This window comes from Trinickia camelliae (assembly GCF_053525655.1).
This window is the reverse complement of record NZ_JBCHAA010000005.1, coordinates 114,925-340,885: the sequence shown is the minus strand read 5'-3', so window position 1 is coordinate 340,885 and position 225,961 is coordinate 114,925. Positions and strand designations below refer to the sequence as shown.

208 protein-coding genes, 2 tRNA genes and 2 pseudogenes (2 of these 212 running past the window's edge) are annotated in these 225,961 nt (G+C 63.5%); 87 read left to right on the top strand and 125 right to left on the bottom strand.

What is annotated here, in order from left to right; genetic code table 11:
• The 3 genes from AAHK20_RS11825 to AAHK20_RS11815 all read left to right on the top strand — a co-directional run.
• On the top strand, positions 1–298 hold the 3' portion of the coding sequence (locus AAHK20_RS11825; RefSeq protein ID WP_449181630.1) for an ExbD/TolR family protein. Its footprint begins 134 nt before the window's first position; 298 of the gene's 432 nt are visible here — the last part of the coding sequence; its start codon lies off the left edge, out of view; it ends in the stop codon at positions 296–298.
• 193 nt (positions 299–491) lie between these two features.
• The gene (locus AAHK20_RS11820) at positions 492–2,222 is read left to right on the top strand and encodes an ABC transporter ATP-binding protein/permease (protein WP_449181629.1); all 1,731 of its coding nucleotides are present in this window, start codon (positions 492–494) and stop codon (positions 2,220–2,222) included.
• 88 nt (positions 2,223–2,310) lie between these two features.
• Positions 2,311–2,967, top strand: coding sequence for a hypothetical protein (locus AAHK20_RS11815; RefSeq protein ID WP_449181628.1), 657 nt, complete (start codon positions 2,311–2,313; stop codon positions 2,965–2,967).
• 272 nt (positions 2,968–3,239) lie between these two features.
• Here the strand turns inward: AAHK20_RS11815 and clcA are convergent, their stop codons facing one another.
• Positions 3,240–4,529, bottom strand: coding sequence for a H(+)/Cl(-) exchange transporter ClcA (gene clcA / locus AAHK20_RS11810; RefSeq protein ID WP_449181627.1), 1,290 nt, complete (start codon positions 4,527–4,529; stop codon positions 3,240–3,242).
• Positions 4,530–4,812: 283 nt separating this feature from the next.
• A complete protein-coding gene (locus AAHK20_RS11805; protein ID WP_449181626.1) occupies positions 4,813–5,850 on the bottom strand; it encodes a zinc-dependent alcohol dehydrogenase family protein in 1,038 nt (345 codons plus the stop codon).
• Positions 5,851–6,056: 206 nt separating this feature from the next.
• Here AAHK20_RS11805 and AAHK20_RS11800 point away from each other — a divergent pair, with 206 nt between their 5' ends.
• A complete protein-coding gene (locus tag AAHK20_RS11800) occupies positions 6,057–7,484 on the top strand; it encodes an MBL fold metallo-hydrolase RNA specificity domain-containing protein (protein ID WP_449181625.1) in 1,428 nt (475 codons plus the stop codon).
• Here the strand turns inward: AAHK20_RS11800 and AAHK20_RS11795 are convergent.
• Positions 7,475–7,711, bottom strand: a complete 237-nt coding sequence (locus AAHK20_RS11795; RefSeq protein WP_449181624.1) for a UDP-glucose 4-epimerase — start codon at positions 7,709–7,711, stop codon at positions 7,475–7,477. The genes AAHK20_RS11800 and AAHK20_RS11795 overlap by 10 nt on opposite strands.
• A gap of 42 nt (positions 7,712–7,753) precedes the next feature.
• On the bottom strand, positions 7,754–8,500 hold the full coding sequence (locus AAHK20_RS11790; RefSeq protein WP_449181623.1) for a beta-ketoacyl-ACP reductase: 747 nt from the start codon (positions 8,498–8,500) through the stop codon (positions 7,754–7,756).
• Positions 8,501–8,710: 210 nt separating this feature from the next.
• Between AAHK20_RS11790 and AAHK20_RS11785 the strand changes: the two genes are divergently transcribed.
• From AAHK20_RS11785 to fnr, 7 genes and pseudogenes are all read left to right on the top strand, one after another.
• Entirely contained in the window at positions 8,711–9,550 is an 840-nt protein-coding gene (locus AAHK20_RS11785; RefSeq protein WP_449181622.1) for a universal stress protein, read from the top strand.
• Positions 9,551–9,603: 53 nt separating this feature from the next.
• Complete coding sequence (locus tag AAHK20_RS11780) at positions 9,604–10,125, top strand: universal stress protein (RefSeq protein WP_449181621.1); 522 nt, start codon at positions 9,604–9,606, stop codon at positions 10,123–10,125.
• A complete protein-coding gene (locus AAHK20_RS11775; protein ID WP_449181620.1) occupies positions 10,122–10,961 on the top strand; it encodes a universal stress protein in 840 nt (279 codons plus the stop codon). Before AAHK20_RS11780 ends, AAHK20_RS11775 begins: the two co-directional genes overlap by 4 nt.
• A gap of 257 nt (positions 10,962–11,218) precedes the next feature.
• Complete coding sequence (locus tag AAHK20_RS11770) at positions 11,219–13,402, top strand: CHASE domain-containing protein (RefSeq protein ID WP_449181619.1); 2,184 nt, start codon at positions 11,219–11,221, stop codon at positions 13,400–13,402.
• The gene (locus tag AAHK20_RS11765) at positions 13,399–14,046 is read left to right on the top strand and encodes a response regulator (RefSeq protein ID WP_449181618.1); all 648 of its coding nucleotides are present in this window, start codon (positions 13,399–13,401) and stop codon (positions 14,044–14,046) included. Before AAHK20_RS11770 ends, AAHK20_RS11765 begins: the two co-directional genes overlap by 4 nt.
• Before the next feature lie 146 nt (positions 14,047–14,192).
• Positions 14,193–14,528, top strand: a pseudogene (locus AAHK20_RS11760) (response regulator); the annotation flags it as partial.
• Between the two features lie 87 nt (positions 14,529–14,615).
• Positions 14,616–15,392: a fumarate/nitrate reduction transcriptional regulator Fnr gene (fnr, locus tag AAHK20_RS11755; RefSeq protein ID WP_449181654.1), complete on the top strand. Its 777-nt coding sequence runs from the start codon at positions 14,616–14,618 to the stop codon at positions 15,390–15,392.
• Positions 15,393–15,457: 65 nt separating this feature from the next.
• Here fnr and AAHK20_RS11750 read toward each other — a convergent pair whose 3' ends face one another.
• The 5 genes from AAHK20_RS11750 to AAHK20_RS11730 form a co-directional block, all read right to left on the bottom strand.
• Entirely contained in the window at positions 15,458–15,736 is a 279-nt protein-coding gene (locus AAHK20_RS11750) for a DUF1488 family protein (RefSeq protein WP_449181617.1), read from the bottom strand.
• 100 nt (positions 15,737–15,836) lie between these two features.
• Entirely contained in the window at positions 15,837–16,124 is a 288-nt protein-coding gene (locus tag AAHK20_RS11745; protein ID WP_449181616.1) for a hypothetical protein, read from the bottom strand.
• Positions 16,125–16,308: 184 nt separating this feature from the next.
• Positions 16,309–18,195, bottom strand: coding sequence for a sensor histidine kinase (locus AAHK20_RS11740; RefSeq protein ID WP_449181615.1), 1,887 nt, complete (start codon positions 18,193–18,195; stop codon positions 16,309–16,311).
• A gap of 178 nt (positions 18,196–18,373) precedes the next feature.
• Positions 18,374–18,688 (bottom strand): flagellar transcriptional regulator FlhD, encoded by a 315-nt coding sequence (locus tag AAHK20_RS11735; protein ID WP_449181614.1) that lies wholly within the window; start codon positions 18,686–18,688, stop codon positions 18,374–18,376.
• 236 nt (positions 18,689–18,924) lie between these two features.
• Entirely contained in the window at positions 18,925–20,337 is a 1,413-nt protein-coding gene (locus tag AAHK20_RS11730; RefSeq protein WP_449181613.1) for a putative bifunctional diguanylate cyclase/phosphodiesterase, read from the bottom strand.
• Positions 20,338–20,665: 328 nt separating this feature from the next.
• On the opposite strand from AAHK20_RS11730, the gene AAHK20_RS11725 reads away from it, so the two are divergent.
• The gene (locus AAHK20_RS11725) at positions 20,666–21,286 is read left to right on the top strand and encodes a TetR/AcrR family transcriptional regulator (protein WP_449181612.1); all 621 of its coding nucleotides are present in this window, start codon (positions 20,666–20,668) and stop codon (positions 21,284–21,286) included.
• A 38-nt stretch (positions 21,287–21,324) separates the two neighbouring features.
• Here AAHK20_RS11725 and AAHK20_RS11720 read toward each other — a convergent pair whose 3' ends face one another.
• The gene (locus AAHK20_RS11720; protein ID WP_449181611.1) at positions 21,325–23,967 is read right to left on the bottom strand and encodes an EAL domain-containing protein; all 2,643 of its coding nucleotides are present in this window, start codon (positions 23,965–23,967) and stop codon (positions 21,325–21,327) included.
• Positions 23,968–24,394: 427 nt separating this feature from the next.
• On the opposite strand from AAHK20_RS11720, the gene AAHK20_RS11715 reads away from it, so the two are divergent.
• Together AAHK20_RS11715 and AAHK20_RS11710 are read left to right on the top strand one after the other, a co-directional pair.
• Positions 24,395–24,643 carry an AbrB/MazE/SpoVT family DNA-binding domain-containing protein gene (locus AAHK20_RS11715; protein WP_449181610.1) on the top strand — a complete coding sequence of 83 codons (249 nt, stop codon included), beginning with the start codon at positions 24,395–24,397 and terminating at the stop codon, positions 24,641–24,643.
• Positions 24,637–24,957, top strand: a complete 321-nt coding sequence (locus tag AAHK20_RS11710; protein ID WP_449181609.1) for a type II toxin-antitoxin system PemK/MazF family toxin — start codon at positions 24,637–24,639, stop codon at positions 24,955–24,957. The genes AAHK20_RS11715 and AAHK20_RS11710 overlap by 7 nt, the downstream gene beginning before the upstream one ends.
• Before the next feature lie 24 nt (positions 24,958–24,981).
• Here the strand turns inward: AAHK20_RS11710 and AAHK20_RS11705 are convergent, their stop codons facing one another.
• Positions 24,982–25,563, bottom strand: coding sequence for a phosphatase PAP2 family protein (locus AAHK20_RS11705; RefSeq protein ID WP_449181608.1), 582 nt, complete (start codon positions 25,561–25,563; stop codon positions 24,982–24,984).
• Between the two features lie 316 nt (positions 25,564–25,879).
• Between AAHK20_RS11705 and AAHK20_RS11700 the strand changes: the two genes are divergently transcribed.
• Positions 25,880–26,701, top strand: coding sequence for an AraC family transcriptional regulator (locus AAHK20_RS11700; protein ID WP_449181607.1), 822 nt, complete (start codon positions 25,880–25,882; stop codon positions 26,699–26,701).
• 93 nt (positions 26,702–26,794) lie between these two features.
• Complete coding sequence (locus tag AAHK20_RS11695) at positions 26,795–27,694, top strand: DMT family transporter (protein WP_449181606.1); 900 nt, start codon at positions 26,795–26,797, stop codon at positions 27,692–27,694.
• Positions 27,695–27,741: 47 nt separating this feature from the next.
• Here the strand turns inward: AAHK20_RS11695 and AAHK20_RS11690 are convergent, their stop codons facing one another.
• Positions 27,742–28,593, bottom strand: coding sequence for an oxidoreductase (locus AAHK20_RS11690; protein ID WP_449181605.1), 852 nt, complete (start codon positions 28,591–28,593; stop codon positions 27,742–27,744).
• 15 nt (positions 28,594–28,608) lie between these two features.
• Positions 28,609–30,735: a serine/threonine-protein kinase gene (locus AAHK20_RS11685; RefSeq protein WP_449181604.1), complete on the bottom strand. Its 2,127-nt coding sequence runs from the start codon at positions 30,733–30,735 to the stop codon at positions 28,609–28,611.
• A gap of 500 nt (positions 30,736–31,235) precedes the next feature.
• Between AAHK20_RS11685 and AAHK20_RS11680 the strand changes: the two genes are divergently transcribed.
• The 4 genes from AAHK20_RS11680 to AAHK20_RS11665 all read left to right on the top strand — a co-directional run bounded on the left by AAHK20_RS11680 (position 31,236) and on the right by AAHK20_RS11665 (position 33,103).
• A complete protein-coding gene (locus AAHK20_RS11680; RefSeq protein WP_449181603.1) occupies positions 31,236–31,511 on the top strand; it encodes a hypothetical protein in 276 nt (91 codons plus the stop codon).
• Positions 31,512–31,599: 88 nt separating this feature from the next.
• On the top strand, positions 31,600–31,881 hold the full coding sequence (locus tag AAHK20_RS11675) for a hypothetical protein (RefSeq protein ID WP_449181602.1): 282 nt from the start codon (positions 31,600–31,602) through the stop codon (positions 31,879–31,881).
• Positions 31,882–32,168: 287 nt separating this feature from the next.
• On the top strand, positions 32,169–32,453 hold the full coding sequence (locus tag AAHK20_RS11670) for a DUF3303 domain-containing protein (RefSeq protein ID WP_449181601.1): 285 nt from the start codon (positions 32,169–32,171) through the stop codon (positions 32,451–32,453).
• 416 nt (positions 32,454–32,869) lie between these two features.
• Positions 32,870–33,103, top strand: coding sequence for a hypothetical protein (locus AAHK20_RS11665; protein WP_449181600.1), 234 nt, complete (start codon positions 32,870–32,872; stop codon positions 33,101–33,103).
• A 57-nt stretch (positions 33,104–33,160) separates the two neighbouring features.
• On the opposite strand, the gene AAHK20_RS11660 is transcribed toward AAHK20_RS11665, so the two are convergent.
• Positions 33,161–33,424, bottom strand: a complete 264-nt coding sequence (locus AAHK20_RS11660; RefSeq protein ID WP_449181599.1) for a hypothetical protein — start codon at positions 33,422–33,424, stop codon at positions 33,161–33,163.
• A 34-nt stretch (positions 33,425–33,458) separates the two neighbouring features.
• Positions 33,459–33,980 carry a lecithin retinol acyltransferase family protein gene (locus tag AAHK20_RS11655; RefSeq protein WP_449181598.1) on the bottom strand — a complete coding sequence of 174 codons (522 nt, stop codon included), beginning with the start codon at positions 33,978–33,980 and terminating at the stop codon, positions 33,459–33,461.
• Positions 33,981–34,501: 521 nt separating this feature from the next.
• Here AAHK20_RS11655 and AAHK20_RS11650 point away from each other — a divergent pair.
• Positions 34,502–34,786: a hypothetical protein gene (locus tag AAHK20_RS11650; RefSeq protein WP_449181597.1), complete on the top strand. Its 285-nt coding sequence runs from the start codon at positions 34,502–34,504 to the stop codon at positions 34,784–34,786.
• Between the two features lie 31 nt (positions 34,787–34,817).
• Complete coding sequence (locus AAHK20_RS11645) at positions 34,818–35,585, top strand: PP2C family protein-serine/threonine phosphatase (protein ID WP_449181596.1); 768 nt, start codon at positions 34,818–34,820, stop codon at positions 35,583–35,585.
• Between the two features lie 17 nt (positions 35,586–35,602).
• Here the strand turns inward: AAHK20_RS11645 and AAHK20_RS11640 are convergent, their stop codons facing one another.
• The 9 genes from AAHK20_RS11640 to AAHK20_RS11600 all read right to left on the bottom strand — a co-directional run bounded on the left by AAHK20_RS11640 (position 35,603) and on the right by AAHK20_RS11600 (position 47,443).
• The gene (locus tag AAHK20_RS11640; protein ID WP_449181595.1) at positions 35,603–36,931 is read right to left on the bottom strand and encodes a sigma-54 interaction domain-containing protein; all 1,329 of its coding nucleotides are present in this window, start codon (positions 36,929–36,931) and stop codon (positions 35,603–35,605) included.
• A complete protein-coding gene (locus AAHK20_RS11635; RefSeq protein ID WP_449181594.1) occupies positions 36,928–40,008 on the bottom strand; it encodes a peptidase domain-containing ABC transporter in 3,081 nt (1,026 codons plus the stop codon). The genes AAHK20_RS11640 and AAHK20_RS11635 overlap by 4 nt, the downstream gene beginning before the upstream one ends.
• 18 nt (positions 40,009–40,026) lie before the next feature.
• Complete coding sequence (locus AAHK20_RS11630; protein WP_449181593.1) at positions 40,027–40,779, bottom strand: peptidylprolyl isomerase; 753 nt, start codon at positions 40,777–40,779, stop codon at positions 40,027–40,029.
• A 16-nt stretch (positions 40,780–40,795) separates the two neighbouring features.
• Positions 40,796–42,199 (bottom strand): beta-barrel domain-containing protein, encoded by a 1,404-nt coding sequence (locus AAHK20_RS11625; protein WP_449181653.1) that lies wholly within the window; start codon positions 42,197–42,199, stop codon positions 40,796–40,798.
• A 16-nt stretch (positions 42,200–42,215) separates the two neighbouring features.
• On the bottom strand, positions 42,216–44,183 hold the full coding sequence (locus AAHK20_RS11620; protein WP_449181591.1) for an FHA domain-containing protein: 1,968 nt from the start codon (positions 44,181–44,183) through the stop codon (positions 42,216–42,218).
• 146 nt (positions 44,184–44,329) lie between these two features.
• Positions 44,330–45,754, bottom strand: a complete 1,425-nt coding sequence (locus tag AAHK20_RS11615; RefSeq protein ID WP_449181652.1) for an efflux transporter outer membrane subunit — start codon at positions 45,752–45,754, stop codon at positions 44,330–44,332.
• Positions 45,755–45,966: 212 nt separating this feature from the next.
• On the bottom strand, positions 45,967–46,242 hold the full coding sequence (locus AAHK20_RS11610; RefSeq protein ID WP_137332751.1) for a hypothetical protein: 276 nt from the start codon (positions 46,240–46,242) through the stop codon (positions 45,967–45,969).
• A 273-nt stretch (positions 46,243–46,515) separates the two neighbouring features.
• On the bottom strand, positions 46,516–46,956 hold the full coding sequence (locus AAHK20_RS11605; RefSeq protein WP_449181590.1) for a DUF4399 domain-containing protein: 441 nt from the start codon (positions 46,954–46,956) through the stop codon (positions 46,516–46,518).
• Positions 46,957–46,996: 40 nt separating this feature from the next.
• Positions 46,997–47,443 carry a DUF4399 domain-containing protein gene (locus tag AAHK20_RS11600; RefSeq protein ID WP_449181589.1) on the bottom strand — a complete coding sequence of 149 codons (447 nt, stop codon included), beginning with the start codon at positions 47,441–47,443 and terminating at the stop codon, positions 46,997–46,999.
• 261 nt (positions 47,444–47,704) lie between these two features.
• Here AAHK20_RS11600 and AAHK20_RS11595 point away from each other — a divergent pair, with 261 nt between their 5' ends.
• Positions 47,705–48,820, top strand: a complete 1,116-nt coding sequence (locus AAHK20_RS11595; protein WP_449181588.1) for a formylglycine-generating enzyme family protein — start codon at positions 47,705–47,707, stop codon at positions 48,818–48,820.
• Positions 48,821–48,828: 8 nt separating this feature from the next.
• Positions 48,829–49,251: an HIT family protein gene (locus AAHK20_RS11590; protein WP_449181651.1), complete on the top strand. Its 423-nt coding sequence runs from the start codon at positions 48,829–48,831 to the stop codon at positions 49,249–49,251.
• Positions 49,252–49,291: 40 nt separating this feature from the next.
• On the opposite strand, the gene AAHK20_RS11585 is transcribed toward AAHK20_RS11590, so the two are convergent.
• The 3 genes from AAHK20_RS11585 to AAHK20_RS11575 are packed head-to-tail and all read right to left on the bottom strand — an operon-like array spanning position 49,292 to position 50,424.
• On the bottom strand, positions 49,292–49,669 hold the full coding sequence (locus AAHK20_RS11585; RefSeq protein ID WP_449181587.1) for a DUF190 domain-containing protein: 378 nt from the start codon (positions 49,667–49,669) through the stop codon (positions 49,292–49,294).
• 44 nt (positions 49,670–49,713) lie between these two features.
• The gene (locus AAHK20_RS11580) at positions 49,714–50,067 is read right to left on the bottom strand and encodes a hypothetical protein (protein ID WP_449181586.1); all 354 of its coding nucleotides are present in this window, start codon (positions 50,065–50,067) and stop codon (positions 49,714–49,716) included.
• A 39-nt stretch (positions 50,068–50,106) separates the two neighbouring features.
• Positions 50,107–50,424, bottom strand: coding sequence for a DUF190 domain-containing protein (locus tag AAHK20_RS11575; RefSeq protein ID WP_449181585.1), 318 nt, complete (start codon positions 50,422–50,424; stop codon positions 50,107–50,109).
• A gap of 225 nt (positions 50,425–50,649) precedes the next feature.
• Between AAHK20_RS11575 and crcB the strand changes: the two genes are divergently transcribed.
• Positions 50,650–51,030: a fluoride efflux transporter CrcB gene (crcB, locus tag AAHK20_RS11570; protein ID WP_449181584.1), complete on the top strand. Its 381-nt coding sequence runs from the start codon at positions 50,650–50,652 to the stop codon at positions 51,028–51,030.
• Between the two features lie 7 nt (positions 51,031–51,037).
• Here the strand turns inward: crcB and AAHK20_RS11565 are convergent, their stop codons facing one another.
• Complete coding sequence (locus tag AAHK20_RS11565; protein ID WP_449181583.1) at positions 51,038–51,598, bottom strand: GNAT family N-acetyltransferase; 561 nt, start codon at positions 51,596–51,598, stop codon at positions 51,038–51,040.
• Between the two features lie 364 nt (positions 51,599–51,962).
• Here AAHK20_RS11565 and AAHK20_RS11560 point away from each other — a divergent pair, with 364 nt between their 5' ends.
• From AAHK20_RS11560 to AAHK20_RS11525, 8 genes are all read left to right on the top strand, one after another.
• On the top strand, positions 51,963–53,183 hold the full coding sequence (locus tag AAHK20_RS11560) for an MFS transporter (protein WP_449181582.1): 1,221 nt from the start codon (positions 51,963–51,965) through the stop codon (positions 53,181–53,183).
• A 281-nt stretch (positions 53,184–53,464) separates the two neighbouring features.
• Positions 53,465–54,370 (top strand): TetR/AcrR family transcriptional regulator, encoded by a 906-nt coding sequence (locus tag AAHK20_RS11555; RefSeq protein ID WP_449181581.1) that lies wholly within the window; start codon positions 53,465–53,467, stop codon positions 54,368–54,370.
• Between the two features lie 84 nt (positions 54,371–54,454).
• Positions 54,455–56,953, top strand: a complete 2,499-nt coding sequence (locus AAHK20_RS11550) for an acyl-CoA dehydrogenase (protein WP_449181580.1) — start codon at positions 54,455–54,457, stop codon at positions 56,951–56,953.
• Positions 56,954–56,968: 15 nt separating this feature from the next.
• Positions 56,969–58,387 carry a 3-oxoacyl-ACP reductase gene (locus AAHK20_RS11545; protein ID WP_449181579.1) on the top strand — a complete coding sequence of 473 codons (1,419 nt, stop codon included), beginning with the start codon at positions 56,969–56,971 and terminating at the stop codon, positions 58,385–58,387.
• A 14-nt stretch (positions 58,388–58,401) separates the two neighbouring features.
• Positions 58,402–59,340 carry a MaoC family dehydratase gene (locus AAHK20_RS11540; protein WP_449181578.1) on the top strand — a complete coding sequence of 313 codons (939 nt, stop codon included), beginning with the start codon at positions 58,402–58,404 and terminating at the stop codon, positions 59,338–59,340.
• 76 nt (positions 59,341–59,416) lie between these two features.
• Entirely contained in the window at positions 59,417–60,718 is a 1,302-nt protein-coding gene (locus AAHK20_RS11535; RefSeq protein ID WP_449181577.1) for an acetyl-CoA C-acetyltransferase, read from the top strand.
• Between the two features lie 28 nt (positions 60,719–60,746).
• Complete coding sequence (locus AAHK20_RS11530) at positions 60,747–62,513, top strand: AMP-binding protein (RefSeq protein WP_449181576.1); 1,767 nt, start codon at positions 60,747–60,749, stop codon at positions 62,511–62,513.
• Between the two features lie 21 nt (positions 62,514–62,534).
• Entirely contained in the window at positions 62,535–63,455 is a 921-nt protein-coding gene (locus AAHK20_RS11525; protein ID WP_449181575.1) for a DUF1571 domain-containing protein, read from the top strand.
• Between the two features lie 15 nt (positions 63,456–63,470).
• Here the strand turns inward: AAHK20_RS11525 and AAHK20_RS11520 are convergent, their stop codons facing one another.
• The 7 genes from AAHK20_RS11520 to AAHK20_RS11490 form a co-directional block, all read right to left on the bottom strand.
• Positions 63,471–63,881, bottom strand: coding sequence for a hypothetical protein (locus AAHK20_RS11520; RefSeq protein WP_449181574.1), 411 nt, complete (start codon positions 63,879–63,881; stop codon positions 63,471–63,473).
• A 111-nt stretch (positions 63,882–63,992) separates the two neighbouring features.
• Positions 63,993–64,598, bottom strand: coding sequence for a DUF2239 family protein (locus AAHK20_RS11515; RefSeq protein ID WP_449181573.1), 606 nt, complete (start codon positions 64,596–64,598; stop codon positions 63,993–63,995).
• Between the two features lie 80 nt (positions 64,599–64,678).
• The gene (locus AAHK20_RS11510; protein WP_449181572.1) at positions 64,679–66,262 is read right to left on the bottom strand and encodes an FAD-binding oxidoreductase; all 1,584 of its coding nucleotides are present in this window, start codon (positions 66,260–66,262) and stop codon (positions 64,679–64,681) included.
• 70 nt (positions 66,263–66,332) lie between these two features.
• A complete protein-coding gene (locus AAHK20_RS11505; RefSeq protein ID WP_449181571.1) occupies positions 66,333–66,851 on the bottom strand; it encodes a hypothetical protein in 519 nt (172 codons plus the stop codon).
• 136 nt (positions 66,852–66,987) lie between these two features.
• The gene (locus AAHK20_RS11500; RefSeq protein ID WP_449181570.1) at positions 66,988–67,803 is read right to left on the bottom strand and encodes an anti-sigma factor family protein; all 816 of its coding nucleotides are present in this window, start codon (positions 67,801–67,803) and stop codon (positions 66,988–66,990) included.
• Positions 67,800–68,321 (bottom strand): sigma-70 family RNA polymerase sigma factor, encoded by a 522-nt coding sequence (locus AAHK20_RS11495; RefSeq protein ID WP_449181569.1) that lies wholly within the window; start codon positions 68,319–68,321, stop codon positions 67,800–67,802. Before AAHK20_RS11495 ends, AAHK20_RS11500 begins: the two co-directional genes overlap by 4 nt.
• Before the next feature lie 27 nt (positions 68,322–68,348).
• Complete coding sequence (locus AAHK20_RS11490; RefSeq protein WP_449181568.1) at positions 68,349–68,489, bottom strand: hypothetical protein; 141 nt, start codon at positions 68,487–68,489, stop codon at positions 68,349–68,351.
• Between the two features lie 361 nt (positions 68,490–68,850).
• Here AAHK20_RS11490 and hfq point away from each other — a divergent pair, with 361 nt between their 5' ends.
• Complete coding sequence (hfq, locus tag AAHK20_RS11485) at positions 68,851–69,327, top strand: RNA chaperone Hfq (protein WP_449181567.1); 477 nt, start codon at positions 68,851–68,853, stop codon at positions 69,325–69,327.
• On the opposite strand, the gene AAHK20_RS11480 is transcribed toward hfq, so the two are convergent.
• Positions 69,328–69,555 carry a hypothetical protein gene (locus AAHK20_RS11480; protein WP_449181566.1) on the bottom strand — a complete coding sequence of 76 codons (228 nt, stop codon included), beginning with the start codon at positions 69,553–69,555 and terminating at the stop codon, positions 69,328–69,330.
• A gap of 314 nt (positions 69,556–69,869) precedes the next feature.
• On the opposite strand from AAHK20_RS11480, the gene AAHK20_RS11475 reads away from it, so the two are divergent.
• Positions 69,870–70,028, top strand: coding sequence for a hypothetical protein (locus tag AAHK20_RS11475; RefSeq protein WP_449181565.1), 159 nt, complete (start codon positions 69,870–69,872; stop codon positions 70,026–70,028).
• A 26-nt stretch (positions 70,029–70,054) separates the two neighbouring features.
• Positions 70,055–71,245 carry a low temperature requirement protein A gene (locus AAHK20_RS11470; protein ID WP_449181564.1) on the top strand — a complete coding sequence of 397 codons (1,191 nt, stop codon included), beginning with the start codon at positions 70,055–70,057 and terminating at the stop codon, positions 71,243–71,245.
• A gap of 116 nt (positions 71,246–71,361) precedes the next feature.
• Here the strand turns inward: AAHK20_RS11470 and AAHK20_RS11465 are convergent, their stop codons facing one another.
• Positions 71,362–72,120, bottom strand: coding sequence for a DUF2968 domain-containing protein (locus tag AAHK20_RS11465; RefSeq protein WP_449181563.1), 759 nt, complete (start codon positions 72,118–72,120; stop codon positions 71,362–71,364).
• A gap of 53 nt (positions 72,121–72,173) precedes the next feature.
• Positions 72,174–72,380, bottom strand: a pseudogene (locus AAHK20_RS11460) (helix-turn-helix domain-containing protein); the annotation flags it as partial.
• A gap of 334 nt (positions 72,381–72,714) precedes the next feature.
• Here AAHK20_RS11460 and AAHK20_RS11455 point away from each other — a divergent pair.
• On the top strand, positions 72,715–73,203 hold the full coding sequence (locus AAHK20_RS11455; RefSeq protein ID WP_449181562.1) for a DUF2147 domain-containing protein: 489 nt from the start codon (positions 72,715–72,717) through the stop codon (positions 73,201–73,203).
• A 147-nt stretch (positions 73,204–73,350) separates the two neighbouring features.
• Here the strand turns inward: AAHK20_RS11455 and AAHK20_RS11450 are convergent, their stop codons facing one another.
• The 6 genes from AAHK20_RS11450 to typA form a co-directional block, all read right to left on the bottom strand.
• Entirely contained in the window at positions 73,351–73,815 is a 465-nt protein-coding gene (locus AAHK20_RS11450) for a transposase (protein WP_449181561.1), read from the bottom strand.
• Between the two features lie 140 nt (positions 73,816–73,955).
• Positions 73,956–75,053, bottom strand: coding sequence for a cell division protein ZapE (gene zapE / locus AAHK20_RS11445; RefSeq protein WP_449181650.1), 1,098 nt, complete (start codon positions 75,051–75,053; stop codon positions 73,956–73,958).
• Between the two features lie 152 nt (positions 75,054–75,205).
• Positions 75,206–76,636: a dihydrolipoyl dehydrogenase gene (lpdA, locus tag AAHK20_RS11440; protein ID WP_449181560.1), complete on the bottom strand. Its 1,431-nt coding sequence runs from the start codon at positions 76,634–76,636 to the stop codon at positions 75,206–75,208.
• A gap of 120 nt (positions 76,637–76,756) precedes the next feature.
• Positions 76,757–78,049, bottom strand: a complete 1,293-nt coding sequence (gene odhB / locus AAHK20_RS11435) for a 2-oxoglutarate dehydrogenase complex dihydrolipoyllysine-residue succinyltransferase (RefSeq protein ID WP_449181559.1) — start codon at positions 78,047–78,049, stop codon at positions 76,757–76,759.
• Between the two features lie 140 nt (positions 78,050–78,189).
• Positions 78,190–81,051 carry a 2-oxoglutarate dehydrogenase E1 component gene (locus AAHK20_RS11430; protein ID WP_449181558.1) on the bottom strand — a complete coding sequence of 954 codons (2,862 nt, stop codon included), beginning with the start codon at positions 81,049–81,051 and terminating at the stop codon, positions 78,190–78,192.
• 255 nt (positions 81,052–81,306) lie between these two features.
• Positions 81,307–83,133, bottom strand: a complete 1,827-nt coding sequence (gene typA, locus AAHK20_RS11425) for a translational GTPase TypA (RefSeq protein WP_449181557.1) — start codon at positions 83,131–83,133, stop codon at positions 81,307–81,309.
• A 372-nt stretch (positions 83,134–83,505) separates the two neighbouring features.
• Here typA and AAHK20_RS11420 point away from each other — a divergent pair, with 372 nt between their 5' ends.
• The 4 genes from AAHK20_RS11420 to AAHK20_RS11405 all read left to right on the top strand — a co-directional run bounded on the left by AAHK20_RS11420 (position 83,506) and on the right by AAHK20_RS11405 (position 88,466).
• Complete coding sequence (locus AAHK20_RS11420; RefSeq protein ID WP_449181556.1) at positions 83,506–83,982, top strand: MarR family winged helix-turn-helix transcriptional regulator; 477 nt, start codon at positions 83,506–83,508, stop codon at positions 83,980–83,982.
• 100 nt (positions 83,983–84,082) lie between these two features.
• Positions 84,083–85,576, top strand: coding sequence for an efflux transporter outer membrane subunit (locus tag AAHK20_RS11415; RefSeq protein ID WP_449181555.1), 1,494 nt, complete (start codon positions 84,083–84,085; stop codon positions 85,574–85,576).
• Between the two features lie 57 nt (positions 85,577–85,633).
• A complete protein-coding gene (locus AAHK20_RS11410; RefSeq protein ID WP_449181554.1) occupies positions 85,634–86,866 on the top strand; it encodes an HlyD family secretion protein in 1,233 nt (410 codons plus the stop codon).
• A 40-nt stretch (positions 86,867–86,906) separates the two neighbouring features.
• On the top strand, positions 86,907–88,466 hold the full coding sequence (locus tag AAHK20_RS11405) for a DHA2 family efflux MFS transporter permease subunit (protein ID WP_449181553.1): 1,560 nt from the start codon (positions 86,907–86,909) through the stop codon (positions 88,464–88,466).
• 130 nt (positions 88,467–88,596) lie between these two features.
• Here AAHK20_RS11405 and AAHK20_RS11400 read toward each other — a convergent pair whose 3' ends face one another.
• The 10 genes from AAHK20_RS11400 to AAHK20_RS11355 all read right to left on the bottom strand — a co-directional run bounded on the left by AAHK20_RS11400 (position 88,597) and on the right by AAHK20_RS11355 (position 101,449).
• A complete protein-coding gene (locus AAHK20_RS11400) occupies positions 88,597–89,016 on the bottom strand; it encodes an RDD family protein (RefSeq protein WP_449181552.1) in 420 nt (139 codons plus the stop codon).
• A gap of 198 nt (positions 89,017–89,214) precedes the next feature.
• The gene (truB, locus tag AAHK20_RS11395) at positions 89,215–90,147 is read right to left on the bottom strand and encodes a tRNA pseudouridine(55) synthase TruB (protein ID WP_449181551.1); all 933 of its coding nucleotides are present in this window, start codon (positions 90,145–90,147) and stop codon (positions 89,215–89,217) included.
• A 48-nt stretch (positions 90,148–90,195) separates the two neighbouring features.
• Positions 90,196–90,564 carry a 30S ribosome-binding factor RbfA gene (rbfA, locus tag AAHK20_RS11390; protein ID WP_449181550.1) on the bottom strand — a complete coding sequence of 123 codons (369 nt, stop codon included), beginning with the start codon at positions 90,562–90,564 and terminating at the stop codon, positions 90,196–90,198.
• A gap of 165 nt (positions 90,565–90,729) precedes the next feature.
• Positions 90,730–93,636, bottom strand: coding sequence for a translation initiation factor IF-2 (gene infB, locus AAHK20_RS11385; RefSeq protein ID WP_449181549.1), 2,907 nt, complete (start codon positions 93,634–93,636; stop codon positions 90,730–90,732).
• A 130-nt stretch (positions 93,637–93,766) separates the two neighbouring features.
• The gene (gene nusA, locus AAHK20_RS11380) at positions 93,767–95,242 is read right to left on the bottom strand and encodes a transcription termination factor NusA (protein ID WP_449181548.1); all 1,476 of its coding nucleotides are present in this window, start codon (positions 95,240–95,242) and stop codon (positions 93,767–93,769) included.
• The gene (gene rimP / locus AAHK20_RS11375; protein WP_136898226.1) at positions 95,239–95,697 is read right to left on the bottom strand and encodes a ribosome maturation factor RimP; all 459 of its coding nucleotides are present in this window, start codon (positions 95,695–95,697) and stop codon (positions 95,239–95,241) included. Before rimP ends, nusA begins: the two co-directional genes overlap by 4 nt.
• Before the next feature lie 409 nt (positions 95,698–96,106).
• A complete protein-coding gene (gene rluB / locus AAHK20_RS11370) occupies positions 96,107–97,867 on the bottom strand; it encodes a 23S rRNA pseudouridine(2605) synthase RluB (RefSeq protein WP_449181547.1) in 1,761 nt (586 codons plus the stop codon).
• A 60-nt stretch (positions 97,868–97,927) separates the two neighbouring features.
• Entirely contained in the window at positions 97,928–98,983 is a 1,056-nt protein-coding gene (gene scpB, locus AAHK20_RS11365) for an SMC-Scp complex subunit ScpB (RefSeq protein WP_449181546.1), read from the bottom strand.
• A gap of 240 nt (positions 98,984–99,223) precedes the next feature.
• Positions 99,224–100,441 (bottom strand): pyridoxal phosphate-dependent aminotransferase, encoded by a 1,218-nt coding sequence (locus tag AAHK20_RS11360; RefSeq protein ID WP_449181545.1) that lies wholly within the window; start codon positions 100,439–100,441, stop codon positions 99,224–99,226.
• 105 nt (positions 100,442–100,546) lie between these two features.
• Positions 100,547–101,449: a LysR family transcriptional regulator gene (locus tag AAHK20_RS11355; protein WP_449181544.1), complete on the bottom strand. Its 903-nt coding sequence runs from the start codon at positions 101,447–101,449 to the stop codon at positions 100,547–100,549.
• 404 nt (positions 101,450–101,853) lie between these two features.
• Here AAHK20_RS11355 and AAHK20_RS11350 point away from each other — a divergent pair, with 404 nt between their 5' ends.
• Positions 101,854–102,255, top strand: a complete 402-nt coding sequence (locus AAHK20_RS11350; protein ID WP_449181543.1) for a transposase — start codon at positions 101,854–101,856, stop codon at positions 102,253–102,255.
• Positions 102,256–102,544: 289 nt separating this feature from the next.
• Positions 102,545–102,802 (top strand): hypothetical protein, encoded by a 258-nt coding sequence (locus AAHK20_RS11345; protein ID WP_449181542.1) that lies wholly within the window; start codon positions 102,545–102,547, stop codon positions 102,800–102,802.
• Between the two features lie 210 nt (positions 102,803–103,012).
• Here the strand turns inward: AAHK20_RS11345 and AAHK20_RS11340 are convergent, their stop codons facing one another.
• On the bottom strand, positions 103,013–103,330 hold the full coding sequence (locus AAHK20_RS11340) for a hypothetical protein (protein WP_449181541.1): 318 nt from the start codon (positions 103,328–103,330) through the stop codon (positions 103,013–103,015).
• Positions 103,331–103,638: 308 nt separating this feature from the next.
• Between AAHK20_RS11340 and AAHK20_RS11335 the strand changes: the two genes are divergently transcribed.
• The 3 genes from AAHK20_RS11335 (at position 103,639) to AAHK20_RS11325 (ending at position 105,270) form a co-directional block, all read left to right on the top strand.
• Positions 103,639–104,316: a YdcF family protein gene (locus AAHK20_RS11335; RefSeq protein ID WP_449181649.1), complete on the top strand. Its 678-nt coding sequence runs from the start codon at positions 103,639–103,641 to the stop codon at positions 104,314–104,316.
• A 302-nt stretch (positions 104,317–104,618) separates the two neighbouring features.
• Positions 104,619–104,876 (top strand): hypothetical protein, encoded by a 258-nt coding sequence (locus tag AAHK20_RS11330; RefSeq protein WP_449181540.1) that lies wholly within the window; start codon positions 104,619–104,621, stop codon positions 104,874–104,876.
• Positions 104,877–105,012: 136 nt separating this feature from the next.
• A complete protein-coding gene (locus AAHK20_RS11325; protein ID WP_449181539.1) occupies positions 105,013–105,270 on the top strand; it encodes a DNA-binding protein in 258 nt (85 codons plus the stop codon).
• A 176-nt stretch (positions 105,271–105,446) separates the two neighbouring features.
• On the opposite strand, the gene bamC is transcribed toward AAHK20_RS11325, so the two are convergent.
• On the bottom strand, positions 105,447–106,688 hold the full coding sequence (gene bamC / locus AAHK20_RS11320; RefSeq protein WP_449181538.1) for an NlpB/DapX family lipoprotein: 1,242 nt from the start codon (positions 106,686–106,688) through the stop codon (positions 105,447–105,449).
• Positions 106,689–107,036: 348 nt separating this feature from the next.
• Between bamC and AAHK20_RS11315 the strand changes: the two genes are divergently transcribed.
• Together AAHK20_RS11315 and AAHK20_RS11310 are read left to right on the top strand one after the other, a co-directional pair.
• Complete coding sequence (locus AAHK20_RS11315; RefSeq protein ID WP_449181537.1) at positions 107,037–107,528, top strand: DUF2844 domain-containing protein; 492 nt, start codon at positions 107,037–107,039, stop codon at positions 107,526–107,528.
• Positions 107,529–107,539: 11 nt separating this feature from the next.
• Complete coding sequence (locus tag AAHK20_RS11310; RefSeq protein ID WP_449181536.1) at positions 107,540–108,802, top strand: DUF3443 domain-containing protein; 1,263 nt, start codon at positions 107,540–107,542, stop codon at positions 108,800–108,802.
• Between the two features lie 4 nt (positions 108,803–108,806).
• Here the strand turns inward: AAHK20_RS11310 and AAHK20_RS11305 are convergent, their stop codons facing one another.
• Positions 108,807–109,352: a TetR/AcrR family transcriptional regulator gene (locus tag AAHK20_RS11305; RefSeq protein WP_449181535.1), complete on the bottom strand. Its 546-nt coding sequence runs from the start codon at positions 109,350–109,352 to the stop codon at positions 108,807–108,809.
• A 121-nt stretch (positions 109,353–109,473) separates the two neighbouring features.
• Between AAHK20_RS11305 and AAHK20_RS11300 the strand changes: the two genes are divergently transcribed.
• Entirely contained in the window at positions 109,474–110,046 is a 573-nt protein-coding gene (locus AAHK20_RS11300) for an isochorismatase family protein (RefSeq protein ID WP_449181534.1), read from the top strand.
• Between the two features lie 40 nt (positions 110,047–110,086).
• Here the strand turns inward: AAHK20_RS11300 and AAHK20_RS11295 are convergent, their stop codons facing one another.
• The 7 genes from AAHK20_RS11295 to AAHK20_RS11265 all read right to left on the bottom strand — a co-directional run bounded on the left by AAHK20_RS11295 (position 110,087) and on the right by AAHK20_RS11265 (position 118,250).
• Positions 110,087–110,323, bottom strand: coding sequence for a hypothetical protein (locus tag AAHK20_RS11295; protein WP_449181533.1), 237 nt, complete (start codon positions 110,321–110,323; stop codon positions 110,087–110,089).
• A gap of 117 nt (positions 110,324–110,440) precedes the next feature.
• Complete coding sequence (locus tag AAHK20_RS11290) at positions 110,441–110,884, bottom strand: hypothetical protein (protein ID WP_449181532.1); 444 nt, start codon at positions 110,882–110,884, stop codon at positions 110,441–110,443.
• Between the two features lie 118 nt (positions 110,885–111,002).
• On the bottom strand, positions 111,003–112,454 hold the full coding sequence (gene hydA / locus AAHK20_RS11285; protein WP_449181531.1) for a dihydropyrimidinase: 1,452 nt from the start codon (positions 112,452–112,454) through the stop codon (positions 111,003–111,005).
• Positions 112,455–112,486: 32 nt separating this feature from the next.
• On the bottom strand, positions 112,487–113,998 hold the full coding sequence (locus AAHK20_RS11280) for an NCS1 family nucleobase:cation symporter-1 (protein ID WP_449181530.1): 1,512 nt from the start codon (positions 113,996–113,998) through the stop codon (positions 112,487–112,489).
• A gap of 36 nt (positions 113,999–114,034) precedes the next feature.
• Positions 114,035–115,333, bottom strand: a complete 1,299-nt coding sequence (gene preA, locus AAHK20_RS11275) for an NAD-dependent dihydropyrimidine dehydrogenase subunit PreA (RefSeq protein WP_449181529.1) — start codon at positions 115,331–115,333, stop codon at positions 114,035–114,037.
• 99 nt (positions 115,334–115,432) lie between these two features.
• Positions 115,433–116,797 carry an NAD(P)-dependent oxidoreductase gene (locus tag AAHK20_RS11270; protein ID WP_449181528.1) on the bottom strand — a complete coding sequence of 455 codons (1,365 nt, stop codon included), beginning with the start codon at positions 116,795–116,797 and terminating at the stop codon, positions 115,433–115,435.
• A gap of 172 nt (positions 116,798–116,969) precedes the next feature.
• The gene (locus AAHK20_RS11265) at positions 116,970–118,250 is read right to left on the bottom strand and encodes a Zn-dependent hydrolase (RefSeq protein WP_449181527.1); all 1,281 of its coding nucleotides are present in this window, start codon (positions 118,248–118,250) and stop codon (positions 116,970–116,972) included.
• A 288-nt stretch (positions 118,251–118,538) separates the two neighbouring features.
• Here AAHK20_RS11265 and AAHK20_RS11260 point away from each other — a divergent pair, with 288 nt between their 5' ends.
• Positions 118,539–119,267 (top strand): TetR/AcrR family transcriptional regulator, encoded by a 729-nt coding sequence (locus tag AAHK20_RS11260; RefSeq protein ID WP_449181526.1) that lies wholly within the window; start codon positions 118,539–118,541, stop codon positions 119,265–119,267.
• Here the strand turns inward: AAHK20_RS11260 and AAHK20_RS11255 are convergent, their stop codons facing one another.
• Positions 119,268–120,158, bottom strand: a complete 891-nt coding sequence (locus AAHK20_RS11255; RefSeq protein WP_449181525.1) for a LysR family transcriptional regulator — start codon at positions 120,156–120,158, stop codon at positions 119,268–119,270.
• A gap of 145 nt (positions 120,159–120,303) precedes the next feature.
• On the opposite strand from AAHK20_RS11255, the gene AAHK20_RS11250 reads away from it, so the two are divergent.
• Together AAHK20_RS11250 and AAHK20_RS11245 are read left to right on the top strand one after the other, a co-directional pair.
• Positions 120,304–121,029, top strand: a complete 726-nt coding sequence (locus AAHK20_RS11250) for a pirin family protein (protein ID WP_449181524.1) — start codon at positions 120,304–120,306, stop codon at positions 121,027–121,029.
• A 76-nt stretch (positions 121,030–121,105) separates the two neighbouring features.
• Positions 121,106–121,519: a DoxX family protein gene (locus AAHK20_RS11245; RefSeq protein ID WP_449181523.1), complete on the top strand. Its 414-nt coding sequence runs from the start codon at positions 121,106–121,108 to the stop codon at positions 121,517–121,519.
• A gap of 68 nt (positions 121,520–121,587) precedes the next feature.
• Here AAHK20_RS11245 and AAHK20_RS11240 read toward each other — a convergent pair whose 3' ends face one another.
• From AAHK20_RS11240 to AAHK20_RS11230, 3 genes are all read right to left on the bottom strand, one after another.
• Positions 121,588–122,880, bottom strand: coding sequence for an FUSC family protein (locus tag AAHK20_RS11240; RefSeq protein WP_449181522.1), 1,293 nt, complete (start codon positions 122,878–122,880; stop codon positions 121,588–121,590).
• Positions 122,877–124,058 (bottom strand): patatin-like phospholipase family protein, encoded by a 1,182-nt coding sequence (locus AAHK20_RS11235; RefSeq protein WP_449181521.1) that lies wholly within the window; start codon positions 124,056–124,058, stop codon positions 122,877–122,879. Before AAHK20_RS11235 ends, AAHK20_RS11240 begins: the two co-directional genes overlap by 4 nt.
• A gap of 131 nt (positions 124,059–124,189) precedes the next feature.
• On the bottom strand, positions 124,190–124,522 hold the full coding sequence (locus tag AAHK20_RS11230; protein WP_449181520.1) for a hypothetical protein: 333 nt from the start codon (positions 124,520–124,522) through the stop codon (positions 124,190–124,192).
• A gap of 282 nt (positions 124,523–124,804) precedes the next feature.
• Here AAHK20_RS11230 and phaP point away from each other — a divergent pair, with 282 nt between their 5' ends.
• Positions 124,805–125,230: a TIGR01841 family phasin gene (phaP, locus tag AAHK20_RS11225; protein WP_449181519.1), complete on the top strand. Its 426-nt coding sequence runs from the start codon at positions 124,805–124,807 to the stop codon at positions 125,228–125,230.
• A 520-nt stretch (positions 125,231–125,750) separates the two neighbouring features.
• On the opposite strand, the gene AAHK20_RS11220 is transcribed toward phaP, so the two are convergent.
• Positions 125,751–126,122, bottom strand: a complete 372-nt coding sequence (locus AAHK20_RS11220; RefSeq protein WP_449181518.1) for a phage protein NinX family protein — start codon at positions 126,120–126,122, stop codon at positions 125,751–125,753.
• Between the two features lie 290 nt (positions 126,123–126,412).
• Here AAHK20_RS11220 and AAHK20_RS11215 point away from each other — a divergent pair, with 290 nt between their 5' ends.
• The 5 genes from AAHK20_RS11215 to AAHK20_RS11195 all read left to right on the top strand — a co-directional run bounded on the left by AAHK20_RS11215 (position 126,413) and on the right by AAHK20_RS11195 (position 132,443).
• A complete protein-coding gene (locus AAHK20_RS11215) occupies positions 126,413–127,063 on the top strand; it encodes a class I SAM-dependent methyltransferase (protein ID WP_449181517.1) in 651 nt (216 codons plus the stop codon).
• Between the two features lie 185 nt (positions 127,064–127,248).
• Complete coding sequence (locus tag AAHK20_RS11210; RefSeq protein ID WP_449181516.1) at positions 127,249–128,541, top strand: D-amino acid dehydrogenase; 1,293 nt, start codon at positions 127,249–127,251, stop codon at positions 128,539–128,541.
• 68 nt (positions 128,542–128,609) lie between these two features.
• Positions 128,610–129,098, top strand: a complete 489-nt coding sequence (locus AAHK20_RS11205) for a universal stress protein (protein WP_449181515.1) — start codon at positions 128,610–128,612, stop codon at positions 129,096–129,098.
• Positions 129,099–129,242: 144 nt separating this feature from the next.
• Positions 129,243–131,291, top strand: a complete 2,049-nt coding sequence (gene fusA / locus AAHK20_RS11200; protein WP_449181514.1) for an elongation factor G — start codon at positions 129,243–129,245, stop codon at positions 131,289–131,291.
• Positions 131,292–131,495: 204 nt separating this feature from the next.
• Positions 131,496–132,443, top strand: coding sequence for a glycoside hydrolase 5 family protein (locus AAHK20_RS11195; protein WP_449181513.1), 948 nt, complete (start codon positions 131,496–131,498; stop codon positions 132,441–132,443).
• 42 nt (positions 132,444–132,485) lie between these two features.
• On the opposite strand, the gene AAHK20_RS11190 is transcribed toward AAHK20_RS11195, so the two are convergent.
• The 11 genes from AAHK20_RS11190 to AAHK20_RS11140 form a co-directional block, all read right to left on the bottom strand.
• Complete coding sequence (locus tag AAHK20_RS11190) at positions 132,486–133,361, bottom strand: alpha-amylase family protein (RefSeq protein ID WP_449181512.1); 876 nt, start codon at positions 133,359–133,361, stop codon at positions 132,486–132,488.
• A 13-nt stretch (positions 133,362–133,374) separates the two neighbouring features.
• Positions 133,375–135,054 (bottom strand): NfrA family protein, encoded by a 1,680-nt coding sequence (locus tag AAHK20_RS11185; RefSeq protein ID WP_449181511.1) that lies wholly within the window; start codon positions 135,052–135,054, stop codon positions 133,375–133,377.
• A complete protein-coding gene (locus AAHK20_RS11180) occupies positions 135,051–137,009 on the bottom strand; it encodes a glycosyl transferase family protein (protein ID WP_449181510.1) in 1,959 nt (652 codons plus the stop codon). Before AAHK20_RS11180 ends, AAHK20_RS11185 begins: the two co-directional genes overlap by 4 nt.
• Before the next feature lie 540 nt (positions 137,010–137,549).
• Positions 137,550–138,764 (bottom strand): non-hydrolyzing UDP-N-acetylglucosamine 2-epimerase, encoded by a 1,215-nt coding sequence (wecB, locus tag AAHK20_RS11175; RefSeq protein ID WP_449181509.1) that lies wholly within the window; start codon positions 138,762–138,764, stop codon positions 137,550–137,552.
• A 562-nt stretch (positions 138,765–139,326) separates the two neighbouring features.
• On the bottom strand, positions 139,327–140,973 hold the full coding sequence (locus tag AAHK20_RS11170; RefSeq protein WP_449181508.1) for a DUF2334 domain-containing protein: 1,647 nt from the start codon (positions 140,971–140,973) through the stop codon (positions 139,327–139,329).
• 12 nt (positions 140,974–140,985) lie between these two features.
• Positions 140,986–141,321, bottom strand: a complete 336-nt coding sequence (locus tag AAHK20_RS11165) for a hypothetical protein (RefSeq protein WP_449181507.1) — start codon at positions 141,319–141,321, stop codon at positions 140,986–140,988.
• A 770-nt stretch (positions 141,322–142,091) separates the two neighbouring features.
• A complete protein-coding gene (locus tag AAHK20_RS11160; RefSeq protein WP_449181506.1) occupies positions 142,092–143,183 on the bottom strand; it encodes a porin in 1,092 nt (363 codons plus the stop codon).
• An 87-nt stretch (positions 143,184–143,270) separates the two neighbouring features.
• A complete protein-coding gene (locus AAHK20_RS11155) occupies positions 143,271–143,816 on the bottom strand; it encodes a hypothetical protein (RefSeq protein WP_449181505.1) in 546 nt (181 codons plus the stop codon).
• A gap of 100 nt (positions 143,817–143,916) precedes the next feature.
• A complete protein-coding gene (locus AAHK20_RS11150; protein WP_449181504.1) occupies positions 143,917–145,260 on the bottom strand; it encodes an MFS transporter in 1,344 nt (447 codons plus the stop codon).
• A 113-nt stretch (positions 145,261–145,373) separates the two neighbouring features.
• Positions 145,374–145,733 (bottom strand): protocatechuate 3,4-dioxygenase, encoded by a 360-nt coding sequence (locus AAHK20_RS11145; protein ID WP_449181503.1) that lies wholly within the window; start codon positions 145,731–145,733, stop codon positions 145,374–145,376.
• On the bottom strand, positions 145,730–146,575 hold the full coding sequence (locus AAHK20_RS11140; protein ID WP_449181502.1) for a gallate dioxygenase: 846 nt from the start codon (positions 146,573–146,575) through the stop codon (positions 145,730–145,732). Before AAHK20_RS11140 ends, AAHK20_RS11145 begins: the two co-directional genes overlap by 4 nt.
• 474 nt (positions 146,576–147,049) lie before the next feature.
• On the opposite strand from AAHK20_RS11140, the gene AAHK20_RS11135 reads away from it, so the two are divergent.
• A complete protein-coding gene (locus AAHK20_RS11135) occupies positions 147,050–148,318 on the top strand; it encodes a LysR family transcriptional regulator (protein WP_449181501.1) in 1,269 nt (422 codons plus the stop codon).
• A gap of 16 nt (positions 148,319–148,334) precedes the next feature.
• Here the strand turns inward: AAHK20_RS11135 and AAHK20_RS11130 are convergent, their stop codons facing one another.
• The 3 genes from AAHK20_RS11130 to AAHK20_RS11120 are packed head-to-tail and all read right to left on the bottom strand — an operon-like array spanning position 148,335 to position 150,913.
• Positions 148,335–149,477, bottom strand: coding sequence for a 4-oxalomesaconate tautomerase (locus AAHK20_RS11130; RefSeq protein ID WP_449181500.1), 1,143 nt, complete (start codon positions 149,475–149,477; stop codon positions 148,335–148,337).
• 12 nt (positions 149,478–149,489) lie between these two features.
• Entirely contained in the window at positions 149,490–150,185 is a 696-nt protein-coding gene (locus AAHK20_RS11125; protein ID WP_449181499.1) for a 4-carboxy-4-hydroxy-2-oxoadipate aldolase/oxaloacetate decarboxylase, read from the bottom strand.
• Positions 150,182–150,913, bottom strand: a complete 732-nt coding sequence (locus AAHK20_RS11120) for a PIG-L deacetylase family protein (protein ID WP_449181498.1) — start codon at positions 150,911–150,913, stop codon at positions 150,182–150,184. The genes AAHK20_RS11125 and AAHK20_RS11120 overlap by 4 nt, the downstream gene beginning before the upstream one ends.
• Before the next feature lie 198 nt (positions 150,914–151,111).
• Here AAHK20_RS11120 and AAHK20_RS11115 point away from each other — a divergent pair, with 198 nt between their 5' ends.
• A complete protein-coding gene (locus AAHK20_RS11115) occupies positions 151,112–151,819 on the top strand; it encodes a dienelactone hydrolase family protein (RefSeq protein WP_449181497.1) in 708 nt (235 codons plus the stop codon).
• Between the two features lie 17 nt (positions 151,820–151,836).
• On the opposite strand, the gene AAHK20_RS11110 is transcribed toward AAHK20_RS11115, so the two are convergent.
• The 4 genes from AAHK20_RS11110 to AAHK20_RS11095 form a co-directional block, all read right to left on the bottom strand.
• Positions 151,837–152,865 (bottom strand): SGNH/GDSL hydrolase family protein, encoded by a 1,029-nt coding sequence (locus AAHK20_RS11110; protein ID WP_449181496.1) that lies wholly within the window; start codon positions 152,863–152,865, stop codon positions 151,837–151,839.
• 168 nt (positions 152,866–153,033) lie between these two features.
• On the bottom strand, positions 153,034–153,228 hold the full coding sequence (locus AAHK20_RS11105) for a hypothetical protein (RefSeq protein WP_449181495.1): 195 nt from the start codon (positions 153,226–153,228) through the stop codon (positions 153,034–153,036).
• A gap of 410 nt (positions 153,229–153,638) precedes the next feature.
• Positions 153,639–155,627, bottom strand: a complete 1,989-nt coding sequence (locus AAHK20_RS11100; RefSeq protein ID WP_449181494.1) for an AI-2E family transporter — start codon at positions 155,625–155,627, stop codon at positions 153,639–153,641.
• 130 nt (positions 155,628–155,757) lie between these two features.
• Positions 155,758–155,919, bottom strand: coding sequence for a DUF1328 domain-containing protein (locus AAHK20_RS11095; RefSeq protein WP_449181493.1), 162 nt, complete (start codon positions 155,917–155,919; stop codon positions 155,758–155,760).
• 370 nt (positions 155,920–156,289) lie between these two features.
• Between AAHK20_RS11095 and AAHK20_RS11090 the strand changes: the two genes are divergently transcribed.
• Positions 156,290–157,609, top strand: a complete 1,320-nt coding sequence (locus AAHK20_RS11090) for a cation:proton antiporter (RefSeq protein ID WP_449181492.1) — start codon at positions 156,290–156,292, stop codon at positions 157,607–157,609.
• A 79-nt stretch (positions 157,610–157,688) separates the two neighbouring features.
• On the opposite strand, the gene AAHK20_RS11085 is transcribed toward AAHK20_RS11090, so the two are convergent.
• Positions 157,689–157,892 carry a CsbD family protein gene (locus tag AAHK20_RS11085; protein WP_449181491.1) on the bottom strand — a complete coding sequence of 68 codons (204 nt, stop codon included), beginning with the start codon at positions 157,890–157,892 and terminating at the stop codon, positions 157,689–157,691.
• A 158-nt stretch (positions 157,893–158,050) separates the two neighbouring features.
• On the opposite strand from AAHK20_RS11085, the gene AAHK20_RS11080 reads away from it, so the two are divergent.
• Together AAHK20_RS11080 and AAHK20_RS11075 are read left to right on the top strand one after the other, a co-directional pair.
• The gene (locus tag AAHK20_RS11080; protein ID WP_449181490.1) at positions 158,051–158,209 is read left to right on the top strand and encodes a DUF3309 family protein; all 159 of its coding nucleotides are present in this window, start codon (positions 158,051–158,053) and stop codon (positions 158,207–158,209) included.
• Between the two features lie 235 nt (positions 158,210–158,444).
• Positions 158,445–158,729, top strand: a complete 285-nt coding sequence (locus AAHK20_RS11075) for a hypothetical protein (protein ID WP_449181489.1) — start codon at positions 158,445–158,447, stop codon at positions 158,727–158,729.
• Between the two features lie 69 nt (positions 158,730–158,798).
• Here AAHK20_RS11075 and AAHK20_RS11070 read toward each other — a convergent pair whose 3' ends face one another.
• Positions 158,799–161,246 (bottom strand): sensor domain-containing protein, encoded by a 2,448-nt coding sequence (locus AAHK20_RS11070; protein ID WP_449181648.1) that lies wholly within the window; start codon positions 161,244–161,246, stop codon positions 158,799–158,801.
• Between the two features lie 272 nt (positions 161,247–161,518).
• Here AAHK20_RS11070 and AAHK20_RS11065 point away from each other — a divergent pair, with 272 nt between their 5' ends.
• Both AAHK20_RS11065 and AAHK20_RS11060 read left to right on the top strand, forming a co-directional pair.
• On the top strand, positions 161,519–161,839 hold the full coding sequence (locus AAHK20_RS11065; RefSeq protein WP_449181488.1) for a hypothetical protein: 321 nt from the start codon (positions 161,519–161,521) through the stop codon (positions 161,837–161,839).
• 301 nt (positions 161,840–162,140) lie between these two features.
• Positions 162,141–162,728 (top strand): BPSL1445 family SYLF domain-containing lipoprotein, encoded by a 588-nt coding sequence (locus tag AAHK20_RS11060; protein WP_449181487.1) that lies wholly within the window; start codon positions 162,141–162,143, stop codon positions 162,726–162,728.
• A gap of 48 nt (positions 162,729–162,776) precedes the next feature.
• On the opposite strand, the gene AAHK20_RS11055 is transcribed toward AAHK20_RS11060, so the two are convergent.
• Positions 162,777–163,280 carry a hypothetical protein gene (locus AAHK20_RS11055; RefSeq protein WP_449181486.1) on the bottom strand — a complete coding sequence of 168 codons (504 nt, stop codon included), beginning with the start codon at positions 163,278–163,280 and terminating at the stop codon, positions 162,777–162,779.
• A 60-nt stretch (positions 163,281–163,340) separates the two neighbouring features.
• Here AAHK20_RS11055 and AAHK20_RS11050 point away from each other — a divergent pair, with 60 nt between their 5' ends.
• Entirely contained in the window at positions 163,341–163,721 is a 381-nt protein-coding gene (locus AAHK20_RS11050; RefSeq protein WP_449181485.1) for a hypothetical protein, read from the top strand.
• Positions 163,722–163,808: 87 nt separating this feature from the next.
• Here the strand turns inward: AAHK20_RS11050 and AAHK20_RS11045 are convergent, their stop codons facing one another.
• The 17 genes from AAHK20_RS11045 to AAHK20_RS10965 form a co-directional block, all read right to left on the bottom strand.
• Complete coding sequence (locus AAHK20_RS11045; protein WP_449181484.1) at positions 163,809–165,455, bottom strand: DUF2334 domain-containing protein; 1,647 nt, start codon at positions 165,453–165,455, stop codon at positions 163,809–163,811.
• Between the two features lie 12 nt (positions 165,456–165,467).
• Positions 165,468–165,833 (bottom strand): hypothetical protein, encoded by a 366-nt coding sequence (locus tag AAHK20_RS11040; protein ID WP_449181483.1) that lies wholly within the window; start codon positions 165,831–165,833, stop codon positions 165,468–165,470.
• 1,046 nt (positions 165,834–166,879) lie between these two features.
• Positions 166,880–166,956 (bottom strand) — tRNA-Pro (locus AAHK20_RS11035).
• Positions 166,957–167,009: 53 nt separating this feature from the next.
• Positions 167,010–167,435 (bottom strand): MerR family transcriptional regulator, encoded by a 426-nt coding sequence (locus AAHK20_RS11030; protein WP_449181482.1) that lies wholly within the window; start codon positions 167,433–167,435, stop codon positions 167,010–167,012.
• A gap of 48 nt (positions 167,436–167,483) precedes the next feature.
• Positions 167,484–167,894 carry an integration host factor subunit alpha gene (locus tag AAHK20_RS11025; protein WP_137332871.1) on the bottom strand — a complete coding sequence of 137 codons (411 nt, stop codon included), beginning with the start codon at positions 167,892–167,894 and terminating at the stop codon, positions 167,484–167,486.
• Between the two features lie 66 nt (positions 167,895–167,960).
• Positions 167,961–170,393, bottom strand: coding sequence for a phenylalanine--tRNA ligase subunit beta (gene pheT / locus AAHK20_RS11020; protein WP_449181481.1), 2,433 nt, complete (start codon positions 170,391–170,393; stop codon positions 167,961–167,963).
• Positions 170,394–170,508: 115 nt separating this feature from the next.
• Positions 170,509–171,522: a phenylalanine--tRNA ligase subunit alpha gene (gene pheS, locus AAHK20_RS11015; RefSeq protein ID WP_449181480.1), complete on the bottom strand. Its 1,014-nt coding sequence runs from the start codon at positions 171,520–171,522 to the stop codon at positions 170,509–170,511.
• A gap of 187 nt (positions 171,523–171,709) precedes the next feature.
• On the bottom strand, positions 171,710–172,069 hold the full coding sequence (gene rplT, locus AAHK20_RS11010; RefSeq protein ID WP_004192938.1) for a 50S ribosomal protein L20: 360 nt from the start codon (positions 172,067–172,069) through the stop codon (positions 171,710–171,712).
• Positions 172,070–172,098: 29 nt separating this feature from the next.
• A complete protein-coding gene (gene rpmI, locus AAHK20_RS11005) occupies positions 172,099–172,296 on the bottom strand; it encodes a 50S ribosomal protein L35 (RefSeq protein ID WP_004191477.1) in 198 nt (65 codons plus the stop codon).
• Between the two features lie 221 nt (positions 172,297–172,517).
• A complete protein-coding gene (infC, locus tag AAHK20_RS11000) occupies positions 172,518–173,042 on the bottom strand; it encodes a translation initiation factor IF-3 (protein WP_449181647.1) in 525 nt (174 codons plus the stop codon).
• A 49-nt stretch (positions 173,043–173,091) separates the two neighbouring features.
• Entirely contained in the window at positions 173,092–174,999 is a 1,908-nt protein-coding gene (thrS, locus tag AAHK20_RS10995) for a threonine--tRNA ligase (protein ID WP_449181479.1), read from the bottom strand.
• Between the two features lie 324 nt (positions 175,000–175,323).
• A tRNA-Val gene (locus AAHK20_RS10990) sits at positions 175,324–175,400 on the bottom strand.
• 142 nt (positions 175,401–175,542) lie between these two features.
• Entirely contained in the window at positions 175,543–177,777 is a 2,235-nt protein-coding gene (locus tag AAHK20_RS10985; protein ID WP_449181478.1) for a RelA/SpoT family protein, read from the bottom strand.
• 41 nt (positions 177,778–177,818) lie between these two features.
• On the bottom strand, positions 177,819–178,172 hold the full coding sequence (locus AAHK20_RS10980; RefSeq protein ID WP_449181477.1) for a RidA family protein: 354 nt from the start codon (positions 178,170–178,172) through the stop codon (positions 177,819–177,821).
• A gap of 80 nt (positions 178,173–178,252) precedes the next feature.
• Positions 178,253–179,167 carry an alpha/beta fold hydrolase gene (locus AAHK20_RS10975; RefSeq protein ID WP_449181476.1) on the bottom strand — a complete coding sequence of 305 codons (915 nt, stop codon included), beginning with the start codon at positions 179,165–179,167 and terminating at the stop codon, positions 178,253–178,255.
• Positions 179,168–179,506: 339 nt separating this feature from the next.
• A complete protein-coding gene (locus AAHK20_RS10970) occupies positions 179,507–180,148 on the bottom strand; it encodes a CoA transferase subunit B (protein WP_449181475.1) in 642 nt (213 codons plus the stop codon).
• A 2-nt stretch (positions 180,149–180,150) separates the two neighbouring features.
• Positions 180,151–180,855 carry a CoA transferase subunit A gene (locus AAHK20_RS10965; RefSeq protein ID WP_449181474.1) on the bottom strand — a complete coding sequence of 235 codons (705 nt, stop codon included), beginning with the start codon at positions 180,853–180,855 and terminating at the stop codon, positions 180,151–180,153.
• A gap of 249 nt (positions 180,856–181,104) precedes the next feature.
• On the opposite strand from AAHK20_RS10965, the gene AAHK20_RS10960 reads away from it, so the two are divergent.
• Positions 181,105–181,650 carry a helix-turn-helix transcriptional regulator gene (locus AAHK20_RS10960; protein WP_449181473.1) on the top strand — a complete coding sequence of 182 codons (546 nt, stop codon included), beginning with the start codon at positions 181,105–181,107 and terminating at the stop codon, positions 181,648–181,650.
• Positions 181,651–181,698: 48 nt separating this feature from the next.
• On the opposite strand, the gene AAHK20_RS10955 is transcribed toward AAHK20_RS10960, so the two are convergent.
• Positions 181,699–182,130: an acyl-CoA thioesterase gene (locus AAHK20_RS10955; protein WP_449181472.1), complete on the bottom strand. Its 432-nt coding sequence runs from the start codon at positions 182,128–182,130 to the stop codon at positions 181,699–181,701.
• A gap of 118 nt (positions 182,131–182,248) precedes the next feature.
• Entirely contained in the window at positions 182,249–183,025 is a 777-nt protein-coding gene (locus AAHK20_RS10950; RefSeq protein WP_449181471.1) for an SDR family oxidoreductase, read from the bottom strand.
• Between the two features lie 175 nt (positions 183,026–183,200).
• Between AAHK20_RS10950 and AAHK20_RS10945 the strand changes: the two genes are divergently transcribed.
• On the top strand, positions 183,201–184,874 hold the full coding sequence (locus AAHK20_RS10945; protein WP_449181470.1) for an electron transfer flavoprotein-ubiquinone oxidoreductase: 1,674 nt from the start codon (positions 183,201–183,203) through the stop codon (positions 184,872–184,874).
• A gap of 95 nt (positions 184,875–184,969) precedes the next feature.
• Here the strand turns inward: AAHK20_RS10945 and aroC are convergent, their stop codons facing one another.
• The 3 genes from aroC to AAHK20_RS10930 form a co-directional block, all read right to left on the bottom strand.
• Positions 184,970–186,070 carry a chorismate synthase gene (gene aroC / locus AAHK20_RS10940; protein WP_449181469.1) on the bottom strand — a complete coding sequence of 367 codons (1,101 nt, stop codon included), beginning with the start codon at positions 186,068–186,070 and terminating at the stop codon, positions 184,970–184,972.
• Positions 186,071–186,156: 86 nt separating this feature from the next.
• Positions 186,157–188,094 (bottom strand): MFS transporter, encoded by a 1,938-nt coding sequence (locus tag AAHK20_RS10935; protein WP_449181468.1) that lies wholly within the window; start codon positions 188,092–188,094, stop codon positions 186,157–186,159.
• Between the two features lie 250 nt (positions 188,095–188,344).
• Positions 188,345–188,806, bottom strand: coding sequence for a CBS domain-containing protein (locus tag AAHK20_RS10930; protein ID WP_449181467.1), 462 nt, complete (start codon positions 188,804–188,806; stop codon positions 188,345–188,347).
• Between the two features lie 193 nt (positions 188,807–188,999).
• Between AAHK20_RS10930 and AAHK20_RS10925 the strand changes: the two genes are divergently transcribed.
• From AAHK20_RS10925 to AAHK20_RS10915, 3 genes are all read left to right on the top strand, one after another.
• Positions 189,000–190,322 carry an O-acetylhomoserine aminocarboxypropyltransferase gene (locus AAHK20_RS10925; RefSeq protein WP_449181466.1) on the top strand — a complete coding sequence of 441 codons (1,323 nt, stop codon included), beginning with the start codon at positions 189,000–189,002 and terminating at the stop codon, positions 190,320–190,322.
• Positions 190,319–191,155: an alpha/beta fold hydrolase gene (locus tag AAHK20_RS10920; RefSeq protein ID WP_449181465.1), complete on the top strand. Its 837-nt coding sequence runs from the start codon at positions 190,319–190,321 to the stop codon at positions 191,153–191,155. The genes AAHK20_RS10925 and AAHK20_RS10920 overlap by 4 nt, the downstream gene beginning before the upstream one ends.
• A gap of 167 nt (positions 191,156–191,322) precedes the next feature.
• Entirely contained in the window at positions 191,323–191,643 is a 321-nt protein-coding gene (locus AAHK20_RS10915; protein WP_449181464.1) for an Mpo1-like protein, read from the top strand.
• 15 nt (positions 191,644–191,658) lie between these two features.
• Here the strand turns inward: AAHK20_RS10915 and AAHK20_RS10910 are convergent, their stop codons facing one another.
• Positions 191,659–193,011 (bottom strand): YihY family inner membrane protein, encoded by a 1,353-nt coding sequence (locus tag AAHK20_RS10910; protein WP_449181463.1) that lies wholly within the window; start codon positions 193,009–193,011, stop codon positions 191,659–191,661.
• 125 nt (positions 193,012–193,136) lie between these two features.
• Between AAHK20_RS10910 and wrbA the strand changes: the two genes are divergently transcribed.
• The 4 genes from wrbA to AAHK20_RS10890 all read left to right on the top strand — a co-directional run bounded on the left by wrbA (position 193,137) and on the right by AAHK20_RS10890 (position 196,518).
• Complete coding sequence (gene wrbA / locus AAHK20_RS10905) at positions 193,137–193,739, top strand: NAD(P)H:quinone oxidoreductase (protein WP_449181462.1); 603 nt, start codon at positions 193,137–193,139, stop codon at positions 193,737–193,739.
• A 17-nt stretch (positions 193,740–193,756) separates the two neighbouring features.
• Complete coding sequence (locus tag AAHK20_RS10900; RefSeq protein WP_449181461.1) at positions 193,757–194,164, top strand: DUF2069 domain-containing protein; 408 nt, start codon at positions 193,757–193,759, stop codon at positions 194,162–194,164.
• A gap of 20 nt (positions 194,165–194,184) precedes the next feature.
• Positions 194,185–195,621: an FAD-binding oxidoreductase gene (locus AAHK20_RS10895; RefSeq protein ID WP_449181460.1), complete on the top strand. Its 1,437-nt coding sequence runs from the start codon at positions 194,185–194,187 to the stop codon at positions 195,619–195,621.
• Positions 195,622–195,690: 69 nt separating this feature from the next.
• A complete protein-coding gene (locus AAHK20_RS10890; protein WP_449181459.1) occupies positions 195,691–196,518 on the top strand; it encodes a metallophosphoesterase in 828 nt (275 codons plus the stop codon).
• Position 196,519: 1 nt separating this feature from the next.
• On the opposite strand, the gene AAHK20_RS10885 is transcribed toward AAHK20_RS10890, so the two are convergent.
• Together AAHK20_RS10885 and AAHK20_RS10880 are read right to left on the bottom strand one after the other, a co-directional pair.
• Positions 196,520–196,666, bottom strand: a complete 147-nt coding sequence (locus tag AAHK20_RS10885) for a hypothetical protein (RefSeq protein ID WP_449181458.1) — start codon at positions 196,664–196,666, stop codon at positions 196,520–196,522.
• A gap of 166 nt (positions 196,667–196,832) precedes the next feature.
• On the bottom strand, positions 196,833–197,771 hold the full coding sequence (locus AAHK20_RS10880) for a LysR family transcriptional regulator (RefSeq protein ID WP_449181457.1): 939 nt from the start codon (positions 197,769–197,771) through the stop codon (positions 196,833–196,835).
• Positions 197,772–197,928: 157 nt separating this feature from the next.
• Between AAHK20_RS10880 and AAHK20_RS10875 the strand changes: the two genes are divergently transcribed.
• The 4 genes from AAHK20_RS10875 to AAHK20_RS10860 are packed head-to-tail and all read left to right on the top strand — an operon-like array spanning position 197,929 to position 202,901.
• Positions 197,929–199,593 (top strand): efflux transporter outer membrane subunit, encoded by a 1,665-nt coding sequence (locus AAHK20_RS10875; RefSeq protein WP_449181456.1) that lies wholly within the window; start codon positions 197,929–197,931, stop codon positions 199,591–199,593.
• A 12-nt stretch (positions 199,594–199,605) separates the two neighbouring features.
• Entirely contained in the window at positions 199,606–201,828 is a 2,223-nt protein-coding gene (locus AAHK20_RS10870; RefSeq protein WP_449181455.1) for an FUSC family protein, read from the top strand.
• Positions 201,818–202,018 carry a DUF1656 domain-containing protein gene (locus AAHK20_RS10865; RefSeq protein ID WP_449181454.1) on the top strand — a complete coding sequence of 67 codons (201 nt, stop codon included), beginning with the start codon at positions 201,818–201,820 and terminating at the stop codon, positions 202,016–202,018. Before AAHK20_RS10870 ends, AAHK20_RS10865 begins: the two co-directional genes overlap by 11 nt.
• Positions 202,019–202,043: 25 nt before the next feature.
• Positions 202,044–202,901, top strand: coding sequence for an efflux RND transporter periplasmic adaptor subunit (locus AAHK20_RS10860; protein ID WP_449181453.1), 858 nt, complete (start codon positions 202,044–202,046; stop codon positions 202,899–202,901).
• An 18-nt stretch (positions 202,902–202,919) separates the two neighbouring features.
• Here AAHK20_RS10860 and AAHK20_RS10855 read toward each other — a convergent pair whose 3' ends face one another.
• On the bottom strand, positions 202,920–204,596 hold the full coding sequence (locus AAHK20_RS10855) for a methyl-accepting chemotaxis protein (RefSeq protein ID WP_449181452.1): 1,677 nt from the start codon (positions 204,594–204,596) through the stop codon (positions 202,920–202,922).
• A 458-nt stretch (positions 204,597–205,054) separates the two neighbouring features.
• On the opposite strand from AAHK20_RS10855, the gene AAHK20_RS10850 reads away from it, so the two are divergent.
• Positions 205,055–206,314, top strand: a complete 1,260-nt coding sequence (locus AAHK20_RS10850) for an MFS transporter (RefSeq protein ID WP_449181451.1) — start codon at positions 205,055–205,057, stop codon at positions 206,312–206,314.
• A gap of 135 nt (positions 206,315–206,449) precedes the next feature.
• On the opposite strand, the gene AAHK20_RS10845 is transcribed toward AAHK20_RS10850, so the two are convergent.
• A complete protein-coding gene (locus AAHK20_RS10845; RefSeq protein ID WP_449181450.1) occupies positions 206,450–207,334 on the bottom strand; it encodes an N-acetylmuramic acid 6-phosphate etherase in 885 nt (294 codons plus the stop codon).
• Between the two features lie 281 nt (positions 207,335–207,615).
• On the opposite strand from AAHK20_RS10845, the gene AAHK20_RS10840 reads away from it, so the two are divergent.
• Entirely contained in the window at positions 207,616–209,511 is a 1,896-nt protein-coding gene (locus AAHK20_RS10840; RefSeq protein ID WP_449181449.1) for a propionate--CoA ligase, read from the top strand.
• Between the two features lie 32 nt (positions 209,512–209,543).
• On the opposite strand, the gene AAHK20_RS10835 is transcribed toward AAHK20_RS10840, so the two are convergent.
• Both AAHK20_RS10835 and AAHK20_RS10830 read right to left on the bottom strand, forming a co-directional pair.
• Positions 209,544–210,341, bottom strand: a complete 798-nt coding sequence (locus AAHK20_RS10835) for a 5'-methylthioadenosine/adenosylhomocysteine nucleosidase (RefSeq protein ID WP_449181448.1) — start codon at positions 210,339–210,341, stop codon at positions 209,544–209,546.
• Positions 210,338–212,710, bottom strand: a complete 2,373-nt coding sequence (locus AAHK20_RS10830) for a UvrD-helicase domain-containing protein (protein ID WP_449181447.1) — start codon at positions 212,708–212,710, stop codon at positions 210,338–210,340. Before AAHK20_RS10830 ends, AAHK20_RS10835 begins: the two co-directional genes overlap by 4 nt.
• Positions 212,711–212,948: 238 nt before the next feature.
• On the opposite strand from AAHK20_RS10830, the gene AAHK20_RS10825 reads away from it, so the two are divergent.
• The 4 genes from AAHK20_RS10825 (at position 212,949) to galU (ending at position 217,729) form a co-directional block, all read left to right on the top strand.
• On the top strand, positions 212,949–213,296 hold the full coding sequence (locus AAHK20_RS10825) for a hypothetical protein (RefSeq protein ID WP_449181446.1): 348 nt from the start codon (positions 212,949–212,951) through the stop codon (positions 213,294–213,296).
• A 3-nt stretch (positions 213,297–213,299) separates the two neighbouring features.
• A complete protein-coding gene (locus AAHK20_RS10820) occupies positions 213,300–213,824 on the top strand; it encodes a hypothetical protein (RefSeq protein WP_449181445.1) in 525 nt (174 codons plus the stop codon).
• 109 nt (positions 213,825–213,933) lie between these two features.
• Entirely contained in the window at positions 213,934–216,801 is a 2,868-nt protein-coding gene (locus AAHK20_RS10815) for a valine--tRNA ligase (RefSeq protein ID WP_449181444.1), read from the top strand.
• 46 nt (positions 216,802–216,847) lie between these two features.
• Entirely contained in the window at positions 216,848–217,729 is an 882-nt protein-coding gene (gene galU, locus AAHK20_RS10810; protein WP_137332907.1) for a UTP--glucose-1-phosphate uridylyltransferase GalU, read from the top strand.
• A 165-nt stretch (positions 217,730–217,894) separates the two neighbouring features.
• Here galU and AAHK20_RS10805 read toward each other — a convergent pair whose 3' ends face one another.
• From AAHK20_RS10805 to AAHK20_RS10780, 6 genes are all read right to left on the bottom strand, one after another.
• Entirely contained in the window at positions 217,895–218,548 is a 654-nt protein-coding gene (locus AAHK20_RS10805) for a hypothetical protein (RefSeq protein ID WP_449181443.1), read from the bottom strand.
• 300 nt (positions 218,549–218,848) lie between these two features.
• The gene (locus AAHK20_RS10800) at positions 218,849–219,076 is read right to left on the bottom strand and encodes a sulfurtransferase TusA family protein (RefSeq protein WP_038713912.1); all 228 of its coding nucleotides are present in this window, start codon (positions 219,074–219,076) and stop codon (positions 218,849–218,851) included.
• Positions 219,077–219,269: 193 nt separating this feature from the next.
• Entirely contained in the window at positions 219,270–220,019 is a 750-nt protein-coding gene (gene aqpZ, locus AAHK20_RS10795; RefSeq protein ID WP_449181646.1) for an aquaporin Z, read from the bottom strand.
• A gap of 420 nt (positions 220,020–220,439) precedes the next feature.
• Positions 220,440–221,474 carry a Gfo/Idh/MocA family oxidoreductase gene (locus AAHK20_RS10790; protein WP_449181442.1) on the bottom strand — a complete coding sequence of 345 codons (1,035 nt, stop codon included), beginning with the start codon at positions 221,472–221,474 and terminating at the stop codon, positions 220,440–220,442.
• A 21-nt stretch (positions 221,475–221,495) separates the two neighbouring features.
• Positions 221,496–222,530 (bottom strand): inositol 2-dehydrogenase, encoded by a 1,035-nt coding sequence (gene iolG, locus AAHK20_RS10785; protein WP_449181441.1) that lies wholly within the window; start codon positions 222,528–222,530, stop codon positions 221,496–221,498.
• A complete protein-coding gene (locus tag AAHK20_RS10780) occupies positions 222,523–223,404 on the bottom strand; it encodes a MurR/RpiR family transcriptional regulator (protein ID WP_449181440.1) in 882 nt (293 codons plus the stop codon). Before AAHK20_RS10780 ends, iolG begins: the two co-directional genes overlap by 8 nt.
• A 321-nt stretch (positions 223,405–223,725) precedes the next feature.
• Here AAHK20_RS10780 and AAHK20_RS10775 point away from each other — a divergent pair, with 321 nt between their 5' ends.
• Complete coding sequence (locus AAHK20_RS10775; RefSeq protein WP_449181439.1) at positions 223,726–224,778, top strand: sugar ABC transporter substrate-binding protein; 1,053 nt, start codon at positions 223,726–223,728, stop codon at positions 224,776–224,778.
• A 182-nt stretch (positions 224,779–224,960) separates the two neighbouring features.
• Positions 224,961–225,961: the 5' portion of an ABC transporter permease gene (locus tag AAHK20_RS10770; protein WP_449181438.1), read on the top strand. The gene runs 163 nt beyond the window's last position; the window shows 1,001 of its 1,164 coding nt (coding positions 1–1,001); the start codon lies at positions 224,961–224,963; its stop codon lies off the right edge, out of view.

Below are 225,961 nucleotides of genomic sequence, written 5' to 3'. Positions count from 1 at the left end.
CGATCTGCCGAAAGCCGCCGCTGGCACGGCCGAGCCGCGCGAGCATGCGGTAACGCTTACGCTCGATGAGCGAGGCAAGGTGTTTATCGACGGACACGAGACACCCTTCGAGAAGCTCGAGCCCGTGCTTGCTGGCCTTGCGGCGCGCGATTCGCACTTGAGCGTGAATCTTCAGTCCGATCGACGCGAGCCGTTCGGCGAGGTGGCGAAGGTGATGGGCGTCGTCGGGCGAGCCGGGATCGTGCACGTGGCGATCGCGACAGCAGATAACGGCGATGTTCACGGCAAGGCGCCGTGACTCCGCGGTCCGCCAACTGGCGACGCGCAGACATAAGCTGCTCGGCGAAAGAAACGGAGACGCGCAGCGCCTTCGCTCCAATCGACTATCCACCCACGCGAGCACGTAGCGAGTAACGCAGTCCGAGGCGCAAACTGTATCGGAAATTACTGCTTTGCTCGATCCGCGATCGCTTTGCGTTAAGGGTGGGCTCATGACCAACACATCATCCGGCCTTGCAACTGGGCAACTCGACCATGTCTCAGTCTGGAGTTTGATCAAGCCGTATTGGGTCTCCGAGGAACGCGGCGCCGCGTGGGGACTGCTGACGGCAATCGTCACAATGGACCTGTTGATGGTAGGCATCAACGCCCGGCTGAACACGTGGAGCCGCGATTTCTACGATGCACTGGAAAGCAAGAACGTCCGCGAATTTCCGCAGCTTGTGCTGATTTTTGCGGTACTCGCGTTCGCCTTCATCATCCTCTCCGTGTACAACCGCTATCTGCGTCAAATGCTTGGCTTTCGATGGCGCCAGTGGCTGACCCAGCGCTATCTGAACAGATGGCTGGACGGCGCCATCTTCTATCGAGTCGAGCGCGATCGGCTCGCCGACAATCCAGACCAGCGTATTGCCGCTGACCTCAACCTGTTCGCGACCACAACCCTTTCTCTCACGCTCGATCTGCTGTCGACGGTCGAGACGCTGGTCTGGTTCTCCATCGTCCTGTGGAGCACGGCGGGCGCTTTGACAATCGGGGTCGGCTTGTCATCCGTTCAGATTCCGGGCTACATGCTTTGGGCAGCCCTCGTCTATGCGATTGCCGGTGCGCTCGTGACCAACAGAATTGGTCACCCGCTCGTGTCGATCAACTACCAGTTGCAACGCGTCGAGGCGGATTTTCGGTTTGGCTTGATCCGGTTGCGCGAAAACGCCGAGGAGATTGCGTTTTACGAAGGCATGCAAACCGAGGAATCGAATGCCAACGACCTTTTCGCGCGCATTCGTGAAAACTGGTGGCGCTTCATGAAGTACACGAGGCGCTACAGCTTCGTGCTCAACTTTTATGCGCAGATCGCCGACATCTTTCCGATCATCGTTGCGTCGCCGCGCTATTTCGCTGGCGCGGTAACGTTCGGCACGCTGATGCAGATTACCGACGCATTCAGTTCGGTAAGCGAATCGCTCTCCTGGTTCATAAACAACTACGATACGCTCGTCGAGTGGCGTGCGACGGCAAACCGTCTGAGCGAATTCGAGCGCGTCATGCAGCAATCCCATCTGAAGGAGTCTGTCTCGCCGGCCACCGCGCATGGCGGCATCAACCTGCACTATGTCGATGAGAACCAGCTCGTTACGCGCAACCTCGTGCTTGCGTTGCCAGATGGCAATACGCTTGCGAATGTGCCTGACATCGCCGTAAAGCCTGGTTCACGTTGGCTTGTCCGCGGGGCGTCTGGCTCAGGGAAAAGCACGTTTTTACGTTCGCTCGCGGGTCTCTGGCCGTTCGGCAACGGCTCGATCGATGCACCTGTGGGCGCGCACATGATGTTCATCCCCCAGCGGAGCTATTTGCCGGCAGGCACCTTTAAAGCCGCACTTGCCTATCCCGCGAAGCCGAACACCTTTAGCGACGATGAATGCCGCGAGGCACTGCGTGCGTGCCGGCTTGAGCGCTTTGCGGACCGGCTTCAGGAGTCGGATCCCTGGTGGCGCATTCTTTCCCCGGGCGAGCAGCAGCGGCTGGCGGTTGCGCGTGTGCTGCTGCACAAGCCCGACTATCTGTTTCTCGACGAGGCAACGAGCGCGCTTGACAGCGAAATTGAAGCGCATCTGTATCACCTGCTCACAGAACGACTGCACAAAGGAGCGATCGTCAGCGTGGCACAGCGCAAGTCCCTTGTGCAGTTCCACGAGGAGACGCTCGATATCAAGCGCCCCTAATCGGGGAAGGCGACCTGACCGTGTTCGGGTGTTACCTCGGCTAGTTGCCACCGCAATCGGAATGACACATCGAAAGAGGCCCTCGCCAATGGATCCGTTAACTCCCGCAAGCCAGGCATCTACCCTGCCTAAGGTAGTGGCGATTGCCGGGCTCGTTTTCTCATCGTTGATGATCATCGGCCTCGCGATCGTTCGCCTGGCATTCCCGGACATTCCAGCCGAGCAGATCACGATCAAGCACGGCTTCCGAAATGAATTCGTGCTCGCAGTGCACCTTGTGCCCTTTGCCGGCATTGCCTTTCTGTGGTTCCTGGGCGTCCTGCGCGACCGGATAGGGACGATGGAAGATCGATTTTTCGGAACGGTGTTTCTGGGAAGCGGCCTGCTCTTCGTCGCGTGTCTGTTCGCGTCGGCGGCCATTGCCGCATCGATTCTCGGCATCACACAAGCATCGGGTCAACCACTGCGCAACGATGTCTACTTCCTCGCACGGCATGTCGGCTATGCGTTCCTGAACATCTTCGCCATCAAGATGGCTGGGGTCTTCATCATGTCGACCTGCACCATTGCGTTGCGTACCGCAATCCTTCCACGCTGGATTGCATTTTCCGGGTATGCATGCGGCCTGGTGCTACTGATAGTCATCACTGACTGGCCGTGGATCGCGATGTTATTTCCGCTATGGACGACGTTGGTTAGCCTGCATATTCTCGTCGCGCGTCATGGACCGGCCACTACGCGGTAGTACACCCCGTTGGCGCCGTAATACGGACTGAAGATAATTGCCCGGCTCGTCGAAGAACGTCGCACGGGCCATGCGTGGCAGGTGGTCCGTTGAGCCAATCCACATTCGAACCTGGACACCACGAGCAGTATTGGCGTGGCATGTGAGAAGTGCAATTGGCTCTTGGTCCTATATCGGTGTCGCTCGCGCTCGCCGCGACACATCCCAAAGCTGGCCATACGGCCTCTATACCGTCGTCAGGCACCACCGTTTCAATGCGCCGGGTCATCTTTCTATTGCGGCACGCGATCGCGCAGCGAATCGTAGATCGGCGGACAGTGCACCATGGTGGGAACAATCATTGCAGCAAAGCACGCTGTCAGCATCGGCAGGAGCAGCGTGAAATTTCCCGTCATCTCTGTAGCGAGGATGATGCCCGTTATGGGTGCGCGTACAACGGCCGTGAAGAAGGCCGCCATGGCGACAACCGCGAATGCAGCGGGATCCGCGGTCACACCAGGGAACCAGTGAACGCAAATTTTTCCGAAAGCGAGGCCGGCTTGCGCGCCGACAGCGAGCATCGGCGCAAACAGCCCGCCCGGGGTGCCGGCCGCGTATGAGACAGCGCCCAGCGCGAAACGGACTATAAAAATGAGCGCGATGGCGGTGAGCGAGCCTGTTCCTTCGAGCGCACGTTGCGCAATGGCGTCGCCGCCACCCACCAGGTCGGGTGCGAACCAGGCCAGTACGCCTACGCCGGCACCCACCAGCCCTGCTCGCGCTTCGGCGGGCCAACGCGACAAGCGGTCGGCGACCTTAAGAGCGCCCAATATTGCCTTGTTGTAGGCAACCCCAAGCATACCGACGACTACCCCGAGTGCAAGGTACGAGGGCACTGTCCCGAAGCCGGGGAAAGGTTGCGCCATCAACCGGAAGTCCGGCAAATCGCCATGGATCAGGCGTGCTACCGCAATCGCTCCTGCGGAGGCGCCGAGCGCCGAGATTGCGGTACGCGTCTCGAACCTTCGAACCAATTCTTCCAGTACAAACACCGCACCGGCGATGGGTGCGTTGAACGCGGCAGCCAATCCAGCCCCGGCGCCAGCGGCCAATAACACCCGGCAATTGGCTGCGTCCCGGCGAAAGAGCGTCCCGATACGATGAGCGATCGAGGCGCCCATCTGAACGGCTGGCCCCTCACGGCCAAGGGCTAGACCGCAACCGATCGCCAGCACACCGCCGACGAACTTCACCGGAATAAGGACAATCTGTGCGGGGGGTTGCTCTCCGTGCAAGACGGCTTCAACGTGAGGAATTCCGCTGCCGCTTGCCTGCGGTGCAAACCGACCGACGAGCCACACCGCCAAGGCTGTCGAGGCCGCTATCGCAACGACCACAATGCAAAAGCCAAGAACATTTTCCGCGTGTGCCCACGTAAGGAACAAAGCACGGAATCTGTCTGCCTCTTCAAGCGAGCGACGAAACAGCACCCCTACCAACCCGGCCACCGCGCCCACCATGAGCGACAGAAGACCCATTGCGATTAGCCCGCCTTGATTCTCTTCAGCCGTGGTCGGCTTCATGATTGGTACACGTCGATTTACGACGGTGCGCAGGACCCGTAGAGCACGAACACGTCCTGGCTGGTGCGTTGCGGCCCGACGATGGCTTTCGTCGCGAAGTTGATGCGTATGAATGAAGTCAATATAGGTAACTGCGCCATTGAACGACAATGGGCCTTTGGTCTCATACCCAGCCAATACGAAATCACTTTTCTGTATGTTTTCCCTTGAGAGCGGCCGGCGGGCGGCGCGGCGGCGAAGCGCCGGAACCAGTGTCCGCCGCGGGTGAGATCACTTGCCGTGATCATGTCTCGATCAGCACTTTCAGCGCGTGCGTATCGGCGGCCCGGCCAAACGTGTCGTAGGCAGCGCCGATCTCGGCGAGCTTGAAGCGGTGCGTGATGAGCGGCTTCGGATCGAGCTTGCCCGAGCGCACCGTCTTTAGCAGCATTGGCGTGCTGACGGTGTCGACGAGTCGTGTCGTGATAGCAATGTTGCGGTCCCAGAGCTTCTCGAGAAAGAGGTCGGCCTTCACGCCGTGAACGCCGACATTCGCAATCGTTCCGCCCGGCGCGACCAGCGCCTCGCACAGCTCGAAAGTCGCCGGCACGCCAACCGCTTCGATCACGCAGTCCACGCCGATGCCCTCGGTCAGCTTCATCACGGCCTCGACCGGCTCGGTCGCGCCGATGTCGATGCAGTCGGTCGCGCCAAAGCGATGTGCGATTTCGAGGCGGTTCGTATCGCGGTCGATCATGATGACCCGCGCCGGCGAATAGAACTGCGCGGTAAGAAGCGCGGCGAGCCCGATCGGACCTGCGCCGACGATCGCCACCGTGCAGCCGGGCTCCACCTTGCCGCTGAGCACGCCGCATTCGAAGCCCGTGGGCAGGATGTCGGACAGCATCACGAGCGCCTCTTCGTCCGCGTCCGCCGGAATCGGGTACAGGCTCGTCTCGGCGTGCGGAATACGCACGAATTCCGCCTGCGTGCCGTCGATCTTATTACCGAGAATCCAGCCGCCTGTGGTGCAGTGCGAGTACATGCCGCGCCGGCAGTACTCGCACTTGCCGCACGACGTGATGCAGGAAATCAGCACGTGATCGCCGGGCTTGAACGACGAGACCGCGGAACCCGTTGCGTGAATGATGCCCACTCCCTCATGACCGAGAATGCGGCCCGGCTCGCAAGTCGGCACGTCGCCTTTGAGGATGTGTAGATCGGTGCCGCAGATGGTCGTGCGCGTAACGCGCACGATCGCGTCGGTGGGATTGATGATCGCGGGCATCGGAAGCTCGTCGAGCGAGCGCTTGCCGGGACCGTGGTACACGAGGGCTTTCATCGCAGGTCTTCCTCCATGACGCGAAACGAAGCGTTTCGGATGAAAATCACTTTAGGCTCGGAGGCGCCAACCGAATTGACGTACGTCAATCGCCACAGATCGCTCAAGCTTCATTGACGTGGATCAGGAGACGGCATCGGAGAGCCCGCATCATGAAGCGAAGCCCGCCAGCGTCGCTTTACGCAAATCCCATCCGGAGGCCACGCATGAAACTGACTTTCCTAGGCGCCACCGAGACGGTCACCGGCTCGAAATACCTCCTCGAAGGCGCCGGGCTGCGCCTCCTGATCGATTGCGGCCTGTTCCAGGGCACCAAGAACCTGCGGCTGCGCAACTGGGCGCCGCTGCCGTTGCCCGTCGATACGCTCGATGCCGTGATCCTCACGCACGCCCACCTCGATCACTCCGGGTACCTGCCCGTGCTCGCGCAAATGGGCTACCGCGGCCCGGTGTACGGCACCTCGGGCACCGTCGACTTGTGCGGCGTGATGCTGAAGGACAGCGCAAAGCTGCAGGAAGAAGAAGCCGACTTCGCGAATCGCCACGGTTTCTCGAAGCACCGCCCGGCGCTGCCGCTCTATACGATGGAGGACGCGGAACGCGTGCTCAAGCAGCTCGTGCCCTGCGATTTCGACGATCCCGTCGCGCTGAAAAACGGCGTGTCCTTCCGCCTGCTTCCGGTCGGGCACATCCTCGGCGCCGCGAGCCTCCTCGTGCACATGGGCGGCAAGCTGATCGCGTTCTCGGGCGATCTCGGGCGCCCCGTCGATCCAATCTTGCGCGCGCCGATGCCGCTCGCGCACGCCGACTACCTCGTCGTCGAATCGACCTACGGCGACCGTCTCCATCCAGAGGGCGATCCCGCCGCCGAACTCGAAGCGATCTTCACTCGTACGTTCAAGCATGGCGGCGTCGTCGTGATTCCGTCCTTTGCGGTCGGCCGCACGCAGTCGATCCTGCGCTATATCGCGTTGCTGAAGGAAACAGGAAGGATGGCCAACGTTCCTGTCTATCTCGACAGCCCGATGGCGATCAGCGTCACCGAGCTATACCGGCGCCATCTGCGCGAACACCGGCTCACGCTGTCGCAAGCGGACTCGATCAGCAAGGCCGCAATGATGGTGCGCACCGTCGATCAATCGAAGGAGGTGACGGGCCGGCGCGGACCGATGGTCGTGATCGCGGGCAGCGGCATGGCGACCGGAGGCCGCGTGCTGCATCACCTGAAGGCGTTCGCGCCCGATCCGCGCAACACGATCGCGCTCGTCGGCTACCAGGCGGCCGGCACGCGCGGTGCGGCGCTCGAAGCGCACGCGCCCACGCTCAAGATTCACGGCGAATACGTGCCGGTGCGAGCGGCGATCGAATCGATTTCGTCGCTGTCGGCGCATGCCGACTATCGCGAGACGCTCGCGTGGCTTGCATCGATGTCGACGCCGCCCGAGCGCACCTTCATCACGCACGGCGAACCGGCGGCAGCCGATGCGCTGCGGCGCCGGATCGAGGAAACGCTGCATTGGCCGTGCGAGGTGCCGACCTACCTCGAATCCGTCGACCTGCCTGAGGCGTCGCGCGAGGAACACGCGCAGGCCATTTCCACGCCGACGAGCGAGGAGCGGTTTCCCTACAGATGAATCGCGTGCGCCATCTTCTGCTCGATCCAGACCATTCCTTCGCGCAATCCTTCGAGCACCGCCTCCCGCTCGGTTCCGAATACGGTGTGATGCTTGAACTTGTGCTCGAATTTGCCTTTCGGATCGTCGTGGCCGACGTGGATGGTGCAAGCGAATCCGCCCGGAACAGGCTTGACCTCGGCCGAAACGGACCAGTCGCGCTCGCTGATTTTGCCTGACACTGCCATGGTGAGTCCCTCGATTCCATCTGTCTAAAAGCCCTTCGCGGCCTATTGCATATGCATGCCGCCGTTGACCGCGACATCCGCGCCGGTCACAAACGCCGCATCGTCCGAACATAGGAACGCAACGAGCGCGGCGACTTCATCGGCGCGCCCGAGCCGCCCGACCGGAATCTGCGGCAGGATGCGCTGTTGCATGACGTCGTCGGGCACCGAGGCGACCATGGGCGTATCGAGGTAACCGGGCGACACGGTGTTGACCGTCACGCCGTGCTTGGCGACTTCGAGAGCCAGCGCTTTCGTGAAGCCGTGCACGCCTGCCTTCGCCGCCGAATAATTCGTCTGCCCGAACGCGCCGCGCGAGCCGTTCACCGACCCGATGTTCACGACGCGCCCGAAGCCGCGCTCCACCATCCCGCCAATAAACGGCTTGGTCACGTTGAACAGCGCGTCGAGATCCGTGCGCATCACCGCGTCCCAATCATGCTTCGTCATCTTCGCGAACGAGGTGTCGCGCGTGATGCCCGCATTGTTGATCAGGATGTCGACCGTGCCGTGATCCTCGAGGACGCGCTTGGCGCATTGCTCGCACGAGTCGAATTCGGCGACGTCCATCTCGTAGGCGTAGAACTTGCGCCCCGCGTCCCGTTCGTGCATGAGCCACATCGGCACATGATCGTTGCGCTCGGAATGCGACATCGCCACCGTCATCCCCATGGCGAAGAGACGCCGGCTGATCGCCGCGCCCAGGCCACCCATGCCTCCGGTTACGAAGGCAACACGTTTAGCGGACATGCTGTTCTCCTCGAAAAAGAAACGCGCTCGTATCGTGGCGCGGCACATCATCGGCTGGCGCGGCGAGCCGCGCGGCAAATTCATCTCGTGAGTTCACTTTACGCAGCGCGGCCCAAGTTCAATTGATCTGCATCAATCTGCAAAAAAACGTCCCTCCTAGACTCCGAATCACGCCAAGGCGCGTCATTTCCTTTCTTGGGAGCTACTGCAATGAGTTACAAAAGCATCCTCGTTCACCTCGATACGAGTAAAGCCGTGCACGCGCGGTTCGAACTCGCGCTGCGGCTTGCCAAGCAATTCGATGCGTACCTGACTGGCCTTTTCTCAGTCTTCCAGCCCGATCCGCGATCCCTCAACGTGATGGCAGGCACCGCCGACTATTACATCGAGCACGAAAAGATCCGCACCGAAGAACGAGGCGCGATCGAGCGCCTGTTTCACGCGGAGCTCGCACGCGCGAAAGTCGCCGGTGAATGGAAGCTGGCGGACGAATACGCCAACATCGCAGTCCCCGCAGCGGCGCGGCTGGCGGATCTGACCATCCTCGGCCAGGAAAATCCGTACGATGCCGAATCGTTTGTCGCCGACCAGTTCGTCGAGAACCTCGTCTTGAGCGCCGGACGCCCGGTGTTGCTCGTGCCGTACGCCGGACAGTTTCCGACAGTGGGCAGCAACGTCCTCTTCGCATGGGACGGCAGCCGCGAGGCCACCCGCGCGCTGCACGACGCCCTGCCGTTCCTCGCGCACGCGAAGCGGATCACCGTGTTCAGCGTGAACCCGCTCGAAGGCGAGCCGCCCGCGAGTCGCGTTCCCGGCGCGGACATCGCCGCAATCATCGCGCGGCACGGCGCGAACGTCGTGACCGAAGCGATCGAGGGCGTGCGCGGTGTGCCCATCGGAGAGATGTTGCTGTCGCGCGCATCCGACCTCGGTGCGGACTTGATCGTGATGGGTGGCTACGGCCACTCGCGCTGGCGCGAGCTGGTGCTCGGCGGCGCCACGCGCTCGATTCTGAAATCGATGACCGTGCCGGTGCTGATGTCGCATTGACGCGGCATCAAGCCAGCAGGGCTACCTTAGTGACTGAACGACGAGGCTTCATCATGTACAAACGCATCCTCGCGCCGATCGACGGCAGCGACACCGCGAAGCGCGCATTCGATTTCGCGCTCAAGACCGCGCGCGAAAACCGCGCCGAACTCATCCCCCTCTATATCGTCGACGTGCCGATGGTGGCCTACCAGGCGCCCGGCTGCGACCCGTCGATCGTGCGCGACGCCTTGTTGCGGGAAGGCGAAAACCTCAAAACCGAAGCGCTCGCCGTCATGCAGCGCGAAAACATCAAGGGCACGCCGCGCGTGGTCGAAGCCGACATACCCGGAAGCGACATCGCGCAATGCATCCTGGACGAGGCGCACAAGACGCACGCGGATCTGGTCGTGATGGGCACGCACGGCCGGCGCGGCGTTCGCCGGCTCGTACTCGGCAGCGTCGCCGAGCGTTTCGTGCGTCTGTCCTGCTGTCCGGTGCTGCTGATTCCCGGCAGCGTGGAAAGCGCCACGCCAGAGCACGCGGCGACGGCATCCGCAGCGGCGGCCGCCCAAACCGAAAAGGAACCGTCATGAGCTACCAGACTTTGCTCGTCCATATCGACGACAGCCGCCACAGCGACGCGCGCGTGGCCTTCGCGCTCGATCTCGCGCACCAGCACAACGCGCATCTGATCGGTCTTTACGTGGTCTGCCAGGACATGTTCCGGCCGTTGCTCAAGCGTGACGACAGCTTGAATCTGGGCAAGCTGGAAACGCAGGGCGTCGAGCGCAAGAACCGCGCGCACGAGCATTTTGTCGCAGCGGCCGAGCGTGCCGGATGCCGGTTCGAGTGGCAAGCGCCTGCAGGCCCGGCGCTCGAGGCTGCGACCTTGTACGCCCGCCACGCCGATCTCGTGATCGTGGGCCAGGAAGACCTCGGCGATCAGGCGTCCTATATCGCACGCGATTTCGTCGAAGACCTCGTCATGGCAGCCGGGCGCCCCGTGATCGTTCTGCCTTATACGATGTCCTTCGCGGGCCGTGTCGCGTCGTTCGGCAACAACGCGGTCGTGGCATGGGACGGCACCCGCGAAGCCGCGCGTGCACTCGCCGATGCCTTGCCAATCCTCAAGCGCGCCCGCTTCGTGACGGTGACGACCGTGGAAAAGCATCCCGGCCGCGACGAGCCGCCTGGTTTCGACGTCTCCGGCTATCTGGAGCGGCACGGCGTGCGCGCGGGGTTTGCCTCGATTCCGCGAGCGTCCGGTGTCAGCACCGGCGCCACGCTCTTGAATCAACTGAGCGACGTGCACGCCGACCTGCTCGTGATGGGCGCCTATGCACACGCACGCGCGAGGGAACGTGTGCTGGGCGGCGTCACCCACACCTTGCTCGAGACGATGACGGTCCCCGTGCTGATGTCCCATTGACTACGGAACACCTTGGTTCGCAGCGCCCCGTGCGCCGCATGCGCACGAATATCGGAAAATTGAAAGAATGCCGCGGACTTCGCTTTGGTAGCCGTTCGGGATCGCACCATCTGGCGGGCAGGTCCGCATTTGCAATACGTAGACAATCTAGGACAATTTGTCTGAGAGACCGGTATCGTCCCCCTGCGCCGGGCCACCCGCCAAGCGTCCTTTGCCCCTCGGGCAAAGGACGCAACGTCGATCAAGGCACAGCTCACATGAGCGTCCACGGTACGCCACCCACGCCTGTGGCATCCCCGCCGCGCCCGCGCGGCGCCGCATTCCTGCGGCGGCCCGCGGCAGCGGCGCTCATGTCGTTCGTCGCCGTGCTGGCGGTTGCGGCGGCATCGTCGACGCTGGTCCGAGAGCATCTGATTCACTCGGCGCAGGCCCGCTTCGACGCGCGCGCCGCACACGTCACGGGTGACCTGCGCCGCGACCTGGCGGCCTACTCGCAAGCCGTCTATGCAGCCAATGGATTTGTCGGCGCGGCAATGGCTGGCGGCGCCAAGCCCGAACCGGACGCGTGGCGGCGCTATGTGAGCCGCCTCGATCTTGAAGAGATGTTGCCCGCGATGCGAGCGCTCGGCTACGCAGAGGCGCCGGGCGTCGAACAGACGGCACCCGCGAGCGCGTCCGGTGCCGCGCCGCTCCCCCCCGGCACAGCGAGTACAGCGCCTATTGCACGCTTTGCACCCTTTGCGCCCGTTGTGCTCGTCTGGCCCGAAGCGAGCGACTCGGGACAAGGCACGCGCGACCTGGGTTCGGACACCAACCGGCGCGCCGCGTTGCTGCGCGCCGCCGACAGCGCACGGATCGCGCTCGACATCCACGCAGCGCCACTCGAAAACTCGGGCGAAAACCAGGCAAACGCCAGCCTCTACCTGCCGGCGTACCATGAAGCGCCGAAGGACACCCCAGCGTCGCGTCGTGCGGCGCTGACAGGCTTCGTGTTCGCGCGAATCGATTTGAAGTACCTCATTGCGAGCATCGCCGCGCAGGAGCCTCACATCGACTTGCGCGTGACTGCCGCAAGCTCAGGCATCACGCTTTATCCTGCGAACGAAGCCGCCGCCGAACAGGCCGACGAGTCGCCCGTTTTCCGCCACACGGACATCCTGCGCGTCGGCGGCGAATCGCTCACGCTCGGCTATGCGGCGAGCACCCCATCGCTCATCGCCGGGGCCGACGACACCGCCAACGCCATCCTCGGCGCCGGCGCACTCGCGGCGCTGATGGCCGCGATCGCCGTTTTCGCGCTGCTGCGCAAGCAATCGGCGGCGCCGGTGGACGCCGGGTTCGCTCATTCCCAATCGACGCTCAACGAGGCGCGGATGATGGCCATCATCCGCTCGTCGATGGAGGCGATCATCACGGTCGACGAGGCCCAGCGCATCGTGATCTTCAACCCGATGGCCGAGCGCGTGTTCGGCTGCTCGGCCATGGACGCGATCGGCGCGCCGCTCGATCGCTTCATCCCGGAGCGCTTTCGCGCCGCCCACACGAAGCACGTCGAGCAATTCGGCGTGACCGGCGTGTCGGACCGGCAAATGGGCCGGCAGCGCGTGCTGTTCGGTCTGCGCGCGAACGGCGAAGAATTCCCGATCGAAGCGTCGATTTCGCAGATACGCGACGCCACCGGCAAGCTCTATACCGTGATGCTGCGCGACGTCACCGAACGCGTGCGGGCCGAAAACGAACTGAAGGCCTCGCGCGAGGAACTGCGCGATCTGTCCGCGAACCTGCAGAACGTGCGCGAAGAAGAGAAGACGCGCATCGCGCGCGAACTGCACGACGATCTCGGCCAGCAGCTCACCGCATTGAAGATGGATTTGTCGGCCGTCGAACAAACGCTCGCCAGAGAGCCGCCTGCACCGCCCGCCGTCACCACGCGGCTAGCCAGCATGCGCCGCTTGATCGACGCCACGGTCGCCTCCGCGCGCCGCATCGCGGCTGATCTGCGGCCCGTGATGCTCGACGATCTCGGTCTCGTGCCCGCGATCGAATGGCTCGCCAACGATTTCGCAAACCGCTACGGCATCGAAGTCGAGCGCCGGATCGAACCGGGCGATACGGTTTTCACACGCAATAGCGCGACGACGATTTTCCGCATCGTGCAGGAAGCATTGACCAACGTCGCGCGCCACGCGGAGGCGACGCGGGTTTCGATCGTGCTCGCCATCGAAGGCAACCAATGCATGCTGCGCATCGCCGACAATGGGCGCGGAGCCGTCGAGCGCAGCGCACGCACCGACAACAAATCATTCGGCCTCTTGGGCATACGCGAACGGGCGCATATGCTTGGCGGAACGGTCGCGGTGGAAACCTCCGAGCGGCACGGGTTCGCGATTACCGTGCTGCTCCCGCTCGCCGCCATACAACAGGAAGAAACCGAGTCATGATCAAAGTGCTGCTGGCCGACGACCACGCGCTCGTGCGCGACGGCCTTCGCCACATCCTTCAGAACGCGAGCGGCTTCGAAGTCGCGGGCGAGGCCGCCGACGGCGCGGCCACCATCGCGCTGGCGCGCTCGACACCCGCCGATGTGCTCGTACTCGACCTCTCGATGCCGGGGCGCAACGGGGTCGAACTCGTCAAGCAGATCAAGGATGAAAAGCCGGCGCTGCGCATTCTCGTGCTGACGATGCATGCCGAACAGCAATACGCCGTACGCGCGTTCAAGGCCGGCGCATCCGGCTACCTGACGAAGGATAGCGCGAGCGCCGAGCTCGTCGCGGCGGTCACCAAAGTGGCCGCCGGCGGCGTCTATGTGAGCATAACGATGGCCGAGCATTTTGCGCAAAGCCTGAATGAACCCGTCGAGACACTTCCGCACCATCGCCTCTCCGACCGGGAGTTCGACGTGTACCGGCGCATCGCCTCTGGTCAGACGATTACGGAAATCGCACAGGAGCTGTGCGTGAGCACGAAGACGGTCAGCACCTACAAGACGCGCATTCTCGAGAAAATGCAGATGCCGCACGAAGCAGCGCTGTTGCGCTACGCGATCCGCCACAAGCTCTTCGACGACAACGACGACTTGTGACGCCAGCGGGCCGCCCGCAATGCACGGGGCGGCGTAAGGACTGCCGCGACCGTGTAGGAATCGCCCTACACGCCTTCTCCGAAACCTACCGCAACTTCATACACCGCCGATTTATTTTCGCGGGACGTCGAACGATACTTCAGGCCATGAATACGGCCACTCGTTCACCGCTAAAAGTTTTCCTGGTCGATGGTTCCACGCTTTTGCGTCAGCGGATCGCAGCGCTCATCGAACCGGCTGGCAACGTGAGCGTCGTCGGCGTGGCGGAAGACGTCGGCCCGGCGATCGAGGGCATCGAAAGAAGCGAAGCCGACGCCGCGATCCTCGACCTGCGGCTGACCGACAGCTACGGCCTCGACCTCGTGGCGGCGCTCGCTCAGCAACATCGCCGCGTCCTGACGATCGTGCTGACGAACTATTCGGCCCCCGCGTTTCGCGAAGCGAGCTTCGCGGCCGGAGCGGACTTCTTTTTCGACAAGACGAGCGAGTTCGATCTCGCCAGGGACACGATTGCGCGCATTGCTCGCGCCCGGGCCGCCAGTTTCATCGATTGCCCCCAGGAGGTCGTCATGTTTAACGAAGTGGGACATGCCGGCGATGTTGCTGCTGTCGCCCGTCCGCCGCTCACCACGTTCGCCGCCGTAGAGGCGCAGGCAAAGCGCGCGTCGGCACGCTGTTCAGGCTGCGCAATGCGGGCCGTGTGCATGCCAGCCGATTTGTCCGCGCCGGAATTGGCCAAGCTCGACTCCTTGATCTATTCGACGCGGTCGGTCAAGCGTGGAGAATCGCTCTATCGAGCGAATGACGATTTTCAAAGCATCTACGCCGTGCGCACGGGATCGTTCAAGACCGTCATCATGCATCGCGACGGGCGCGAGCAAGTGACCGGCTTTCATCTGATCGGCGATACGCTCGGACTCGACGGCGTCTGCCATGAACGTCACAGCTGCGATGCCATCGCGCTCGAAGACAGCAGCGTGTGCATCATTCCGTTCCGCCCGCTCGAAGGCATGTGCCGCGAGATCCGCACCATGCAGCATCATGTGCACCGGATGATGAGCGGCGAGATCGTCAGGGAATCGGGAATCATGATGCTGCTCGGCACGATGAGCGCCGAGCAACGCCTGGCGGCTTTTCTGATCAATCTCTCGCAGCGCATGAAGGCGCGCGGCTACTCGGCATCCGAGTTCTACCTGCGAATGACGCGTGAAGAAATGGGCAGCTACCTCGGCATGAAGCTCGAGACCGTGAGCCGCATGTTCTCGAAGTTCCAGAAGGAAGGCATCCTCGATACGCGCGGCAAGCAGATCCGTATCGTGGATTTCGAAAGGCTCGCGCAGGTTTGATGCGCGGGAGCGCTTTTAGGCAAACTTCTGTGGGTAGGTCTTGACGGCGCAATCGCGCCGTTTTTTTAACACTCGTAAAAGCGGAAATAGCCGCTGCGCAGTATCACGGGCTTCTTGCCCACCTCGTATAGCAGCCTGCAAGCCGCATGGTGGATCTTATGCCGGTGGCACTCGAATGCGCGCAGCACATCGTCCTCGCGCGACGACTGGGCGCCGAAATGGTCCTCGAGGGCTTCGGCGGTAATCGAACAGTCGACGCGCTTGCCGTCGACGAGTACGGGAAACGTGAGCACGAGGTTCGGTCCGCAGTACTGCGGCGCCTCGTCGGGAAATTGGATATGCACGGCGATCTCCTTACGCGGATAGCTCTTGTGCACAGTGTGATTCGTAAGCGGGAGACGCAATTGACGTGCGTCAATTGGAAGCCTGGCTGCGTCTTTACACTCACTGTGACAGCGCCCGTTCCGCGGCATCGAATACCGCCCGCACCGCAGCTTCCGGGTCCTCGCTCATGTAATGCGGCAGCGGAACCAACTCGCCTGGATGCGTGATCAGATCTAGCCGCACGTCGTAAGTGAGGCCACCCGCACCGCGCATCGCTTCAATGGCCAGATGACAATCACTAAGGCGCCGGGAAAACCGCTCAAGGCGCACGAGTTGCGCGCCGGCCTCCGCTTCGATGCGTGCCGCCCCCGCAAACCCGAGGTACACGATCTGCATGCCCACTCCCATGCACCACCTCCACAACCGTATCGTCTCGATGGCGCAAGAACGTCGATGGACAGTGTCGACTTCGCACTGCCTTTCCGTTGCATGCCTAAGGATAGCCATTGCTCGAATCCGAGACTTCATCTTCTCCGGTCGCGTGATTTGGCAATTGATATGGGTCAATTCAGATTCATGGTCGGGCGCGTTCTCAAACCGGCACCGCCACCGGCACCCGCACGTTGATCGCCGTACCCCGATTCGGTGAACTGACGACCGCGATCTCTCCGCCGAGCATCAACACCCGCTCCTTCATGCCGGCGAGTCCGAACGACTTTCGATGGGGCGCCTCAGGATCGAAGCCACGGCCGTCATCGCGCACTTCGAGAAAGCACTCGCCGCCTCTGCGTTCGAGCGTGATGCAAACCTCGGTCGCGTCGGCGTGCCGCGCGACATTCGTCAGCGCCTCTTGCACGATGCGAAAGAGCGCCGTGGCGCGCTCCTCCGAAAGCACGACGCTCGTCTGCGGCGCGCACAAGCGGCACGGAATGCGCGCGTTGCGCGAGAACTCGGCAGCGAGCCATTCGAGCGCGGCCCCGATGCCCGCATCGAGCACGGCGGGACGCAGCGACGCGACCACGTCGCGCACGACCTGCATGGTCTCGTCAGTCAGAGCGAGCATCGTCTGCATGTGTTCGGCAAGCGCCGGATTGTCCTGGCCGAACTGCATGCGCACAGCCGACGCCCCCAAGCGCAGCGCGGTCAAATGCTGGCCCAATTCGTCATGCAGTTCCCGCGCGATGCGCTTGCGCTCGTCCTCACGCGCCGTTTCGCGACGCGACGCCAATTCACGCAGCAACTCATACGACTCGCGCAAGCGCTGCTCGCCGGCCTTGCGCTCGGTGATATCGCGCCACACGGTCAGCACGCTCTGGATCCCGCCATCCGCGCCGCACTCGGGAACCGCATGCACGGACCAGCACTGCGGCTTGCCATCGCGTTCCCATATGACCTCGAGCTTCGCCGCGACGCCGGTGTCGAAGATCGCCTTCACCTGTGCCCGAAACTCCTCCACCACCGCGGCCGGCGCGTAGGGCACTTGGTGACCGGCCTTCTCGCCAAGCAGTTCGCCGGCGCACATTCCGCTCACGCGCTCGAACTCCGGATTCACGTAGGTGCGCCGGCAGTCGCGGTCGTAGCGGATGATCGGGTCCGGCGCGTTTTCGGCGAGCGTGCGGAAGGCGCTCTCGCTGCGCTTCAACTCGTCGATGTCGCGGCAGATCGCGAGCACGCTCGCGACGCTGCCGTCCGGCGCGAACTCGGGAACGATGCGCATATGTCCCCAGCGCATCTGGCCCGCGGCATCGCGCAAGCACACTTCGTCGGTGACTTCCTGACCGGTCTCGGCCACTTGGCGCAGCGCTGCGAGGTATCGCCGCGCATCGGCGAACGAAGACAGCTCCGAGGGCGTGGTGCCGAGCACTTCGCTCGACGGCAACTGCATCAGCGCGAGCAGCGCCGGGTTGACGTAGACGCGGCGCAACTCGAGGTCGTAGCGGGCGATGTAGTCGCGGGCATGCTCCACGACGGCGCGAAACGCCTGCTCGCTCGCGTGCAAGCGCTCCCGCGCGTCCATTCGCTCCGTGATGTCGGAGACGAGCGCGAGGTCGTAGCGCTTGCCGAGGTATTCGAAGTAGTTCGCGCGGATTTCGACGGGGAACGTGCTGCCGTCCTTGCGGCGGTGCGCGCTCTCGATGAAATGCGGGCCGGGGCCGCGCGTCTCGTGCCAGGATTCGTCCCACCGTTGCTTGTCCCAGCCAGGGTCGATGTCCATGACGGTCATCTGCAGCAGCTCGTCGAGGCCGTAGCCGAGCGCGCGGCACGCTTCCTCGTTCACGTAGACGAAACGCGCATCCTCGGCGATCAGGTAGACGGCCTCGCGTACCTGGCTGAGCGCGAAGCTCGTCAGGCTGAGGTTTTCTGTGCGCTGCGCGACGAGCCGCTGGAGCTCGTCGCGGTCTTCCCGCAGCGCAGCATTCTGGCGCTCCAGTTCGTCTTGGATAGCGTCCGTTATCGATGTCTTCGGGACTTCGTTCATCGGCTGCTCACTCGCGCGCCCGCTCCGCCGGCCGCGGCGATCGGCGCGAATCATGCTTCACAAAGCATACGCGCTTAGATGCCCCAGTGAGTGTGCGCAAAGCCGAGAAGAGTACGCTCGCCAATAAAAAGCCGTGTGACACTGCGCGAAAATTCGCGGCAGGAAGCTGGATGAAAGGTCAGGATGCGACCGGCAGCGGCGCGCTTGCCTCCACGCCAGCCGGCCCGTTGACATCGCGAGCGTTGCCGCCATCGTGCGCGAGCATCGCGAGGAGAGCGCAGCTGCGCTGCCCGAAAGCGCAAAGGATTTGCGAAGACGCCGCAAGCCGCGTGAGCTGGGCAAGCGTCAGCGTGGCGATCACGTCCGCGGCCTCCGGCGACAGTCCGAAGCACGCGATTCCCGCTGCCCTGTCCGCGTGCAACAGCCGCTGCGCCACCGACAAGTACAAGAAATTGATCTCGCGAATCGATTCAAGCGTATCGCCGAAGTTCATTTAGCGCTCCTTGCCGCCGGGGCGAATTCGAAGCAGAAAGCGAGAGGAAAGACAAAATTTGGGAATCGCCGCAAGCGTGCCCGCTTGACGATTTCATCTTAGACGCGCAATGGGCGCCGCAAAGTCAGGAACGCCGGAAAATGCCCCGGCTCTTGGCTGAACCGCTTATCAGGAAATCCTGACGTCGAATTCGGCTAGCGGGGATGCCGCGAACATGATAGTTGCGCGCACAACCATCAATGCAGCGCCATCTCCAAGCGCTGGTCGAAGCTCGCAGCCGGCATCGGCCGGCCGAACCAGTAGCCTTGCGCCTTGCCGCAGCCGAGCGCCGCGAGCGCATCGGCCTGCGCCTTGGTCTCGATCCCTTCCGCGACGACGTCGAGCGACAGCGCCCCCGCCACCGAAATGATCGCCTTGACGAGCGCGAGCATCTTCGCGTCGGTGCCGAGATCGCGCACGAACGAGCGGTCGATTTTCAGCATGTCGATCGGAAACTTGCCGAGGTAGCTCATCGCCGAGTAGCCCGTGCCGAAATCGTCGATCGCGATCGCCACGCCCAAGCGGCTCAAGTCCTCGAGCGTGCGGCGGACCTGGAAGTTGTCCTCGAGCAGCAGGCTTTCGGTAATTTCGACCGTGAGCCACTGCGGCGCGCAGCCGGTCGTCGTCAGCGCCTCGCGCACGGTCTGCGCGAATTCGTTCATGACGAACTGACGTGCCGACACATTCACCGACACGCGCAACACCACCGCCGAGAGCGCGTTCCAGCGCACCGCATACTCGCATGCCTTGACGAGCACCCACGCGCCGATCTCGACGATCGTGCCGTTCGCCTCGGCCACGCCGATGAACTGGTCGGGGGCGAGCCGGCCGCGCGTCGGATGATCCCAGCGCAACAGCGCCTCCGCGCCGAGCAAGCGCCCATCCGGCAACCCGACGACCGGTTGGAACAAGAGCGCCAGCTCCCCCTGCTCGCGCGCCGCGCGCAGCGCATGGCCCAGTTCCATGCGTTCGGCTGCGGCGCGCGCGGCCTCGACGTCATGAAAGCAGAAGCGATTGCCGCCGCGCTTTTTCGCCGACATCATCGCCGCGTCGGCAAAGCGCAGCAATTCGGACGCGTCGAGCGCGTCCTTCGGGTAGCGCGCCACGCCGATGCTCGCGGTGACGAAGACCTCACGCCCGTCGACGAGCATCGGCCCCGAGAGCGCGACGAGAAAGCGGCTCGCCACGAACGCGAGGTCGAAGTCCTCGTCCGCGAACGAAACGACGATCGCAAATTCGTCGGCCGACAAGCGCGCGACCGTGTCGCCCCGCGCCATGCCGCGCACGAGGCGCTTCGCCACGATGGAGAGCAGGCGGTCGCCGCAGTCGTGGCCCAGCACGTCGTTGACATCGCGAAAGCTGTCGAGACCGAGCTGGATCAGCCCGACCTGGCGCTTGCCTTTCGCAGCGCTTACCAAAGCTGCCTCGAGCCGCTCGCGCAGCAGCGTGCGATTAGGCAAGCCGGTCAGCGGATCGAACCGCAGCAGTTCGCCCACTTTCTCGCGGTAGCGAGCCGCGCGTCTCACGTCACGGCCGATCGCCACGCAGATGGCGCCGCCTGCACAAAGCGCGAGCACGGCTGCGGGCGTCAAGCTCACGATGTCGGTCATACGCGAAGCGCGTCCTGTGTGGTTGCGGGAAGGAGCCGGGAATCAGGGAGAGCGCTCCGATGCGCCCCGAGCCAGGCGCGATCGACGTCCCTATGCCTTGTATACGGCACGGCTTCGGCGCCTCAAGAGGGCCCCGGCGGGCCATCGAATCCTGAAAATTTCGTAGGGGATTCCTGATTGCGGAGCGCACCGCGTGTCGGCGCGCTCCGGTTAGCGCACTCACGCATTCGTGCAGCCGCGCGCCAAAAAAGGACATAATCGCTGGTTTTGACGGCCAGCCTGGCCACTCTGCCCAAGCCGCGGACTCGCCTCGCCCAACCACGAACCCATGGACAATCCCAGCCGCTCGGAACGATCCCGCAACGCCGCCATCCAGGCCGCGCTCGCCATCATTGCCCGCGATGGCCCGGGCAAGCTCACGTTCGAAGCCCTGTCGCGCGAGAGCGGGATCAGTAAAGGCGGGCTGATGCATCAGTTCCGCTCGAAGGACGAAATCCTGAAGGCCCTGCTCGCGTACCAGACCGAATACTTCGATAAATTCTCGCGCGACTATCTGGCGACGCTCGGCACGGACCACGCGGAAGCGACATTGATGGCGCAGATCGCGACGTCGCGCGAAGCCGCCGCGCAGTCGAACTCCGTCACGCTCGCGATCATCGCGGCGCTCATCGAAAACCCCGACCTGCTCGCCGGAAACCGCGAGGCCGCCGCGAAAAGTCTGGAGCGCATCAAGGCCGAGGCAACCGATCCGGACCTCGCGCTGTTGCGCTGGCAAGCCGCTCAAGGTCTCGTGCTGAGCACCCTGCTCGGACTGTCTCCGCTGACCGCGACTGAGCGCGAGCGTCTCTTCGACTGTCTGCTGGACCCAAGCCGGTGGACGCCTGGCGCCGCCGCAAAGAAGCCCGCCTCCGCCAGTTCAACGCGCAGCCGCAAGCCCGCCAAGCGCTGACGCTCGAGCCGCCGCTCGCCGCTCAGCCGCTCAGCCGCTCAGTTGGCCTGATCGAGATCGGTCTGCGTTTCCGAATCGACGTCCCCGATGAAATCACCGAGGCTGCGGATGCGGGACACGGCATCACGAGCGCGGCCCTGCATCCACGCCGTCAACGCGGCAGCGGGCATCGGGCGCGCAAAGAAATAGCCTTGCGCGACCTGACAGCCTTGCTCTTGAAGAATGCGCCGCTGCGCGTCGTTTTCCACGCCTTCGGCCACGATCGTCAAGCGCAGGCTCGTGCCGATTCCCGTCACCGCGCCGGCCAGCGCCCGCGCGCCCTCGTCCGTTTCGAGCTCGCGCACGAAGCTCTTGTCGAGCTTCAGCTCGTCGACCGGTAAGCGGTGCAAATAGCTCAAGCTCGAATAGCCGGTGCCGAAGTCGTCGATCGACAAGCCGACGCCAAGCTCGTGCACCAGCTTCAGCGTCGCGAGCCCGCCCGAGGCGTTGTCGAGCACGACGCTCTCGGTCACCTCTAGCACCAGATCGCGCGGCGACAACCCGCAAGCCGCGAGCGTCTTGGCGATGAGCGCGGGAAGGTGGCGGTCGCGAAAGGTCGTCGGCGACACGTTGACCGACACGTGCGGGATGACGATGCCGGCGGCGCGCCATTCCGACAATTGGCGGCACGCCTTCTGCAAGATCCCGTGGTCGAGCTCGGTGATGAAGCCGCATTCCTCGGCGAGCGGCACGAAGCGGTCGGGCGGCACGACGCCGAACTCCGGGTGATGCCAGCGCGCCAGCGCCTCGACCCCGTAGATGCCGCCGTCGCTCAAGCGCACTTGCGGCTGATAGTGCAGTTGCAATTGATCGGCATGCAGCGCGGCGCGCAACGCCATTTCGAACTTCAAGCGGTCCTGCGCCACGCGGTTCAGCTCCGGCGTGAACACCGAAAACCGATGACGCCCCGCCGACTTCGCCTGATACATCGCCATGTCGGCGTGCAGCAGCAGCGTGTTCATGTCATGGCCGTGCTGCGGGAAGATCGCGATGCCGACGCTCGCGGTCGGCCGCAGCGCCGTGCTGCCGACCATCACCGGCTCCTGCAGCTCGGCCATGATGCGCTCGCAAAGCGCGGTCGCGGCTCCCGCATCGCAGGGCGAGAGCACGACGACGAACTCGTCTCCCGACAGGCGCGCGACAAAATCCAGCGCGCGCAGGCACCCTTTGAGCCGTTGCGCGACTTCGCAGAGCAAGACATCCCCCGCCGTGTGCCCGAGCGAATCGTTGACGTGCTTGAAGCGGTCGAGATCGAGAAACAGCACCGCGAGCGTGTTGTTCGTGCGCGCCGCGTTGGCGAGCAGCGACTCCGTATGCGCGATCAGAAAGCCGCGGTTCGGCAAGCCCGTCAAGCTGTCGTAGAACGCGAGGCGCCGGATGTTCTCCTTGCTCGCTTCGCGTTCGAGCGCCAGCGCGCAGAGATTCAAGCTGACGTCGATGAGCCGGCGATGCAGCGTGTCAGGCTCGCGCGTCTCGCGGTAATAGAAGGCAAGCTTGCCGAGCACGCGGCCGTCGCTCGAGCGGATTGCGTGCGACCAGCACTGCGCGAGTCCGCTTGCTCGCGCCGGTTCCTTGAGTTTCGCCCAGCACGAATCCTCGGGCGCGTCCGCGAACACCATGAGCTTGCCGCCGAACGTGCCGACCCCGCACGCTTGCATCCCGGGGCCGGCGTCGAGCCCGTCGATGGCCTTCGTGTACGCCGCGGCCAAGCTCGGCGCCGCGAGCGTCCAGAGCCGGCCGTCCTGGTCGATGTTGCAGATCGACGCGACGATCTCCGGCGCGATGCGCTCGACTTCGAGGCAGATCAGCAGCATGACGTTGAGGACCGGCGCCTCGCGCGCCATCGCATTCAGCACTTTCTGCTGCAGGACCTCGTGCATCTTGGTGTTCGTGATGTCGGTCCACACGCCCACCATGTTCTTGCAGGTGCCGTACTCGTCGTTGACGACGTTGACGACGGCCTGGATCCACAACGGCTTGCCGCTGCGGTCGTAAATCAGGATTTCGACGCGAAAGCTCTCGCGCGCGGCGAGCCGCTCGCCGATGTACTCGAGCGTTTTGTCGTCGGTGTAGCGCCCGCTCACGACGCGGCTCGGAATCTTGCCGTACATGTCGGCGAGCTCGTAGCCGAGCATGCGCGTGAAGCCGTCGTTGATGTAGATGGTGCGGCCGTCGGGACCCACGACGATGATCGCGCTGTCGGTCTCGTTGACCGCGAGCGAAAGGAGCCGCCGCTCTTCGCGCCGCTTCACTTCGCTGGTCACGTCGCGGATGAACGCGGTATAGAGAACGCCCGCCGCCGTATAGACCTTCGAGATCGACATCGATCCCCACCGCACCGTGCCGTCGACGCGTTCGATCACGACTTCGCGGCTCGTTCCGACGATGCGGTTCGAACCGGTATCGCGGTTCGCGTCGACGTATTGGTCGTGCTGCCCGCGAATGCCGCGCGGTACGAGCATGCTGACGTTGCGTCCGAGTACGTCGGCGCGCGGATAGCCCCATAGCGCTTCGGCGGACGCGTTGAACAGCGTGACGCAATTGTTCGCGTCGATCACGACGACGGCGTCGACCGCCTGCTCCAAGGTCTGGATCAGGGTCTCGCGCGCCTGGCTTTCGGTGAGCGGGCCGTTCGGCGGCAAGGTCGATTCGTCTGCCGAATTCCGGGCAGAGGGACAAGCAGCAACGGCGGCTGATGGCTGGGTCATGGCGCAAGCATGCGTTCGATACGTTTCGATGCGTGCGCCGGCAGCGAGCGTGCGAGCTCGGCCCGTGCGAAACCGCTGCAGCACGCGTGCGATAGATAGCGACACGCGGTCGGCGTCGGTTCGACAACACGGATTTGGCGAATGGAAGCAATCACTCGTCACCGGCGCAAACGTACTAACGACTGCGTCGGGAAATTCTGAAGGGTGACGGGAGCGTCAAATAGTGTCAGACGAATGCGGGGAATTGTCTGCGGAAAGAGGGTATCCGAGCGATTCGGACGGTGACACGCGGCAACCCATGTAATAACATTGTGCCTACGCATGTCACACGGCGGCATAACATTGTACCTACGGTGAAAACATGAAAACGACGATTCGCAGAATGGGAAACTCGCAAGGCGTGCTGATCCCCAAGCCGTTCCTCACGCAATTGGGATTGGTGGACGAAGTGGAAATGGAAGTCGAAAACGATGCGATCGTGTTGCGGCGCCCTCGCCACAAAGCCCGTGAGGGATGGGCGGAAGCGAGCAAAACCATCGCGCAAAGCGGTGACGACGCCTTGGTGATGGGCGAATTCGGAAACGCCGACGATGCGGAGCTCTCATGGTAGTGCGCGGCGAAGTCTGGCTGGTTTCGCTCGACCCGACGATGGGAAGCGAGATTCAAAAGACGCGGCCCTGCGTCGTCGTCTCCCCTCCTGAAATGCACGATCATTTGCGTACGGTCATCGTGGCTCCCATGACCTCGAAGGGTCGTCCAGCGCCCTTTCGAATTCCGGTGACGTTCAAGCGGAAACGCGGTTTGATCCTTTTGGATCAGCTTCGCGCAGTCGACAAACTGCGGCTGATGAAAAAAGAGGGAGCCGTTAGCGGTAAAACGTTGTTGGACACGCTGCGTACATTGCAGGAAGTCTTTGCGGAATAGGAAAGACCGCAAGAGCACTTCGCTCTAGAAGTGCTTCGAAATCCCCACCGTAAACCCATGCGGCAGGACTAGCACGAAGAGCGGCGTTTGGTACAGCGTGCTCACATACCCGACCGCCGTGCCCAATGCCCAGCCGCCGAGCACGTCGGTCTGCCAGTGCGCCTGACTTTTCATGCGCGCAACCGAATCGTAGGCGGGCAGCAGTTCGAGCGCCCAGATCCATGGGTCGCGCCCCGCGTAGTTGACGATGAACGGCGTGACGAAGCTCGCCTGCAGCGTGACTTCACCGCTCGGGAAACTGTGGCCGCCGCTGAACCATTGATTCGGACCTTGCTGCTCGCTCGGACGCTCGCGCCCGAACCCGGCCTGCATCGCGTGCGCGGCAAGCGCGGAAATCGCCGACGCATCGAGCGTCTGCCAGAAGGTGTGACCGAGTTCGTCGTCGTTGCCGAGCCAGAACGCCCCGCCCAGTTCGGTCGCCACCACGCTGTACTCCAACGCCAGCTGGACGTTGCGATTCCAGATGCCGCTCTCGTCCTTGCCGATTTCGTGATCGATGCCGAGCGGGCCACCGCCGGCATGCGCGAGCGCCACGTAAGATCCCAAGACGACCCCGGCGCCGCACCGTTTGAGCCGGCGACACAGTCGAGACGTCTTCCGATCCATAGAGACCTCGCCGAACAAGCATTGCGTGGCGATGTCATGCGACTGCCGCGCGGCGGCCCGCATCTGGCAAACGATCGGGCAATGCACTCCCTCCCCGACCGTCGAAGCGAGTTTACGCCGCGATCCTGAAGAAAAACTTATGCACACAGTGACGCAATCAGGCGCCGCGTACAGCCGCACACGCCGAGCGCGGACCCGGCGCAAGCGGGCTACACTAGCCGGCATTCCGGAGCCGTCCGCCGAGAGGAAAACGTCGATGGTCCACCACATCCAGTATCAGAAGACTTGCCTCGCCGGGCTGGACGCGATGCGCGCCGAAAGCGCGCAGAGCTACCCGCGCCACACGCACGACCAATACGGCATCGGTGTCATGGACCGCGGCGTGCACGCGTCGGCGAGCGACGGCAAAGAAGTGCAAGCCGGTCCGGGCAATCTGATCTTCGTGAATCCCGGCGAAGTGCACGACGGACGCGCGAGCGGCGGTGCATCGCGCACGTGGCGCATGCTGTATTTCGATCCGACGCTGATGCTCGACGCGCAAAGCGACGTGCTCGAAGGCGTGGAGCGCCCGTTCGATTTTCCCGCAGCCGTTGCGATCGACCCTGTTCTGCAGGGCCTTTTCAACTCCCTCTTTGCGCACGCGACCAGCGACGGCGCGAGTGACAGCGCGCCGCTCGACGCAATGGCTTGCGAAGCGGCGCTCCTGCAACTCGCCGCGCACCTGCGCCAACGCCTCGTCCCGTCGCAGCGCATCGCGCCTTCCGGTCAATCGATCCGCCGCGCGAAGGAGCGCATCGATACCGATCCGGCCGCGCCTTTCACGCTCGCCGCGCTCGCGGACGAAGCGGGTGTAAGCCGCTATCAGCTCCATCGCAACTTCATTCGCGAACTGGGCTTCGCGCCGCATGCGTACATCCTGCAGCGGCGCATCGCCCTCGCCCGCCGGCTGATCAAGAGCGGGGCACCGCTGGCCGAGGCGGCGCTCGCCGCGGGCTTCTACGACCAGAGCCACCTCAATCGCTGGTTCTTGCGCATCTTCGGCGTGTCGCCGGGCACGTACGCACTGTCGATGGGCTGAGCGACCCTGAGCGACCCTAAGCGCTCGCACATCCGTCCAAGAGCGCTTCTACGCCCCTCGGCACACTGGGCTTCCTTTTCACGGAGCCCGGACATGTCACACAGGTATCGCGCCTATCTTTGCCTCGCGCTGGCGATGACCACCGTCGGCAGCACGGTGGTGGCCAGCAAAGTCATCGGCATGGGTTTTTCGCCGTTTGCGGCGACCGCATTGCGTTTCGCCATCGCCTTGCCGGTGTTCGTCGCGTTGATGCTGGCGACGCGCACCGCCTGGCCGAAGCCCGACCGGCACGACCGCCTCCTGCTGCTCGCGCAGGCCGCTGCGGGCAGCGTCGGCTACACGGTGTTTCTGATCGCGGGCACGAAGCTCACGTCCGCCGCCGACGCCGGCATCATGGTCGGCACCTTGCCCGCCGTCGCCGCCATTGCGGCGGCCGTGCTGCTGCGCGAGCAGCTTGCACCGAAGATGCTGGTGTCGATCGGCCTCGCGACCGCGGGCGTGCTCGTCGTCGCCACCGATCGCACCGGCCCCGCCGGCGCCCATTCACTCGCGGGAGACGGTCTGATTCTCATGGCCGTGTTCTGCGAAAGCGTGTTCATCCTGCTCAACAAGCGCCTGCGCGTGCCGCTCCCGCCGCTTGCGCTGTCGACGATGATGAGTTGTCTTGGGCTCGCGACGTCGCTGCCGTTCGCGCTGTGGGATGTCGCGCACGGCCGCGTCGCGCTCGATGCGCCCGCGTTCCTCGGCGTGGCGTACTACGCGCTGGTGCCGACCGTGCTCGGCTTTTGGCTCTGGTATGCGGGCTCGTCGCGTGTAACTGGCGCCGAAGCGTCGCTCTTTACGGCGGTGGCGCCGGTGGCGGCCGTCGTCCTCTCGTCGGCGTTGCTCGGCGAGCGCGTGGGCATGCCGCTCGTCGCCGGACTGGTGCTCGTGATCGCCGCCGTGGCATTGACGGCGTTGCCCGAGCTAAGACGACGCGTGAGTGAACCGTGAGGCACGAACCTTGATGCGCGGTGACGCCAGCGCCGTGCCGGACGCGGTTACTGAGGCGGAGCGTCGGCGCCTTCGGTCGTTTCCGCCCACGCGTCGAAGTCGCGCTGCAGCGTTTCGATCTTGCCGCGCCCGGCTTCGAGCGCCGCGCGGCCCAGCAGGAGGCGCAACGGCGGCTGCTCGGACTCCACCGCCTTCAGGATCGCGGCCGCCGCGCGCACCGGGTCGCCCGGCTGGCGGCCGCTGCGCTCGCGAATCTGGCGTACGCGAGCGCCGGCCGTCTCGGCATAGTCGTCGATCGTCACGCTCCGCTCGCTCGCGGAGCGTCCCGCCCAGTCCGTGCGGAACCCGCTCGGCTCGACGATCAGCACCTTGATGCCGAGCGGCGCCACCTCTTGCGCCAATGCCTCCGAGAGACCTTCGACCGCGAACTTGGTCGCGTTGTAGAAGCCCACTCCGGGACTGCCGCGCACGCCCCCCGCCGACGACAGATTCACGATATGGCCGCTCTTCCGTTGCCGCATGCCGGGCAGCACGGCGCGCGTCATGTTGGCGAGCGCCCAGAAATTCACTTCGAACATGCTGCGCACATCGTCGTTGTCGCTTTCTTCGATCGCGCCGAAATAGCCGACGCCCGCGTTGTTCACGAGCACGTCGATACGGCCGAACCGCGCAAGCGCGACCCGCACGCTTTCGTCGATCTGCTCCGGCCGGGTCACGTCGAGTGCAAGCGCGAGCGCGTTCGCTTCGTATTGCTTGGCGAGGCTCGCGACTTGATCCGGATGGCGCGCGGTGACGACCACGCGATAACCGCGTTCGAGGAGGTACTGCGCGATTTCACGTCCGAAGCCGGTCGAGCAGCCGGTGATGAACCAGACGGGCTTGCGTTGCTCTTCTGTCATGGGGAAGGTTCCTGGTCAGTGTTTGCCTGCGTGCGTCGTAATCTGAACGAGATCGACCACGACGTGCGGCGCGCCGAATTTCGCGGCGAGTTGCTTCAAGCGCTGATCGACCGCCGACAGATAGTCGGCGCGCGGCTCGACATCAGGGCGCAATGTATCGAAGAGCGGCGCGGGTGTGACGAGCAGCACGATCATCTCGGTGCCGAACGGCTTGCCGATGACCCAATCGCCCGCGCTGCCGATCGTCGCCGAATAGTTCGGCGGCGCCTGATTGTCCTTTTCGCGGCTGCTTGGCACGAGATGCGCGACGCTGCCGTCGAGCTGGTAATAATCGACGTAGACGTAGGAATCGAAGCCTGGCGTCGTGATATCGACGACGAGCGCATCGCCTTCGTTCAATTGCCCGTTCGGCGCGCGCGTGCGGATCGTCGCCGCGCTCGCGGACGCGGCGGCCGTGGCCGGGTTGGCGTTGGCCGCCGGATGATTGGCGCTCCAGTACGGCGCGAGCGCCTTGACGATATCGCAGTTGTGCGCGCCGACCGGCCGCAAGTCGAGATTCAGCGTGGCGAGCCCCGGCACGCCGTTCAACGCGTCGCGCACTTGCGCTCGCCCGACGCGCGCTTCGACGAAACCGTGCACGTTCAGCGTATGGCCGTCCACCGACGCGCTCAGCGCGGCACACGGCAGGCCGTCGAGCACAGGCGTCACGGCGGCGAGCGAGAGCGTTTTAGATTCGGCATTGCCGGGCGCCTGCGCGATCGTGCCCGATGATTGCTGCTGCGGGGGCTGGCCGCTCGGACTTGCGAATTGCCGATACCCGAACCAAAACCCCGCGAGCATGACCACGATCGCCCCGCCGCCGATAGCGAGCCCCTTGCGCGAAATCCGCGGCGGCGTCGAACGCACTGAAGGCGCCGAGCGCATCGCGGACGCCACCGGCGCCACATGCTTTTCCGTCCCCATGCCTTCGAGAAAACGCGCGACGCTCGGCGTGCGCGTGGCGCGATCGAACGAGAGCGCCTCGCTAAGCGTCTTCCATTGCCGCCGGTCGAGGTTCTTCGGACGCTCGGGCTGCATCTTCTCGCTTCTCGCCTGCGTCGCGGCCAGGCGATTGAACGGGTGATGCCCCGTCAGAAGCTCATACGTCACGCACGCGAGCGCATAGACGTCATCGCGCGGATCGGGTTCGCGGTGCTCGAACATCTCGGGGCTCGCGTAAGCGGGCGTGATGCCGCCGAGGCTCGCGGGATCGAAGATCGTGACGTCGGTATCTTCGTCCGGACGCTGAAACACGCGCGCAATGCCGAAGTCGATCACCTTCACTTCGCCGCCGTCGGTGATGAACACGTTCGCCGGCTTGAAGTCGCAATGCACGAAGCCGCGTTCGTGCGCGTAGGCAAGCGCGCGGCCCATGCCGTTGATGATCGGCGACGCCTTCTCATAGGGCATGCCGGTGAAATCGGGCGCGCGCAACGTCTTCGAGAGCGGCTTGCCGGACAGGTACTCCATCGTAAGATAGACCATCGGCCCGTCGCGGTCGAAGTCGTACACGGTGACGATGTTGCGATGCGCGAGCGTCTGCGCCTTGCGCGCTTCGCGCTGCAACGCGATCAGCGAAGTCGGCTGACCGCGGAACTGTACGTTCAGCACCTTGATCGCGATGTACGGCATGCGGTCCGAGGCTTCGAGCTTGCGCAGATCGAGCGCCTTGTAGACCGTGCCCATGCCGCCCACGCCCAGGCACTCTTCGAGCACGAAGCGCCCGTTCAGCGTGTCGCCGATGCCCTTCACGTAGTCGGGATCGGTATTGGGCAAGCTGCTTGGAAAAGCCTGCGCGCCGGCGGACGGCGCTCCCGGGCGCGAGTTCAGCGGTGCAGCGGGCGCGACGACCCGCGTTTCATCGCTCGCGCGATCGGCAAGCGCCGCATCGCTTCCGGTCGAGAACTGCTCGATATGGCGCACGACTTCCGCGTAGACCTCGCCGGGCAGCGGCTTTTTCGTCTGCGTCTCGTCGAGCACTTCACGCAGCCGCACGCCGTTCGCGTGGTCGGCCGCCAGCGCGCGATCGATTTCGTCGAAAAACGCGTCGTGCGACAGAGCCCCGCTCTGGAAGGTTTGGATTAGCTGCGCAAGGCTTGTCATTCGAACGCCTTCCACTCAGCTGCAGTTGCGCTTCAGTTGCACATCACATGCGCCGGTGCGCCGATGCGCGACGCACCTGGAAACGCGGATAGCCGCACTCAGTTGCCACACTCTCTTAGACGAAACCGGCCGCGTTTCTTTAAGGATTGGTTTGCTTTCCGATCGATACTAGTCTGCGCAAACGCCTTGTGCAATCGGTGCCCGAACTACCTGCACGGCGCAAAGGCAATCCACGCCGCGTGAATGGCGCATGTCGCAAGACGACCAACACGCCGCGTCGATTGTGTTGGATCACGACCGTCATCCGCGCGATCGAACACCCGCTTTCCATGCCGGCCACGCTCCTCTCGACATCACGAAAACCCCTTGTTTCAAGGCTCCGCAGCATTTCTCACTCGCTTCGCTCACAACTGGCACACCCTATGCAGTATAGGAGCCGAGCCCGCAATACTTGCAGCTCAATCACTCGAAGCCCTACTGACTGCCTTTGGAGAACTGCCATGAAGACCTTGATGATCGAAGACCTCGCCGTCGCTAAAGAACTCGACGCCCGTGAAATGTCCGCCGTGCGCGGCGGCTACCTGCCCGGCCTGTATCCGTTTCCGTCGTACTACCCGTCCGTGCATGTCGACACGACGAACTTCAGCGCCGCGCAATCGATCGGCCAAAGCAACCTCATCGAGAACAACGTCGGCAACGGCGACGCGTTCGTGTCGAACATCAAAGGCACGGTCAACCCGTCGCAGAGCGCCAAAAACACGATCGACTTCCACTAAGCGTGCATGGTCGTGCACCTTGAAGGCCGCGAGGCCCTCGAGGTGCACCATGCTCCCGCAACCGATTCGACCCACTCGGAGAAACGTCATGTCATCCCTCGTGATTCACGAACTCGCGCCCGGCCCGGACCTCGACCGCAAGGCCATGGCCTCGATTCGCGGCGGCGTCGCCAACCTGGGCCCCAGCGGCCTGGGCGGCCTGGGCAGCCCCAATATCAACGTCAATGTCGGCGTGTCGCAGAACATCAACCAAGTCCAGAACATCGAAGTCGCGGCGCTGAACAACATCGGCGTGCTCGGCGCCGATCTCGGACCGATCCGGTTCAACGTCAGTCCCTCGCAAACCGCGAATACCGGCTTCGGATTCTGAGCGCCGTTCGAACTCAGGCCGAACTCAGGCGATCGGGGCCTCGCGGCCTCAATCGCCTGTTTTAGCTATGGTTTTGCGCTTTTTTGGCGCCTAGGCGCCGACTTTCTCGTCTAGTGCTTGGTTATGGCCACCAAATACTGCATTTAGATCAGTACCCCATGTGCCCTCGCCTATGATGAGTTAGCGCGCTCTGTGACTGTGAATGGGTTCTCGCAGATGACGCGAGCCGGTTCTGACAGAGTGGTCGCGCCACCAGCCCTGTAGTCAACTCCAAAGGAGGGTTTCCCATGAAGTTCATCGTTCAATGGAAGGGTCAACCCGGCGTGCAACAGTCAGCGATCAACCGATTCCTGGAAACAGGTGGCCGTCCGCCTGAAAATGTCACGCTCGTGGGGCGATGGCATGTGGTCGGTGAGTTGGCCGGCGTTGCGATTGTCGAAGCGACCGACACGAGCGGGCTCGCGGCGATGATGCTTCAATGGGGTGACTTGTTGTCGTTCACTTCCGCTCCTGCGCTAACCGACGAGGAGTTGGGCGCTGCTTTGACTGCTCTCAAGGCTGCCTCGCATTGAGGCTGCCAGCCGCGAAGCCGGCTAAGGGTCTTCGACCCGGACACGCGCTTCGCAAGGCATACCCTGAGAGGTGCGGCAGGCGCTCGATATGCGAACGCTCACCACCCACACGCTGTGAACGTGAAAACAGGCCAGAATAAAAATGGCTGCAATTGAATCATGGAAGTTGCACGCCAAATCGCCAGAAAAAATTCGCCGCAACGGCTCTTCTGAATGGCGTGGTACGCGGTGGCCAGCGGATAGGTCAACAGCCTGCCAATGATGCGTGCGGCGCTGTTTCGCTCGATAGCTTGGCGTTGCCGCGCGTGACGAGCGCCTATACTGAATTGAAGCTTCAGCTAACCTTAAGGCGCGCGGCAGCATGCTTGAACGCGATGCCGCTTACCCGATTCCCCTACCGATTCGCGGAGTCCACCATGGGCACTCTTGTGATCAACGATCTCGTTGAAAGCGTCGATTTGGACAGACAAGCGATGGCCGCCATCACGGGCGGCTCGATGGTGCAAGCGCATCAGACGATGCTGGCGCCGCAGTTGTTTACCGGACTGCGGATCGCCGCGGGCCTAGGTGAGTTCGCAGGTGAGTTCGCAGGCCGCTCGCCGATTGCGGAAGCGGTCGCGCAGCGCACACGCACCACGCTGCTGCGATAACCCGGAAGAGCGGAAAGCGCCGCGAGTGCGCCGCATTCCACCGCTTGAACGAAGCGCTTACGAAGCCAGCCGCAACATCGCCGGCCGCTCGGCTGCGGGTGGAAACACGCACCATGACCCGTCGTCGTGTCGAAAAAAGAAGATCGAAAGCGTGCCGCTCGAATGCGAGGTCTCGATGCAGACGTAGCGTCGCCGATGCATGGGCATGCGGCTGAAACGGATCACGCGAGCGGGCGCGGCAGGCGTCGGTGCGAGCCACTTGTCGACGAGGCGGCGCAAGGTGGATTGGGTGATACGGCTGGCTTCGGCAAGGGTATCCATTTGCGTCTCCTTAAGGCGCTCGGTTGGTGAGCAATCAAGCGGCTTGCAGGACGCAAGCGGCACATTGAACGTATTGGCGGCGCGCGGCGCGGCGAGCAGCGATCAGCGCGCGGCACATTCCGGTCACAGCGCGGGCAGCCGTTGCCGGATGCAGGACACAGGCGCGGACTTGTTCGCTGCGGCCCTTGCCGCACACGCACCACGTGCAGAAGTGTTCGCAGTTGTTCGTCAGCAGCCGGTAGTCGTTTTCGCCGAGACGGGAGCGCGCGCGTTCGACCGCTTCGATGCCCGAGTAACGCGTTTGACGGTCGTGCGCGATGACGATTTGATGGCCTGCCGCGAAACGTTCGAGCGTGACTTCCTCGACCGGACCGCGATGCAGCGACGTGCAAAGACCGGAGTAGTGAATGACCTTGCCGTTGCCTACGTAGATGCCGTGATGGCTGTAGCCGGCGCGCTGCGTGACGAGATGGGCGCCGAGTGCGAGTTCAGCTGGCGCGGCGTTGCGAACCGCTTGGGCGGTGTCGGCATCGGCGAGTTGAAGATCGAGGCTCATGGCGGTGTCCATCTGCGTTTCGGTTGGCAACCCTTGCGGCTCGTGGGTTTGCTGGTTGCCAACTACTCTGCATCAGGCATGCCAAAAGGCTTCGGCCTTGGTTTGACAAGGGTTTGCTATGGGATGGGTGAAACACGCGCCGCTTTCTGTTGTCGCCGGCCCAACGATTATCAGAGCGTTCTGTTGGGCCGCACGCGTCATTTGGCGCACGTGGCGGGCGGCGATCAAGGCCTTCATCGAGTGAGCCACCGCATCAGGTGCGGTGTTGGATTGCTGCGCACAGCGCATCGCCGCAGTGTTGGTCGAGACACAACCGTCACGCCGCACGGCAAGCGGCCGATCACTCGCGGCCAACCACGCAGTGCGTCGCCGCGCCTTATGCGGCGAGGCTCGCGACGAACGGCCAAGCGGCGGCGTTCAATCGTCACGATCCGCGCGCCGCATGGTACGGCACTTGCATCGTATGGCGGGCACGCGGCTTGGCCGCATCTCAATCGCCACTCGCCATCCGGAGACTCATCATGGCCGCCATCACGATCAACGACCTTCACACGAAGCGCGACCTGGACCTCAAGGCCATGTCGCTGATACGCGGCGCAGGCGCGCCGTGGGTCTTCGGCTGGATTCAACCGTTTACGCCACCGGTGGCGAGCGTCGGCCCGGTCCTCAACTTCTATCAGACCAACATCTTCGCGAACCAGCTCGTCAATCAGGTCGAGAATATCAACGTCAACAACGCCGCGCCCAATTCGAACGTCGCGGTCAGCGCCGGCGAAAACGGGAAAAACAACGGCCTTCTCACATGAACCGATGCATGACCCGATCCAGGCGGCAGCCATGCTGACTCAGTTCAATTGGACGTCGGCCTCGCGCACCGATGTGGGCCTCGTGCGCGCGATCAACGAGGACGCTTGCCTCGATCTTCCCGCGCACGGCATCTGGGCCGTCGCCGACGGCATGGGCGGCCATTCGGCCGGCGACGTCGCGAGCCAGATGATCGTCGACGCGCTCGCGGCGATCGTCGTGCCCCAGAACCTCGCGGATTTCATCGCCGCCGCGCGCGCCGAACTGCAGCGTGTGAACCGCACGCTGCGCGACGAAGCCGCGGCGCGGCGCGTACGCACGATCGGCAGCACCGTGGCCGCGCTTATTGCCAGCGGCAGTCACTGCGGGCTGCTGTGGGCCGGCGACAGCCGCATCTACCTCTACCGGCGCGCGCAGTTGCGGCAGCTCACGCGCGATCACAGCCAGGTGGAGGAATTGAAGGCGCAGGGTTATCTGACCGCCGAAGAGGCCGTCGACCATCCGGCGCATCACTTGATCACGCGCGCTGTCGGCGCGGCCGATTGGCTCGAGCTCGACGAGCAGCGCGTCGAAATCAACGACGGCGACATGTTCCTGCTGTGCAGCGATGGTCTTTCGAACGAAGTCGACGAAACCGGCATCGTGAGCGCGCTGGCCGGCGGCGATTGCCGGCAAGCGACGGACGCGCTCGTCGAAATGGCGCTGCACGAAGGCGGACGCGACAACATCTCCGCCATCGTGATCCGTGCCGACGATCCGTATGCGGCGGATAAGACGCTCGTGAATCCGGCGTTGCCTTGAACCCAGCGACCCTGCGTTTAGCGAGGTTTTCCCGCCGCCTCTTGATGCCGAAAGTCCTTCGAGCGGATGCCGTGCTTCTTCAGCAGCATCTGCAGATGTGAGCGGTTCATCTCGCAGCGCCGCGCGAGCTCCGCGACGGTGCCGCCTGTCTCCTGCAGCCCGCGTTCGAGAAACGCGCGTTCGGCTTCATCGCTCGCGGCGCGCTTCGCTTCGGCCAGCGACGCGGGCGCGACCGCGGGTACCCCAGCGGAAGCCGTCGAGCCATCGACACTCGCCGCCTCGGCGTGAGTCCCCGCCGCGCCGGCTGATTTCGGCTGAATATCTTCAGGAAGATGCCCGATATCCGCCATGTCGCCCGCGAGGCACGACACGCGATAAATCAAATTGCGCAGCTCGCGGATATTGCCGGGGTACGCGTAATTGAGCAGGAAGTCGCGCAGCTTGGGCGTCATCTTGATCGGCCGGCGCTTGAGCGCTTCGGCAGCTTCGTCGCCGAAATAAGCGAACAGCAGCGGGATTTCATCGCGCCGCTCGCGCAAGGCGGGCAGCGTCAAGTGAATCACGCTCAAGCGATAGAACAAGTCCTCCCGAAAGAGGCCCTCCTCGCTCATCTGCCGCAGGTTCCGGTTGGTGGCGGCGACGATCCGCGTATCGACCGCAATCGCCTGGTCCGATCCCACCCGCTGAATCTCGTGCGCTTCGAGCACGCGCAGCAGCTTCACCTGCCCGCTCAACGGCAATTCGCCGATCTCGTCGAGAAAGATCGTTCCGGTATGCGCGCTTTCGAATTTGCCTTTGCGATCGTTCGACGCGCCGGTAAACGCCCCCTTCTTGTGGCCGAACAACTCCGATTCGAGCAGGTTGTCGGGAATGGCGCCGCAATTGACCGAGATATACGGCCGATCCGCGCGAGACCCGTTCGCGTGAATGACCTTCGCCATCAGTTCCTTCCCGGTGCCGCTCTCGCCGTCGATCAGCACGGGCAGATCGGTCGGCGCCGCTTTTTCAGCGATCTCCAGCGCCGCGAGCAGCTTCGGGTTGTCGCCGAACGTCCCTTCGAAGATGAAGCTGCGATCGAGCAACGCCTGGCGGCGCTGATGCGCGCTCAAGTCCGCCGCGCGCAGCGCTTCGGGCTCGCGTTCGGCGGCTTCCACGAAACGCTCCTTGCGCGACAGTTGCAAGACTTCATCGCGCAGCGTGTTCGACTGATTCAGGAGCTTCTCGATCTCGGCGCGTTCGAGCCTCGGCGCCCAGCGCAGCGTCGAGCGCAAGATCTCGATCTTTTCGAGCAGCCCCGCGTAGGACACCGCCGAGCTGCCCAAGCCATGTGGGTCGAAGAGTTTCATGCGGCGCTCAATTGCTTCTGGACCAATTGGTAATACATGCCCTGGCGCGCGACGAGTTCATCGTGCCGGCCTTGTTCGGCGATCGCGCCTTCGTACAGGACGAGGATCTTGTCCGCACGCATGATCGTGGAGAGCCGGTGCGCAATGATGACCGCCGTGCGTCCCTTGAGAATGTCCTGCATGTTCGCGAGGATGTTGCTCTCCGATTGCGTATCGAGCGACGACGTCGCCTCGTCGAACACGAGCAGCCGCGGGTCGTGATACAGCGCGCGCGCAATGCACAGGCGCTGAATCTGCCCGCCCGAAAGCCCCATGCCGCGCTCGCCGACGACTTGCTCGTAGCCGAGCGGCATCTTCGCGATGAACGCATGGGCGTCGGCCATCTTCGCGACCTCCTCGATGCGCCGGCGGTCGGGGCTGGCGTCGCCGCATGCGATGTTTTCCGCAATCGTTCCCGAGAACACAAGGTTCGTCTGCATCACGTAGCCGATTTGCGCGCGATAGAACGCTTGATCGATCACATTCAGGTCGTAGCCGTCGACGACGATCTTGCCCTCGGTCGGTGTATAGAAGCCGACCAGCAGTTTCGCGAGCGTCGTCTTGCCGGAGCCGCTGCGGCCGACGATCGCGATCATCTCGCCCTGCTTGATATCCAAGCTGATGTTTTCGAGCACGTAGGGCGTTTCGCCGCCGCCGTAGCGGAAATACACGCCATCGAGGCTGATGTCGCCCTGCAGGTCCGGCAGCAGCACGCGCGATGCGAAATCCGACGGCTTCTGTTCCGGCTCGATATCGAGCACGTCGCCGAGGCGCTCCATCGCCACCGCTGCGTCGTTCATCAGGCTCCACAGGCCGACCAGCCCCATCAGCGGCGCGAGCACGCTGCCCATGAACGCGTTGAACGCAATGAGCTGGCCGATGGACATTTCCTGCGCGAGCACGAGGCTCGCGCCGACCCACAGGATCACGATGGTCGTCGCCGCGTTCAGCAATTGACTGCCGAGCCCGACGAGAATATTGAACGCCTGCGCGCGGTACTGGATTTCCAGCGCCTTCGCGTACTTGCGCTCCCACTTGAGCCTCACCGGCCGCTCGATCCCCATGCCCTTCACCGTCTCGATACCGCCCAGCGTTTCCATCAGCAGCGACTTCGCCTCGGTCGACGCCGAGAACACTTCGCGTGCATAGCGCTTGATGCGCGGCGTCGCGAGCGCGGTGAGCGCCATGATCGGAATCACGAAGGCGATCAAGAGCAGCGTCATCTTCACGTTGTAGAGAAACATGATCGTGAAGTAGATGAAGATCATCAGCAGATTGAGCGCCGTGGTGACGGTGGATTCGGTCAGGAACGCGCGGATCGTCTGGTTCTCCTGGAAGCGCGCGAACACGTCGCCGGTCTTGCGCTTGGCAAAGAACGAGAACGGCAGCGACATCGTGTGCTTGAAGAACTGCGACATCATTGAGAAGTCGAGATTGCGCACCATGAAATTCGACAGATGCGCGCGAATCGTGATCATGAGCTGCGTGAAAAGATTCGAAATCACGAGGCCGAGGATGAGCAGATTCAACAGGCCCACGTTCTGGTGGACCACGACACCGTCGAGGATGTTCTGAATGATGAGGGGCGGCACCACGCCGAGCAGCTGAATCACGAACGTCGCGAGGAACAGGTGGGCGAGGATCTTCTTGTAAGGCGCGAGGTAGCCGATGAAGCGCAACCACGGCGAGCGCGATGCGGCCTGCTCAGTCGCCGTCTCGCTCGCGGTAAATAGCAGGCAGGTGCCGCCCCAACCGCGCTCGAATTCTTCGACCGAGAGCTTGCGGAAACCGAGCGCTGGGTCCGCCACGCGCACCCAGCGTTTGCTCATGCCGTAGACGATGATGTAGTGGTATCCCTCCCAGTGCGCGATAAACGGCAACTCGAAGCCGAGCATCGCGTCGAAGGTGCATTGCACGCCGCGCGTCGTGAAGCCCAGCGATTCGCCGGTGCGCGCGAGGCTTTCGAGCGTGGCGCCTTGCGTGGTCACATTGGCGAGCTCGCGCAGCTTGCCGAGCGTCATCGGTATGCCGTAGTGGCGGCAGACCATCGCGAGGCACGCGGCGCCGCAATCCATCTCCTCGGCCTGCTCGACGAGCGCAAAGCGCTTGATGACTTTCTCGCCGAATTCCGGCTCTGTCGCAAGATCGAGAATCGCCGGGCGCTTGCGGCGTGCCGCGAGTTTCTTCTGCCGCTGCAGTTCGCGATCCACGAAACGGATGCGCTCCTCGAGCACCTCGCGCAGCTTCGGGTTGCGCTCGAGGATGAAGTGAACCGTCTTCTCGGGAATCACGAGAAGGCGCGTATCGGCGCTGGCGGTCACGCTCGCCTGCTGCTCCTGGCGCAGCACGCAGGCCCGCTCGCCGAAAATCTCCCCTGCGCCAAGCGTCGCGAGCGGATAATCGACGCCGTCCTCGCTGCGCACGATGCGCACTTCGCCTTGCCGCACGACGTAAAGGCGCAGGTCTTCGCGCGAGCCCTGCTTGATGATTTCCTTGCCGGCCGCGACGCGCTTCACGCCAACGCTCGACACGTACTCTTCGAGTTCGCTCTTGTTGAGCTTCCCGCGCAGATCGAAGAGCCGCGCGACGAAGCCTCCCGCCGAGCTGATCGCCACATAGCTGGTCACGAACGATTGCGCCGCCGGATTCTCGGCGATCAGCGGCGCGAACGCGCTACGCGCGATGAACAGCAGTTCGACCTTCGACGACGCCCGCACCGACGCTTCGTGCCAATACTCACGCAACATGGCGATCTCGGCGAGCACCTCGCCCGCTTTGCGCACGCCAAGGCTCGTCTCCTTGCCGTGCTCCTCGGTGAAGAGGCGCACCGACCCCGTACGGACGATGAGGAGCCCGTCCGCGCTTTCGCCGCGATTGCAGATCGTGTCGCCGAAAGCGAACGTGCGCGTTTGCGTCTCGCTCGCGAGACGCTCGAGCTCTTCGCGCGAAAACGGCGACAGCAGCTCGACCGACGAGAGGAAGTCCGCCAGCGATTGAGCGGTTGAGCCTGCCGTCGAGGCTGGTGCTTGTGCGTCCATGGAAATCGATCCTCGCCGTCAACGGGCCTCGATGATGTGTTCCTGCGCCCGCGCGGCGAGCCAGTCCTCGCGCAACAAGCGCCGCACTTCGGAGGCGACGTCCTGATCGAGCGTGGCCGGATACTTGGCCCTGACCGAGAAGATCTCGAAGAACGCGCCGTCCGGCGCCTCGAACGGCCCCAGCAGATCGCCGGCTTGCGCATTGAACACCTTGGCTTCGATGCCGGTCTTCAGCGACCCGCGCAACACCTTGCCGATGACGCCGCCGCGCTCGCGCGTATCGGCGATCGAATGCTCGCGCGCCATCTCTTCGAAGCTGTCCGGATCGTCGCTGAGGATCGACATCATCTCCTTGGCCTGTCCCTCCGATTCCAGCACGATATGGCTCACTTCGATCGCGTCGAACTTCGGCGAGTTGAGCTTGAAATAGGCTTCCACGGCGCCGTCGTTGCACACCTCGTCGAGCATCTTTTCCTGGTACAAGGTGTCGGTGATGAAGGTCTCGAACTCGTCGAGGCTGACGCCGAACACGTCGAGATAGCGATTCATGTCGGCCGCGCGATGCAGGTTGCGCACGCGGCGGAACTGGTCGGCGCGCTCCTGAATCTCTTCGGGCGTCACGCGAATGCCGAGTTTCTTCGCCGCGTGGACCGTGAGGCGGTCGCGGACCTGCTGTTCGACGAGGCCCTCGAATTGCCCGGTCAGTTTCAGCACGCGAATGAAATCGTCGGTGCCGATCACCTCGTCGTCGATGCGCACAATGGCCGTCATGTCGTATCCCCTAGTCTTATCCTGCGATCTGCCTGAACGGATCGAGCGCGAAATCGATCAGGCGGCGTTCGCGAACCACGATCTCGGCGGTGGCCGTCATCCCGTAGCGCAACGGGTACTTCGTCCCGGCGACCGAGTAGTAGTCGCGATCGAGCGTAACGCGGCCTTCGTAGACCGGCAGCTTGGTCGCAACGGAAGGCTTCGTCGCCGGCGAAATGTATTCGAGCGTGCCGCTGACGGCGCCATAGCGCTGATACGGAAACGCGTTGAACTTCAGCTTGACGGGCAGCCCCTCGTGAAGAAACGCGCGGTCCTGCTCGGCAATTTCCACCTTGACGACAGAGCGCGCATTCGCGGGCGCGATGCCGCCGAGCGGCGTGTTCGCCTGAATCTTGTCGCCGGGCTGCGTGGTCGTGACGTCGGTGATGACGCCTGAGACCGGGGCCAGCACGAGCAGGAAGTTGTCTTTGTCGATGTTCTCGAAGCGGATGCGCGCGGCCGCGTCGGCCGCAAGGCGCGCGGTCTGCACTTGCAGACGCAGCTTGTCCTCGGTGTTCGCGATCTCGCGCACCGTCGCGTCGTACTCGATGCGCAGGTTCGTGAGCGTCTCGCTGCTGCCTTCGAGTTGCGCTTTCGCCTGCGAAAAGTCGTGGGTCTGTTGCGCTTCTAGTTGCGCGAGCCGCGCCTGCGCAATCCGCAGGTTGTTCTCGGCTTGGAGAAACGCGCTCTTCTTCTCTTCGACCTGCGTCTGCGATACGCCTCCGCCGCCCGGCGTCGCAAACAAGCGCTGGAATTTGTCCTGCTCCTCTTTCGCAAGATCGCGCGCGTGCTGCGCGTTGTCGATGTTGCTGCGCGCTTCGTCAAGCTGCGCCTTTTGCGATTGCGCGAGCTTGCTCGTGCCCTCTGCGATGCGGTTTTCGTGCAGATGCTCTTCCACGTCGATCTGCTGTTTGAGCGCGTCCGCCTTGCGCTCCATCAGTTGCTTCTTCTCGGGAAACTGCTGCCATTCGCGCTCGGCGTCATCGAGCTTGAGCCGCGCGTCGAGCGCATTGGTCGCCGCTTCGATCGCACCGCGCGCGTTGATGCGGCCGATCACGTCGTCCTTCTTCACGGGCTGGCCTTCGGCGATATAGATGTCCGCGAGTTCGCCGTCGACCGGCGCATAAATGCGGCGCACCTCCGATTCGGGCGCGAGCGCGCCCGGTGCCGAAACGATCACGTCGGCACGACCGATGCACGACCACACGAGCGCCGACAAAACGAGCGCCACCATCACGATGATCGTGGCCTCGATGAGTCGCAACGGCTGCGAGGTCAGGATCGCGATGCCTTCAGCGCTGTGGTCTTCGAGCGCTTCGCTTAGCGGCGTTAGTGGCTTTAGCGGCTTAATCGGCTTAAGCGGTTTCAGTGACTTGAGCATCTTGAGATTGAAACGCTTAGGGGGACGGTCGGGCGTCATGGCCGTCTCCTGCGTTAGTGGGACTTGGCGCTTTAGCGCTGAGTCCCGTCTCATGCAAAGCCGAGGAGGTTGTCGCGAGCTTTTCGAGCTTGGGAACGCGCGCTTGGAACGGCGGCGTGGCAAAGCTGCGCTGCTTCAGTTCGTCGGCGACAGCCTGCGTATTGCCGGCGCGCGCGTCGCTCTCGATCTGCTGGTACTGGTGCAGATCGCCGCGCACGCCATCGAGCTCCGTCAGCCGCGGATAACGTTCGCCGTAGTCGTCGAGCATCGCGGGCAGCGAGTCGAGACGATCGTCGTTGAGCGCGGTATCGATCGCGGTCTTCAAGCGTGCGGCCGCCGCCACATACACCGAATCGTCGCTTTCCAGCTTGCGCAGATGACTCAATGCATCGGCGTAAGGCGCCGCGAATTCGGGCACGAACGAAGCGATGCGATCGAGCGCGTGCTGGTGCGGATCGGGGTCATCGTTCCAGCGCTCGACGAGCGAACTGATCACGGCTTCGTCCTTGAACAGGCGAATCGGCGCTTCGGCGCCGCCGCGCGCGGCCCAATAGGCTTCGAGATCGCCCATCCAGCCGATCTCGGCGACGAGCGGCTGCGCATCGGCGTTGTGCTGCGCGAGCGTTTTCATGCCGGCGGCGATCGAGCGCGCGCGGTCGAACTCCTGCGCTTTCACCGCCGCGAGCCATTCGGGCACCTTTGCCTTCATCAACGCCTCCGTGCCCGCCGCCTGAAACGCCGCATCGCCGGGATGCCGCGCGAGATAGCGATCCGCCGTTTCGGTCGCCGACGCGTAGCGCCCCGCGTCGAGCAGCGCGTGGATATCGCGCTGCGGCGCGTTGCGCACGTACAGCGCCATAAGGAGCACGCCGATCGCCCCGAGCACCACGCCGCCCCATCGGCCCCAACGCCGCAAATCGAGCTCGCCGCTGCCGCCAAGCGCCTGGCTCAGCTCGCTGACGAAGCGCGTGAAGCGATGTCCTGAGCGACGCTGGCGCGGCTTCGCTACTTGCTTGAGCTCCTGCGCGTGCGACGCGTCCGGATTCACTTCGTCTTCCTGCTTCAAGGCCGGGTCGACACAGAAGATGTCGAGGAACGAGTGCGCGGTCCCGACGAACGTCGTGCGCTCCGGATCGATCGCGGGCTGCGCCGGCGCTTCGGCTTTTACCTCGGCGGAAGGTTCGGTGCCCTCGCCCCCCGCCTTCATCTTCGTCACGGTCGGATCGGCAACCGGTCCGCGATGGACCTCTGCACGATAGACGAAATGGTTGCCGCCAAATGCAAGCGTCTCGCCGTCGCGAAGCGCGACTGCGCTTTCGTCGAGACGCTTTCCGCCGACGAATGTGCCGTTCGTGCTGCCGAGATCCTCGACGAATACCTCGCCGTCGCGCAGAAAGATGTGCGCGTGACGGCGCGACACGTAGTTCACTTGATGCGGATACGCGTCCTTGTAGCGTGCGAACGCGTCGTCGGCCTTGCTGATCAGAAACGGAAAGCCGGTGATGACGATCGGCTGCAGGTCGAGATCGTCTCGCTCGGGCGTCAATGTGACGGAGATGGATTGCGGTGACGGCAGCGCCGCGCGCGGCAGCAACTCGACGCGATAGGCGAGCACGCTCGCGAAGCGGATCTCGTCGCCGTTATGCAGCGGATGCGGTTTTTGCCGCACCTCGGTGCCGTTCACCGTCGTCCCGTTCTTGCTGCCCAGATCCGCGATATACGCGATGCCGTGCTCGAAGAAAATGCGCGCATGCCGCCGCGACAGCTCAGCGACGACCTCGGCGCGCGCCGACGCGAACGGCGTCTCGCCGCGCCCGACCGCGAACAAGTCGCTGTCGATGCGGATGACGCCGAACTCGGGATGCGATATCGGACTGAGCACGATATCGACACGCCTCGCGAGCGGCGTCTGCATTTCGGCAATCGGAACGTCGTCAGGAGACATGGCTCGACACAACGATCAGCGTTTATCCGCCAGCCCGCCGTCTCGATCGGACGGGTGGCGCGATGGCGGATAAACCACGTTGAGACTCAATGCCGGAGCGGCAATGCGGGGAGTGTTAGAAAAGTGTAGGCGACGCGTCACGGTAGTCAATTGGCGCTGTCCTTGCTGCCGTTGCTCGCGTTCTGCACGACCACGTCGGTCCAGCCGCCGCCGATCGCCTTGTAGAGCGTCACGGTGTCGGTGAGGATCTGCTGATGGTTCTGCAGCAGCGAGAGTTCGGCCGATGCGAGCGTGCGCTCCGACTCGAGCACTTCGAGCTGGGACACGACGCCCTCCTTCAACTGCGCCTCGATCTGCGCCGCGACCACCCGCAGATGTTCGTTCTGCTGCGTCAGCTCGATGCGCTGCTTCTTGTGCGCGTCGAGATTCACCAGCGCGTTCTCGACTTCTTCGAAGGCGGCGAACACCGTCTGCCGGTATTGCTGCTCGGCAACCTGGCTCTGCGCTTCGGTCGTCTTGATGTGCGCCTTCACGTCCGGGTCGAGCATCGGCAGGTTGATGCTGGGCAGGAAGCTGAACGTGAATGCCTTGAACAGATCGGAGAGCTGGAACGCCGCCGTGCCGCCACGGCCCGTCAGGCTGATGCTCGGCAACTGCGCGAGCTTGGCGGCGCCGATCTGGTCGTACGATTCGAGGATGCGGTACTGCGCGGCGACGACATCGGGCCGCCGTGAGAGCAGTTGCGCGGGCAGGCCCATCGGCACGTCCGGCACCTTGACGCGATCCTGCAGGTGTCCGGTGGGCACTTTGAATTCGCCGGCCGGCACGCCGACCAGCGTCGCGAGCGCGTTCTCGGCGAGGTCCCGCGAGCGCTGCAGGTCGACCAGCTCGCTCGCGATGCCGTTGACTTCCGCCTTCTGGCGCAGCACTTCCGTTTGCGGCACGACACCGTTCGCGTACATCGTTTGATCGATCGCGAGAATCTGCTTGTTCTTGTCGAGCGTCTTCTTCTCCTGCGCGATCTGGTCGTCGAATTGGAGAATCAGGAAATAGGTGCTCGACACGCCGGCGACGAGCGTCAGATAGCCCGCGCGCCAGTCGGCTTCCGACGCATGGTATTCGGCCTTTTGCGCCTGTACGCCTTTTTCGACCTTGCCCCAGATGTCGATGTCCCAGTTGACCTGCGAGCCCAGGTCGATCGTCTTCGTGAGCGGTGCGCCCGTGGTTTTTTCGAAGTCGACGCCCGCGCCGAGATCGGCCGAAGGCAAGGCGCCCGCGCGCGCTTCGCCGATTTGCGCATCGGCGACCTGAATGCGGGCCGCAAGAATCTTGATATCGACGTTGCCGTCGATCGCTTTTTTTACCAGCGCGTCGAGATACGGATCGTTGAATTCCTTCCACCATTCCGGGTTGACCGTATCCGCTGCAGACACCGGGCGCTGGGTATGTGCCCATGAATCTTTGGCGGGCATGTCGGGGCGCTTGTAGTCGGGGATGTTCAGATCCATGCAGCCGCATAACACCGTCGCGCAAACGCTCGCGGCTAGTGCGTGCTTGACGAGCGCATGCATTAGGCCGGTATGGATTTGGGCACGGGCGGAGGCGGTTGAGGGGTTCATGGTCTGCTCCGGGGGGTGTGGGGCTTGGGTGCTGCGGGAAAGGCTTGAAGTGCTAAGAAACTTGCTTGTGTGTCTGCCCCTAGCGAGCCGTTTAGGTTGCGATGCAACCTAAACGGCTTTGCCTGGGACGGGAGTAAGTGCTAAAGCACTAACTCCCGTCGACATCAATGGAAATCGATCGTGTTTTTAGCGGTCTGCGACGGGTTGACCGTGCCTTTGATGTCCGAGGCGAACGCCACGTCGTTGCCAACGTTGTTCGAGATCAGGTTGCTTTGGCCGATCGATTGCGCGGCGCTGAAGTTCGTCGTGTCGACATGCACGGACGGGTAGTACGACGGAAACGGATACAGGCCGGGCAGGTAGCCGCCGCGCACGGCGGACATTTCACGGGCGTCGAGTTCTTTAGCGACGGCGAGGTCTTCGATCATCAAGGTCTTCATGACAGTTCTCCAAATGTGAGAGAGAGGCTTCGGTGGATTGAGCTGCAAGTGTTGCGGGCTCGAGCCATATACTGCATAGGGTGTGCCAAGCATGCGCACGCGTTCGCGCAAAAACGCGCAAACGCCCGTCAATGCTGGGTTTGGCAGGCTAGGAGAACGAATCGGAAGGACGTGCGTGAACAGCGCGACATCGACGAGTGACAGTGCTGGACCAACATGCAACGCGAGAGGTGTTGCTGTCGCGGCAACACCTCTCGCGCCAATGCGCTCATCTCACTTCACGTAGATCGTGATCTTCTTCGAATAGACCGGCGGACTGTGCGGCACGTGGTTGAAGTCGCCCATCAGCAGTTGCAGCGTGTGCTTGCCGGGCGGCAGCTCGAGCGTGGTCTCCGTTTGGCCCGCGCCGAAGTGCAGATGATTTCGGTCGGAAGGAATCTGCTGATCCATCGGTGGCAGGTCGGTATCGATCAGCAGGTGGTGGTGGCCCGTGTTCGGAAACTGGACGCCCACCGGCGCCACCCCCATGTAGCGCAGGCCAAACCAGACGCGAAACGGCTTGCCTGCGGGCAGCGTCTGCCCGTCGTTGGGCCAGCCGATATAGACGACAGCACGCGGATCGGCAGGCGTCGAGCCGGCGTACGCCACGTTAGCGACGTTGGCAACGCTAACTGAGATCAGCAAGGCGGCGGCGAACGCAATTCCCTTATTCATGACGTTGACTCCCGGTTCTTGATTCAAGCCGAGCCGGCCACTATTTCACGGTGATCGTGATCTTCTGCGAATACACCGGGGGGTTGTGCGGCACGTGGTTGAAGTCCCCCATCAAGAGCTGCAGCGTGTGCTTGCCGGGAGGCAGCTCGATGCGCGCCTCGGTCTCGCCGGCGCCGAAATGCAGGTGATTTCGGTCAGAGGGAATCGGCTGATCCATCGGCGGCAGATCGGTGTCGATCAACACGTGGTGATGCCCCGTGTTGGGCCGGTCGACGCCCTTCGGACAGACGCCCATATTGCGCAGCCCCATGCGCACCCAGAACTTGCCGCCCGTAATCACCGCGCCGTCATACGGCCAGATGATGTACACCTCCGCGCCGGGTGGCGCCGGAGTCGGTCCGGCCGACGCCGGGCGCGGCAAGAGCAGCGCGCCGGCGGCCCAGGGAAGCGTGGCGGCGATAGCCACGAGCATCGTTCTTCTTTGCATGACCGTGCCCCCTCTAAGTCCTTTACCGCGCTTCCTTCACTGCTTAGCGGCGCCCCGGGGTTGCCCTCGAGTCGCGATTAATAGCTTAGGACGTAACGCGCGCGAACCCTACCTCGCGATGCTGGCAGGAACCCTATTCTCGCTAATACCCATGCATGCAAAACGCCTCTTCAAGAGAGGACGATTCGCTCGTCTTTATTCAAAATCTGCTGCTATCGTTGTTGATGGGGATGCGCGATGCCAAATACAAGGAGACTGAACATGTGGCGAAGAATCTTGCCTGTATGGCTGTTCGCGTCGCTCCTCGTCGCGTGGCCAGGCAGTCCGCACGCGGGCGTGCTGCCCAAAGACAGCTCGGAACAATACGAAATCACCTTCTGGGATTCGATCAAGAACAGCACGTACCCGGGCGATTACGAGGCGTATCTGAAGGCCTATCCGAACGGCCGCTTCGTGCCGCTTGCGCAAGCGCGCCTCGAACGGTTGCGCGCCGCGGCATCCGCAGGACAGGCGGCACATCCGCCTGCCGCGCAAACGCAAGCAGCACCGCCGCCGCCAACACCAGCGCCTGCTCCCGCTAAGAATGCGCAAGCGCCCTACGTCACGGCACCCACCGCACCCGCTGCGCCCGCAAAACCCGCCGCGCCCGTGACCGCCGGCGCGCAGGAAATCAAGGACTGTCCCACGTGTCCTGCACTGATCGCGGTCAATCCCGGCGCGTTCACGATGGGCAACAACACCGATGACGCTTCGGAAAAGCCCGCGCATCACGTGACGATCGGCCACTCGTTCGCGCTGGCGAAATACGCGGTCACGGTCACGCAGTGGAAGGCATGCGTGAGTGCGGGAGCGTGTCCGCAGCTATCGAACGAAAACAACGCCGGGCCCAATACGCCGGTACGCGACGTGAGCTGGGACGACGCGCAGCAATATCTGAAGTGGCTGACGAAAATCAGCGGCAAGCCCTATCGCCTGCCGACCGAAGCGGAATGGGAATACGCGGCGCGCGGCGGCACGTCGACACGCTACTGGTGGGGCGACACGATGAAGAAGGGCAACGCTAACTGCAAGGACTGCGGCGACCCTTGGCATGCCGACGCCCCGGCCGACGTCGGCACGTTCGCCGCCAACCCCTACGGGCTCTACGACATGAATGGCGGCGTGTGGGAATGGGTCAGCGATTGCTGGCACAGCTCGTTCAAGAATGCACCGGCCGACGGCCGCTCATGGGACGAACCGATGTGCGAAGCACGCGTAATTCGCGGCGGCTCATGGAAGGATGACGCGAGCTACATGCTCTCGTCGACGCGCTTCAAGTACGATGGCAGCGTGCGCTATTCGGAGAACGGATTTCGTGTGGCGCGGGATATGAAATGACGCTCACCATGACCTACGACCCCAACAATCCCTTTGCCAAAATCCTTCGCGGCGACGCCCCCTGTGTGAAGGTCTGCGAAACCGCCGACGTGATGGCCTTCATGGACTTGATGCCGCAATCCGACGGCCACGTGCTGGTCGTGCCGAAGGAGCCCGTCGCCACGCTCTTCGATTTATCGGATGCAGCGGCGGAAGCGAGCATCCGCGTGGTGCGGCGCGTCGCGCTGGCCGTGCGCGCGGCGCTGGCGCCCGATGGCGTCTTCGTCGGCCAGTTCAACGGACGCGCCGCCGGGCAAACCGTCGAGCACGTGCACTTCCACGTGATCCCTCGCTGGGCCGATCAGCCGTTGCGGATGCATGCGCGCGTGGTCGCCGACGCGGCCGAATTGGAAGCGCTGGCCGAGCGCATTCGCGCGCATCTGCGCGACTGAGTGCGCGTTTTAGTGCACGTTCAAGCGCTTAAGCGAACGCCTACGACCGCCCAGTAAGCGAAAACATTTTGTGCGCTTTGCGCGGCTGCGCTTCGTCGCTGACGTCATCGCCGATCACGCCGAACTCGATCGGAAAGCGCGTGTAGAAAACGTGCACGTTTGCCGCTCGGACGACGGCCAGCATGCGCTCGGCCTCGTCTTCGGTGACCGCGAGAATGATCTGCAGCGTCTGGTCGGTGAGCTTGAACACGTGCGCTGCGTGATGGGCGCCGGCGTGCCCGACGCCCTCCGCGACGCTGATGATCGTCGCACCCCGAATGCCGAGCTGGCGCGCCTCGTGCAGAAGCCATTCGCAGACGGTCTGATGTCCGTGCTTGTGATTTTGCTCGGTGTAGAACGTCAGCTGATAGCCGTTCACGATCGCCTCCTGAGTTGCTCCCGCGCGCCACGCGATCAACGCGCCTAAGCGCTGCTTTGATCGCGCTGCGCGAACCGGACCGCTTCGGCCAGCACCGGCGCGATCTCGTCGACGTGGTCGCGCTCGATCCGCAGCTCGACCCACTCGTTCATCGCCGAGCGGCCATACGGCTGAAACGCGAACGCGCGGCCGCTTTGCACGAGCGCCGCCGCGCGTTCGGCCGGCAGCTTGATGCCAAGGCCGCTGCCGTACACGCAGAACGCGATTCGGCGCCCGACGAAGGCCGCCGGACAGCCGAACATCGCCCCTTCGTGCACGGGCGCATCGATGTCGCGCACTTCATTGAATGCGGCGTCGAACAGAAAACGGTCATGCAAGAGCCTGGGTGTCGAGTTCATGCCCTTCTCCTTTGTCGACGAGAGTTGGCGCTTCAGCGCCTACGCCCCGAGCACCTCGTATTCGATCGCATACCGCGTATAGAAAAGCCGGACTCCGCCTTGCCGCAGGCTGTCGAGCAGCACGTCGATCTTGCTGTCGTCGGCTGCGACCGTCACCGCGACCGGCTGATCGGCCAATTCGAAAAAGCGCGCCGCGTGGACCTTGCCGTGCGTGCCGTAGCCTTCGGTCACTTCGATGACCGTCGCGCCCTGAATGCCCGCTTTCGTGGTTTCGTCGAGAATCCAGCCGACCACGGTCTTATGGTTCTTGCGGTGGCTCTGGTTCGCCGCGTACACCGTCAACTGGCTGCCTTTCATGAAACGCTCCGATGGATCGGCGTGAGCGCGCGATCCCGCAGGCACATTTGCGAGGTGGGGGTCGATTCAGTCTAGCACCCGCTCCTGGCCGCCGCCATGCGCATATCCGGCAATGCTAGACTCCCGGCCAGCCCCAATGGGCCGCTCCAACCGGGAACCACATCGCGCCCAGCCCTTGTCGCTCGCGCCGCGCTCCCGGCTGCCCAACCTTGCCTGGAACGTCACATGTATTGGTCCATCCTCGCCGTCGGCATCGGCGGCGCGCTCGGTTCGCTCGCCCGCTGGGTGCTCGGCCTACGCCTGAACAGCCTGTTCCCCACGCTGCCGCTGGGCACGCTCGCCGCGAACCTGATCGCCGGCTACGTGATCGGGGTGGCCGTCGCCGGGTTCGCCAAGCTGCCGGGCATTGCGCCCGAGTGGCGGCTCTTCGTCATGACGGGCTTGATGGGCGGGCTCTCCACGTTCTCGACGTTCTCGGCGGAAGTCGTCGCGCAGCTGCAGCAAGGGCGGCTCGGCTGGGCCGGGATGGAAATCGCGATCCACTTGTGCGGCTCGCTCATCATGACGGCGCTCGGCATCGCGACCGTGGCGCTCGTGGTTCGCTAATCCCCCGCTAACCCAAATCCCCTCGCACGGCGCGATAGCGCACATAGCGCTTGCCGTCGCTATCGACTTCCCCGACGCGCCGCATGCCGAGCTTCTCGGCGACGCGGCGCGAGGCGGCATTCTCCGCCGCAATATCGGCGACGATGCGCGGCAGCTTCACCGTCTCGAACGCGTGCCGCATCACAACGCGCGCCGCTTCGCTCGCGATCCCTCTGCCCCACGCCTCGCGCACCAACCGCCAGCCGATCTCGACTTCGGGCCCCGCCCCGTGATCGGGAATCAGGAGCACCCAGCCGATGAAGCGCTCGGGTGCGGCCGCTTCGACAATCGACCAATAACCCAGGCCGCGCGGATACGCGCGCGTGATCCGGTATTCGACGAACTCTCGGTGCTTGATGGCGTCGTCCCATGGGCCGGCGATATGGCGCGTCACTTCCGGATCGCGGTCCATCGCCAGGCAAGCTTCGAGATCGGCCATCGTGCGTGGGCGCAGCAACAGACGGCCGGTGTCGAACACGGGTAAAAGGTCGTCAGCAGGCGCGGCTGACGGCGGCAAAAACGATGTCATAGCGTGAATCGGCAAAGAGAACGGCTAAGTGAGCGATTAACTGAGCGGCTAAAACCCGGCGCGCATGTGCAAAGAATTGAATAGCGCTCATAGCGTGCGTTTGCAATTGGCGCATGCCGCGTCTTAGCCATTAGCAACATACATGCTTGGCAAGTCTTTGAAAATTACGTTTAGCCGACAACGAGCGAGGCTTTCTTTTCCATTGCGAAACAAAGCTAGGGATTATTACTAAGAAATCACTGATGAACCATGCAACCGCTTAAGCAGCGGCGTACACTCGCACGTGCCCAATTACGGGGGCGTGCCGGGCGATGGCGCTGCCCCGCCCAGCCCGGGCCACATGGAGACTCTGGAGAATAACGACATGAGCTGGACGCGCGAACAAAGAAACGTAACGATTGCAGCCTACCTGGGCTGGACACTAGACGCCTTCGATTTCTTCCTCATGGTGTTCGTATTCAAGGACATCGCCGCCGAATTCAACACCAAGATCACCGACGTCACGATTGCGCTGACACTCACGCTTGCCGCACGCCCTATCGGCGCGCTGATATTCGGACGGCTCGCCGACAAATTCGGCCGGCGTCCGACACTGATGGTCAACATCGCCTGCTATTCGCTCATTGAACTGCTCTCCGGCTTCTCGCCGAACCTGACAACCTTGCTCGTGCTGCGCTTTCTCTTCGGCGTCGCGATGGGCGGCGAATGGGGCGTCGGCTCCGCGCTCACGATGGAAACCGTGCCCACGCGTTCGCGCGGCATCGTCTCCGGTCTGCTGCAAGCGGGCTACCCGAGCGGCTATCTGCTCGCCTCGGTCGTGTACGGCATCCTTTACCAATACATCGGCTGGCGCGGCATGTTCTTCGTCGGCGTCGCGCCGGCGCTGCTCGTGATGTACATCCGCTCGAGCGTGCCCGAGTCGCCCGTATGGAAGACGATGGAAAAGCGCGTGCGCCCGGGCCTCGTCGAGACGCTCAAGCAAAACTGGAAGTTGTCCATCTACGCAATCGTGCTGATGACCTGCTTCAACTTCTTCTCGCACGGCACGCAGGACCTCTACCCGACCTTCCTGCAGAAGCAACATCATTTCGATCCGCACACCGTCTCGCTGATCGCGATCACGCTGAATATCGGCGCGATTGTCGGCGGCCTGTTCTTCGGTTCGCTCTCGGAGAAAATCGGCCGACGCCGCGCGATTTTCATCGCCGCATTGATCGCGCTTCCGGTACTGCCGGTGTGGGCCTTCTCGACCACTGCCGTCATGCTCGCGATCGGCGCGTTCCTGATGCAGATCTCGGTGCAAGGCGCATGGGGTGTGATTCCAGTCCACTTGAACGAGATCTCACCGGATGAAATCCGCGCGACGTTCCCCGGTTTCGTGTATCAGCTCGGCAACCTGCTCGCGTCCGGCAATGCGCCGATGCAGTCCGCGTTCGCCGAGAGTCACGACAACAACTATGCGCTGGCGCTCGCCACCACCTGCGGCATCGTGGCGGTCGTGATCGCGGTGCTGATTTTGTTCAGCCGCGAGCGGCGCGGCATCGATATGCAGCAATCGGCCGCGCACGAGACATCGACCGCTTGACGTGTCGATTGAACGCAAAAGGCGCTTGCCATGGCGCCTTTTGCCGCTGTTTGCCGCTGTTTGCTACTGCACGAAAGAAGCGACGCATGCGCCTGCATGGAAGCGGTTTCTTCGCTCTTTGCTTAAGCGGTCTAGAGGACTCTGTCGACAAACAAGCCTTGCCGTTATCACGCGCCGTTCCGTATCTTATAAAAAACAGTTGTTTGAATTAGATCGCCAATTAGATCGATAGACAGTTGAATTGTTTGTACGCGGCCGGGCGACCGGCATGGGAGGCGCACATGGCAGTTCGCACACCGAGCCGGCTCGCCGGCGACACGAAGGCGCGCATCTTGGATGCCGCCGAAGATCTCTTCATCGAATGCGGCTACGAGGCGATGTCGCTGCGGCACATCACGTCGCGCGCCGAAGTCAATCTTGCCGCCGTCAACTATCACTTCGGCAGCAAGGAAGCGTTGATCCACGCGATGCTCTCGCGCCGGCTCGACAAGCTGAACGAAGAGCGCCTGAAGCTGCTCGACCGCTTCGACACGCTGCTCGGCTCACACCTGACTTGCGAGCACGTGCTCGGCGCGATGTTCATTCCGGCGCTGCGTCTTTCTCGCGAGCCGCGCACGGGCGGACGCGCGTTCCTGCGGCTCTTGGGGCGCGCCTACACCGATCCGTCCTCGTTCATCCGCGAGTTTCTGAGCCGGCATTACGCGTCGGTGTCGGAGCGCTTCTTCGATGCGTTCCAGCGCGCGCTGCCGCATCTGCCGCGCGAGGAACTCGGCTGGCGGCTGCACTTCGCGATCGGCGCGCTGTCGGGCGTGCTCGCGGGCGGCGATACCGACAGCCTCATCGTCGAGTTCTCGCAGGGCAAGTCGATGAACGACCTGCAGTTGATCGCGCGCCTCGCCTCGCTGATCGTCGCGGCGCTCAAAGCGCCGCAGCCCGACACGACGCAGTTGGCCGCGTTCGCCGCCGTGCTCGGCGATGCGGGCGATAACGTCGACAACTGCGTGGCGGGCAATGGCGGCAACGCGAGTGCGCTCGCGGCCAGCGACGAAGCGCCCGCGCCAAGCGCCACGGCGCCGGGAACGGAAGATGCTGGAGAGCGGACGGCAGAGGCCTCGATGCCTCCCGGCGACGAACCGCTCGCGCCGCCGCCCGGCTCGACGATGCCGGCTCCGCGACCGGCCTTCTGATTTCGCTCAGGGCCTGGGCATCGAGCCGCCGGGGCGCGCGCCCAGCCCGCCCCGCCCAACCTCTCGTCGCAGGGAGAAACGCTCATGGCATGGCTCTTCGCGGCGCTTGTCGTCGCGAGTGCCGCACTCGTCTACGTTCGAGCACACGCGCCGTGGTGGCTGACGGCGATGGTCGTGTGGATCATCGTCGTCAACCTGAGCGGCGCGGCAGGCCGTGGCGCCACGCTCATCCTGGCGGCGCTCTTCGTGCTGCCCGCAATCGTGCTCGCCGTGAAGCCGCTGCGCCGCGCGTGGCTCTCCGCGCGCGCCCTCACAGCGTATCGCCGTCTGTTACCCGAGATGTCGGCTACCGAGCGCGACGCGATCGAAGCCGGCACCGTGTGGTGGGACGCCGAACTGTTCTCCGGACGCCCGCGTTGGGATGCGCTACTCGCGCACGGCCCCGCGACCTTATCCCCCGAAGAACAAGCCTTCATCGACAACGAATGCACGCGCTTGTGCGATCTCGCGAACGACTGGGACAGCACCGCGATCTGGCAGGACCTCTCGCCGCAAGCGTGGCGCTATATCAAGGAGCAAGGCTTTCTCGGCATGATCATTCCGCAGCGCTATGGCGGCAAAGGATTCTCCGCCTACGCGCACTCGCAGATCATCATGAAGCTCGCGTCGCGCTCGTCGGCGGCGGCCGTGTCGGTGATGGTGCCGAACTCGCTCGGTCCCGCCGAGCTGCTGATGCACTACGGCACCGAGGAACAGAAGAACCACTACCTGCCGCGACTCGCGCGCGGCGACGAGATTCCCTGCTTCGCGCTGACGAACCCCTACGCGGGCTCGGACGCCGCCGCGATTCCCGATGTCGGCATCGTCTGCCGCGGCATGTTCGAAGGCCGCGAAACGCTCGGCTTTCGCGTCACGTGGGAGAAGCGTTACATCACGCTCGGACCGATCGCGACCGTGCTCGGGCTCGCGTTTCGCGCGCTCGATCCGGACCATCTGCTTGGCCCCGATGACGAACCGGGCATCACCTGTGCGCTGATTCCGACGACGCATCCCGGCGTCGTGATCGGGCGCCGCCATTGGCCGCTCAACGCGGTGTTTCAGAACGGCCCGAACTCGGGCCACGACGTCTTCATCCCGATCGATTGGGTGATCGGCGGACGCGCGCAAGTCGGCAACGGCTGGCGCATGCTGATGGAGTGTCTAGCGGCGGGCCGCGCGATCTCGCTGCCATCGTCGAACGTCGGCATGGCGAAGCTCGCGGTGCGGGGCACCGGCGCGTATGCCGCCGCGCGCCGCCAGTTCAAGACGCCGATAGGCAAGTTCGAAGGCATCCACGAAGCGCTCGGCCGCATGGGCGGCAATCTGTATCTGATGGACGCCACGCGGAGGTTGTGCGCGCAAGCGGTCGATCTTGGCGAGAAGCCGTCGGTGCTGTCGGCGATCGCGAAGTACCACATCACCGAGCGCGCGCGCAGCGTGATCAACGACGGCATGGACGTGATCGGCGGCAAAGGCATCTGCATGGGGCCGTCGAATTTTCTGGCGCGCGCGTATCAGCAGATGCCGATTTCGGTCACCGTCGAAGGCGCGAATATTCTCACGCGCAGCCTCATCATCTTTGGGCAAGGGGCGATCCGCTGCCATCCGTATGTGCTCAAGGAAATGAGCGCGGCGCGCGAGCCCGATCGCGAGAAAGCGCTGGGCGATTTCGACGATGCGCTCTTCGGACACGCGAATTTTCTTGTGTCGAATGCGTTGCGCGCGTTCGTCTACGGCATCACGGCGCATGCGGCGATTGTGGCGCCCGCCGAGGCGTATGCGCCGCTCGCTGCGCATTACCGTGCGGCCACGCGGCTTTCGATGGCGTTCGCCCTCGTCGCCGACGTCACCATGCTCGCGCTCGGCGCCGATCTCAAACGCCGCGAGCGGATCTCCGCGCGGCTCGGCGACGTGCTCTCGCACCTGTTCCTGATCTCGGCGGCGCTCAAGCGCTTCGAGGACGAAGGACGACAGCAAGCGGACTTGCCGCTCGTGCGCTGGGCCGTCGGCGACGCGCTGTACGCCGCGCAACAGGCGCTCGACGGCGTCCTCGCCAACTATCCGAAACCGCGTCTCGCGATGCTGCTGCGCGCCTGTGTGTTTCCGCTCGGCATGCCGTTACGCCCCCCGCGCGACGCGCTCGCGAGCGAAGTCGCCGAACTCGTGCAGACACCTGGCGATGCGCGCGAGCGGCTGGTCGCCGATTCGTACGTGCCCGACGCCGCCGTCGATCCGCTCGGCTACGGCGAGCGGCTGTTTCAGCTGACGCCGCGCGTGGCGGCCATCGAGCACCGATTGCGCGATGCGGTGAAGCGCAATCAGCTCGCGCCGATGCCGCAGAGCCTCAAGGAACTGCCGACATGGGCCGATGCGGCGCAGCAACAGGGACTCATCGACGCCGAAGAACGCCAAACGCTCGACGACTACGCGCGCTTCGGCGAACTCGTCGTCAGGGTCGACGATTTCGGCCCGGAGTTCGACATCCTCGAAGCGCTGCAAAAACGTCACGACGCGCTCGCGAAATCGGGCGAGCTGATCGCATGACACAATGACGACGCCATGAACGACACCTACCGCAACTTCGTGAACTCGCCGCTCGGCGCACGCGTCGTGCGCTCGCTCGGCCTGCCTCAGCCCGAAGTGCTGCGCCGCTACCGGATCGGCCAGCGCGAAGCGGAATTCGGTGGCATCGCGGCGATCGGCGCGGGGCCGGCGCCGTGTCTTTTCGAGGTGCTGGCCGGCGTGCTCGAACGCATCGGCATGACGAGCGTGGCGCATGAGCAAGCGCTGGCGTGGCTCGCGATCGCGCAGCGCCGCCAGTTGATGAGCGGGCGCTTCGCCCCGGTCGCGCCCAACGCGAGCGCGCAGGAACGCGTCGCCGCGCTGATCTTCGATGCGACCGGCATCGCCGACAGCATGCAGCTCGACACCGCCTACGCCTTCTTCCACGACACCCTGCGCTCGGTCGGCGCATGCGGGCGGATCGTCGTGCTCGGCCGGCCGCCCGAGCGTTGCGCGAATCCGCGCCAATGGACCGCGCAGCGAGCGCTCGAAGGGTTCGTGCGCTCGCTCGGCAAAGAAGCGCGGCACGGCATCACGGCGAATCTGATTTACGTCGGCGACGGCGCCGAGGACGGCATCGAAGCGACGCTGCGCTTTTTTCTGTCGCCGCGCTCGGCGTACGTGTCGGGTCAGGCCGTGCGGATCGAAGCCGCCACGATCGACGCCATCGCCGACTGGACGAAACCCCTCGCCGGCCGGCGCGCGCTCGTCACGGGCGCGGCGCGCGGCATCGGCGCCGCGATCGCGCAGGCGCTCGCGGATCTCGGCGCGCGCGTCGCCGGCCTCGATATCGAAGCGCTGCACGACACGCTCTCGGTGACGATGCACGGCATCGAAGGCACGGCGATCGATTGCGACATCGCCGCGCCCGAAGCGCCGCAGCAGATCGCGGATGCGCTCGACGCGATGGGCGACGTCGACATCGTCGTCCACAACGCCGGCATCACCAAGGACAAGACCATCGCGAAGATGACCGCCGACGCGTGGCACAACGTCATCGCCATCAACCTCGCCGCGCAGGAGCGCATCGACGACGAGTTGCTCGCGCGCGGCACCTTGCGCGAGGCCGGGCGCATCGTCGCCGTCTCGTCGATCGGCGGCATTGCGGGCAACATTGGGCAGACCAACTACGCGGCGTCCAAAGCGGGCGTGATCGGCCGCGTGCAGTGCCTGGCGGGCGCGCTGCGCGAGCGGCGCATCACGATCAACGCGGTCGCGCCCGGCTTCATCGAAACGCGAATGACCGCGAACATGCCGTTCGCGCTGCGCGAAGCCGGCCGTCGCATGAATTCGATGAGCCAAGGCGGCGAACCCGCCGACGTCGCGCAGACCATCGCGTGGCTCGCCCATCCGGGCGCGGCGGGCATCACGGGCCAGGTCGTGCGCGTGTGCGGCCAGAGCGTCTTCGGCGCGTGACAGGGCCCGCCGACATGAGCGAATGGCTCAAGCCCGCCGGAGCGGGTCAACCTGGCGAGGCGCCGCGCCGCGTGAAGACGGTCGTCGTCGAGCAAGCGCCGGCGCGGCACGTGCTGTATGCGCGTGTGCTCGCTGGCATCACCAAGCGCAACCGCACCGCGCAATTGCCGGCGTCGCGCTTCGTGATGCCGGCGGCGAAGCTCGACCCTGTGGCGATCGAACGCTATGCGCGCGTCTGCGGCTTCATTCCCGAGCATGGCGTGCCGCTCACTTACCCGCATCTGCTCGCGTTCCCGCTGCATCTGATGCTGCTCACCGAGCCCGCATTTCCGTGGCCCGCGCTCGGTCTCGTGCATCTCGCGAACAGCGTGCGCCTGCGCCGTCCGCTCACGCTCGACGACACGCTGCGCGTCGAAGTCGAAAGCGGGCCGCTCGTGCGGCACGAACGCGGCCAGGCGTTCCTGATTTCGGCGCGGATCTACCGGCGCGGCGAAGCGGTGTGGGACAGCGACAGCCTCTATCTGAAGCGCAACGTGCCCGCGCAAGGCGCCCTCTTCACGCCGCTCGCGATCGAGCGCGCCGCCCTCCTGCGCCAGACTCGCTGGCAGCTCGCCGCGCAATTGGGGCGCGACTATGCGCAGGTCTCGGGTGATTTCAATCCGATCCATCTCTCCATGCTCTCGGCAAAGGTCTTCGGCTTTTCGCGCGCGATCGCGCACGGCATGTGGACGCTCGCGCGCACCGCCGCCCTGTTCCAGCCGCCCAAGCCGCTCGCTTGGGGCGAGCTCGACGGCGAGTTCAAGCTGCCGATGTATCTGCCGGGCGAGGCCTCGCTATGGAGCGCGTCACGCGGTCCGAGCGAGCGCGAATTCGAAGTGCGTGAGTTTGAAGTCCGTGATGCCGCCGGCGACAAGCCGCATCTGCGCGGCCGCTTCAGCTGGGAGGCCCAATGAAGCGTGCGCTGGAATCTTCGGCCGAGTCGAAACGTTATGTCGATGTGAGCCCACCACCCGCATGGAGGAGCCCCGCATGCCCCGCCCGCTTCCTGCCGTAAGACGCGTCGCCATCGTCGGCGGCAACCGGATTCCGTTTGCGCGCTCGAACACCGCATACGCACGCGCCTCGAACCAGGAGATGCTGACGTTCACGCTGCAAGGGCTCATCGACCGCTTCAATCTGCACGGCGAGCGGCTCGGCGAAGTCGCGGCGGGCGCCGTCATCAAGCATTCGCGCGATTTCAATCTCACGCGCGAAGCGGTGCTGTCGACCACGCTCGCGAAGGAAACCCCCGCCTACGACGTGCAGCAGGCCTGCGGGACGAGCCTGGAGGCGGCGATCCTCGTCGCCAACAAAATCGCGCTCGGCCAGATCGACGCCGGCATCGCGGGCGGCGCCGACACGACCTCGGACGCGCCGATCGGCGTCAACGAAAAGATGCGCGAGATCCTGCTCGAAGCGAACCGCAGCCGCTCGGCGGGCGAGCGGCTCGGCGCGCTCGCGAAGCTGCGGCCCGGCATGTTCATGAGCCCGCAACTGCCGCGCAACCATGAGCCGCGCACGGGGCTTTCGATGGGCGCGCATTGCGAGCTGATGGCCAAGCGCTGGAGCATCGCGCGCGAAGCGCAGGACGCGTTCGCGCTCGAGAGCCACCAGAAGCTCGCGGCCGCCTACGAGCGCAACTTCTTCAACGACCTGATGACGCCCTACAAAGGGCTCACGCGCGACAACACGCTGCGCGCCGACGCCACGCTGGAAACGCTCGCGCAACTGAAGCCCGCCTTCGACCGCGACGCGGGCACGCTGACCGCCGGCAACTCGACGCCATTGACCGACGGCGCCGCCGCCGTGCTGCTCGCGAGCGAGGATTGGGCCGCGCAGCGCGGGCTGCCGGTGCTTGCCTATCTGACGCTCTCGGAAACGGCGGCCGTCGATTTCGTCGACAAGAAAGAAGGCTTGCTGATGGCGCCCGCCTACGCGGTGCCGCGCCTGCTTGCGCGCGCCGGACTCACGCTGCAGGATTTCGATCTCTACGAGATTCACGAAGCGTTTGCCGCCCAGGTGCTGTGCACGCTCACCGCCTGGCAAGACGACGACTACTGCCGCACGCAGTTGGGCCTGCCCGGCGCGCTCGGCGAGATCGACCGCGCCAAGCTCAACGTCGACGGCGGATCGCTCGCCACGGGCCATCCGTTCGCGGCCACCGGAGCGCGCATCGTCGCGGGCCTGGCGAAGCGCCTCGCGCAGCTCGGCAAGCCCGCGGGCACAGCGCGCGGACTGATTTCGATCTGCGCGGCGGGCGGCCAGGGCGTGGTCGCCATCGTCGAAAATTGAACACGAGAAAACCATCGAGAGACCAGAGATGACCGAACCCACCGCCGCTTCGTCTACTTCGTCCACGTCGCCGGCAAAGGCGCCCAACACCGACGGCATCTGGTACGCCTCGTACCCGCCCGAAGTGCCGCGCGAGATCGACGTCAACCGCTATCAATCGGTCGCGCACTTCTTCGACGATTGCATGGCGCAGTACCGCGAGCGCGTCGCGTTCGTGAGCGTGGGCGAAGACCTCACGTATGGCGAGCTCGCGCGCAAGGCCACCGCATTCGCCGCGTATCTGCAGAGCGTGGGCGTGAAGCCCGGCGACCGCGTCGCGATCATGCTGCCGAACACGTTCCAATATCCCGTCACGCTGTTCGGCGCTTTGAAAGCGGGCGCGATCGTCGTCAACGTGAATCCGCTCTACACGGTGCGCGAACTCGCGCATCAGCTGAAGGACAGCGGCGCGCAGACCATCGTCGTGTTCGAGAACTTCGCGAAGACGCTCGAAGATGCGCTGCCCGGCACCGCGATCAGGCGCGTCATCGTCACGGCGCTCGGCGACTTGCTCGGCGACGGCTTGAACCTCAAGGGGCGCTTCCTGAACTTCGTGCTCAAGCACGTGAAGAAGCTCGTGCCCGCGTATGGCTTGCCGCAGGCGGTGCGTCTCAAGCAAGCGCTCGCGCTCGGCGCCAAGCACCCGTTCGCGCCGGTGCGCATCACGCACGCCGATCTCGCGTTCCTGCAATACACGGGCGGCACGACCGGCGTCGCGAAAGGCGCGATGCTCACGCATCGCAACATCATCGCGAACCTGCTGCAAGCGAAGGCGTGGGCCGAAAGCGAACTCTCGGGCGACATCGAAACGGTGCTCACGCCGCTGCCGCTCTATCACATCTATTCGCTGACCGTGAACGGCCTCATCTTTCTCGGCCTCGGCGGACGCAACATCCTCATCGCGAATCCGCGCGATACGGCGCGCGTGATGAAGATCCTGCGTCACGAGACGTTCACCGGCATCACCGCCGTCAATACGCTCTACAACGCGTTTCTGGAGAACGAGGAATTCCGCAAGCGCGACTTCTCGAAGCTCAAGCTCGCGATGGCGGGCGGCATGGCGATGCAGCGCGCCGTCGCCGAGCGCTTCAAGGCGGTGACGGGCAAGCCGATCGTCGAGGGCTACGGGCTCACCGAATGCTCGCCGATCGTCACGATGACGCCCGTCAACGTGAAGGCGCAGCGCGAATTCGACGGCTCGGTCGGACTGCCCGCGCCGTCCACGCAGGTGCGCTTCAAGAAGGAAGACGGCACCTGGGCCGACATCGGCGAGCCGGGCGAGCTGTGCGTGAAAGGACCACAAGTCATGAAGGGCTATTGGAACCGCCCCGACGAAACCGCGAAGACGTTCGACGCCGACGGGTGGCTCGCCACCGGCGACATCGGCGTGATGGATGAGCACGGCTTCGTGCGCCTGATCGACCGCAAGAAGGACATGATCCTCGTGTCGGGCTTCAACGTATATCCGAACGAGATCGAGGACGTGCTCGCGATGCACCCGGCCGTGCGCGAAGCCGCGGCGATCGGCGTGCCCGACGACGTGCAGGGCGAACGCATCAAGGTGTTCGTCGTCGCGCGCAGCCCGATGACGGCCGACGACGTGATCCAGCACTGCCGCAAGCATCTGACGGGCTACAAGGTGCCGAAGCTCGTCGAGTTTCGCGAGTCGCTGCCGCAAACCAACGTCGGCAAGATCCTGCGGCGCACGCTGCGCGACGAAGAGATCGCCAAACGCAACCAGGAAAGCGGCAGCTGAGGTTGAAAGAGGAAGACAGTCATGCAACGTTTTACATCCGCCTCGGTCTTGGTCTTGGCTGCCGCGCTGCTGATCGTGAGCGCTCACGCGGCGCAGGCACAAAACGAACCGGCCAGCGCGACCGCCGCCGCCGTGTCCGACGCTGACGTCAAGCCGCCCACGGTGCCCGCGGCCCGAGTCGGCAAACTGCCGCTCGACACTCAAGTGCAATGGCTGCGCCGCGCCGCCCAAAGCGGCATGCTCGAACAGCTCGACGACGCCGCGCTCGTCGCCCTCTTCACCTCGCTCGATCCGCGCACGCTGTCGCGCTACATCGCAGCGGGGCCGAACGGCTACCCGTCGTACGAATTCACGATGCTGCGCCAGGAGCGCATTCGCGGCGTGTTTCCCGACAAGCCCGATCACATGCTCGTGCGTCTCACGCGCGAGCCGCTGCGCATCTACGCGAAGTGGCTTCCCGACGGCGCCCACGCGGGGCAGGAACTGATCTACGACTCGACGCTGCGCTCCGACGAGATGTACGGGCACTTGGGCGGCCTCCTCAGCGTGATGCCGCTGTGGACGTCGCTGAACGGCGCGCTCGCGCATGCGCAGTCGAATCACAACGTGCGCGAGCTCGGCACCGAATTCATCGCGCAGCAGTTCCTCGCCGACAGCAAGAAGTTCGAGGCGGCGGGTGTCGAGCGCTCACAGACGATCGAAGTGAAGACGATCGGAGGCGTGCGCGTGGTCGCGTTTACGTACGAATCGCCGACGGGACGGCCCGAGTTCTACGCGAAGAAGGAAACGCTCGGGCTCGATTTGCGGCATCCGTACTTCCGCTCGGTCGAGTCTTATGACAACGACGGCCGGATCTTCGAGCGCATCGTGTTCGACAGCATCACGCCGAAGGCGCTGCCCGACGATACGTTTGATCCGAAGAATCGGGCTTATAAGTTTTGATGGGCGGGTCGCGGGCTAGGCGGGTTTGCGGTCGATGAGGAGTGTGACGGTTGCGGGCGAATGAAGCGCGGCATCGATCGCATTCGGCGGCATCGCAATATCCCGAACGCGGAAGTTCGCGCTGGTCGCGAGTTGCCGCAATACGAAGCCATCCGATGCGCGCAACACGCCGATTGCCAGAGCGTTCGTTTGCGCAAGATATCGCGCGAGCGTCACGTGCCAGAACATCCCTGCGTCGCCGCCGATCTCCATGAGCGGCATCGCGCGCCGCGTCGCAGTTGCGACGGCAAACGCGCGGCTCGCGGGAAGCGAAGCGTCGACGAGCACGATCGCTCCCGGCCGCTCAAGCGCCGCGGCAAGGCGAGGCGACATGCACGCCGCCGCGCCCATCCATGTGCTTGTCTTCACGAACGTCCGTCGGTCCATCGCCGCTCCTTGGCGTCTGCCTTTACCGTCAGCATAGGACAGCGCTACGGCCCCGGCGAATTCACGGCGCGGACATCGCCGCGCTAACGGACTTGCTAGTCGCAACGCGACCTAAGGCTTGGCCAACTGTGCCGCGTACTCGCGCACGTCCACCGGCCACCCGGCGATGAGTTCGCTAAAGCGCGGCTCGTCGTTCGCAAACAACGCGCGGGACGCTTCCTCGAAGCCCGGAAAATCACCTGCCATCGCCGACATGAAGTGGTACGCGCGCTCCTGAGCTTTGCGCACCCGGTCGCGGTCGCCGTTGGTGCGCCGCGCTTCGTCGACGAGCTTGCGCAACACCACGGACGCCCCGCCCGGCTGCGCCGCAAGCCACTCCCAATGCCTCGGCAGCAGCGTCACTTCGCGCGCGACGACACCGAGCTTCGGGCGTCCCCGCCCGCGCGGCTCTTCGGGCGGAGCGTCCTCAGGGACGGTTTGCGCTTCGACGTCCGCCTCGGCTTGAGCCGCGAAGCGCGCCTCCAACTCGGCGTCCGTTCCTCGCGTATCGATATCGATCGAGCGGCCGGTGCTGTCGTCGAAGATCAGCACTGGGCCGGCCGCGCCGGCGTCGAGCAAGCGGCGAACGGCAAGCGCGACCGTCAAAAGCGAACCGCTGGCCACGCGGCGGTAGCCGTCGAAACTGGTGTAGGAATGGAATTGTGAAAGGCTTGCCACGGCGGGCTCCGGTCATTGGGTTGACCGAATAATACCCGGGTATAAATCAAGTTGCAATATTACCCGGGTACATTTATGAGTCACGTATAACCGCGCTTGCCCCGCCACGCGCGCGGCCAGATCCCCTGCTTCCCCGGCGACAAAATCCCTTCGGGATCGAGCGCATCCTTGATCGTCTCCGACAGCCGCAATAGCGCGCCGCCGTTGAAGCTGTATTGCGCGGCCGCGAAATCCATATACGCGAGATGCGCGCGATATTCGCCGTAGCCCGCCGCACGCGCATCGCTCATCAACGCGCGCAGGGCGTCGCCGGCGGCGTCGGTCTGCCGCGCGTCGTTGCGATCGAAAATCACGGCGGCAATGTGATGCAAATGCCGCTCGCCCGCCGTGAAGCCACCGTAGTAATCGAAGCCGTATTCGGCCATGCGCGTCTTCGCGAGCGTGTACTGGCGCATGGCGTCACGCCCCGTGAACGGGCAGATCGGCGAAAAGTCGACGTGCGCACCCGCGCCTCCACGCCAGTCGAGCATGCGAAACGCGCTCATCGAGGGAATGCCCGCGAGATTGCGGTCCGCGCCGCCGACAGGCTCGGCGTCGCCCGCATACTTCGCCGCCGTGATCCGCGCGCCGCGAATCCGCGCGAACGCGCGCTGCACCATCGCGTAACGCACATCGAGCAATTCCGGCGCGCCGTAAAGCGCGAAATGCAGATTCCAGCGGCCAACGCCGAGCTTGTCGAGCATCGCCGCCACCGCGCTTTCCGGCATCGCGCCCGTCCCGTCGTACCACTGCGAGCGCGACGACACGCCGGCCGCGCGCCGGATTCCTCCTTCGATCACCGCGTGATGGCGGATCGTCTCGTCAAGCCGCAGCGGCCGCAGCGTCTCGACGATCGCTTCGAGATCGGCCTCGTCGCGACATTGAATCTCGCCGAGCAGATACGCGCTCGGTTGCGGCATGAGCCAGATGCCTAGCTTGGTGACGATGCCGAAATTCGACTGCATGAACATCGCGTCGTACGACGGCCCGAACCCCGGCCGGTACACCTGCCACGATGTGCCCGGATCGATGCCGCCCATGCCCGTGCGCAGCACGTCGCCGTTCGCGAGCACGACCTCCATGCCGCATTGCATCGCCGCGTGATCGCCGTAGGGCGTGTAGCCGAAACCGCGCTCGAGCGTGTTGCCGACGATGCTCCCCCAGCCCGCCGCCGGCGGATCGACCCACAGGCGCAGGCCGTGCTCGCGCAGATACGCGTAGAGATCGAAATAGGTGACGCCGGGCTCGACGAGCGCAAACGCAAGTGTCTCGTCGACGTCGAGAATGCGGTTCATGCGCTTGAGATCGAGCACGACCGATCCGGCCAGACGCGGCGCCGCGCCGCCGTAGGCGAAGTTGCGGCCCGTCGAAACCGTCCACAGCGGCAGACGGTACGCGCGGGCGATGCGCAGGATCTCGCGGATCTCGTCGACGGACGCAGGCAGCACCGCCGCGGACGCGGCAAACGCCTGCGGATTCTCCGGTCCTGGCAAGAACGGATCGGCGTAGGCCGCGAGATCGTCGCCGCTCGCGATGATGTTCGGCCGGCTGACAACCGCGGCCAGTTCGGCCAGCGCCTTGTCGAACGTGGCCTCGGAGAGATTGGGCGGCAGCGTGCGTGTCAATTCGTGTTTCCTTCGTTCTTATCGCTCGTCGAACCGGACGGCGGCACCTGCCGCGCCGCGACAGCAAGAATCAGTGGCGATGGAATCCTCCGCCACCGCCCGTGCCGCCCCAGCCGTGCGGGCTACCCCACGCATGCGGGCCGCCCCAGCCGCCGCGCACTTGCATCGGGTTGCCGCGAAACGCGCCGCGCATCGGCATGGTGTTGCCATGAAACACGACGTGCATGTGATCGTGATCGAAGTGATGGAAATGGTGGAAACGATCGACGAACACGAACGACGCGCCGACGCCGACCACGACCCCCGGCACCCAATACCACGACGGACCGTAGTAGTACGCATAGTCGCTTTCCGGTATGACCCAGCTGCCGTCGAGGTTCTGCACGAGTTGCCACGTGCCGTCCGCTTGCAGGCACGCAAGCCCGGAGATCGGCTGCATGACGCCGTCGATTTCGGCCTGCCCCGTCACCTGACGGCAGGTGCCGCCGGGCGTCGATGCATCGCTTGTTTCATTCTGCGCCGCAGCGGGAAGCGCGCAGAGCATGGCGGCGGCGAGCGCCGCTCCAAGTCCAACGATAGTAGTACGCATGATGTCACCCTGCCTCGAGCGCCTCGCGCCGCGCGGCCGATACAGCCGGCCGCGCGCGAGGCGCTCCCTTGCCTGCCCCCGCCTTACCGGTCTCCCCGCTGGTTGTTCACCTCGTTGCCCGTTTCTGCGTTGTCTTCTATTGCCACACGTCGGGCCGCCCCCCGAGCGCGCTGCACACGTCGATCGCAATCGCGCGCAGCTTATCTTCCGACAACTGCCCGGAGAGCGCATAGCCCATGTGGTCGCTGATCCAGTAGAACGTGCGCCGGTTGCCGTCGCGGAAGAGCCGGAACGCCGTCTCGTCCTTCGGGATCGCGGTGACGTAGAGCGTCAGGCGCGCGCCCGCGTCGTCCTGATACATGAACTGCGCGGCCGGACTCGCCGCGTCGCCCGGCAAGAGACGCCCGCCGACGAGCGAATAGCCATACTCCTGCAGCGACGGCACCGAAAGCGGCCGGTTCAATCGTTTAGACAGCCACGCGATCAAATGCTCCTCTTCGGCCGCCGCCACTTCGACCGGGTGCCGCTTCTCCGGCGCGTAGACTGCGTACGCGATGTCGGCGCGTTCGGCGAACGACATCTGCTGCGGCTGCCCCGCGAGCCGCTGCGAAAGCGCTCCCGCCAGCACCGCGACACCCGCCCCGACCGCCACCCACGAGGCCGCGAGCGCGACGCGCTGCCACCACGGCCGGTGCAAGCGCAGCACGAGATACGGCGGTCCTGCCGTGGCCGCCTCGAGCGCACCCGACGGCGCCCCGCACAGCGCGCGCAGCGCCGACTGCTGCGCGCGATAAGCGGCGACGAGTTTCGCGGCGCGTTCGTCCGCGGCGAGCCGGGCGACAACGTCGAGCTGCTCGTGCTCGGGCAATTCGCCGTCGACGAATGCCGAGAACGTGCGCAGTTCGGCTTCGGTGAAGCCGGAAGTCGCAGCGGGGTCGTAGTCGTCGCTCATCTCGTGTTTCTCACTACTTTCAACGGGGCAGCATGATGCGTCGGACCGTCGGTCAACAGCACGCGCAAGTGCTCGCGTGCGCGCGACAGGCGCGACATCACCGTGCCGATCGGCACTTTGAGCACCGCCGAGGTCTCCTGATAGCTAAGCTCCTCGACGCCCACCAGCAACAGCACCTCGCGCTGCTCGACGGGCAACATGTACAGCGCGCGCTGCACGTCGCGCAGCATGAGCGCATCGACTTCGCCGTGCGGCGCTTCGAGCGTGCGCCACGGCGCGTGCTCATCGTCGACGGCGATTTCGCGCCGTCCGCGCAACTGGTCGATATAGAGGTGGCGCAGAATCGTGAGCAGCCACGCGCGCAGGTTGCTGTCGGGGCGAAACGCGTGCGCGCGGGCGAACGCACGCTCGGCCGTGTCTTGCACCAAGTCGTCGGCCCAGGCAGGATCGCCCGTCAGTGCGCGCGCGTAGCGCCGCAACTGCGGGAGCCACCCGATGACGTCCGCTTCAAAGCTCACGCCGCGACGGCACGCCAGGCGCCGCCGTCAATAGCCACCGCCGCTGCCGCTGCTGCTCGCGCCGCCCGCGGAGTTCTGATCGCTGCCGTTCGGCGTCTGGCAGCCGCTCGCGGCGAGCGCGAGCGCGAAAACCACGAGAATGGCGGACAACTTCCGAATCACGTTCATGTGCCTCTCCAAGTGAGTGCGCCGTACCGCGGCGCGGGACATCGCGCGCCGCTTGCGGCCAATGGCGTCCGAATGGCGCTCATGTAACGATTTAACGGGCCGCAAGACCGCTTTATTCCGCAAACGCGCGCGCTTTTTTCTTACACAAGATTAGGTCTGAATCGGGCCGATGTCGCCCCGCCGCGCGGGCGGCGCCGTGCATCGCGCGCCGCCCATATACCCGGCATTATTTGGGCGCGTTATAGTGCATGCCGGCCAGACAGAACACGCGCACCACGACCCGGGGTAAAATCCCGGCGAACGCGCATGCATCTCTCGCACGCGCGACTAACTTTCTCGCAGCCCCCGCTGCGCCTTCGCAATGCCCAATCCCGCAGAATCGCATCCGCAAAACGACTTCATGAACGCCGCGCGCAAAGAAAGAAAGCGCGTGGAAATCTATCTTGTGAACGGGATTCGTCTCACGGGATGCATCGAGTCGTTCGATCAGTATCTGGTGATGCTGCGCACGCCGGTCGGCCTGCAAGGCATCTACAAGCGCGCCATTTCGACGATCCAGCTCGATACCGGCACGCGGCCCGGTCCGCGCGGCCCGCGCACCGGCGGCAGCGGCCACGGCGAGCGTCATACCTCGCGCGACAGCTACGGCTCGCGTGAATCGCGCGATTCACGCGATTCACGCGACTCACGCGATACCCACAGCGCCGCGCCGGCGGATTCCGGCGCGCCGGTGGAGCGTTCGCCGGACGCACCCGCTTCCGGCGCCGCCCCAGTCGTCGTCACGCGCCGTCGCCGGCCGTATGGCTCCGCGCCGGGCGGCAGCGAATCCGGCGAGTGATCAGCGCTCAGGGTCATCGAGGCGCCGCAAGATCGCCTCGACCCGCTCGCATTGCTTGAGCGTCAGTTCGAACTGACGCTGCACCGCAAGCAGCCGCCGGCGCCAATAGTCGACGTTCAGCATCGGGTTGGGCGGCTGCCGCGTCGCCCAATCCAGATGGTTCAGTTCGGCTTCGACCACGTGTTGCGCTTGAACTCTACGGGCGGCGTTCGTTTCTTTCTTTCCCATATCGTGTTCGCGTGTTGAGCGGTTGTCCCGCTACGCGTTTGTCGGGCAAGATCAGTGCCGCGCGCGGGTCCCGCACTCAAGACGCGCAAGGCGTGCGCGTTTTGAACGAACGCCTCTCGCACCCGCTTGTCGTCCAGCGTTCGAAGCGCCGCTCGAGCCGTGGCACATTTACAAAAAGCGCACTCCGTTTCTTCATCCGCGCCTTTGTCCAGACTTAAACGGCCTGGCGCGGCGCAATCCGTCGCGATCCGTCAAATTGGCCGGCCTGAGCTATGCTCAGTGTTGGGTAGTCTGACTGGAACAGGAGCCGCATCATGTCCACTGCAAAGCCCACGCCGAAACCGCCTGATCCGCACCCCGTCGAATCCGCCGAAGACCGTCTCGACGAAGCGCTCGACGAGACCTTCCCGGCGAGCGATCCAATCGCCGTCGACCCTGCCGAGCCACCCGAAGACAAACCAAAACGCCGCTGACGACGCGCGGCCGCACGATTCCACCCATGCGTGAAACCCACGACCGCTTTTTGCGCAAACGCGACGGCGAGGAAGCCCGCGTCACCTACGCCGAGCTGTTTTTCGACCTGATCTACGCGTTCGCGGTCACGCAGCTCTCGCACCGGCTCATGCACGATCTGAGTGCGGCCGGCGTGCTGCAGACGCTGATCCTCTGGTTCGCGGTGTGGCTCGGCTGGCAGTACACGTGCTGGGTCACGAACTGGTTCGACCCGGAACGCCCACAGGTGCGTCTGCTGCTGTTCTCGGTGATGGTCGTCGGCATGATCATGGCGGCCAGCCTGCCGCTTGCGTTCGGTTCGCGCGGGCTGATGTTCGCGGTGAGCTACGTGACGATCCAGGTGGGTCGCAGCCTCGTCGTGCTCGTTTTTCTAGGCGGCGGCCACGCGCTCACGGCGAACTATCGGCGCATCACGGTGTGGCTCGTCATTGCCGGGGTCTGGTGGATCGCGGGCGGCCTCGCGGACGGCTCGACGCGCCTGATTTGCTGGGGCATCGCGGTGCTGTGCGAGTACGTGTCGCCGATGTTCGGCTTCGCGCTGCCGCTGCTCGGCCGTTCGTATGCGAGCGACTGGCGCAGCGCCGAAGGCGGACATCTCGCCGAACGCTGCCAGGGGTTCGTGATGCTCGCGCTCGGCGAGTCGGTGGTCGTGACGGGCGGTACGCTCTCCGACACCGTGTCATGGAACGCTCCCACGGTCATCGCATTCCTGGTCTGCTTCGCCGGCAGCGTCGCGATGTGGTGGATCTACTTCGACTGGGGCAGCCGCGCCGGCAGCCATGCGATCGCCCGTTCGCGCGAACCGGGCCTGATGGGCGCGTATTTTCACTACGTCCACGTGATCCTGGTTGCGGGGATCATCGGCTCGGCCGCCGCCGACGACCTCGTCATCCTCCACCCCGACGCACGCATCGCCACGCCGACGGCGCTCCTCTTGATCGGCGGCCCCGCGCTCTATGTGATCGGCTGCGGCCTCTACAAGCGCGCGATACACGGCTGGCTGCCGCTGTCGCATTGGGTCGGACTCGCGCTGTGCGCACTCATCGGGCCGCTCGCGTTCCATACGGATTTGCTGATGACGGGCACGCTGACCACGCTGATGATGGTCGTCGTTGCCGCCTGGGAGAGCGTGTCGCGCCGGCAGTCGGCGCATGCGCGCGGCTTGCGGGCCGAGTAAGCACCGAATGAGCGCCGCATGGGCACGCGGGCACGCGATGAGCGGCCCATGAAGCGACGCCACCCCGCTCGGCAAGCGCCGAGCGGGGTGGCGTTTCGGTAGCGATGAGCGCTCGATCAGCGCGTAATACGCGGCAACCCGGCGTCGTTCTGGCGTTGCAGCTCGGCCACGGCGCGCTGCGCTTCACGCAGTTGCGCTTGCGCCTGTGCCTTCTGCGCCTGCAGCGCAGCGGCTTCGTCGCGCGTTTCCTTCTGATGGTCGTCGACGACCTTCTGCTGCTCGCGCGCGATATTGAGGTCGGCTTGCAGACGGTTCGCATGGTCCTGCGACAGCGCGATCAGGCGGTCCGTGTAAGCCTTTTGCGCCTCGAGCTTGGTGCGGCGAATCTCGACATCGGCCAGTTGCACGCTTTTGCGCGCAAAGTCGGCGTAAATGGCTTCGGCGCGCCCTTCGTCCTGCGTCTTGATCACACGCCAGAAGGTTTTCTGCTGGAACAGCGCGACGTAATACGTCATTTCCTTGCCGTAGAACAGCAGGCTCGCGCCGTAGCTGCCGTTGTAGGTCGTGCGCAGTTCGTTCAGGTCGTTGCCGTGGATCATCTGTTGCAGTTCAGCAACGTTGCCCGTGGCGGATTGCTTCGCTTCGTCGGCCGTGAGCGGTGTCGCGGCCGGTGCGGCAGTCGCTCCCGGGGTTGCCGACGGCAGCGGGTCGTTCATGCCCGGCTGCGACATGGCGGCCGCATCGGCCGCGCCGCCGGAGGCCGGCGGCATCGCTAAGTTACTGTTCGAATTGACTTGTGCATGAACTCCTTGGATTCCCCCGATCATGACCAGCGCGGCGAGCGCGGTCCCCCGCAAGTGCGAAAAATGGATCATGTAGATTGATTCCTGCGCCGTTAGTTCTAATTGTCAAATCAAGCGTCTCATTATTACTCACTTTCACGCGTTTCGGGTTCCTCGTCGAAGATTTGGCACTTGCGCATTTTTTCCCACAAGACCTTGCGGCTGATGCCGAGATATTGGGCGGTATCCTGCCGCCAGCAAGCGTTCGCATCGAGCGCGGCGAGCACGCGGTTGCGCTCGGCCATGTGCCATTTGTGGCGGTCGACGAGTGATTCCGCGGCACTCTCGAGCGGCGCCGCCGACGACATCACGAAGCTCTACCAGCAACACGGCTACGCGAACGCTCAAGCGAATCAGATGCGCAAAGTCGGCGGCAAAGCCGCTCGCCGATGCGCCGGTTGAAAGCCCGTCGCGCAGCCCGCGCGTCAACGCAACGTTTTCATATCAGCTGAACCGACACCGAATACGCGATGGCCTGATTAGAGGTTCCACTCCCACGCAGATAGCGCAGGTTCGCGCGTATTCTGCTTGCACTCTAAGAAGACGCTGTCCGTACCCTGTCCTGGCGACTCGGTAACGACTCGGCGCGAAAACAATCGAAAGACAACTCATCCAAGGAGGAAGACAATGCGGCACTTCACGCAACGCGCCCAGACGCTCGCGCTCAAGACGCTCAAGCAGGCCACGCTCGCCGGCGTGCTGCTGGCTAGCGCCGGCTTCGCGCTGGCTCAAGGAACCGACACCCCGGTCGGCACTTGGCAAACGATCGACGACCATACGGGCCAGCCCAAAGCGCTCGTGCAAATCACCGAGGACACGAACGGCGACCTGAGCGGCAAAGTCATCAAAGGTCTCAGCCCGAACGACAATCCGCAGCGCCGCTGCACCGAATGCACCGACGCGCGTAAGGATCAGCTGATCCTCGGCATGACGATCATCAACGACATGAAGAAAGCGGACGGCGGCTGGGACGGCGGCAGCATCCTCGATCCGGAGAACGGCAAGGTGTACAAGTGCAAGATGCACGTTGAAGACAACGGGCAGAAGCTCGTCGTGCGCGGCTACATCGGGATTTCGCTGCTGGGCCGCTCGCAGACATGGAATCGGGTGCAGTGAGCGTCTGAGGAAGCCAACCGTCAGCGACGCGCAACCGAGCCTCTAAATACGTCGAGGTTCGAGCTACAAGAAGAAGAAAGCCGGCCGACGATACCCATCGTCCGGCCGGCTTTGTTTCACGGATAAATGGCTGGACTCAGCCATACCTTACGCCGCGTGCTTGAGAGAAACGGCGAACTCCTGCAGCGGAGCGGTTGTAGCTGGGGCGGCAGCAGGCGCTGGCGCGACCCCCGGGGCAACCGGATTCGAAGGCACGCCGGCCGAAACCGCGGACGCCGGCTTCACACCCGGCCTCACATGCGAGCGCATGCGCAGTTCCATGAAGCTGCACAGTTCCTCACTGGCTGCGCCGTACAACTGCTGGAGCACTTCCTTCAACGTGCCGGACTGGTGCCACGCTTTGAAGCGGCGGTGGCAAGTCTGATACGACGGGTAGCGGCGCGGCATGGCGGACCACGTTGCGCCGCTGTACATCACCCACAGCACGCCGTTCAACACAGCCCGGGTATTGGCGAGGGGACGGCCACGCAGCTCGGCGCGCGGACGCAGTTCAGGCAGCAGCGGTGCCACGCGTTGCCATTCTTCATCGGTAATATCGCGATACGGTGTCATGGTCATCTCCTTTGACAGATCCATGACACAACAATATCGAGGTACCCCTGCACCGAATATCGGACTAATCCGAATCTTGAAATAGCCCGACGGCATAGGGCCGCAGCGTCCGACGGCGCTGTCCGCGCCGTCCTTTTCTCTTAGGTCAACGACGTATCGACGATCCGGCGCGGCGCTTCCAAATACTCCTTCGATTGCATCTCGACCAAGCGCGACACCGTCCGGCTGAATTCATTGGCCATCGGCCCTTCGACGTACAAGTCCTCGACGGGCACCGCAGCCGACATCAAGAGCTTCACCTTGTGGTCGTAGAACACGTCGACGAGCCACGTAAAGCGCCGCGCCTCGGACGCCATCCGCGGCGACATCTGCGGCACGTCCGAAAGAATCACCGCATGAAAACGCGACGCCAGCTCCAGGTAGTCGTTCTGCGAACGCGGGCCGCCGCACAGCGTCGCGAAGTCGAACCAGACGACGCCATCGGCTTTGCGCAGCGCCTTCAGCTCGCGCTTTTCGATGCGCAGGATCGGGCTTTCGTCGGGCACCGCGGCGAGCTGCGAATACGCAGCGCGCAGCGCCTTGTCGGCGGCGGCGCCGAGCGGCGTGTGATAGACGGACACCTGCGCGAGCGTGCGCTGCCGATAGTCGATGCCCGCATCGACATTGATCACGTCGAGCTTCGTCTTGAGCAGTTCGATCGCCGGCAACATCCGGTCGCGATGCAGACCGTCGGGGTACAGCGTGTCCGGATCGTAGTTGGACGTCATCAGGAACTGCACGCCGTTCTCGAACAGCTTGTCGAGCAGGCGATACAGGATCATCGCGTCCGCGATATCGGACACGTGGAATTCGTCGAAACAGATCAAGCGGTAGCGCTTCGCGACGCGCCGCGCGAGTTCGTCGAGCGGATCGGCCTGCCCTTTCAGCTCTTCGAGTTCGCGATGCACTTCGCGCATGAACTCGTGAAAATGCAGCCGCGTCTTGCGCGTGAGAGGAACAACCGCGTAGAAGCTATCCATCAGGAAGCTCTTGCCGCGCCCCACGCCGCCCCACATGTAGATCCCGCGCGGCAGATCCGGATGCATGATCAGCTTCATGAAGGCGTTCGGGCGGCGCGCCTTGTAGGCGACCCACTCTTCGCAACACCGCTGCAGACGGTCGACGGCCGCGCGCTGCGCCGTATCGGATTGATATCCCCGCGTCTGCAGTTCCTTTTCGTAGTATTCGGTGACGTTCATCGTGTGACAGTAGCTTTGCATGGGCCCCGAGTAAGTGCTGAAGCACTAACTCGGGCCGACAAAAAACAAAAGGCGGTGGGATCGCTCCCGCCCGCCTTCGTGGTACTGCAGTTGCGCCCGCTTCACTCAGCCGGCGCGACCTCTTTACCGGATTACATATTGAGCGAGCGTTTGTCGACGGCAAGCGCCGCTTCGCGCATCACTTCGGAGAGCGACGGGTGCGGATGGCAGATGCGGCCGATGTCTTCCGACGCCGCCTTGAACTCCATCGCCACCACGGCTTCCGCGATCAGATCCGACGCGTTCGCCGAGATGATGTGCACGCCGAGCAGCTCGTCGGTCTTGGCGTCGGCGATCATCTTGACGAAGCCGTCCGACTTCGCGATGCCGAGCGCACGGCCGTTCGCCATGAACGGGAACTGGCCCGTCTTGATCTCGCGGCCTTCCGCCTTCAGCTGCTGCTCCGTCTTGCCGACCCACGCGATTTCCGGTTCGGTGTAGATCACCCACGGAATGCAGTTGTAGTCGATGTGCGGCTTCTGGCCGTCGATGATTTCGGCGACCAGCACGCCTTCGTCTTCGGCCTTGTGCGCGAGCATCGGGCCGCGCACCACGTCGCCGATCGCGTAGACGTTCGGCACTGCCGTGCGGCAGTGATCGTCGACGTCGATGAAGCCGCGCTCGTTCGCCTTCAGGCCGATCGCCTCCAGCCCGAGGTTGTCGGTGTTCGGCACGCGGCCGATCGACACGATCAGGCGGTCGGCTTCGAGCGTCTGCGCGTTGCCGTCCTTGTCGGTGTAGGCGATCGTGACGCTATCCGCAGTCGTCTTCACTTCGCCGATATTCACGCCGAGGTGGATGTCGAGACCCTGCTTCTTGAATTGCTTCGCCGCTTCCTTCGCGAGCGCTTCGTCAGCGGCGCCGAGGAATGCCGGCAGCGCTTCGAGCACGGTCACGTCGGAGCCGAGGCGGCGCCACACCGAGCCGAGCTCCAGGCCGATCACGCCCGCGCCGATCACGGCGAGCTTCTTCGGCACGGAGTCGAACGCGAGCGCGCCTTCGTTGTCCGACACGATCTTGTTGTCGACCGGTGCGTTCGGCAGGTGACGCGCCTTCGAACCCGTCGCGATGATCACGTTCTTGGCGGTGACGACTTCGGTCTCGCCCTCGCCGCTCACTTCGATCGTCACGCCGGCGTCGGTCTTGCCGGTGAACTTGCCGTGGCCCTTGAGCCAGGTGATCTTGTTCTTGCGGAACAGGAACTCGATACCCTTCGTCATCTTCTCGACGATGGCGTCCTTGCGGCCCATCATCTTCGCGATGTCGAGCTTCACGTCCGACACGTTGATGCCGTGGTCAGCGAGGTGATGCGACGCGTTCTCGAACTCCTCCGACGACGCGAGCAGCGCCTTCGACGGAATACAGCCCACGTTCAGGCACGTGCCGCCGAGCTTGAGCGTGCCGGCCGGGTTCTTCCATTTTTCGATACATGCGACCGTCTTGCCGAGCTGCGCGGCGCGGATGGCGGCGATATACCCGCCCGGGCCGGCGCCGATCACGACGACGTCAAATTCTTTGGACATGACTATCCTTTCGATGACGCAGCAGCGCGCGGCGGGTGGTTCCACCCTCGCGCGGCGCTGCGGTTCAAATCAAATGCAATGCGGAAAGACTGATGCGAACGACTGGGACAACCGCAGGGATCACAGATCCAGCAGCAGACGGGCCGGATCTTCGAGCGCGTCCTTCATTGCGACGAGCGACAGCACGGCTTCGCGGCCGTCGATGATGCGGTGGTCGTACGACAGCGCGAGGTAGTTCATCGGACGGATCACGATCTGGCCGTTCTCGACCACCGCGCGTTCCTTCGTCGCGTGCACGCCGAGGATCGCCGATTGCGGTGGGTTGATGATCGGCGTCGAGAGCATCGAGCCGAACACGCCGCCGTTCGAGATCGAGAACGTGCCGCCCGTCATTTCTTCGATCGACAGCTTGCCGTCCTTCGCCTTCTGGCCGAATTCGGCGATCTTCTTCTCGATGTCGGCGAGGCTCATCTGATCCGCGTTGCGCAGGATCGGCACCACGAGACCGCGCGGCGAACCGACCGCGATACCGATGTCGAAGTAGCCGTGATAGACGATGTCGTTGCCGTCGATCGACGCGTTCACGAGCGGGAATTTCTTCAGCGCATGCACGGCCGCCTTGACGAAGAACGACATGAAGCCGAGCTTCACGCCATGTTCCTTCTCGAACTTGTCCTTGTACTTGTTGCGCAGGTCCATGACCGGCGCCATGTTCACTTCGTTGAACGTCGTGAGGATGGCGTTGGTCTGCTGCGACTCGAGCAGACGCTCGGCGATACGCGCACGCAGACGCGACATCGGCACGCGCTGTTCCGGACGGTTATGCAGCCAGGTGTCGGCGGATGCCGGGGCCTTCACGTCCTGCAGCGCGGGGCGCGCAGCCTTAGCAGGCGCAGCGGCCGGAGCCTTGGCAGCCGGCGCCGGTGCGGCGGAACCCGCGCCAAGCACGTCGCCCTTCGTGATGCGGCCGTCGCGGCCCGTGCCCGGGACTTGCTCGGCCGAGAGGCCCTTCTCGGCCATCAGCTTGTTCGCGGCCGGCGAAGCGGTGGTGCTCGAAGCCGTCGCGGAGGCTGCCGGCGCAGCGGCGGGCGCCGGCTGCACTTCGGCCGTGCCTGCTGCCGCAGCGGCTGCGGGAGCCGCGGTGGCGGCGGCGGTCGTCGCACCCGCCTTCGCTTCGGTGTCGATCTTCGCGATGATTTCGTCAGCGACGACGATATCGCCATCGTGCTTGATGACTTGCGCGAGCACGCCTGCCGACGGGGCCGGCACTTCGAGCACGACCTTGTCGGTCTCGATTTCGATGAGGATTTCGTCTTGCGCGACAGCTTCGCCCGGCTGCTTCTTCCACTGGAGCATGGTGGCTTCCGAGACCGACTCGGACAGCTGGGGAACCTTGACTTCTACGATAGCCATGTGATTTTCCTGAACTCGTATCTGGGTGAGCGCGAACTTGGCCCGGGTTCGTTAGGACGCCGATTCTCGATTACGGCACAAACGACCTCGTGCTTGAACGGGAAAGCGCCCAAGCGCTTTCCCGGTTCGCTGCGTTTCGTTTATTTAGCGATCGATGCGCTCTTCAAGCGGCCAAACGCGCCTTCGACCAATGCCTTTTGCTGCTCATAGTGCTTCGCGTAGTAACCGACTGCCGGCGAAGCCGAAGCCGGACGGCCGCTGTACGCGAGCTTCTGTCCTTCCTTCATGCCTTCCTTCAGATGGTGTTCGACGTAGAACCACGGGCCTTGGTTTTGCGGCTCGTCCTGCACCCAGACCACTTCGGTTGCGTGCTCGTACTTCTTCATTTCCGTTTCGAACTGCTTGTGCGCGAACGGGTACAGCTGCTCGATACGGATGATCGCGACGTCGTTCGACTTCGATTCGCGGCGATGCGCGACGAGGTCGTAGTACACGCGGCCCGAGCAGGCGAGCACGCGCTTGACCTTCTTCGCTTCGATCGAGGCATCGACTTCACCGATGATCGGCTGGAACGAACCCTTTGCGAGTTCGGACAGATCCGACACGGCTTCCTTGTGACGCAGCAGCGACTTCGGCGTCGCGACGATCAGCGGCTTGCGGAACAAGCGGATCATCTGGCGGCGCAGCAGGTGGAAGATCTGTGCCGGAGTGGTCGGCTGAACCACTTGCATGTTGTGGTCCGCGCAAAGCTGCAGGAAACGCTCGATACGCGTCGACGAGTGCTCCGGACCCTGGCCTTCGTAGCCGTGCGGCAGCAGCATCGTGAGACCCGACTGACGGCCCCATTTCACTTCGCCCGACGAGATGAACTGATCGATCACGACCTGCGCGCCGTTCACGAAGTCGCCGAACTGCGCTTCCCAAGCGACGAACGTGTTCGGCTCAGCCGTCGAATAGCCGTACTCGAAGCCGAGCACCGCTTCTTCGGACAGCACCGAGTCGATCACCGTGAACTTGGCCTGGCCTTCCGCGATGTTCTGCAGCGGAATGTACGTGCCGTCGTTCCAACGCTCACGGTTCTGGTCGTGCAGCACCGCGTGACGGTGCGTGAACGTGCCGCGGCCCGAGTCCTGGCCGGTCAGGCGCACCGGGTAGCCCGAAGCGACGAGCGACGCGAACGCCAAGTGCTCGCCCATGCCCCAGTCGAGCGGGGCGTCGCCACGCGCCATCGTGCGGCGGTCGTTGATCACGCGCTCGACGAGCGGGTGCACCTTGAAGTTATCGGGAACCGTCGTGATGCGCTCGCCGAGGCGCTTCAGTTCCGCGAGCGGAACGGCCGTATCGGCGGCGTCGGTCCACTTGCGGTTCAGGAACGGCACCCAGTCCACCGCGTACTTGCTCTTGTAGTTCGAAAGCACCGGATCGATCGTGTGGTGGCCTTCGTCCATCGCGGTACGGAACGCCTTGACGTAGGCGTCCGGATCTTCCGCGCCGATCACGCCCTGCTGCACGAGCTTCTCGGCGTACAGCGCGCGCGTGCCCGGGTGCTTCGCGATGGTCTTGTACATCAGCGGCTGCGTGACCGCCGGCGTGTCCTGCTCGTTGTGGCCGAGCTTGCGGAAGCAGATGATGTCGATCACGACATCCTTGTGGAACTGCATCCGGTAATCGATCGCGATCTGCGTCGCCAGCACGACCGCTTCCGGATCGTCGCCGTTCACGTGCAGCACCGGCGCTTCGATCATCTTGACGACGTCCGAACAGTACAGCGTCGAGCGCGCATCGCGCGGATCCGACGTCGTGAAGCCGATCTGGTTGTTGATGACGATGTGCAGCGTGCCGTGCGTGCCGTAGCCGCGCGTCTGCGCGAGGTTCAGCGTTTCCATCACGACGCCCTGGCCCGCGAAGGCCGCGTCGCCGTGGATCTGCACCGGCAGCACTTGCAGGCCGTCTTCGTCGCCGCGGCGGTCCATCCGCGCCTTGGCCGAACCTTCGACCACCGGGTTGACGATTTCAAGGTGCGACGGGTTGAACGCAAGCGACAGGTGCACCGGGCCGCCTTCGGTCGAGACGTCCGACGAGAAGCCCTTGTGGTACTTCACGTCGCCGGCCGGCAGATCGTCGACGTGCTTGCCTTCGAATTCGGCGAAGAGGTCAGCCGGCATCTTGCCGAGCGTGTTGACGAGCACGTTCAGACGGCCGCGGTGGGCCATGCCGATGACGATTTCCTGCACGCCCTTCGAGCCCGAGTGACGGACGACTTCGTCCATCGACGCGATGAAGCTCTCGCCGCCTTCGAGCGAGAAGCGCTTTTGGCCGACGTACTTGGTGTGCAGGTAGCGCTCGAGGCCTTCGGCGGCCGTCAAGCGGTTCAGGATGTGCTTCTTCTTGTCAGCCGTGAAGTTCGGCGTGGCGCGGATCGATTCGAGCCGCTCCTGCCACCAGCGCTTCTGTTCCGGATCGCTGATGTACATGTACTCGGCGCCGATCGTGCCGCAATACGTGTCGCGCAGCGCCTTGACGATGTCGCGCAGCGTCGCTTGCTCGAAACCGAAGTACAGGTTGCTCGCGCTGAACGTCTGGTCCATGTCGGCTTCGGTGAAGTCGTAGAACGCAGGTTCGAGCTCGGGGATCGCGGGACGCTCGCGGCGCTTCAGCGGATCGAGATTGGCCCATTGCGAGCCGAGAAAACGATAGGCGCTGATGAGGGTCTGGACGTGGACCTGCTTGCGTGCCGTGGCGAGGTTCTCACCGGCTTCCGCTTCACGCGGAATGAACGCATTGGCTTTGGCGCGCTGGGCGAACGATTCGACGATCGGGCCGTGGGCCACATCGTTGGCGGACGTGCCATCCGACGCGGGCGCGTTCTGCAGCGCGTCGAAATACTCGCGCCAGTTCTCGGGCACTGAAGCCGGATTGTCGAGATATTGCTCGTACAGTTCTTCGACGTACGGAGCGTTGCCGCCGAACAGATACGAGTTCAGCTGAAATTGCTTCATCATGTTTACGCTCACCTTTCTTCGAGTTTCTCGAGAAATAGCGGGTTACTCAACCTTCCGCGACACGGCCTGACCGTTTAGCGGATTGCGCGAATCAAGTCTTGCTTGGAAGGACCTAAAACTAGCAAGCGGAGCATAGCACAGAACGCATATACAGGATTCCGCAAACGCTATGCAAGATGACAAAAAGCCGCTTTGCAGCGGCTTTTTGCTAGTGCTATACACGCCCACTTCTAGCGGCGCTTAGTCGTGAAGTGCTTAATCGACTGCGGCTTCACGGCTTGCGCGGCGGCGCTCGTGCTCCTTCAGGTGACGCTTGCGCAGACGAATCGACTGCGGCGTCACTTCGACGAGTTCGTCGTCGTCGATGAACTCGACCGCGTACTCGAGCGACATCTGGATCGGCGGCACGAGGCGCACGGCTTCGTCGGTGCCCGACGCACGCACGTTCGTCAGCTGCTTGCCCTTGATCGGGTTCACGACGAGGTCGTTGTCGCGGCTGTGGATGCCGATGATCATGCCTTCATAGAGCGCGTCGCCCGGCTTCACGAACATGCGGCCGCGATCCTGCAGCTTCCACAGCGCGTAGGCCACGGCGGCGCCGTCGTCCTGCGAGATCAACACGCCGTTGCGGCGCTCGCCGAGCGTGCCTTCCTTGAGCGGCGCGTACTCGTCGAACACATGGCTCATCAGGCCCGTGCCGCGCGTGAGCGTCATGAACTCGCCCTGGAAGCCGATCAGGCCCCGTGCCGGGATGCGGTATTCGAGACGCGTGCGGCCGCGGCCGTCGGACGCCATGTCGAGCATTTCGCCCTTGCGGCGGCCCAGCTCTTCCATCACCCCGCCCTGGTGGCCGTCTTCCACGTCGACCGTCAAGAGCTCGTACGGCTCGTGCTTCACGCCGTCCACTTCGTGCAGCACCACGCGCGGACGCGACACGGCCAGCTCGTAGCCCTCGCGGCGCATGTTTTCGACCAGGATCGTCAGGTGCAGCTCGCCGCGGCCCGACACTTCGAACACGGTCTCGTCGCCGGTATCGCGCACGCGCAGCGCGACGTTGTGGTTCAGCTCTTTCATCAGACGGTCGCGGATCTGGCGGCTCGTGACGAACTTGCCTTCCTTGCCCGCGAGCGGCGACGAGTTCACGAGGAAGTTCATCGTGAGCGTCGGCTCGTCGACGGTGATCATCGGCAGCGCCTCGGGCGTATCGACCGCGCAAATCGTCGCGCCGATGCCGACTTCCTCGATGCCGTTGATGAGCACGATATCGCCGGCTTGCGCCTCATCGACTTGCACGCGCTCCAGACCCTTGAATGACAGGACCTGATTGATCTTGCGATTGAGAATTTCGCCTTCCGGGCCGAAGCGCAGCGCCACTTGCTGGCCGGGCTTGATGCGCCCGCGCGCGATGCGGCCGACGCCGATCCGGCCGACGTAGGTCGAATAGTCGAGCGACGTGATCTGCAGCTGCAGCGGCGCATCCGGATCGGACGGACGCACCGGCACGTGTTCGAGGACCGCCTCGAACAGCGGACGCATGTCGCCTTCGCGCGCGCTAGGCTCGAGCGACGCATAGCCGTTCAGGCCCGATGCGTACACCACCGGGAAGTCGAGCTGCTCTTCGGTTGCGCCGAGCTTGTCGAAGAGGTCGAACGTCTGGTTGATCACCCAGTCGATGCGGGCGCCCGGGCGGTCGATCTTGTTGACGACGACGATCGGCTTCAGGCCGAGCGCGAGCGCCTTCTTCGTGACGAAGCGCGTTTGCGGCATCGGGCCTTCCACGGCATCGACGAGCAGCAGCACCGAGTCGACCATCGACAGCACGCGCTCCACTTCACCGCCGAAGTCGGCGTGGCCCGGGGTGTCGACGATATTGATGTGCGTGCCTTCGTATTCGACCGCGCAGTTCTTCGCGAGAATCGTGATGCCGCGCTCTTTTTCGATGTCGTTCGAGTCCATCACGCGCTCGGCGATCTGTTGGTTCTCTCGGAACGTGCCCGACTGGCGAAGCAGTTGGTCGACGAGCGTGGTCTTGCCGTGGTCGACGTGGGCAATGATGGCGATATTGCGAAGAGCGCGGGTCATAGGAACCTGGAAACGCAAGGAATTTGCGCGAAATGTGAAACATGTTGAGTGCGCCGAAAGCGGCTCGAGGTGCGCTCGTGGGCGATGCCACCTACTACACCGGCCGGCTTGGGATGCACTTTGGGACAGCCAAAAATTATAGCACGCGCGAGTGACGCCGAATTAGCACACCTTTCACTTTCCCGCATCGCGCCGAATCGACGCAACCGCACAAACCCAAAGCGCCGGGACCGAGAACCGAGCCGGCATTCTCCATACTGACAGTAGGCGCTTAATACAAAAGACTCTTGCCTGGGGTGTAATAACGCTTGTCGCGTCAACTAACCGCACCTATACTCCTGCCTAGTCAATTATTGCAAACGCACGAGAATCATGACGGAACCCACCCCTGCGCTGCCCAAGGAACTGAGCGAATATCAGATGGGCGAGAGCGTCGGCTACCTGATCGCACGCGTGAAATCGGTCATGTCGAACATGGTCACGCAACGCACGATGGCGGAATTGGGCATCACGAGCACACAGGCCAGCATCCTGTTCATGGTCGCGAGCGGCCGATGCCTCGTGGCAGCGGAGCTGGCCCGCGACTACGGGATCGACGCCAGCGCCGTCACGCGCCTGATCGACCGGCTGGAAAAGCGCGGCCTGCTCACGCGCGTACGCAGCAACGAGGATCGCCGGGTGGTACGGCTCGCCTTGACGCCGGAAGGCTACGAACTCGCCGCCCGCATGCCGGAAATTTTCACGACCGTGCTCGACAAGCTGCTCGCGGGCTTCACGCCCGAAGAGGTCGGATTCCTGAAGAGCATGCTGCGGCGTGTCCTCGTCAATAACGGGGATCAAACGAATTGAGCACCAGACTGACACACGCAGCAGTCAAGCCAATTCGCCTCGAAACACATAAAAAATAGTTGCAGGGTCCATGATCACACTCCATTCCAAGAGTCGAGCGATGAAATCTCTTCCTCCGTCGGTCCGCGCGCTGTCGTCCCGGGGGGCTTTCGCCGCGGCGGTCGCGGCGCTCGCCCTCAGCGGCTGCGCGAACTACTTCGGCATCAAGAGCGACAAGCAAATCGCACCGGCGAGCCAGTTCGAGTCCGCGCAAAGCCTGCCCGGCCAGGGCGGGCAGTGGCCGTCGCTCGACTGGTCCCAGCAGTTCGGCGACCCGCAGCTGCCGAAGCTGATCGCCGAGGCGCTCGAGGGCAATCCGACGATCGCCCAGGCGCAGGCGCGCGTCGCGAAGGCACAGTCGTATATCGAAAGCTCGCGCTCGAACCTGTATCCGAAGGTGGACGGCAGCTATTCGTGGAATCGGGAGCTGTTTTCGGGCAACGCGCTCTACCCCCCGCCCTACGGCGGCACTTGGTATAGCGAGAACAACGTGCTCGCGAGCGCGTCGTGGGATCTCGACTTGTGGGGCAAGAACCGGCAGAAGCTCGGCTCGGCGATCTCGCAGGCCAAAGCGGCCGACGCCGACATGCAGCAGGCGCGCATCACGCTTGCGTCGTCGGTGGCGCGGACGTATAACCAACTGGCTCAGCTCTACGCGCTGCGCGACATCGCCCAGCGCGAAATCAAGAACCGCCAGGACGTGAGTTCGATCACGAACGGGCGTGTCTCCGCCGGCCTCGACACCAATGTCGAGAAGCAGACGGCGATCGGCAATATCGCGAGCAGCCAGACGACGCTGTCCGATTACGACGGCCAGATCGCGATCACGCGCTATCAGCTTGCCGCCCTGCTGGGCAAGGGCCCCGATCGTGGCCTGCAAATTGCGCAGCCGGTACTGGCGCCCGGCGGCACCGTCGTGCTGCCGGACAATCTGCCTGCCGATCTCGTCTCGCGCCGGCCCGATATCGTCGCCGCGCGCTGGCAAGTGGAAGCGGCCATGCACGACGTGAAGGAGGCAAAAGCCGAATTCTTCCCTGACGTGAACCTCGCAGCCGCCGCCGGCTTCGACGCATTCGGCTGGGGCCGCTTCCTGACGTCGTCGAGCCGTCAGATCCAGTTCGGCCCGGCGGTCCACCTGCCGATCTTCGACGCCGGCGCGCTGCGCTCGCAATTGAAGGGACGCTATGCCGACTTCGACCTCGACGTCGCCAACTACAACCAGACGCTCATCAACGCGCTGTCCGACGTCGCGACGCAAGTGGCGTCGATCCGCTCGATCGACCAGCAGATGGGCGACGCGCAGCGGGCACTCGATGCGTCGACCAAGGCTTACGAGCTGGCGGTCATCCGCTACAAGGCCGGTCTCTCGGAGCAGTTGCAGGTGCTGAACGCCGACATCAACCGCCTGACCGCCGAGCAAACGGTGACGAATCTGAAAATGAGGCGGCGCGACATGCAGTTCGCGCTGATCACGGCGCTCGGCGGCGGGTTCGACGCGAACGCCGCGGGCCTGACAGCCCCCGCCGAAGCGTCCGCCGCGCACACGCCCAGCTGACCCCCGCGGACGACAAACAACTAAACGACCAAGATTGAGCGAATACGGAGCTTTGGAATGAGTGAAACCCAACAAGCCGCGACCAGCGTGCAGCAGCCGAAATCGAACGGCAAGCGCAAGCGCATGATGACGCTGCTCGTCATCGTGATCCTGATCGCCGCGGTCGCCTACGGCCTCTACTACTTCCTCGACGCGCGCTTCCACGAGGACACCGACGACGCCTACGTGAACGGCAACGTCGTGCAGATCACGCCGCAAGTGACAGGCACGGTGATCGCCGTCAACGCCGACGATACACAGACCGTCAAGGAAGGTGCCCCCCTCGTCGTGCTCGACGGCGCCGATGCGCGCATCTCGCTGCAACAGGCCGAGGCGAATCTCGGGCAGACGGTGCGCCAGGTGCGCGGCATTTTCGTCGACGACAACCAATATCAAGCGCAAGTCGCGCTGCGCCAGTCGGACCTCTCCAAAGCCCAGGACGACCTGCGCCGCCGGATGCAGGTCGCGCAGACGGGCGCCGTGTCGCAAGAAGAAATCTCGCACGCACGCGACGCCGTGAGGGCCGCGCAGGCCTCGCTCGACGCCGCCCAGCAGCAGCTCGCGTCGAACCGCGCGCTGACCGCCAATACCACGATTGCGACGCACCCGAACGTGATGGCAGCGGCCGCGAGGGTCCGCGACGCCTACCTCGCGTACGCTCGCAACACGCTGCCGGCGCCGGTCACGGGCTATGTGGCGAAGCGCTCGGTTCAGGTCGGCCAGCGCGTGTCGCCGGGCACGCCGCTGATGGCGATCGTGCCGCTGAACGCCGTGTGGGTCGACGCGAACTTCAAGGAAGTGCAGTTGAAGCACATGCGCATCGGCCAGCCGGTGGAGATGACCGCTGACGTGTATGGCTCGTCGGTCACGTACCACGGCACGGTGATCGGCTTCTCGGCCGGCACGGGCTCTGCCTTCTCGCTGTTGCCGGCGCAAAATGCGACCGGCAACTGGATCAAGGTCGTGCAGCGCCTGCCGGTGCGCGTCTCGCTCGATCCGCAGGAGCTCGCGAAGCACCCGCTGCGTATCGGTCTCTCGATGAATGTCGACGTGAACATCAAGCAGGACGGCGGCCAGCTCGGCGAAGCGCCGAACACCGTTTATTCGACCGACGTGTTCGCGAAGTACGGCGATCAGGCCGATGCCGAAATCGCGCGCATCATCGCGGAGAACGCCGGCTCGAACGCGGGCTTGCAGTCGCAAAAGGCGGGGGCCGCCAATGCGGCGGCGACGAGCGCGTCGCACGGTTAAGCGGGCCATCATGCTGCAACGAACCAAGGTCTCAAGCTAAATGGCTCAAGCTCAAGCCCCTCACCCGCCGCTGCAAGGCATGCAGCTGGTGATCGGCACGATCGCCGTGTCGCTCGCGGTGTTCATGAACGTGCTCGACACGTCGATTGCGAACGTCGCGATTCCGACGATCTCCGGCGACCTCGGCGTCTCGTCCGACCAGGGCACCTGGGTCATCACGTCGTTCGCGGTCGCCAACGCGATCTCGGTGCCGCTCACCGGCTGGCTCACCGACCGCATCGGCCAGGTGCGCCTGTTCCTCGCGTCGATCATCCTGTTCGTGGTGTCGTCGTGGATGTGCGGACTCGCGCCGACGCTGCCGCTCCTCTTGCTCTCGCGCGTGATTCAGGGCGCGGTCGCCGGGCCGATGATCCCGCTCTCGCAAGCGCTGCTGCTTGGCGCCTATCCACGCGAGAAAGCGCCGATTGCGCTCTCGATGTGGGCCATGACGACGCTGATCGCGCCGGTCGCCGGGCCGATTCTCGGCGGTTGGATCTCCGACAACTACTCGTGGCCGTGGATCTTCTACGTCAACATCCCGGTCGGCATCGCCGCGGCGGCGGCGACCTGGGCGATCTTCCGCAAGCGTGAATCCGTAGTCAAAAAGGCGCCGATCGACGGCGTCGGCCTTGCGCTCCTCATTATCTGGGTCGGTTCGCTGCAGGTCATGCTGGACAAGGGCAAGGATCTCGACTGGTTTTCATCGACGACGATCGTCGTGCTCGCACTGACCGCGGTCATCGGTCTAGCATTCTTCGTCGTCTGGGAACTGACGGCCGATCACCCGGTGGTCGATCTCTCGCTCTTCGCACGGCGCAACTTCACGGGCGGGACGGTCGCGCTATCGATCGGCTACGGGCTCTACTTCGGCAACCTCGTGCTGCTGCCGCTCTGGCTGCAAACCGATATCGGCTATACGGCCACTGACGCCGGCCTCGTGATGGCGCCGGTCGGCTTGTTCGCCATCTTGCTCTCGCCGGTGACGGGCAAGTTCCTGCCCCGCACCGACCCGCGGTACATCTCGACGGCCTCGTTCTGCACCTTCGCGCTGTGCTTCTGGTTGCGCTCGCGCTATACGACGGGCGTCGACACCTGGGCGCTCACGCTGCCCACGCTGATTCAGGGTATCGCGATGGCGGGCTTCTTCATTCCGCTCGTCTCGATCACGCTGTCGGGCCTGCACGGCAGCCGGATTCCGGCTGCTTCTGGCTTATCGAACTTCGTGCGGATCATGTGCGGCGGCATCGGCACGTCGATCTTCCAGACCGCCTGGGACCATCGCACGATCCTGCATCACGCGCAGCTCACCGAGCAGGCAACCGCGTACAACCCGGTGTTCACGCAGCAGATGGCGGGGATGGGTGCCGCCGGGCTCGATCAGTCGCAGAGCTATGGGCTCTTCAACAACATGGTGACGCAGCAGGCGGCGCAACTGGGCGTGAACGACTTGTTCTATTTGTCGTCGGTGATCTTTATCGCGCTGATCGCGCTCATCTGGATCACGAAGCCCGAGCGGGCTGGCGGGGCGGATGCGGGAGCGGCGGCTTCGGCGGCGCATTGACGTTGCGACTTTGCCCCCTTATTTGACAAGATTCGTTCCAGCGTTACGGCCGATGCCGAACTACGGTAATCAACGGCCAGACTTTGTCGAACCGTTGATTACTTGACTCAAGGTTAGCCGGAGGAACGAATCACTTATTGACCACCAGACATCCTGCCATCATATCGTGGAGCGCTTGCTTCTTCTTCGTGAAGGCGGCCATGAAGTAGCCAATCAGGAGAATAAGCGCGGAAATAATCATGGCAAAATAGCGCCCGGATGCTCTGCCGAAACTGATTCGCCTGCCTTCCAAATCGGTGACCTTAATCCCAAGCGCCAATTTCCCTAACGTGCCCTGTTTGGATGAGCTTTCCATTGCCGCGAAATATATCCAACTGAAGAGAATTCCGCAAAGGTCCGCCAGTCCCTTTAGGATACCGACTTGATCTGCAACCCCTCCGCCAATCATGACAAAGGCAATTGCCACGCCGACAATGCCGCCGATTAACACCAACACAATCGTATCTATTAGCCGGGCAGCAAATCTCTTCCAAAAACCTGCGTATCTCATTTATTTTCCTTTGTAGACATGTTTCAAACTCTGGCCCGACAGCGAAAATGCAATCTAAATCGGACTACTAACATTCAAACATGTCAAAGGACGAGCCACTATCGGACTATTCTTATTCGCCGCCCTTCGTTCCATTAAGCCGAAGAGCGAGAACCAATGCTCGTCAGATTTGATCGGGCGCCTGAAATCGCGCTCTAATCATGCTGCGGCAGTCACGACAAGACGTTCGGGTGCCAGCACGCCGTCTGCCGCTTTCGCTACACCCAACAGCTTGCCGCCGTCGTCATAGACCCGCACTCTGGTACCTTGCACAGCATCGATCGCCGGCAATTCCGCGAGACGCAAACGCTGGCCGTGCAGGAATCGCCGCGTCGCCTCGGCATCGAGCTCGACTGACGGAAACGTCGATAGCAACGCATCAACCGGCTGCAGCCACGCATCGCGCTCGCCTTGCTCGGCATCTGAAAGCGCGTCGAGCGTCACCGAGTGCTCGAGCGTCAGCGAGCCGACACCCGTACGGCGCAGCGCAACCAGATGCGCGCCGCAGCCGAGCGCCTCGCCCATATCCTCCGCGAGCGTGCGCACATAGGTGCCCTTGCTGCACGTTACGCGAAACGTCACATCGGGAAGCTCACACGCGAGCAATTCGAGCGCGTGGATCGTCACATTGCGCCCTTCCCGCTCGACGGTCTGCCCCGCGCGCGCGTATTCGTAGAGCGGTTTGCCGTCGCGCTTGAGCGCCGAATACATCGGCGGCACCTGGACGATATCGCCGCGAAAGCGCGCCAACACCGAGTTGATCGCGGCGAGATCGCAAGTGACGTCGCGCGTCTCGATCGCTTCGCCTTCGGCATCGCCCGTCGCCGTGCGAATGCCGAGGCGCATCGTCGCCTCGTAGGTCTTGTCCGCGTCGAGCAAATCTTGCGAGAACTTGGTCGCTTCGCCGAAGCACAACGGCAAGAGGCCCGATGCGAGCGGATCGAGCGTGCCGGTATGGCCGGCCTTCTTCGCCGTATAGAGGCGCTTGGCGCGCATCAGCGCATCATTGCTCGACAGGCCAACCGGTTTGTCGAGCAGCAATACGCCGTCGAGCGCGCGGCGCGGCACGCGGGGGCGTTGGGTCTGAGTCATGTAAGAGGCAAGACGATGGAACGATGGCGAATCACGCGGCGCGCGAAATCAGTCGTCTTTCGCGCGCGTCGCGTTCGCTTCGTCGATGAGGCGCGACATTTCGACGGCCTTCTCGATCGTCTTGTCGTAGTGGAAGTGCAGCGTCGGCACCGTATGGATGTGCAGGCGCTTGAACAGCAGGTTGTGCAAATGGCCAGCCGCGTGGTTGAGCGCGACCTGCGTCTCCTGCGCGTCGCCGGTCAGCGTCGTGAAGTACACCTTCGCATGTGCGTAGTCGGGCGTCAGCTCGACGCTCTGGATCGTGACGAGACCGATACGCGGGTCTTTGACCTCGCGCATGATGAGTTCGGACAGATCGCGCTGAATCTGATCGGCGATCTGGACGTTCCGGTTCGGGGTACTGCGTTTTTTCGGCATGATGATTCCGTGATTCGGTACTGAAAAATGAACAGCCCCCATGCTCACTGCGTTCGCTGCCCCCCGTGGGGGCGGTCAGTGCGCTTGGGGCGGCCCGGCGCGCACTGACAAAAAAGGCGGAGCGGGCCAGCGCCCGCTCCGCCCTTCGAGCCTTCGCGCCGGTGCTTACAGCGTACGCGCGACTTCCGTGACTTCGAACACCTCGAACTGATCGCCTTCGACGATATCGTTGAAGTTCTTGATCGACATACCGCACTCAAAGCCTTGGCGCACTTCCTTGACGTCGTCCTTGAAGCGCTTGAGAGAATCGAGCTCGCCGGTATGGATCACGACGTTGTTGCGCAGCACGCGCACCGACGACGAACGCTTCACGACGCCATCCGTCACCATACAGCCCGCCACGCTGCCAACCTTCGGCACCTTGAAGACCTGGCGAACCTCGACCATGCCGGTCACGACTTCGCGCTTTTCCGGCGCCAGCATGCCCGACATCGCCGCCTTCACCTCATCCACTGCGTCGTAGATGATGTTGTAGTAGCGGATATCGACGCCATTCGCTTCCGCGAGCTTGCGAGCCTGCGCATCGGCACGGGTGTTGAAGCCGATGATGACCGCCTTCGAAGCCGTGGCCAGGTTGACGTCGTTTTCGCTGATGCCGCCGACCGCGCCATGCACGACCTGCACGCGCACCTCGTCCGTCGACAGCTTGAGCAGCGATTGCACCAGTGCTTCCTGCGAGCCCTGCACGTCGGCCTTGACGATGAGCGGCAAGGTCTGCACTTCGCCTTCGCCCATCTGCTCGAGCATGCTTTCGAGCTTCGCGGCCTGCTGCTTCGCGAGTTTGACGTCGCGGAACTTGCCTTGACGGAACAGCGCGATTTCGCGCGCCTTGCGCTCGTCCGGCAACACGATGACTTCTTCGCCCGCTGCCGGCACTTCCGACAGACCTTGAATTTCGACCGGAATCGACGGGCCTGCCGCCTTCGTCGGCTTGCCGGTTTCGTCGAGCATCGCGCGCACGCGGCCGTATGCACTGCCGGCGAGCACGACGTCGCCGCGCGAGAGCGTGCCCGACTGCACGAGGATCGTCGCGACCGGGCCCTTGCCCTTGTCGAGCTTCGCTTCGATCACGATGCCCTTGGCTGCTGCTTCGACCGGTGCCGTCAGTTCCAGCACTTCGGCTTGCAACAATACGTTTTCGAGCAGATCGTCGATGCCCGAACCCGTTTTCGCCGACACTGGCACGAACGGCGATTCGCCGCCGTATTCTTCCGGCACGACGCCTTCGGTGACGAGCTCCTGCTTCACGCGCTCGGGGTTCGCTTCCGGCTTATCGATCTTGTTGATCGCGACGACGATCGGCACGCCACCCGCCTTCGCGTGGGCGATCGCTTCCTTCGTCTGCGGCATCACGCCGTCGTCGGCCGCGACCACGAGAATCACGATGTCGGTCGCCTTCGCACCACGCGCACGCATTGCCGTGAACGCCTCGTGACCCGGCGTATCGAGGAACGTGATGACGCCGCGCGGCGTCTCGACGTGATAGGCGCCAATGTGCTGCGTAATGCCGCCCGCTTCGCCCGCGGCAACCTTCGCGCGGCGGATGTAGTCGAGCAGCGAGGTCTTGCCGTGGTCGACGTGGCCCATCACCGTAACGACCGGCGGACGCGGCAGTTGCTCCGCGTCGGTCACTTCGCCTTCGACGAGCAGCGCTTCCGGATCGTCGAGCTTCGCCGCGACGGCATGGTGCCCCAGCTCTTCGACGACGATCATCGCCGTTTCCTGGTCGAGCACCTGGTTGATCGTGACCATCTGGCCCAGCTTCATCATCACCTTGATGACTTCTGAAGCCTTGACCGACATCTTGTGCGCCAGATCGGCAACCGTGACCGTTTCCGGCACGTGCACTTCGCGCACGATCGGTTCGGTCGGAGCCTGGAACGACGTCGCTTCCTGATGCTTGCCGCGCCCCTTCGGACCGCCGCGCCAACCGCGATCGACGCCGCCGCTCGAATCACCGCGCGTCTTGATGCCACGGCGCTTTGCAGCGTCGTCCTGCCAGCCGCCCTTGCCTGCGCCCGGCTTCTTCTTGTCGCCAGCCGCCGGAGCCGACGATGGCGTTGCAGCCGGTGCGGCCGCCGGCGCGGCCTTCTTGGCCGGACGCGCGGCACCCTCACCTGCCGGACGCGCCGGCTTGTGCAGCGTGCCCTTGGCTTCCGCAGCCTTCGCAGCCGCCGGCGCTTCCGCGGCCTTGGCAGCCGGTGCGGGTTCAGGCGCCTTGACCTGCGCCTTGCGCGGCGTGTTCATCATCTCGCGAATCGCACGCGCTTCGGCTTCCGCCGCGGCACGGCGCTTGCTGATTTCTTCCTGCTCGGCGCGCGCCTTTTCGGCTGCGACGCGAGCCGCGTCTTCGGCCTTCTTCGCCGCTTCGCGTTGTGCCGCGCGTTCTGCTGCCGCGCGCTCTTCGTCCTCGCCGGAGGAGCGTTCCGCCGCTGCCTCGGCCTGCTCGCGCGCGGCCGCCTCGGCAACCGCCGCTGCGCGCTTCTTCGCGGACTCTTCTTCCTGACGGCGACGCTCGGCTTCAGCCGCTTGCTCGCGAGCTTGACGCTCGGATTCTTCCTGCGCGAGACGCTCTTGACGCTCCTTCAGCTCCTGCGCCTGCTTCTCAAGCAGCTCGGCCTCGCGGCGCGCTTCTTCCTCGCGGCGCTGAAGTTCGGCCTCTTCGGCCTCGGCTGCATGATTCGATGCTTCCACGCCTTGTTCCGCGGTTTCGTCACGCTTGACGAACACGCGCTTCTTGCGCACCTCGACTTGAATGGTGCGAGCTTTGCCCGTCGCGTCGGATTGCTTGATCTCCGACGTATGCCGCTTGGTCAGCGTGATCTTGCGCTTGTCCGCGTCGGTCGAGCCGTGCGACTTGCGCAAGTGGTCGAGCAGACGCGCCTTGTCGGTTTCGGACAGGGCATCGTCTTCGCTCGCTTTCTGTACGCCAGCCGCCTGGAGCTGCTCGAGCAGCACGCCAGCAGGCATTTTGAGTTCCGCGGCAAATTGGGCTACGTTGTTACTCGCCATTCATTCCTCTTAGTGCAAGGACCAGTTCCTTGCGGTTAGCATCGGGTCATGCGGCCAGCCGGCCGCGTCAAATCAGTGCGCCATGGTCGTTTCTCTCAAGAAAAGAAAAGGCCGGGCTGTTCCAAGATCTTCATTGGAACCAGTGTTCGCGTGCTTTCATGATCAGCGTCTTCGCTGCTTCCTCGTCCATTCCCGTCATCTCGACCAGCTCGTCGACCGCCAGCTCGGCGAGGTCGTCGCGCGTCTGGATCTGGTGTTCGGCCAGCTTCGCGAGCAGGTCGGCATCCATGCCGTCCAGGCTCTTCAAATCGAGCGCGACGTTTTCGACCTTTTCCTCGTTCGCGATCGCCATCGTCAGCAAGGCATCGCGCGCGCGATTGCGCAGTTCGTGAACGGTGTCTTCGTCGAATGCTTCGATTTCGAGCATCTCGTTGAGCGGCACGTAGGCGATCTCTTCGAGACTCGTGAAGCCTTCGTCGATCAGGATGTCGGCGACTTCTTCGTCGACGTCGAGACGCGCCATGAACAGGTCGCGCAGCTCGCCGCGCTCCTGATTCTGCTTCTGCGCGGACTCGTCCGGCGTCATGATGTTGATCTGCCAGCCGGTGAGTTCGCTGGCAAGACGCACGTTCTGGCCGCTGCGGCCGATCGCGACCGCCAGCTCGTTTTCGTCGACGACGACGTCCATCGAATGCTTTTCTTCATCGACGACGATCGACTGGACGGCTGCCGGCGCGAGCGCGCCGATAACGAACTGGGCGGGATCCTCCGACCATAGCACGATGTCGACGTTTTCGCCACCGAGCTCATTACGCACCGCCTGCACGCGCGAGCCGCGGATGCCGACGCACGTGCCGATCGGATCGATGCGCTTGTCATAGGCGATGACCCCGATCTTCGCGCGCACGCCAGGATCGCGCGCCGCTGCCTTGATTTCGAGGAGGCCCTGCTCGATCTCGGGCACTTCCATTTCGAACAGCTTCATCAGGAACTCGGGCGCCGTGCGCGACAGCTCGATCTGCGGACCGCGCGCGGTGCGATCGACCTTCCCGATATAAGCGCGCACGCGGTCGCCCACGCGCAGGTTTTCTTTCGGAATCAGCTGGTCGCGGCGCAAGAGCGCTTCGACGCGGCCCGATTCGACGACGAAGTTGCCCTTGTCGAGGCGCTTGACCGTGCCGGTCATGATCTTTTCGCCGCGCTCGAGGAAGTCGTTCAGGATCTGCTCGCGCTCTGCATCGCGCACTTTCTGCAAGATCACCTGCTTGGCGGCCTGCGCGCCGATGCGGCCGAATTCGATCGACGGCACTGGATCTTCGATGAAATCGTCGATTTGTGCTTCCGGTTGCTGCTCGCGTGCTTCGAACAGGAGGATTTCCTGATCCGGCTCCTGCAGACCCGCTTCGTCCGGCACGACGCGCCAACGGCGATACGTTTCATGCTCGCCGCTTTCCCGGTCGATATGGACGCGAATATCTACGTCTTCTTCGAAGAGCTTTTTGGTGGCCGAAGCGAGAGCCGCTTCGAGCGCAGCGAACACCACATCTTTATTGACGTTCTTTTCGCGTGCCAGCGCATCCACCAGCATCAACACTTCGCGACTCATTGTTTGCGGCTCCTAAAGTCAACGTGCGGGACGAGGCGCGCCTTATCGATATCCGCGAGCGTGAAATCGAGCATCGCGGCGCCTTCCTTCCCTTCAAATTCCAAACCGATCGTTTCGCCGTTCGGCGCATGCAGAATGCCCCGGTACGATTTGCGCCCGTCCAACGGCTTCTTCAATGTAATGACTGCCTCGCTGCCAGCGAAGCGTTCGAAGTCCGCGAGTTTCTTCAGCGGACGATCGAGTCCCGGCGACGATACTTCGAGTCGCTCGTAATCGATGTTTTCGACTGTCAGAACGTGCTGGAGCTGACGCGTAACTTTTTCGCAGTCTTCGATCGCGATGCCGGACGGCTGGTCAATGTAGACGCAGAGCATGCCGCGCCCAGTGCGTTCGAGATCGACCAGCTCGTAGCCAAGGCCTAAGACCGTGGTTTCTATCAGTTCCGTCAGTTGCACAGTGCCCTCTAAGGTGTACGCGCACAGCCGTCGCCCGTTTGCGTTACACCTTCGGGCCGCGCGCCAAGCCGGCGCACGGAATTGGTGTGTGCCAACTCAAGATGCCGAACCGTACCAGCAAAAAAAAATGGGCTTCACGCCCATCTTTTTGTTACCGGTGGTCGCACCTGAGCTGCACGTTGATGCCACCCTATTGCTGCCAAGTCAGTGACAAACCGCAGTGACCAAGCCAAATGCCGCACGCCCAGCGACTTCGCGATTGTAGCATTTTTCGGTACGAACGCAAACTAGTTGCCGCTGTCGAGCGCGCTTATCGCTTGATTTCGCAGCATGTTTCACCGGAAAAGCGCGCTTTCGCACGGGCAACGCACGGGCCGACACAGCGACGGCCCCGCGTCGAAATTACCGCTTACCGCCCGCGCGAACGATTGCGCGATGTCGGACGCTGGCCGCCGCGATTGCCGCCGGTACCGCCCGCGCCGCCGGCGTTCGCACCGCCGCCCGCCCGGTTGCCGTTCGGGCCGCGGCTGCCGCCCTGCCCGCGATTGCCGTTGGCGTTGGCGCTGCCGCCCGCTGCGCGTTTGCCCGCCCCGGTCGGCGCACGGTTGCCGTCGACGTCACGCCGGCCGCCGCCCGCGTTCTGGCCGCGGCTTGCGCCACCGCGATTGCCGTAACCGCCGGCACCCGCGCCGCCGCCACTGCCACCGCCGAAGCCGCCCTGCCCGCCGCCGAACCCGCCGCCGCGCCGGCCGCCGCCTCGCTGGGGCTGGTCGAAGCGGCCGTGAGCGGTCAGCACCGGCTCGCGGCTGATGAATCCCATCGACGTCTGCATCGGATCCGGTTGACGGCGCTCAGTCGTCGCATTGCGGCCGCCTTTCTCTTCGGTAGGCGCCTTCAGCCCCACCGATGCCATCAGGCTGCGCACCTGATTGTCCTCGAGCTCCTCCCAGCGGCCACGCTTCAAGCCGCGCGGCAGCATGATCGGGCCGTGACGCGTACGGATCAGACGGCTCACCATCAGGCCGACCGCCTCGAACATGCGGCGCACTTCACGATTGCGCCCTTCGGCGAGCGCAACGTGATACCAGTGATTCGTGCCCTCGCCACCGCCATCTCGAATCCGCAGGAAGTTTGCCGGGCCGTCTTCGAGCTCGACGCCGTGCAAGAGCTTTTGCCGCGAGCCTTCGGTCAGCTCGCCGACCACGCGCACCGCGTATTCGCGCTCCACGCTATAGCGCGGATGCATGAAGCGGTTCGCGAGATCGCCCGAAGTCGTCAACATCAACAGACCTTCGGTGTTGAAGTCGAGGCGTCCGACCGCCAGCCACTTGGCCGTCTTCATTGGCGGGAGCTTGTCAAACACCGACGGGCGCCCTTCCGGGTCAGCGTGGCTGACAATCTCACCCGTGGGCTTGTGGTACAGCAAGACGCGCGGCGGCTTCGACTGCAGCTTGCGTTTGACCGGCTTGCCGTTGATGCGGACCTGGTCGGTCGGCATGATGCGCTGGCCGATGTGCGCCGGCTCGCCGTTCACCGACACGCGGCCGGCGACGATCAGCTCTTCCATCTCGCGGCGCGATCCCATGCCCGCTTCGGCAAGCACCTTGTGCAGTTTCGGCGCGTCGTCATCCGGCTCCAGGACGCGCTTTTGCGGCGCCTGGCGGCCGCGGCGCAGCATCGGTGCGCGCACGCCGCCGGTGCTGCTGTTGTCGGCATCGAAAGCCGGCGACGTCACGTAGGAGAACAGGTCGTCCTGAGTGGCGGCGCCCGCGTCGGCCGCCGGGGCGTCCGCACGCTTGGTTTGGCGGCCGCCTTCGCGCTTGGCGCCAGTGGCTTGCTTGCGTGGGCCTTTTGCGCCCGCTTCCTTGCGCGGCGCGCGCACCTGGGCGACGACCTCGCCGTCCGGGGGCGCTTCGGTTACGGCGCCTGCAGGTTGGGTGGGCGCATTTTCCGAGCCCTTCGTCTTTGCTGCCGCGCGGCGGCGCGCGATCAGGCTGCGCGGACCGCGGCGCAAACCGCGGCGCGGCCTTTCTTCGTCGCCCGCTTCCGAGCCGGGCGCTGCGCGCTCGATCTCGCCGGACGACGCTTGGTGCTCTTGTGCGTCATCGCGGCGCGCGGCCTCGACAGCATGCGCGGATTCGGACGAATCAGTGTCGTTGGTATTAGTCAAAACAACCTCAAGTGTCAGGTCGCGCGCGCCCATTGCGGGCGCGGCTGGTGTTCGGTTACGTCAAGCGCTGCGCGACGCGGCTTCGTCGTCGGTGAATTCGCTTGCGTCCTGCGCGGCGTCACGCCGATCTTCTGGATCGTCGTCATGCGTCACACGCGTCGGGTTCGGCTCGATGGCGTGTTCCGTTTCGTGGAACGCGCTCGAGTCATGAGTCGGTCCTGCTAAATCGGCGGGGCTGCCATCGGCCGGGCCGCGATCGGCGGAGCCGTGCTCGGCGATCGCTCGATTTGTGTCGTCTGCCTGCGGCTCGACGCGCGCTGCGGCGCTTTCGGCTTGCAGTTCAACGTTTGCTTCTGCGTCGAGCGGTTCGCGCTCGACGTTGGTTTCATCACGCTCGCCAGGTACGGCGGCGTTCGTTTCTGTCTCGGGTAAATCGTGTGCCACTGGCTCGGCCTCGACAGCCGGCTCGCCGGCCCCATCGCCATGAGCAGCCACGTCAGCTTCGCCGTCGGCCGCCGCGGGCGCGCTTGCCTCACCGTCGGGAAACTCGATCGCGTGCTGTGCGAGCAGATTCTCTTCGATCGCTGCCGCCGGATCGCCGGCCGCCGGATCATCCAGTGCGGGCAACTCGTCGAGCGCCTTCAAGCCGAGATCGTCGAGAAACTGCTTGGTCGTCGCGTAAAGCGCCGGACGGCCCGGCACATCGCGGTGCCCGATCACTTCGATCCAGTTGCGGTCCTCAAGCTGCTTCACGACTTGCGTATTAACCGTGACGCCCCGAATTTCTTCGATATCGCCGCGCGTCACCGGCTGCCGGTATGCCACGATCGCAAGCGTCTCGAGCACCGCGCGCGAATATTTCGGCGGCTTCTCGGGATGCAGGCGATCCAGATAGGAACGCATCGCAGGCTTGCTTTGAAAGCGCCAGCCGGACGCCAGTCCGACAAGCTCGACACCGCGCCCCGACCAATCCTGCTTCAGATCTTCGAGCAACGTGCGAACGGTGTCTGCCGACACGGCGTCGGCAAAGAGCTTGCGCATATCGCCGATTTTCAGCGGCTCCTGCGCGCAAATCAAAGCAGTCTCGAGGACGATCTTCGCCTCTTGGGTATTCATGCAGCTAGGCCAGACCCTGTGGTCACTGAACCGGATCAAACAGACGATATGGAACTGAAGACGCGCTCGCCCGATTTTGATCGGTCATATTGATGGGAGCACGGACCGGGGGGGTGGCGAATCGTACCGCTATCAAGCCAAACCCAGCCGGACGGAGCAGCGAAATTCCGAGAAGGAACCGCGTGACTGAACGCCATCTTACGCAAAAATATTCGGTGCGTAAAGAACGGCGCCAGCGGTTCACCTCCCCGCGAGGAAGCGGGAGAGCCGCTCGACGCCGAGATCCAGCCGCACCGGATCGCATGCATAGCACCAGCGCACGAAGCCCTCGCCTTCCGGCCCGAACGCACTGCCGGGGGCCAATCCCAGGCCGACGTCGCGCACGAGCGCCTTGCAAAGATCGAGACTGCGCTCCGCGCCCGGCAGCGCAAAAAACAGGTACATCGCGCCGGGTGGCGCTTTCACGTCGACGCCCGGAATCTGCGCGAGCGCGCTCACCAGATGGTCACGCGACGCACGCAGGCTCGCGGCCAGCTCCTGAGCGAAGCGCTCGCCCTCTCGCACGGCCACGACGCCCGCCTGCTGCACGAACGCCGGCGCGCACGACGTGTTGTATTCGACGAGCTTGGACAGATCGCCCATCAGCGCGCTGGGCGCCACGATCCAGCCGAGCCGCCAGCCGGTCATCAGCCACGCCTTCGAGAACGAATTAACGCAAATCACGCGCTCGTCGCGCGCGGCTAGATCGAGGAACGACGGCGCGCTGCGCGGTGCGCCGGCGTCATCGGCATGCGCGTCGCCATTGCCGTAGTAAAGCCGCTCGTAGACCTCGTCCGCGACGATCCAGATGCCATGGCGGCGGCAGTGCTCGAGCACTGCCTGCTGGTCGTCGCGCGTCATCACCCAGCCGGTCGGATTGTTCGGCGAGTTCAGCATCAAAAGCCGCGTATCGGGCGTCAATGCCGCGAGCAGGCGGTCGAGGTCGAGCTTCCAGCCGCGCGGGCCATACTCGAGCGACACGGTTTGAACGCTCGCGCCGAGGATCTTCGGAATCTCGACGAGATTCGGCCACAGCGGCGTCACGGCGACCACGCGGTCACCGGCGCCGACGACCAATTGCGCGGCCAACATCAACGCGTTCACCCCGGCGCTAGTGACCGCGACCTGATCGGGCGACGTCTGACCATGCAGCGCACTCACATAGCCGGCAAGCGCCTCGCGCAACGGTGCGATGCCAAGGTTGTGCGTATAGAAGGTGGCGCCGGCCGCGAGCGCCTCGCTGGCCGCATCGCGGATGAACTTGGGCGTAACCCGATCCGATTCGCCGAACCAGAAAGGCAGCACATCGGCCACGCCGAAACCGGCGTTCGCGACCTCGCGGATCTGAGAAGGGCGCAGCGCGCGCACGGCATCGCGCGCGTTGGGCGCGCCTTGGCGGGACGGGTCAGGTTCGCTCATGGGACGTTCGGGTGCGGAGAATGGGGATGGGAAAACCGAAAGTGCAGCGCGCACTGAACACATGCAAGTATTAGCCCGGTGGACGTTCAATAGGCCAGGCGCGGCCTAGCCGAGATCCTCCGCCCGCCCGGGAAGCTGACGGATCAGGCCCCACACTGCCTCGGCAGCGGGCGAGAGCGATCGGTCGCGGCGACGCACGAGCTCGACGGTGCGCTCCGCGCGCGGCACGAGCGGCCGCGCGACGAGCGACGTCTCAGCCGGCACCGGCAGCGCGAGCCAGGGCAGCACGCTCGCGCCGACTCCCGCCTCGACGAGCCCGAACACGGTCGCCGTGAGCCCGAGCTCCTGCACGATCTGCGCGCTCACGTGATGCTCGGCGAGCACGGCGTCGATCAACGGCCGGCTGCCCGACGCGTGATCGAGCAACACGAGCCGCAACCCATCGAGCGCGCGCCAAGAGACCTCGGCGCGCGCGGCAAGCGGATGATCGGCCCGGGCGACGAAGCAGAACGAATCGATCATCACCGGTTCGCTGATCAGATCCTCCGCGCCGTGCGGCCCGATAATGACCCCAAAATCGACCTCGCCCGACTTGACCTTGCGCACCACGTCGCTCTGCACGTCGTCGCGCAGGCCGAGCGTGACGAACGGAAACTGCTTGCCGCACGCCGCGATGATTTGCGGCATCACGCGGCACGCGACCGTCGGGCTCGCCGCGACCACCACCCTGCCACGCCGCTGCTCGCCGATCTCGCGAATTTCACGCAGCGCCTCGTCGAGGTCGCTCAACAGACGCGACACGCTCGCAATCAGGTTCGTGCCGACATCGGTCAATTGCACTTCACGCGTCGTGCGGTCGATCAGCTTGAGGCCGATTTCGCTTTCCAGCTCCCGCACGCAGCGGCTCACGGCGGATTGCGTGAGCCCGATTTCATCGCCCGCACGGCTGAAGCTTTCTTGGCGCGCGACCTCGATAAATACGCGCAACTGCCGCAAGGTGACATTCATTTGCCCGCCTCATCAATGTGCCCCGTCGATGCGATTCTATTGCCAACCCGCTGGATTGGAGCGTCGATTGTCGTTTCTTGCGGCGCAACAATCGGGCGCAGACGCACGTCTGGCGGGCCACCTGCACAAGATTGGTGATAGCCCTTATTTTCTGGATGGTCGTTTTGGCGTCTTATACGCCCCTAGCTGACTTCCGTGTGGCCTTCTGCAAAGCGCCTTGGAGGCAGTCGCAAAGCAGATGGCACGCTTCGTGCATTGATGGGCGCACCGGCCGGCGCCGCCTGCGGTTCGATGATTGATCGGCCGTTTGCGGTCTGTCCCGGCCCCTGGCACCCGGTTGTGGGTGCGTCTAGAGTGCGCGGCGCGGGGCAGCGCACCGGAGTTAGCTTCGCTGAGGTGAGGACATGATGCTGTTCGACGATTTGAGAGATAACGAGTGGGCGCTGGTCGAGGCGTTGTTCTGCGCGGAGCCTGCACGCAGCGAGCGTCGCGGTCGCCCGCGTGTGGAAGCCCGAGCAGTCGTGAATGCGGTGCTTTGGGTATTGTCGACGGGTGAAGGCTGGTCGAAGCTGCCGGGCCGCTATCCGTCGCCGCCGACCTGCCGGCGCCGTTTCGACGAATGGCAAGCCGACGGTACGCTTGCCGAGATCGTGAAACGTCTTGGCACGAGCGGCCGTCAGATTTCGCTGCGCGGACGCATTGGCGCAACCGCCGTGAAGACGCCGGCGCCGCCGAGCCGCGACCGTCTGCGCGGCGCATTCTGGACCAACCCGGAATCCTGGCGCGCGCCAGTCAAGATGGCTTAAATCGAATTGCAGCCGGGCGCCCAAGGGCGCCCGGTTCGCATCTGAACACGGCCGCGAACAAACACCGCGGCATTCGCGCTCCAACGCACCGGCACCCCGCCCGCCACCCTTATCGCGAAAGCACCGCCGCCACTCCGCGCAGGCAGCGCACGCGTCAAACCTTCAGCGTTTGGCGAAACATCTCTTTACCATTATTTACAACACGCTTTCGCTTACGCGCTTACTTTATGAGTGTGCGTACGAGCCGCATCGCGCGGTTTGACTGCTTTGCACGCAACGGGAGCCACCCATGAAATCTATGTCACTGCTTCTGTGCGGTGTCGTGGTTTCGCTGGCTACTGTTGCCGCCCACGCGCAGCACGTCCCTCGCGACTGGAACCGCCAGTCGAACGGCGGCGCCGCGATTCAGTCCCCGCCGCCAGACGATCCGCGCGGACATCCAATCACCCCGCCGGTGCCGCGCGGCGATTTGCGCGGCGACATCGCCAACAACGCCCGCTCGCACGTCGAACCCGCCCGAGCAAGCGAAAACCATCGGCAACCGTGACGCGTCGCGAAAATATCGGGAACCACCCGGCATAGTCGAAGTCGGAGTAATTGCCATGAGCACAGCGTGGCAGCAGCAAATATCCGGTAGCCCGTATCTTCGTGATACGGGCTTTTTTTTCGGACGACGCATTGACCGGCGTCAATGCGCGCTGCCCCAATAAAATCGGTTGCTGGTGCAACGACCTCTCAGGGGCAGGCCGAATTTGTGCTACGAGCGCGCTTCCAATGCAGCCACAGCGTGAGTTTCGTCCAGCGCGTAGTCATGCGTGCGCTGCGATTCCCAACTCAGGGCCCGCTCATCGCGCGCAAGACGCGCAAATTCAGCACGGCCTTTGTCGGTCAGAACAGCGATGTCGACCGGTGCATGGAAACCAGGTGCGGGAGCGACCGTGCGTTGACGGACGGTATCCATCAAGCCGAGACTGCGTAGATATTGGAAGACGCTTGGCCGCTTGGCCCATGGAACCTGCCGATATTGCACTCGCCTGAGCGCTTCGAGTACCGCTTCGTTGGAATACGTGGTCATCTCGATTCTTTCTTAAAGTGCCGCCATGACACGGCTTCACACGGCGCAATGCCGCGCGGCCGAAGATGCCCGGCTACGTCGGACGAACCGGGGATCACGAGCCCGGCAAGTACGGCGCGACCGCCATTCCAAAGTACCACCTATAATTTCGAGCCCCCGTTCGAACGCCCATGGAGCGCTCTTTTCATGCCGCCGCGATACGCCTTAAATCGACGTGATGACAGCTCCATGAATTGTCTCGAAACTGATACGTTACCCCAAGTCAATTGATCTTATTCACTTTATTCGCGCTTTTTTTCGCGGTTTTCCTGCTATGGCGCCGTGCGCGGCTTGTCGTGGCAATCGCGTGCATCGCGACGTTTTGGCTCATTGCGACAGGCTGGCTCGCAGCACCCCTGCTCGACTGGGCGCAACCTGACGATTCGCGCGCGGTCGAGCCGGCCTTTGCACCGCGCACCGCATTCATCGTGCTAGGCGACGGGACCGAGCACGACGACCAAGGCCGCCTCGTTCCCAAGTACGACGCCATGCTGCGCATCGCCAAGGCAGCGCAGCTCTACACCGAATGCAAACGCCGCGAAGCGGTTTGCAAAGTCATCGTTAGCGGCGGCAATCCGCAGCGGCATGAAGCAAGCGAAGCCAATAATTACGCGCCGTATTTGTTGCGCCTTCATGTCGCGGAAGCCGACGTGTTGCTCGAAAACACCAGCCTCAATACTTACCAAAACGCACGCAATGTCGCTCACATGCTACGCGGCGAACGTTACGATTCTTTGATGCTCGTGACATCGGCGTATCAGATGCCGCGTGCACTGCTCGATTTCGAGCGGTTCGGGCTGTCGCCGCAACCGATCGTATCGAACGCTCGGCAAATCCAGCGCGGCGTGCTGCCCCGCTACAGCAATTTGGTCAACACCGAAATTGCGCTGCACGAATTGATCGGGATTGCGCAATTCCACGTGTATCGCGCGATCGGATGGTTTTGATGCGAGCAGACCTTCGCAAAACACAAACATGCAACATCGGCATTTGATTCGGAGTCCATGTTTTTTCGACGCGGCGTCCCGCGCACACCGACCGCGCCGCAGTCAGGCCCGTAACGTGCTCACCCCGCTTCCGAGGCGCGCCTTTTCGAGCCCCGACGCACTTGTAACCAAATGTAACGATCCGTCACTTTTCTCATACAGCATCTGGTGAAATGCCGATAGGTCGCTAGAATGCAGTGTCCAGCCGGACAGGCCATACATCTGCGTCCATTACCAACTAACCACCCCGCACGGAGGTATTCATGAAGAAAGTATCCCTGGCTATTTTGGTTTCTTTGTCGGCGTTAGCAGGCGCTGCGTATGCGCAAACCGACAACGGCATCACGGAAAGCACGGACCCGGCAAAGGCTGCGGATATCGAGCAGCGCGCTCAAGCCCTGCAGTCGCAGCAGGAAGCCATGCCCGCCCACGAAGAGATGAAGCACAAGCCTATGCATCATCACAAGAAGCCGATGGCGAAGAAGGAAAGCGCAGCGCCGGCCAAAGGCGCCAGCGAGTAACTTCGCGCGCGAGGCAAAGAGCCGAAGCCGGTTATTCCGGCTTCGGCTCTTTTTGTTTGCGGCCGCCGCGCGCCGGTATGCTACAGTCGCGCACCGAACTTTCCCAACCCGTGCGCACCCTGGTGCGGAGGACAGAATGAGCAACATCCAGTTGGATATCGAATGGACCGAAGCCGCATCCCGCAAGATTGAAAAACTGATGCCGCGCGGCTCGCAGGAGGCGTATCTCGCATTGCCGCCGGTCGAGTGTCTGCCGATGGAAGGCGATGTGCTGTTTCTCGGACCGGCGGGCAAACAACAGCCGTTCATCGTCGCGGAACGGCAATATCACCATGAAGGCGATGCCGACTGGACCATCATTCTGATTCTGGACGTCCCGCAAGCCGCGCATTGAGCGCCGCCTGCAGCACTGGTTCGATACGCTAAGACGCAAACGGCGCCCTCGATGTGAGGGCGCCGTTTTTCTTTGGTACGGGTTGGTCGGGCGCCCACCTCCGCCAATGAAAAAAGCCCGCCTCGTTACCGAGGCGGGCTTGCGTCGAACGCTGGATTCAGCGCGCTAGAGCAGGATCAGCGCAGCTGATCGATCACTAGCGCCATGATTTCCTTCGCCGGACGGGACGTATCGACCTCGCCCTTGGCGTCAAGCACCGCCACGCGCGTCTGATTCGGCGTTACCGCACGAACGTTGACGAGATATTGCTTCGCTTCCTTTTCCTTCCGGCCGTGGAAGACCTGGCTCCAGAAGCCCTGCTCGTCCGAACTCTTGTCGTTCGGATCGACATAGCGAATGAAGTACAGCCCACGGTTGGGATCGCGATCGTCGACGGTGAAATTGCTGCGATCGAGCGCGAGGCCGACACGCAGCCATGCGCGGTCATACGGCTCGCTGAGCGTGAGTTCCGTCGACGTATATTGGCCGCTTGGGGCAGCCGACGTATCGGCCGGCGCCGGAGTCTTCGCCGCTTGCGCAACGTTTTGCGCGGCAATCGCCGCCACGCCCGTCTGCGCGCCCGCGGCCGCCGGCTTCTGAGCCACTTGCGGCGTCGCGTCGATCGTCGTGCCGCTGGCGGGCTGATCCACCGACGCGACAGTCATGTCGCCGCCCGAGTTCGCCCGCGCGAGCGACGCCATCAACCGCTTCAGGTACTCGGTTTCGAGCGCCGGATCGTTAGGCTTAGCTTGCCACTGGGTCTGGTCGTTGTTGACCCCGGTCACCGCTTCGCGCAAGCCCTTCTGGCTGATGAACACGTAGGTGCCGCCGTTCGGCGCGGATTCGAGGCGCGTACGGTACTTGTTGCGCTCGGCCGCCACATACGAGTTGCCCATCGCCTTCGACAACGTATCGCGGATCAGACCTTCGTTGATCGACGCACGCGTTTCGTTCCAGTCGGTTTCCATCACGTGCTTGTCGCGCTGATCGACGACGAGCAGGAAGCCTTGCTCCTGCCAGAAGCGACGCACCTGCGGCCAGACGTCGTCCGGCGACCGGCTGTCGACCACGAGCCAGCTTTCGGTGCCGTCGCGCTGGATATGCATGCCGGCCACAGCCGGAATCACGGTATCGGCCTTCGGCGCAGCCTGTTGTGTCTGTTCGAGGCTGGAAAGCGATGTCGCGCCGCCCTGCGGAGGCAGCGAACGCTGATCGGACGTTTCCTCGAGCATATTGGGCGGAACGGCAAGCGACACTTGTTTCGACTTCGAATCGCTCTTGTAGTCGACCTTGGTAGGCGACGGCGAACTGCAACCGGCGACCAGGCCGCCAGCCAACAGCAGTGCTGCGAACCGCGAGGTAAAACGAAGATCAGTCATGTTCTAGGAATCCTTCGGCTACGCCACGGCGATATTTCCGTGGATCAACCGCGTATTTTACCGGTCCCTGGCTGCCCTGTGCAAAAAGCGGCTTACCCGGGTGGACTGGGCAGTCGACTGCCTTTCCGCGAGATTTAACATTTGGCAACCATCTTAACCATCTCGCCGCCCCCCACATGACGTGTCTCAGCCTTGCTGCGTAAGGCATTCAATCGATTCGCGCGCGATTTTCCCGAGACTGCTCGATCCCCTCTTCAGGCTTAGGGGTCCTGCGAAACCCCGTCGATGCTAACGTCCAAAGGCAATCTTAAAAATCAGACATATCGAGAAACCGAGGGGGACAGCCTGATGAAACGCGCCACGCCCGCTCGCGCCGCTTGGCTAGCCGCGCTTGCCCTGTCCATGACCGTTTGCGCCAACGCAAACGCCCAGTTGGGCGGCACGCGAACGGCACTCGTCGGCACGCCCGCCACAGGGAACCCCGCAGCCGGCGCCACTGCCGCTCGCGGGCTCGCTCAATCCGCCGGCGCCGAAGGCGCTTTGAGCGTCACCACGATCGTCGACGACGGCGGCACGACGATCCGCGAACACGCGACGGCGAGCGGTCTGATCGTCGCCTACACCTGGAACGGCCCGACGATGCCCGACCTGCACAAGCTGCTAGGCGCGCGCTTCGACGCGTTCCAAGCAGGCGCCTCGACTTCGCTGAACCGGCATGCGGGGCGCGTCGAGCAAGGGGATTTCGTCGTCGAATCGGGCGGGCAAATGCGCAGCTATATCGGCCGGGCGTGGCTGCCCGGCGCATTGCCCGCCGGCGTCTCGATCGAAAATCTGCGCTAGGGAGGCATGCGATGCTCACAAGAACGACACGATGGTTCGCGCTCGGCCTCCTCGTCTGCGGCGCGCTGGCGGGATGCGGCGGTGGCGGCGGTGGCGGCGGCGGGAGTGCCGCCTCCGCGGGGAGCGCGTCGTCGCCGAGTCAGAACACGGGCGGCAACACGCCCAATCCGGCCGACACGACCGTTGCGCCGTCGACTACGCCCAATGTGCAGCCGATCGTCGTCGCCTCGACGCCGACCGGCACGCCCAACATGCTGATGACCAGCGTGACCGTGTGTGTGCCGAACACGTCGCAATGCCAGACGATCGACAACATCCAGGTCGATACCGGTTCGTACGGTCTGCGGATTCTCGCTTCCGCGCTGACCTCGAACCTCGCGCTGCCCGCCGTGCCGTCCGGCAGCGGCGCTCCGGCCGCCGAATGCGCGGTGTTCGGCAGCGGCTACACCTGGGGCGCGGTGCGCAGCGCCGATGTCCGGCTCGCGAGCGAGCTCGCCGCCGCGATTCCGATCCAGGTCATCGCCGACGCGTCGACGCCGACGGTCGCGTCCGATTGCGCGCAGACAGGCGCGCCGATGCAGGACGCCACGAGCCTGCGCGCGAACGGCATCCTGGGCGTCGGTCTCTTCGGCGCCGATTGCGGCGCGAGCTGCGCCAACTCGGCGCTGCCCCGCTGGTACTACTCGTGTCCGGCAAACGGGGCGTGCGCCGCGAGCGCGCAGCCGGTTGCGCAACAAGTCGCCAACCCGGTCAGCCAATTCGACACCGACAACAACGGCGTCATCATCGACTTGCCCGCCGTCGCCGACCTCGGCACAGCCTCGGTCAGCGGCTCGATGATCTTCGGCATCGGCAGTCAAGGCAACAATGCGCTCGGCAATGCGACGGTGCTCCAGCCGAATGCCGGCACGATCTACGTCACGAGCGCGGTGGGCGGCACGACGTTCCCGCAAAGCTTCTTCGATACCGGCTCGAACGGCCTCTTTTTCTCGAACGTGTCGCTGCAGCAATGCGGCGGCTGGTATTGCCCCTCGACCGAACAGCGCTTCTCCGCCACGTTCAGCGGCACCGGCGGCGGCACGACGTCAGCGCCATTCTCCGTGGCGAACAAGGTCACGCTGTTCGCGACCGGCAATGCGGCGCTCGGCAACCTGGCCGGACCGACCGTTGGCGTCTTCGACTGGGGATTGCCGTTCTTCTACGGACGACGCATCTTCACCGCGATCCAAGGGCAGCCGACCCCCGCCGGGCTTGGGCCGTACTACGCGTTCTAGCGCCTCAATCGAGGCGCGCGCTCAAATACGCCGTCACGACCGCCTTGAACTCGGCAACGAGCGCGCGCCGCTCGCGCGGTTTCGCGTCGGCGTAAAGGGGGTTCAGGCCCTTGACAACTTGCAGCGTCACGTTGGCGATCCGCTTGGCCTCTTCGGCCGACAACTCCGGCTTGCGCCGCTGAAACACCTTCGCGAATCGCTCGCGCAAGCGGTCGCGCGCGGCGGGGTCGCGCGAATAGGCGATCGGCGCGCTCAGCAAGGGGATGTAGGCCGGCCGCGCCGTCATGAATTCGATCAGCAAATCGAAGATCCGCTCGACGAGCTCGGGCACGCCGAGCGCGTCGCCCTCGGTTTCGAGCGCGCTCCAGCTCGCGTCCATCTCGTTGCCGTACTGGACGCGCAGCGCGTAAGCGAGCGCCTCTTTGTTCCGGAAATACTGGTAGACGGCGCCGATCGACACTTCGGCGCGCTCGGCGACTTCCGTCATCGTGGCGGCATCGTAGCCGCGCTCGGCGAACACCGACGCAGCGGCTTCGAGCAGCGAAGCCACCCGGCGTTCGCCATGCGCGCGCTGCGGCACACGTCGCGGGGTTTGTGAGTTATCTGAGGTCATCCTCACATTTTAGGCGTACAATTCAATGTGAGGCCACCCTCAGATTAAGGAGCATCACATGACCCCGATTTCGTTTGAGCCGAAAACCACCGCCCTAGTTTTGATCGACCTGCAGCACAGCAACGTGGGACGCCCGCTTGCGCCCTATTCGGGCCCGCAAGTCGTCGAGCGCTGCGCCGCGCTCGCCGCGAAGCTGCGCGAGCAGGGCGGCACCATCGTCTATGTGCGCGTGAACGTGCATGAGCTGCTGCATTTGCCGGCCGATGCGCCCATGCGTGCGCCCGACGCTCCGCCGCCGCCGCCCAGCGCATCCGAACTCGTTGCCGACGCGGGCTTCCAGCCGGCAGATGTGTTGGTCACCAAGCGTCAATGGGGAGCGTTCTATGGCACCGATCTCGAACAACATCTGTGCCGGCGCGGCATTCGGACCGTGATGCTGGGGGGGATTGCGACAAACTTCGGGGTGGAGTCGACCGCACGCACCGCGTTCGATCAGGGTTTTGAGTTGGTATTCGTCGAAGACGCAATGACGAGCATGGCGGAAGACGCCCACCGTTTCGTTACGCAACACATCTTTCCGCGGATGGGGCGCGTGCGCTCGACGGCGGACGTATTGGCGGCGTTGGGATAACGAAACGGCCAGCGCGCCGCACACCCGAGGCAGCCGCGATTCAGCGCCCGCGTTCGCCATGCGACAGGATGCGCACGAGCGCGACCGACTTGGCCGCCTCCTCCGCTTCCTGAGGCGTATCGAAGGTGCCGTTCGTGACATGGACGGCGTGCCAATCGGGCTCGTCGGTGGCGTCGCAGAAAATCCTGAATCGCGCGGCAAATCCGTGCGGCGCGGTAGGAATCACTTCGATGTCAACGGACGCACCTTCGATTTGATGCCTCACGAATCCGTCCATATCCGCCTCCGTGCGTCACAGTCGCTGTCTGAAAATCGTAGCACTGTGGCGGCGAGACGGTGAGGGAATGGTCTGGCGGTCCGGCGGACCACGCATCGAGGATGCGCGTCCGCAGATTTATTGGCTGGCGGAATCGGCTGGCGTCATCCAGGCGGATGGCGCGAGCCAGGTGAACGACGCCAGTTGTTCGCCCTTGAAGAGACATTCGGCGGCAGCCGGCGTATTGACCTTCTTCGGTTTTTTCGCCGATGCGGATGCCACGGCGGCCGACGCTGGCGCAGCGGCAGAAGCCGTCTCAGCCGACGCCTCATCCGGCGCCGACACTGCCAGCGCCGCCGAAGCGGCCTCCGGCGTACTCACGATCGTTCCCTCGACAACCACGCGCGAACCCTTGATCGCTACGCCTGCATGCGAGATGGAGAGCTTGCCGTCCGGGAATTTCTCGGCGGTCATGCTGCGCATTTGCTGTTCGCAGGCGCTGGGGTTCTTGTACAGCACGCAGCCCGTGATCAGGACGGGCGCGACGCTCAGGCACGCGAGCAGCGAAATCCGAATCTTCATTGATGTTCCGTTTTTTAGGGCGGCGGTCATTGTAGCTTAGCTCTGCATGGGACCGGAGTAAGTGCTGAAGCGCTAACTCCGGTCGACAGCGACGGCCGCCCCAACCAGCGGATCAAACTCAACGCGCGACCGGCTCCACCTCCTTGAGCCGATTGGCGACGCGCATCGCCTCGAAATAGGCGGGATTCGGCGGCCGCTTCAGATAGCGCCCGGCCCCGCGCTGCGCGCGCAGATCGCCATTCGCCCAGGCCAGGTGACCATGAGAAATCGTATGCGTCGCGACGCCTTTGACCGTCATGCCTTCGAACACGTTGAAATCGACGTTCTGGTGATGCGTCTTCACCGAGATCGTCTTCGACGCCTCAGGGTCCCAGACGACCAAATCGGCGTCGGCGCCCACCGCGACCGCGCCTTTCCTTGGATACAGGTTGAAGATCTGCGCGGCATTCGTCGACGTGACGCGCACGAACTCGTTCGGCGTCAGGCGCCCCGTGTTCACGCCGTTGTGCCAGAGCACCGACATACGGTCTTCGACGCCGCCGCAGCCGTTCGGAATCTTCGTGAAGTCGTCGCGGCCCATCGCTTTCTGCGAGGCGCAGAACACACAGTGATCGGTGGCCGTGGTGTGCAAGTTGCCCGCTTGCAGCCCGTGCCATAGCGCGTCGCGATGCTGCTGCGTGCGAAACGGTGGGCTCATCACGTGGGCCGCGGCGCGTCCCCAGTCAGTATCGCGATACACCGACTCGTCGATCACGAGATGGCCCGCGAGCACTTCGCCGAACACGCGCTGGCCTTCGCTGCGCGCGCGGGTGATCGCGTCGAGCGCGTCCTTGGTCGAGACATGCACGATGTACACCGGCACACCCAGCACCTGCGCGATGCGTATCGCGCGATTGGCCGCCTCGCCCTCCACTTCCGGCGGACGCGACAGCGGGTGTGCTTCAGGACCGGTGAAGCCACGCGCGAGCAGTTCCCGCTGCAGACGGAACACGAGCTCGCCGTTCTCGGCGTGCACCGTCGGCAGCGCGCCGAGTTCGAGCGAGCGCATGAAGCTGTTCACGAGCACTTCGTCGTCGGCCATGATCGCGTTCTTGTAGGCCATGAAGTGTTTGAAGCTCGATACGCCGTGCTCGTGCACGAGCGTGCCCATGTCGCGATGCACCGATTCGTCCCACCACGTCACCGCCACGTGAAAGCCATAGTCCGCCGCCGCTTTCTCGGCCCAGCCGCGCCAGTCTTCGAACGCGCTCATCAAAGGCTGCTTGGGGCTCGGAATCACGAAGTCGATGATGCTCGTCGTGCCGCCCGAAAGACCCGCCGCCGTGCCCGTGTAGAAGTCGTCGCTCGCGGTCGTGCCCATGAAGGGCAGCTCCATGTGCGTGTGCGGATCGATGCCGCCCGGCATCACGTACTGACCACCCGCATCGATCACCGTTGCGCCCGCCGGCGCGTCGAGGTTCGCGCCGATCTGCGCGATGGTGCCGCCCGCCGCGCTGTCGTCGCACAGCACATCGGCTCGATAGGTTTCGTTGGCGTCGATCACCGTGCCGCCGCGTATCAGGATTGCCATGCTGCTGTCTCCTTCAGTTGATTCTCATTCGGTCAGGCGCTCGCCACGCGCGGACTCGCGCTCTTGCCGAGCTTCATCCACACGCCGTAGACCAGCGCCGCGAGCACGAGGCCCACGAACCACGCATAGGTGTAGAGGCTCTTGAACGCGTCGGGCACGTTCGGAAACGCAGCCGGAAACGCGGTGTTCAAAAAGCCCGGCAGATTCGGCAGCACGCCGATCAAGAGCGCAACGACCGCCGCGATATTCCAGCCGCCGGTGTACGCGTATTCGCCGTTCTCGTCGAACAGCTCCGCGTGATCGAGCTTCGTGCCGCGCACCAGGAAGTAATCGACCATCATGATTCCCGCCACCGGCCCCAGCAGCGCCGAGTAGCCGACGAGCCACGTGAAGATGTAGCCCTGCGTCGTCGCGAGGATCTTCCACGGCATCATCACGATTGCGATCGTCGCGGTGATGAGGCCGCCCGTCTTGTACGAGATGCCCTTCGGCCACAGGCTCGAAAAGTCGTACGCGGGGCCGACGAGGTTCGCCGCCAGATTGCAGCACATCGTGTCGAGCGTGAGGATGATGAGCGCGATGCCGACGCCGATGCCCGTCATGCGGCTCGTCAGGTCGATCGGGTCCCAGATCGCCTTGCCGTAGATCACCACCGTCGCCGATGTCACGACGACCGAAATCACCGACAGCAACGCCATCGGCAGCGGCAAGCCGATCGCCTGGCCCACCATCTGGTCGCGCTGAGTCTTCGCGAAGCGCGTGAAGTCGGGGATGTTGAGCGCAAGCGTCGCCCAGAAGCCGACCATCGCCGTCAAGCTCGGCCAGAACGTCGCCCAGAACTGGCCCGCCTTCTTGCCGCCTTCGACGAACTGCGACGGCGTCGCGAGCATCGAGCCCACGCCGCCCGCCTTCGACGTCGCCCACCAGACGAGCACGACGCACATCACGACCTTGATCGGCGCGGACCAGCTTTCGAGCCAGCGGATCGAATCCGTGCCGTTGACGATGAAGTAGATCTGAATGCCCCAGAAGAACAGGAAACACGCGGCCTGTCCCGCCGAAATGCCGATGACGGCGAGCGGCGCGCCTTGCAGCGCGTTGCCGGTGAGGATGTTCAAGAGCGTATAGATCGCGCTGCCGCCGAGCCACGTCTGAATGCCATACCAGCCGCACGCGACGATCGCGCGCAACAACGCAGGCAGCTTGGCCCCCTGCGTGCCGAACGACGAACGCACGAGCACCGCGTACGGAATGCCGTGCTTCGCGCCCGCGTGGCCGATCAGCAGCATCGGCACGAGCACGATCATGTTGCCGAGCAGCACGGTCATCACCGCCTGCCACGGCGACATGCCCTGCTCGGTCAAGCCCGCGGCGAGCATGTACGACGCGATGTTCATCACCATGCCGACCCACAGCGCGGCGAAGTGATACCACTTCCAAGTGCGTTGCGCCTGGCCCGTCGGCGCTAGATCGTCGTTGTAAAGCGTGCTGCCCGATACCCCTGCCTGCACCAGCGTGTCACTGGTTCCCGCGGACTGATTCATTAAGGACTCTCCAATCGTTGAAATCGCTGCGATCGTTTAGGCCGCTTTCGCGGCCACGTCGGTCTCGTCTTGTTGTTGCACACGTGAAGGGTTGTTCGGATGGGTCGTCCAGTTCGAATACGCGCCGCTGTCGACGCGCTCCATCGTGATGCATTGCTCGACCGGGCACACGTGCATGCATAAATTGCACCCGACGCAGTTCTCGTCGATCACCTCGAAGTGGCGCACGCCATCCTTCTCGCGCGTAATCGCCTGATGCGAGGTGTCCTCGCATGCGATATGGCACAAGCCGCATTGGATGCAGCGGTCCTGGTCGATGCGTGCCTTGATGTCGTACTGCATGTTCAGGTACTTCCAGTCCGTCACGTTCGGTACGGCGCGGCCGCGGATGTCGTCGAGCGTCGCGTAGCCTTTTTCGTCCATCCAGTTCGAGAGACCGTCCGCGAGGTCGGACACGATGCGGAAGCCGTAATGCATCGCCGCCGTGCACACCTGCACGCTGCCGGCGCCGAGCACGATGAACTCGGCGGCGTCACGCCACGTCGAGATGCCGCCAATGCCGGAGATCGGCAGCCCCGGCGTTTCCACGTCGCGCGCGATCTCGGCGACCATGTTCAGCGCGATCGGCTTCACGGCCGGACCGCAATAGCCGCCGTGCGTGCCCTTGCCGTCGACAGTCGGCATCGGCGCCATCTGGTCGAGATCGACCGCGACGATCGAGTTGATCGTGTTGATCAGCGAGACGCCATCGGCGCCGCCTTTGTACGCGGCGCGCGAGCCGAGGCGGATATCGCTGATGTTCGGCGTGAGCTTCACGAGGCACGGCAGGCGCGTGCCCTCTTTCACCCAGCGCGTGACCATCTCGACGTATTCGGGCACCTGGCCCACCGCCGAGCCCATGCCGCGCTCGCTCATCCCGTGCGGGCAGCCGAAGTTCAACTCGACCGCGTCGGCGCCCGTGTCTTCGACGAGCGGCAGAATCCATTTCCAGTCGCTCTCGTTGCACGGCACCATCAGCGAGACGATCAGCGCGCGGTCGGGCCAGTCGCGCTTCACTTGCGCGATCTCGCGCAGATTCACATCGAGCGGGCGGTCGGTGATCAGCTCGATGTTGTTCAGGCCCGCGATGCGCTGGCCGTTCCATTGCACCGCGCCGTAGCGCGAGCTGACGTTGACGACATGCGGATCGAGCCCGAGCGTCTTCCAGACGACGCCGCCCCAGCCCGCTTCGAACGCGCGGTTCACGTTATAGGCTTTGTCGGTGGGCGGCGCGGACGCGAGCCAGAAGGGATTCGGCGACGTGATGCCGGCAATCGTGCAGCGAAGATCGGCCATGTTCGGCTCCGTGGGGTGTCTGTGTCGTTTGCGTGGCGCGCTGACGGCGGGTTGTCGTTACCGTTGCGCGCGCATCTATCTCTCTCTCGCTCGATGCGGCTAGGCTGCGCGCACCGCCGTGCGCGCGAACACGCGATCGATCGATGCCGCCGCGAGCTTGCCGTCCTGCACCGCCTGCACGGTCAGATCGAGGCCGGTCGCCGCGCAGTCGCCGCCCGCCCAGACGTCGGGAAGCGACGTGCGGCGCTCGTCGTCGACCGCGATGCGCGCGCCGTCGAGCGTGAGGATCTCGCGATCGATACCGGCGGCGACGAAGGTCTGCCCGATCGCCTTGAGGACCATGTCGGCCTCCACCGTGAAGCGCTCACCCGTGCCGGCGAGCCGCCCTGTTTCGTCCTCACGCGTCCATTCGAACTCGACGGCCGTGACGGTTCGACCATCGCCGAGCACCCGCACCGGACGCGCGTTGAGAACCAGCGAAACGCCCTGCGTCTGCGCGAATTCACGCTCGGCCCACGTCGCGCTCATCGCGTCGACGCCGCGCCGGTACGCCATCGTCACGCTCTGCGCGCCGAGCTTTTTGCTTTGCACGGCGGCATCGACAGCGGTATTGCCGCCGCCGATCACGACCACGCGGCGGCCGACCGGCAGCGTCGCGAGATCCTTCGATTGGCGCAGCCGCGCGATGAAATCGACCGCGTCCAGCACGCCGTCGAGCGCTTCGCCTTCGACGCCCAGCGCCTTCACGCCCGCCATCCCCATCGCGAGAAACACGGCATCGTGCTGCTGGCGCAGTTCGGCGAGACTCACGTCGCGGCCCAGCGCCACGCCTGCGCGCAACTCGATGCCGCCGACCGACAACAGCCACTCCACCTCGCGCTGAGCAAAGTCATCGACGGTCTTGTAAGCCGCGATCCCATACTCGTTGAGGCCACCGGCTTTTTCACGCGCGTCGAAGAGCGTCACGCGATGCCCCGCCAACGCGAGACGATGCGCGCACGCGAGCCCCGCAGGCCCCGCGCCGACCACGGCGACATGGCGCCCGGTATCCGCCGCGCGCTTGAAAAGCGTCTCGCCGCGCGCCATCGCCCAATCGGTTGCGTGCCGCTGCAACGCACCGATCGCGACCGGCTTGCCGTCCTGATGGTTGCGCACGCAAGCACCTTCGCAGAGGATCTCCGTCGGGCACACCCGAGCGCACATCCCGCCGAGCGGATTCGCCGACAGAATGTCGAGCGCCGCGCCCTTCAAGTTGCCGTTGCCGATCTTGCGGATGAAGCTCGGGATATCGATTTGCGTCGGACACGCGTTCACGCACGGCGCGTCGTAGCAGTAGTGGCAGCGGCTCGCGGCAACCGCGGCGGCGCCTGCGTCGAGCAGCGGCGCGATATCGCTGAACTGGCACGCGAGTTGATCGGCGTCGAGGCGGCCGGCTGCGATATCGCCGGTTTCCTTCGTGGTCATGCGCGCTCCTACACGGAAAAAAGGACGAACGGGGCCCGCCGGCTTCGCGCGTGCGAAGCCGGAATACGGGTTTGGGCACAACTTGTTGAATACGCCTAAAGCTAGCGGCTAAATCGATCGATGCACCGTTGGCCGCCGAACCCCGGCGGCCAATCGGCCATCGCTGAAACAGTCATGAAACCGGCTCGCTCGCACGCTCGAGCATCGCGTGCAGCAACACGTTCGCGCCGGCCTCGATCCATTCGGGCGTCGCGTCCTCGATCTCGTTGTGGCTGATGCCGTCGACACACGGCACGAACACCATCGACGTCGGCGCAACTTGCGACAGATAGCAGGCGTCGTGTCCGGCGCCCGAAACGATGTCGCGATTCGAGTAGCCGAAGCGCTCGGCAGCGCGGCGCACCGAGTTCACGCACGCCTTGTCGAAAGCGATTGGCGCGTAATAGAAAATCTGATCGAGCTCGGTTTCGAGGCCGATGGTGTCGGCGATGCTCGCGACGCCCTTGCGCAATTCGGCGTCCATCTGCGCGAGCACGGCATCGTCGGGATGGCGGAAGTCGACCGTGAAGAACACGCGCCCGGGAATCACGTTGCGCGAGTTCGGATGCACTTGCATCATGCCGACCGTCGCGCACGCGAACGGCGCGTGATCGAGCCCGATGCGGTTCACCAGATCGACGACGCGCGCCGCGCCGAGCAACGCATCGCGGCGGCGCGGCATCGGCGTCGGGCCGGCATGCGCCTCCTGGCCCGTCAGCACGATTTCGTACCAGCGCTGGCCTTGCGCGTCGGTGACGACGCCGATCGTCTTCTTCTCGGCTTCGAGAATCGGGCCTTGCTCGATGTGCAGTTCAAACGCCGCGTGAATCGGCCGGCCGCCGCATGGCACATCGCCCGCATAGCCGATGCGCCGCAGTTCCTCGCCGATCGTCTTGCCGTCGACGTCCTTGCGCGAGAGCCCGTATTCAAGCGTGAAGACGCCCGCGAACACGCCCGAGGCCACCATTGCCGGCGCAAAGCGCGAACCCTCTTCGTTGGTCCAGATCACGACCTCGACCGGATGCTCGGTTTCGATGCCGTGATCATTGAGGCTGCGGATCACTTCCAGCCCGCCGAGCACGCCGTAGATGCCATCGAAGCGGCCGCCCGTCGGCTGCGAATCAGCGTGCGAGCCGGTCATCACGGGCGCCGCCGACGCGTTGCGGCCGGCACGCCGCATGAACACGTTGCCCATTTGATCGACCGTCACCGTGCAGCCGGCCTCCTTGGCCCAGCTCACGATCAGGTCGCGCCCTTCGCGATCGAGATCGGTCAGCGCGAGCCGGCAAACGCCGCCTTTCTTCGTGGCGCCGATCTTCGCCATCGTCATCAGGCTGTCCCACAAGCGACGGCCGTTCACCGTGACCTGCGCTTCCAAACCTTGCGCCTTAGTTGCGTCGGATACTGCGCTCATCAGTGCCTCTCCTCATCGTTTTGGGGCATGCCGCCCAGTGCCGGTGCACCGCTTCGTCGCTCCGGCGAACATCCGATTTCCCGCTTCTCCAATCCTGTCCGATTGGACAGGTTGTAGACCATTAATTTTGATATTTCAATGGGTTCTAACCCAGCGAAAAGCGTGCCATTGCACTGCAGCAGAACACCGCAACCAGGCGGCAGGCCGCTTGCGGCACGCCACATGCGAACCACGAGATTGCGACTACAATGAGGCGCGACGCGGCAGGCAAGCCGAACGAGGCCGATGATGAAGAGTGACGAAACGCGTGCAGTCGACCACGAACACGAAGAAACATCGAAACCGATGCGGCGTCGCAAGGCGCACATCCGTCACACGAATGAAGCGCACTTGCTCGCCTGCGCGGAAGCGGTCTTCGCCGAACGCGGGCTCGAGGGCGCCAGCACCGCGCTGATCGCGGAGCGCGCGGGCCTGCCGAAAGCCAACCTGCACTACTACTTCCCGACCAAGCTCGATCTCTATCGCCGCGTGCTCGATGACGTGTTCGAGGAATGGCATCGAGCCGCCAATACGTTCGAAGGCAGCGACGATCCGGTGCAAGCGATCGGCGGCTACGTGCGCGCGAAGATGGCGTTGTCGCGGCGGCGGCCGCTTGGATCGAAGGTGTGGGCGAGCGAGATCATTCAAGGCGCGACGCACATGCAAGACATCCTGTCCGAACGCGTGAAGCCTTGGATGGAAACGCGCGTCGTCGCGGTCAACGATTGGATTGCGCGCGGCCTGCTTGCGCCGATCGATGCGCGCGCGCTGCTCTACATGATCTGGGCCGTCACGCAGCATTACGCCGATTTCGACGCGCAAATCCAGGCGTTATCGGGCAAGCGGGCGTTGTCGAAAAAGGCGTTCGATGCGACGACCGAAGAAGTGGTCGCGCTGATCATCCGCGCCTGCGGCGCGAAGTCGCCAAACGCGCCGGCTCAAGCCGAAACTCAAGCGGCGCGCGAGGAAGCAAGCTAGTCAAGCACCCAACGTCTTCGCCAGACGCTCGCGCAAGAACTGCGTAAAAGCACGGATCGTTACCGAGCTTTGACGATGCTGCGGATACACCGCATAGACGGTAAACGACGACAGCGAGAAGTCTTCGAGCACTTCAATCAGCTTGCCGCTCGCCAACGCATCCGCGACGATGAATTCCGGCAGCCGCGCAATGCCGAGCCCCGAGATCGCCGCATCGCGGATCACCTCTCCATTGTTCGCGCGCAGCGGCCCGCGCACGTCGAACATGCGGCTCGCGCCATCGACGATGAATTCCCAGCCCGAGCGCCCCTCCTCCCCGTACAGCAGACACGCGTGGCGCTCCAAATCGGCGGGCGTGGCCGGCGCGCGGCGCCTGCGCTTATAGCCGGGACTGCTGCACGCGACGAGCCTCACCTCGCCGAGCTTTTGCGCGATCAGCGTCGAATCCGCGAGCGTGCCGATCCGCACCGCCATGTCGAAGCCCTCGCCGACCACGTCGGCGACGCGATCGCTCAGTTGCATATCGAAGCGCACGTCCGGATGCGCTCGCAAGAACTCGGCAACGAGCGGCGACAGGTGAATCATGCCGAACGACATCGGCACGCTCACGCGCAACAGGCCGCGCGGCTCGGCGCGCTGCGCCGACATCGCCTGCTCGGCGTCCGACACTTCCGCGAGGATGCGCCGCGCGCGCTCGTGGAACTCGTAACCGAGATCGGTGACGGCGAGCTTGCGCGTGTTGCGCACGAGAAGCCGTGCGCCGAGGCTCTCTTCGAGCGCCGCGACGCGCCGGCTCACGAACTGTTTCGATAGCTGCAAGCGATTCGCCGCCGCCGTGAAGCTGCGCGCATCGACCGTCGCAACAAAAATCCTCATGTCTTCGAGCTGCATCGCGTGCCTCGCTTGATTGTCAACCTGGATGTGACATTGATTCCCAACCCGACGCGATTATATGCCCGTCGATTGACCTAAACTTTCATCAACGCATCAGGGCAGCGTTTTAGGCGATGCCCTCAACGAATCAACGGAGGTTTATATGATCGAAGTCCGCCACGCCAGCCAACGCGGCCGCGCCGAGCACGGCTGGCTCAGCTCGCGCCACTCGTTTTCGTTTTCCAGCTACTACGATCCGCAACAACTCGGCTTCTCCGACCTGATCGTCATCAACGACGACCGCGTCGCACCGGGTCAAGGTTTCGGCAAGCATCCGCATCGGGACATGGAGATCTTCTCCTACGTGCTCGAAGGCGCGCTCGAGCACAAGGATTCGATGGGCACGGGTTCCGTCATCGTGCCCGGCGACATCCAACTGATGAGCGCGGGCACCGGCGTCGCGCACAGCGAATACAACCATTCGCGTAGCGAGCCCGTGCATTTCCTGCAGATCTGGATCGTGCCGTCGGAGAAAGGCGCAACGCCGCGCTACCAGCAGAAGAACTTCGCTGCCGCGGACAAGCGCGGCAAGCTGCGGCTCGTGATGTCGCCTGACGGTGAAGGCGAGTCGCTGGCCTTGCGGCAGGACGCGCGTGTCTACGCCGGGCTCTTCGACGGCGACGAGAAGGCCAGCCTGCCGCTGCAAGCGGACCGCTACGCGTATGTGCATGTGGCGCGCGGTTCAGCCGTGCTCAATGGCGTGCCCTTGAATGAAGGCGACGGCGCGCGCATTCGCAACGAGGACGTGCTGACTTTCACGGAAGGACGCGACGCCGAAGTGATCGCGTTCGATCTGCGCAACCGCGAACTCTCGGACATGTACGCCTGATTCGAAAGCGCAGCGTCGCTGCTTTTGAACCGAAACCTGCGAACCGATTTTTACTGATTACCTTTAAGGAACGAACATGAGATACAACCTTTTCGACCAGCGCAAGGACGCGATCCTGCTGGTTGCCCGCGTGCTGTTGATGGTGCTCTTCGTGCTGTTCGGCTGGAGCAAGCTGACCGGCTTTTCCGGCACGGTTGGCTATATGGCGTCGACCGGCGCGCCCGCGCCGGAGTTGTCGGCGGTGATTGCCGTCGTGATGGAGTTGATCGTCGGCCTGGCGCTCGTGGTTGGCTTCTATGCCCGTCCGCTTGCGCTCGTGCTCGCGGTCTACACACTCGGCACCGCGTTCATCGGCCACCACTTCTGGAACATGACGGGCATGGTCGCCTACGACAACATGATCCACTTCTACAAGAACGTCAGCATCATCGGCGGCCTGCTGTTGCTGACCGTGACCGGCCCCGGCAAGTACTCGTTCGATCGCAAGTAAGCTGGGCACATAAGCCCGCCAAATAAGCTCGAACGCCTCACCGCCCGGCGCGGGCGGATTCGACGGCGCTACGCGTGATGCGTGGCGCCGTCGTCGCGTCTGGCGGTCGCGAGCATCACGCCGCCGATCACGACGACGCCCGTGAGGATGCCCGCGAGCCGCAGCAGCGCGGGTTTCGGGTCCGCGGACCATTGATGGTCCTGCACGAAAACCATGATGAACGCGATCGTGAACTGTCGACCGACATAGCTCGCGCCCTCCTTGCCCGTCTGCAGATGGCAGCCGACCCACACGCCTAACGCGAGCGCGATCATGCAGGGGATCGTTTCGCCGCGCAGTAGCGGCAGCAACGCAACGGCGATGACGCCTGCCAACAGGCAGCCTGCGAGACGCTGCACCATTTTTTCGAGCACGGGCCGAGTCGCGTCTTCGACGATCGAGGCCGCGGGCAGCGCGACGATCACGACCGTCGTCACCATCGCCTGCACGAAGCTCGGCAGATTCAGCACATACGCGAGCGCCGCGAGAATCCCGATCGACAATCCCGCCTGCATCGCGAGGCGCTTGCGCGCGGCTTGAAACGACGCGGGCTCGAGCGTGATGACGGGTGCCGGGCCTAATCCCGAGGTCGACGAGGGCGCTGCGGGCGCGGCTGCCGTGGAGGCGTCCACTGCGCCCCCGGCGGCCGACGGTTGCGCGTCACCACGCACCTTCTGCGCAACGCGAATGAACCAATCGCGATGCGCGGCCCAAACCGAAATAGCCCAGGCCGACGCGTCCCCTCTTTCCGGCCACGCCATGCCACGATGCACGGCAACGAGTTGAGCCAGCGCCGACACCAGCACGCACGCCAACGTCCCGACGACCACCTCCATCACGCGCAACACCGCGAACCCCGCGCTCGCTTGCATCGATACGAGCAGGTGCGCCTCGAACGCAACCATCAGCGCGGTAATGGCGCCGAGAATCCACGCATAGCTCGCCTCCGAACCGATCGCGCGATAGACCGCAACCCCGCCGATCACGCCGAGCACCGGCACGAAGAGCCACGGCAAACCGCCCAGCCACGGCCCGACGAGCGCGCCCACGAGCGCGCCGATCACGGTGCCGAGCACGCGATGCAGGCCGCGCTTGGCCGATGCCCCGAGGCTCGCCTGCATCACCGTATAGCCGGTGATCGCGGCCCACCAGGTGTTCGACAAATGCAGCGCATGCGCGAACAGCACGGAGAGCGCGACCGAAAGCGTCGCCTGCGCCGCGAACCCCATGCGTTCGGGCGACGACCTCCATCCGGCCAGCTCGCGCGCAACGCCATAAGCCGCGTTGCGCGCCGCGTCGGCGACATGCGCGATCGCATTCAACGCTCGACCCCGCGCTCCATCCGATGCACCGAGATCCCTTCCATCGGATCGGGGTCCTCCCGCCACGGCGCACGCTGCAACATGCGCTGCGTGTCGTCATAGCCGACGGCCCAACGGCGCTCGATGCCGCTCGAAGAGAAATCGATGTCCTTGTGCAGCTCGTCGCCGTTGAAACACGGCGCATCGAGCTCGATCACGCGCATCGTCGTGCCGCAGCCCCACGCGAGCAGTTCCTGCACGGCGGCCGAATCGCGTTCTTTCTTGGGAATGTGCTTGCCCAGCTCGCGAATCACGTGACGCAACCGATGGATCTGCCGCTGCCGCTCGAGATGGCTTTCCGCGCGGCTCGAATACTGGATGTCGCGCTGACGCCCCATCGCCTGCCAGATCGAGACCGGTTCGGGCCCGTGAGCCGGCCACAGTTGCACGGCGAAGATCACGGAACTGCGGCGCGGATGATCGTCGAGCACCGCTTCGAGCGGCGTATTCGAGTAGATGCCGCCGTCCCAGTACGTTTCGCCGTCGACGCGCACCGACGGAAACCCGGGCGGAAACGCAGCGGACGCCATCACGTGATCGACGGAAAACGCGCCGTCGCGATTCGTGAAGTAGCGCATCCGGCCGTTCGCGACGCCGACCGTGCCGACCGTCAGCCGCATCGCCTTCTGTTTCGCATTCAGATAGTCGAAATCGACGAGCGCGTTGAGCGTCTCGCGCAGCGGCTCGGTCGTATAGAACGCGGCTTGGTCGACCCCGACCGGCATTTGCGGGCCGAGCCACGCCTCGAGCCGGGGCGTGAAGAACGGCGAGATGCCCTGCGTCACGATCGAGACGTTGCGCAGCCACTCGTCCCACAGCGGAAACCAGCCGCCTGTCGCGCTGCCCGGATACGCGACACGCTGCCAGAACTCCTTGAGCCGCGCGACTCGCCGCTCGCGCGGATTGCCGGCGACGATCGCGCCATTGATCGCGCCGATCGAGGTGCCGATCACCCACTCGGGCTCGATGCCCGCATCGTGCAGCGCCTCGTAGACGCCGGCCTGGTACGCGCCGAGCGCCCCGCCGCCTTGCAGCACGAATACGATCTGTCCGGGAATGTCGGCGCACGCCGACCGGTCCGGCTCCTCCTGTTGCGCAGGCAGCGGCCCGTTACGGCCGCCCGGTGCGTCCTGATCCATGAACCCTCCTCAGTGGATGAAGCGAAGTCATGTGGATGACGCGCGCCGGGCGGACTCGTGGATTGGCATGGGGAGCGCCGGCGTGCGAGGCATCGCACGCATAGCATAGGCGAGCGGTGCCGGAACGGCGCTCAATTCGTCGGCTGCTGCGCCGGCTGCTGCGGACGCACATAAGTCCGCACGCCGGCCAGCGGAGAGCCGTATTGGCCTGATTCGGCGTTGTTCGGCAAGCCGTTGACAAGCTGGGCGCGCGGATCGGCCGGATTCAGATTCAGCTCGCCGGCCTGCTGGTTGCCGTGCGTCGGATACTCGCTGCCGCGCGCGGCGTTCGGCATCAAGCGCGTGCTGTTCTCGGGCGCGTTCATGTCGTCTTGAGGACTCAGACCTTGCGCGTATCCGTGAGCCGCGAGTCCGCACGCTGCCGTGCACAATGCCACGCGCAGCACCATCGCCATTCGTTTCATGTTCGCCTCCGAGATCAGGAAAATGCCGGGGAGAACCCCGGCGCGGGCCGCGCGCGGCAACCGATGCTTGCGCGGACCACCGTGAAAATACGCATGGCCGCGGCCGATGGATTCACTGTAGACGCTCCGGGCTCGTCGCATGCTTGGCACGCTTCGTACGCAGGCACGGATGACGCCCGGGCAGGCCCCTACATTGCCGGCCCGCGATGCGCGATACCATGTGCGCGCACACCATGCATTACCGCCTTGCCCTCCCAATCCATCCCTATCGGAGCCGCGATCATGGAAACCACCAATCCCAACACCCTTTTCGCCGAATACGCCAAGATGATCGAGAAGTTCAAACTCCCCGGGATCGACGTTTCCTCCGTGCTGGAATCGCAACGCAAGGACATCGAGGCATTGGCGGCAGCCAACGCGACGGCGATTTCGGGCATGCAGACGCTCGGCCAGAAGCAGGCGGAAATTCTGCAATCGACGATGAGCCAGGTGCAATCACTCTTCACGCAACTGAGCACCTCGGGCGCGACGCCCTCTTCCAGCGCGGGCGAATTGGTGCAGCAAGCGCTGCACAAGGCGCTGGCGGATATGCAGGAGCTTGCGGATACGGCTTACAAGACGCAGTCGGACAGCTTCGCCGTGGTCAGCAAACGCGTGCAGGAGCACGTCGAGGAACTGAAGGCGCTAATGCAGGCGAAGAAGCCCTGAGCGCCGGGTCTCGGACTCGAGGCTCGGTCAAACGCTAAGAATCAACGCTAAATGAAGCACGGCGGGAGCGCGGCAATGCTGATCACCGGCTCCCCGCTATCGCGCGAACCGCGCCGCCCCTCCCAGCCTCGGCAACCGCCGAAACCCACGAAGCGCCGGCGCAGGTGGCAATGACGCAATGCACCGTAATGGAAGCGGGCAGCGGTATCGGGCACTGCATGGCGACCGAGCCGGCATGGGCTCAACCCCAATAGATAGACGATGCCAATCGTCGCGATAATTCGGCATCTACAAACACTGTTTTGTGCTTCAGGCCGCTTATCGACAGTGCTCGAATCGGTAGACTAGATCGACAAAAGAGCCTCGGGGATCTTCACCATGTTGACCGCCTTTTTCGTTGCGAGCCCATTCGCCATCGCCGCGCTGTTCGCGTTTGCCAAGTTTGCCGACGCGCGCACCGGCGCAGCCGAACGCGACGTCTGACGCCGGTGGCGCGAACCGCGCGCTTAGTCGCCCGACATCAATCGCCCGCCATCTCTTCATCCGGCACTTCGTCGCCGAATCGCTCGCCGACGTAGCACCGCATCGCAGCAATCAACGCCGTTGCGCCGGCATGCCGGAAATCCGCTTTCGCGGCGGTTCCCAGGCCCTTCCCGGCGCCCCAGCCATCGTCGAGCTTGACGATGCTGATCCCCTCGCGATCAATGATCGGACCACCTTCGTTCCAGTCGGTCGACGGCACAAAAGCCGCATCCACCGCGCTCTCGGGGTCGCCGTCGCACGCGGGCTCCTCGACCCAGCACAGTCCGTCGTCGACGCGCGGCTTGGGTAGCTCCGCTGCACGAGCGACCCAGTAGTCGAGCCACGCACCTTCCAATTCCGATATCCGCATCGTTGTCCTCCGTTTTTGTCTGCAGTGTACGCCTGCCAGGTGTGGCGAATGTGACACGGAATGCGGGTTGCGCGTTGCCGCCGCGCCTGTCCGCCACCACGGGCAATCGGCTTGCCGCGCGCCGTTTCGTGGCTAAGAAACACTCGCTTTTGGCTCATGGGCGCTATGACGCCTCGTTGCCCCGCCCCTCGCACAGAGGCAAGATCACCGGCACGACCGGACTTGCATGGCAGCCAAACTTTCGGGCTCTTAATCAAATGCGCGACATTTCATACGAAGAACAAACCGTCATGTCGTCCAATCCGCTGGCGCGTTACGCTCATCGGACCCGGATGGCAGTCGCGCTGAAACTCGTGAGCGAGCATTGCCCGCAAGACGGCACCGTTGTCGACTTCGGCTCGGGACCGGGCCTGCTTCTTCATGTGCTCGGCGAGCTGCGCCGGGACATCCTGCTCATTGGCTACGATCCCTATATGTCGCCCGTGCATCCGGAAGTGCGCTACGCCGATTCGATGCTGATGATCGGCGACGCATCGGTCGATGTGCTGACGGCATTCGAGGTCTGCGAACACCTGTACGCGCATGAAGTCGACCAGCTGCTCGCCGACGCCGCGCGCATCCTCAAGCCCGGCGCGCTGTTCATCATCTCGGTGCCGATCATGTACGGCTTCGCGACGATCCCGAAAGTGTTGAACTGGATGGTGCGTCAGCGCACGCTGCGCACCGGTTACCGTCTCGGGGAAATCCTGATGTCGGTGGCGGGCGTGCCCGTATCGCGCCCCGAGAACCCGCGCATCACGCACAAGGGTTTCGACTTCCGCCTCTTGCGCGACACCGTCACGAAACAGTTCGACATCGAGCGCGTGCGCCACAGCCCCGCGGCCTGGCTGCCTTGGTGGCTCAGTTCGCAGTACTTTATTATCTGCAGAAAAGCGTCTTAGCCTCGCAGCCCCCCGCCATTCGACTTCGTCGAGCCTCCCGCTGGCTTGCCGGCCATTAAGGTAATACGATAGCAACGACGACGATCGCCGCAGTCCTTCGCCGGCGATCGATCGCTCCCAGCGCTTAAGTCAACGCATGCCGAATCATCGAGCGCTATCGACCCACCCATTTTTGCGGAGCAGCCATGCGAGTTGTCGTCCTGGGTAGCGGCGTCGTCGGGGTAACGAGCGCCTATTATCTGGCGCGTGCGGGGCACGAAGTCACCGTGATCGACCGCGAGGCCGGACCGGCGCTGGAAACCAGTTTTGCCAACGCCGGCCAGATCTCGCCGGGCTACGCCGCGCCGTGGGCGGCGCCGGGCGTGCCGCTCAAGGCCGTCAAATGGATGTTCCAAAAGCACGCGCCGCTCGCGATCCGGCCCGACGATGCCGACAAGCAATTCCAGTTGCAGTGGATGTGGCAAATGCTGCAGAACTGCACCGCCGAGCGCTATGCGATCAACAAGTCCCGCATGGTGCGCCTCGCCGAATACAGCCGCGACTGCCTCCAAGCGCTGCGCGCCAAGACCGGCATACAGTACGAAGGCCGCACCGGCGGCACGCTGCAGGTGTTCCGCACGCAGCAGCAACTCGACGGCGCGGCGAAGGACATCGCGGTGCTCAAGGAAGCTGGCGTCGCGTATGAACTGCTGATGCCGCCTGAGCTCTCGCGTGCCGAACCCGCGCTTGCCGCGACGGCGCACAAGCTGACCGGCGGCCTGCGCTTGCCCGGCGACGAAACCGGCGATTGCCAGCTGTTCACGACACGCCTGGTCGCGCTCGCCGAGCAGCTCGGCGTGACCTTCCGCTTCGGCACGCTCGTCGACGCGCTCGCGCTGGAAGGCGGCCGCATCGCCGGCGTGCGGCACGGCAGCAAGCTCGTGCACGGCGACGCGTTCGTGGTCGCGTTCGGTTCCTATTCGACCAAATTTCTGTCGGGCATCGTCAAGATTCCGGTCTACCCGCTGAAGGGCTATTCGATCACGGCGCCCATTGCCGACGCCGCCAAGGCGCCCGTTTCGACCGTGCTCGACGAAACCTACAAGATCGCGATCACGCGTTTCGAACAGCGAATTCGCGTGGGCGGCATGGCCGAAATCGTCGGCTTTGACAAGGAACTGCGCGAGGCGCGCCGCGAAACGCTCGAAATGTGCGTGAACGACCTGTTCCCGGGCGGCGGCGACACGACGAAGGCCACGTTCTGGACCGGACTGCGCCCGATGACGCCGGACGGCACGCCGATCGTCGGCCGCACCGCGGTGCCGAACCTGTTCTTGAACACCGGGCACGGCACGCTCGGCTGGACGATGTCTTGCGGCTCCGCACAATTGCTTGCCGACCTCATCTCGGGCAACGAGCCGGCGATCCGCTGCGACGATCTCAACGTGTTCCGTTACTCCGACGAACCCGCGCCTCCGGCGGATTTCGAGCTTGCCTGACGCCGGCGATCCAAGAACTATGATGTAAAGATGGCTCATGTCACCGCAGACATGCATGGGAGGCCATCATGAACAAGGTCTTGGTCGGTTTTGACGGATCGGAGTCCGCGCATCACGCGGTCGCTTTCGCGGCGGATCTCGCCAAGCGCTATGAGGCGAGTCTCTGCGTCCTGGTCGTGGCGCGCACGCCGGATTGGGGCGCGCTCGAATACGAGCGCATCGACGTGGTCGAACGCGAGGTGAAGCACTGCGAGGAGATCCTCGACGAGATCAAGGCGAAGCTCGGCGACCTGGCGACCGTGCCGGTCCAGTTCGATCTCGTGATCGGCCAGCCCGCCAAGGAGATCGTCCTGTACGCCGAGAAGCACGAGATCGATCACCTCGTCGTCGGCCATCGCGGCCACACGATGTTCGACCGCTGGCTGATCGGCTCGGTCGCGCGGCAGGTCATTGCCTACGCGCCGTGCGCCGTCACGATCGTGCGCGACCGGTCCGCCGACAAACCCAAGCGCGCGAAGGCTGGCCACCACGCCGAAACGGAAACGCCGCTGCTTTAGGGCCGGTTCCCGCTAATAAGCGGCCCTAATCGCCGGGCGTCGGCGAGCGCACAGATTCGGCACGATTCGCGCGCCCGCCCTATTTGGCAGACGGCCTGTTTTCGCCAATAATGGCCCAACACCCGTTACTGGACGAGGGCAACCATGGGATACAGTCCCGATGCCATCCGTACCATCGCCCTGGTGGGGCATGGCGGCTGCGGCAAAACCTCAATTGCCGAAGCGCTGCTCCACCAGGGCGGCGCGCTGCACGCTCCCGGCAGCGTGGAGCGCGGCACCACGGTCTGCGACTTCGACCCGCTCGAACGCAAATACCACCACTCCCTGAATTCCGCCGTCACCCACCTGCATTACCGCGACACCCGCATCCATCTCCTCGATACCCCTGGTTATCCCGACTTTTCGGGGCTGTCGATCAGCACGCTTTCCGCCGTCGAGACCGCCGCCATCGTCATCAATGCCCAGACCGGCATCGAAATGACCACGCGCCGCATGATGGAGTGGGCCGGGAAGCGCAAGCTTTGCAGAATGATCATCGTGAACGGCATCGACGGCGAAAAAGTCGATCTTCCCGGTCTGCTCACGCAGATCCAGGAGGCGTTCGGCACGTCGTGCCTGCCGATCAATCTGCCGGCGCAGCGCGGACAGAAGGTCGTCGATTGCTTCTTCAACCCTGCCGGCGAAGCTGATTTTTCATCGGTGGAAACCGCGCACAACCAGTTGATCGATCAGGTCATCGAGATCGATCCGCAATTGATGGAGCTCTACCTGGAGCAAGGCGAGGCGATCAGCCCCGAGCAATTGCACGAGCCGTTCGAGCGCGCGCTGCGCGAAGGCCATCTGATACCGGTCTGCTTCACGTCCGCTGCCAATGGGGCGGGGATTGCGGAATTGCTCGACGTGTTCGTGCGCCTTTTGCCGAATCCATCGGAAGGCAACCCGCCCCTTTTCTATCGCGATGCGGACGGCCGCCAGGAAGTCGTGCATGCCGAACCCGACGCCGCCAAGCATGTGCTCGCCCACGTCTTCAAGATCGTCGTCGATCCGTACATCGGCAAGATGGCCGTGTTTCGCATTCATCAGGGCACGATCCGGCGCGACAGCCAGCTTTACATCGGGCTCGGACGCCAGCCGTTTCGCGTGGCGCACTTGATGATGCTGCAGGGCAAGGATCATGTGGACGTTCCGGCGGCCGGGCCCGGCGACATCTGCGCCACGGCCAAGGTCGACGAGATCGGCTTCGATGCCGTGCTGCACGACGCCGCCGAAGACGGCGATATCCACCTGACCCCGCTCGACTTCCCCACCCCGATCTACGGCCTCGCGATCGAACCGGCGCGCCGCGGCAACGAGCAGCGCCTCTGGGAGATCCTGCAGAAACTCGGCGCCGAAGATCCGTGCCTGCGCATCGAGCACCCGGTCGGGACGAACGAGACCGTCGTGCGCGGATTGGGCGAACTGCATCTGCGCCACATGCTCGAGCGGCTCGCCGATCAGTACAAAGTCGAGGTCGTGACGCGGCCGCCGAAGATCGCTTATCGCGAGACCATCGGCGGCAAGGCCGAAGGTCATCATCGTCACAAGAAGCAAACGGGCGGCGCCGGCCAGTTCGGCGAGGTGATGCTGCGCGTCGAGCCGCTGCCGCGCGGCGCCGGCTTCGAGTTCGTCGATGCCGTCAAGGGCGGCGCCATCCCGGGCCAGTTCATTCCGGCCGTCGAAAAAGGCATTCTTCAGGTAATCGAGAGCGGGCCGCTCGCGGGATTTCCGATGCAAGACGTGCGCGTCACCGTGTTCGACGGCAAGAGCCATTCCGTCGATTCGAAGGAAGTCGCGTTCGTCACCGCCGGGCGCAAGGCCTTCATCGATGCGGTGCTGAAAGCGCAACCGATCGTGCTCGAACCGATCGTCGACATCGAGGTGATGACGCCGGATACGGCAATGGGCGACATCATCGGCGATCTGTCGTCAAAGCGCGGGCAGGTTCACGGCACGCGCAACATCGCGGGCAACGCGGTGGTCGTCGCGGGACAGGTTCCGCTGTCGGAACTCAACGATTACCAGTCCCGATTGAACGCCATCGCGGGCGGACACGGCAACTACAACATTCAGCTCAGCCACTACGATCCGGTCCCGCCATCCCAGCAGGAAAAATTGGCATCGCAGCACAAGAAACAGGGCGATGCTGAATCGTAATCAGCGACGAGATAGTCAGTCATCTTAACAATCAAATTTAGTTTGATTATTTAGGGATATTGAACAGTAAACATTCGTTTTCATCGCACCATTAGCCCCTTTTTTTCGATTTTTGTCTGATTTTAGGTGCTGAAACATTAGGTAAGATGCGCGCTCCTTCCACTCAACCGTGAAATTAGCGTGCCTACAAAACTAGCCAAAAGCATGTCGCGAGCGGCCGCTGTCGCCGCTCTGACATTTGCAGGGGTCGTATCCTTTTCTCAACCTGCACAAGCTCAAGTCGAACCATTGAAGTCGCCCGTCTACGGCGTGACGCTCGATGATCTGACGAAACTCAACGGAATCATCGCATCGCTGCAAAACCTCCCGTATCGTCCGACGGTTCGCGTCGTGTTCGATCCGGGCACGTCCGCCGCCGACTACTACGCGCCGCTGCTGAAACTGCATGCCGTCGCGAACGTCATGGGCGAAGTGATGGATTCGTACTACTTCCCGACCACGCTCGCCGACTACACCGCGCGAACGCAGGAACTCGTGTCGACGCTGAAGAACACCGTCGACGTCTGGGAGATCGCCAACGAGATCAACGGCGAATGGCTGCGCCCGGACCTGGACGGCTCGAACTCGGTCGTCAATTCCGAGGAAACGCAGATTGGTCAGATGGTTGCAGCGGCAAGCTCGATCGTCAAAGCGGCCGGCGGCAAGACAGCCGTGACGCTCTACTACAACGACGACAGCAAGGGCAACAACTGCTGGGAGCTGCCGCAGGACTACTGGAAGACCTGGCCCGCCGCGTTCCTGCCGGCAACGGTCCGCCAGAACGCCGACTACGCGCTCTTCAGCTACTACCCGTATCAGGACTGCCCGGGACTGTCGCCGTCCTGGAAGAACGATTTCGCGGCGCTCGAGAGCATCTTCCCGAACGCCAAGGTGGGTTTCGGCGAAATCGGTACGTCTGACACTGGCGCTCCGGCATCGGTCCAGAACAATCTGATCACCACGTATTACCCGATGGTCGATTCGATGGGCGATCCGAAATTCATCGGAGGATTCTTCTGGTGGTATTACGCTGAGGAAATGGTCCCGTACACGACCAGCAACTACTTCAAGCTGCTGCGTCAGACCATTATTCCGCTCAAGTCGCCGGCCTGATGCTGTGAAAGTCCAGTTGGCAGCGCGTGCCACGCACCGCTGTCACTGGCTGGCCGGCTGGCTCGCTGCCTGCTGCGCCGCGGCATGGGGTGCGAGCTCGCGGGCCAGTTGGTCCGACACGTAGTGCGGCCCGTCGAAGAGGTAAGCGGAGTAGCCGTCGTAGGCCGATAGCTGCCGCCTCAGTTCCTCAGCAGTAGCCGCACGGAAACCGCCGTTCGTGTTCGGACGGAACGCCTCGACGATGACGCGCACGCGCTTCTCGCCGAGGCGGACCGCCAGCGCATCGAGGTAGTCGCGAGCCACCGACGGTTCGCGCGCGTACACGCCGCAGCCATCCTGGAAGAACACGCCGACGTCTTTCGGCAGCCACGACGCGAGCCAATCGGCAAGCGCGGCGCCACCGATGTTGGTGCGGTCATACACCGTCACCCAAAGCGGCCGCGGCAGCTTGTTCAATAACGCGGCGAGCTTGGGGGCGTCGGTCCAGGTCGGATCGATCTCGACCGGAAAGTAGTAACCGGTCACGTGCAGCGGAGTCGGCACACGCGCAACGAAAGCGGACATATCGGCGAGCTTCGACACATTGGCGCGCGCCCGCTTCTCGTCCTGATAGCCGGCGAGTCCGAGAATCACATTCTGTGCCCACGGCGCGCGGCTGATCCGTTCGAGATCGGGCAGCTGCGGATACGTCGGCACGCCCGCGTTGGCGACAAACGCCATATCGTCCACGACCATCCACTGGATGAGCAAGTTGTGCACGCCCATCACCTGCCAATTGCCCACGGGATTGACCGTGGCGTTATCGGTTTGCCAGACGATCCCGTCCGCGTGAACGTCGCTCACCATAGAATCGCATCCGGTCATCAGAACGGCAGCGGCTACTGCGGCCATCAGCACGAAGTGGCGGGACGTCAGCATAGAAAGACAGGCCTTAGTACCATAGCGTCGCCTGTACGACGACCCCGCGCGCACGCGCGGCCGACGTCAAAGGAAAACGATACTGCACGGTGATGTCTGCCCAGCTCGCCGGTGCGCTATAGCGGTTTTCGCGAAACCAATAGCGGAACTGCAAGCCCGGCCCGATGCCGATCGCCGTTTGATTCACTTCGCGGTTGTCATGATCGAACGCCAGCGCCGCGTGCGGAAACACAGTCAGGTGGTCGCTGATCGCAGGAAGCGCCCAGGTATGGCCGTAGCGCAGTTCCGAATACAACACGTAGCGCCCTTGGTGGAAGAAGTAATCCGCTTCCACGTACGCCTGCCAACTGCGCCAACTCGGCTCGGTAATCCGCAGATCGCTGCCCGCCTCCGATGAATAGCCTAGCCGCGCAAGCCAGTCGTTCACCGAATCTCTGCCGATGCGAATCAGCCGCTCGGCGCTGATCACGACGTTCTGGTCGGGAAGCGGCTTGTATCGCGCGCCGACCGAACCCTGCAACGTCGGCAAGCCCGTGATGTTGCCTGACCCATCGTACGCCGTGCCGTAGTAGCGCGTGAACACCTGAAAGATTCGACCGTTGTCGAAGCCGATCCCCGGCGGTTGCCAGTACGCTTCGAGACCCGGCTGCAGCACGTCGACCGTGCCCGACTGACTGAACGCCGATTCCTGATACGGCAGGCTCACGACGAAGCCCCACGTGCGCTCGAGCTGCTGCACCTCGCGCCGATATCCAAAGCGGCGCTGCTGGTCGAACGAGTGCTCTGAGTCGTCCGCATCGAGGCTTTGCTTGAAATACTCGATGGCCTGCTGGTTCGCTCCGATGCGTTTGGCTGCGTAGCCTGCGTCGGCGTAGTTGCCCGCATTGCCCGCCCCGCCCGCAAAACCTTGCCTGAATGCTTCGAGCGCTTCGCTATCCTTGTTTTCGCGCAGCAGGTCATACGCTTTTTGCAGCGTCTTCATCGCCGTATCGTCTTTCGGTTCCGGCTGCTGCGCGAACGCGATGATTTGCGCGGCGCTTTGCTTGTCCTCATCCGTTGTCGCGTTGCTCTGAGCGAGCTCGGCCGCCTTGATCGCGCCTTGCTTATCGCCGTTGCGCAGCCTCAGTTGCGCTAGCCGAAGCTGAACGGCGCTGTCCGGTTGGTCCTGAAGCGGCTGCAGCGCCGCGCTTGCCTGATCCGGCTCGTGCGCCGCGAGCGCGGCATCCGCCCAGGCGAGGCGCAGGTTGCGTTGCTCGTCGGCGGTCCAGGTGCCTTTTTGAAGCGCAGCGGCAAAGTCCTGCGATGCGACGTCGTTGCGCTGCTGCTTCTGCGCGAGAAAGCCATGCTGCGCCAGCACCCTGCCGTTGTCCGGGTAGCGCTTTAGCAAGGCGTCGGCCTGCGCATCGGCCTCCGCGATCTTTCCCTCTCGAACGTACACATCGAGCAGCAGCAAGCTCAACTGCAGACTTCCCGGTTGCGCCTTGACCGCGCGCGACGCATACGATTCCGCGCGCGGCAGATCGCCGGCCGCGATCGCCTTATAAGCGGCGTCGGCAAGACGATAGGCTCGCGGCGTGAGCGTGTCGGCGCCATTCGCGTGTGCGTGAACCGCGAACGACATGACGGTCGCAAGCCCGCCCGCTCTGAGAAGCAGGCTCAAGCGCTTAAGGCGTGGCCTCTGTGTGTGTCTCATGCCAATTCCCCCGATCCCGCGGACGACGATGCGCGGCGTACGGCCATCTCCCGGCCACCGCCACTTTCTAGCTCGCCATAGCGCACATGCCGCGCCAATTCCGCCTCAATTTCCGCATCGCTTGCGATGAAGTAAGCGACATTGGCGCCCGCGCCGCGCCGCACGATGCCTTGTTCGTCTTCGGAAAGCGGACTGCCGACCGCCACGTTCAACGTGCCGTCTTCGGACGTGGAAAACGGCACGGCGCGAAACGCGTACTGCAATTCGAACGCGAGCGCCTTGGAAAAGTACCCGACGGCCACGTTGGTCAAACTCACGCGCGGCAGTTCGTTCTGCTCCGCGAGAGCGTCCGCGAGCGTTTCAGTGCTGATGGCGTCGCTCTCGATCAATAGCTCGCCCAGGCGCTTGCCGCAGCTTGCCTGACGCTCGAGCAACGCCTCAACTTGCGCCTGCGTGAGCAGGCCCCACGTCACGAGGATCTCGCCGAGCTTGCGGCGCGCTTTTCCGAGTTCCTCATTGGACAGATAGGTGTGGCTCGTCTTGTCCCAGGCAATCGGCTTGCCGGTCGCGAGATGGTTCAAGAAGATGCGCCACGCCCGGCAGACCGAAAAGAAATTAATGAGGTTGTTGACGAAGAGCCTGGGCAGCGAGAGGAGCCCCTGTATCGGTCCGTTGAGCTTGCTGACGAAGTAGTAGCGCTCGGAGAGACGAATGACGAGCATCACCGAATTGATCGCCAGGAGCGGATAGAGCCACGTGCCCATCAAGCCATCGGCAAGATCGACTGGCGGCAGCACCCCTGCCGCGTGTAGCGCCGTGAGCGTCGAATAGTTGAGCAGCACGCCGTACGCGGCGACCGAAACGATCGACGTCACCATCCCCTTGCGATCGCGAAAGAACATATAGCGCGTACGCAAGTTGCCATCCCAACGCAATTGCTGCCAGCCCTGGAACGCAATGCCGAGAATCCATCTGGCGCGCTGCCGATACGCCGTGCGAAACGTGCTCGGAAAATATTCCCGCGTCGCCAACAGATTGCGTGACTCGGCCCGCCGCGCGGCAGCGCTTTGCGGCCTGCCGGATGTGCCTTCCGAAATCGGGAAACGCGCGAAGGTTTCCTTCATGCCCAACTCTCGCAGGCGGAAACTGAAGTCGTAATCTTCCGTCAGCGAATCCGTATTGAACGGGCGGCCTTCACGCTCCGCCATCACCGCTTCGATCGCACGCCGGCTGTAGCATGACGCGACGCCCGCGCCAGGAACGATACCCGTCAGCCGCTGCCGAGTCGGGATGTCCTTCTGGTGCGTTTCGCTGAAGTCGTCCATGTAGGTGCCGGCGACGAACTCGTTCCACTTGCGAGGCAGCGAAAGCACCGGCAATTGCACCAGGTCGTTATCGGCGATCGCGTAGTTGAAGTACTTGAGCTCGATCGGATGGATCACGTCCTCGCAGTCGTGCATCACGACGCCCGCAAAACGGATGTGGTGCGTTTCCTCGTAGCGGAGAATGGCGGCCACGATCCAGTTGAGGCAATCGGCCTTGCAAGTCGGGCCGTCGTTCAATACCGTCGCGCGCGTGACCCGATGCGGATAGCGGCGCACCATGCGCTCCACCTCCGAGGTCGTCTCGGCGTCGTTGTGGTACGTGCCGACGAAGATCACATAGCGCTCATACTCCATGGTCGCTAGCGTGTTTTCGATCATCTTGGCGATCACGTCGTATTCCTTCCATGCCGGCACCATGATGGCCAGATAGGATTCCTCGAGCGAGCGCAAGTGCGCGGCGTCGATGGCGGCGGGCTTTTCGCCGCGCAGCATCCTGCCGATCTCGAAGACCCAGTAGTAAGAATCCAAGATGAGATCGTCGATCGTGCTGATGAAGATCACGACGGCGATCACCATCGCGACGGTATTCAGTCCGTGTAAATACCAGAGCCAAATCGACGTTGCGTGCATTTTGGCGTCAATACTTCGCGTTCATTGCAAACGGAGACCGGCATGCTGCGCATCGACCCGCGACCGAACGCACTTTGGTTTCCTGATTCGCGTGAAGTTCTCTCGATACGTCGGCACCATTCGGTGTGGCGCCGCCGCTTCCCCGGTACCTCTCGAAGGATCGCCTTTCCATCCCGCTGATCCGAAACGCCAACAAAGCGCGCTTCGCTGGCCGCGCCTCGCCTCCCTTGGGTTCTTCAAAACGGAATCGCCCAACACCACGTGCTGTTTTGTACCTATCCTGCTCCGCAGCCTTTCAAAAGACCGTATGCTTGCGCACGCAGGCCAACGAACTTCTCAAGCGGCTGTCGCCAAGGCGTGCGCAAGCGAGCGCCGCCCGCTTGGTCAGCGCCGCCAAAATTTAAACATGGCTTAAGCCAAGGCGAAGAATTCCCCGCCCCTTAGATGAGGGCATCCATTGCCTGAAATTCGCTTGGCGCTATATCAGTCCGCACACAATGAATATGCGTGCTCCCCCTTTGCGAAGACAGCGCTCCGCGCTTAAGCAGAGCGAAGCGCTTGAAGACCCGAGGTAACCGCGTTTTGAAAGAGCACATGCGGTTCCGCGGGAAAATTGACCGCTGTGGACACGGCCGGCAGCCGCACCAGCGCATCGACAATCTTTTCGCTAGCGTGCCCATCGCCATACGGATTGGTCGCTTGAGCCATGGCGTCGTACTGCGTGCGGCTGTCCAGCAGGTTATTCGCCTCCCAAACGATGCGCTCCGTACTGGTTCCGACGAGCCGCGCCGTGCCTGCCTTGACCGCTTCCGGGCGTTCGGTCGTCTCGCGCGTGACGAGAACCGGCTTGCCTAGCGCCGGCGCTTCCTCCTGAATGCCGCCGGAATCGGTCACGATCAAATACGCGCGCGACATCAGGAAAACGAACGGCAGATAGTCTTGAGGATCGATCAGGTAGACGTTCGGCTGTCCCGCCAGAATCTCTTGCACCGGCGCGCGAACATTGGGATTCAGATGCACCGGATACACGAGCTGGACGTCGTCGTGCAATTCGGCAAGCTGCCGCAGGGCTTCGCAGAAGTGCCGGAACGGCTCGCCAAAGCTCTCGCGCCGATGTCCCGTCACGAGCACCAAGCGCCGGGTAGGATCGAGGAACGGATATCGCGAGGCAACGCGTTCGACGAGCGGCTTATCTTCGTCCAATCGGCTCTTGACCTGAAGCAGCGCATCGATGACGGTATTTCCCGTCAAGACGACGTTGGAAGCCGCCGATCCTTCGCTAAGCAAATTGTGCTTGGCTTCTTCGGTTGGCGCGAACAGCCACGACGAGACGGCGTCGGTCACGCGGCGGTTCAACTCTTCTGGCCACGGCGACCAGATGTTGCCCGTTCTCAGCCCCGCTTCGACATGGCCCACCGGGATGTATCGATAGAACGCCGCGAGGCTTGCCGCGAGCGTGGTGGTGGTGTCGCCGTGCACGAGCACGACATCGGGCTTGCATTCGTCGTACACCGCGCCGATGCCTTGCAATATGCCGGAGGTCAAATCGCTTAGCGACTGCCCCTTGCGCATGAGATTCAAATCGAAATCGGGTTCAATGTCGAACAGGTCCAAAACCTGATCCAGCATTTCCCGGTGTTGAGCGGTGACGCAGACTTTTGCTTCGATATCGTCTCGTGCTGAAAGGACATGCACAAGAGGCGCCATCTTGATGGCTTCCGGCCGTGTGCCGAATACAGTTAGCACCTTCTTCATTTTTCCCCTCGCCGCGTAATCGCGCTGCGGAAATCCGGCGAAGCCGATTTGGCCCTGCGCCGGCGCGTCTCCACTACGTTCTTCTACCCGTCGACACGTGGTCCGTTAAGCGCGTGACGCTTGCGGAAACCTCGATCCCCATGGCTTCATCCTGGCAACTTCAAGCGGGGCGAACGGAGTATAAGATCCAGCCGCTCATGTCTCCCGCCAATTCCTAGTTCGTTTAGTACATCCGATTAAAACAAATCCGTGACAGATTTGAAAATCACTCGAACTCGTCATTGGCGTCTAATTGTGTCTTTGCTTGGTTTAATAAAGATTGACTTTTTAAAGCCTTAACTCTCCCTGATCTTAATTCGCTTCAATTCTGAAACGTCAACGATTCGATTGTCATAGGAATGCAGAGCGAAATCACTTTGGACAATCGGCGCCGCATGTCGACTGGCGCCGCGCTGCCACTCGATTTCATGCGCCGCAACGCTTGCTGCTTCCGTGAATGCCCCGCTCGCGCGACCCGCGCCCTAGCCCGCGCGAGTCGCCCGATTCCGCCTTGCTTACTGCGTTATTTGGCGGTGGTCCCGTCCACCCAGGTGTAGCCAAGGTTGGTGATGCCCGTGATGAGACTCTCGAAGTTGCTGAGCGCGGGCAATTTCAAGTTGGGCTCGAGCCAGTACGGATGGAAGAAGAATGATGCGAAGCCATCACGTACCACCAGACCGTATTGCGCGTTCGTCACCAGCTGCTGCCACGTATAGGTCACACAGGAAAATGGATCGATATTGCAGATGTCGTATTGAATGCAGCCGAGGTTCTCCGGAATGATCCGCTCGCCGTAGTAATCCTTGTTGATGATGTACGGGAAGAACTGACCTGCCGAAAAGTCCTGATTTGCTGCACCCGTACCGATCTGCGGGTCCGTGGCCGTGTAGTAGACCGCCCTCTGGAACGTCGCCGTCGGGAACACCGTCGCCGCAGCCATCGAAGCGTTAGCCGACATTTGATACTGCGGCGCCGCCCAACCCGCGACTTTAAAGCCGTTTAACGTGAACTCGGCGATTGCCTCGGTCATCCTGCCTGCTGCCCACGGCACCGAGTCTTCATCCACCGGGCGATTCTGCACGGCGTACCAGAACTCGTAGTCGTTGCCGCTGACCGCGTTCAGGAGGTTCGGCGTCGAATCGTATTGGTGAGTTTCACCGTGCGCGACTATCGTCCCGCCCTTTGTGATGGCGTTTCTCAGAATACTCTTCAGGCCGGTCGCTTGCGCAAGGTGAATGGTCTCCGGAACGCCGCCGTTGTAATAGCCATTGGGATCCGTATAGACCGGGATGGTCGCCATCGTGAACGGGATCTTCTTGCCATACATATAGTTCACCAGCGAATTCATCGAAGCGGTCGTCGTGTAGGCGTCGAGGTCTTCGAACCGCACCAGCGCGCGATGGTTGGTCGCCGCGTTCGTCTGGAGAATGTCGTGCAGCATGTCGCAGATCACCAGATAGCGGTCCGTCGGTCCGATGTACGTGAACGGGATGTCCGCGAAGTACCAGAAATTGCCCGAGCGCATGACATACGGCGTCGTGGCCTTGGTTTGGCTATTCGTCATCGTCACCAACGATTGCGCCAGCGCCGAGTTGGTCACCTGCGTCAGCCCCACATCCGGATCGGCGTTGATAGCACCTGTCGTGGCGTCGTACGCGTAGTACTTCACCATCGACATGTTCTTATAGGTGACCGTGTCGTAGAACCCGGGATTCGGGTTGCTCGACGAAGGTGTCGCGTTCATACCCGCCAGCCCGAGGAAGCTAAAGCCGAAGGTCTGATTGAACGTGTAAGCGCTATTCCACGCGATCTGCCACAGGTTGTACTTGAACCAGACCACCGTGTTCTTGGTCGTCATCACGTCGTTCATGAACGCGGCCGGGAGCGGATTGTTGTAGTAGTCGCCAATGTAGAACGTGACCGTATTGCTGTTGACCATGCCGGATGTGTAGTTCTGCACCGGCATGATTTGAACGGTTGCGTTGAAGTGCCCGAGCAAGTTCCTAAGCATGATGGCGTACATCAGACCAAGCTTCGAGTACGGATCATTGGCCGGATTGTCATAGAGGATCAGCGTGCTTGCCGTCGTCGCTTGAGCGTACGCGGTATTCGGCACGGTGACTTGCGCGAAACCCGCAAGCAGCGCGAGGATGAGGATGATTCTTTTCATGACCGCTGCTCCCTAGTCCCGTTCGACCGTGTCGCCTACCTTCTTGACCGTGTTGCGGTCAAAGAGCGGCCGCCCCGTTTCCTTATAGGCGTTGCCCCACTCCTTGTCCGACATGCCGGCTTTGGGTTTGATCTGCGCCGAGCCGTTGGGTAAGGGAGGAACCTTGAAAGTCTTGGTGGGATCCTGCTTCTTGCCGTTTGAATTGGCGCCGGCATTCACGTTTGCGTTGGCGGATTGCGCTAGCGCATCGTGCGTTGCGACGCTGATGAGCAGCATCGCCGCAGCGGTAAGAACAATGGGCAGAAAATCAGAACGGCGCAGGTGGGAGGGAAGGTGTCGACGACGCATGATTAACCCCTTTCATATGCTCAATCATCAAGTCCAGTCGAGGTTCACTCGCTAGTTATCCGGACCAGGGATTCGCTTATGCTCGGCACGCCGCACATGGTGCGAACTTCCCCTGCGGGACAATCCAGGTCGCCTTGCCTGACTGCCAATTCCGCGTTTAATTACCAAGCAACTGCTTTTACGACATCGAACATGCGTTAGTTGTCTCCAGCGCAGCGAAAGCATAGGTCAAGGCATATGCCTTCTTCCGCCAGTTTCTAGCGTTTTTTTGTGCCGCCGCGATCCGGGCGTTACGACCTAGGAGCCTTGCCCCTAAACGCTTGCGTGGAGCTTGCTTTAATCTTGTCACTTTGTTTCGGATCACAAATAGGTGCTTGCACACATAATTCCATCAACGAGTATTCATTCGACGAACTCGGGATAACTTCAAATCGGCAGTAGACGCGGATATATGACGCTCACTTATTTTTAGATTCTTAATTCGATAAGAAGAATCTGATTATTCTCCTGAATAATCCGGTTTTATCTAAAAATGACGAGTGGCAGCTAAATCGCGTCGCGGCTGAATTGAACCGCCCGCGATCGGGACGATCGATTGCCGGGGGATGAAGGTTGGCTGGGTAACAGAAGCACAAGCCAGGGAGGAAGGACGGCGCCCGGGGAGCACAGGGCGCAGCCGGCCCGACGCGAGAGGCTCGGCGGCCTCGTCGTGGATTAGGCAAGCGCCGACGCACGGGTCATCGTGGCCCGAGCGCCGGCGAGCCGTTCGGTTAAAACAGGTGGCGGATCCCGATCTGCACGCCGGTTTCGCTCTGCCCCGCGTCCGGCGTCAGGAACGACCCCGTCGTGATACTGGCGCCCGTCATCTTGAACTGCGCGGAATTCTCATTGTTCAAGCGCGAGACGACGCCATAAAGCCGCGTGCTCTTAGAGAGATCGTAATTGACGATCGCGCTGTATTCGCGCGCGCCGTTGCCGAGCGACGAATCGTCCTTGATCCACGCGTAGCCGGCGCCGACGCTCAAGAACGGGCTAAAGCGGAAATCGGCGGAAACGGAATACGTGCTGTGCCATTCTCCGGGCACGTTGCCGACCGGACCGACCGACGGATCATACTTGCCGGCCGGATTCGACAACGCATTGCCTGTTGTCGCCGAGATCACGTCGTTCGCGCGGAAGTAGCCGAAATAGAGTTTGCCCCGGCCGTAGTCGTAATTGCCCCCTGCCATGATTTCCTGGACCCGGACCGTGTTCGTCGCGTTGGCCGCGTTCAGATACGCCAACGCGAGATAGACGGGACCTTGCGTGGTCTGCACGCCCGCCTGGTAGACCGCGTTCCCCGCCAACGTCCCCGGCTGTCCGCCGACCGAATAGTGAACTTCAAGTTGTGTGTTCGCGATCTTCGGCGAGAGGTAGCTGATGTCGTTGTCGACGCGCGCCAGCCAATTGGAAAAGTTGTTGTAGCCCGAGCCATACGTCGCCGCGCTGAAGGCATCCATATTGCCGCTCCAGGCGAACATCGGCGTATTCTGGCGGCCAAACCGGAACTCGCCGTAAGGCGCCGCAATGCCAACCCACGCCTGACGGTCGAAGAAGCGATAGGGGTTCTGCTGCTTGCCCGTGCCGGGATCGAAGCCGTTCTCGAGGACGAACGTCGTGCGATATCCGCCGCCGAGGTCTTCCGATCCACGCAGGCCCCATCGGCTCGTCAACTCGCCGTTGTTTCCAAGGACGCTCAAAGACGTATTCTTGCCCCCGACTTTCGACGACTGATAGCCTGCGAAAACATCGAGAATTCCGTACAGAGTCAGCGACGACTGCGCGTACGCTTGATTCGAACCGATCACCCCTACTGTCATCATCGTTAGTATTGCTATATTTTTAATATTCATGTGTTTATCCTCTTTCTCCTGTCTGTCGTCTACGCGATAAGCCGAAAGGCGGTTGGGCTAGCGCGCCGACTGCGGCGCCAGCATCCGCTTCACGACGAGAGCCAGCGGAACCGTAAAGCAGAAGTGAGACATGAAGCCGCCGATGATCACGGCGGGATCGTAGTAATTGGGGTGATTGTCAGAGGCGATCGAGATTGCCACGTGCATCACGATCCACGCGAGGATGGCGTAAAACAGCGCCACGAACGTCGCCTCGTATCCGCGCCGGCGGAAGTAAGGCCAAATCGCCGCAAACAGCACGCCCCACCCCGTGGCGAAGACAAAGTGAATGCCAGTGCCGACGACATAAGCCCAAATCCCGATCGCCTCCTGCACTTCCTTGCCGAATACAAGGCCGGTTGCATTGCGCGGAATGCCGGCAAGCGGCATCAAATGCTGCGCCCCCACCCACACCAACGCCTCGTAAATCCAGATGATGACCGCTCCCGTCAAGCCGCCCGCCACGCCGGCGCGTAGGGTCGCCTTGAGATTCGGCTTCGTGGATGTCTCCCAATTCAGTCCTTTGTCGATTTCCTTTCCGTTAGTGCTGTAATTGCTGCTCATGTCTCCGCTCCTCATTACGTTGTTTTAAAGAATGTTGATGCTGCGGCCGTCGACGCCATTTACGACAGCGACAACGGCGGCGGCCTCGCCGCTAGCGATCTCACGTCTCCGCCATCGGGCTGGTGATGTAACGCAATGCCACCCGATTCATCACGATGGCGATGGCGGCTAACACTGCCGGCACGGCGAGAATCGAGAACACCGTGGCAAACGTGAAGCCCAGCGACAGCAGCACGCCGCCGATGAACGAACCGAGAATCCCCCCGAGCCGTCCGAACCCGAGCATCCAGCTGACGCCGGTCGCTCGCGCGCGGGTCGGGTAGTAGGTCGGCGCCAGCGCGTTCAATCCCGTTTGCGCGCCGCTCATGAAGAAACCCGCACAAGCGACCAGCACCGGCAGCATCGCCGACGTCAACGAGCCCGCGCCCAGCGCGAAGATGAACACGCCGCCGAACAGGTAAGCGGCTCCGATTACCGCATTGCGGTTCATGCGATCCATCGCGAACCCGACCGCAACCGCGCCGACCGTGCCGCCGAGCTGAAACAGCCCGGTGATGGCCGCGGCTCGCTCGACGGGCAGGCCGGCGTCCTTGATGAGCGTCGGCAGCCACCCGGTCAGCAAGTAGATGATCAATAGGCCCATGAAGTACGTGATCCATAGCATCAGCGTGCCGAACGCGTAGCCATCCGCGAACAGCATGCGCACCGGCGCCTTTTCGACCGCCGCGGGTTCGGGGGACGTAAAGCTCACTTGGCCGCCGAACGTATGCCGGCAGACGCGTCCTAAGACCGCCGCGATGCGCGCGGCATCCGCTTTGCGCACGAGCATGAAGCGCGCGGATTCAGGCAGCAGCCAAAGCAGCACCGGCACGCTCAGGAGCGGCACGACGCCGCCGAAGACGAATACGCCGCGCCAGCCGAAGTGCGGAATCAGCCACGCGGCGATGAAGCCGCCCACGCCCGAGCCGAAGTTGAAGCCGGTGAACATGATCGTGAGCAACAGCGACCGGCTGCGCGACGGCACGTATTCCGACAACAGCGTGGTCGAATTCGGCATCGCGGCGCCAAGCCCGAGCCCCGTCAGAAAGCGCAGCGCAATCAACTGCAGCGGTGTATCGGCAAACGCGCAGCACAAGCTGAAAAGGCCGAAGCACGTGACCGATCCGATCAGAATCGCCTTTCTGCCGATGCGATCGGCCGCCGGCCCGGCGGCAAGCGCGCCGACCGCGAGCCCGATCATCGCCGCGCTCATGACTGGCCCGAACGCCGCGCGCGCGACGCTCCAGTCGTGCATGATGACCGGCGCGACGAAACCCATCACCGCCGTGTCCAGCCCGTCCATCATGACGATAAAAAAGCACAGCAGAAGGACGAGCCACTGATACGCCGACACGCTGCGCGCGTCGATGAATGCCTTGATATCGACTGATGCTTCTGGGTTCATGCTTGTCTCCGTGAATTGATTTCTGTGCCCCGGGATCTACCGTCCGCGAGGTCGATTTTTGCGTCTGCTTGTGTGGCAGCGCAGCGCCGCTTATCGCGGCGCGACGATCGCCGCTAAGCCGCGCCCGGCACCTTGCGAGTCCTGAGAAACGCTTCAAGCGTCTCGCCACGCATCGAGGCATACATGGCGAGGTTGCTCACCTTCACGACGCGTGCGAATTTTTCGAGGACGAAGAAGCACACGCCGTAGCGCACGAGGCCAAGCCAATCGCATGCGTCCACCAGGGCGCACTCTTCGTCAGTCAGGCCAGCGGCCGCATAGGCGGCCGCGCGATCGCGAAGCCAAAGCTCGCGCGCGGGCGCCTCGCGCATCTGCCAGAAGAAGCGGTTCAAGCGCAGCGTCTTGATGCTCTGCCGAATGTCGAACGGATAGGTGCCGGTCAGTTCCTCGACGCCGATCAATTGCGGGTTCATTGCGTCGCCTCGTCTTCGTAGAGCGTCACAGCCATCGCGGTGCTGGTCGCGAGGTAGTAATTGCGGTGAACTTCGCGCACTTTTTCGCCGAGCGCGCCGCGCATGGCGAGCCACATGATGGTCTCGACGCTCTCCGCGCCGCCGAGCCGCACATAGTCGACGTGCTTCATCGCGGCAAGACGCTGTGGGTCGTGCACGATCAAGTCGAGAAACTCGAGGTCCCAATCCGTGTTGTTGAAGCCGCTTCGTTCGCCATGAACCTGATGCGACAGCCCTCCGGTGCCGACGACCACCACTTTCAAGTCCTGCGGAAACGACTCGATCGCGCGCCGCAGCGACTGGCCGAGCCGATAGCAGCGTCTTGCCGTAGGCAGCGGGTATTGCAAAACGTTGACCTCCATCGGCACGAGCGCCATCGGCCAGCCGCCTTCGTGCGGCAGCATCAATGAGAGCGGCGAGTTGCAGCCGTGGTCGAGCGCACGCTCCTGAAAGATCGCGAGATCGAACTCGTCGTCGATCATCTGCTCGGCGATATGGATGGCGAGATCCGGATGACCGGCGATGTCGGGCAGCGGGCGCTTTCCCGCGCCCTCGTCAGCGAACGCGTGGTTCGGCGAGACGCCGAGCGCGAAAGTCGGATAGCAGTCGAAAAAGAAACTGTTCGCGTGGTCGTTGTAGAACATCACCATCACGTCGGGCTTGGTTTCGGCAAGCCACTTCGCAATCGGTTCATACCCCTTGAAAAGAGGCGCCCACGCGGGATCGTTCTGCCTTCGGTTGTCGTACGCCGCGCCAATGGTCGGCACATGGGAGGTGCCGATACCGCCGATGATTCTTGCCATGTCGTGTGATTACCTTGTTTGCTGCCGTGCACGCCTTGCGCGCCGTTTCGATAGGACGCCGGTTTCACCTCAGTTCGCCGGCGGTCGATATGGGATACAACGATACAAAGCCGCGGCGGTCGTCGACAGTAGGGGATAACGTGATAATTCATGCGTATACCTCCGGATTTTCCGGTTCAGTGGGTTGGGCGCCGCCTCGGATCGCGCCTGGCAAGCCCGTCACATAAGGCTTTCTTCCGCATCCCGCGATTTAGCGCCCCCGTCATGCCCTCCTGTGACCTATGTGCGACTCGATAAACGAAACAGATACCCGCAGAATCAACTCGCATTCCAATCGGCCGACCCGTCGAATGCCCATGCACGCCGTTATACTTCCCGACACCAGGGAGGCCCGCAAATGAGTTCGACTATCCGGCACGCGCCAATTCAAAAACGAGCGATAGACACTCGAGCGCTTGCTCAAGGACGCGGCTCATGAACCCCAGCGAGCTTCTGAACCTCGCCTGCTTGCGCGCTTTCTCGCTCGTTGCGCAGACGGGCAGCGTGAGCCGGGCGGCCACCGCCCTCTTTCGCGCGCAATCCGCTGTCACGCGAGCGGTACAGGAGATCGAGACGGCGCTCGCCGAGCCCCTCTTCGATCGCAAGCCTTCGGGCATGTTGCCGACGCCGGTCGGTAAAGCGGTGCTCAAGCGCAGCGAACGCGTGCTCGGCGAGCTGGAAGAGCTGGCGCGATGGTGCGAGGCGCGGCAATCGCGCAGGCGCTCGGCCGCCGAAGGCACCGTGCCTGCGTACTTGCTCAACGCCAGGCGGCTCGAATTGTTCTCGGCGCTGGCCCGGCACCGGCACATGCCGAGCGCGGCACGTGCGCTCGGCATCACCCAGCCCGCCGTGAGCAGCGCGATCCGGATTCTCGAGAGCGGTGCCGGGCTGACGCTCTTCGAACGCAATCCGCGCGGCCTATTGCTGACCAGCGACGGCGAGACGTTCCTGCTGCACGTGCGCCGCGCGCTGAACGAGCTGCGCCACGTCTCGGACGACGTGGCCGCGCTGCGCGGCAGCATCCAGGGACGCGTGACGGTCGGCGCGCTGCCGCTTGGCCGCACGCTGATCCTCCCGGAAGCGATCGCGAAGGTGATCGCGCAATACCCCGGCGTCAGAGTGGTCACGGACGAAAGCGCCTACGAGACGCTGGTGGCGGGGCTGCGCGCGGGCGACATCGATTTCATCCTTGGCGCGCTGCGTCCGAACGATGCGACGAGCGGCCTCGAAAACGAAAAGCTGATGTCGGACGACCTCGTGGTGCTGGCTCGGCGCGATCATCCGTTGGCCGGCGAAAGCGGCCTCACGATCAAGGATCTCGCCGACGCCCAATGGATCTTGCCGCGCAGCCATGCCCCGGCGCGCGGCTTGTTCGAGTCGTTGTTCAAGCGCGCGAGAATCAAGCCGCCGCTACCGGCCGTCGAGACGGCCGACCTCGCCGTGATTCGCGGCTTGCTGTTGCGCACCGACATGATCGCGGCGCTGTCCGCCCAGCAGTTGCACTATGAGCGGCAGTCGGGCCAGCTGGTCGCGCTCGATGTGCCGACACGGAACACGAGCCGTGATATCGGCTTGACGCTGCGCGCCGCGGGCACGCCATCGCCTGCCGCGCGTGCGTTGATCGACGCGATTCGGATCGTCGCGGGCGATCTGGATCGCGAGGCGCGCGCGGCCGCACGCCACCGCCCTCGCCGAAGCCAATGAACGCGCACGAGCACGCTCAAGCGTGCTCCACCTGCGCTTGTTGGGTTTCGGCCCACACCGACGATGGAATCCCTACCTCGCCATCGAAGAGCCAACGCGCCGTGCGCAGCAGCGCCGCGCTGAGCACCTCGGGCGCGTCCGCCGTGCCGCCGGTCTCGAGTTCAACCGTGAATTCGCCCGTGGGATGCTCGACCGACACGCGCCTGCGCCGCCCCGGCGCGGACGCGGCGATGCCGTCGCAGACCGTGCCCGGCATCACCGCCGCGCTCGCCACGCTCACCGCGCCGAGCACGCCGATCGACGCATGGCAGCGGTGCGGAATGAAGCTGCGTGTCGCGAGCGTCCCGCCTCGCTCGACGTCGCGCGGCGGGGCGATCAGGCACATCTTCGGCACGGTCCGCTCCTTCACGTCGCCGAGATTCATCAGCGGCCCGGCTTGCAGCCGGATCGCCTCGATGCGCGCTTTCAATTCCGTGTCCGCATCGAGCGCTTCGCGGCTCTCATAGCCGGTGCGTCCAAGATCGGCCGCGCGAATCAGCACCAACGGCATGCCGTTATCGATGCAGGTGACTTCTATGCCGCCGATCGAATCGCGCAGCCGTCCGGTCGGCAGCAGCGCGCCGCAGGTCGATCCGGCCGTGTCCCTGAAGGCGAGCGGAATAGCGGCCGCCGTGCCGGGCACGCCGTCGATGCGCGCCTCGCCCTCGTAGGTCACGAAGCCGCCGGGAGTGGGCACGCAAGCCACGGCGATCTGCCCGGTATTGACCATGTGGATGACAACGTCGGTGGTCCCTTCGCGCGCCGACATCAACCCCCGTTCGATCGCGAACGGACCGACCGCCGCCAGCATGTTGCCGCAGTTCTGCCCGTAGTCGACGCGCGCTTCGTCGACGACCACCTGCGCGAACAGATAATCGACGTCCGCGTCGTCGCGCGTCGAAGGCGAGACGATCGCGACCTTGCTCGTCAGCGGATCGGCGCCGCCGATGCCATCGATCTGCCTGCGGTCCGGTGAGCCCATCACCGCCAGCAGCACCCGGTCGCGGGCGACGGGATCGTCGGGAAGATCGGACGCGAGAAAGAACGCGCCTTTGGACGTGCCTCCGCGCATCATCATGCAGCGAATGCGCGTCTGACGCCGCGACGGGTTGTTCGACATGGCGACGCTCCTTTAGCGTTCGTCCACGGAATCGACGTAGCGCAGCCCCTTCGCCGCCAGCTTCTCGCGCATGCCGTAGTAATCGAGGCCCAGCGTTCCCGACGCCAGCACGCTGCGCGTCTTTTCTTCCTTGGCGATGCGGGCCAGCGCGGCGTCCGCGACCGCGTCGACCGTTTCGAGCGGCACGACGAGCACGCCGTCGGCATCGGCCACGATCACGTCGCCGGGACGCACCAACTGCTGCGCGCAAACGATCGGGACGTTGACCGAGCCCAGCGTCTCCTTCACCGTGCCTTGCGCGGACACCGCCTTCGACCAGACCGGAAAATTCATTTTCTGCAGCGCCTCCACATCGCGGCAGCCGGCATCGATGACGAGCCCGCACACGCCGCGCGCCGCCAGCGAGGTCGCCAGCAGTTCGCCGAAATAGCCGTCCTCGCACGGCGAGGTCGGCGCCGCGACGAGCACGTCGCCCGCGCGGCACTGCTCGACGGCGACGTGCAGCATCCAGTTGTCCGACGGCGGCATCAGCACAGTGACGGCCGATCCCGCGATGCGCGCTCCGGCGTATATCGGGCGCAGATACGATGCGAAGAGCCCAAGACGGCTCTGCGCCTCGTGCACGGTCGCCACGCCCGCCTCCCGCAGAATGTCGACGCTTGCCGGTTTCGCCCGCGATACCTGCGTCACCACCACGCCGCGCTTCATGACAGATCCCCCACCACTTGCGGCGTGATGCGCTGATACCCTTCCGCGTATTCGATGTTGCGGTTCGCCGTGATGCCGATATTGCGTTTCGCCTGCACGCCGCGCTGCAGCGCCACTCGCGTGTAGTACTCCCAGAGGTGCTCCTGGCCGGCCATGCATTCGATCGCGCGGCGCTTGGTCTCCCAGACCTCGGTGATGTCGAGGAAAGTCGTCGGGGTCCACTCGCACTGCTCCGTCTGGTGCGGCTCGAACGCATAGACGGGCGGCGCGCCGACCACCTTCTGCCCCGGACGATACCCTTCTGCCTGCGCGATGATGCGGGCCTCCTGCGCGACGTGCATCGCGAGCGGATGATCGAAGTTGTACGGGTCTTTGAGCGAGTGACTCAGCACGAACGCGGGCTGCACCTCGCGATAGACGTCGACGAGTCGCATCAACGCCTCGTCGGGAACGCGCAGCGGATAGTCGCCGAGATCGAAAAACTCCACCTCGGCGCCGAGCACATCCGCGGCACGCTCCGCTTCCTCGCGACGGGCCGCCTTCACTTTCTCGATCGTCATTTCGCCCTTGCGCCAGAGCTTGGCCGATTCGCCTCGCTCGCCGAAGGACAGGCAGACCACTTTTACCCGGTATCCGTTCTTCTTATGAAGCGCGATCGCGCCGCCCGCGCGCCAGACAAAGTCCGCGCTATGCGCGCTCACCACCAACATCGATTGACCAGCAGTCATGGTTTGTTCCTGTGGAAATCAGGTCATTTCATCAGGACCCATTCTAGGTCTCGAGGCTCGCCGGGAGCGGTGCGAAGTACGTCGGATAGCCTTCTGATTTGTTTATCGGTCTCGCCGTAGAAGGGCCGCGGCGAGGCGTCGAGCGAGGATTCCGCGTCGGCGCTATGCTAGCGGTCTCGTTCAACCAAGGAGCATCCAATGAAACCGACGGCAGGATCGATGATTACCTTTCAGCGCCCTGACGGCCAGCAACTGCAGGGGTATTTGGCAACGCCTGAGAAGCCCGAGGGCGCGCCCGCAGTCGTCGTAATCCAGGAGTGGTGGGGCTTGAACGATCAGATCCGCGGCGTGGCGGACCGGCTGGCGAAGTCCGGATATGTGGCCTTGGTGCCCGATCTCTATCGCGGCAAGATGACCGTCGAAGAGGAAGAGGCGCATCACTTGATGAGCGGCCTCGACTTCGGCGATGCGGCGGGCCAGGACGTTCGCGGCGCCGTGCAGTATTTGAAGCAACGTTCCGAACGCGTCGCCGTGATGGGCTATTGCATGGGCGGCGCGCTGACCTTGCTGTCGCTATGCCAGAGCCCCGACGTATCGGCTGGCGTGGTGTGGTACGGCTTTCCTCCGCTCGAGTACATCGACGCGTCAAAGATCAAGGCGCCCGTCATCGGCCACTGGGCGACGCAGGACGATGCCTTTTCAATCGAGACGGTCGGTGCGCTGGAAACCAAGTTGTCGGACGCGAAAGTCGACTACGAATTTCATCGCTACCTCGCGCGCCACGCGTTTGCCAACGAAACCGCGGTGGGACCCAACCGAATCGCGATCACGCAATTCGATCCGGTCTGGTCACAGCTGGCTTGGGACCGCACGCTGACGTTCCTGGGACGCACGATGTGGGCGTAACGCGCCCGCCAAGAGGCTCAGTGCCCCAAACCGCTCGCCGCGATCTGCTTCTCCACGAACTGCGCGAACAGCGTGTGCAAATGCGTGGTCGGGTGAAGGTCGTCGGCGAACATGAACGTCTGATCCGCATTAGCCGACACGTAGGTGGGCGGCGAGCAGAGCAATGACGTGTCATCGGGCGTTTTCGATGGGTCGCAGGCTTGGCCTGTGTTGGAGACGCTAAAGCCATTGGCCTGAAAGTTCGCGATGATCTGATTCACCCAGGTGTAGGCATCGACCTGGATGACCTTGCCTTGCAGGCCGTCGGCCTGCAAGGCAGCATTCAAGTCGTTGTTGAACAGCTGCGACTCCTGGGTCAGCGTGGCCCCGCCGTCGGGCTGGGCGAGGCCTTTGGGCGACAGCCCGACGTTCGGCACATTGGCCACGACGACATGCGTGGCGCCGCCCTGCACGATTTGTCCAATGATTTGAGCCAGCGTGGTAGCGGCCGTCTGAAGGGTCTGCGCCGCGGCCGGTAGCGCTCCCGCGCGAAGCACATCGTTCGCGCCTGCCCAGACGAGCACCAATTGATTCGCGTTGAAGGTCCCGTGCGCGGCCAGATAGCTCGAAACCTGCTGATTGACCGGCATTTCCACATTGCCGATCACGTCGGTCAGAAAGTCGTTCTGGCTGGCCGGCGTCGCAACCGTGGCGCCGCCCTCCGCATAGCCGAGCCCATTCTGCGCACTCAATTTATGGGTGATGTCGATCGTAAAGGCGGCGGTGAGCGTGTCGCCGTAGTATTGCGCGACATCTTGCGTCCACACTTGCCCCGGATTGGTCGTGAAGCGCCCGCCTCCCACGGCGCTCGCGAGCGGCGCGTAGGTGCCCACGTCCGAGAGGCTATCGCCGAACGAGACGATTTGCAGATTGACGCCGCCGGCCGGTGTGGATCCGACGCTACCGCCACCGCCGCTTGAGGTGCTCCCATGCCCCCCGCAGGAGGTAAGCAGTGCAATCAGCACGGCAGAGATTGCCATGCCAGCCTTGTCATGAATTCCGCGCATCGCGCCTCCCCGGCCGGTCGGCTGGAGCGCGACGCGCGCGTCCGGCCTATCGCCAGCCTGCTTAACGTTTTTCCAAAAGCACTTACGTTAAGCAAAAAAGATGCGCTGTCGCGATTGCGCGCGACGCTTTGAGGTCACGCGAACAGCAGGAAGCGAGGCACTTATGGGTCAGTGAAAACGCCCCATCGCTTCGAGGACGATGTCTCCGTCGGCGGTGAGACGCGGACGCGAGGTGCCGCTGGCGAGGTCTTCGAGTGCCACGAGTTGTCGTTCGAGGAGCGCGCTGAGTTCGGCGCGGTCCGCGATCTCGTCGGCGGCATCCTTGACCAGCAATAGGGTTGCAAATTCGTGAGGGCTCAGCATGTTCATTCCCGGGTTCGATCAGTAGAAGCGACTTGCTTTCTAAATGGCGCTCGGCAATTTTTTCCCGATCGGATTTAAACAATAAGTATTAAGAATATCCGCGGCGATAAATCGAATCGGCGGCACGAATTACTCAGGGCCGCCAATTGCGAATGATTTCGGTAGTTATTTTCGGCGCCCCGGGAAGGTGGGGCTGCCGCTGCACAGTGGGGTGAGGCACGTCGAATACTAAGGCGCTGCCGTTGCGTTTGCAATACGTGGCAGCCCGTATCTATCGGGTTTCGCCTCCGTTGGAAGACGAACCCAATAGCATGTCTTTTTAATGAAATTAAATGCTTTATATAAAAAGACTATTCGGTGCATACGATTATTTCGGCCGCTTCTTCTGATTGTGCCGCTCTACCTCCCGCTCATCCCTGATGGGGCATGAACTCGTCGCGCGGCGTGGCTTGATCGAAGCTGTCCGGCGTGCCGCAAACGGCATGCCGACACGCCTCGACCAGCGCATCGAGCGTCGCCACGACCGAAGCCTCGCGCTCCTGAAACTCGCGGCGCAATTCGCTCTCGCTCGCGGCCAGACCGACGATCAAGTGGGCTGTCGCGCTGGCCTGATGCAAGCGGCGCAGCAAGCTGCGTAAATACGGGGGATTTTCGATCGCATCGAGCGACATCACGCAGAAGACCGTCACATCGGCAAAGTCCATCGGGTCATGCCGCGTAAAGCGCTCGTAGCTCGAATGGCCGACCGCGAACCCGAACTTCGTGAGCACATGCGTCGCGGCGGCAACGGCGAGACTGTCCAATTTGCCTCGTCCGCCGATGATGCACAGCACCGAAGGCGCTTGGGATGCGTCAGCCGCCTCTTGATCCACCGACTGCGGCAACGCGCGGACGCCCTCATTCGGCGGGCCGTCCGAGCGCGCGCGGCGGCTTGCCAGGAACTTCAGATCGTCGGCGTTTTCCAGCCGCTCGATCAAATCGTGCGCCGCTTTCTTGATGTGCTTGAGTTGATCGGCGGTGATCTTGCCGCGCAGCAAGTCGTTGCGGGCGTAGTGCAGACCTTCGATCACCACCGTGTCGTAGTAGGCACATAGCGAGCGCTCGCGCAGCAGCGACTCGGCTTGGGAAAACGCTTCGTTCGGATCGTTCGCGAGCAGGCGCTGATAGAAGTTCTCGGCGGGCGTGAGCGCGGGCCGGACGCCGAACAGCACGTCGAGAAACTCCAGCCGCTCCACATGCCGCCCCAGGATCACGAGGCACAGCGTCAGCGGCGTCGACAACACGAGTCCGACCGGCCCCCAGATCCAGCTCCAGAAGATCGCGGCGACGATCACCGCGAACGGTGAGAGCCCGGTGCTGTGGCCGTATAGAAATGGCTCCGCGAATTGAACCGCGACCGCTTCGACGACGGCGAATAGCGCCAGCGTCCATAGCATCATCGACCACCCGGGGCCGATCGCCGTTGCCATGACCAGCGCCAAGCCGGCCGCGATCCACGTACCGAAATACGGCACGAAGCGCAGCAAAGCGGCCACCACGCCGAACAGCAGCGCGCCCGGCACGCCGATGATCGCAAGGCCGGCTCCCACCACCATGCCGACGCTCACGTTGACGCCCAACTGCGCGAGGAAATAGCGGCTGAGGCCGCGTGCCGCCTCGTCCATCGTGATCGTCGTGCGATACAGGTCATGTGAACCGAACAGGCGGATCAACCTGTCGCGCAGATCCTCGCGCTGCAGTAGCACAAAGATCGCGACGACCAGCATGATGCCGGTCGTCTCGAGCGGACTGATGACCGGAGACAGGAAGCGCTCGGCCAACTGGAACGGCGACAGCGAAGGCTCGTGCACTTCGACGGGCATCGGCGCGTTGCCCGCGGGCCCCGCCGTCTCGATGTTCTTGAGCACCGGCTCCTCGCCGAACGGCGCGACCCGCTTCAGCGCATTCGACATGCGATGCAAAAAGGCGTCCGCCCGCCCAATCGCTTCCCGCTCGACACGGTCGACTTTGCGCTCGATCGCCACCTCGTAGCGTGGCAAATCCCCCGCCAGCTGCGCGACCTGCGCTCCGATCAAGGTCCCCACCGCGGTCAGACACGACAGCGTGAGCAGCACCGCGATGAGCACCGACGGCAATTGTCCGATCCGCAGGCGTCGGAGCTGATCGACAAAAGGGGCAAGCAGAAAACTCAACAGCACCGCGAGCGTGATGGGAATCAGCACGGCTCGGCCGACGTACAACGCGCCGATCACGACCACGCCGCTCGTCAGCGAGACCAAGGCTCGCAGACTGGAAGCGTCGGACGGTGAATGTTTGCCACCGGGGTGGCGGGATGTGCGGCGCGCAGTCACGAAGCAACTCCGGTTGCCAACATCGGCTCCAGTTTGATAGGCACGCATACGACATGCCCAGCGCGCAAAAACAAAGCCGGCCACCCGCTGCATGCGCGAGTGGCCGGCTGGCGTTGCAATCCTTCCCATGCTGTCGTAATAGCTGCAATCCGAAAGATCGACGCCGAAAACGACGCCGTCATCGTCGGGCGATGCCCATGATCAGCGTGACCAGGAAAATCACGACAAAGATGTAGAACAGGATCTTCGCAATCGCCGCCGCGCCGGCTGCGATGCCGCCGAAGCCCAAGACCGCTGCGATGATCGCGATGACGAAGAAAATCAGCGCATATTGAAGCATGGCACCTCCTCCCTTTAACCCGCCATTGGGCGGTAAACGTTGTTGCAAGGCGGCTTCGCATTGCCGCTAGTCGAGCTCGCCGCAGCTTCGTTCAATGCTTGGATTGGTGCTGAGGCGTGCCCTTTTGCGCTCTGCCGGTGTTCATTCCCATCCTTGCAAACGCCATACCCGTTCGGTCCGCATGCCTCCCATCAAGGATCATCGTTTAGGATTTCGATGTTTTTCTATGAGTTTCTACTTGTCTCCAAGCCCCTGCACTCCGAACAGTCCGCCACATTCGGCATTCTTCGTGCCCGGATTCCAAAGTGCTGGCATACGCATTGCGCCCTTCCCCGCTAATACCCTCTTACGGAGCGCGGACGCGGGCGGCATGCACGAAACAGGCTGGTTTCTCGTAGTCGGCGGGATCTTCGTGGCAATGGGTATTGCCACCTCGATGTTCGAGCGGCTGCCTTGCAGCACTGCGATGTTCTACCTGGCGGCCGGTTTCGCGCTCGGCCCAGCGGGAGCCGGGCTGCTCGCGCTCTCTCTTCCTCGCGATGCCGCCATGCTGCGCGTGCTCACGCAAGTCGCGCTGCTGGTGTCGCTCTTCGCCATCGGCTTGAGGCTCAGGGTGCCGGTGTTCGACTCGCTATGGAGCCTGCCGCTGCGGCTCGGCTTTCTCGCGATGATCGTCACGGTGCCGCTCATGGCGCTGGCGGGCGTCGTCCTCTTGCATCTCGACTGGGGACCGGCTCTGCTGCTCGCCGCGATGCTCGCGCCAACCGACCCGGTGCTCGCGCACGACGTCCAAGTGCATCACTCGGGCGACTTGGACCGCATGCGTTTCGCACTCTCCGGCGAAGGCGGCCTGAACGATGGCGTCGCGCTGCCGTTCGTGCTGGCCGGACTCGCGCTGTGTCCGGGCTCGCAAGCGGATGCATCGCATCTGCTCTCCGCCGGTTGGCTGGCCATGACAGCATGGGGCATCGCCGGCGCGATCGCCGTAGGCGCGCTCCTGAGCTGGACGACCACGCATGCGGTGGCGTGGCTGCGCACGCATCATGCGCAGGCCCTTGGGCTCGAAGGATTCTTCGCGCTGGGCTTGATCGAGCTCTCGTACGGCGCGGCGCAACTGCTTCACACCTTTGGCTTTCTTGCTGTGTTCGCAGCGGGCGTCGCGATGCGCCGGGTCGAGCACCGCGCGAGCGGCGAACGTTCGGCGCACGCGGCGATCGGCGCCGTCGATCCTGGCGATGTCGATGCGACCGCCGCGCATCCGGATAAAGCGCACGCGTACATGGCCGAATCGGTGCTGGGCTTCACGATCGAACTCGAAAGAATCGCCGAGATGGCGACGATGATGATGATCGGCAACGTCATCGCGACGCTGTCGGTACCGCTATTCACGTGGGCAAGCGCGGCGCTGATCGCCGCATTGTTCGTGATCGTGCGGCCGCTCGCCGTCGAGGCCTCGCTGGTCGGATCGCAGGCATCGCCTGGACAACGGCGCTTGATGAGCTGGTTCGGCATTCGCGGGATCGGCTCGTTCTACTACCTCGCGTACGCGCTCGAATACGGGCCGCGCGCCGACGTGCTGCCGCTGGTGCCGCTCGTGCTGGCGGCGGTGACGGCGTCGGTGGTCGTGCACGGCATCTCGTCGACGCCGCTGATGAACTGGTATCGGCGCTGGCGCGGTACGGCCCGGTGAGGCATGGCCGTTGCGGCCTACGGTCTACGGCATCGGAGGCGTGCGCCGTTTCAGCTTTTGCACACGCCTCCGATAGCGGCTAGTCCCGGTTCGTATCGAAGAAGCGGCGGACTTCGCGTTCTGCCTCTTCACGGGTCTTTCCATACCGCTCCTGGATTAATCCGGTAAGCCTATCCGCGCGACCTTCGGCCTTGGTGATTTCATCATCCGTCAGTTCGCCCCACGCGGACTTAGCTTTGCCGATCAGCTGTTTCCACTTGCCTGCAGCGATATCGTCGTTCATAACACCTCCTTCAGGAAAAGTTACGGATACAAGCCTCGCAGAGGCTCGTATTCCCATAAGCAGGCAAAGTGCCACGCCGTCGCGCCTCGTATTCGACTGTCTGCGAGGCACAACGCTTGCGTGAATCCCAAGCATACGGATCTAACCGGAGAGTTCAGATGACTCTTGGAACCATCTTGCTGATCGTATTGATCCTGCTGCTCGTCGGAGCAATCCCGACGTGGCCGCACAGCCGCGCGTGGGGATACTATCCTTCGGGCATCTTCGGGGTCATCCTCGTGGTCGTGATCGTGCTGCTGCTTCTCGGCATGATCTGACGTCGTTCGGATTGCAAATCATGAGCAACAGTGCGCGTCATATCTATGGACCCGTACGGTCCGTAACCAACGAAACGGGAGGCAACCGTGAAGCAAACCGTAATAGGGATCTACGACAGTTACGCCGATGCATGCGCCGCACAGCGCGCGCTAGCGGAAGCCGGGCTCGAAGCGAATGAGGTTTCGGTTTTCTCGAACTCCGTCAGAACGCCCGTTGCCCACGGGCCGCGCGTCTATGCTCCCGGCGCGGGCGAGCGGCGAAGCGATAGAAGACGACTTCCGCAGCGACTTCGATACGAACTACGCAAACAGCGGCGCATCGTACGGCGACTATCAGCGCGCCTATTCGCACGGGGCAACGCTCGGCCAGGACGTGAAATACCGCGGGCGCGACTGGCAGCAGGTCGAGCCGCACGCCCGCGAGCATTGGGAGTCGCACTATCCGGACAGTGCCTGGGAGCGCTTCAAGGCCGCGGTACGGCATGGATGGGAAAAGGTGGCTCGCGCGCAAGATCTCTAAGCGTGGAGGAGCAATTGACTCGACTGCAATCGTGCGGGTGAACCCACGCGACATCATGAGCGGCAAACCTCAGGATTCCGTCTCAGTCGACAATTGCGGCAAGAGAAACCGTGGCAGCGCAGGAATCTGGTGTTTCCGCAATGGCCGGCTGTACAGGAAGCCTTGGGCGGCCTGGCAGCCATGCGCCTCCAGAAAGGCCGCCTGCTCCATCGTCTCGACGCCTTCGGCCACCACCTGCTGCCCAAGGCAGCGCGAGATGGAGAGGATCGCCTTGACGAGTTCCGCGTGACGCTGGTCGGTCGTGACCCGCTGCACGAATGAGCGATCGATTTTGAGCGTGTCGATAGGAAAGCGAGCGAGGTAGCTAAGCGCGGAGTAGCCGGTGCCAAAGTCGTCGATCGCGATCGACAGCCCCATGTCCTTGAACGCGTGAAGCGTGCCGAGCACCGAATCATCCTCCTCCAGCAGCAGGCTTTCGGTGATCTCGAACCCCAGCCATTCGGGGCGGCAACCGGTTTCGTCGAGGATATCCTCGACCATTCGCGCCAGGTCTTGAGACTGAAACTGCCTGGCCGACAGATTGATCGCCACCTTGTGCGGCACGGCGCCGCCCGCGTTCCACTCAGCGGCCGCGCGGCAGGCCTCGCGAAGCACCCACCTGCCGAGGTCGACGATCAGGCCGGTTTCCTCCGCAACCGGCACGAACTGAGCGGGCGATACGTAACCTACGCCCGGACGGTTCCATCTCAACAACGCTTCGGAGCCGATCACTTCCGCGCCGCGAAACGACACTTGAGGCTGGTAGCGCAGCTCGAGCTCGCCTTGATCGATCGCTCGACGAAGCTCCGATTCGAGCTGCAAATGCGCGGTCGCTTCGATGGTGAGATCTTTCGTGTAAAAACGAAAACCGCGGCGGCCTGAACGCTTCGCGAGGTACATCGCCGAATCGGCGTATCGGACCAGATCTTCGGGATCGACACTGTCGATTGGGTACAGCGCAATGCCTAAGCTGCACGAGACGAACACTTCTTTCCCGTTCAGCAGGAAACGCTCGTCGAGCTTCTCGATGATCGTCGCGGAGATCTGCTCCAGCGCGCTGCGATCGTGAATCTCGGGCAGCAGAATGGCGAACTCGTCGCCGCCGAAACGCGCGACCGTGTCGCCAGGCCGCACGCAGGCGCTCAGGCGCGCCGCCGCTTCACGCAACAGCTCGTCGCCGGCCGCATGGCCCATCGTGTCGTTGACGCCTTTGAAGCGGTCCATATCGATCATCATGACCGCCGTCAAACGGCCTTGCGAGCCGCCGAAGATGGCGTGGCGCAAGCATTCGTAGAAGAGGCCTCGATTCGGCAGCGCGGTCAGCGCATCGAAATACGCCATGCGATGGATCTTTTCTCTCGACGCATGGAGCTCCGTGATGTCCCGTCCCACGGCGAGCACCGTCTCGACCGTACCGTCCTTCCCGAACTCCGCAGTCAGCCTGATCAGGTGGCAGTACTGCCGGTTCTTCATCGGCGCCCATTTCAACTCGAATTCCCGATCGCCAGCCGTGGTGAAGACCTCCTCGAGCTGTTGCTCGTAGAGGACCGTATTCGGGCCTCCTGGATATTCGCTCGGCCTCTTGCCGAGCAGTGCCGCTGCGCCGCCATCGGCCAGCGACGCGAAAGTCGGATTGACGTAGATGCGCCGATAATCCCTTCCGTAGCGGGCGACCGTATCTGGGGAGTGTTCGACGAGGGTTCTGAATTCGCGCGCCCTCTCTTCGAGGCGTTTGTTGAGCTCGAGAATCTTTTCGTATTGTTCTCGCTGATCGGCTTCCGCCCGCTTGCGTTCGGTGATGTCCAGAATGGCGCCGATCAATCCAGCCTGGCGGCCCTCGCCGTCGTGAAAGACGGCCTTGCTGAATTCCACGTCGCGCACCGCTTTCTGTGCGTTTCGAACCTTGAATTCGTACCGCTGAATCCCTTCGCTCTCGAAGAGCGCCTCGTCCATGGCGAAGTAGGTCTTCGCCAATTCGGGCGGGCTGGTTTCAAAGACACTCTTGCCGACGAATTGCTGCTTGGGCACGCCCAGGAATTCTTCGAAAGCCCGGTTGAGGTGCAGATAACGCCCTTGCCTGTCCTTGGAGAAAACCGGGATCGGAATCGTGTCGAGCAGAGATTCGAGGAAAGACTCCCGCTCAAGAAGTTTCGCCTCGGCACGTTTGCGCCGGGTGATGTCGAAACAGATCGCCAGTACGCCGGGATCGCCGTCTCGAACGGGATCGGGCACGAATTGTACGAAGTAATGCTGGCGCTCCGCGCTGACGCGGTCGAATGCGACTTCCAGCTCGCGCGCCACGCCGGTGGCGGCCACTTCGCGAATCGCGTCGACGTAAAGCTCGTGCATCTCCGGCGGCATGAATTCCGCTTCGGTAAGCAATACCGGGGTGCCCGCGGATGCGGCGCTCATCATCGCCAAGGCAGCGCGGTTCAGGTAGCGCCGCTGGCCGCCCGCATCGTATCGGATGACAGGCATCGGCAAATCGCCGACCGGCACTTGGTATTCGTCGTCGCTGTCGATCTCGGGGTTATCCATGCCGTCAAAAAGCTCTGTATCCGCACCATGCCGTCCAGGCCGCGGTTGCCGGCACGGCAAACTCACCCATGCGCAACACGGCCCGCCATCAGAAAGGATAACGGCGCGGGACGGTCATTCTGAAGATCGGCCAAGGGTAATTTTCTACGCCTGATGGGGCGAGTTGCACTGGCGTCTGCAAGCCATCGGCCGGCAAACGATTCAGTCCGAAGATGGAGTTTTCGATCGTTGGCGACGGGGTAAAGCGGGCGCGCGAAATGCTGCCTATAGTGAAAACAGGGCAAACAGAACGAAAAAAGGAAGTCATGGTGAAAAAAGCTCGCGAATTGCCGCCGCGGCAAACAATCGGTCCGATTTGGGGGGTGCTTCTCGGCGCCCTCTTGTTAGCCGTCGGAATCGGCCTCTGGTTTTATTCGGTATCGCCGTGGGATGCCAGTCGATCGGACGGGGCACTGGCGGTCGCAGCCGTGCTAGTCGGCGGGTATCTGTCCGTCTACGCCGGCCACGAGATTTACCGCCAGAAGCGTCGCTAGACGGCCTCTCGCGTCGCGTCAGCTTCAGCCGCGCTCACCAGGAATGTGTAAAGCGCGCGTTGCTTGCCCTGGACTCTCAGTCACTGCTGGTTCGTCTGCTGACGCGATATTCCGCTCGTTTCATCTGCAAATACTGCAGGCGATCAATCTCGATCAGGCCCAGGCGAGTCGGCGGGCACGCGAACTGCTGATCGTTCTTCAGTCATGCCAATTATTGACTTCACAACTCTGCTTGACTGCGGCGATGCGCCTTGGGAGGCGCACACCGGATGACATTGAGTTACATAGATAGGAGAACGCTATGCACAGACGACATTTCATACTCAGTACCGGTGCAGCCCTCGCCACCGGCGGTCTGACGCTTACCGGCTGCACGACGACGCCTTCGGACTCCACGACAGCAGCCAGTAACGCTGACAAGCGCAGTGCAATCAATTCGAGCATCGATGAAACGCTGTCGCGTCTCTATTCGAACGTACACGGCTCGCATGAACTCGTCGCCAAAGCGCGCGGCGTGTTGGTGTTTCCGTCCGTCGTGCAAGCCGGCTTCTGGATCGGCGGACAATACGGTCAAGGCGCGCTTCGCGTCGGCGGGCAAACGGCGGGCTACTACAGCACGGCTGCCGGCTCATTCGGTCTGCAGATCGGCGCGCAGTCGAAGGGGGTGATCTTCCTCTTCATGACCGACGACGCGCTGAACCGATTCCGCAATAGCCAAGGCTGGTCGGTCGGCGGCGATGCAACTGTGGCGCTCGTTAAGGTGGGCGCGAACGGCGATATCGACACGAGAACGGCCACCGCCCCTGTTCAGGCATTCGTGCTGACCAATGCCGGCCTAATGGCTGGCGTGTCGCTCGAAGGCGCCAAGATCTCGCGGCTCGATATCTGAGCGCGCGGCTACCGGGTGCGAAGCGGGTACCGCATTCGCGCCAGGGGTTCACCATCGGCCGCACGGCGACGCGATCATCCCGGCGACATCGGTCGCCACCAGGCCGGCCAGGAACAGCAGGGTCGACAGCAGGCTCACCCGCGTGATGAATGCCACGCGACGCAAGAGCGCGTGGTCCGAACGCGCGGACGCTTCGCGCACCGCCGACGCCGCGACGCGCCAGTTGCGCCAGGCGAACGTGGCCCCGCACAGGCCGATGCACAAGCACACGGCGCTGACCGCCGCGATCGCCGACAGCGCGCCATGCAGCAACGGCTGGGGCTGCGGCTGGTCGAAAGCGAAGCAGCTTTGCGCCGCGAGCGCCTCGATGATGCCGAGTTGTGCGAACCACGCGAGCGGCGCAGCCAGAATGCCCATCAGCAGCGCCGGCGCACCGAGCGGATGACGGACAGTGACGCGCAGCGTCGAACCGGACGGCTTGGCGCCGGCTTGCTCGCCCTGCTGCGCTTCGCCGCGCGTCGAGCTTGGCAAGGTCTTTTCTTCCACAGACATGCATTCTCCCAATCGAAAGTCATTGGATTACGTACGGCGTGATCGCGAAGTCGCTTCGGCATGCCCTCCGACGGCCCGTGCTGCGGGTTCTGGATGGCCAGATGGAGGTTCGAGAAGATCAAGTCGCCGAACAACGCGTCTTCGGTCGAGATCAGTGTCAGGCGGCCGAGCCAGCCGCTCGAACGCTCGCCGATTCGCAAAGACGTGCAAGAGGTGTTCCCGGCGAGGGCGTGCGCCTCGTGCCGGCCGCGAAATCGGTTCCCGTGCGGCTGCGTGAAAAATGAGCGGGACTACGCGGGGATTGAATTATTTCGGCTTCACCGCGCTCGCGGGCGGCGTCAGGTGATGCTGCCGCGGGTCGGCGTGCGTGTTTTTTTGACCGGTATGTTGTCTGAATTGGTCGCGCTCGCTGCGCCTGAAGCGGCGGCGGCCGGAGTGTGACCATGTCAGGCCGACACCACCTTCCACCTTCAGGAGCGGCCCGCGCGTAACTCGCGCGAGCCGCTTTGATCGACAGCGCCTGCGGCCTTACTGGGCCGTGGTGCCGTCCACCCAGGTGTAGCCAAGGTTGGTGATGCCCGTTATGAGACTCTCGAAGTCGCTGAGCGCGGGCAAGTTCAAACTAGGCTCGAGCCAGTACGGATGGAAGAAGAATGATGCGAAGCCATCGCGTACTACCAGACCGTATTGCGCGTTCGTCACCAACTGCTGCCACGTATAGGTCACACACGAATATGGATCGACGCTGCAAATGTTGTATTGAATGCAGCCGAGGTTTTCCGGAATGATCCGCTCGCCGTAGTAATCCTTGTTGATGATGTACGGGAAGAACTGACCTGCCGAAAAGTCCTGATTTGCTGCACCCGTACCGATCTGCGGGTCCGTGGCCGTGTAGTAGACCGCCCTCTGGAACGTCGCCGTCGGGAACACCGTCGCCGCAGCCATCGAAGCGTTAGCCGACATTTGATACTGCGGCGCCGCCCAACCCGCGACCTTATATCCGTTCGTCGTGAATTCGGAGATTGCCTCTGTCATTCTGCCTTCTGCCCACTGCTCCGAGTCTTCGTCCACTGGGCGATTCTGCACGGCGTACCAGAACTCGTAGTCGTTGCCGCTGACGGCGTTCTGGAGATTCGGCGTCGAATCGTATTGGTGCGTTTCGCCGTGCGCGACTATCGTCCCGCCCTTTGCGACGGCGTTTGTCAGAATCGACTTCAGACCGGTCGCTTGCGCAAGGTGAATGGTTTCGGGAACGCCGCCGTTGTAATAGCCATTCGGATCCGTATAGACCGGAATCGTCGCCATCGTGAACGGGATCTTCTTGCCAGACATATAGTTCACCAGCGAATTCATCGAAGAGGTCGTCGTGTAGGCGTCGAGGTCTTCGAACCGCACCAGCGCGCGATGGTTGGTCGCCGCGTTCGTCTGGAGAATGTCGTGCAGCATGTCGCAGATCACCAAATAGCGGTCCGTCGGTCCGATGTACGTGAACGGAATGTCCGCGAAGTACCAGAAATTGCCCGAGCGCATGACGTAAGGCGCGGTCGCCCCCGTCTGGCTGTTGGTCATTGTCACCAGCGACTGCGCTTGGGAAGCATTGACCACCTGCGTCAGTCCCACGTCCGGATCGGCGTTGACGGCGCCTGTCGTGGCGTCATACAAGTAGTACTTCACCATCGACATGTTCTTATAGGTAATCGTGTCGTAGAACCCCGGATTCGGGTTGCTTGACGAAGGTGTCGCATTCAGACCCGCCAGCCCCGAGAAACTAAAGCCGAAGGTTTGATTGAAGTTGTATGCGCTATTCCACGCGATCTGCCACAAGTTGTACTTGAACCAGACCACCGTGTTCTGGGTCGTCATCACGTCGTTCATGAACGCAGCCGGGAGCGGATTGTTGTAGTAGTCGCCAATGTAGAACGTGACCGTATTGCTGTTGACCATGCCGGATGTGTAGTTCTGCACCGGCATGATTTGAACGGTTGCGTTGAAGTGCCCGAGCAAGTTCCTAAGCATGATGGCGTACATCAGACCAAGCTTCGAGTACGGATCATTGGCCGGATTGTCATAGAGGATCAGCGTGCTTGCCGTCGTCGCTTGAGCGTACGCGGTATTCGGCACGGTGACTTGCGCGAAACCCGCAAGCAGCGCGAGGATGAGGATGATTCTTTTCATGACCGCTGCTCCCTAGTCCCGTTCGACCGTGTCGCCTACCTTCTTGACCGTGTTGCGGTCAAAGAGCGGCCGCCCCGTTTCCTTATAGGCGTTGCCCCACTCCTTGTCCGACATGCCGGCTTTGAGCGTCACGTGCGCCGAGCCAGTCGGCAATGGAGGCACCTTGAACGTCTTAGTGGGGTCTTGCTTCTTGCCGTTTCCGTTTCCGTTTCCGTTTCCGTTTCCGTTTGAATTGGCGCCGGCGTTCACGTTTGCGTTGGCGGATTGCGCTAGCGCATCGTGCGTCGCGACGCTGCCGATCAGCATGGCGGCAGCGGTAAGGACGATGGGCAGAAAATCGGCACGGCGCAGACGTGAGGAAAAGTGTCGAAGACGCATGATTACCCCTTTGTGGGATGCTCAATCATCCTGTCCAGCTATGGATAGCCGGCCAGAATTCCAATTCCGTGTTTATTTATTAAGCAATTTCTTCGGATACCTAACACATCCGTGATTTCCTCCAGCGCCCGCGAAAGTTTAGGCTAAGGAAATCGCGTATTTCCGTCATTCTCTAGTGTCTTTTTAGGGCTGCCGCGATCAATTCATTGACGTCGTTCAGCGCGACGCGTTCCGGGCGGCTCGATGGCTGTTTGGAGATCTTCCCACCTCGATTCGGGAGTCAAATAGGTGCTTGCGCACACAGCGCCTACAAGAAATCGCGCTTCATGTGCCTAGGCGATCAGTGCGCTTTCACACAGCTGTTGCGCAATACATGCAGCAGCCACTTCTTGCATTCCGGAGGCTTGTTACGGTACCGCTTAAAGACAAATCAACCGCTGAATGGGGATGCGAATTCGAACGAGCGTCCGAAACGAGCCCGATGCACATGCACGGTGCAGTCACTATCGTCGCGCCCTCCTCGCGCTTGTAGTGCGTGAAGATGCCGCGCGCGACGTTGGCTTCGAACGCGGTCGCCTCGAAACGGCGACCTGGTCGACACGACGGGTGAACAGCGAACCGGGAATTGCCGCGACTGCGGCGCAGGGGCAGGAAGGTAATGACGCGGCATCGCGTATGCCCACAGCACCTATTTTGGACAACTACAAACATTGACCAACGCATTCTTCGCGACCGTGTGCTGGTCTACGCCGTAATGCTTTTCGAGTGCGGTGTAAGCCGACTTCTGCTCTGTTAGCGCACTGCGCACGAGCGAGTGGTGGTGTCTGGGCAGGCGTACGTCTCTTGCGCGACGCGAAGGGAGAACCGAAGACCGACGCGACTACGACACACGGCAACATCAAGTCGCGCGAGGTGTCGGTCTCGAACGGCAGGCTAGCGCTCCTGGCTCCGCGATTTTTGGACTGTCGTCCAATATCTGTCTAATAGGCGCCACAGCCGCCAAAAGAGAAAGCCCGCATAACCTATTGATTATGCGGGCTTTATTCTGGTCGGGGCGAGAGGATTTGAACCTCCGACCACCTGCACCCCATGCAGGTACGCTACCAGGCTGCGCTACGCCCCGAAAGCATGAAAGTATAACAGACACTTCCACCGATTAGAACCACTGCCTCACAACTAGCGACGCAACAGATCGATCACATTCAGCAGGTCCTTGCGCAACTGCTCGACGTTGACCTCTTTGCTTGAAGACGTCGACGAAGGCACTGCACCAGTCGCGGCAACCGGCTCCTCGCTCGGTGCAGGCGCCGCAGCAGGCTCATCGATCACAGCTCCATGCGAATCGAGACGATTGCGCGCGCCGTTGATCGTGAACCCCTGCTCATACAGCAGCTCGCGAATCCGCCGAATCAGCAGCACTTCATGATGCTGGTAATAGCGACGATTGCCCCGCCGCTTCACCGGACGCAACTGCGTGAACTCCTGCTCCCAGTACCTCAACACATGCGGCTTGACGCCGCACAGTTCACTGACTTCACCGATGGTGAAGTAGCGCTTCGCCGGAATCGGAGGCAAGACGACTTTTTCGACCGTCGTTGTCATCGTCAGTTAACCGTCGTGGTGAGTTGCGCCGGAAACGCGCCGTGTGTATCAGCGCGCGAAGTTTTCTTCGGCGCCGTTTTCGACGAGCGCCTTCAACTTTTGACTTGCATGAAACGTGACGACGCGGCGCGCCGCGATCGGAATCGCCTCGCCGGTCTTCGGGTTACGTCCGGGACGCTGCGGCTTGTCGCGCAACTGGAAGTTGCCGAAACCGGACAGCTTCACACTGTCGCCGCTTTCGAGCGCGTCGCGAATCACCTCGAAGAACGCCTCGACCATGTCCTTCGCTTCACGCTTGTTGAGCCCGACATTGTCGAACAGCAACTCGGCCAGCTCGGCTTTGGTGAGCGTCGGCGCTTCAGCCGAAGCGCCGGCGGGTGATGTCGGAATGTCGCGAATCATGGCGCTACGCTGCGCCGTAAGAAGGGCTTCGAAATCACTCGAGTTCATTTCGTTCATATCAATTGATGGCGCGTTACACGAATACCGGACAATGCAGGAGCAACCTTAAGAAGTCGTCCGCGCTTATCCACGCAACCGGGCGCCATAGACTCGAGCCAAGCGATCCACCAGGGTTTTGACGGCCAGATCGACCGTTTCGTCCTGAAGAGTACCCGCAGTATCTTGCAAGGTTACCCGGAACGCAAGGCTTTTCTCATGGGCCCCAAGCCCACCAGAAGTATTTGATTTTGCACGAAATTCATCGAAAAGCGCAACCCTCTGGACAGACTTGCAAGCATCCTCGGAAAGCGCGTTTTGCATCTCGTCGAGCAGTGCCTGAACCTCGATCTTCTGATCGACGACGACTGCGATATCGCGCCGCACCGGCGGGAATTTCGATACCTCGCCAGGCGTCGGCAGCGAACGCGCGATCAGCGCATCGGCGTCGATCTCGAACAGGATCGGCGCATTGGGCAGGTCGTATTTCTGCATCCAACGCGGATGCAATTCGCCGACCCAACCCACCGCGCGGCCATCGAGCTCGATGCGCGCGCTGCGTCCTGGATGCAGCGCCGGATGTTCGGCCTTGACGAAACGTGCGACGCGCGGCGCGAGCAGCGCCTCGATATCGCCCTTCACGTCGAAGAAATCGACCGCGCGCGAGCTCTCACCCCATTGCTCCTCGACCACCGGACCATAGGCGAGCGCACCGAAGCGCTTCGGCTGAGCATAGCCCTCGACAGCCAGCTCGCCCGCTTTCAGCGATGGATCGTGCAGAAATACGCGCCCCGCTTCGAACACGCGAATGCGCTCCGCGCGCCGGTTCAGGTTGTGGCGCAGCACGTTGATGAGACTGCCGAACAGCGTCGTGCGCATCACCGAAAGCTGGCTCGCGATCGGGTTCAACAGGCGCACAGGATTGTCGTTGCCCGCGAAGTCCTGCTCCCACTCGGCATCGACGAAGCTGAAGTTCACCGTCTCCGCATAGTCGCGCGCGGCGAGTTCATGACGGATCGTGTGGATCGAGCGCTGCGTTTCGTTGGTCGCACGCATCTCGCTCGCGGCCACCGGAGGACGCGCTGGAATCTTCTCGAAGCCGTAGATGCGCGCGACCTCTTCGATCAAGTCTTCTTCGATTTCGATATCGAAACGATACGGCGGCGGCGTCACGGCGAAGGTATCGCCATCGCGCTCGAACTGAAGGCCAAGACGCGTGAAAATCTGCGCGATCTCGTCGGCGCCGATCTGCACGCCGATGATGCGGTTCGCACGTGAGACACGCATCTTCACCGGCGCACGCTGCGGCACGTTGACGGTCTGATCGTCGACCGGGCCAGCCTTGCCGCCACAGATGTCGAGAATCAGCTGCGTGATGCGCTCAATATGCTCGACGGTCGTCGAGTAGTCGACGCCACGCTCGAAGCGATGGGCGGCATCGGTCGAAAAGTTGTACTTGCGCGCGCGGCCGCGGATGCTGTCCGGCCACCAGAACGCCGCTTCCAGATACATATTGGTCGTGTCGAGCGAGACGGCCGTGCTGTCGCCGCCCATGATGCCCGCGAGGCTCTCGACGTGGCGATCGTCCGAGATCACGCCAACCGTCTCGTCCAGCTCGACCGTGTTGCCGTTCAGAAGCTTCAGCGACTCGCCGCGACGGCCCCAGCGCACTTCCATCGAGCCGTGGATCTTGTCGAGATCGAACACGTGCGACGGACGGCCCAGCTCGAGCATCACGTAGTTCGAAATATCGACGAGCGCCGAAATGCTGCGCTGGCCCGAGCGCTCGAGGCGCTCGACCATCCACTGCGGCGTCTTCGCGCGCGCATTGACGCCGCGGATCACGCGGCCGGAGAAGCGGCCGCACAGATCCGGAGCGACGATCGTCACGGGCAGGACTTCGTCGAGCGAAACTTCGGCAGGCTTCAATTCGGGCGACTTGAGCGCAGCCCCCGTAATCGCCGACGTCTCGCGCGCCACGCCGAACACCGACAGGCAATCGGCCTTGTTCGGCGTCAGCTTGATTTCGAAGATGGTGTCGTCGAGGTTGAGCGTCTCGCGGATGTCTTGGCCGATCGGCGTATCTTCCGGCAGGATCAAGAGGCCGCTATGATCTTCGGACAGCTTCAATTCCCGCGCCGAGCACAGCATGCCCTGGCTTTCCACGCCGCGCAGCTTCGACAGCTTGATCGCGAACGGCGCACCGCCCTCTTCGGCCGGCGGCAGTTGCGCGCCGACCAGCGCGACCGGCACCTTGATGCCAGGCGACACGTTGGGCGCGCCGCACACGATGTTCAGCGTGGCGCCCGTGCCGGCGTCGACCTGACACACATTGAGCTTGTCCGCATCGGGGTGCTTGACCACTTCCAGCACGCGGCCCACGACGATCTTCGACGTCGGCGGCGCAGCCGGCCGCAGACCTTCGACTTCGAGGCCCGCCATCGTCAGCGCATGCGACAGTTCGTCTGTCGTCAGTTGCGGGTCGACAAAGGTTCTCAGCCAGGATTCAGGGAATTGCATGGATGTCTACGTTCGAAATGGGTTATGTCCACGTCCGGCTCAATGCTTGACACTCCGCCGGAACACAGCTCGCGGCGCGCTTCGCGTCTGACGCGCGCACCGCGCTCGGCTCGCGTTATGCAAACTGGCGCAAGAAGCGCAGATCGTTTTCGAAGAAGAGCCGCAGGTCCTGCACGCCGTAACGCAGCATCGTGAGCCGCTCCAGACCGCTGCCGAACGCAAACCCGATATAGCGTTCCGGGTCGAGGCCCATATTGCGAATCACGTTCGGATGGACTTGTCCGGAGCCCGAAATTTCGAGCCACTTGCCAGCGTTCTTGCCCTCTTCGAACATCATGTCGATTTCGGCGGAAGGCTCGGTGAACGGAAAGTACGACGGACGGAAGCGCACGAGAATATCGTCGCGCTCGAAGAATTTCTTGAGGAAGTCGCTATAGACGCCCTTCAGGTCCGCGAAGCTGATGTTCTCTTCAATCCAGAGCCCTTCCACCTGGTTGAACATCGGCGAATGCGTCGCGTCGCTATCGACGCGGTAGGTGCGTCCCGGCACGATCACCTTGATCGGCGGCTTGTTCATGCGCGCATAGCGCACCTGCATCGGGCTCGTGTGCGTGCGCAGCAGCAGTTGGCGGCCGTCGGCATCCTTGCCGTCGATGTAGAAAGTGTCCTGCATCGAACGCGCCGGATGGTTTTCCGGGCTGTTCAACGCGGTGAAGTTGTACCAGTCGGTCTCGATCTCGGGGCCGTCAGCCACGTCGAAGCCGATCGAACGGAAGATCTGCTCGACGCGCTCCCACGTGCGCATCACCGGGTGCAGGCTGCCTGCGCCGGCGCCGCGCCCGGGCAGCGTCACGTCGATCGCCTCAGCGGCGAGGCGCTGATTCAAGAGCGCGTCCGCGAGCGCTTGACGGCGCGCCGTCAGCGCAGCCTCGACCTGCTGCTTCGCGACGTTGATGCGCGCACCTTCGGTCTTGCGCGTGTCGGGATCGAGCTTGCCAAGGCCCTTCAACAGCTCGGTCAATACACCCGACTTGCCGAGAAACCGCGCCTTTTCGTTTTCGAGCGTGGTGACATCGGCGGCATGTTCGAAAGCTTTTTGCGCATCGGCGACAATCTGGTCCAGATCCATTGATCCCATCATTTCAACGTCATTGAAAAGTGACACGTACTCGAGTACGCAGACCCGAGCGGCGAACACATGCGAATTCGTTCGTACCAACAAAAAAGGGGCTCGGTGAGGAGCCCCGTTTTTGTTGCAGCGGCACCGAAACTACCGGATCTTCGCTGCAACGAACCACGCAGTGCTAATTTCGCAATTAGGCTGCAACGGCGGCTTTCACCTGCTTCACGATCGCAGCAAAAGCAGCCTTGTCGAACACCGCCATATCAGCCAGCACCTTGCGGTCGAGTTCGATCGACGCCTTCTTCAGGCCGTTGATGAACACGCTGTACGTCATATCGTGCTGACGCACCGCCGCGTTGATACGCGTGATCCACAGTGCGCGGAACACACGCTTCTTGTTGCGGCGATCGCGGTAGGCGTATTGGCCAGCGCGCATGACCGCCTGCTTGGCGATGCGGTAGACGTTATTGCGACGGCCGCGGTAGCCCTTCGCAAGGTTGATGATCTTCTTGTGGCGGGCCCGTGCGGTAACCCCACGTTTAACTCGAGGCATGTTTCGCTCCTATGAGTATCGGTTAAGGGTTAGGCGAACGGCAGCATCGCGCGGACGGAGTTCAGATCGGAATCATGAACTGCCGTGGCGCCGCGCAGGTGACGCTTGTTCTTGGTGGTTTTCTTGGTAAGAATGTGGCGCTTGAAGGCTTGACCGCGCTTGACGGTACCGCCGGGACGCACCACGAAGCGCTTTGCAGCGCTCTTCTTGGTCTTCATCTTAGGCATGACGAACAACTCCAGTTTATTAGATGGCGATGGGTGTGCGGTTGGCTGAAAGCCCCTGACCCGCCCTTCGAAACCCAGTCCACTTGTGTGCAGCAAGCCGATCGTGCCGGCCGCCGCCTTTTCAGGAAAAGAGCCCGATATTCGGGCTCTTCACCGAAACCTGCCAGTTACTACTCGATTCCGTACAACCGATGGCGCGCACCATACGGCGCGCTGCCCAATCACTTCTTCTTCTTCGGAGCCAGCACCATGATCATCTGGCGTCCTTCCATCTTCGGCATCTGCTCGACCTGACCGACTTCATCGAGGTCGGTTCGCAGGCGCTCGAGCATGCGCATGCCGATTTCCTGGTGAGCCATTTCACGGCCACGGAAACGCAACGTGATTTTCGTCTTGTCGCCGTCTTCGAGGAAGCGAACGAGGTTGCGCAGCTTGACGTTGTAGTCGCCGTCATCCGTGCCAGGGCGGAACTTCACTTCCTTGACCTGGATGACCTTCTGCTTGAGCTTTGCCTCGTGTTGCTTTTTCGCTTCCTGGTATTTGAACTTGCCGTAATCCATCAAGCGGCAAACGGGCGGCACCGCCTGCGGGGCGATTTCAACCAGATCCACGTCCTGCTGTTCCGACAAACGGAAAGCATCGGCCAATTTCACGATGCCGAGCGGTTCGTTCTCGACTCCGACCAGACGCACCTCAGGTGCAGTGATTTCACCGTTGATGCGATGCGACGACTTATCAGTAGCGATGTTACGTTTCCTCTAAAAATTAAAAAAACGAGCCGCGCTGCCAGATGGCTTACTTGAACGCCTCTACGTCTTCACGCAGGCGTTCAACGAAGGTGCTGATCGGCATGACGCCCAGATCCACACCGCCACGGGCACGCACGGCTACCGTTTGTGCATCACGCTCTTTGTCGCCGACCACAAGCAGATACGGCACTTTTTCCAGCGTGTGCTCGCGTATTTTATAGCTAATTTTCTCGTTGCGCAAATCGACCTCAACTCTAACCCCTTGTTTTTGCAACGATTGGGTCAGATTTTGCGCATATTCGGCCTGACTTTCCGCAATATTCATCACGACGACCTGCACCGGCGCGAGCCATGCTGGCATTGCCCCGGCGTGGTGCTCGATCAGAATTCCGAGGAAACGCTCCATTGATCCGACGATTGCCCGGTGCAGCATCACCGGCCGGCGACGGCTGTTGTCCTCCGCCACGTACTCGGCGCCGAGACGCTCCGGCAGCACCATGTCGAGCTGGAGCGTGCCGCACTGCCACGAACGACCGAGTGCATCCTTGATGTGGTACTCGATTTTCGGGCCGTAGAACGCGCCCTCGCCCTCGAGTTCTTCCCACTGCAGGCCGCAGGCGGTCAGCGCGTCGCGCAGACCCTGCTCGGCACGATCCCAGATCTCATCGGTACCCGCGCGCTGCTCGGGACGCAGCGACAGCTTGATGTCGATCTTGTCGAAGCCGAAGTCCTTGTAGACGCTCATCGCGAGCGTATTGAACTGGATCGATTCGGCGATGAACTGTTCTTCAGTGCAGAAGATGTGAGCATCGTCCTGCACGAACCCGCGCACTCGCATCAAACCGTGCAACGCGCCCGACGCTTCGTTCCGATGGCATGAGCCGAACTCGGCGTAGCGCAGCGGCAGATCGCGATACGAACGCAGGCCATGCTTGAAGACTTGCACGTGTCCCGGGCAGTTCATCGGCTTGATCGCGTAGTCGCGCTTTTCCGATTCCGTCGTGAACATGTTTTCACGATAGTTCTGCCAGTGACCGGACGCTTCCCACAGCGAACGGTCCATGATCATCGGCGTCTTGATCTCGAGGTAGCCGTCGTTGTTCACGCGTCGCCGCATGTACTGTTCGACCTGCTGCCACAGCGACCAGCCCTTCGGATGCCAGAACACCATGCCCGGCGATTCGTCCTGCATATGGAAGAGATCGAGTTGCTTGCCGAGCTTGCGGTGGTCGCGCTTTTCCGCCTCTTCGAGCATGTGCAGGTACGCGTCCTGATCTTCTTTCTTCGTCCAGGCCGTGCCATAGATGCGCTGCAACTGCTCGTTCTTCGAGTCGCCGCGCCAGTACGCGCCCGCAACCTTCATCAGCTTGAAGACCTTCAGCTTGCCAGTGGACGGCACGTGCGGGCCACGGCACAAATCGGTGAAGCCGCCATGGGCGTAAAGCTTGATATCGTCGCTAGCAGGAATCGATTCGATGATCTCGGCCTTGTACTTCTCGCCGATGCTCTTGAAATAGTCGACGGCTTCATCGCGCGACACGACGCGGCGCGACACCGGCTCGTCTTTCTTCGCGAGTTCCTGCATGCGCTTTTCGATCTTCTCGAGATCTTCCGGCGTGAAGGGACGCTGATAAGAGAAGTCGTAGTAGAAGCCATTGTCGATCACCGGACCGATCGTCACTTGCGCTTCCGGATAGAGAGACTTCACCGCGTACGCGAGCAAGTGCGCCGTGGAATGGCGAATGATGTCGAGACCGTCCGCATCTTTTTCGGTGACGATCGCAAGCGCTGCATCGCGATCGATCAGCGTCGACGTATCGACCAGCTCGCCGTCGAGCTTGCCGCCGAGCGCGGCCTTCGCGAGACCGGGGCCGATCGAGGCCGCGACTTCGGCAACCGTCACCGGATGATCGTACTGTCGAACCGAACCGTCAGGCAGACGTATCGAAACCATTGTGTTCTCCGAAATGCCCGCACAAGGCGGTGCATGAAACAACGTGTTGGCAACAAAACATCGCTATCAGTCAGCAACCGGCGGACTCACAGCGAATAGACGACCAATAAGGGCGACCAAAAAGCGGCGAAAAAAAATGCGGCCCCGCTTTCGAGGGGCCGCATTCACTTTTCAGCAAGCTACAGGGCGAAAGAGGTCCTCGACTAGCGTCGCTCCGAAGTGACTTCGGTAAACGTTCGCGGTGTCATAACCGTATTCGCCTTTTGCGCCGAGGCGCTTTCTGCGTTTCTTTGAAACCCTGGTGAACCAGAGTTTCGATTTCGTTGGTAGGCTCGATTGGACTCGAACCAACGACCCCCACCATGTCAAGGTGGTGCTCTAACCAGCTGAGCTACGAGCCTGAAGAAGCTGAAATTATATGGAGCCTATCGATACTTGGCAAGCACTTTTATGCATCGACATTAAAAAAAGATAGCGCGTGCAGTTCGATGCTTGAGTCGATGATCGTTTCTGCGACGTCGCGCCAATCGCGATCACGCTCACTCACGACTTGCGCGACGCACGCATCACGCCGCTCACCTCGCCAAGCAGTGTGCACGCACGCTGCACTTGCGCCGCATTCGACACTTCGACAGTGAACTGCATGAACGCCGCGTTGCGACGGCTCATCGTCTTCACGCCGATCACATTCATCTTCTCGCGAGCGAAGACTTCGGAGATATCACGCAAGAGTCCTTGGCGATCCACCGCTTCGATCGAGAGATCGATCGGGTAGACGGACGAGCCGCGCCCGCCAAGCACATCGGCGGACCACGCCGTCTCCAATACGCGCTCGGGCGCGCGTGCGGCCATCCGCTGAAACGTCGCGCAATCACTGCGATGTATCGACATGCCTTTGCCGCGCGTGACGAAACCGCTGATCGCATCGGGCGGTGCGGGCCGGCAGCAGCGCGCGAGCTGAGTCAAGAGCGCATCGACGCCGACGACGAGCACGCCCGCCGACGCACCGTGCGCAACGCTCGCCCCGCTGCTGCGCTTCTCGAACTGTTCGGGTGCCTCGACCTCGGGCTCGGGCGGCGGAGCGTCTGAGAGCGCCTGCTCGACGTTGCGCAGACTGAACTCTTCCTTGCCGACGACGTTGAACAGATCGTCGGGCGCCTTGAAGCCGAGCTTCGCGGCAAGCTGATCGAGATTGACCGACGTCCGGCCTTCGCGCTGCAGCGTCTTTTCGACCAACGCGCGTCCGGCAGCGATGTTCTCTTGCAACTCAATCGCGTTGAACCACGCTCGCACCTTCTGTCGCGCGCGGTGGCTTTGCAGGTATCCGAGCTGCGGATTGAGCCAGTCGCGCGAAGGCCCGCCCTCTTTCACGGCGACGATCTCGACCGTCTGACCGTTTTGCAGCGGCGTGTTGAGCGGCACCATCGCGCCCTCGACGCGCGCACCGCGGCAACGGTGACCTAGCTCGCTATGCAGGTGATACGCGAAATCGACCGGCGTCGCGCCTTGCGGCAACGCGATCACGCGCGCCTGCGGCGTGAGCACGTAGATATGATCGTCATCGAGCGTTGCCTGACGCAACTGCTCCCATGGTTTGCTTGCACCCTGCTCGCCCTCGGCGACGTCATCTTTCCACGCAAGCAACTGACGCAGCCACGCGATCTTCTCGTCATATTTTTCGCTCGCGGTGACCTGGCCGCCATAACCACGCGCTCCTGCTTCCTTGTAGCGCCAGTGCGCGGCAACGCCATATTCCGCGAACTGATGCATCTCCTGCGTGCGAATCTGCACTTCGAACGCACGTCCATCATCGCCGATCACCACGGTATGCAGCGACTTATAGCCGTTCGGCTTGGGACGCGAAATGTAATCGTCGAATTCCTTCGGGATCGGCTGCCACAAGTTGTGGACAATGCCGAGCACGGTGTAGCAATCCTTGATGTCCGGCACGATCACGCGAAATGCGCGCACGTCGTAGAGCTCGGCGAAATCGAGCTCCTTGCCGCGCATCTTGCGCCAGATGCTGTAGATATGCTTCGGCCGCCCGCTGACGTCGGCGCGAATGTTCGCGGCAGCCAGTTCTTGCTGCAGGCGCTCGATCGCGCTATCGACATAGGTCTCGCGCTCCACGCGCTTTTCATCGAGCAGCTTCGCGATGCGCTTGTACGTATCGGGATCTTCGAAGCGAAACGCGAGATCCTCGAGTTCCCACTTCAACTGCCAAATGCCGAGCCGGTTCGCGAGCGGCGCGTAGATCTCGAGCGTTTCGCGCGCGACGTCAGGCCCCGGCGACCGCTTCGCCGCCGCGTAGTAGCGCAGTGTCTGCAAGCGCGACGCGAGGCGGATCAGCACGACCCGGATGTCCTGCGCGAACGCGAGCAGCATCTTGCGCAGCGCCTCGATCTGCGCACGGCGCGCGGCCTGTGCATCGCGCCCGGCATCCGGCGCCGCGCTTTGCGCCGCGCGCAGGCTGACGGTGCCGAGGCGCAGCAGCTTCCTCACATCGCCGACGAGCTGCGCCACCTCCTCGCCGAAGCGCTCGGCGATCACGTGCTCGGGATCGTCGAGATGCGGCGTCAGCACGAACAGCGCGGCCGCGAGCACGGCAGGCGGATCGACGTTCAGCGTGCGCATGATCGCCGCCGTACCCGCGGCATGATCCGCAAGCAACTCCCCGGTCGAAAGCCGCACGTCGCCGGCGTGCTCGCGCACGAACGTCAACGCGTCGTCGAATGACGGCGTCGGATTCGTTTCGGTCGTGACAGTGTCGGCATTCATCGTGGAGGACTACGCAAGCAAAAACTTGAACTCAATGGATATCAATCCCGCTGCGCGGCCACGATCACGATTTCAACGAGGCACTTCGGATTCGCGAGCTTCGACTCGACGGTCGCGCGCGGCGGCGTCGCGCCAGCCGCAACCCAGGTGTCCCACACGGCGTTCATGCCGCCGAAGTCCGCCATGTCCGAAATATAGATCTGCACCGATAGCAGAAGCGACTTGTCGCTATTCGCTTCGGCAAGCAAGCGGTCGATATGGCCGAGCACTTCGCGCGTCTGGCCGCTGATGTCCTGCTCCGTGTCGTCCGCGATCTGGCCGGCGAGATAAACCGTGCCGTTGTGAATCGCGATTTCAGAAAGACGCGCACCGACGTGATGACGAATGACTGCCATGGAGTGTCCTGAATGAATGAGTATGCGTTTATCGAAAGTGACCGCGGGGACAGGGTCGTGTCGTCCCGCACAACCTCATATTATGACGCGTCGCCGACGAAGAAGCGGCGCGCAATGTCGATCTGCGCCGCGTCGAGGAACGCCGGCGCGTGACCGACGCCCGCGACTTCGACGCTCGATACCGCCTGCCCGCGCTCGACCATTTGCGCGACCGTCTCGCGCGACAGCAAGTCCGACTCCGCGCCGCGCACGACGAGCACCGGTCCAGGCGTCACCGCGAGCGAGCCCCAAAGGGCCGCCTCGCCGGCGGCGCTCATCTCGGGCGTCGTCGCGGCGAACGGCACCGCGACGCGAGGATCGTAACGAAACTCCCAAGCGCCGTCCTCGCGCTCGCGCAAGAGCGGCGTGTTGATCTCGCTCCATTCCTGCGGTGTCAACGCCCCGAACGACTCGGCAAGCGCAGCCGCATGGTCGATGCCCTCCTGCTTGGTAGCGAAGCGCGCGGGTTTGCCGAGATATTCCCCGATGCGCTCGAGCGACGCCGGCTCGATATGCGGACCAATGTCGTTGAGCAGCAGCTTTCTGATCGGAGAATTGGGCAAGCCGGCAAGACCGAGCCCGATCAATCCGCCCATCGACGTGCCGAACCAGTCGACCGACTCCACGTCGAGCCGCGCGATGAGCGTGACCATATCGGCGACGTACTGAGGCACCACGTATTGATTCGGGTTGCCGAGCCAATCGGACAAGCCGCGTCCCGCCACGTCGGGACACACCACCCGGTAGACATCGGAAAGCGCCGCGGCCACCCGGTCGAAGTCGCGGCCCGAACGCGTGAGCCCATGCACGCACACGAGCACGCGCGGATTCGCCGGATCGCCCCACTCGGTATAGGCAACACGATGCAGACCGCTCGCGCTCGCGCATTGCACGTAACGTTGGCGCGGCACGGACGAAAGCGTAGCGGCGGAAGATGCAGCGGGTGTAGTGGTCATCTGAGCTTTCCTTGGGCTTGGGAGCGGACGAACGACGCGATACGCGGCATCGTCGCGAAAGGCTTGGGCCAGCACGTTGAACATGCCGTCGATTGTAAACGCTTTGAGATATCGGAACGCCTGGCCAAACGGCCAACGCGCTTCGCCGGCACCACGAGATCGATGCACTCACTGTGGGCTTGGAGTAAGCGCTAAAGCGCCAACTCCAGGCAACCACAGCATGGGACCCAAGTAAGCGCTAAAGCACAAACTTGGGTCGACAAGAAAAAACGGGCGGGGCTTTCGCCCCACCCGTTCTCCCGGATCGCTTCTCCGCCGGCAAAGCCGGCTGGAGAGACGTCAGTGCACCGCGCTCACATCGAGCGGCGCACCCGTTTTCGCCTTGATTTCGTCGACCGTCACGCCATTGGCCAACTCGACGAGCTTCAGCCCGTCTTCGGTCACGTCGATCACGCCGAGATCGGTGATGATCCGATCGACGACGCCCACGCCCGTCAACGGCAGCGTGCATTCTTCGAGGATCTTGTGCTGATCGCCCTTCGCGACATGCTCCATCAGCACGACCACGCGCTTCACACCCGCGACCAAGTCCATCGCGCCGCCCATCCCCTTGATCATCTTGCCGGGGATCATCCAGTTCGCGAGGTCGCCCTTCTTGCTGATCTGCATGGCGCCGAGGATCGCGAGATTGATGTGGCCGCCGCGAATCATCGCAAACGAATCGGCCGACGAGAAGATCGACGAACCCGGCAGCGTCGTCACCGTCTGCTTGCCGGCGTTGATGAGATCGGCGTCGACTTCCTCTTCGTACGGCGACGGGCCGATGCCGAGCAGACCGTTCTCCGATTGCAGCCACACTTCGACACCCGGCGGCACGTGGTTGGCAACCAGCGTCGGCAGGCCGATGCCGAGGTTCACATAGAAGCCGTCCTGCAATTCTTTCGCCGCGCGCGCGGCCATTTCGTCACGAGTCCATGCCATGATCACTCTCCTTTCGCGCGGACGATGCGTTGTTCGATGCGTTTTTCCGGATGCGCATTGAGCACGATGCGCTGCACGAAGATGCCGGGGGTATGGATCGCGTCCGGATCGAGCTCGCCGACTTCGACGATCTCCTCGACCTCGGCGACCGTGATCTTGCCGGCCATCGCGCACATCGGGTTGAAGTTGCGCGCGGTGCGGCGGTAGATCAGATTGCCGGATTTGTCCGCCTTCCAGGCTTTGACCAGCGCGACGTCGGCCGTGAGCGACGGTTCGAGCACGTACTGACGGTCGCCGAACTGGCGCGTCTCCTTACCTTCCGCGATGATCGTGCCGTAGCCGGTGTTCGTGAAGAATGCGGGGATGCCCGCGCCGCCCGCGCGCAGCTTTTCAGCGAGCGTGCCTTGGGGCGTGAATTCGAGTTCGAGTTCGCCGGCCAGATATTGACGCTCGAACTCCTTGTTCTCGCCGACATACGACGAGATCATCTTCTTGATCTGCCGCGTCGTGAGCAGAAGGCCGAGGCCGAAACCGTCGACGCCCGCGTTATTGCTGATGCAGGTGATGCCCTTGACGCCCGAATCGCGCAACGCCGCGATCAGCGCCTCGGGAATGCCGCACAAACCGAAGCCGCCGACGGCGAAGGTCTGCCCGTCCTCGACGATGCCTTCGAGCGCGGCGGACGCGCTTGGATAGACTTTGTTCATCTGTGTGTCCCTTCCTTTCCTCGACTTGGAAACCGAATAAACCGGATCGGCGCGGTCAGCATCGAACGGTTCCGATGCCTCATCATTCTAGTCATCTACGGAAAATGCCGGCGTGAACCCGGACAAACCGTGGCGCGCGTACCGTCGTGATGTGATTTGAGAAAGGGTACGATGCGCGGGCCTTACGGCACAATACGCAAAAATACATAAGCAATCGCCCGGCGGGTTTGTCCCCGCACCGCTTCAACCATGCCCCAGATCGATTATCAGACCGCCTTCCAACTCGCGCCGATCGGCCTCGTGCTGTCGCGTGACCGCATTATCGAGGACTGCAACGACGCGGTGGCCGCAATCTTTGGTTGCGCACGCGAGGCGCTGATCGGGCAGTCGTTTCAAGTGCTCTACCCGTCGCCCGCGGAGTTCGAGCGGATCGGCGAGCGCATTAGTCCGATCATGACGGCGCAGGGCAGCTATGCGGACGACCGCATCATGAAGCGTGCGACGGGCGAACTGTTCTGGTGTCATGTGACGGGACGCGCGCTCGACCGGCGCGCGCCGCTCGCGGCGGGCGTCTGGACTTTCGAGGACTTGAGCGCGACGCGCCGCGTCGCTGTCGAACTGACGCCGCGCGAGCGCGAGATCGCCGCGCTGCTCGCGACAGGCAAGACGAGCAAGCAGATCGGACGCGCGCTCGACATCAGCTCGCGCACGGTCGATGTCTACCGTGCGAGACTGATGCGCAAGTACGGGACGGGCAACGCGACTGAACTGCTGCAGAGGCTGCTGGGGAATTAGCCGGGCGGCGGCGAGCCCGGCGAAGGCGCGCGAATCGGACGGCCGCGCTCAAGACGCCTTGATCAGCACGGCGTTTTCGAGGGTATCGCGCAGCAAGTCCGGAATCGGCACCGACTTGCCCGCCGCGTAATCGATCCACACACAGCGCGCATTGCCGCGCGCGTAGAGCTGGCCGGGGTCATCGGCGCGCATCAGCTCGAACCCGGTATCGAAGCTGCTGCGGCCCGGCTTGCCGATCGTCATCCGGCCGATCACGTCGCCCGGATAGTGCAATTGCTTCAAGAACTCCATCGACGCGTTCACGATCACCGGCCCCTGCCCGTCCTCGTGATTGCCGATAAGACCGAGATGCTCGAACCACGAAATCCGCACCTGCTCCATGTAGCGGAAATAAACCGTGTTGTTCACGTGGCCGAAGGCGTCCATGTCGCCCCAGCGGATCGGCATCGACATCTCAAAAACAGGGTGGTAATCGCTCATCGAACTTCTTCTGCTCTTCTACAAAGGAAAATCGGGGTAGTGCCCGGCGCAGGCGTCTATCGATGCCGTGCGCCGGCGCCGCCGGGCGCAACGACCCGAACGGCGGAAAGCCTCAGGACTAGGCGAGACCGAACCCGTCGTCGGCGGAAATCACCGCGCCGTTGACGAATTGCGATTCATCGGCGGCGAGCAGCAAGAGCAGGCCATCGAGATCCTCCGGCTGGCCGACGCGGCGGCGCGGCAGCATCGACATCAGCTTTTGCCCCTGTTCGGTCGACCAATGATGGTGGTTGATCTCCGTGTCGATATAGCCGGGGCAAATCGCGTTCACGTTGATGCCGTGGCGACCCCATTCGAGCGCCATCGCCTTCGTCATGTGCACGACGGCCGCCTTGCTCATCGAATAGAGGCCGATTTGCGGCAGCACCCTCAAGCCCGCGACCGACGCGATATTGATGATCCGGTAAGCCGGCTTCTGCGCGCCGCCCGCGCGCATCATCATTCGCTTCGCCACTTCCTGCGCGACGAAGAAGGCGCCGCGCGTGTTGGTGTCGAACACGTACTCGAAATCGGCAGGCGTGACATCGGTGAGTTTCTGCGTCGTCGACACGCCAGAGTTGTTGACGAGGATATCGATCGTGCCCGCTTCGGTTTCCGCGTGCGCAACCGCCGACTTGATGCTCTGGTAGTCGGTCACGTCGAGTGAAACGACGTGCGCCGCGCCGCCGGATGCCTCGATCTCGGCGCGCAGCTCTTTCAGCCGCTCGACGCGGCGGCTGGCCAGCACCACCTTCGCGCCCGCTTGCGACAGCACTTGCGCGAAGCGCTTGCCAAGCCCGCTCGACGCGCCAGTGATCAGGGCGACTTTGCCTTCTAGATTGATCGAACGGCCCATTGTCATTCCTTGTTTGGTGAAGGTTTGCGGATCGCAGGCTCGCCACACTTGCGCGGCGACACCCTATCACAAAATAGAACGATCGTGCTAATCTGCACAGATGCGGTTGCGGCAGTCCGACCGTTCCCTGACAATACGAACCCGAAAAAAGCATTCTAACGGTAGAGGAGCCCCAATGACCCCCGAAAGTCTCATCGAGCAATACGGCCCGCGCGAGTCGATGGAGTACGACGTCGTGATCGTCGGCGGCGGCCCCGCTGGGCTTTCTGCGGCGATCCGGCTAAAGCAATTGGCGGCGGAAAAAGGCGCCGAAATCGGCGTCTGCGTGCTCGAGAAGGGGTCGGAGATCGGCGCGCACATTCTGTCGGGTGCGGTCATGGACCCTCGCGCGATCAACGAGCTGATTCCCGACTGGAAGGAAAAAGGCGCTCCGCTCAATGTCGAGGTGACCGAAGACCGGTTCCTGTTCCTCTCGGAGAAAGGCGCCGTCAAGACGCCCAATTGGGCGCTGCCGGACAACTTCAAGAATCACGGCAACTACGTGATCAGCCTCGCCAACGTCACACGCTGGCTCGGCCAGCAGGCCGAAGCGCTGGGCGTCGAAATCTTCCCGGGCTTTCCGGCCGCTGAGGTCTTGTACAACGACGACGGCTCGGTGAAGGGCGTCGTCACTGGCAACATGGGCGTCGGCAAGGATGGCGAGCCCACCGAGAACTTCCAGCTCGGCATGGAGTTGCACGCGAAATACACGCTCTTCTGCGAAGGCTGCCGCGGGCATCTGGGTCGCCAGCTGAACGAGAAGTTCAAGCTCAACAAGGACTCCGATCCGCAGGTCTATGGCATCGGCATCAAAGAGCTGTGGGAAATCGATCCGGCCAAGCACCAGCCGGGTCTGGTGATCCACACGGCCGGCTGGCCGCTCGATACCGACACCTACGGCGGCTCGTTCCTCTATCACATCGACAACAACCAGGTGATGGTGGGTTTCGTGGTCGGTCTGGCCTACACGAACCCGTATCTTTCGCCGTTCGAAGAATTCCAGCGTTACAAGACGCATCCGACGATCCGCGCCTACCTCGACGGCGGCAAGCGCGTCTCGTACGGCGCGCGGGCGATCACGGCGGGCGGCTTGATGTCGCTGCCGAAGCTGGTGTTTCCGGGCGGCGCGCTGGTCGGTGACGATGCGGGCTTCCTGAATGTGTCGCGCATCAAGGGTTCGCACGCGGCGATCAAGACCGGCATGCTCGCGGCCGAAGCGGCGTTCGATGCCGTGCAGGCAGGCCGTCAAAGCGACGAGCTCACCGCGTATCCCGAGTCGTTCAAGACCTCGTGGCTGCACAGCGAACTCCATCGCTCGCGCAACTTCAAGCAGTGGATGAGCAAGGGCCTGTATCTCGGCACGCTGATGGTCGGGCTCGAGCAGAAGCTGCTCGGCGGCAACGTGCCGTGGACGCTACACCACAAGCACGCGGACCACGAGACGCTCAAGCCCGCCTCGCAGTGCAAGCCGATCGACTATCCGAAGCCGGACGGCAAGCTGACGTTCGACCGTTTGTCCTCTGTATTCATCTCCAACACGAATCACGAGGAAAACCAGCCGGCGCATTTGACGCTCAAGGATGCTTCGGTGCCGGTGAACGTGAACCTGCGCACGTATGCCGGTCCCGAGGGGCGCTTCTGCCCGGCGGCGGTCTATGAGTTCGTGAAGAACGACGACGGCAGCGATCGTCTGCAAATCAACGCGCAGAACTGCGTGCACTGCAAGACCTGCGACATCAAAGATCCGACGCAGAACATCGTGTGGGTCACGCCGGAAGGCGGCGGCGGACCGAACTACCCGAATATGTGACGCCGTTGATCATCAACTGAAAAAGGGCGCCTCAGCGCCCTTTTTCTTGCGATACCGCCTATTGCTGCTAGGCGGCTTATGCCCCGCTCTGTCGCTTAAGGCGCGCTCGCCGCGATCTTCGGCGTCGTCACGACAACATCGCCGCATTGCGCGCGATGACGCAACGCGTGATCGATCAGCACGAGCGCGAGCATCGACTCGGCGATCGGCGTCGCGCGAATGCCGACGCACGGATCATGCCGCCCGAAGGTCTCGACGACAGCCGGTTCGCCCGCTTTGTCGATCGAGCGGCGCGGCGTGCGAATGCTCGACGTCGGCTTGATGGCGATCGAGACCGTGATGTCCTGTCCCGTCGAGATGCCGCCGAGCACGCCGCCCGCGTTGTTGCCGACGAAGCCCTCGGGTGTCAGCTCGTCGCCGTGGACCGAGCCGCGTTGCCGCACGCTTTCGAAGCCCGCGCCGATCTCGACGCCCTTCACCGCGTTGATGCCCATCATCGCGTGCGCGATATCGGCATCCAGCCGATCGAACAAAGGCTCGCCCAAGCCGACCGGCACGCCCGACGCCACCACATTGATACGCGCGCCGATCGAGTCGCCATCTTTGCGCAACGCATCCATATAGGCTTCCAGTTGCGGCACGATCTCGGCGTTCGGCACGAAGAACGGATTCTCGCGCACGTGCGACCAGTCGATGAACGGCACGTCGATCTCGCCGAGCGCGCTCATGTAGCCGCGCACCTCGACATTCAAATGCTCGCGCAGCCACTTCTTCGCGACCGCCCCTGCCGCCACCGTCGGCGCCGTCAAGCGCGCCGACGAACGGCCGCCGCCGCGATAATCGCGGATGCCGTATTTCTGCCAGTAGGTGTAGTCGGCGTGGCCGGGACGAAACGTGTCGACGATGTTGCCGTAGTCCTTGCTGCGCTGATCGGTATTGCGGATCAGGAGCGCGATTGGCGCGCCGGTCGTCACGTTCTCGAACACGCCCGACAGGATCTCGACCTTGTCCTCTTCCTGGCGCTGCGTCACGTGGCGCGACGTGCCGGGCTTGCGGCGATCGAGTTCGATCTGGATGTCTTCAGCAGTCAAGGCCATGCCGGGAGGGCAGCCGTCGATCACGCAGCCGATAGCGGGACCATGCGATTCACCGAACGTCGTGACGGTGAAAAGCGTACCGAGAGTATTGCCGGACATGAGCGTCGTCCAAAAGAAAATCGGGGAGACCGCTACTATACCAGCCGGTTAATCGCGACGCCCCCCGCCCCGCGCGGCTGCCGGCGCTATTTGCGCGCGCCGCGCAGCTCGGCGACGATCTGCTGCAATGCCTCCGGCGTCGCTGCGTGCGGGTCGAGCGGTTCCGCCACCGCAAGCGTCAAGCGGCTCATGACGCCTTTTTTGACCGGCCGCGGCCAACGCGCGTCATTCGCGCGAGAAAACACGCTTCCCCAGAGTCCCCGCAGCGCCATCGGCACCACGGGCACCGGCGTGCGCGCGATGATCTCGCTTACGCCGTGCTTGAACGGATTGATGTCGCCGGTTTTCGTCAGCTTGCCTTCCGGAAAGATGCAAACGAGATCGCCCTCGGCAAGCGCCGCAGCGCACTGATCGTAGGCACGCTTGAGCATCGCGGCATCCTCGTGCGCCGGCGCGATCGGAATCGCCTTCGCATGGCGGAACAGCCAGCCGACGATCGGCGTCCGGAAAATGTGATGGTCCATCACGAAACGGATCGGGCGCGGGCTTTCGGCCATGATGACGACCGCGTCGACGAAGCTCACGTGATTGCAAACGAGCACGGCCGCGCCAGTCTCCGGAATGCGCTCCGGATGCACAAGACGAATGCGATAGAACGTGTGCACGAGCACCCACGCCATGAATCGCAACAGGAATTCCGGCACGAGCGAATAGATGTAGCTCGCGACCACGACATTGAGCAGCGCCGTGGTCAGAAAGATGCCGGGAATGCTTACACCAAAAGACGTCAGTGCGATCGCCATCAGCGCCGACACGATCATGAAGAACGAATTCAGAATGTTGTTCGCGGCGATGATGCGCGCGCGGTGCGTCGGCTGGCTGCGGCTTTGGATCAGCGCGTAGAGCGGCACGCTGTAGAAGCCGCCGAACATCGCGAGCAGGAACAGGTCCGCGAGGATGCGCCAGTGTCCGAGCTGCGCGAGAAATTCGCCGACGGATAGCAGATGCCCCGCCGGCGGCAACGCATGGCTCGCGAAGTAAAGATCGATCGCGAACACGCTCATGCCGATCGACCCAAGCGGCACGAGCCCGATTTCGACGCGCCGCTTCGACAGCCGCTCGCACAGCAGCGACCCGATGCCGATACCGAGCGAGAACGTGGCGAGCAGCACCGTGACGACGTCCGGATTAGCCGAGAGCACGTCTTTCGCGAAATTGAAGAACGAAGTGAGAAACGTCGCACCGACGAACCACAGCCACGAGATGCCGAGCAGGCTCAGGAACACCGTGCGGTTCTCGCGGGCGAGCGCGAGGTTGCGCCACGTCTCCGTCACCGGATTCCAGTTGATCCGCAAATCCGGCTGCGGCGCGGCCGACACCGGCACAAACGTCGACACCGTGCGCCCGACCAGCGCGATCGCAACGCAGCCGAATGCGAGAATCGCCGCGCCGTGCTCGACGAATCCTGCCGCCGCACCGCCGATGATCGTGCCGATCAGGATCGCGACGAAGGTCCCCATTTCGACGAGGCCGTTGCCGCCGACTAATTCGCGATCGTTCAGATGCTGCGGCAGATAGGCGTACTTGACCGGACCAAACAGCGTCGAATGGACGCCCATCAGGAACGTGCACGCGTAGAGCAACGGCGCGCTATGCATCCAGAAGCCCGCGCCGCCCACCAGCATCACCGCGATTTCGAACGTCTTCACGAAGCGCGTGAGCGTGGCTTTGTCGTATTTGTCCGCGATTTGTCCCGACGTCGCCGAAAACAGCACGAAAGGGACGATGAAAATCGCGGAGATCAGGAAGGCGGCCGTTTTCGCGTCGACGCCGGAAAAGCGCGCGGTTTGATAGGTGACGAGCGACGTGAAGCCGACTTTGAATACGTTGTCGTTGAGCGCGCCGAGGAATTGCGTCCAGAAGAACGGCGCGAACCGGCGCTCGCGCAGCAGGCCGAACTGGGAGTGATGCTCGCGCTCGGCATGACGTTCGCGTTGCGCGGTCGAGATGGGGTGATCGCTCATGCGGTCGGGGAAGTGTCGAGAGGGTCGATCGGCGGCCGCCAAGTTGGGCCGTGTTCGCTACCGGTGTGCCGTGCAATGGTATGGCGGCGATATGAAACGAGCCTTACTCTGGTCGACACAAGAAAAAGCGCGCATTGAGCGCGCGCTTTTTTCCGGATCGATTGAACTGGGCGCCGCGTTATTCCGCATTGCAACAAAACACCGTGGCGGACACGCTTGCGCCCGCCGCTCACGGCGCCGGGCCAACGGGCTAACGCGTTTCGCGCTGCTCCGGCTCTTCTTCCGGCCAATCCCGGATATACGCCTTCAGCATCCGATTTTCGAAGCCCTGCTCTTCGACCACCGCCTTCGCCACGTCGTAGAACGAGATCACGCCCATCAGCGTGCGGCTCTCGAGCACCGGCAGATAGCGGACGTGATGTTCGAGCATCATTCGCCGCACTTCGTTGACGTCGGTTTCCGGCGTGCAGGTGAGCGGATGATCGTCCATGACCTTGCGGATCGACGACGTGCCGACGCTGCCCGCGTTCTTGTGCAGCGTCATGATGATTTCACGGAACGTGAGCATGCCGACCAACTCGCCATACTCCATCACGACGAGCGAACCGATATCGTGTTCGGCCATCGTATCCACTGCCTCATGCAGCGACGCATCGGGCGTAACCGTGAACAAGGTGTTGCCCTTCACTTTTAGAATGTCGCTGACCTTCATATTTGTCTCCCGATAAAGCACAACTGACGTTTGATCGTAGCGGAAAGCCCCTCAAAAGGAAAGCCAGCGCGCCTGCCGACGCGCCCTACGGGTTTGCCCGCGACGGGCTTGAAGCCATACGGCGCAGTGATACGATGGCCGCCACTTCAACCATTGCGGGCGCCGTTCGAGAAAAACGGCCCCGCCGCCCCCGATGTCCGCCAATCGTTTCGACACGCTTGCGCTGCATGCCGGCGCAGCCCCAGACCCCACGACCGGCGCGCGCGCCACGCCGATCTACCAGACCACCTCCTTCTCGTTCCGCGACACCGACCACGCGGCAGCGCTCTTCAACATGGAGCGCTCAGGCCACGTCTATTCGCGGATCTCGAACCCGACCGTGGCCGTCTTCGAAGAGCGCGTGGCCGCGCTCGAGAACGGCGCGGGGGCGATCGGAACGGCGAGCGGGCAAGCCGCGCTGCATCTCGCGATCGCGACGCTGATGGGCGCCGGCTCGCACATCGTAGCGTCGAACGCGCTCTACGGCGGCTCGCATAACCTCCTGAACTACACGCTGCGGCGCTTCGGCGTCGAGACGACCTTCGTCAAGCCCGGCGATCTCGCGGGATGGCGCGCGGCGCTGCGGCCGAACACGCGCCTTCTGTTCGGCGAGACGCTCGGCAATCCTGGACTCGACGTCCTCGATATCGCCGCGGTTGCGCAGATCGCGCACGAGCATCGCGTGCCTCTCCTCGTCGATTCGACCTTCACCACGCCGTATCTGCTGAAGCCGTTCGAGCATGGCGCCGATTTCGTCTATCACTCGGCGACCAAATTCCTGGGCGGCCACGGCACGACCATCGGCGGCGTGCTGGTCGACGGCGGCACGTTCGACTTCGTCGCGTCGGGCCGCTTTCCGGAGCTGACCGAGCCGTACGACGGCTTTCACGGCATGGTGTTCGCCGAGGAAAGTACGGTTGCGCCGTTTCTGCTGCGCGCGCGCCGCGAAGGACTACGCGACTTCGGCGCCTGTCTGCACCCGCAAGCCGCATGGCAACTGCTGCAAGGCATCGAGACGCTGCCGCTGCGCATGGAACGGCACGTCGCCAACACGCGCCGCGTCGTCGAGTTCCTGGTGGCGCACGCGGCCGTCGAATCGGTCGCCTATCCGGAACTCGAGTCACATCCGGACCACGCGCTCGCCAAGCGTCTGCTGCCGCGCGGCGCGGGTGCCGTGTTCAGCTTCAACCTGCGCGGCGACCGCGCCGCGGGCCGCCGCTTCATCGAAGCGCTCACGCTGTTCTCGCATCTGGCGAACGTCGGCGATGCACGCTCGCTCGTCATCCACCCGGCGTCGACCACGCACTTCCGCATGGACGCCGCGGCGCTCGCCGCCGCCGGCATCACGGAAGGCACGATCCGCCTGTCGATCGGCCTCGAAGACCCCGACGACCTGATCGACGATCTCAAGCGCGCGCTCAAGGCCGCAGCGAAGTCGGCGGCAACGCCGGCGCCCGCGAACAAGGGGGCCGCATGATCATCGACCTCAACGGCGCCGCCGCTTACGCCTACACCGGCGGCAAGCGCTTCGACCGCGCCCTGCCCACTGCCGTGTTCATCCACGGCGCGCAGCACGACCACAGCGTCTGGGCGCTGCAAAGCCGCTATTTCGCGCATCACGGCTTCAACGTGCTGGCCGTCGATCTGCCCGGCCACAGCCGCAGCGCGGGCCCCGCCCTAACCAGCATCGGCGCGCTCGCCGACTGGCTCGCCGCGCTCCTCGATGCAGTGGGCGCCGACGCGGCGTTCGTCGCCGGGCACAGCATGGGCTCGCTCGTCGCGCTCGATTTTGCTGCCCGCTATCCGGCGCGCGCCGCCCGGCTCGCGCTCGTCGCGACGGCCGTGCCAATGGCCGTCTCCGACGCGCTGCTCGATGCGGCGCTCAATCGCGAAAGCGAGGCGATCGAGCTAGTCAACAACTGGTCGCATTCGACGATCGCCGCCAAGCCGTCGGCTCCCGGCCCCGGCTTCTGGCTGCACGGCATGAACCAGCGCCTGATGGAGCGCATCGCGGCAAACGGCGAACCGCAGCTCTTTCACACCGACTTTACGGCGTGCAATCAATATGCCGACGGGCTCGCACGCGCGGCGCAGGTGCGCTGCCCGGTGCGCCTCGTGCTCGGCAGAAAAGACGCGATGACGCCGCCGCGCGCCACGCGCGCGCTCGTGGACGCCCTGAGCGCGGCCGGCGTAGCGGTCGATACGGTGACGCTCGAGGCCGGCCACGCCCTGATGTCCGAACAGCCCGACGCCACGCTCGACGCGCTATTCAGCTTCGCAGCGCCGCTTCGCTCCGGAACCCAGCGTTGATTCACGATAACGGCATGTGGGCGACTGCACCATCGGCCGAATGGCCAAGTTGCGCGCCCGCACCAATCGCAGCAAAATGAATCTAACTATTTGATGGAATTGAATTTGCTCGATTGCTTGGCGCAGGCCGCGAACAGGCAATCAAGCCCGGAGCAAAGGAGGCGATGATGGCTCACACCGCTCAAACCGATCACTTCGCGAGTTTCGCGGAGTTCTATCCGTTTTATCTCGGGGAGCATCGCAACGTCACGTGCCGCCGGCTGCATTTCGTCGGTTCGCTGGGCGTGATCGGCTGCTTCGCGATGGCGATCGCAACCGGCGACTGGCTGTGGCTGCCGGCTGCGATCCTGTGCGGCTACGGCTTCGCGTGGATCGGCCACTTCGCGTTCGAGAAGAACCGCCCTGCCACTTTCCGCCACCCTCTCTACAGCCTCATGGGCGATTGGGTGATGTTCAAGGACATCTGCGTCGGGAAGATATCGCTGTAGCGGGCCAAGCCGGCGTTACAGCCCCGCCGCCTGGTGTGGCATCGTTTGCGCCGCGCCGGTGTCGTCGACGGCGAGCGTTTCGCGCGCCTTGCGTGCCGTCAGCAACGCCGCGAGAGAAATATCGAGCTTCTCGTTGTCGAGGGCGCCGAGCAAGCTCGTGCAATCGACACGCGTCGGAGCGAGCCGCAATTGATATTCGAGTTCGGCGCGATCAATCACGAACAGATCGAAAAGCCGGCCAACGGTAATCTGCGACGGATTCGCGAGCAGCACGTAACGCGCGAGCCGTCCGTCGCTTTCGAGACGCGCCACCCATTCCCGTTTGCTGAGCTGGGCGATCAGGTCGGTGGCGGTGTCCATGTCGCAGCGGAGCATGCGCGCGAGCTCCGGCACGGTGTGGCCTGGTTGACCCGCCTCGCGCGCCTCATCGAGACGCGCGAGCAGTTCGAGCGCGTCGAGCAGATCGCCGCCCGGATAGCGCTGCCGATGAAACTGGCCGATGCGTATCGCCGGCAGCGCCGATGCGATCATCGCGCCCGCAAGCGTGATGAACCAGCACAGGTACATCCACAGCAGAAACATCGGCACGGTCGCGAAGGCGCCATACACGGCCGTGTAAGTCGGAATCCGGCGGACGTAAAAGCCGAAGCCGCGCTTCGTCAATTCGAACGCGATCGCCGCGCATAGGCCGCCGACCGCCGCGTCGCGCCATTGCACGACGCAATTCGGCATGTAGACGTAGAGCATCGTGAACGCGAGCGCCGTGAGCGGCAGCGCCGCGCCGGTCAGCGCCCAGTCGATCAATGCCGAGACGCGCAAGCCGGCAAAGAACGGCGAGCGCGTGAACAAGTACGACGAGATCGAAAGACTCACGCCGATCAAAAGCGGCCCGAGCGTGACGATCGACCAATAGACGAGCACGCGCTGCGCAAACGGCCGCGACTTGGTCACGCGCCAGATCACGTTGAATGCCGACTCGACGGTCATCATCGTCATCACCGCCGTGACGAAGAGCACGATCATCCCCATCGTCGTGAGGCCCTTGGCCTTCGTCGCGAACTGGTTCAGATAGTTGAAGATCTGGTTGTTGATCTGGTCAGGCATCAGGTGGTCGGCGAGGAACCCCTGCAGCGAAGCCTGGAACGACGAGAAAATCGGAAACGCGGTAAAGAGGGCGAACGCCACCGTCGCGAGCGGCACGAGCGCGAGCATCGTCGTGAATGTGAGGCTGCCGGCCACTTGCGGAATACGGTCTTCGCTGCTGCGCTTCGCGGCGAACTGCGCAAGACGTTTGATCGTATCGAAATCCAGACTCAGCTTCGGCAAAAACCTTCTCCTATTTGGCGCCGGGCGCCAGGCAACGGGCATCTCAGCCTCCTATAATAGCCGCTCATCGATGAGCGCCCCTAGCGCTGCCGCTGCGCGTGAGCCCCCGGGCGGACCTCCCGCGGGGTGGAAAACGCGAGGCGGCCCGGCGGTTTCTTGAGAGGTTTATGAAAGACGTTCTTGTACTTTATTACAGCCGCCACGGCGCCACGCGCGAGTTGGCGCTCGCCATCGCGCAAGGCATCGACAGCGTCCCCGGCGTGCAGGCGCGCATCCGCACCGTGCCGCCCGTCTCGACCGTCTGCGAGGCGACGCAGCCCGACATCCCCGCTGACGGCCCGCCTTACGCGGAGCTTCGCGATCTCGAGGAATGCTCCGGTCTCGCGCTCGGCTCGCCGACCCGCTTCGGCAACATGGCCGCCTCGCTCAAATACTTTCTCGACGGCACGACGCCCCAGTGGCTATCGGGCGCGCTCGCCGGCAAGCCGGCCTGCGTGTTCACGTCGACGGGCAGCCTCCACGGCGGGCAGGAAACGACGCTGCTGTCGATGATGCTGCCCCTCCTCCATCACGGCATGCTGATCCTCGGCATCCCGTACACCGAGAGCACGCTCACCACGACGCAAGGCGGCGGCACGCCGTACGGCGCCTCGCATCACGCGCGCGCGGGCTCCGGCGACGGCGGCATCTCGGCTGACGAGAAGACGCTTGCGGTCGCGCTTGGCGTGCGCGTCGCGCGAGCCGCAGCCCAGCTCACCGAACGCGTGTAAGCGCAGCGGAATCGTCGATGCAGCCCACCGCACCCGCGACGCAGGCCGTCACCCAAGTGGTCCCGCGCCGCGGCTTCGCGTTAGGCGCGGCGCTTTCGCTCATCGCCTTGATCGCGCTCGCGATCGTCTGGGAGGGATGGCTCGCGCCGCTGCGCCCCGGCGGCTCGGCGCTCGTGCTGAAGGCCGTGCCGCTTCTCTTGCCGCTCATTGGCGTGCTCAAGCGCCGCGTCTACACGTTTCAATGGGCGTCGATGCTGATCCTCCTCTATTTCGCCGAGGGCATCGTGCGCGGCATGACCGACGGCGGGCTCTCCGCGCGGCTCGGATGGATCGAGGCGGCACTCGCCGTGACCTTCTTCATTTGCGCGCTGGGCTACGTCGCCCCGTTCAAGCGCGCCGCTCGCGCGGCCCGGCGCGGCGCCTGACCATAACGAAAGAAATACTTATGACCGATTCCGCCAACGCATCCCAACAGGCTTTCGTCGCGGCGTGCCGCGACGCGATCGGCGCGGTCAACGTGCTGACCGATGCGCACGACACCGCCTCCTATCTGACCGACTGGCGCCGCCGCTACAACGGCGCCGCCTGCGCCGTCCTGCGGCCGGCCAATACGCAGGAAGTCGCGGCGATAGTGCGGCTCGCCGTCGAGCATCGCGTCGCGCTCGTGCCGCAAGGCGGCAATACCGGGCTCGCAGGCGGCGCGACGCCGGACACGAGCGGCGCGCAAGCGGTCGTGAGCCTCGCGCGCCTGAATCGCGTGCGCGGGCTCGATCCGCACAACAACACGATCACCGTCGAAGCCGGCGTGATCCTCGCCGAAGTCCAAGCGCGGGCGCAAGAGGCCGGCCGGCTCTTTCCGCTATCCCTGGCCGCGGAAGGCAGCTGCACGATCGGCGGCAATCTCGCGACGAACGCGGGCGGCACCGGCGTGCTGCGCTACGGGAACGCACGCGAGCTGTGCCTCGGCCTCGAAGTCGTGACGCCGCAAGGCGAGATCTGGGACGGTCTGCGCGGCCTGCGCAAAGACAACACCGGCTACGATCTGCGCGATCTCTTCATCGGCGCCGAGGGCACGCTAGGCATCATCACGGCGGCCGTCATGAAGCTGCATCCGCAGCCGGCCGCGCGTGTGACGGCGCTCGCCGCACTGGAATCGCCGCATGCCGCACTCGATTTCCTGTCGCTCACGCAGCGCTTCACGGGGCCGCTTTTGACTGGCTTCGAATTGATGTCGGATTTCTGCCTGCGGCTCGTCGGCAAGCATTTCCCGCAGCTGCGCTATCCGTTCGACGCCCCGCATCGCCAGATCGTCCTGCTCGAACTGTCGGACAGCGAGAGCGAAGAGCACGCACGCGCGATCTTCGAGCGGCTGATGGAAACCGCGCTGGAAGATGGGCTCGTCGCCGATGCGGTCGTCGCCGAAAATCTCGCGCAATCGCGCGCGTTCTGGGACCTGCGCGAACACATTCCGCTCGCGCAAGCCGAGGAAGGCTTGAACATCAAGCACGATATCGCGGTGCCGATCTCGCGCATCGGCGCGTTCATCGACGAAACCGACGCCGCAATCGCGCACGCGATCCCCGGAGTGCGCATGGTCACGTTCGGCCATCTCGGCGACGGCAATCTGCACTACAACGTGCAGGCGCCGGAAGGCGGCGACGCAAGGGCCTTCCTCGCGCAGCATCAAGCGCCGATCAACCGGATCGTCTACGACAGCGTGCACAAGCACGGCGGCAGCATCAGCGCGGAGCACGGCCTCGGACAATTGAAGATCGACGAAGCCGCGCACTACAAATCGCCCGTCGAAGTGCGGCTCATGCAGGCGGTGAAAACGGCGCTCGATCCGCTCGGCCTGATGAATCCCGGCAAGGTGCTACGCTAAAGAAGCGTCGGCGGCGAGCCGCCCCCCCCAATCGAAACCGACCGAATCCGACCGGCAGGAGATGTACCCGTGAAAATCCGCGTGTTGTCCGATCTGCATCTCGAATGCGACGAGCCCGAGGTGATTGCGCACGCGAGCGCGGATCTCGTCGTGCTGGCCGGGGACATCCACAACCATGCGGAAGGTCTGCGCTGGGCCGCCGAGACGTTCGACGCGCAAGTGCCGGTCGTCTACGTGCCCGGCAACCACGAGTACTACGACGGCGAATTCGGCGCGCTGGAAACGGCGATGCGCGACGCGGCCCAAAGCGTCGACAACGTGCACTACCTGAACAACGGCGCGCTGATCGACCCGGATGGTCGCTGGCGCGTGCTCGGCACGACGCTATGGACGGATTTCGCGCTGTTCGGCGCGACCGATGACGAGCGCGCGCAATCGATCGCCGCGGCCGAAAAAGTCATGCTCGATTTTCGCGGGCTGATCCAGGTGGCGTGGCCAGGCAGCGGCAACGATGTGACGACAACGAGCGCCGGCGCCCCGCGCGATTTCACGCCGGCCGACACGCTCGCGCTGCACCGCCATGCGCGCGCATGGCTCGAAGCGGAACTGGCAAAACCTTTTGATGGAAAAACGATCGTCGTCACGCACCATGCGCCGCATCGGCTGAGCCTCGCGGCGCGTTACGCGAACGATTGGGCGTCGGCGGGATTCATCAGCGACCTGACGGCGCTGGTGCGCGAACCGGTCGCGCTGTGGATTCACGGACACACGCACACGGCGTTCGACTACACGGTGAACGGCACGCGTGTCGTTTGCAATCCGCGCGGCTACGTGGACCGCAGGACCCGGCGTCTGGAGAACCCGGATTTCGCTTGGGATAAGGTCGTCGAGATCTGACTTATCGCGTCACGCGCTTGGCCGCGCGGTGCACGGGAACCAGCATGAGCTGCGGCACGTATTTCAGGCGGCGCAGCAAGTCGCGCGACGCGGCGATTCCGATCAGACCAAACATGACGGCAACGCCGATCAGCACATGCGTATCCATGAGTTCCCTTCTTTCGATGTGTAGGCAGTCACGACACGGTAGCAAATCGTTTGTCGGCGAGGCGTAAAGAAATGTTGCCGCACAGCAAATCTGTAACAGCCATTGATCAGCGGCCTATTGCACGCTATGGCACGCCAGGCCGCCGGTGTATTCATCTCTTCGCCGCTCAAGTCCGGGCAAACTGGCGCAGCGTAGCCTGATCGGCAGCGAGCGTCGCGGGTAGCTCTTCACGCAGGAAATCGACCCAGGTGCGGATCTTCGCGTCGAGGTACTGGCGCGACGGATACAGCGCATAAACATTCATCGGCTGCGACGTGTACTCGGGCAAAATCCACACGAGCTCGCCGCTCTTGAGCCATTGAATCGCCGAGTAGGTCGGCAGGACGGAAATGCCCATACCTTCGCGCACCGCGACCGCCATGGCCTCGGCGACATTGACCTGGAACGTCGACGGCGGCAGGGAGAAGACCTCCTGTCCATTGGGGCCGTCGAAAGTCCATTTGCCGGCCGCGAGCGTCGGCGCAACCATGTGCAGGCAGACATGATGTTCGAGATCCGCAGGAACCTTGGGCACGCCGCGCTCCTCGAGATACGCCGGCGCCGCGCATGCCACGCTGAACGCGCTGCCGAGACGGTGCGAGACGAGCCCCGAGTCCGGCAAGTCGTAGCCGAGCACGAGCGACACGTCGTAGCCTTCGTCGAGCAGGTCGGGAATGCGATTCGAGAGCGTCAGGTCGATATCGACATCGGGATAGCGCTGGCGGTAGCGGCCGATGGCCGGCACCACGTAGTGCATGCCGAAGCTGCTCATCGCGTGCATCTTGAGCTTGCCGGACGGATGCGCGTGCGCGTCGCCCGCCTCGGCCTCCGCCTGGTCGACGTAGGCGAGAATCTGCTCGCAGCGTTGCAGGTAGCGCTCGCCGGCTTCGGTGAGCGCAATGCGGCGCGTCGTACGGTTCAGGAGCCGCGTGCGCAGATGAGTTTCCAGGTCGGAGACGGCACGCGACGCGTAAGCGGTCGTCGTGTTCAAGTGCTGCGCGGCGGCCGTGAAGCTCCCCGCTTCGACGACTCGGACGAATACGCGCATGTTTTGCAGCGTGTCCATACTATTCCTTCTTTGAATTCTGGCCGATTGTTACACAATCTGAAATATCGATTGTCTCAGTTTCCGTAAAGAACCATTACATTTTTACTTGTTATTCGATAATCTCTCAAAAAATATAATTCATATTAGGTTTATATACTCATTTAAGGAGAGAATCGTGCGGTCTCCGGTAACGAAAGGAAGCGTTGCGCTCGCCTTTCTTGCACTCTCAATAATAATCGCCGGATGCGCCAGTACCGGAGGCATCGCACCGCAAAGCAAAGCGGCCGACGCGTCTTCGTTCGACATCGGCAACGCGGTACGCGCCGCCGACGCCAATGCCAAATGGCCCGCCGCCGACTGGTGGCGCGCCTACGGCGATCCGCAATTGAACTCGCTCGTCGACGCCGCCCGCGCGGGCAGCCCGACGCTCGCGGCCGCGCAGGCGCGCGTGCGCTCGGCGATGGCGCTGGCGGGCCGCGCCCAGGCGGCGCTGGCGCCGCAGGTCAACGGCAGCCTGTCGGTGACGCGCGAGCATTGGCCGGATGATCCGACCTTTTATGGCCCGGGTACGCTGGCGAACACGAACTCCTGGAACAACAGCGCGAGCATCGGCCTCTCCTATCACCTCGACCTTTGGGGCGCCGACAAGAACGCGCTCGAACGCGCGCTCGACGCCGCCCACGCACAGGCCGCCGACGCGCGCACCGCGCAGCTCGAACTCGAAGTCAATGTCGTGCGCGCGTATGTCGATTTGTCGAAGAACTACGCGCTGCTCGATATCGCGAAGCAAGTGCTCGAACAGCAGAAGCAGTTGGCGGCGCTCGCGCACCGGCGTCTCGCGGGCGGCCTCGGCACCCAGCTCGAAGTGAGCCAGACCGAAGCCCCGCTCCCCGAATACGAGCGGCAGATCGATGCGATCGAGGAATCGATCGCGCTCGACCGCAATCAGCTCGCCGCCCTGCTCGGCAAGGGCCCGGGCGCGGGCGACGCGATCACGCGGCCCACGCTGTCGCTGGCGATGCAGGCGGGCCTGCCGTCCACGCTGCCAGCCGAACTGATCGGCCATCGCCCGGACATCGTCGCGGCCCGCTGGACCGTGGCGGCGCAAGCGCGGGGCATCGACGTCGCGAAGGCCGCGTTCTATCCGAACATCAATCTCGCCGCTTCGCTTGGCGGCTACGCCACGGGCGGCCCGCTCTTCCAGTTCCTGAATGCGGCAAACGGCAGCTGGACCGCCGGGCCCGCCCTGTCGCTGCCGATCTTCGACGGCGGCGCGCGGCGCAGCGAGTTCGGCGCGGCGACCGCAGGCTACGACCTCGCGGTAGAGAACTACAACCAGACGATCGTCAGCGCGTTGAAGGACGTCTCCGACCAGGTCGTGCGGATACGCTCGCTCGCGACACAGGAACAGGACGCGCAGCGCTCCGTGGCGGCGGCCAAGAAGAGCTTCGACCTCTCGCGGGAAGGCTATCGGCGCGGGCTCACCGACTACGTCAACGTGATCGTCGCCGAATCGCAGTGGCTCAGCGCGCAGCAAGGCGTCGCGCGCATTCAGGCCGAGCAGCTCGTCGCGCACGCGTCGCTGATGGCGGCGCTCGGCGGCGGGCTCGACGATCCGGCGAACGGTCCGAGCGCCGCCGATACGGTACCAGGCCACACGACGGCCGCCCAACGGGCGGTGTCGACGGTGGCGGAAGCCGTTTCGTCGACAGCGGCCAAGGCCGCCAAGGCGGCGGCCGGCACTCCGGCGGCCGGCGCTCCGGCGGCCGGCGCTCCGGCGTCGCCCAATCCGGCGCAGGCGCCCGCGGCCGAACCCGCCGCGCCGGCCCCCGCACAATAAGGCGCGCCGGCCATGTCCGCCCCTTCTTCCTCCTCGTTGCAGCGAACGCCGCGCACGCTTCGCGACTGGTACGCGATCTTCAGCGATTGGGCGCGCACCGACGGCGCCACGTGGATCTATGTCTTCAAGGCGCTGCTCGCGGCATTCCTCACGCTGCTGATCGCGATGCGGCTCGAGATGTCGCAGCCCAAAACAGCGATGGCGACCGCGTTTATCGTGATGCAGCCGCAAAGCGGCGCCGTGCTCGCTAAAAGCTTCTACCGTTTTTGCGGCACGCTGATCGGACTCGTCGCCACATTGGTCTTCGTCGGGCTTTTCGCGCAGCAGCCCGAAGTCTTCCTGGCGGCGCTCGCGATCTGGGTCGGCATCTGCACGGCCGGCGCCGCACGCAACCGCAACTTCCGTTCGTACGGCTTCCTGCTCGCCGGCTACACGGCGGCGCTGATCGGCCTGCCCGCTGCGCAGTCGCCTAACGGCGCGTTCCTGTCGGCGCTCACGCGGGCCTCGGAAGTCTCGCTCGGCGTCGCCTGCGCAGGCATCGTCAGCGCGCTCGTGTTCCCGCAGCACACGGGAGAGCAGATGCGCACCACCGTGCGTGCGCGCTTTTCCGCGTTCGTGGATTATGTGTCGGCGGCGTTCTCGGGCCGCGTCCAACGCAATTACATCGAGACAACCAACGCGCGTTTTCTCGTCGACATCGTCGGCTTCGAGGCCATGCGCAGCATGACGCAGTTCGAAGGTCCCGACGCGCGCCAGCGCAGCGGCCAGCTCTCGCGCCTGAACAGCGAGTTCATGTCGGCGTCGACGCGCTTTCACGCGCTGCATCAGCTGATGAACCGCCTGCACGACGCCGGCGCCACCGAGGCGATCAACGCGCTCGAGCCGTACTTCAAGGAAATCGCGCCGCTCCTGACGAAGACGGGCGAGCCGGTGCTGACAGCGCTCGACGCGCAGGTCACGGCGGAACAACTGCAAGCCTACAAGGCGACACTGCCGCGCCGCGTGCGCGAACAGCGCGCCGCCTTCGAAAACCGCCCCGATTTCCCGCTGCTCGAGTTCGATACGGCCTCCGAGATGCTGTACCGCTTCATCGACGACCTGCAAAAGTACGCGCAAACGTACGGCTCGCTCGCGTCAGCCGAGGCGAGGCCGCGCGAGCGCTGGATCGAGCATTACGAGCCGAAGACCAATCACATTCAGGTGATCGTCGCCGGCGTGCGCGGCGCCATCGTGATGGCCGCGCTCAGCTGGTTCTGGCTCTGGACGGCGTGGCCGAGCGGCACGATGCTCGTGTCGACGGCGGCGGCGATCTGCGCGCTCGCCTCCTCTGCGCCGAATCCAACGCGCATGTCGGCGCAGATGGGTGTCGGCATCGCAGCGTCAGTGGTTGCCGCCTTTATTTGCGAGTTCGGCGTCTACCCGCATATCGACGGCTTCCCGATGCTGTGCGTCGCGCTCACACCGTTTCTGGCATTCGGCATCTATGTATCGACGCGCCGCGGCCTGGCGGGCTATGGCGCCGGCTACCTGATCTTCTTCTGCAACCTGGCCGGCCCGGACAACGTCATCAACTACGATCCCTCGGGCTTCATGAACGACGCGATCGCGCTCGTCATGTCGACGATCGTCGCGGCAATCGCATTCGCGATTTTGCTGCCGCCCGCCACGCCGTGGCTGCGCAACCACTTGTTCGCCGACATGCGGCGGCAGGTCCTGATGGCTTGCAGCGCCGGGCTCGAGCGCGTGCGCTCCCGCTTCGAGAGCGGCACGCGCGATCTGGCGTTCCAGGCGCACAGCCTCGCCGAAGACGAACCCGAAGTGCGGCGCGACACGCTGCGCTGGCTCGTCGCCGTGCTCGAAGTCGGCAATGCGATCATCGATCTGCGCCAGGAGCTCGCGACACTGCCTCGCGATCCGCGCTACGCCGAGACAATGCCGTGGCGCCAGACCGTCCAGAAGACGCGCGAAGCGATCACCTCGCTCTTCTCGAGGCCGGACGCGCAGCGCCTCGACGCCGCGCTCGCCGCGACCGGCGATGCGATCGCCGCCGTCCAGCAGACGCTCATCGCCTTCGAGCCGCCGCGAGACGAGCGGCGCCAACTGCAACGCATCCTGAGCCATCTCCACTTCATGCGCTCGGCGCTGCTCGATCCGCAGTCGCCGCTCGAGCACTTCGTGGGCAAGCGCCAGCGCCCCGCCGCGGCACAACCTTCGGGAGAGCCCCATGCCTCGTGAAATCGCCGTACTCGACGCCTATGTGCCGACCATCCTGCTGCTGTGCGTAATCGGCGCGGCGCTGACCTGGGCGCTCGATCGCGTCCTCGCCTGGACCGGCCTGTACCGCGTCGTCTGGCATCCCTCGTTGTTCCGGGCGAGCCTGCTCGTCTGCATCTGCGGCGTGCTGGGGCTCGCCGTCTATCGTTGAATCACGCGTTCATTAGAGTCACATCATGACCATCCGAAAACTCTTCGGCTTTCTCGCGACCGCCGTCATCTTCGCCGTCGCCATCCTGATCGGCTACAAGCTGTGGGTGTACTACATGGATTCACCATGGACCCGCGACGGCCGCGTGCGCGCCGAGATCGTCAACATCGCGCCGGACGTCTCGGGCTATGTCGTCGAGCTGCCCGTGAAGGACAACCAGTTCGTCAAGAAGGGCGACCTCCTGATGCAAATCGACCCGTCGCACTATCAGATCGCGGTCGAGCAGGCACAGGCCGCGGTCGCCGCGCGCAAGGCCGAATTGCAGATGCGCATCGATGACGCCAAGCGCCGCGCGGACATGGACAGTCTGGTCGTGTCGAAGGAAAACCGCGAGAACGCGACGCACACCGCGTCGAGCGCCGAGGCGCAGTACCAGCAGGCGATCTCCGCGCTCGACGCGGCCAAGCTGAACCTCGAGCGCACGCGCGTCGTGGCGCCGGTCGACGGCTACGTGACCAACCTGAGCGTGTTCAAGGGCGACTACGCGACGACCGGCTCCCCGAAGCTCGCGCTGATCGACAGCCATTCGTTCTGGGTCTACGGCTATTTCGAGGAAACCAAGCTGCGAGGCGTAAAGGTCGGCGCGAAGGCCGAGATGAGGATGATGGGCGGCGGCGTGCTGAAGGGCCACGTCGAAAGCATCTCGCGCGGCATCTACGATCGCGACAATCCCGCGAGCCGAGACCTCGTCGCCGACGTGAACCCGACCTTCAACTGGGTGCGCCTCGCGCAACGCGTGCCGGTGCGCATCCATATCGACGAGGTGCCCGACGGTCTCGTGCTGGCGGCGGGCACCACGTGCACCGTGGTCGTGAAGCCCTGAGCGGGCGCTAGCCAGGCACTACCGCAGCCTGAACTTCCCGACGAGGCGCTTGAGCGACTTCGCCTGATCGTCGAGCGAGCGTGCGGCGGCCGTCGCCTCCTCGACGAGCGCCGCGTTCTGCTGCGTGCCCGAATCCATCTGCGTGACGGCCTGGTTGATCTCTTCGATGCCCGCGCTCTGCTCCGACGACGCCGCCGAGATCTCGCCCATGATGTCCGTCACGCGCTTCACGGCCTTCACGACTTCGTCCATCGTCTGACCCGCGTCCTGCGCGAAGTGCGAGCCGTTCGCGACGCGCTCGAGCGACGCGTGGATCAACCCCTTGATTTCCTTGGCCGCCTGCGCGCTGCGCTGCGCGAGGTTGCGCACCTCGCCCGCGACCACCGCGAAGCCGCGGCCCTGCTCCCCCGCACGCGCCGCCTCGACCGCCGCATTCAGCGCGAGGATGTTGGTCTGGAACGCAATCCCTTCGATCACGCCGATGATGTCGCCGATGCTCTTCGCGCTGTCGCTGATCTCGCCCATCGTCGACACCACGCGCGAGACGACCTCGCCACCCTTCTCCGCGATGTCCGACGCGTTGTTCGCGAGCGTGCTCGCCTGCTTCGCGTTGTCGGCGTTCTGCTTCACGGTGGAGGTCAGCTGCTCCATGCTCGCCGCGGTCTTTTCGAGCGACACCGCCTGCATTTCGGTGCGCTGCGACAGATCGAGGTTGCCCATCGAGATCTCGCCGGCCGCCGACGCGATCGCCTCGGCGCTCGCGGTGATCTCGCTGACCGTTTCCGACAGCCCCACCTGCATGTCGCGCAGCGCGACGAGCACGCTCGACTTGTCGTTCTTGGCGAGCGTGATCGGATGCGAGAGGTCGCCGGCCGCGATGTGGCTCGCGATGTTCTTAGCGTAGGCCGGCTCGCCGCCGAGCTGCTTCGTGAGCCTGCGCACCACCCATTCGCCGATCAGGAACGCCACGACGAAGAGGCCGATCGTCATCCCCGCGATCATCACGAACGACGACTTGAAGATGAACGACGACGCTTCGATCGTCGCCTTCGCGGCGGTGCCGCGCGACTGGACGAGCGCGTCGACGAGCTTTTCGAGCTTTTCGGTTTCGACGAGCAGCGACACGTCCTGCGTGCCGACCTGCCAGTTCATCTGCGACAGATCGAGCGGCTGCGCCTTCACGAGCGTCACGAACGCGCGCAGGTGATCGCTCCAGGCCGACACGGCCGCAGCGAGCTTCTTCTGGTGTTCCAGCGCGTCGGCATCGGACGAGTCGGTGAATTGCTGCAGCGTCGACAGTTCGCCGGTGATCGCGGCGAGCCCCTTGTCGACATCGCCACCGAGATCGTCGCGCTCCTTGGCCGTGGTCGCCGTGAGCAGCTGCTTCTGCGCGCGGCTCGCGCGCAGCACGTTCGCGCGCACCTCTTCGGCCGCGCGGCTCGCGACGTGCCCCTGATCGTAGATCGATTGCGTCGAGCCGTTCAGACGGCTGATCTGCGTGAGCGAAAAAACGCCGATGGCGAGCGTGCCGGCGAGCAGCACGGCGAACGCCACCCGCAGCGTCGCCTTGACCGACAAGCTATTGAGCCCGCTTGCCGCCGAGCGCTTCTTGTTGTTGCTCGGACGGCCACCGGCCGACTCGTCATCCGGTACGAACCCCGCGCCCGAACGGCGGCCCAGCGAAACTGCCTTCATAGATATCCCCGCTTTTTCAAAACGTGCCGCCGGACCGGTGGGTCCGGAGCACGGCTTACCTTGCCCGGGTCAACGGCATTTGGGCGTGGTTCCTTTAGCGTCGTGCGCCCTGATGTAAACCCGGCCCAGCAGCGTCGGCGTGGTCTGTCGCCGCGCGCCTCGGACGGTTTATAACCGGACAAAAATCGCGCGCACAAGCGCGCGTCAAGGAAGGTAAGGACCTGTCGCGGCCCGGTGACATCCCCTCGATACCCGCTTGACGGCCACCGTTTTGCACGCTTTCGGTGCGGACGTTCGTGTCCGTCTTGCGCAGATCACGCCCAAACCATGTCCGAATTGCGACAAAACTTGTCCTTACATTTCGCACGCGCCACATTACACTGCTTCGAACGTTCACTGCGCGTTGCCTGCCCCGGCGCCGCGCATGCCCCATCCACCTTTCTATCGCGGTCAATCCAATGGAAACGAGCCTCGACAAACGGGCCCTCGCCGGTTCCGCCTCCGGCCAGGCCAGCTCATCGGCGCAGCCTGCCGCCGCAAAAGTTCAGCGCACCGTCTATTCGGTGCTCGGCGCGATCAGCTTCGCGCACCTGCTGAACGACATGATTCAGTCGCTGATTCTGGCGATCTATCCGATGCTGAAAGCGAGCTTCTCGCTGTCGTTCGGGCAGATCGGCCTCATCACGCTCACCTATCAGATCACCGCGTCGCTGCTGCAGCCGCTCGTCGGCTATTACACCGACAAACGCCCGAAGCCCTACTCGCTGCCAGTCGGCATGGGCTTCACGCTGAGCGGGCTCGTGCTGATGTCGGTCGCGCCGAACTTCGGCGTGCTGCTCGTCGCGGCGGCGCTGGTCGGGTGCGGATCGTCGGTGTTTCATCCGGAATCGTCGCGGGTCGCGCGCATGGCCTCGGGCGGACAGCACGGGCTCGCGCAGTCGCTGTTCCAGGTCGGCGGCAATGCCGGTTCGTCGCTCGGGCCGCTGCTCGCGGCGCTGATCGTGATCCCGCACGGACAGCGCAGCATCGCGTGGTTCTCGGTCGCGGCGCTCGTGGCCATCGTCGTGCTCGCGCAAATCGGCCGCTGGTACAAGCGGCACCCCGCGACCAAGAAAGCGAAGAACGCGCACGCCGCCCGCCATGCGCTGCCGCGCAACCGCGTGATGCTCGCGATGAGCGTGCTCGTGTTGCTCGTGTTCTCGAAGTACTTCTATCTCGCGAGCATCAACAGCTACTTCACGTTCTATCTGATCGACAAGTTCCACCTGCCCGTGCAAGCCGCGCAGATTCACCTGTTCGTGTTCCTCGCGGCGGTCGCGGCGGGCACGATCATCGGCGGGCCGGTCGGTGACCGGATCGGACGCAAGTACGTGATCTGGGCGTCGATCCTCGGCGTCGCGCCGTTCACGCTGCTGCTGCCGTACGCGAATCTGTTCTGGACCAGCGTGCTGACGGTTGTGATCGGTGTCGTGCTGGCGTCGGCGTTCTCGGCGATCCTGGTTTATGCGCAAGAACTCATTCCCGGCAAGGTGGGGATGGTGGCCGGCTTGTTCTTCGGATTCGCGTTCGGGCTTGGCGGCGTCGGGGCCGCCGTGCTCGGCCAGCTCGCGGACGCGACGAGCATCGCGTTCGTCTACAAGGTGTGCTCGTTCCTGCCGCTGATCGGCATCCTGACCGTGTTCCTGCCCGACGTCGAAGGCAAGCGCGCGAAGGCTTGAGCCGCGCTCATCATTCAGCGTTCCAAGCAAAAGCGCCGCAACTGCGGCGCTTTTGCATTTGGTGTCGAGCGAGTGCCCCGCGCGCTATCGCACCGGCACTTGCACAGGATTCCTTTTAAGTTTTCGCAATTTGACTCACTCGGCGATGGCCCGCCGCACGCTGCCGTCCACCGCAGCCAGTTGCGACTCCGCCTCCGTCACGCCAATCCCGCGCTTTAGCGCGACGATCGCCACCTTGACCTGAAAGCCGCACGACTCCAGCGTGCGGCGAGCCAGTTCATCGGATGCGCCGGTGGCATGCGTGGTCAGGTTCACTGAGCGGTGGATGAGCTTGGCGTTGGTCGGCCGGAGGTCGACCATCAGGTTGCCGTACACCTTGTTGAGCCCCACCATCAGGGCGCTCGAAAAGCTGTTGAGCGCGATCTTCTGCGCAGTTCCGGCCTTCAAACGCGTGCTGCCCGATATCACCTCGGGACCCGTGTCGAGCACGATGCCGATATGCGCTTCGGTCACCACCGACGCGTTGGGATTGTTCGCCAGACCGATCGTCAGCGCGCCGGCCTTGCGCGCCGCGCGCAGTGCGCCAAGCACATAGGGCGTGCGGCCGGATGCGGCGATCGCCAGCACGACGTCGTTGGGCGCCGGCTCGACCGACAGGATGTCGGACGCCCCCTGGCGCTCGTCGTCCTCCGCCCCTTCGATCGACTCTCGGATCGCTCTCGATCCGCCCGCCAACAGCGCAATCGCCCGATGTTTGGGCCATGAGAACGTCGGGTAGAGTTCCACGGAATCCATCAGCCCAAGGCGCCCCGACGTCCCGGCTCCGACGTAAATCAACCGGCCTCCGTCGCGCATCCGGGGAAGCGCCTCGCGGACCGCCTCGGCCAGCTTCTCCCGGCTTTCCCAGACCGCCTTCAACGCGTTGCGCTGGTCGTCGATCAGTACGTCGATCAGGTCGTCGGCCGAATAGAGATCGAGCTCCGTGTGCAACGGATTCGGCATTTCAGTCTTCGTAACCATGGCGAATGTCCTGGTCAAACCAGCATCGGCCATTCCAGGTTACGCCAAATCGATGACAGTATGGCGGACGAAAACCCCTCCTAAAACGCATACGAAGCCCCGCTGGATAAGCCGCACGCGCAAAGGCGAAGATGCTGGCTCGGAATCTGCGGCACGGTCATGGAGAACCCGGGTTGTGAGCCGCCGACTCCGGGTCCTATGCTGTATTGCGGCACACATTGAAGCGCCTGGTGCACAAGCGCCCCCCACCGCCCCGCCAACGTCCCCGAGGACCGCCGACCATGACCCGCTACCGCGATTTCCATCGCCGCTCGATCGACGCCCCCGATGAATTCTGGCGTGCCGAAGCCACGCGCATCCATTGGGAGACGCCGTTTCACACGGTGCTCGACGCGAACCGTCCGCCCTTCACGCGCTGGTTCGTCGGCGGCCGCACGAACCTGTGCCACAACGCGCTTGACCGCCATCTCGCCACGCGCGCGCAGCAGGATGCGCTCGTGAGCGTATCGACCGAAACCGGCATCGAACGCCGCTTCACGTATGCCGAGCTGTACAACGAAGTGAACCGCATGGCCGCGGTGATGCGCTCGCTGGGCGTCGCGCGCGGCGAGCGCGTACTGATCTATCTGCCGATGATTCCCGAGGCCGTATTCGCGGTGCTCGCCTGCGCGCGGCTCGGCGCGATCCATTCGGTGGTGTTCGGCGGTTTCGCCGCGGCGAGCCTCGCCGCGCGCATCGACGACGCCAAGCCTGCGCTAATCGTTACCGCCGACGCGGGCGCGCGCGGCGGCAAGGTCATCGACTACACGCCGCTCGTCGACGAGGCGCTCGCGCGCGCCGAACACAAGACCGCGCGCGTGCTCCTGATCGACCGGCAGCTCGCGCCCGAGCGGCTCAACGCGAGCTATCTGGTCGCCTACGAGCCGCTGCGCGAGCAGTACTTCAACACCCACGTGCCGTGCGAATGGCTCGAATCGAACGAACCGTCGTACGTGCTTTACACGTCGGGCACGACCGGGCGGCCCAAGGGCGTGCAGCGCGATGTCGGCGGCTATGCGGTCGCGATGGCGGCATCGATGGAGTACATCTTCGAAGGACGCGCGGGCGACACGATGTTCACCGCGTCGGACATCGGCTGGGTGGTCGGCCACAGCTACATCATCTATGCGCCGCTGATCGCCGGGCTCACGACCGTGCTGTACGAAGGCACGCCGGTCCGCCCGGACGGCGGCATCTGGTGGCGGCTCGTCGAGCAGTACAAGATCAACCTGATGTTCACGTCGCCGACGGCGCTGCGCGTGCTGAAGAAGCAAGACCCGGCGTTGATGAAGGCCGCCGACCTGTCGAGCCTGCGCACGCTGTTCCTCGCGGGCGAACCGCTCGACGAGCCGACTGCCGCGTGGATTCAGGACGCGCTCGGCAAGCCGGTCGTCGACAACTACTGGCAGACCGAAACCGGCTGGCCGATCATCGCGATCCAGCGCGGCGTCGAGGCGCTGCCGCCGAAGCTCGGCTCACCGGGTGTGCCGGTGTATGGCTACCACCTCACGATCCGCGACGTGGGAAACGGCAAGCCGTGCGGGCCCGGCGAGAAAGGGGTCGTCACGCTCGGCTACCCGCTGCCGCCCGGCTGCATGACGACGGTCTGGGGCGACGACAAGCGCTTCGTCGACACCTATTGGTCGAAGATGGCGGGCGAGTCTGTTTATTCGACGTTCGACTGGGGGATTCAGGACGACGACGGCTACGTGTCGATCCTCGGCCGCACCGACGATGTCATCAATGTCGCGAGCCATCGCTTCGGAACACGCGAGATCGAAGAGGCGTTGTCGAGCCATACGGCGGTCGCCGAGGTGGCGGTGGTCGGCGTGGCCCATGAGGAAAAGGGACAAGTGCCGCTCGCGTTCGTCGTGCTGCGCGATGCGCAAGCGGCGGCGGCGCCCGACGATCGCAAGAAGCTCGAAGCGGCGCTGCTCGCGACCGTCGACCGTTACCTGGGTGCGGTCGGGCGCCCGGCGCGAGTGCACTTCGTCGCGATGCTGCCGAAGACACGCTCCGGCAAGCTGCTGCGCCGCGCGATCGCGGCGCTGGCCGAGGGCCGCGATCCGGGGGATTTGCCGACGATCGAAGACCCGGCGGCGTTGCAGATGCTGCGCGCGGTGCTTGAAGGAGGTTGAGCGCGCGAGACTCGCTGGTACAGGCTCGCGGCTCAAACCCGCGAGCGCGCCTCCAGAAACCGCCGCAAGATCCCCGACGAATACGCGTGCGCAATATCGGTGAGAAACGACGTGAACGACGCGGTTGCGTGATCGTCGGCGGTGTCGGAGATGGTCCGCACGATCGCGCACGGCACGTCGTGCTCGTAGCAGACCTGCGCAATCGCCGCGCCTTCCATTTCGACCGCGAGCGCGTCAGGCAGCGCGGCACGCAGCGCGCCGACTTCCTCCGAACTCGACACGAACCGATCGCCGCTGATCACGAGCCCGCGATGCACATTTGCGCCGTGCAAGCGGAAACGCTCGGCGAGCGCCGCGCCCTCGTCGGCGACGAAACGATCGCAGGCAGCGGCGAGTTCATCGGCGAGCCCGGCGTGTGCGGCAAAGTGCGTCACACCAAGCAGCGGCACCTCATAGCGGGGGAACAGCGGCGACGCATCGAGATCGTGCTGCAGCAGCGTATTCGCGACGACGACATCGCCGACGCGCACATGACTCCCCACGCCGCCCGCGACGCCCGTAAACACGATCGCATCGACATCGAACACGTGAATCAGCGCGCTCGCCGTCGCCGCGGCCGCGACCTTGCCGACGCGCGCGAGCGTCACGACGCACGGCACGCCGTACACGGTGCCGACGTGATAATCGCGCCGGCCGAGCGTCACGGTGCGCAACCCGCCGTCGGCGCGCATCGCGTCGACGAGATCGCCCAATTCCTGCGGCAGCGCCGCCAGCACGCCCAGCGGCCGTTGCCGCTTCGATTCCGTCGGTTCCATCGTTGCCTCGCTCATTCGACCGCCTGCAATTTAGCGACGGCCAGCGCGAGCCACTTTTCGCCGTGCCGCTTGAATCTGACTTGCGCACGCGCGTCGGCGCCGCTGCCTTCGAGCGCCGTCACGGTGCCCTCTCCGAATTTCGTGTGAAACACGGCCTGGCCGACCTTGAAGCCCGTGTCGGCCGCGCGTTGCGTGTTCGCGAACGCGGGCAACGGAGCCTGATCGACTGCTGCGCCCGCATAGCTTTCCTGGCGATCGGGACGCGCAAACCAATCACGGCCCCAGCCGGCGTTGTCCGAGCGGCCGCCCCAGCGCGCCCCCGCCTCGACTTTGGGCGTGAGCCACTTGAGCGTTTCCTGCGGCAGCTCGTCGAAAAAGCGCGAGCGGATGTTGTAGCGCGTCTGGCCGTGCAGCAGCCGGCTCTGTGCAAACGACAGATACAGCCGCTCTTTGGCCCGCGTGATCGCGACGTACATGAGCCGCCGCTCTTCCTCGAGCCCGTCTTGTTCCAGCGCGCTGTTCTCGTGCGGGAAGAGTCCCTCTTCCAGCCCCGTAATGAAGACCGCCGTGAACTCGAGCCCCTTCGCCGCGTGCACCGTCATCAATTGAACGGCGTCCTGGCCCGCTTGCGCCTGGTTGTCACCCGCTTCCAGCGAGGCGTGCGACAGGAAACCCGCGAGCGGCGTCATCGTGTCGGGGTTCTGCGCGGGATCGGTGATGCTGGCCGGATCGAGCACGACGGCGGACGGATCGCCCGGCACCGCCGCGATCTCGAGCGCCGTGGTGGCGCCGGGCCGCAGCGGGATAGAGCGGGCCGGCGTGTCGAGCCCGTAGCCCTCTTCGCTGACGAACGCGGTGGCCGCGTTCACGAGTTCCTGCAAGTTCTCAAGACGGTCCTGGCCTTCGCGCTCGTTCTGGTAGAAGTCCGCGAGACCGCTCGCGCGCACGACGTACTCGACCGTCTCCGGCAGGCTCATCTGCTGCGTCTCGGCGCGCATCTTCGCGACCAGATTCGCAAACGCGCCGAGGCTCGAGCCGGCCTTGCCAGTCACGTACGGAATCGCCGCCGCCATCGAGCAGTTATAGAGACGCGCCGCGTCCGCAAGCTGTTCGATCGAGCGCGCGCCGATGCCGCGCGCCGGGAAGTTGACGACGCGCGCGAACGCGGTGTCGTCGTTCGGGTTGTCGATGAGGCGCAGATACGCGAGCGCGTGCTTCACTTCCTGGCGCTCGAAAAAGCGCAGGCCGCCGTACACGCGGTACGCGATGCCCGCATTGACGAGCGTGTGCTCGATCGTGCGCGACTGCGCGTTGCTGCGATAGAGCACCGCCACCTCGCCGCGTGCGAGCCCCGTGTTGATCAGCGCCTTGATCTCCTCGACGATCCAGCCGGCTTCCTGCGAATCGGTGGCCGCCTCGTAGACGCGCACCGGCTCGCCGTGGCCCGCGTCGGTGCGCAGGTTCTTGCCGAGCCGCCGCGAGTTGTTCGCGATCAGTTGATTGGCCGCGTCGAGGATATGGCCGTGCGAGCGGTAGTTCTGCTCGAGCTTGATCAGGTGCCGCACTTTGAATTCGTGCTCGAAGTCGCGCATGTTGCCGACGTTCGCGCCGCGGAACGCGTAAATCGATTGATCGTCGTCGCCGACCGCGAAGATCGCGTTCGGGTTTGCGTTCAATTCGCCGGCGAGCATCTTGAGCCAGGCGTACTGGAGCTTGTTGGTGTCCTGGAACTCATCGACGAGGATGTGCCGGAAACGCGCCTGGTAATGCGCGCGCAGCGGCGGGTTGTGGGCGAGCAGTTCGTAGCAGCGCAGCAGCAGTTCCGGGAAGTCGACGACGCCTTCGCGCTGGCACTGCTGCTCGTACGCCTGGTAGAGCTCGACGAACTTGAGATTGAAGCTGTCGGACGCATCGACGTGCTCTGGCCGCAGCCCCTGCTCCTTCGCGTTGTTGATGAAGTACTGGAGGTTTTTCGGCGGATATTTCTCGTCGTCGACGTTCAGGCCCTTCATCAGGCGCTTGATCGCGGACAGTTGATCCGCGGTATCGAGAATCTGGAACGTGGCGGGCAGCCCCGCGTCGCGGTGGTGCGCGCGCAGCATCCGGTTGCACAGGCCGTGGAAGGTGCCGATCCACATGCCGCGCGTGTCGATCGGCAGCAGCGCCGAGAGGCGCGCCATCATCTCGCGCGCGGCCTTGTTCGTGAACGTGACGGCGAGCACGGTGGCAGGCGACGCGAGCCCATGCTGGATCAGCCACGCGATGCGCGTGATCAGCACGCGCGTCTTGCCGCTGCCGGCCCCGGCCAGGATCAGCGCGGGTTCGTTCGGCAGCGTGACGGCGGCGTGTTGTTCGGGATTCAGATTCGCAAGCAGTTCGGGCATGGGAGAGCGGGAATGGAGAAGCTTAGCGGCCGGGACAGCGCGGGCGGCGTGCCCGGCGCGTGCGTGGCGGAGTCGACAGCGAATCGCACATTATAAGTCGCGGGCGTGACCGCAGACGCCTAGCCCTGCCGCGATCCTGTTTATCCCTTTGGATCGGATCGTGAGGCACAAGCCGACACACAACTAAGTGCAACACATAATTATGTGTTAGATTGACCTACTCCATCGGAGCTTAGTCATGGCAGACACCGTCAATTTCACCGGCTCGGTCGATCGCGACCTGCTCAAGCGGGCCAAGGTTCTCGCCGCGAAGGCGGACACCTCGGTCAACGCGCTGTTCAACGCCGAGCTGCGCTATCTCGTCGAGACCTTCGAAGCGGCGGAAGCGAGCGGCAACCAGAACTTCCGGACCCTGCTCGATTTCTCGCTGGGCCGCATCCACGACCGCAAGGCGATGGATGCGCTCGGCATCGACAGCGACGAAGACCTGTTCCTGCTGATGGCCCAGGCGCACCTGCCGATGCCGCGCCTGCCCGACGCGCAAACGCGGCGCATGGCCGACGACCTGAACTCGCTGCTCGACTGACGGATGGCGGCCGCTTCAACCGTCGCCCTGCTCCCCGATGCCGGGCCGCTGATCACCCTCGCCTATGCCGATGCGCTCGATCTGCTTCTGAAGCCGGGCTGGTCCGTCGAGATCGTCGACATGGTGCTGCACGAAGTCACGCGCAACCGCACCCCGACGAGCGAGCGCATCGCCCGCTGGGTCGGCGAGCGGCGCCTGCCAGTCATCGAGACCAAGGTCCATCGCCGCTACACGCAGGCGCAGGTGGAGGCATCGACGGTCCGCAAGTCGAACCTCGGCGGACTGGCGATCCAGGAAGCGATGAACGACTTCGGCCTGTCGTCGGGGAAAACCGGCGTATTCCTATTCGAAGACCACAAGATCGCCCGCGCGAGCTTTCTGCTCCCCGACAACTGCCGCAAGGTGTCGACGCGAGCGTATCTGCTGTTTCTCGAAGAGCGCGGGCTGATCGAATCCGCCGCGGACATCGAGCGCCGCGCGATTCTCGCCGGCCGCGCGTTTTCGCGGCTGCGGTTCCCGCCGGAGTAGTGCGCCGCCCGCACCCTGTGCGGCGCTCGGTCCCGGGCGCCCCCATCGACCCTTTATAATCGAACGTTTCGACGTATCTTTTCACGCATTTTTCGGCAGATTCCCCACCATGAGCGACACCACGCTTGCGAAGAGTTTCGAACCCCAGACCATCGAGGCCCAGTGGGGCCCGGAATGGGAAAAACGCGGTTACGCTGCGCCGGCCTTCGTGGCCGGCGTCAAGGACTTCTCGATCCAGCTGCCGCCGCCGAACGTGACGGGCACGCTGCACATGGGCCACGCGTTCAACCAGACGATCATGGATGGCCTGACGCGCTATCACCGCATGCTCGGCGAGAACACGATGTGGCTGCCCGGCACCGATCACGCGGGCATCGCCACGCAGATCGTCGTCGAGCGCCAGCTCGATGCGCAAGGCGTGTCGCGCCATGATCTCGGCCGCGAGAAATTCGTCGAGCGCGTGTGGGAATGGAAACAGCAGTCGGGCTCGACGATCACGGGCCAGGTGCGGCGCCTCGGCGCGTCGATCGATTGGTCCCGCGAATACTTCACGATGGACGACAAGATGTCGGCGGTCGTGACCGATGTGTTCGTGCGGCTCTACGAGCAAGGGCTCATCTATCGCGGCAAGCGGCTTGTGAACTGGGACCCGGTGCTGATGACCGCCGTGTCCGATCTCGAAGTCGCGAGCGAGGAAGAGAACGGCCATCTGTGGCACATCCAATACCCGCTGTCCGATGGTAGCGGTCATCTCACGGTCGCGACGACGCGTCCCGAGACCATGCTCGGCGACGTCGCCGTCATGGTCCATCCGGAAGACGAGCGCTATGCGCACCTGATCGGCAAAACGGTGAAGCTGCCGCTCGCGGACCGCGAGATCCCGATCATCGCCGACGACTACGTCGACCGCGAGTTCGGCACCGGCGTGGTGAAGGTCACGCCCGCGCACGATTTCAACGACTACCAAGTCGGCCAGCGCCACAAGCTGCCGCAGATCGAAATCCTCACGCTCGAAGCGAAGATCAACGACAACGCGCCCGCGAAGTATCGCGGCCTCGATCGTTTCGAAGCGCGCAAGCAAGTGGTTGCCGATCTCGAAGCGCTAGGGCTGCTCGAATCGGTGAAGCCGCACAAGCTGATGGTGCCGCGCGGCGACCGCACGAACGTCGTGCTCGAGCCGATGCTGACCGACCAATGGTTCGTCGGGATGAGCAAGCCGGCTCCCGAAGGCACGTTCAATCCGGGCAAGTCGATCGCGGAAACGGCACTGAACGTCGTGCGCAGCGGCGAGATCAAATTCGTGCCGGAAAACTGGACGACCACCTACTACCAGTGGCTCGAAAACATCCAGGACTGGTGCATCTCGCGTCAACTGTGGTGGGGCCATCAGATCCCGGCGTGGTACGGCGAGAACGGCGAGGTGTTCGTCGCGAAGACCGAAGCCGACGCGCGTGCGCAAGCCGATGCGAAGGGCTACACCGGCGCGTTGAAGCGCGACGACGACGTGCTCGACACGTGGTTCTCGTCGGCGCTCGTGCCGTTCTCGTCGCTTGGCTGGCCGAACGAGACCGAGGAACTGAAACACTTCCTGCCGTCGTCGGTGCTCGTCACGGGCTTCGACATCATCTTCTTCTGGGTCGCGCGGATGGTCATGATGACCACCCACTTCACCGGCAAGGTACCGTTCCATACGGTCTACGTGCACGGCCTCGTGCGCGATGCCGAAGGCCAGAAGATGAGCAAGAGCAAGGGCAACACGCTCGACCCGATCGATATCGTCGACGGTATCGATCTCGAATCGCTCGTCTCGAAGCGCACTACGGGCCTCATGAATCCGAAGCAGGCCGCGACGATCGAAAAGAAGACGCGCAAGGAATTCCCCTCGGGCATTCCGTCGTTCGGCACCGACGCGTTGCGCTTCACGATGGCATCGATGGCGACGCTCGGCCGCAACGTCAACTTCGACCTCGCGCGCTGCGAAGGCTATCGCAACTTCTGCAACAAGCTCTGGAACGCGACGCGCTTCGTGCTGATGAATTGCGAAGGCCACGAGTGCGGCTTCGACAAGCCCGAGCTGTGCGGTGCAGGCGACTGCGGCCCCGGCGGCTATCTCGACTTCTCGCAGGCGGACCGCTGGATCGTGTCGCTCTTGCAACGCGTCGAAGCCGAAGTCGAAAAGGGCTTCGCCGACTATCGTTTCGACAATGTCGCGAATGCAATTTACAAGTTCGTGTGGGACGAATACTGCGACTGGTATCTCGAACTCGCGAAGGTGCAGATCCAGAACGGCACGCCCGAGCAGCAGCGCGCGACGCGCCGCACGCTGTTGCGCGTACTCGAAACGGTGCTGCGCCTCGCCCACCCGATCATCCCGTTCATCACCGAAGCGCTCTGGCAGAAGGTCGCGCCGCTCGCGAAGAGCTACCCGGCCGACGCAGCGGAAGGCGCGGCGTCCATCATGGTGCAGCCCTATCCGATCGCCGAGCCGAAAAAGATCGACGAAAGCGCCGAGCGCTGGGCGTTGGAGCTGAAAGCGGTCATCGATGCGTGCCGCAATCTGCGCGGCGAAATGAATCTGTCCCCGGCGACCAAAGTGCCGCTCCTGGCAACCGGCAACGCTGAACAATTGCGCACCTTCGCCCCTTACGCGCAAGCGCTCGCACGCCTTTCGGAAGTCAAGATCATCGCCGACGAAGCGACGCTCGACGCCGAAGCGCACGGCGCGCCGATTGCCATCGTCGGCGGCGACAAGCTCGTGCTGAAGGTCGAGATCGACGTCGCGGCCGAACGCGAACGGCTTGGCAAGGAAATTGCTCGTCTGGATGCGGAGATCGTCAAGTGCAACGCGAAACTCGGTAATGAGGCTTTTGTCGCAAAAGCCCCCGCCGCAGTTGTGGAACAGGAACAGAAAAGGCTGTCAGAATATCGAGACACCATTGCCAAGCTGAGCGCTCAACTCTCGCGGCTTCCCGCGTGACCTTGGCGGTTGAATTATTTCGAGCACACACGAGGACGCAGATCCCATGTTGAAAGTCACCAAAGCCGTCTTTCCGGTAGCGGGCCTAGGCACCCGCTTCCTGCCTGCGACCAAGGCAAGCCCGAAGGAGATGCTGCCGGTCGTCGACAAGCCGCTGATCCAATACGCGGTCGAAGAAGCGATGGCCGCCGGCATCACCGAAATGATCTTCGTCACGGGCCGCAGCAAGCGCGCCATTGAGGACCACTTCGATAAGTCGTATGAAATCGAAGCCGAACTCGAAGCGCGCGGCAAGGACAAGCTGCTCGAGCTCGTGCGCAGCATCAAGCCGAGCCATGTCGACTGCTTCTACGTGCGCCAGCCCGAAGCACTCGGCCTCGGCCATGCGGTGCTGTGCGCCGAGAAGCTCGTCGCCGACAACCCGTTCGCCGTGATCCTCGCGGACGACTTGCTGTACGGCGAGCCGCCCGTGATGCAGCAGATGATCGAGGTGTTCGATCACTATCACAGCTCGGTGATCGGGGTCGAAGAGATCCCGCCGTCGGATACGAAGTCTTACGGCATCGTCGACGGTAAGGAATGGGAAGACGCGATCATCAAGATGTCGGGCATCGTCGAGAAGCCGGCGCCGGAAGTCGCGCCGTCGAACCTGGGCGTGGTGGGCCGCTATGTGTTGAAGCCGCGCATCTTCGATCACCTGCGCGCGTTGAAGCCGGGCGCGGGCGGCGAGTTGCAGTTGACCGACGCGATCCAGTCGCTGCTCGCCGACGAGCAAGTGCTCGCGTACAAGTACCACGGCACGCGCTTCGACTGCGGCAGCAAGCTCGGTTACTTGAAGGCGACCGTCGAGTTCGCGCTGCGCCATCCCGAAGTCGCAACCGACTTCGAGAACTATCTGCGCACGCGCCAGCCGGTGATGGATAGCTAAGTCACCCTTTGCGTTGCCGTTACCCGAAAGAAAAAAGCCCGCCTGCGTGGCCGCTGCTTCTGTGCGGCACGACAGGCGGGACTAAACGAACTACAGGGTAATGCGGCAGCAACACCGCGCCTCGCTTCAATCCGCTTGGCGCGACGCGAAATCAGATAACACCGTTTAGAACCGGTAAGACACGCCGATCTTCACGATCGGATAAAAGCGCCAGTTGTTCGCCTTGTCCTGCAACTGCTGCTGTTCGGCATTCACGTTCGCCTGCCCGGCTTCCGCCACGATCTCGGCGGGCACGTCGAACGACACGTGCGGCTGGCCATAGGCCACGCCCGCATCGAAGAACATCGAGAAGCCCTTCTTCGCAATCGGCGAGTGGCCGAAACCGATGCCGATATACGGCCGCACCGCCGGCAACGTCACCTTCGCATGAATCTGTTCGCCCGCCGCCGAGACCGTCGTGCCGTTGATCGAGTACGTGCCGGACATCGCGGTCGCCGTGCCGTCGAGGTTGTCGCCACCGATCAAGAGACCCGCCGTCAAGTGGAACGGCACGACGCTGGGCGCCGGAAAGAAATCGCCGTAAATGCCGCCGTGGTACAGATTGAGCGTCGCGTCGTAGTGCAGGCCGCCGGCGTCGAAGCCGTGTGAAAAGCTGAAGCCGTTGAATTCCGCGCGGACGTTCGCCATCGAAGCAAACGAATAACCGTAACCAATGCCGACGCCTTCGGTGCCGACTTGCCCATACACCTCGGAGGCATGCGCAATCGATCCCGAACACACGGCGAAAACCGCAACGAGTGCGGCGACCCACTTCTTCATTGTTGAAATCCTTGTTTGACGGAATGACCCGAAAGACAACGTTTGCGCAGGTAAGGAAATGAAAGCGCGCGCATCGATTCGCAACGATGGGCACGCTCGAGCAGGTTTACGGCGTAGACGAACTTGTCTTTAGGACTTCCTTGGACCCAGGACCAAACAAAATGAAATTGGCGGATCAGGCAGGCGATTCGGCGGAATCAGACAGGCGGCGCTACACGAAAGCGCCGTTATCAGCAGACGAAAAAAAGCCCTGCCGAAGCAGGGCTTTTTTACGCAGCGGTGGAAAACGCGTCAGTGCGTTTAGCGCCGGCGCATCAGAAACACGAACGTCTTGTCCTGAGTGGAGCTCTCGACGATCTCGTTGCCCGTCTGCTTCGCGAACGCCGCGAAATCGCGCTGCGAGCCGGGATCGGTCGCGAGGACCTTGAGGATTTGACCGCTCTCCATGTCGGCGAGCGCTTTTTTCGCGCGCAAGATGGGCAGCGGACAGTTCAATCCGCGCGCATCGACTTCCTTATGAATTTGCATCTGCAATCGACCTTCGGAGTTGAGGCGTCGAGTCATCCAACGTTGAGCCGGCGTTCGACTCGCGCCATACGGACAGAGGGTCAAATTTTACCGCACGCGTCAGTCGAGCGCCGAGCTTGAGCCAGACCTGCTCCCAGCGGTCTACGCGGGTCGTTGCCGCGTGCGGTGGTCAGCGATTCGGAGCATCCCCAAATCATTGCACGCATTCTGAAACCGACAGCGGCTGCTCTTCCCGCGCCTTCTCGCTAAACACCACGTGCGTCAGTCCCGCGATGATTGCCCCTGCCATTGGCGCAACCCAGAAAAGCCACAGCTGGTCCATCGCCGCGCCGCCGGTAAAGAGCGCGGGCCCCGTCGAACGCGCCGGATTCACCGACGTATTCGTCACCGGAATCGAGATCAAATGGATCAGCGTCAAGCACAGACCAATCGCAATGGGCGCAAAACCTGCCGGTACACGCTTGCCGGTCGCGCCGAGAATGACGAGCACAAAGACAGCCGTCATTACCACTTCACAAAGAAATGCCGACGCCATCGAATAGTTTCCCGGCGAAAGGGCGTCATAGCCATTGGTCGCAAAACCGCTCGCCACCAAATCGAAACCCGGATTGCCCGAGGCGATCAGCTTCAGCACGAAGGCTCCCATTGCGCCGCCGATAACCTGCGCAGCGATGTAGGGCACGAGATCGCGCAGTGGAAACCGCTTCGCCACGGTCAACCCCACACTGACCGCCGGATTCAGATGGCAACCCGAAATGTGACCGATCGCATAAGCCATCGTGAGCACCGTCAGGCCAAACGCAAGCGACACGCCCACAAAGCCGATTCCCATGCCATGAATCGCCCCCGGAAAACCCGCGGCAAGCACCGCGCTTCCACATCCCCCAAGCACGAGCCAAAAAGTCCCGAATAGCTCTGCAGCGAGGCGTTTAGATAGCGACATAGTAAATATCCTAAAGATTGTTAGACGAAATTCGGTATCGGAAATATCCAATACTTAATAAACGCATTTTCTTGTTTATGCATGGATGCGACACGGGGCGCCCAGTAGCACGCCGTGAAAGGGCGTGAGTATAGAACAATTTGCATAGCAATCCATACGATTTATTGTCGCATTCTAGTCACATCAATTAACTCGATATTCGATCTTAAATATCTTATCCAATTGACTTAAGACTGCCGCTATCAGATATCCGATTGGGCGTAATACTGTGACGCTAAGCGATTCATGGCTCGCTTGCGCTGACGAACTGTTTTACAGGGAGAAATGGGATGAGGCGCGCATCGCCTATTCGCGATGGCAAGTCGTGGCGGCACGAGAGCGCTTGCCGGGCCCGGAGGCGTGGCCCGGCAAGTCGCGCGGTTAAAGCTCGACGGGCTGCCCCGTCGTCAGCGCTTCGCGCAGCGCGCTGCCGATACGCGTCGCTTCGAGCGCATCGGCGAGCGTCGCGCCCGATGCCTTACCGCCCCTTACCGCATCGACGAACGCCTGCGCTTCGTGCAAGAAAGCCTCCTCGAAGCGCTCGAAGAACGTCGGCGTGCATTCGTTGCGCACGCCGTGCTCGTCGTAGATCTCAACGCGGCTCGCGCGCGGAATATGGCCGATCGCGAGCGCGCCCGCCGTGCCGATCACTTCGGTGTGCGTGTCGTTGCCGTGCGCCATCGTGCGGGACGCGTAGAACACGGCAAGCCGCCCGTCCTCGAACTCGCAGACGGCCACGCCGTTATCGACGTCGCCGCACGCACGCAAGCCTTCGTGCAGCGCGATCGTGCCGGTGGCGAACACGCGCTTGGCGCGTGGATTGCCGAACAGCCAGCGCGTGACGTCGATGTCGTGCACCGTGCAATCGAGAAAGATGCCGCCCGAAGTTGGCGCGAAACGCACGAAGAAGCCTTCGGGGTCGTTCTTGTCGGTGGTCTGCGAGCGGATCATGAACGGCCGGCCGATCGCGCCGCGCTGGATCTTGTCGTGCGCGTCGCGGTAGCTCGGATCGAAGCGGCGCATGAAGCCGATCGTCGCTTGCAGATGCGGCTGGCGCTTCGCTTCTTCCAGCACGCGCTCGCATTCGGCCACGTCGAGCGACAGCGGCTTTTCGCAGAACACGTGTTTGCCGGCACGCAAGGCGGCGACGATCTGGTCGGCATGCAGCGCCGACGGCGTCACGAGCCATACGGCATCGACGTCCTGGTCGGCCAGCAGCGCTTCGTAGTCCGCGTAGAGGCGCGGCGCGGGCAGCGCCTCTTGCGCCCACGCGCGCTCCTCGTCGACGGGACTGCAAGCCGCGACGAGCACAGCGCCAGGCACGCGAAACGCGAGATTCTGCGCGTGGCGTTTGCCGAGGCGCCCCAAGCCGACCACGCCGATCTTCACCGGCGCGCGGTTAGCAACATGAGTCATCGAACGCTCTCCCCTTGCCTGTCACGCGTCATTGGCCGCTTCATTTCCCACCCGCACCGCGCGGCCTTCGCGCCATGAGCGCGTGGCGGCTTCGGCGAGTTCGAGCGCTTTCAAGCCGTCGGCGACCGTCGTGCGAACGGGCTTACCCTGCGTCACCGCTTCGAAGAAATGCGCAATTTCCAGCGCATACGCGGCGCGATAGCGCTCAAGGAAGAACGCCTCCGGCACGTCGCTCGACACTGCCTTCTTCGAGTACGCGACGACCTCCGTCGGCCGCACGTTGCCCGCTTGCAGCATGCCGTCGCTGCCGAGGATCTCGAAGCGCTGGTCGTAGCCATAGGCCGCGCGCCGCGCGGTGTTGATCTGGCACAGACGCCCGCGCTTCGTGCGGATCGTCACCGCCGTCGAATCGATATCTCCCGCATCGGCGATCGCCGGGTCCGACAGCACGCTGCCCGTCGCGTGCAGCGACTCGGCTTCGTCGTCGAGAATCCAGCGGAAGATGTCGAAGTCGTGGATCAGCATGTCCTTGAAGATGCCGCCCGAGCGCTTGATGTATTCGACAGGCGGCGCACCCGGGTCGCGGCTCGTCACGATCAGCATCTCCGGCGAGCCGATCTCGCCCGCGTCGATGCGCGCCTTCACGGCGGCGAACGTCGGGTCGAAGCGGCGCTGAAAGCCGATCATGCAGACGACGCCCGCGCGTTCCACCGCAGCCGCGCAAGCCCGCGCGCGTTCCACCGTCAGGTCGACGGGCTTTTCGCAAAACACATGCTTTTTCTGCGCGGCCGAATGCTCGATCAGATCGGCGTGCGTATCGGTGCTGGAACAGATCACGGTCGCGCCGATTGACGCATCGCCCATCGCGCCATCCACATCCGCGACCTGCGCGCCATGCTCGGCCGCGAGCGCCGCGGCCGCCTCGCGATTCACATCCACCACGTACTTGAGCTTCACGCCCGGCTGGCGTGCGAGGTTGGCCGCGTGAATGCGGCCGATCCGCCCTGCGCCGAAGACGGCAACGTTGATCGGCGAGCTGGGTGCTACGTTAGTCATCGTATCCTCCAATGTCTTTCGATTCTTCAACGGTCAATTCCAGCTTGTACGCAAGCGCGACGAACAGCGCCTGACACAAGCAGATGGTGCTGGTCAGCGAGCGGAACGCGAACGCGCTCCCCTCCTTCACAAAGAGTTGCGTGGTCGCGTAGCGGGCGAGCGGCGACAGACGGCTGTCGGTGATGACGAGCGTCTTCGCCTGATGATGGTGCGCGACGCGCAGGCAATATTGCGTTTCCTTGCCATACGGCTCGAAGCTGATCGCGACCACGACGTCGCCCTTCTTCACGCTGCGGATCTGCTCGCGAAACATGCCGCCGAAACCCGAGACGAGATGCACGCGCTTGGGCGTGTGCTGCAACGCATAGACGATGTAGCTCGCGACCGGAAACGAGCGCCGCACGCCGATCACATAGATGTTTTCGGCCTGCTGCAGCATCTTCACGGCGTCGTCGAACTCCTGGTCGTCGAGGTTCTCGTCGAGCTCGTCGAGGCCGCTCTTACACGCGGCGACGAATTCGCGCGCGACCGATCCGCCCGAGAGCTGTCCGGGCTTGTCGTCGATCAGCTTGCGGATGCGCTGCTTATAGGTCTGGCCGGACGGGCTCTGCCCCGTGTAAGCCTGCTTGAAGACTTCCTGCAGATCGGAAAAGCCGGAAAAGCCGAAGCGCTGCGCAAAGCGCACCACGGCCGACGGATGCACGCCGCAACTCGACGCGATGTCGCTCGTGCGGTCGACCATCACGCTCGAACGGTGCTGCTCCAGGTAGGACGCCACGCTCTTCAATTGGCGCGGCAGGGCGTCATAGGAGTCGGCGATGCGCTGCATCAATTCGTCAACGCTCGGCAATTCGGCGGTGTTGTCGTCCTGCATGACCGGTCTCCTCTTTAAATTGCTGCAGCGCGGCGCAAAGCCAAGTGGGGCAAGGCTCTGCGCCTCTCGCAACAGCTCGCCAGACGGTGCTGATTATAGGCACGCGCTGCGTCAAATTGGAACGTATTTTCCATTTTTATTTGCAATGAAATTTTCTTTGCAATCTCACAAAAGTTGGCCTAATCTTGCTCGTGAGCGGCAACACAACACGCTGTCACTTGACGCTCACCCTCCCTGAGGACATCACCGCCCGCCCCGCGCGGATGCCGCCTCGATGGCCCTGGGAGATCAATAACGACATAACCTGGATAGGTGGAGACAATGAGACTTTGCACTGGCAAGGCTGCACTGAGGACGTTCGTAGCGGCATGCGCGCTGGCGCTAGGCAGCGGCTTTGCAGCATCGGCCGCCCAGGCCGATCCCGCGGCTCACTTCGTACTGATCAGCCACGCGCCGGATTCCGATTCGTGGTGGAACACGATCAAGAACGCAATCAAGCAAGCGGACGAAGACTTCAACGTCCAGACCGACTACCGCAATCCGCCCAACGGCGACATCGCCGACATGGCGCGTCTCATCGAACAGGCCGCCGCGCGCAACTACGACGGCGTCATCGTGACGATCGCCGACTTCGACGTGCTGAAAGGCTCGATCGCCAAAGTCACCGAGAAACATATCCCGCTCGTCACGATCAACTCCGGCACCGCCGACCAGAGCGCGCAGCTCGGCGCGATCATGCACATCGGCCAGCCGGAATACGACGCGGGCAAGGCCGCCGGCGAAAAGGCGAAAGCCGCCGGCATCAAGTCGTTCCTGTGCGTGAACCACTACGCGACGAACCCGGCCTCGTTCGAACGCTGCCGCGGCTTCGGCGAAGCGCTCGGCGTCGACTACAAGGCGTCGACGCTCGACGCGGGCCAGGACCCGACCGGCATCCAGTCGAAAGTCAGCGCCTACCTGCGCAACCATCCGGATACGGGCGCCGTGCTCGCGCTCGGACCGACGTCGGCCTCGCCGACGATCAAGGCGCTGCAGCAAATGGGCCTCGCCGGCAAGATCTGGTTCGCGACGTTCGACTTCTCCGATGACATCGCCAAGGCGATCCAGGACGGCACGATCAAGTTCGCGATCGACCAGCAGCCGTACCTGCAGGGTTATATCGCGGTGGCCGTGCTCGCGATCGCGAAGAAGGACCACACGACCGACCCGGCCAAGATCCAGGCCGCCCTCAAGTCGAACCCGAAGTTCAAGGCGCGGCTTGAAGCCTACGGTCTCCAGCCGGTGTACGGTGCACGCAACATCAGCTCCGGCCCGGGTTTCATCACGAAGACCAATGTCGACAAGGTGGTCAAGTACGCAGGCCAGTATCGCTAATGTAGTGAAGTAGCTAAACCGGAGCGTCGAGGCAATTGCAAGGCGGCGCTCCGGGGGCCGGCCAACCGGCTGCACGAAGATTTGCTCTTACCTTTGTAGCATTGATTTGCATTCCTACGCTTCATAGCGCCGCGCGGTTCGCCTGACAGGGGCCAATTGCACGGCGCATCAAGGAGACTTAGATGGGTGTCGTCGATCATTTCCACCTCGGTTCGCGCAAGCATCACGAAGCGGCTCAAGAAGGTGCGTCCTCTTCCTCGTCAGACGAGCGCGTGCGCCGCGAGTCGTGGTTCAAGCATCTGCTCTCGCGCCCCGAGTTCGCGGCGCTGGCCGGCACGGTGATGGTGTTCATCGTCTTCGCGATCGGCGCCGGCAACTCCGGCATGTTCAATCTCGACGGCATCATGAACTGGTCGCAGGTGGCCGCCTATCTCGGGCTCATTGCGGTCGGCGCCTGCCTGTTGATGATCGCGGGCGAGTTCGACCTGTCGATCGGTTCGATGATCGGCTTCGCCGGCATGATGGTCGCGCTGCCCACCATGTACTTCCACTGGCCGATCGAGCTCTCGATCGCCTTTGCCTTCGTCGGCTCGATGGCGCTCGGCGCGCTGAACGGCTATCTCGTGATGCGCACGCGGCTGCCGTCGTTCATCGTCACGCTCGCGTTCTTGTTCATCCTGCGCGGCCTGACGCTCGCGCTTTCGGTGATGTTCGCGGACCGCACGATCATCTCGGGCGTGGGCGACGTCGCCGCGCAGAGTTGGTTTGCCCATGCGTTCTTCCAAGGCGTCGCGTTCCACGGCCTCTTCAAGTGGCTCGGCCATATCGGCCTCGTCAAGCTGCTCGACAACGGCGAACCGCTCGTGCCGGGCGTGCCGAAGGTCATCGTGTGGTGGTTCCTGCTCGCGGCGGTCGGCGCGTTCACGCTCGCCAAGACGCGCTTCGGCAACTGGATCTTCGCCGTCGGCGGCGATGCGAACGCCGCGAAGAACGTCGGTGTGCCGGTCAGGCGCGTGAAGATCTCGCTGTTCGTGCTGACCGCGTTCTGCTCGTGCCTGTTCGCCGTGCTGCAAGTGTGCGACATCGGCTCGGCCGCCGCCGACCGCGGCCTGCAAAAGGAATTCGAAGCGATCATCGCGGCGGTGATCGGCGGCTCGCTCCTCACGGGCGGCTACGGCTCCGT

What these genes read in the sequence shown, in the direction of transcription:
- AAHK20_RS11360 (WP_449181545.1), bottom strand. Translation starts at nt 100,441, where the DNA reads ATGAGCGAACCTGACCCGTCCCGCCAAGGCGCGCCCAACGCGCGCGAT.
- AAHK20_RS11070 (WP_449181648.1), bottom strand. Translation starts at nt 161,246, where the DNA reads ATGCCTGTCATCCGATACGATGCGGGCGGCCAGCGGCGCTACCTGAAC.
- AAHK20_RS10800 (WP_038713912.1), bottom strand. Translation starts at nt 219,076, where the DNA reads ATGCAAATTCATAAGGAAGTCGATGCGCGCGGATTGAACTGTCCGCTG.
- AAHK20_RS11740 (WP_449181615.1), bottom strand. Translation starts at nt 18,195, where the DNA reads ATGAACGAAGTCCCGAAGACATCGATAACGGACGCTATCCAAGACGAA.
- hfq (WP_449181567.1), top strand. Translation starts at nt 68,851, where the DNA reads ATGCCCAATCCCGCAGAATCGCATCCGCAAAACGACTTCATGAACGCC.
- AAHK20_RS10910 (WP_449181463.1), bottom strand. Translation starts at nt 193,011, where the DNA reads ATGCCCGTTGCCTGGCGCCCGGCGCCAAATAGGAGAAGGTTTTTGCCG.
- AAHK20_RS10835 (WP_449181448.1), bottom strand. Translation starts at nt 210,341, where the DNA reads ATGAGCGAGGCAACGATGGAACCGACGGAATCGAAGCGGCAACGGCCG.
- AAHK20_RS10850 (WP_449181451.1), top strand. Translation starts at nt 205,055, where the DNA reads ATGGAAACGAGCCTCGACAAACGGGCCCTCGCCGGTTCCGCCTCCGGC.
- rplT (WP_004192938.1), bottom strand. Translation starts at nt 172,069, where the DNA reads ATGCCTCGAGTTAAACGTGGGGTTACCGCACGGGCCCGCCACAAGAAG.
- fusA (WP_449181514.1), top strand. Translation starts at nt 129,243, where the DNA reads ATGGGATACAGTCCCGATGCCATCCGTACCATCGCCCTGGTGGGGCAT.
- AAHK20_RS11540 (WP_449181578.1), top strand. Translation starts at nt 58,402, where the DNA reads ATGAGCGAATGGCTCAAGCCCGCCGGAGCGGGTCAACCTGGCGAGGCG.
- fnr (WP_449181654.1), top strand. Translation starts at nt 14,616, where the DNA reads ATGTTTAACGAAGTGGGACATGCCGGCGATGTTGCTGCTGTCGCCCGT.
- AAHK20_RS11625 (WP_449181653.1), bottom strand. Translation starts at nt 42,199, where the DNA reads ATGCTCAAGTCACTGAAACCGCTTAAGCCGATTAAGCCGCTAAAGCCA.
- AAHK20_RS11400 (WP_449181552.1), bottom strand. Translation starts at nt 89,016, where the DNA reads ATGAGATACGCAGGTTTTTGGAAGAGATTTGCTGCCCGGCTAATAGAT.
- AAHK20_RS11680 (WP_449181603.1), top strand. Translation starts at nt 31,236, where the DNA reads ATGAAGACCTTGATGATCGAAGACCTCGCCGTCGCTAAAGAACTCGAC.
- AAHK20_RS11475 (WP_449181565.1), top strand. Translation starts at nt 69,870, where the DNA reads ATGTCCACTGCAAAGCCCACGCCGAAACCGCCTGATCCGCACCCCGTC.
- AAHK20_RS11195 (WP_449181513.1), top strand. Translation starts at nt 131,496, where the DNA reads ATGTCGCGAGCGGCCGCTGTCGCCGCTCTGACATTTGCAGGGGTCGTA.
- AAHK20_RS11270 (WP_449181528.1), bottom strand. Translation starts at nt 116,797, where the DNA reads ATGACCACGAAGGAAACCGGCGATATCGCAGCCGGCCGCCTCGACGCC.
- AAHK20_RS11745 (WP_449181616.1), bottom strand. Translation starts at nt 16,124, where the DNA reads ATGGGAGTGGGCATGCAGATCGTGTACCTCGGGTTTGCGGGGGCGGCA.
- AAHK20_RS11265 (WP_449181527.1), bottom strand. Translation starts at nt 118,250, where the DNA reads ATGAGCGCAGTATCCGACGCAACTAAGGCGCAAGGTTTGGAAGCGCAG.
- AAHK20_RS10965 (WP_449181474.1), bottom strand. Translation starts at nt 180,855, where the DNA reads ATGAACAAAGTCTATCCAAGCGCGTCCGCCGCGCTCGAAGGCATCGTC.
- AAHK20_RS10855 (WP_449181452.1), bottom strand. Translation starts at nt 204,596, where the DNA reads ATGAAGGCAGTTTCGCTGGGCCGCCGTTCGGGCGCGGGGTTCGTACCG.
- AAHK20_RS11245 (WP_449181523.1), top strand. Translation starts at nt 121,106, where the DNA reads ATGAGATACAACCTTTTCGACCAGCGCAAGGACGCGATCCTGCTGGTT.
- AAHK20_RS11160 (WP_449181506.1), bottom strand. Translation starts at nt 143,183, where the DNA reads ATGATGACAGTAGGGGTGATCGGTTCGAATCAAGCGTACGCGCAGTCG.
- infB (WP_449181549.1), bottom strand. Translation starts at nt 93,636, where the DNA reads ATGGCGAGTAACAACGTAGCCCAATTTGCCGCGGAACTCAAAATGCCT.
- AAHK20_RS11610 (WP_137332751.1), bottom strand. Translation starts at nt 46,242, where the DNA reads ATGAAGACCTTGATGATCGAAGACCTCGCCGTCGCTAAAGAACTCGAC.
- AAHK20_RS11290 (WP_449181532.1), bottom strand. Translation starts at nt 110,884, where the DNA reads ATGAAGATTCGGATTTCGCTGCTCGCGTGCCTGAGCGTCGCGCCCGTC.
- AAHK20_RS11280 (WP_449181530.1), bottom strand. Translation starts at nt 113,998, where the DNA reads ATGAATCAGTCCGCGGGAACCAGTGACACGCTGGTGCAGGCAGGGGTA.
- iolG (WP_449181441.1), bottom strand. Translation starts at nt 222,530, where the DNA reads ATGACTAACGTAGCACCCAGCTCGCCGATCAACGTTGCCGTCTTCGGC.
- AAHK20_RS11185 (WP_449181511.1), bottom strand. Translation starts at nt 135,054, where the DNA reads ATGAGACACACACAGAGGCCACGCCTTAAGCGCTTGAGCCTGCTTCTC.
- AAHK20_RS11060 (WP_449181487.1), top strand. Translation starts at nt 162,141, where the DNA reads ATGCACAGACGACATTTCATACTCAGTACCGGTGCAGCCCTCGCCACC.
- AAHK20_RS10880 (WP_449181457.1), bottom strand. Translation starts at nt 197,771, where the DNA reads ATGGACACGCTGCAAAACATGCGCGTATTCGTCCGAGTCGTCGAAGCG.
- AAHK20_RS11180 (WP_449181510.1), bottom strand. Translation starts at nt 137,009, where the DNA reads ATGCACGCAACGTCGATTTGGCTCTGGTATTTACACGGACTGAATACC.
- AAHK20_RS11790 (WP_449181623.1), bottom strand. Translation starts at nt 8,500, where the DNA reads ATGTCCGCTAAACGTGTTGCCTTCGTAACCGGAGGCATGGGTGGCCTG.
- AAHK20_RS10925 (WP_449181466.1), top strand. Translation starts at nt 189,000, where the DNA reads ATGTCCGCCAATCGTTTCGACACGCTTGCGCTGCATGCCGGCGCAGCC.
- AAHK20_RS10885 (WP_449181458.1), bottom strand. Translation starts at nt 196,666, where the DNA reads ATGGATACGCATGTGCTGATCGGCGTTGCCGTCATGTTTGGTCTGATC.
- AAHK20_RS11220 (WP_449181518.1), bottom strand. Translation starts at nt 126,122, where the DNA reads ATGCGGATATCGGAATTGGAAGGTGCGTGGCTCGACTACTGGGTCGCT.
- AAHK20_RS11550 (WP_449181580.1), top strand. Translation starts at nt 54,455, where the DNA reads ATGGCATGGCTCTTCGCGGCGCTTGTCGTCGCGAGTGCCGCACTCGTC.
- AAHK20_RS10935 (WP_449181468.1), bottom strand. Translation starts at nt 188,094, where the DNA reads ATGAGCGATCACCCCATCTCGACCGCGCAACGCGAACGTCATGCCGAG.
- AAHK20_RS11635 (WP_449181594.1), bottom strand. Translation starts at nt 40,008, where the DNA reads ATGGACGCACAAGCACCAGCCTCGACGGCAGGCTCAACCGCTCAATCG.
- AAHK20_RS11295 (WP_449181533.1), bottom strand. Translation starts at nt 110,323, where the DNA reads ATGGACGGATTCGTGAGGCATCAAATCGAAGGTGCGTCCGTTGACATC.
- zapE (WP_449181650.1), bottom strand. Translation starts at nt 75,053, where the DNA reads ATGAACGTCACCGAATACTACGAAAAGGAACTGCAGACGCGGGGATAT.
- AAHK20_RS11735 (WP_449181614.1), bottom strand. Translation starts at nt 18,688, where the DNA reads ATGAACTTCGGCGATACGCTTGAATCGATTCGCGAGATCAATTTCTTG.
- rbfA (WP_449181550.1), bottom strand. Translation starts at nt 90,564, where the DNA reads ATGCCGAAAAAACGCAGTACCCCGAACCGGAACGTCCAGATCGCCGAT.
- AAHK20_RS11805 (WP_449181626.1), bottom strand. Translation starts at nt 5,850, where the DNA reads ATGAAAGCCCTCGTGTACCACGGTCCCGGCAAGCGCTCGCTCGACGAG.
- AAHK20_RS11615 (WP_449181652.1), bottom strand. Translation starts at nt 45,754, where the DNA reads ATGCATGCGCTCGTCAAGCACGCACTAGCCGCGAGCGTTTGCGCGACG.
- AAHK20_RS11530 (WP_449181576.1), top strand. Translation starts at nt 60,747, where the DNA reads ATGACCGAACCCACCGCCGCTTCGTCTACTTCGTCCACGTCGCCGGCA.
- AAHK20_RS11075 (WP_449181489.1), top strand. Translation starts at nt 158,445, where the DNA reads ATGCTCCCGGCGCGGGCGAGCGGCGAAGCGATAGAAGACGACTTCCGC.
- AAHK20_RS11150 (WP_449181504.1), bottom strand. Translation starts at nt 145,260, where the DNA reads ATGAACCCAGAAGCATCAGTCGATATCAAGGCATTCATCGACGCGCGC.
- AAHK20_RS11800 (WP_449181625.1), top strand. Translation starts at nt 6,057, where the DNA reads ATGAAACTGACTTTCCTAGGCGCCACCGAGACGGTCACCGGCTCGAAA.
- AAHK20_RS11725 (WP_449181612.1), top strand. Translation starts at nt 20,666, where the DNA reads ATGGACAATCCCAGCCGCTCGGAACGATCCCGCAACGCCGCCATCCAG.
- AAHK20_RS10815 (WP_449181444.1), top strand. Translation starts at nt 213,934, where the DNA reads ATGAGCGACACCACGCTTGCGAAGAGTTTCGAACCCCAGACCATCGAG.
- AAHK20_RS11045 (WP_449181484.1), bottom strand. Translation starts at nt 165,455, where the DNA reads ATGAAAAGAATCATCCTCATCCTCGCGCTGCTTGCGGGTTTCGCGCAA.
- AAHK20_RS10915 (WP_449181464.1), top strand. Translation starts at nt 191,323, where the DNA reads ATGGCTCACACCGCTCAAACCGATCACTTCGCGAGTTTCGCGGAGTTC.
- AAHK20_RS10945 (WP_449181470.1), top strand. Translation starts at nt 183,201, where the DNA reads ATGACCCCCGAAAGTCTCATCGAGCAATACGGCCCGCGCGAGTCGATG.
- scpB (WP_449181546.1), bottom strand. Translation starts at nt 98,983, where the DNA reads ATGAATACCCAAGAGGCGAAGATCGTCCTCGAGACTGCTTTGATTTGC.
- wecB (WP_449181509.1), bottom strand. Translation starts at nt 138,764, where the DNA reads ATGAAGAAGGTGCTAACTGTATTCGGCACACGGCCGGAAGCCATCAAG.
- AAHK20_RS11795 (WP_449181624.1), bottom strand. Translation starts at nt 7,711, where the DNA reads ATGGCAGTGTCAGGCAAAATCAGCGAGCGCGACTGGTCCGTTTCGGCC.
- AAHK20_RS11685 (WP_449181604.1), bottom strand. Translation starts at nt 30,735, where the DNA reads ATGACAAGCCTTGCGCAGCTAATCCAAACCTTCCAGAGCGGGGCTCTG.
- AAHK20_RS10845 (WP_449181450.1), bottom strand. Translation starts at nt 207,334, where the DNA reads ATGGTTACGAAGACTGAAATGCCGAATCCGTTGCACACGGAGCTCGAT.
- AAHK20_RS10955 (WP_449181472.1), bottom strand. Translation starts at nt 182,130, where the DNA reads ATGAGCGATTACCACCCTGTTTTTGAGATGTCGATGCCGATCCGCTGG.
- AAHK20_RS11260 (WP_449181526.1), top strand. Translation starts at nt 118,539, where the DNA reads ATGAAGAGTGACGAAACGCGTGCAGTCGACCACGAACACGAAGAAACA.
- truB (WP_449181551.1), bottom strand. Translation starts at nt 90,147, where the DNA reads ATGACTCAGACCCAACGCCCCCGCGTGCCGCGCCGCGCGCTCGACGGC.
- AAHK20_RS11120 (WP_449181498.1), bottom strand. Translation starts at nt 150,913, where the DNA reads ATGACTGCTGGTCAATCGATGTTGGTGGTGAGCGCGCATAGCGCGGAC.
- AAHK20_RS11765 (WP_449181618.1), top strand. Translation starts at nt 13,399, where the DNA reads ATGATCAAAGTGCTGCTGGCCGACGACCACGCGCTCGTGCGCGACGGC.
- aroC (WP_449181469.1), bottom strand. Translation starts at nt 186,070, where the DNA reads ATGTCCGGCAATACTCTCGGTACGCTTTTCACCGTCACGACGTTCGGT.
- AAHK20_RS10840 (WP_449181449.1), top strand. Translation starts at nt 207,616, where the DNA reads ATGACCCGCTACCGCGATTTCCATCGCCGCTCGATCGACGCCCCCGAT.
- AAHK20_RS11100 (WP_449181494.1), bottom strand. Translation starts at nt 155,627, where the DNA reads ATGCGTGCCTATCAAACTGGAGCCGATGTTGGCAACCGGAGTTGCTTC.
- AAHK20_RS11535 (WP_449181577.1), top strand. Translation starts at nt 59,417, where the DNA reads ATGCCCCGCCCGCTTCCTGCCGTAAGACGCGTCGCCATCGTCGGCGGC.
- AAHK20_RS11415 (WP_449181555.1), top strand. Translation starts at nt 84,083, where the DNA reads ATGAAATCTCTTCCTCCGTCGGTCCGCGCGCTGTCGTCCCGGGGGGCT.
- AAHK20_RS10895 (WP_449181460.1), top strand. Translation starts at nt 194,185, where the DNA reads ATGACCGATTCCGCCAACGCATCCCAACAGGCTTTCGTCGCGGCGTGC.
- AAHK20_RS11455 (WP_449181562.1), top strand. Translation starts at nt 72,715, where the DNA reads ATGCGGCACTTCACGCAACGCGCCCAGACGCTCGCGCTCAAGACGCTC.
- AAHK20_RS10830 (WP_449181447.1), bottom strand. Translation starts at nt 212,710, where the DNA reads ATGCCCGAACTGCTTGCGAATCTGAATCCCGAACAACACGCCGCCGTC.
- AAHK20_RS11420 (WP_449181556.1), top strand. Translation starts at nt 83,506, where the DNA reads ATGACGGAACCCACCCCTGCGCTGCCCAAGGAACTGAGCGAATATCAG.
- phaP (WP_449181519.1), top strand. Translation starts at nt 124,805, where the DNA reads ATGGAAACCACCAATCCCAACACCCTTTTCGCCGAATACGCCAAGATG.
- AAHK20_RS11110 (WP_449181496.1), bottom strand. Translation starts at nt 152,865, where the DNA reads ATGCGCGGAATTCATGACAAGGCTGGCATGGCAATCTCTGCCGTGCTG.
- thrS (WP_449181479.1), bottom strand. Translation starts at nt 174,999, where the DNA reads ATGGTTTCGATACGTCTGCCTGACGGTTCGGTTCGACAGTACGATCAT.
- AAHK20_RS11050 (WP_449181485.1), top strand. Translation starts at nt 163,341, where the DNA reads ATGCCCTCCGACGGCCCGTGCTGCGGGTTCTGGATGGCCAGATGGAGG.
- typA (WP_449181557.1), bottom strand. Translation starts at nt 83,133, where the DNA reads ATGACCCGCGCTCTTCGCAATATCGCCATCATTGCCCACGTCGACCAC.
- AAHK20_RS11115 (WP_449181497.1), top strand. Translation starts at nt 151,112, where the DNA reads ATGAAACCGACGGCAGGATCGATGATTACCTTTCAGCGCCCTGACGGC.
- hydA (WP_449181531.1), bottom strand. Translation starts at nt 112,454, where the DNA reads ATGGCAATCCTGATACGCGGCGGCACGGTGATCGACGCCAACGAAACC.
- AAHK20_RS11775 (WP_449181620.1), top strand. Translation starts at nt 10,122, where the DNA reads ATGAGCTACCAGACTTTGCTCGTCCATATCGACGACAGCCGCCACAGC.
- AAHK20_RS11310 (WP_449181536.1), top strand. Translation starts at nt 107,540, where the DNA reads ATGCTCACAAGAACGACACGATGGTTCGCGCTCGGCCTCCTCGTCTGC.
- AAHK20_RS11255 (WP_449181525.1), bottom strand. Translation starts at nt 120,158, where the DNA reads ATGCAGCTCGAAGACATGAGGATTTTTGTTGCGACGGTCGATGCGCGC.
- nusA (WP_449181548.1), bottom strand. Translation starts at nt 95,242, where the DNA reads ATGAGTCGCGAAGTGTTGATGCTGGTGGATGCGCTGGCACGCGAAAAG.
- AAHK20_RS11465 (WP_449181563.1), bottom strand. Translation starts at nt 72,120, where the DNA reads ATGATCCATTTTTCGCACTTGCGGGGGACCGCGCTCGCCGCGCTGGTC.
- preA (WP_449181529.1), bottom strand. Translation starts at nt 115,333, where the DNA reads ATGGCCGATCTTCGCTGCACGATTGCCGGCATCACGTCGCCGAATCCC.
- AAHK20_RS11330 (WP_449181540.1), top strand. Translation starts at nt 104,619, where the DNA reads ATGAAGAAAGTATCCCTGGCTATTTTGGTTTCTTTGTCGGCGTTAGCA.
- AAHK20_RS11730 (WP_449181613.1), bottom strand. Translation starts at nt 20,337, where the DNA reads ATGACCGACATCGTGAGCTTGACGCCCGCAGCCGTGCTCGCGCTTTGT.
- AAHK20_RS10805 (WP_449181443.1), bottom strand. Translation starts at nt 218,548, where the DNA reads ATGAAGAAGTGGGTCGCCGCACTCGTTGCGGTTTTCGCCGTGTGTTCG.
- AAHK20_RS10960 (WP_449181473.1), top strand. Translation starts at nt 181,105, where the DNA reads ATGCCCCAGATCGATTATCAGACCGCCTTCCAACTCGCGCCGATCGGC.
- wrbA (WP_449181462.1), top strand. Translation starts at nt 193,137, where the DNA reads ATGAAAGACGTTCTTGTACTTTATTACAGCCGCCACGGCGCCACGCGC.
- AAHK20_RS11140 (WP_449181502.1), bottom strand. Translation starts at nt 146,575, where the DNA reads ATGGCAAGAATCATCGGCGGTATCGGCACCTCCCATGTGCCGACCATT.
- AAHK20_RS11410 (WP_449181554.1), top strand. Translation starts at nt 85,634, where the DNA reads ATGAGTGAAACCCAACAAGCCGCGACCAGCGTGCAGCAGCCGAAATCG.
- crcB (WP_449181584.1), top strand. Translation starts at nt 50,650, where the DNA reads ATGTATTGGTCCATCCTCGCCGTCGGCATCGGCGGCGCGCTCGGTTCG.
- AAHK20_RS10985 (WP_449181478.1), bottom strand. Translation starts at nt 177,777, where the DNA reads ATGAATGCCGACACTGTCACGACCGAAACGAATCCGACGCCGTCATTC.
- AAHK20_RS11170 (WP_449181508.1), bottom strand. Translation starts at nt 140,973, where the DNA reads ATGAAAAGAATCATCCTCATCCTCGCGCTGCTTGCGGGTTTCGCGCAA.
- AAHK20_RS11095 (WP_449181493.1), bottom strand. Translation starts at nt 155,919, where the DNA reads ATGCTTCAATATGCGCTGATTTTCTTCGTCATCGCGATCATCGCAGCG.
- AAHK20_RS11520 (WP_449181574.1), bottom strand. Translation starts at nt 63,881, where the DNA reads ATGGACCGACGGACGTTCGTGAAGACAAGCACATGGATGGGCGCGGCG.
- AAHK20_RS11090 (WP_449181492.1), top strand. Translation starts at nt 156,290, where the DNA reads ATGCACGAAACAGGCTGGTTTCTCGTAGTCGGCGGGATCTTCGTGGCA.
- AAHK20_RS10975 (WP_449181476.1), bottom strand. Translation starts at nt 179,167, where the DNA reads ATGACCACTACACCCGCTGCATCTTCCGCCGCTACGCTTTCGTCCGTG.
- AAHK20_RS11065 (WP_449181488.1), top strand. Translation starts at nt 161,519, where the DNA reads ATGGAGTTTTCGATCGTTGGCGACGGGGTAAAGCGGGCGCGCGAAATG.
- AAHK20_RS11620 (WP_449181591.1), bottom strand. Translation starts at nt 44,183, where the DNA reads ATGTCTCCTGACGACGTTCCGATTGCCGAAATGCAGACGCCGCTCGCG.
- AAHK20_RS11490 (WP_449181568.1), bottom strand. Translation starts at nt 68,489, where the DNA reads ATGAACGTGATTCGGAAGTTGTCCGCCATTCTCGTGGTTTTCGCGCTC.
- AAHK20_RS11340 (WP_449181541.1), bottom strand. Translation starts at nt 103,330, where the DNA reads ATGACCACGTATTCCAACGAAGCGGTACTCGAAGCGCTCAGGCGAGTG.
- rpmI (WP_004191477.1), bottom strand. Translation starts at nt 172,296, where the DNA reads ATGCCTAAGATGAAGACCAAGAAGAGCGCTGCAAAGCGCTTCGTGGTG.
- AAHK20_RS11675 (WP_449181602.1), top strand. Translation starts at nt 31,600, where the DNA reads ATGTCATCCCTCGTGATTCACGAACTCGCGCCCGGCCCGGACCTCGAC.
- AAHK20_RS10920 (WP_449181465.1), top strand. Translation starts at nt 190,319, where the DNA reads ATGATCATCGACCTCAACGGCGCCGCCGCTTACGCCTACACCGGCGGC.
- AAHK20_RS11605 (WP_449181590.1), bottom strand. Translation starts at nt 46,956, where the DNA reads ATGAATAAGGGAATTGCGTTCGCCGCCGCCTTGCTGATCTCAGTTAGC.
- odhB (WP_449181559.1), bottom strand. Translation starts at nt 78,049, where the DNA reads ATGGCTATCGTAGAAGTCAAGGTTCCCCAGCTGTCCGAGTCGGTCTCG.
- AAHK20_RS11665 (WP_449181600.1), top strand. Translation starts at nt 32,870, where the DNA reads ATGGGCACTCTTGTGATCAACGATCTCGTTGAAAGCGTCGATTTGGAC.
- clcA (WP_449181627.1), bottom strand. Translation starts at nt 4,529, where the DNA reads ATGAAGCCGACCACGGCTGAAGAGAATCAAGGCGGGCTAATCGCAATG.
- aqpZ (WP_449181646.1), bottom strand. Translation starts at nt 220,019, where the DNA reads ATGTCGCTATCTAAACGCCTCGCTGCAGAGCTATTCGGGACTTTTTGG.
- AAHK20_RS10790 (WP_449181442.1), bottom strand. Translation starts at nt 221,474, where the DNA reads ATGACTCATGTTGCTAACCGCGCGCCGGTGAAGATCGGCGTGGTCGGC.
- AAHK20_RS11815 (WP_449181628.1), top strand. Translation starts at nt 2,311, where the DNA reads ATGGATCCGTTAACTCCCGCAAGCCAGGCATCTACCCTGCCTAAGGTA.
- AAHK20_RS11430 (WP_449181558.1), bottom strand. Translation starts at nt 81,051, where the DNA reads ATGATGAAGCAATTTCAGCTGAACTCGTATCTGTTCGGCGGCAACGCT.
- AAHK20_RS11345 (WP_449181542.1), top strand. Translation starts at nt 102,545, where the DNA reads ATGAAATCTATGTCACTGCTTCTGTGCGGTGTCGTGGTTTCGCTGGCT.
- AAHK20_RS11695 (WP_449181606.1), top strand. Translation starts at nt 26,795, where the DNA reads ATGTCACACAGGTATCGCGCCTATCTTTGCCTCGCGCTGGCGATGACC.
- AAHK20_RS11660 (WP_449181599.1), bottom strand. Translation starts at nt 33,424, where the DNA reads ATGGATACCCTTGCCGAAGCCAGCCGTATCACCCAATCCACCTTGCGC.
- AAHK20_RS10980 (WP_449181477.1), bottom strand. Translation starts at nt 178,172, where the DNA reads ATGGCAGTCATTCGTCATCACGTCGGTGCGCGTCTTTCTGAAATCGCG.
- AAHK20_RS11230 (WP_449181520.1), bottom strand. Translation starts at nt 124,522, where the DNA reads ATGAAACGAATGGCGATGGTGCTGCGCGTGGCATTGTGCACGGCAGCG.
- bamC (WP_449181538.1), bottom strand. Translation starts at nt 106,688, where the DNA reads ATGACTGATCTTCGTTTTACCTCGCGGTTCGCAGCACTGCTGTTGGCT.
- AAHK20_RS11715 (WP_449181610.1), top strand. Translation starts at nt 24,395, where the DNA reads ATGAAAACGACGATTCGCAGAATGGGAAACTCGCAAGGCGTGCTGATC.
- AAHK20_RS11325 (WP_449181539.1), top strand. Translation starts at nt 105,013, where the DNA reads ATGAGCAACATCCAGTTGGATATCGAATGGACCGAAGCCGCATCCCGC.
- AAHK20_RS11355 (WP_449181544.1), bottom strand. Translation starts at nt 101,449, where the DNA reads ATGAATGTCACCTTGCGGCAGTTGCGCGTATTTATCGAGGTCGCGCGC.
- AAHK20_RS11205 (WP_449181515.1), top strand. Translation starts at nt 128,610, where the DNA reads ATGAACAAGGTCTTGGTCGGTTTTGACGGATCGGAGTCCGCGCATCAC.
- AAHK20_RS11710 (WP_449181609.1), top strand. Translation starts at nt 24,637, where the DNA reads ATGGTAGTGCGCGGCGAAGTCTGGCTGGTTTCGCTCGACCCGACGATG.
- AAHK20_RS11770 (WP_449181619.1), top strand. Translation starts at nt 11,219, where the DNA reads ATGAGCGTCCACGGTACGCCACCCACGCCTGTGGCATCCCCGCCGCGC.
- AAHK20_RS11560 (WP_449181582.1), top strand. Translation starts at nt 51,963, where the DNA reads ATGAGCTGGACGCGCGAACAAAGAAACGTAACGATTGCAGCCTACCTG.
- AAHK20_RS10775 (WP_449181439.1), top strand. Translation starts at nt 223,726, where the DNA reads ATGAGACTTTGCACTGGCAAGGCTGCACTGAGGACGTTCGTAGCGGCA.
- AAHK20_RS10780 (WP_449181440.1), bottom strand. Translation starts at nt 223,404, where the DNA reads ATGCAGGACGACAACACCGCCGAATTGCCGAGCGTTGACGAATTGATG.
- AAHK20_RS11145 (WP_449181503.1), bottom strand. Translation starts at nt 145,733, where the DNA reads ATGAACCCGCAATTGATCGGCGTCGAGGAACTGACCGGCACCTATCCG.
- AAHK20_RS11690 (WP_449181605.1), bottom strand. Translation starts at nt 28,593, where the DNA reads ATGACAGAAGAGCAACGCAAGCCCGTCTGGTTCATCACCGGCTGCTCG.
- AAHK20_RS11590 (WP_449181651.1), top strand. Translation starts at nt 48,829, where the DNA reads ATGACCTACGACCCCAACAATCCCTTTGCCAAAATCCTTCGCGGCGAC.
- AAHK20_RS11630 (WP_449181593.1), bottom strand. Translation starts at nt 40,779, where the DNA reads ATGACGGCCATTGTGCGCATCGACGACGAGGTGATCGGCACCGACGAT.
- AAHK20_RS11600 (WP_449181589.1), bottom strand. Translation starts at nt 47,443, where the DNA reads ATGCAAAGAAGAACGATGCTCGTGGCTATCGCCGCCACGCTTCCCTGG.
- AAHK20_RS11125 (WP_449181499.1), bottom strand. Translation starts at nt 150,185, where the DNA reads ATGAAGCGCGGCGTGGTGGTGACGCAGGTATCGCGGGCGAAACCGGCA.
- AAHK20_RS11580 (WP_449181586.1), bottom strand. Translation starts at nt 50,067, where the DNA reads ATGAACTCGACACCCAGGCTCTTGCATGACCGTTTTCTGTTCGACGCC.
- AAHK20_RS11025 (WP_137332871.1), bottom strand. Translation starts at nt 167,894, where the DNA reads ATGAACGAAATGAACTCGAGTGATTTCGAAGCCCTTCTTACGGCGCAG.
- AAHK20_RS11235 (WP_449181521.1), bottom strand. Translation starts at nt 124,058, where the DNA reads ATGGATCAGGACGCACCGGGCGGCCGTAACGGGCCGCTGCCTGCGCAA.
- AAHK20_RS11700 (WP_449181607.1), top strand. Translation starts at nt 25,880, where the DNA reads ATGGTCCACCACATCCAGTATCAGAAGACTTGCCTCGCCGGGCTGGAC.
- AAHK20_RS10825 (WP_449181446.1), top strand. Translation starts at nt 212,949, where the DNA reads ATGGCAGACACCGTCAATTTCACCGGCTCGGTCGATCGCGACCTGCTC.
- AAHK20_RS10970 (WP_449181475.1), bottom strand. Translation starts at nt 180,148, where the DNA reads ATGGCATGGACTCGTGACGAAATGGCCGCGCGCGCGGCGAAAGAATTG.
- AAHK20_RS10930 (WP_449181467.1), bottom strand. Translation starts at nt 188,806, where the DNA reads ATGAAGGTCAGCGACATTCTAAAAGTGAAGGGCAACACCTTGTTCACG.
- AAHK20_RS11315 (WP_449181537.1), top strand. Translation starts at nt 107,037, where the DNA reads ATGAAACGCGCCACGCCCGCTCGCGCCGCTTGGCTAGCCGCGCTTGCC.
- AAHK20_RS11105 (WP_449181495.1), bottom strand. Translation starts at nt 153,228, where the DNA reads ATGCTGAGCCCTCACGAATTTGCAACCCTATTGCTGGTCAAGGATGCC.
- AAHK20_RS11030 (WP_449181482.1), bottom strand. Translation starts at nt 167,435, where the DNA reads ATGACAACGACGGTCGAAAAAGTCGTCTTGCCTCCGATTCCGGCGAAG.
- AAHK20_RS11470 (WP_449181564.1), top strand. Translation starts at nt 70,055, where the DNA reads ATGCGTGAAACCCACGACCGCTTTTTGCGCAAACGCGACGGCGAGGAA.
- AAHK20_RS11555 (WP_449181581.1), top strand. Translation starts at nt 53,465, where the DNA reads ATGGCAGTTCGCACACCGAGCCGGCTCGCCGGCGACACGAAGGCGCGC.
- AAHK20_RS11650 (WP_449181597.1), top strand. Translation starts at nt 34,502, where the DNA reads ATGGCCGCCATCACGATCAACGACCTTCACACGAAGCGCGACCTGGAC.
- AAHK20_RS11505 (WP_449181571.1), bottom strand. Translation starts at nt 66,851, where the DNA reads ATGCGTACTACTATCGTTGGACTTGGAGCGGCGCTCGCCGCCGCCATG.
- AAHK20_RS11785 (WP_449181622.1), top strand. Translation starts at nt 8,711, where the DNA reads ATGAGTTACAAAAGCATCCTCGTTCACCTCGATACGAGTAAAGCCGTG.
- pheS (WP_449181480.1), bottom strand. Translation starts at nt 171,522, where the DNA reads ATGGATCTGGACCAGATTGTCGCCGATGCGCAAAAAGCTTTCGAACAT.
- AAHK20_RS11405 (WP_449181553.1), top strand. Translation starts at nt 86,907, where the DNA reads ATGGCTCAAGCTCAAGCCCCTCACCCGCCGCTGCAAGGCATGCAGCTG.
- AAHK20_RS11525 (WP_449181575.1), top strand. Translation starts at nt 62,535, where the DNA reads ATGCAACGTTTTACATCCGCCTCGGTCTTGGTCTTGGCTGCCGCGCTG.
- AAHK20_RS10950 (WP_449181471.1), bottom strand. Translation starts at nt 183,025, where the DNA reads ATGGGCCGTTCGATCAATCTAGAAGGCAAAGTCGCCCTGATCACTGGC.
- AAHK20_RS11645 (WP_449181596.1), top strand. Translation starts at nt 34,818, where the DNA reads ATGCTGACTCAGTTCAATTGGACGTCGGCCTCGCGCACCGATGTGGGC.
- AAHK20_RS11655 (WP_449181598.1), bottom strand. Translation starts at nt 33,980, where the DNA reads ATGAGCCTCGATCTTCAACTCGCCGATGCCGACACCGCCCAAGCGGTT.
- AAHK20_RS11250 (WP_449181524.1), top strand. Translation starts at nt 120,304, where the DNA reads ATGATCGAAGTCCGCCACGCCAGCCAACGCGGCCGCGCCGAGCACGGC.
- AAHK20_RS11190 (WP_449181512.1), bottom strand. Translation starts at nt 133,361, where the DNA reads ATGCTGACGTCCCGCCACTTCGTGCTGATGGCCGCAGTAGCCGCTGCC.
- AAHK20_RS11565 (WP_449181583.1), bottom strand. Translation starts at nt 51,598, where the DNA reads ATGACATCGTTTTTGCCGCCGTCAGCCGCGCCTGCTGACGACCTTTTA.
- AAHK20_RS11165 (WP_449181507.1), bottom strand. Translation starts at nt 141,321, where the DNA reads ATGCGTCGTCGACACCTTCCCTCCCACCTGCGCCGTTCTGATTTTCTG.
- AAHK20_RS11450 (WP_449181561.1), bottom strand. Translation starts at nt 73,815, where the DNA reads ATGACACCGTATCGCGATATTACCGATGAAGAATGGCAACGCGTGGCA.
- lpdA (WP_449181560.1), bottom strand. Translation starts at nt 76,636, where the DNA reads ATGTCCAAAGAATTTGACGTCGTCGTGATCGGCGCCGGCCCGGGCGGG.
- AAHK20_RS11480 (WP_449181566.1), bottom strand. Translation starts at nt 69,555, where the DNA reads ATGGGAAAGAAAGAAACGAACGCCGCCCGTAGAGTTCAAGCGCAACAC.
- pheT (WP_449181481.1), bottom strand. Translation starts at nt 170,393, where the DNA reads ATGCAATTCCCTGAATCCTGGCTGAGAACCTTTGTCGACCCGCAACTG.
- AAHK20_RS10900 (WP_449181461.1), top strand. Translation starts at nt 193,757, where the DNA reads ATGCAGCCCACCGCACCCGCGACGCAGGCCGTCACCCAAGTGGTCCCG.
- AAHK20_RS11055 (WP_449181486.1), bottom strand. Translation starts at nt 163,280, where the DNA reads ATGTCTGTGGAAGAAAAGACCTTGCCAAGCTCGACGCGCGGCGAAGCG.
- AAHK20_RS10820 (WP_449181445.1), top strand. Translation starts at nt 213,300, where the DNA reads ATGGCGGCCGCTTCAACCGTCGCCCTGCTCCCCGATGCCGGGCCGCTG.
- AAHK20_RS10860 (WP_449181453.1), top strand. Translation starts at nt 202,044, where the DNA reads ATGACCATCCGAAAACTCTTCGGCTTTCTCGCGACCGCCGTCATCTTC.
- AAHK20_RS10870 (WP_449181455.1), top strand. Translation starts at nt 199,606, where the DNA reads ATGTCCGCCCCTTCTTCCTCCTCGTTGCAGCGAACGCCGCGCACGCTT.
- AAHK20_RS11210 (WP_449181516.1), top strand. Translation starts at nt 127,249, where the DNA reads ATGCGAGTTGTCGTCCTGGGTAGCGGCGTCGTCGGGGTAACGAGCGCC.
- AAHK20_RS11575 (WP_449181585.1), bottom strand. Translation starts at nt 50,424, where the DNA reads ATGAAAGGCAGCCAGTTGACGGTGTACGCGGCGAACCAGAGCCACCGC.
- AAHK20_RS11820 (WP_449181629.1), top strand. Translation starts at nt 492, where the DNA reads ATGACCAACACATCATCCGGCCTTGCAACTGGGCAACTCGACCATGTC.
- AAHK20_RS11130 (WP_449181500.1), bottom strand. Translation starts at nt 149,477, where the DNA reads ATGTCGAACAACCCGTCGCGGCGTCAGACGCGCATTCGCTGCATGATG.
- AAHK20_RS11670 (WP_449181601.1), top strand. Translation starts at nt 32,169, where the DNA reads ATGAAGTTCATCGTTCAATGGAAGGGTCAACCCGGCGTGCAACAGTCA.
- AAHK20_RS11545 (WP_449181579.1), top strand. Translation starts at nt 56,969, where the DNA reads ATGAACGACACCTACCGCAACTTCGTGAACTCGCCGCTCGGCGCACGC.
- AAHK20_RS11640 (WP_449181595.1), bottom strand. Translation starts at nt 36,931, where the DNA reads ATGAAACTCTTCGACCCACATGGCTTGGGCAGCTCGGCGGTGTCCTAC.
- AAHK20_RS11300 (WP_449181534.1), top strand. Translation starts at nt 109,474, where the DNA reads ATGACCCCGATTTCGTTTGAGCCGAAAACCACCGCCCTAGTTTTGATC.
- AAHK20_RS11215 (WP_449181517.1), top strand. Translation starts at nt 126,413, where the DNA reads ATGTCGTCCAATCCGCTGGCGCGTTACGCTCATCGGACCCGGATGGCA.
- AAHK20_RS11595 (WP_449181588.1), top strand. Translation starts at nt 47,705, where the DNA reads ATGTGGCGAAGAATCTTGCCTGTATGGCTGTTCGCGTCGCTCCTCGTC.
- AAHK20_RS11135 (WP_449181501.1), top strand. Translation starts at nt 147,050, where the DNA reads ATGAACCCCAGCGAGCTTCTGAACCTCGCCTGCTTGCGCGCTTTCTCG.
- AAHK20_RS11780 (WP_449181621.1), top strand. Translation starts at nt 9,604, where the DNA reads ATGTACAAACGCATCCTCGCGCCGATCGACGGCAGCGACACCGCGAAG.
- AAHK20_RS11500 (WP_449181570.1), bottom strand. Translation starts at nt 67,803, where the DNA reads ATGAGCGACGACTACGACCCCGCTGCGACTTCCGGCTTCACCGAAGCC.
- AAHK20_RS11080 (WP_449181490.1), top strand. Translation starts at nt 158,051, where the DNA reads ATGACTCTTGGAACCATCTTGCTGATCGTATTGATCCTGCTGCTCGTC.
- AAHK20_RS11155 (WP_449181505.1), bottom strand. Translation starts at nt 143,816, where the DNA reads ATGAGCAGCAATTACAGCACTAACGGAAAGGAAATCGACAAAGGACTG.
- AAHK20_RS11350 (WP_449181543.1), top strand. Translation starts at nt 101,854, where the DNA reads ATGATGCTGTTCGACGATTTGAGAGATAACGAGTGGGCGCTGGTCGAG.
- AAHK20_RS11085 (WP_449181491.1), bottom strand. Translation starts at nt 157,892, where the DNA reads ATGAACGACGATATCGCTGCAGGCAAGTGGAAACAGCTGATCGGCAAA.
- AAHK20_RS11040 (WP_449181483.1), bottom strand. Translation starts at nt 165,833, where the DNA reads ATGCGTCTTCGACACTTTTCCTCACGTCTGCGCCGTGCCGATTTTCTG.
- galU (WP_137332907.1), top strand. Translation starts at nt 216,848, where the DNA reads ATGTTGAAAGTCACCAAAGCCGTCTTTCCGGTAGCGGGCCTAGGCACC.
- AAHK20_RS10865 (WP_449181454.1), top strand. Translation starts at nt 201,818, where the DNA reads ATGCCTCGTGAAATCGCCGTACTCGACGCCTATGTGCCGACCATCCTG.